At 72.3% G+C, this 228370-nt stretch carries 192 protein-coding genes, 11 pseudogenes and 1 riboswitch (2 of these 204 cut by a window edge); of the genes and pseudogenes, 85 read left to right on the top strand and 118 right to left on the bottom strand.

What is annotated here, in order from left to right; all coding sequences use genetic code 11:
* The 3 genes in view from QFZ71_RS02540 to QFZ71_RS02530 are tightly spaced (each overlapping or abutting the next) and all read right to left on the bottom strand, a layout consistent with a single transcriptional unit that may run on beyond the window.
* On the bottom strand, nucleotides 1-864 hold the 5' portion of the coding sequence (locus tag QFZ71_RS02540) for an ATP-grasp domain-containing protein (RefSeq protein WP_307666609.1). Its footprint begins 360 nt before the window's first position; 864 of the gene's 1224 nt are visible here — the first part of the coding sequence; it begins with the start codon at nucleotides 862-864; its stop codon lies beyond the left edge, outside the window.
* On the bottom strand, nucleotides 861-2111 hold the full coding sequence (locus QFZ71_RS02535; RefSeq protein WP_307666608.1) for a pyridoxal-phosphate dependent enzyme: 1251 nt from the start codon (nucleotides 2109-2111) through the stop codon (nucleotides 861-863). The genes QFZ71_RS02540 and QFZ71_RS02535 overlap by 4 nt, the downstream gene beginning before the upstream one ends.
* Entirely contained in the window at nucleotides 2108-2848 is a 741-nt protein-coding gene (locus QFZ71_RS02530; protein WP_307666607.1) for a class I SAM-dependent methyltransferase, read from the bottom strand. The genes QFZ71_RS02535 and QFZ71_RS02530 overlap by 4 nt, the downstream gene beginning before the upstream one ends.
* Nucleotides 2849-3262: 414 nt before the next feature.
* Here QFZ71_RS02530 and QFZ71_RS02525 point away from each other — a divergent pair, with 414 nt between their 5' ends.
* The 5 genes from QFZ71_RS02525 to QFZ71_RS02505 all read left to right on the top strand — a co-directional run bounded on the left by QFZ71_RS02525 (nucleotide 3263) and on the right by QFZ71_RS02505 (nucleotide 10212).
* The gene (locus QFZ71_RS02525) at nucleotides 3263-7513 is read left to right on the top strand and encodes a bifunctional nitrate reductase/sulfite reductase flavoprotein subunit alpha (RefSeq protein WP_307666606.1); all 4251 of its coding nucleotides are present in this window, start codon (nucleotides 3263-3265) and stop codon (nucleotides 7511-7513) included.
* Nucleotides 7514-7529: 16 nt separating this feature from the next.
* Nucleotides 7530-8096 (top strand): AAA family ATPase, encoded by a 567-nt coding sequence (locus QFZ71_RS02520; RefSeq protein WP_307666605.1) that lies wholly within the window; start codon nucleotides 7530-7532, stop codon nucleotides 8094-8096.
* A gap of 159 nt (nucleotides 8097-8255) precedes the next feature.
* Nucleotides 8256-8501: a hypothetical protein gene (locus QFZ71_RS02515; RefSeq protein ID WP_307666604.1), complete on the top strand. Its 246-nt coding sequence runs from the start codon at nucleotides 8256-8258 to the stop codon at nucleotides 8499-8501.
* Entirely contained in the window at nucleotides 8498-9073 is a 576-nt protein-coding gene (locus QFZ71_RS02510; protein ID WP_307666603.1) for a sigma-70 family RNA polymerase sigma factor, read from the top strand. Before QFZ71_RS02515 ends, QFZ71_RS02510 begins: the two co-directional genes overlap by 4 nt.
* Nucleotides 9070-10212, top strand: coding sequence for a hypothetical protein (locus tag QFZ71_RS02505; RefSeq protein WP_307666602.1), 1143 nt, complete (start codon nucleotides 9070-9072; stop codon nucleotides 10210-10212). The genes QFZ71_RS02510 and QFZ71_RS02505 overlap by 4 nt, the downstream gene beginning before the upstream one ends.
* Before the next feature lie 175 nt (nucleotides 10213-10387).
* On the opposite strand, the gene QFZ71_RS02500 is transcribed toward QFZ71_RS02505, so the two are convergent.
* Both QFZ71_RS02500 and QFZ71_RS02495 read right to left on the bottom strand, forming a co-directional pair.
* Nucleotides 10388-11260, bottom strand: coding sequence for an undecaprenyl-diphosphate phosphatase (locus QFZ71_RS02500; protein WP_307666601.1), 873 nt, complete (start codon nucleotides 11258-11260; stop codon nucleotides 10388-10390).
* 176 nt (nucleotides 11261-11436) lie between these two features.
* Nucleotides 11437-12159, bottom strand: coding sequence for a TVP38/TMEM64 family protein (locus tag QFZ71_RS02495; RefSeq protein WP_307666600.1), 723 nt, complete (start codon nucleotides 12157-12159; stop codon nucleotides 11437-11439).
* A gap of 187 nt (nucleotides 12160-12346) precedes the next feature.
* Here QFZ71_RS02495 and QFZ71_RS02490 point away from each other — a divergent pair, with 187 nt between their 5' ends.
* The 4 genes from QFZ71_RS02490 (at nucleotide 12347) to QFZ71_RS02475 (ending at nucleotide 15476) form a co-directional block, all read left to right on the top strand.
* On the top strand, nucleotides 12347-13003 hold the full coding sequence (locus QFZ71_RS02490) for a DNA alkylation repair protein (protein WP_307671322.1): 657 nt from the start codon (nucleotides 12347-12349) through the stop codon (nucleotides 13001-13003).
* Nucleotides 13004-13077: 74 nt separating this feature from the next.
* Nucleotides 13078-13245: a hypothetical protein gene (locus QFZ71_RS02485; RefSeq protein ID WP_307666599.1), complete on the top strand. Its 168-nt coding sequence runs from the start codon at nucleotides 13078-13080 to the stop codon at nucleotides 13243-13245.
* A gap of 97 nt (nucleotides 13246-13342) precedes the next feature.
* Nucleotides 13343-14518 (top strand): elongation factor Tu, encoded by a 1176-nt coding sequence (gene tuf, locus QFZ71_RS02480; protein WP_307666598.1) that lies wholly within the window; start codon nucleotides 13343-13345, stop codon nucleotides 14516-14518.
* A 112-nt stretch (nucleotides 14519-14630) separates the two neighbouring features.
* Nucleotides 14631-15476, top strand: coding sequence for a spermidine synthase (locus QFZ71_RS02475; protein ID WP_307666597.1), 846 nt, complete (start codon nucleotides 14631-14633; stop codon nucleotides 15474-15476).
* A gap of 53 nt (nucleotides 15477-15529) precedes the next feature.
* Here QFZ71_RS02475 and QFZ71_RS02470 read toward each other — a convergent pair whose 3' ends face one another.
* Nucleotides 15530-16612, bottom strand: a complete 1083-nt coding sequence (locus QFZ71_RS02470; RefSeq protein ID WP_307666596.1) for a hypothetical protein — start codon at nucleotides 16610-16612, stop codon at nucleotides 15530-15532.
* Nucleotides 16613-16733: 121 nt separating this feature from the next.
* Here QFZ71_RS02470 and QFZ71_RS02465 point away from each other — a divergent pair, with 121 nt between their 5' ends.
* Nucleotides 16734-17171 carry a DUF4442 domain-containing protein gene (locus QFZ71_RS02465; protein ID WP_307671321.1) on the top strand — a complete coding sequence of 146 codons (438 nt, stop codon included), beginning with the start codon at nucleotides 16734-16736 and terminating at the stop codon, nucleotides 17169-17171.
* Between the two features lie 88 nt (nucleotides 17172-17259).
* Here the strand turns inward: QFZ71_RS02465 and QFZ71_RS02460 are convergent, their stop codons facing one another.
* Nucleotides 17260-17790, bottom strand: coding sequence for a gamma carbonic anhydrase family protein (locus QFZ71_RS02460; RefSeq protein ID WP_307666595.1), 531 nt, complete (start codon nucleotides 17788-17790; stop codon nucleotides 17260-17262).
* A gap of 132 nt (nucleotides 17791-17922) precedes the next feature.
* On the opposite strand from QFZ71_RS02460, the gene QFZ71_RS02455 reads away from it, so the two are divergent.
* Together QFZ71_RS02455 and QFZ71_RS02450 are read left to right on the top strand one after the other, a co-directional pair.
* Nucleotides 17923-18672 (top strand): acyltransferase, encoded by a 750-nt coding sequence (locus tag QFZ71_RS02455; RefSeq protein ID WP_307666594.1) that lies wholly within the window; start codon nucleotides 17923-17925, stop codon nucleotides 18670-18672.
* Between the two features lie 291 nt (nucleotides 18673-18963).
* Nucleotides 18964-19536 carry a helix-turn-helix domain-containing protein gene (locus tag QFZ71_RS02450; protein ID WP_307666593.1) on the top strand — a complete coding sequence of 191 codons (573 nt, stop codon included), beginning with the start codon at nucleotides 18964-18966 and terminating at the stop codon, nucleotides 19534-19536.
* A gap of 75 nt (nucleotides 19537-19611) precedes the next feature.
* Here the strand turns inward: QFZ71_RS02450 and QFZ71_RS02445 are convergent, their stop codons facing one another.
* A complete protein-coding gene (locus QFZ71_RS02445) occupies nucleotides 19612-20442 on the bottom strand; it encodes an aminoglycoside N(3)-acetyltransferase (protein ID WP_373465180.1) in 831 nt (276 codons plus the stop codon).
* Between the two features lie 439 nt (nucleotides 20443-20881).
* On the opposite strand from QFZ71_RS02445, the pseudogene QFZ71_RS02440 reads away from it, so the two are divergent.
* The 5 genes and pseudogenes from QFZ71_RS02440 to QFZ71_RS02420 all read left to right on the top strand — a co-directional run.
* Nucleotides 20882-21656 (top strand): annotated as a pseudogene (locus QFZ71_RS02440) (cell division protein FtsK); the annotation flags it as partial.
* A gap of 36 nt (nucleotides 21657-21692) precedes the next feature.
* Nucleotides 21693-22442 (top strand): DUF2637 domain-containing protein, encoded by a 750-nt coding sequence (locus QFZ71_RS02435; RefSeq protein WP_307666591.1) that lies wholly within the window; start codon nucleotides 21693-21695, stop codon nucleotides 22440-22442.
* 149 nt (nucleotides 22443-22591) lie between these two features.
* On the top strand, nucleotides 22592-24016 hold the full coding sequence (locus QFZ71_RS02430; protein WP_307666590.1) for a replication initiator: 1425 nt from the start codon (nucleotides 22592-22594) through the stop codon (nucleotides 24014-24016).
* Between the two features lie 73 nt (nucleotides 24017-24089).
* Entirely contained in the window at nucleotides 24090-24239 is a 150-nt protein-coding gene (locus QFZ71_RS02425; protein ID WP_307671320.1) for a helix-turn-helix domain-containing protein, read from the top strand.
* Nucleotides 24239-25546 (top strand): annotated as a pseudogene (locus QFZ71_RS02420) (tyrosine-type recombinase/integrase). Before QFZ71_RS02425 ends, QFZ71_RS02420 begins: the two are co-directional and overlap by 1 nt.
* A 102-nt stretch (nucleotides 25547-25648) precedes the next feature.
* On the opposite strand, the gene QFZ71_RS02415 reads toward QFZ71_RS02420, so the two are convergent.
* The 6 genes and pseudogenes from QFZ71_RS02415 to QFZ71_RS02390 form a co-directional block, all read right to left on the bottom strand.
* Nucleotides 25649-26092, bottom strand: a complete 444-nt coding sequence (locus tag QFZ71_RS02415; RefSeq protein WP_307666589.1) for a hypothetical protein — start codon at nucleotides 26090-26092, stop codon at nucleotides 25649-25651.
* Nucleotides 26089-32850, bottom strand: a complete 6762-nt coding sequence (locus QFZ71_RS02410) for an RHS repeat-associated core domain-containing protein (RefSeq protein WP_307666588.1) — start codon at nucleotides 32848-32850, stop codon at nucleotides 26089-26091. Before QFZ71_RS02410 ends, QFZ71_RS02415 begins: the two co-directional genes overlap by 4 nt.
* A gap of 219 nt (nucleotides 32851-33069) precedes the next feature.
* On the bottom strand, nucleotides 33070-36396 hold the full coding sequence (locus QFZ71_RS02405) for a LamG domain-containing protein (RefSeq protein ID WP_307666587.1): 3327 nt from the start codon (nucleotides 36394-36396) through the stop codon (nucleotides 33070-33072).
* A gap of 340 nt (nucleotides 36397-36736) precedes the next feature.
* Complete coding sequence (locus QFZ71_RS02400; RefSeq protein ID WP_307666586.1) at nucleotides 36737-38176, bottom strand: VCBS repeat-containing protein; 1440 nt, start codon at nucleotides 38174-38176, stop codon at nucleotides 36737-36739.
* Nucleotides 38177-38516: 340 nt separating this feature from the next.
* Complete coding sequence (locus QFZ71_RS02395; RefSeq protein WP_307666585.1) at nucleotides 38517-40010, bottom strand: FG-GAP repeat protein; 1494 nt, start codon at nucleotides 40008-40010, stop codon at nucleotides 38517-38519.
* 1449 nt (nucleotides 40011-41459) lie between these two features.
* Nucleotides 41460-41891, bottom strand: a pseudogene (locus QFZ71_RS02390) (CoA-binding protein); the annotation flags it as partial.
* Nucleotides 41892-41966: 75 nt separating this feature from the next.
* Here QFZ71_RS02390 and QFZ71_RS02385 point away from each other — a divergent pair.
* The 3 genes from QFZ71_RS02385 (at nucleotide 41967) to QFZ71_RS02375 (ending at nucleotide 47028) form a co-directional block, all read left to right on the top strand.
* Nucleotides 41967-42593, top strand: a complete 627-nt coding sequence (locus tag QFZ71_RS02385; protein WP_307666584.1) for a YigZ family protein — start codon at nucleotides 41967-41969, stop codon at nucleotides 42591-42593.
* Between the two features lie 230 nt (nucleotides 42594-42823).
* Entirely contained in the window at nucleotides 42824-43993 is a 1170-nt protein-coding gene (locus QFZ71_RS02380) for an exonuclease SbcCD subunit D (RefSeq protein ID WP_307666583.1), read from the top strand.
* Nucleotides 43990-47028 carry an SMC family ATPase gene (locus QFZ71_RS02375; protein ID WP_307666582.1) on the top strand — a complete coding sequence of 1013 codons (3039 nt, stop codon included), beginning with the start codon at nucleotides 43990-43992 and terminating at the stop codon, nucleotides 47026-47028. Before QFZ71_RS02380 ends, QFZ71_RS02375 begins: the two co-directional genes overlap by 4 nt.
* An 81-nt stretch (nucleotides 47029-47109) precedes the next feature.
* Here QFZ71_RS02375 and QFZ71_RS02370 read toward each other — a convergent pair whose 3' ends face one another.
* The 3 genes from QFZ71_RS02370 to QFZ71_RS02360 form a co-directional block, all read right to left on the bottom strand.
* Entirely contained in the window at nucleotides 47110-47991 is an 882-nt protein-coding gene (locus QFZ71_RS02370; RefSeq protein WP_307666581.1) for an ATP-grasp domain-containing protein, read from the bottom strand.
* 63 nt (nucleotides 47992-48054) lie between these two features.
* Nucleotides 48055-49743: a DUF885 domain-containing protein gene (locus QFZ71_RS02365; RefSeq protein WP_307666580.1), complete on the bottom strand. Its 1689-nt coding sequence runs from the start codon at nucleotides 49741-49743 to the stop codon at nucleotides 48055-48057.
* Between the two features lie 96 nt (nucleotides 49744-49839).
* Nucleotides 49840-50319 carry an Lrp/AsnC family transcriptional regulator gene (locus QFZ71_RS02360; protein WP_307666579.1) on the bottom strand — a complete coding sequence of 160 codons (480 nt, stop codon included), beginning with the start codon at nucleotides 50317-50319 and terminating at the stop codon, nucleotides 49840-49842.
* Between the two features lie 59 nt (nucleotides 50320-50378).
* Here QFZ71_RS02360 and QFZ71_RS02355 point away from each other — a divergent pair.
* A pseudogene (locus QFZ71_RS02355) lies at nucleotides 50379-51594 on the top strand (PLP-dependent aspartate aminotransferase family protein).
* On the opposite strand, the gene QFZ71_RS02350 reads toward QFZ71_RS02355, so the two are convergent.
* The 3 genes from QFZ71_RS02350 to QFZ71_RS02340 form a co-directional block, all read right to left on the bottom strand.
* Nucleotides 51527-52945 carry a GNAT family N-acetyltransferase gene (locus tag QFZ71_RS02350; protein WP_307671319.1) on the bottom strand — a complete coding sequence of 473 codons (1419 nt, stop codon included), beginning with the start codon at nucleotides 52943-52945 and terminating at the stop codon, nucleotides 51527-51529. The pseudogene QFZ71_RS02355 and the gene QFZ71_RS02350 sit on opposite strands and share 68 nt — an antisense overlap.
* 248 nt (nucleotides 52946-53193) lie before the next feature.
* Nucleotides 53194-54786, bottom strand: a complete 1593-nt coding sequence (locus tag QFZ71_RS02345) for an alkaline phosphatase (RefSeq protein WP_307666578.1) — start codon at nucleotides 54784-54786, stop codon at nucleotides 53194-53196.
* Between the two features lie 132 nt (nucleotides 54787-54918).
* Nucleotides 54919-56391, bottom strand: coding sequence for a PLP-dependent aminotransferase family protein (locus tag QFZ71_RS02340; protein ID WP_307666577.1), 1473 nt, complete (start codon nucleotides 56389-56391; stop codon nucleotides 54919-54921).
* Nucleotides 56392-56438: 47 nt separating this feature from the next.
* On the opposite strand from QFZ71_RS02340, the pseudogene QFZ71_RS02335 reads away from it, so the two are divergent.
* Nucleotides 56439-57281 (top strand): annotated as a pseudogene (locus tag QFZ71_RS02335) (DMT family transporter); the annotation flags it as partial.
* An 87-nt stretch (nucleotides 57282-57368) separates the two neighbouring features.
* On the opposite strand, the gene QFZ71_RS02330 reads toward QFZ71_RS02335, so the two are convergent.
* Entirely contained in the window at nucleotides 57369-58199 is an 831-nt protein-coding gene (locus QFZ71_RS02330; RefSeq protein ID WP_307666576.1) for an alpha/beta fold hydrolase, read from the bottom strand.
* 122 nt (nucleotides 58200-58321) lie between these two features.
* Between QFZ71_RS02330 and sigJ the strand changes: the two genes are divergently transcribed.
* Together sigJ and QFZ71_RS02320 are read left to right on the top strand one after the other, a co-directional pair.
* A complete protein-coding gene (gene sigJ, locus QFZ71_RS02325) occupies nucleotides 58322-59206 on the top strand; it encodes an RNA polymerase sigma factor SigJ (RefSeq protein ID WP_307666575.1) in 885 nt (294 codons plus the stop codon).
* A gap of 276 nt (nucleotides 59207-59482) precedes the next feature.
* Nucleotides 59483-60253, top strand: coding sequence for a GntR family transcriptional regulator (locus QFZ71_RS02320; protein ID WP_307666574.1), 771 nt, complete (start codon nucleotides 59483-59485; stop codon nucleotides 60251-60253).
* Between the two features lie 118 nt (nucleotides 60254-60371).
* On the opposite strand, the gene QFZ71_RS02315 is transcribed toward QFZ71_RS02320, so the two are convergent.
* From QFZ71_RS02315 to QFZ71_RS02280, 8 genes are all read right to left on the bottom strand, one after another.
* On the bottom strand, nucleotides 60372-61529 hold the full coding sequence (locus QFZ71_RS02315; protein WP_307666573.1) for an ROK family transcriptional regulator: 1158 nt from the start codon (nucleotides 61527-61529) through the stop codon (nucleotides 60372-60374).
* Between the two features lie 156 nt (nucleotides 61530-61685).
* Nucleotides 61686-62282, bottom strand: a complete 597-nt coding sequence (mug, locus tag QFZ71_RS02310; RefSeq protein ID WP_307666572.1) for a G/U mismatch-specific DNA glycosylase — start codon at nucleotides 62280-62282, stop codon at nucleotides 61686-61688.
* Between the two features lie 36 nt (nucleotides 62283-62318).
* A complete protein-coding gene (purB, locus tag QFZ71_RS02305; protein WP_373465072.1) occupies nucleotides 62319-63752 on the bottom strand; it encodes an adenylosuccinate lyase in 1434 nt (477 codons plus the stop codon).
* 149 nt (nucleotides 63753-63901) lie between these two features.
* Complete coding sequence (locus QFZ71_RS02300; RefSeq protein WP_307666569.1) at nucleotides 63902-64771, bottom strand: SGNH/GDSL hydrolase family protein; 870 nt, start codon at nucleotides 64769-64771, stop codon at nucleotides 63902-63904.
* A gap of 72 nt (nucleotides 64772-64843) precedes the next feature.
* Nucleotides 64844-65863 carry a hemolysin family protein gene (locus tag QFZ71_RS02295; protein ID WP_307666568.1) on the bottom strand — a complete coding sequence of 340 codons (1020 nt, stop codon included), beginning with the start codon at nucleotides 65861-65863 and terminating at the stop codon, nucleotides 64844-64846.
* Nucleotides 65860-67197, bottom strand: coding sequence for a hemolysin family protein (locus QFZ71_RS02290; protein ID WP_307666567.1), 1338 nt, complete (start codon nucleotides 67195-67197; stop codon nucleotides 65860-65862). Before QFZ71_RS02290 ends, QFZ71_RS02295 begins: the two co-directional genes overlap by 4 nt.
* A gap of 197 nt (nucleotides 67198-67394) precedes the next feature.
* Entirely contained in the window at nucleotides 67395-67838 is a 444-nt protein-coding gene (locus tag QFZ71_RS02285) for a GNAT family N-acetyltransferase (RefSeq protein WP_307666566.1), read from the bottom strand.
* Between the two features lie 130 nt (nucleotides 67839-67968).
* Nucleotides 67969-68850, bottom strand: a complete 882-nt coding sequence (locus tag QFZ71_RS02280) for an LLM class F420-dependent oxidoreductase (protein ID WP_307666565.1) — start codon at nucleotides 68848-68850, stop codon at nucleotides 67969-67971.
* 143 nt (nucleotides 68851-68993) lie between these two features.
* On the opposite strand from QFZ71_RS02280, the gene QFZ71_RS02275 reads away from it, so the two are divergent.
* A complete protein-coding gene (locus tag QFZ71_RS02275; protein WP_307666564.1) occupies nucleotides 68994-69221 on the top strand; it encodes an antitoxin in 228 nt (75 codons plus the stop codon).
* On the top strand, nucleotides 69218-69589 hold the full coding sequence (locus tag QFZ71_RS02270) for a hypothetical protein (RefSeq protein ID WP_030118829.1): 372 nt from the start codon (nucleotides 69218-69220) through the stop codon (nucleotides 69587-69589). Before QFZ71_RS02275 ends, QFZ71_RS02270 begins: the two co-directional genes overlap by 4 nt.
* 95 nt (nucleotides 69590-69684) lie before the next feature.
* Here the strand turns inward: QFZ71_RS02270 and QFZ71_RS02265 are convergent.
* The 4 genes and pseudogenes from QFZ71_RS02265 to bioB form a co-directional block, all read right to left on the bottom strand.
* Nucleotides 69685-70361, bottom strand: a pseudogene (locus QFZ71_RS02265) (class I SAM-dependent methyltransferase).
* 98 nt (nucleotides 70362-70459) lie between these two features.
* On the bottom strand, nucleotides 70460-71158 hold the full coding sequence (bioD, locus tag QFZ71_RS02260; protein WP_307666563.1) for a dethiobiotin synthase: 699 nt from the start codon (nucleotides 71156-71158) through the stop codon (nucleotides 70460-70462).
* Nucleotides 71159-71164: 6 nt separating this feature from the next.
* Complete coding sequence (locus QFZ71_RS02255; protein ID WP_307666562.1) at nucleotides 71165-72508, bottom strand: adenosylmethionine--8-amino-7-oxononanoate transaminase; 1344 nt, start codon at nucleotides 72506-72508, stop codon at nucleotides 71165-71167.
* Entirely contained in the window at nucleotides 72501-73793 is a 1293-nt protein-coding gene (gene bioB, locus QFZ71_RS02250) for a biotin synthase BioB (protein ID WP_307666561.1), read from the bottom strand. The genes QFZ71_RS02255 and bioB overlap by 8 nt, the downstream gene beginning before the upstream one ends.
* A gap of 288 nt (nucleotides 73794-74081) precedes the next feature.
* On the opposite strand from bioB, the gene QFZ71_RS02245 reads away from it, so the two are divergent.
* Nucleotides 74082-75242 (top strand): 8-amino-7-oxononanoate synthase, encoded by a 1161-nt coding sequence (locus QFZ71_RS02245; protein WP_307666560.1) that lies wholly within the window; start codon nucleotides 74082-74084, stop codon nucleotides 75240-75242.
* Here QFZ71_RS02245 and QFZ71_RS02240 read toward each other — a convergent pair.
* Both QFZ71_RS02240 and QFZ71_RS02235 read right to left on the bottom strand, forming a co-directional pair.
* Nucleotides 75235-75486, bottom strand: a complete 252-nt coding sequence (locus QFZ71_RS02240; protein ID WP_307666559.1) for a DUF397 domain-containing protein — start codon at nucleotides 75484-75486, stop codon at nucleotides 75235-75237. The genes QFZ71_RS02245 and QFZ71_RS02240 overlap by 8 nt on opposite strands.
* 8 nt (nucleotides 75487-75494) lie before the next feature.
* Complete coding sequence (locus QFZ71_RS02235) at nucleotides 75495-76349, bottom strand: helix-turn-helix transcriptional regulator (RefSeq protein ID WP_307666558.1); 855 nt, start codon at nucleotides 76347-76349, stop codon at nucleotides 75495-75497.
* 233 nt (nucleotides 76350-76582) lie between these two features.
* On the opposite strand from QFZ71_RS02235, the gene QFZ71_RS02230 reads away from it, so the two are divergent.
* On the top strand, nucleotides 76583-77017 hold the full coding sequence (locus tag QFZ71_RS02230; RefSeq protein WP_307666557.1) for an ATP-binding protein: 435 nt from the start codon (nucleotides 76583-76585) through the stop codon (nucleotides 77015-77017).
* A gap of 3 nt (nucleotides 77018-77020) precedes the next feature.
* On the opposite strand, the gene QFZ71_RS02225 is transcribed toward QFZ71_RS02230, so the two are convergent.
* Nucleotides 77021-77944: a LysR family transcriptional regulator gene (locus QFZ71_RS02225; protein ID WP_307666556.1), complete on the bottom strand. Its 924-nt coding sequence runs from the start codon at nucleotides 77942-77944 to the stop codon at nucleotides 77021-77023.
* A gap of 72 nt (nucleotides 77945-78016) precedes the next feature.
* On the opposite strand from QFZ71_RS02225, the gene QFZ71_RS02220 reads away from it, so the two are divergent.
* Nucleotides 78017-78664 carry a LysE family translocator gene (locus QFZ71_RS02220; protein WP_307666555.1) on the top strand — a complete coding sequence of 216 codons (648 nt, stop codon included), beginning with the start codon at nucleotides 78017-78019 and terminating at the stop codon, nucleotides 78662-78664.
* A 146-nt stretch (nucleotides 78665-78810) separates the two neighbouring features.
* Here the strand turns inward: QFZ71_RS02220 and QFZ71_RS02215 are convergent, their stop codons facing one another.
* The 3 genes from QFZ71_RS02215 to QFZ71_RS02205 all read right to left on the bottom strand — a co-directional run bounded on the left by QFZ71_RS02215 (nucleotide 78811) and on the right by QFZ71_RS02205 (nucleotide 80836).
* Nucleotides 78811-79281, bottom strand: coding sequence for a C40 family peptidase (locus QFZ71_RS02215; protein WP_307666554.1), 471 nt, complete (start codon nucleotides 79279-79281; stop codon nucleotides 78811-78813).
* 3 nt (nucleotides 79282-79284) lie between these two features.
* A riboswitch (cyclic di-AMP (ydaO/yuaA leader) is annotated at nucleotides 79285-79451 on the bottom strand.
* A 418-nt stretch (nucleotides 79452-79869) separates the two neighbouring features.
* Nucleotides 79870-80175, bottom strand: coding sequence for a hypothetical protein (locus QFZ71_RS02210; protein WP_307666553.1), 306 nt, complete (start codon nucleotides 80173-80175; stop codon nucleotides 79870-79872).
* A gap of 37 nt (nucleotides 80176-80212) precedes the next feature.
* Nucleotides 80213-80836, bottom strand: a complete 624-nt coding sequence (locus QFZ71_RS02205; protein WP_307666552.1) for an ATP-dependent Clp protease proteolytic subunit — start codon at nucleotides 80834-80836, stop codon at nucleotides 80213-80215.
* Between the two features lie 110 nt (nucleotides 80837-80946).
* Here QFZ71_RS02205 and QFZ71_RS02200 point away from each other — a divergent pair, with 110 nt between their 5' ends.
* A complete protein-coding gene (locus tag QFZ71_RS02200; RefSeq protein WP_307666551.1) occupies nucleotides 80947-81234 on the top strand; it encodes a type II toxin-antitoxin system Phd/YefM family antitoxin in 288 nt (95 codons plus the stop codon).
* 90 nt (nucleotides 81235-81324) lie between these two features.
* On the opposite strand, the gene QFZ71_RS02195 is transcribed toward QFZ71_RS02200, so the two are convergent.
* Nucleotides 81325-82323, bottom strand: a complete 999-nt coding sequence (locus QFZ71_RS02195; protein WP_307666550.1) for an ABC transporter permease — start codon at nucleotides 82321-82323, stop codon at nucleotides 81325-81327.
* Nucleotides 82324-82484: 161 nt separating this feature from the next.
* On the opposite strand from QFZ71_RS02195, the gene QFZ71_RS02190 reads away from it, so the two are divergent.
* The 8 genes and pseudogenes from QFZ71_RS02190 to QFZ71_RS02155 all read left to right on the top strand — a co-directional run bounded on the left by QFZ71_RS02190 (nucleotide 82485) and on the right by QFZ71_RS02155 (nucleotide 89510).
* The gene (locus QFZ71_RS02190; protein ID WP_307666549.1) at nucleotides 82485-83105 is read left to right on the top strand and encodes a TetR/AcrR family transcriptional regulator; all 621 of its coding nucleotides are present in this window, start codon (nucleotides 82485-82487) and stop codon (nucleotides 83103-83105) included.
* A gap of 137 nt (nucleotides 83106-83242) precedes the next feature.
* A complete protein-coding gene (locus tag QFZ71_RS02185; protein ID WP_307666548.1) occupies nucleotides 83243-83545 on the top strand; it encodes an urease subunit gamma in 303 nt (100 codons plus the stop codon).
* A 13-nt stretch (nucleotides 83546-83558) separates the two neighbouring features.
* The gene (locus QFZ71_RS02180) at nucleotides 83559-83870 is read left to right on the top strand and encodes an urease subunit beta (protein ID WP_307666547.1); all 312 of its coding nucleotides are present in this window, start codon (nucleotides 83559-83561) and stop codon (nucleotides 83868-83870) included.
* Nucleotides 83863-85585, top strand: a pseudogene (locus QFZ71_RS02175) (urease subunit alpha). The gene QFZ71_RS02180 and the pseudogene QFZ71_RS02175 overlap by 8 nt, the downstream one beginning before the upstream one ends.
* 12 nt (nucleotides 85586-85597) lie before the next feature.
* The gene (locus QFZ71_RS02170; RefSeq protein ID WP_307666546.1) at nucleotides 85598-86260 is read left to right on the top strand and encodes an urease accessory protein UreF; all 663 of its coding nucleotides are present in this window, start codon (nucleotides 85598-85600) and stop codon (nucleotides 86258-86260) included.
* A gap of 30 nt (nucleotides 86261-86290) precedes the next feature.
* Nucleotides 86291-86968 carry an urease accessory protein UreG gene (gene ureG / locus QFZ71_RS02165; protein WP_307666545.1) on the top strand — a complete coding sequence of 226 codons (678 nt, stop codon included), beginning with the start codon at nucleotides 86291-86293 and terminating at the stop codon, nucleotides 86966-86968.
* A complete protein-coding gene (locus QFZ71_RS02160) occupies nucleotides 86965-87753 on the top strand; it encodes an urease accessory protein UreD (RefSeq protein WP_307666544.1) in 789 nt (262 codons plus the stop codon). Before ureG ends, QFZ71_RS02160 begins: the two co-directional genes overlap by 4 nt.
* A 173-nt stretch (nucleotides 87754-87926) precedes the next feature.
* On the top strand, nucleotides 87927-89510 hold the full coding sequence (locus QFZ71_RS02155; protein WP_307666543.1) for an alpha/beta hydrolase: 1584 nt from the start codon (nucleotides 87927-87929) through the stop codon (nucleotides 89508-89510).
* Nucleotides 89511-89541: 31 nt separating this feature from the next.
* On the opposite strand, the gene QFZ71_RS02150 is transcribed toward QFZ71_RS02155, so the two are convergent.
* From QFZ71_RS02150 to QFZ71_RS02120, 7 genes are all read right to left on the bottom strand, one after another.
* On the bottom strand, nucleotides 89542-90594 hold the full coding sequence (locus tag QFZ71_RS02150) for an NAD(P)-dependent oxidoreductase (protein ID WP_307666542.1): 1053 nt from the start codon (nucleotides 90592-90594) through the stop codon (nucleotides 89542-89544).
* 64 nt (nucleotides 90595-90658) lie between these two features.
* Entirely contained in the window at nucleotides 90659-91375 is a 717-nt protein-coding gene (locus QFZ71_RS02145; protein WP_307666541.1) for a 1-acyl-sn-glycerol-3-phosphate acyltransferase, read from the bottom strand.
* A gap of 176 nt (nucleotides 91376-91551) precedes the next feature.
* Nucleotides 91552-91710 carry a hypothetical protein gene (locus QFZ71_RS02140; RefSeq protein WP_307666540.1) on the bottom strand — a complete coding sequence of 53 codons (159 nt, stop codon included), beginning with the start codon at nucleotides 91708-91710 and terminating at the stop codon, nucleotides 91552-91554.
* A 66-nt stretch (nucleotides 91711-91776) separates the two neighbouring features.
* Entirely contained in the window at nucleotides 91777-92727 is a 951-nt protein-coding gene (locus QFZ71_RS02135) for a cytochrome c oxidase assembly protein (protein WP_307666539.1), read from the bottom strand.
* Between the two features lie 111 nt (nucleotides 92728-92838).
* Complete coding sequence (locus QFZ71_RS02130) at nucleotides 92839-93864, bottom strand: 6-phosphofructokinase (protein ID WP_307666538.1); 1026 nt, start codon at nucleotides 93862-93864, stop codon at nucleotides 92839-92841.
* A 178-nt stretch (nucleotides 93865-94042) separates the two neighbouring features.
* Entirely contained in the window at nucleotides 94043-94771 is a 729-nt protein-coding gene (locus tag QFZ71_RS02125; protein WP_307666537.1) for a type 1 glutamine amidotransferase, read from the bottom strand.
* 34 nt (nucleotides 94772-94805) lie between these two features.
* Complete coding sequence (locus tag QFZ71_RS02120) at nucleotides 94806-96044, bottom strand: MurT ligase domain-containing protein (protein WP_307666536.1); 1239 nt, start codon at nucleotides 96042-96044, stop codon at nucleotides 94806-94808.
* A 114-nt stretch (nucleotides 96045-96158) separates the two neighbouring features.
* On the opposite strand from QFZ71_RS02120, the gene def reads away from it, so the two are divergent.
* Nucleotides 96159-96707 (top strand): peptide deformylase, encoded by a 549-nt coding sequence (def, locus tag QFZ71_RS02115; RefSeq protein WP_307666535.1) that lies wholly within the window; start codon nucleotides 96159-96161, stop codon nucleotides 96705-96707.
* An 89-nt stretch (nucleotides 96708-96796) separates the two neighbouring features.
* On the opposite strand, the gene QFZ71_RS02110 is transcribed toward def, so the two are convergent.
* Entirely contained in the window at nucleotides 96797-97474 is a 678-nt protein-coding gene (locus tag QFZ71_RS02110; RefSeq protein WP_307666534.1) for a TetR family transcriptional regulator, read from the bottom strand.
* Nucleotides 97475-97661: 187 nt separating this feature from the next.
* Here QFZ71_RS02110 and QFZ71_RS02105 point away from each other — a divergent pair, with 187 nt between their 5' ends.
* Entirely contained in the window at nucleotides 97662-98888 is a 1227-nt protein-coding gene (locus QFZ71_RS02105) for an acyl-CoA dehydrogenase family protein (RefSeq protein WP_118900888.1), read from the top strand.
* A 90-nt stretch (nucleotides 98889-98978) separates the two neighbouring features.
* On the opposite strand, the gene QFZ71_RS02100 is transcribed toward QFZ71_RS02105, so the two are convergent.
* The 5 genes from QFZ71_RS02100 to QFZ71_RS02080 form a co-directional block, all read right to left on the bottom strand.
* A complete protein-coding gene (locus QFZ71_RS02100; RefSeq protein ID WP_307666533.1) occupies nucleotides 98979-99467 on the bottom strand; it encodes a glutathione peroxidase in 489 nt (162 codons plus the stop codon).
* A gap of 49 nt (nucleotides 99468-99516) precedes the next feature.
* The gene (locus QFZ71_RS02095) at nucleotides 99517-100041 is read right to left on the bottom strand and encodes a GNAT family N-acetyltransferase (protein WP_307666532.1); all 525 of its coding nucleotides are present in this window, start codon (nucleotides 100039-100041) and stop codon (nucleotides 99517-99519) included.
* Between the two features lie 72 nt (nucleotides 100042-100113).
* A complete protein-coding gene (locus tag QFZ71_RS02090; RefSeq protein ID WP_307666531.1) occupies nucleotides 100114-101451 on the bottom strand; it encodes a chloride channel protein in 1338 nt (445 codons plus the stop codon).
* Nucleotides 101452-101579: 128 nt separating this feature from the next.
* Entirely contained in the window at nucleotides 101580-103040 is a 1461-nt protein-coding gene (locus QFZ71_RS02085) for a DUF2252 domain-containing protein (RefSeq protein ID WP_307666530.1), read from the bottom strand.
* A 104-nt stretch (nucleotides 103041-103144) separates the two neighbouring features.
* A complete protein-coding gene (locus QFZ71_RS02080) occupies nucleotides 103145-104110 on the bottom strand; it encodes a DUF389 domain-containing protein (protein ID WP_307666529.1) in 966 nt (321 codons plus the stop codon).
* 198 nt (nucleotides 104111-104308) lie between these two features.
* On the opposite strand from QFZ71_RS02080, the gene QFZ71_RS02075 reads away from it, so the two are divergent.
* Nucleotides 104309-106132: a glycoside hydrolase family 15 protein gene (locus QFZ71_RS02075; protein WP_307666528.1), complete on the top strand. Its 1824-nt coding sequence runs from the start codon at nucleotides 104309-104311 to the stop codon at nucleotides 106130-106132.
* A gap of 49 nt (nucleotides 106133-106181) precedes the next feature.
* The gene (locus QFZ71_RS02070) at nucleotides 106182-106436 is read left to right on the top strand and encodes a DUF6011 domain-containing protein (RefSeq protein WP_307666527.1); all 255 of its coding nucleotides are present in this window, start codon (nucleotides 106182-106184) and stop codon (nucleotides 106434-106436) included.
* Between the two features lie 7 nt (nucleotides 106437-106443).
* Here the strand turns inward: QFZ71_RS02070 and QFZ71_RS02065 are convergent, their stop codons facing one another.
* Nucleotides 106444-107319, bottom strand: a complete 876-nt coding sequence (locus QFZ71_RS02065) for an acyl-CoA thioesterase II (RefSeq protein WP_307666526.1) — start codon at nucleotides 107317-107319, stop codon at nucleotides 106444-106446.
* A gap of 34 nt (nucleotides 107320-107353) precedes the next feature.
* Nucleotides 107354-109927 (bottom strand): RNA helicase, encoded by a 2574-nt coding sequence (locus tag QFZ71_RS02060; protein ID WP_307666525.1) that lies wholly within the window; start codon nucleotides 109925-109927, stop codon nucleotides 107354-107356.
* A gap of 79 nt (nucleotides 109928-110006) precedes the next feature.
* Between QFZ71_RS02060 and QFZ71_RS02055 the strand changes: the two genes are divergently transcribed.
* Nucleotides 110007-110798: a metal-dependent hydrolase gene (locus QFZ71_RS02055; RefSeq protein ID WP_307666524.1), complete on the top strand. Its 792-nt coding sequence runs from the start codon at nucleotides 110007-110009 to the stop codon at nucleotides 110796-110798.
* Between the two features lie 89 nt (nucleotides 110799-110887).
* Nucleotides 110888-112422 (top strand): annotated as a pseudogene (locus QFZ71_RS02050) (ATP-dependent DNA ligase).
* A 47-nt stretch (nucleotides 112423-112469) separates the two neighbouring features.
* Here the strand turns inward: QFZ71_RS02050 and QFZ71_RS02045 are convergent.
* Nucleotides 112470-113831, bottom strand: coding sequence for an NAD(P)/FAD-dependent oxidoreductase (locus QFZ71_RS02045; RefSeq protein ID WP_307666523.1), 1362 nt, complete (start codon nucleotides 113829-113831; stop codon nucleotides 112470-112472).
* A 416-nt stretch (nucleotides 113832-114247) separates the two neighbouring features.
* Between QFZ71_RS02045 and QFZ71_RS02040 the strand changes: the two genes are divergently transcribed.
* Complete coding sequence (locus QFZ71_RS02040; RefSeq protein ID WP_307666522.1) at nucleotides 114248-115807, top strand: fused MFS/spermidine synthase; 1560 nt, start codon at nucleotides 114248-114250, stop codon at nucleotides 115805-115807.
* A gap of 78 nt (nucleotides 115808-115885) precedes the next feature.
* Here QFZ71_RS02040 and QFZ71_RS02035 read toward each other — a convergent pair whose 3' ends face one another.
* The 5 genes from QFZ71_RS02035 to QFZ71_RS02015 form a co-directional block, all read right to left on the bottom strand.
* A complete protein-coding gene (locus tag QFZ71_RS02035) occupies nucleotides 115886-117667 on the bottom strand; it encodes an ABC transporter ATP-binding protein (RefSeq protein ID WP_307666521.1) in 1782 nt (593 codons plus the stop codon).
* Nucleotides 117664-119610: an ABC transporter ATP-binding protein gene (locus QFZ71_RS02030; RefSeq protein ID WP_307666520.1), complete on the bottom strand. Its 1947-nt coding sequence runs from the start codon at nucleotides 119608-119610 to the stop codon at nucleotides 117664-117666. Before QFZ71_RS02030 ends, QFZ71_RS02035 begins: the two co-directional genes overlap by 4 nt.
* Before the next feature lie 160 nt (nucleotides 119611-119770).
* Nucleotides 119771-121255, bottom strand: a complete 1485-nt coding sequence (locus QFZ71_RS02025) for a Gfo/Idh/MocA family protein (protein ID WP_307666519.1) — start codon at nucleotides 121253-121255, stop codon at nucleotides 119771-119773.
* A gap of 260 nt (nucleotides 121256-121515) precedes the next feature.
* Nucleotides 121516-124461: an FAD-binding and (Fe-S)-binding domain-containing protein gene (locus QFZ71_RS02020; RefSeq protein ID WP_307666518.1), complete on the bottom strand. Its 2946-nt coding sequence runs from the start codon at nucleotides 124459-124461 to the stop codon at nucleotides 121516-121518.
* A gap of 52 nt (nucleotides 124462-124513) precedes the next feature.
* On the bottom strand, nucleotides 124514-125023 hold the full coding sequence (locus tag QFZ71_RS02015; protein ID WP_307666517.1) for a MarR family winged helix-turn-helix transcriptional regulator: 510 nt from the start codon (nucleotides 125021-125023) through the stop codon (nucleotides 124514-124516).
* A gap of 162 nt (nucleotides 125024-125185) precedes the next feature.
* Between QFZ71_RS02015 and QFZ71_RS02010 the strand changes: the two genes are divergently transcribed.
* The 3 genes from QFZ71_RS02010 (at nucleotide 125186) to mltG (ending at nucleotide 129092) form a co-directional block, all read left to right on the top strand.
* The gene (locus tag QFZ71_RS02010; protein ID WP_307666516.1) at nucleotides 125186-127003 is read left to right on the top strand and encodes an ABC transporter ATP-binding protein; all 1818 of its coding nucleotides are present in this window, start codon (nucleotides 125186-125188) and stop codon (nucleotides 127001-127003) included.
* Nucleotides 127004-127097: 94 nt separating this feature from the next.
* The gene (locus QFZ71_RS02005) at nucleotides 127098-127709 is read left to right on the top strand and encodes a hypothetical protein (RefSeq protein ID WP_307666515.1); all 612 of its coding nucleotides are present in this window, start codon (nucleotides 127098-127100) and stop codon (nucleotides 127707-127709) included.
* Between the two features lie 522 nt (nucleotides 127710-128231).
* Nucleotides 128232-129092 (top strand): endolytic transglycosylase MltG, encoded by an 861-nt coding sequence (gene mltG, locus QFZ71_RS02000; RefSeq protein ID WP_307666514.1) that lies wholly within the window; start codon nucleotides 128232-128234, stop codon nucleotides 129090-129092.
* Between the two features lie 45 nt (nucleotides 129093-129137).
* Here mltG and QFZ71_RS01995 read toward each other — a convergent pair whose 3' ends face one another.
* Entirely contained in the window at nucleotides 129138-130286 is a 1149-nt protein-coding gene (locus tag QFZ71_RS01995; protein WP_307666513.1) for an FAD-dependent oxidoreductase, read from the bottom strand.
* A 172-nt stretch (nucleotides 130287-130458) separates the two neighbouring features.
* Between QFZ71_RS01995 and QFZ71_RS01990 the strand changes: the two genes are divergently transcribed.
* Nucleotides 130459-130896, top strand: a complete 438-nt coding sequence (locus QFZ71_RS01990) for a YjbQ family protein (protein ID WP_307666512.1) — start codon at nucleotides 130459-130461, stop codon at nucleotides 130894-130896.
* A gap of 617 nt (nucleotides 130897-131513) precedes the next feature.
* Here QFZ71_RS01990 and QFZ71_RS01985 read toward each other — a convergent pair.
* The 3 genes and pseudogenes from QFZ71_RS01985 to QFZ71_RS01975 form a co-directional block, all read right to left on the bottom strand.
* The gene (locus tag QFZ71_RS01985; RefSeq protein ID WP_307671633.1) at nucleotides 131514-131855 is read right to left on the bottom strand and encodes a hypothetical protein; all 342 of its coding nucleotides are present in this window, start codon (nucleotides 131853-131855) and stop codon (nucleotides 131514-131516) included.
* A gap of 51 nt (nucleotides 131856-131906) precedes the next feature.
* A pseudogene (locus QFZ71_RS01980) lies at nucleotides 131907-132479 on the bottom strand (transposase); the annotation flags it as partial.
* 317 nt (nucleotides 132480-132796) lie between these two features.
* The gene (locus QFZ71_RS01975) at nucleotides 132797-133111 is read right to left on the bottom strand and encodes a hypothetical protein (protein ID WP_307666511.1); all 315 of its coding nucleotides are present in this window, start codon (nucleotides 133109-133111) and stop codon (nucleotides 132797-132799) included.
* Between the two features lie 80 nt (nucleotides 133112-133191).
* Here QFZ71_RS01975 and QFZ71_RS01970 point away from each other — a divergent pair.
* Both QFZ71_RS01970 and QFZ71_RS01965 read left to right on the top strand, forming a co-directional pair.
* A protein-coding gene (locus QFZ71_RS01970) for an IS5 family transposase (RefSeq protein WP_373465179.1) occupies nucleotides 133192-133982 on the top strand; the annotation gives its coding sequence in 2 pieces (ribosomal slippage) (nucleotides 133192-133491 and nucleotides 133494-133982; 789 coding nt in all).
* Between the two features lie 187 nt (nucleotides 133983-134169).
* Complete coding sequence (locus tag QFZ71_RS01965) at nucleotides 134170-134295, top strand: hypothetical protein (protein ID WP_307666509.1); 126 nt, start codon at nucleotides 134170-134172, stop codon at nucleotides 134293-134295.
* Here the strand turns inward: QFZ71_RS01965 and QFZ71_RS01960 are convergent.
* The 8 genes and pseudogenes from QFZ71_RS01960 to QFZ71_RS01930 form a co-directional block, all read right to left on the bottom strand.
* On the bottom strand, nucleotides 134288-134776 hold the full coding sequence (locus tag QFZ71_RS01960; RefSeq protein ID WP_307666508.1) for a S26 family signal peptidase: 489 nt from the start codon (nucleotides 134774-134776) through the stop codon (nucleotides 134288-134290). The two genes, QFZ71_RS01965 and QFZ71_RS01960, sit on opposite strands and share 8 nt — an antisense overlap.
* Nucleotides 134776-136620, bottom strand: a complete 1845-nt coding sequence (locus tag QFZ71_RS01955; RefSeq protein ID WP_307666507.1) for an ABC transporter ATP-binding protein — start codon at nucleotides 136618-136620, stop codon at nucleotides 134776-134778. Before QFZ71_RS01955 ends, QFZ71_RS01960 begins: the two co-directional genes overlap by 1 nt.
* Before the next feature lie 4 nt (nucleotides 136621-136624).
* Entirely contained in the window at nucleotides 136625-137179 is a 555-nt protein-coding gene (locus QFZ71_RS01950) for a hypothetical protein (protein ID WP_307666506.1), read from the bottom strand.
* A gap of 14 nt (nucleotides 137180-137193) precedes the next feature.
* Complete coding sequence (locus QFZ71_RS01945) at nucleotides 137194-137715, bottom strand: MauE/DoxX family redox-associated membrane protein (protein ID WP_307666505.1); 522 nt, start codon at nucleotides 137713-137715, stop codon at nucleotides 137194-137196.
* 78 nt (nucleotides 137716-137793) lie between these two features.
* Nucleotides 137794-138015, bottom strand: coding sequence for a hypothetical protein (locus QFZ71_RS01940; RefSeq protein ID WP_307666504.1), 222 nt, complete (start codon nucleotides 138013-138015; stop codon nucleotides 137794-137796).
* Between the two features lie 288 nt (nucleotides 138016-138303).
* Complete coding sequence (locus QFZ71_RS01935) at nucleotides 138304-139326, bottom strand: helix-turn-helix transcriptional regulator (protein ID WP_307666503.1); 1023 nt, start codon at nucleotides 139324-139326, stop codon at nucleotides 138304-138306.
* A gap of 478 nt (nucleotides 139327-139804) precedes the next feature.
* Nucleotides 139805-140305, bottom strand: coding sequence for a transposase (locus QFZ71_RS30400; protein WP_373465071.1), 501 nt, complete (start codon nucleotides 140303-140305; stop codon nucleotides 139805-139807).
* A 519-nt stretch (nucleotides 140306-140824) separates the two neighbouring features.
* A pseudogene (locus tag QFZ71_RS01930) lies at nucleotides 140825-141598 on the bottom strand (transposase).
* Between the two features lie 82 nt (nucleotides 141599-141680).
* On the opposite strand from QFZ71_RS01930, the gene QFZ71_RS01925 reads away from it, so the two are divergent.
* Nucleotides 141681-142064 carry a hypothetical protein gene (locus QFZ71_RS01925; RefSeq protein ID WP_307666502.1) on the top strand — a complete coding sequence of 128 codons (384 nt, stop codon included), beginning with the start codon at nucleotides 141681-141683 and terminating at the stop codon, nucleotides 142062-142064.
* 109 nt (nucleotides 142065-142173) lie between these two features.
* On the opposite strand, the gene QFZ71_RS01920 is transcribed toward QFZ71_RS01925, so the two are convergent.
* The 5 genes from QFZ71_RS01920 to QFZ71_RS01900 all read right to left on the bottom strand — a co-directional run bounded on the left by QFZ71_RS01920 (nucleotide 142174) and on the right by QFZ71_RS01900 (nucleotide 144689).
* Nucleotides 142174-142605: a hypothetical protein gene (locus QFZ71_RS01920; RefSeq protein WP_307666501.1), complete on the bottom strand. Its 432-nt coding sequence runs from the start codon at nucleotides 142603-142605 to the stop codon at nucleotides 142174-142176.
* 74 nt (nucleotides 142606-142679) lie between these two features.
* Nucleotides 142680-143530 (bottom strand): IS5 family transposase gene (locus tag QFZ71_RS01915; protein WP_373465070.1). Its coding sequence is split into 2 segments (ribosomal slippage): nucleotides 142680-143143 and nucleotides 143143-143530, totalling 852 coding nucleotides; the frame shifts between segments, so codons are not numbered across the junction.
* Nucleotides 143531-143573: 43 nt separating this feature from the next.
* On the bottom strand, nucleotides 143574-143849 hold the full coding sequence (locus tag QFZ71_RS01910) for a hypothetical protein (RefSeq protein ID WP_307666499.1): 276 nt from the start codon (nucleotides 143847-143849) through the stop codon (nucleotides 143574-143576).
* A 137-nt stretch (nucleotides 143850-143986) separates the two neighbouring features.
* A complete protein-coding gene (locus QFZ71_RS30395; protein WP_373465069.1) occupies nucleotides 143987-144229 on the bottom strand; it encodes a hypothetical protein in 243 nt (80 codons plus the stop codon).
* Between the two features lie 40 nt (nucleotides 144230-144269).
* Complete coding sequence (locus QFZ71_RS01900) at nucleotides 144270-144689, bottom strand: hypothetical protein (RefSeq protein ID WP_307666498.1); 420 nt, start codon at nucleotides 144687-144689, stop codon at nucleotides 144270-144272.
* Nucleotides 144690-144828: 139 nt separating this feature from the next.
* On the opposite strand from QFZ71_RS01900, the pseudogene QFZ71_RS30390 reads away from it, so the two are divergent.
* The 6 genes and pseudogenes from QFZ71_RS30390 to QFZ71_RS01870 form a co-directional block, all read left to right on the top strand.
* Nucleotides 144829-145581 (top strand): annotated as a pseudogene (locus tag QFZ71_RS30390) (transposase); the annotation flags it as partial.
* Between the two features lie 314 nt (nucleotides 145582-145895).
* On the top strand, nucleotides 145896-147209 hold the full coding sequence (locus tag QFZ71_RS01890; RefSeq protein WP_307666497.1) for a hypothetical protein: 1314 nt from the start codon (nucleotides 145896-145898) through the stop codon (nucleotides 147207-147209).
* Between the two features lie 126 nt (nucleotides 147210-147335).
* On the top strand, nucleotides 147336-147740 hold the full coding sequence (locus QFZ71_RS01885; RefSeq protein WP_307666496.1) for an FKBP-type peptidyl-prolyl cis-trans isomerase: 405 nt from the start codon (nucleotides 147336-147338) through the stop codon (nucleotides 147738-147740).
* Between the two features lie 282 nt (nucleotides 147741-148022).
* On the top strand, nucleotides 148023-149207 hold the full coding sequence (locus QFZ71_RS01880; protein WP_307666495.1) for an alcohol dehydrogenase catalytic domain-containing protein: 1185 nt from the start codon (nucleotides 148023-148025) through the stop codon (nucleotides 149205-149207).
* A gap of 103 nt (nucleotides 149208-149310) precedes the next feature.
* A complete protein-coding gene (locus QFZ71_RS01875; RefSeq protein ID WP_307666494.1) occupies nucleotides 149311-150201 on the top strand; it encodes an SDR family oxidoreductase in 891 nt (296 codons plus the stop codon).
* Nucleotides 150202-150531: 330 nt separating this feature from the next.
* Complete coding sequence (locus QFZ71_RS01870) at nucleotides 150532-152010, top strand: aminotransferase class I/II-fold pyridoxal phosphate-dependent enzyme (RefSeq protein ID WP_307671318.1); 1479 nt, start codon at nucleotides 150532-150534, stop codon at nucleotides 152008-152010.
* Here the strand turns inward: QFZ71_RS01870 and QFZ71_RS01865 are convergent.
* On the bottom strand, nucleotides 151908-152459 hold the full coding sequence (locus QFZ71_RS01865; protein ID WP_307666493.1) for a hypothetical protein: 552 nt from the start codon (nucleotides 152457-152459) through the stop codon (nucleotides 151908-151910). The genes QFZ71_RS01870 and QFZ71_RS01865 overlap by 103 nt on opposite strands.
* Nucleotides 152460-152603: 144 nt before the next feature.
* On the bottom strand, nucleotides 152604-154859 hold the full coding sequence (gene katG / locus QFZ71_RS01860; protein WP_307666492.1) for a catalase/peroxidase HPI: 2256 nt from the start codon (nucleotides 154857-154859) through the stop codon (nucleotides 152604-152606).
* A gap of 392 nt (nucleotides 154860-155251) precedes the next feature.
* On the opposite strand from katG, the gene QFZ71_RS01855 reads away from it, so the two are divergent.
* The gene (locus QFZ71_RS01855; protein WP_307666491.1) at nucleotides 155252-155662 is read left to right on the top strand and encodes a Fur family transcriptional regulator; all 411 of its coding nucleotides are present in this window, start codon (nucleotides 155252-155254) and stop codon (nucleotides 155660-155662) included.
* Nucleotides 155663-155698: 36 nt separating this feature from the next.
* Here the strand turns inward: QFZ71_RS01855 and QFZ71_RS01850 are convergent, their stop codons facing one another.
* The 7 genes from QFZ71_RS01850 to QFZ71_RS01820 all read right to left on the bottom strand — a co-directional run bounded on the left by QFZ71_RS01850 (nucleotide 155699) and on the right by QFZ71_RS01820 (nucleotide 162788).
* A complete protein-coding gene (locus QFZ71_RS01850; protein WP_307666490.1) occupies nucleotides 155699-156601 on the bottom strand; it encodes a sucrase ferredoxin in 903 nt (300 codons plus the stop codon).
* Nucleotides 156598-157884: a cupin domain-containing protein gene (locus tag QFZ71_RS01845; protein WP_373465068.1), complete on the bottom strand. Its 1287-nt coding sequence runs from the start codon at nucleotides 157882-157884 to the stop codon at nucleotides 156598-156600. Before QFZ71_RS01845 ends, QFZ71_RS01850 begins: the two co-directional genes overlap by 4 nt.
* Nucleotides 157881-158216 carry a hypothetical protein gene (locus QFZ71_RS01840; protein WP_307666488.1) on the bottom strand — a complete coding sequence of 112 codons (336 nt, stop codon included), beginning with the start codon at nucleotides 158214-158216 and terminating at the stop codon, nucleotides 157881-157883. Before QFZ71_RS01840 ends, QFZ71_RS01845 begins: the two co-directional genes overlap by 4 nt.
* A 339-nt stretch (nucleotides 158217-158555) precedes the next feature.
* Nucleotides 158556-159464, bottom strand: a complete 909-nt coding sequence (locus QFZ71_RS01835) for a class I SAM-dependent methyltransferase (RefSeq protein WP_307666487.1) — start codon at nucleotides 159462-159464, stop codon at nucleotides 158556-158558.
* A gap of 68 nt (nucleotides 159465-159532) precedes the next feature.
* Nucleotides 159533-160621 carry an NAD(P)-dependent alcohol dehydrogenase gene (locus QFZ71_RS01830; protein WP_307666486.1) on the bottom strand — a complete coding sequence of 363 codons (1089 nt, stop codon included), beginning with the start codon at nucleotides 160619-160621 and terminating at the stop codon, nucleotides 159533-159535.
* Entirely contained in the window at nucleotides 160618-162027 is a 1410-nt protein-coding gene (locus QFZ71_RS01825) for an aldehyde dehydrogenase family protein (protein WP_307666485.1), read from the bottom strand. Before QFZ71_RS01825 ends, QFZ71_RS01830 begins: the two co-directional genes overlap by 4 nt.
* An 8-nt stretch (nucleotides 162028-162035) precedes the next feature.
* A complete protein-coding gene (locus QFZ71_RS01820; protein ID WP_307666484.1) occupies nucleotides 162036-162788 on the bottom strand; it encodes a (5-formylfuran-3-yl)methyl phosphate synthase in 753 nt (250 codons plus the stop codon).
* Between the two features lie 223 nt (nucleotides 162789-163011).
* On the opposite strand from QFZ71_RS01820, the gene QFZ71_RS01815 reads away from it, so the two are divergent.
* Nucleotides 163012-164979 carry an acyl-CoA dehydrogenase gene (locus QFZ71_RS01815; RefSeq protein ID WP_307666483.1) on the top strand — a complete coding sequence of 656 codons (1968 nt, stop codon included), beginning with the start codon at nucleotides 163012-163014 and terminating at the stop codon, nucleotides 164977-164979.
* 95 nt (nucleotides 164980-165074) lie between these two features.
* Here QFZ71_RS01815 and QFZ71_RS01810 read toward each other — a convergent pair whose 3' ends face one another.
* Entirely contained in the window at nucleotides 165075-165671 is a 597-nt protein-coding gene (locus tag QFZ71_RS01810; RefSeq protein WP_307671317.1) for a TetR/AcrR family transcriptional regulator, read from the bottom strand.
* A 205-nt stretch (nucleotides 165672-165876) separates the two neighbouring features.
* On the opposite strand from QFZ71_RS01810, the gene QFZ71_RS01805 reads away from it, so the two are divergent.
* Both QFZ71_RS01805 and QFZ71_RS01800 read left to right on the top strand, forming a co-directional pair.
* Complete coding sequence (locus tag QFZ71_RS01805) at nucleotides 165877-166851, top strand: oxygenase MpaB family protein (protein WP_307666482.1); 975 nt, start codon at nucleotides 165877-165879, stop codon at nucleotides 166849-166851.
* 214 nt (nucleotides 166852-167065) lie between these two features.
* Nucleotides 167066-169339 carry a PQQ-binding-like beta-propeller repeat protein gene (locus QFZ71_RS01800; RefSeq protein ID WP_307666481.1) on the top strand — a complete coding sequence of 758 codons (2274 nt, stop codon included), beginning with the start codon at nucleotides 167066-167068 and terminating at the stop codon, nucleotides 169337-169339.
* A 92-nt stretch (nucleotides 169340-169431) separates the two neighbouring features.
* Here QFZ71_RS01800 and QFZ71_RS01795 read toward each other — a convergent pair whose 3' ends face one another.
* Entirely contained in the window at nucleotides 169432-171204 is a 1773-nt protein-coding gene (locus QFZ71_RS01795; RefSeq protein WP_307666480.1) for a siderophore-interacting protein, read from the bottom strand.
* Nucleotides 171204-172190 carry an ABC transporter substrate-binding protein gene (locus tag QFZ71_RS01790; RefSeq protein ID WP_307666479.1) on the bottom strand — a complete coding sequence of 329 codons (987 nt, stop codon included), beginning with the start codon at nucleotides 172188-172190 and terminating at the stop codon, nucleotides 171204-171206. Before QFZ71_RS01790 ends, QFZ71_RS01795 begins: the two co-directional genes overlap by 1 nt.
* A 137-nt stretch (nucleotides 172191-172327) precedes the next feature.
* Between QFZ71_RS01790 and QFZ71_RS01785 the strand changes: the two genes are divergently transcribed.
* The 3 genes from QFZ71_RS01785 (at nucleotide 172328) to QFZ71_RS01775 (ending at nucleotide 175258) form a co-directional block, all read left to right on the top strand.
* Entirely contained in the window at nucleotides 172328-173071 is a 744-nt protein-coding gene (locus QFZ71_RS01785; RefSeq protein ID WP_307666478.1) for an AraC family transcriptional regulator, read from the top strand.
* A gap of 97 nt (nucleotides 173072-173168) precedes the next feature.
* The gene (locus QFZ71_RS01780; protein WP_307666477.1) at nucleotides 173169-174227 is read left to right on the top strand and encodes an iron ABC transporter permease; all 1059 of its coding nucleotides are present in this window, start codon (nucleotides 173169-173171) and stop codon (nucleotides 174225-174227) included.
* The gene (locus tag QFZ71_RS01775; protein ID WP_307666476.1) at nucleotides 174224-175258 is read left to right on the top strand and encodes an iron chelate uptake ABC transporter family permease subunit; all 1035 of its coding nucleotides are present in this window, start codon (nucleotides 174224-174226) and stop codon (nucleotides 175256-175258) included. Before QFZ71_RS01780 ends, QFZ71_RS01775 begins: the two co-directional genes overlap by 4 nt.
* A 46-nt stretch (nucleotides 175259-175304) precedes the next feature.
* Here the strand turns inward: QFZ71_RS01775 and QFZ71_RS01770 are convergent, their stop codons facing one another.
* From QFZ71_RS01770 to QFZ71_RS01750, 5 genes are all read right to left on the bottom strand, one after another.
* Nucleotides 175305-175832 carry a GNAT family N-acetyltransferase gene (locus tag QFZ71_RS01770; RefSeq protein ID WP_307666475.1) on the bottom strand — a complete coding sequence of 176 codons (528 nt, stop codon included), beginning with the start codon at nucleotides 175830-175832 and terminating at the stop codon, nucleotides 175305-175307.
* A gap of 54 nt (nucleotides 175833-175886) precedes the next feature.
* Nucleotides 175887-177404, bottom strand: a complete 1518-nt coding sequence (gene glpK / locus QFZ71_RS01765) for a glycerol kinase GlpK (protein WP_307666474.1) — start codon at nucleotides 177402-177404, stop codon at nucleotides 175887-175889.
* Nucleotides 177405-177431: 27 nt separating this feature from the next.
* Complete coding sequence (locus QFZ71_RS01760) at nucleotides 177432-178277, bottom strand: MIP/aquaporin family protein (RefSeq protein WP_307666473.1); 846 nt, start codon at nucleotides 178275-178277, stop codon at nucleotides 177432-177434.
* 325 nt (nucleotides 178278-178602) lie between these two features.
* Entirely contained in the window at nucleotides 178603-179703 is a 1101-nt protein-coding gene (locus QFZ71_RS01755; protein ID WP_307666472.1) for a hypothetical protein, read from the bottom strand.
* A 102-nt stretch (nucleotides 179704-179805) separates the two neighbouring features.
* Nucleotides 179806-180387 (bottom strand): TetR/AcrR family transcriptional regulator, encoded by a 582-nt coding sequence (locus QFZ71_RS01750; protein ID WP_307666471.1) that lies wholly within the window; start codon nucleotides 180385-180387, stop codon nucleotides 179806-179808.
* Between the two features lie 175 nt (nucleotides 180388-180562).
* Here QFZ71_RS01750 and QFZ71_RS01745 point away from each other — a divergent pair, with 175 nt between their 5' ends.
* From QFZ71_RS01745 to QFZ71_RS01730, 4 genes are read left to right on the top strand one after another with little or no spacing between them, the layout of a single operon-like run.
* Entirely contained in the window at nucleotides 180563-181141 is a 579-nt protein-coding gene (locus QFZ71_RS01745; protein WP_307666470.1) for a (2Fe-2S)-binding protein, read from the top strand.
* Nucleotides 181138-182130 (top strand): xanthine dehydrogenase family protein subunit M, encoded by a 993-nt coding sequence (locus tag QFZ71_RS01740; RefSeq protein WP_307666469.1) that lies wholly within the window; start codon nucleotides 181138-181140, stop codon nucleotides 182128-182130. Before QFZ71_RS01745 ends, QFZ71_RS01740 begins: the two co-directional genes overlap by 4 nt.
* The gene (locus tag QFZ71_RS01735; protein ID WP_307666468.1) at nucleotides 182127-184280 is read left to right on the top strand and encodes a xanthine dehydrogenase family protein molybdopterin-binding subunit; all 2154 of its coding nucleotides are present in this window, start codon (nucleotides 182127-182129) and stop codon (nucleotides 184278-184280) included. The genes QFZ71_RS01740 and QFZ71_RS01735 overlap by 4 nt, the downstream gene beginning before the upstream one ends.
* A complete protein-coding gene (locus tag QFZ71_RS01730; RefSeq protein ID WP_307666467.1) occupies nucleotides 184273-185433 on the top strand; it encodes an XdhC family protein in 1161 nt (386 codons plus the stop codon). The genes QFZ71_RS01735 and QFZ71_RS01730 overlap by 8 nt, the downstream gene beginning before the upstream one ends.
* Nucleotides 185434-185475: 42 nt before the next feature.
* Here QFZ71_RS01730 and QFZ71_RS01725 read toward each other — a convergent pair whose 3' ends face one another.
* Nucleotides 185476-185907, bottom strand: coding sequence for a DNA alkylation repair protein (locus QFZ71_RS01725; protein ID WP_307666466.1), 432 nt, complete (start codon nucleotides 185905-185907; stop codon nucleotides 185476-185478).
* Nucleotides 185908-186134: 227 nt separating this feature from the next.
* Here QFZ71_RS01725 and QFZ71_RS01720 point away from each other — a divergent pair, with 227 nt between their 5' ends.
* Genes QFZ71_RS01720 through QFZ71_RS01705 form a run of 4 tightly spaced genes read left to right on the top strand, consistent with a single transcriptional unit; the run spans nucleotide 186135 to nucleotide 188401 of the window.
* Nucleotides 186135-186359 carry a hypothetical protein gene (locus QFZ71_RS01720; protein WP_307666465.1) on the top strand — a complete coding sequence of 75 codons (225 nt, stop codon included), beginning with the start codon at nucleotides 186135-186137 and terminating at the stop codon, nucleotides 186357-186359.
* 56 nt (nucleotides 186360-186415) lie between these two features.
* Nucleotides 186416-187117: a HemK2/MTQ2 family protein methyltransferase gene (locus QFZ71_RS01715; protein ID WP_307671316.1), complete on the top strand. Its 702-nt coding sequence runs from the start codon at nucleotides 186416-186418 to the stop codon at nucleotides 187115-187117.
* Between the two features lie 13 nt (nucleotides 187118-187130).
* The gene (locus tag QFZ71_RS01710) at nucleotides 187131-187364 is read left to right on the top strand and encodes a CDGSH iron-sulfur domain-containing protein (RefSeq protein ID WP_307671315.1); all 234 of its coding nucleotides are present in this window, start codon (nucleotides 187131-187133) and stop codon (nucleotides 187362-187364) included.
* Entirely contained in the window at nucleotides 187361-188401 is a 1041-nt protein-coding gene (locus tag QFZ71_RS01705) for an iron-containing redox enzyme family protein (RefSeq protein WP_307666464.1), read from the top strand. The genes QFZ71_RS01710 and QFZ71_RS01705 overlap by 4 nt, the downstream gene beginning before the upstream one ends.
* Before the next feature lie 24 nt (nucleotides 188402-188425).
* On the opposite strand, the gene QFZ71_RS01700 is transcribed toward QFZ71_RS01705, so the two are convergent.
* From QFZ71_RS01700 to QFZ71_RS01675, 6 genes are all read right to left on the bottom strand, one after another.
* Nucleotides 188426-188962: a cysteine hydrolase family protein gene (locus QFZ71_RS01700; RefSeq protein ID WP_307666463.1), complete on the bottom strand. Its 537-nt coding sequence runs from the start codon at nucleotides 188960-188962 to the stop codon at nucleotides 188426-188428.
* Nucleotides 188963-188984: 22 nt separating this feature from the next.
* Nucleotides 188985-189788 carry a SigB/SigF/SigG family RNA polymerase sigma factor gene (locus tag QFZ71_RS01695; protein WP_307666462.1) on the bottom strand — a complete coding sequence of 268 codons (804 nt, stop codon included), beginning with the start codon at nucleotides 189786-189788 and terminating at the stop codon, nucleotides 188985-188987.
* Between the two features lie 210 nt (nucleotides 189789-189998).
* Nucleotides 189999-190682 (bottom strand): HAD family hydrolase, encoded by a 684-nt coding sequence (locus QFZ71_RS01690; RefSeq protein WP_307666461.1) that lies wholly within the window; start codon nucleotides 190680-190682, stop codon nucleotides 189999-190001.
* A gap of 49 nt (nucleotides 190683-190731) precedes the next feature.
* The gene (locus tag QFZ71_RS01685) at nucleotides 190732-191193 is read right to left on the bottom strand and encodes a DUF5709 domain-containing protein (RefSeq protein WP_307666460.1); all 462 of its coding nucleotides are present in this window, start codon (nucleotides 191191-191193) and stop codon (nucleotides 190732-190734) included.
* A gap of 50 nt (nucleotides 191194-191243) precedes the next feature.
* Nucleotides 191244-191570, bottom strand: a complete 327-nt coding sequence (locus QFZ71_RS01680) for a plasmid stabilization protein (RefSeq protein ID WP_307666459.1) — start codon at nucleotides 191568-191570, stop codon at nucleotides 191244-191246.
* 357 nt (nucleotides 191571-191927) lie between these two features.
* A complete protein-coding gene (locus QFZ71_RS01675; RefSeq protein WP_307666458.1) occupies nucleotides 191928-192665 on the bottom strand; it encodes a GAF and ANTAR domain-containing protein in 738 nt (245 codons plus the stop codon).
* 722 nt (nucleotides 192666-193387) lie between these two features.
* Between QFZ71_RS01675 and QFZ71_RS01670 the strand changes: the two genes are divergently transcribed.
* The 5 genes from QFZ71_RS01670 (at nucleotide 193388) to QFZ71_RS01650 (ending at nucleotide 200879) form a co-directional block, all read left to right on the top strand.
* The gene (locus tag QFZ71_RS01670; RefSeq protein ID WP_373465067.1) at nucleotides 193388-194116 is read left to right on the top strand and encodes a GAF and ANTAR domain-containing protein; all 729 of its coding nucleotides are present in this window, start codon (nucleotides 193388-193390) and stop codon (nucleotides 194114-194116) included.
* A 205-nt stretch (nucleotides 194117-194321) separates the two neighbouring features.
* Nucleotides 194322-195578, top strand: a complete 1257-nt coding sequence (locus tag QFZ71_RS01665) for a sodium:proton antiporter (RefSeq protein WP_307666456.1) — start codon at nucleotides 194322-194324, stop codon at nucleotides 195576-195578.
* 153 nt (nucleotides 195579-195731) lie between these two features.
* Nucleotides 195732-196301: a PadR family transcriptional regulator gene (locus tag QFZ71_RS01660; protein ID WP_307666455.1), complete on the top strand. Its 570-nt coding sequence runs from the start codon at nucleotides 195732-195734 to the stop codon at nucleotides 196299-196301.
* 88 nt (nucleotides 196302-196389) lie between these two features.
* Complete coding sequence (locus QFZ71_RS01655; protein WP_307666454.1) at nucleotides 196390-198126, top strand: acyl-CoA dehydrogenase family protein; 1737 nt, start codon at nucleotides 196390-196392, stop codon at nucleotides 198124-198126.
* Between the two features lie 152 nt (nucleotides 198127-198278).
* A complete protein-coding gene (locus QFZ71_RS01650) occupies nucleotides 198279-200879 on the top strand; it encodes an ATP-dependent Clp protease ATP-binding subunit (RefSeq protein WP_307666453.1) in 2601 nt (866 codons plus the stop codon).
* A 63-nt stretch (nucleotides 200880-200942) separates the two neighbouring features.
* Here QFZ71_RS01650 and QFZ71_RS01645 read toward each other — a convergent pair whose 3' ends face one another.
* Complete coding sequence (locus QFZ71_RS01645) at nucleotides 200943-203285, bottom strand: FdhF/YdeP family oxidoreductase (RefSeq protein WP_373465066.1); 2343 nt, start codon at nucleotides 203283-203285, stop codon at nucleotides 200943-200945.
* Between the two features lie 376 nt (nucleotides 203286-203661).
* On the opposite strand from QFZ71_RS01645, the gene QFZ71_RS01640 reads away from it, so the two are divergent.
* Entirely contained in the window at nucleotides 203662-204309 is a 648-nt protein-coding gene (locus tag QFZ71_RS01640) for a DUF1345 domain-containing protein (protein ID WP_307666452.1), read from the top strand.
* A gap of 49 nt (nucleotides 204310-204358) precedes the next feature.
* On the opposite strand, the gene QFZ71_RS01635 is transcribed toward QFZ71_RS01640, so the two are convergent.
* Nucleotides 204359-205120, bottom strand: coding sequence for an IclR family transcriptional regulator (locus tag QFZ71_RS01635; RefSeq protein ID WP_307666451.1), 762 nt, complete (start codon nucleotides 205118-205120; stop codon nucleotides 204359-204361).
* Between QFZ71_RS01635 and QFZ71_RS01630 the strand changes: the two genes are divergently transcribed.
* Complete coding sequence (locus QFZ71_RS01630; RefSeq protein ID WP_307666450.1) at nucleotides 205119-206927, top strand: serine/threonine-protein kinase; 1809 nt, start codon at nucleotides 205119-205121, stop codon at nucleotides 206925-206927. The two genes, QFZ71_RS01635 and QFZ71_RS01630, sit on opposite strands and share 2 nt — an antisense overlap.
* Before the next feature lie 68 nt (nucleotides 206928-206995).
* On the opposite strand, the gene QFZ71_RS01625 is transcribed toward QFZ71_RS01630, so the two are convergent.
* The 9 genes from QFZ71_RS01625 to QFZ71_RS01585 all read right to left on the bottom strand — a co-directional run bounded on the left by QFZ71_RS01625 (nucleotide 206996) and on the right by QFZ71_RS01585 (nucleotide 218522).
* A complete protein-coding gene (locus QFZ71_RS01625) occupies nucleotides 206996-207766 on the bottom strand; it encodes an FkbM family methyltransferase (RefSeq protein WP_307666449.1) in 771 nt (256 codons plus the stop codon).
* Nucleotides 207763-207993 carry a Trm112 family protein gene (locus tag QFZ71_RS01620; protein WP_307666448.1) on the bottom strand — a complete coding sequence of 77 codons (231 nt, stop codon included), beginning with the start codon at nucleotides 207991-207993 and terminating at the stop codon, nucleotides 207763-207765. Before QFZ71_RS01620 ends, QFZ71_RS01625 begins: the two co-directional genes overlap by 4 nt.
* A 54-nt stretch (nucleotides 207994-208047) precedes the next feature.
* The gene (locus QFZ71_RS01615) at nucleotides 208048-208941 is read right to left on the bottom strand and encodes a hypothetical protein (RefSeq protein ID WP_307666447.1); all 894 of its coding nucleotides are present in this window, start codon (nucleotides 208939-208941) and stop codon (nucleotides 208048-208050) included.
* 4 nt (nucleotides 208942-208945) lie between these two features.
* Entirely contained in the window at nucleotides 208946-209671 is a 726-nt protein-coding gene (locus QFZ71_RS01610; RefSeq protein WP_307666446.1) for a methyltransferase domain-containing protein, read from the bottom strand.
* The gene (locus tag QFZ71_RS01605; protein ID WP_307666445.1) at nucleotides 209668-210996 is read right to left on the bottom strand and encodes a condensation protein; all 1329 of its coding nucleotides are present in this window, start codon (nucleotides 210994-210996) and stop codon (nucleotides 209668-209670) included. Before QFZ71_RS01605 ends, QFZ71_RS01610 begins: the two co-directional genes overlap by 4 nt.
* Nucleotides 210996-215411 carry an alpha-(1->3)-arabinofuranosyltransferase family protein gene (locus QFZ71_RS01600; protein ID WP_307666444.1) on the bottom strand — a complete coding sequence of 1472 codons (4416 nt, stop codon included), beginning with the start codon at nucleotides 215409-215411 and terminating at the stop codon, nucleotides 210996-210998. Before QFZ71_RS01600 ends, QFZ71_RS01605 begins: the two co-directional genes overlap by 1 nt.
* Nucleotides 215408-216127 (bottom strand): class I SAM-dependent methyltransferase, encoded by a 720-nt coding sequence (locus tag QFZ71_RS01595; RefSeq protein WP_307666443.1) that lies wholly within the window; start codon nucleotides 216125-216127, stop codon nucleotides 215408-215410. The genes QFZ71_RS01600 and QFZ71_RS01595 overlap by 4 nt, the downstream gene beginning before the upstream one ends.
* Nucleotides 216124-217317 carry a glycosyltransferase family 4 protein gene (locus QFZ71_RS01590; protein WP_307666442.1) on the bottom strand — a complete coding sequence of 398 codons (1194 nt, stop codon included), beginning with the start codon at nucleotides 217315-217317 and terminating at the stop codon, nucleotides 216124-216126. Before QFZ71_RS01590 ends, QFZ71_RS01595 begins: the two co-directional genes overlap by 4 nt.
* A 221-nt stretch (nucleotides 217318-217538) precedes the next feature.
* Nucleotides 217539-218522 (bottom strand): DUF3068 domain-containing protein, encoded by a 984-nt coding sequence (locus QFZ71_RS01585; RefSeq protein WP_307666441.1) that lies wholly within the window; start codon nucleotides 218520-218522, stop codon nucleotides 217539-217541.
* Nucleotides 218523-218705: 183 nt separating this feature from the next.
* Between QFZ71_RS01585 and QFZ71_RS01580 the strand changes: the two genes are divergently transcribed.
* Together QFZ71_RS01580 and QFZ71_RS01575 are read left to right on the top strand one after the other, a co-directional pair.
* Nucleotides 218706-218858 (top strand): hypothetical protein, encoded by a 153-nt coding sequence (locus tag QFZ71_RS01580; protein ID WP_307666440.1) that lies wholly within the window; start codon nucleotides 218706-218708, stop codon nucleotides 218856-218858.
* Entirely contained in the window at nucleotides 218855-220060 is a 1206-nt protein-coding gene (locus QFZ71_RS01575; RefSeq protein ID WP_307666439.1) for a helix-turn-helix domain-containing protein, read from the top strand. The genes QFZ71_RS01580 and QFZ71_RS01575 overlap by 4 nt, the downstream gene beginning before the upstream one ends.
* 146 nt (nucleotides 220061-220206) lie before the next feature.
* On the opposite strand, the gene QFZ71_RS01570 is transcribed toward QFZ71_RS01575, so the two are convergent.
* The 3 genes from QFZ71_RS01570 to QFZ71_RS01560 are packed head-to-tail and all read right to left on the bottom strand — an operon-like array spanning nucleotide 220207 to nucleotide 223777.
* Nucleotides 220207-220992, bottom strand: coding sequence for a 3-oxoacyl-ACP reductase (locus tag QFZ71_RS01570; protein WP_307666438.1), 786 nt, complete (start codon nucleotides 220990-220992; stop codon nucleotides 220207-220209).
* 5 nt (nucleotides 220993-220997) lie between these two features.
* Nucleotides 220998-222380, bottom strand: coding sequence for an aldehyde dehydrogenase (locus QFZ71_RS01565; protein ID WP_307666437.1), 1383 nt, complete (start codon nucleotides 222378-222380; stop codon nucleotides 220998-221000).
* A 32-nt stretch (nucleotides 222381-222412) separates the two neighbouring features.
* Nucleotides 222413-223777: a glutamine synthetase family protein gene (locus tag QFZ71_RS01560; protein ID WP_307666436.1), complete on the bottom strand. Its 1365-nt coding sequence runs from the start codon at nucleotides 223775-223777 to the stop codon at nucleotides 222413-222415.
* Nucleotides 223778-223903: 126 nt separating this feature from the next.
* On the opposite strand from QFZ71_RS01560, the gene QFZ71_RS01555 reads away from it, so the two are divergent.
* From QFZ71_RS01555 to QFZ71_RS01545, 3 genes are all read left to right on the top strand, one after another.
* On the top strand, nucleotides 223904-224680 hold the full coding sequence (locus tag QFZ71_RS01555) for a FadR/GntR family transcriptional regulator (RefSeq protein ID WP_373465178.1): 777 nt from the start codon (nucleotides 223904-223906) through the stop codon (nucleotides 224678-224680).
* A 152-nt stretch (nucleotides 224681-224832) separates the two neighbouring features.
* On the top strand, nucleotides 224833-226302 hold the full coding sequence (gene eat, locus QFZ71_RS01550; RefSeq protein WP_307666435.1) for an ethanolamine permease: 1470 nt from the start codon (nucleotides 224833-224835) through the stop codon (nucleotides 226300-226302).
* A gap of 53 nt (nucleotides 226303-226355) precedes the next feature.
* Nucleotides 226356-227105 (top strand): gamma-glutamyl-gamma-aminobutyrate hydrolase family protein, encoded by a 750-nt coding sequence (locus QFZ71_RS01545; protein WP_307666434.1) that lies wholly within the window; start codon nucleotides 226356-226358, stop codon nucleotides 227103-227105.
* 83 nt (nucleotides 227106-227188) lie between these two features.
* On the opposite strand, the gene QFZ71_RS01540 is transcribed toward QFZ71_RS01545, so the two are convergent.
* Nucleotides 227189-227770, bottom strand: coding sequence for a TerD family protein (locus tag QFZ71_RS01540; RefSeq protein ID WP_307666433.1), 582 nt, complete (start codon nucleotides 227768-227770; stop codon nucleotides 227189-227191).
* Nucleotides 227771-227834: 64 nt separating this feature from the next.
* On the bottom strand, nucleotides 227835-228370 hold the 3' portion of the coding sequence (locus QFZ71_RS01535) for a TerD family protein (protein WP_307666432.1). It continues 40 nt past the right edge of the window; only the last 536 of its 576 coding nucleotides appear in the window; its start codon lies off the right edge, out of view; it ends in the stop codon at nucleotides 227835-227837.

Raw genomic sequence — 228370 nt, 5'->3', positions numbered from 1 at the left:
CACCTCGCCGACCAGCGCCCCGCCGATCCTGCGGTTGATCTCCACCAGTTCCGGGCCGTCCGTCGTCAGCACGAACTCCACATGGGCGAAACCCCGTTCGTGTCCCGCCGCCGCCAGGACCCGCCCCACCCACGCCTCGATCCCGGCCCGCTCCTCCTCGGGCAGCGCCACCGGGAACGCCGCCGCCTCCTCCCGTACCACCGCCGCCCGTGACGTCTGACGGCTCAGCACCCCGAGCAGCCGGGTGGTCCCGTCCCAGCTGAGGGTCTCCGCGCTGTACAGCGGACCGGCGAGGAACGCCTCGGCGAACAACGTGCCCGTCAGGCGCCGTTCACCCGCCTCCGCCAGGGCCCGGTGCAGGGCCTCCTCGTCGTGCGCGATCCACACATGGCGGGACGACGTGCCCGCCGAGTCCTTCAGGACCGCGGGCAGCCCCACCGCCCGCAGCACTTCCCCCGCGCCCTCGGGGCCCGGCGGGACGGCCGTGGCCGTCCCGCGGCTCAGCCCGTGCGTGTACAGGGCCTCCCGGACCCGGCGCTTGTCGCGCAGCAGCCGTACGGCCGCGGGATCGGCGCCGGGCAGCCCGAGTCCGGCGGCCAGCTCCGCGGCCGGCACGCTCCAGGTGTCCGTCGTGTTGATCAGCCCCGCCAGGTCCGGCACGGCGGCCAGCGCCCGGCGGACGGCCTCGGGATCGTTCGTGTCCACGTCCACGACGTCCAGCGCGTCCGGCGGCAGGACCGCCAACTCGTGCCGGTAGACGGAGCGGTCGCCGGTCAGCAGACACAGCCGGTGCCCCGCCCCGGCGGCGGCCTCCGCCATCCGGCCCAGGCCGAAGGAGAGGGATTCCAGTGCGGCGATCGTCATGACAGCAGCTCCACGGTCGGTACGGGGGAGGGGGCTCCGCCCTCGGCGGTCGCCCTGGCGCCGGCGGCGGGCCCGGCCGGCCCGGCGGCCTCGTCGCCCTCGGCGTCCTCGTCCTCCCCGGCTGTCCGGGCGGCGCTCGGAGCGGCACGTCCCGCCCACTCCATCACGGACCACGGCGGTCGCAGGCCGGCCGGCGAGGTGATCGTCCGGGGCCGCAGCCCGGCCGGGTCCAGCGCCTCGGCGTGCCGGGCGAACACCCGCTCCGCGTAGCGGTGTCCGGTGTCGGCGCCGAGCACCAGATGCAGCCGGCCGGGGGCACGGGCCGCCTCCCAGGACGCCGTGAGGTGGGCCGCCCCGGTGGACAGGCCCGCGAACACCGCGTGTTCGCGCAGCAGTCCGACGGCTCCGGCCATCGCATGACGGAAGTCGAGCCAGTGGACGGTGTCGTACAGCTCGTGGCGGACGTTCCCGAACGGGATCGAGCTGCCGATGCCCGCGATGATCGCCTCCGGGTCCTCGAACCGCTCACTTCCGAAGGTCACGCTGCCGAAGGGCTGGATGCCCACCAGCCGCACCGACCGCCCCGACTCCCGCAGCGCGCGGGCCAGTCCGCCGGTCGACGCGCCCGTGCCCACCGCGCCGACCACCGTCAGCGGGCCCTCGGGCAGCGCCTCGGTCAGCAGGTCCGCGAACTCCCGGTAGCCCTCGTGATGGATCCCGTCGTGGTACTGCCGCATCCAGTGGAAGTCCGGCCGCTCGGCCAGCAGCCGGCGAACGTGGCGTACGCGCGACTCCTGGTCCAGGCGCAGGCTCCGAGAGGGCGGCATGGCGTCCACCGTCGCGCCGAGGATCTCCAACTGCGCCCGCATGGCGGCGTCCACGGTGGTGGAGGCGACGATGCGGCAGCGCAGTCCGTAGCGGTGGCAGGCCATGGCGAGGGCCAGCGCGTAGATCCCGCTGGAGCTGTCCACCAGGGTCTGCCCGGGCACCACCCGGCCCCGGCGCAGCAGCGAGCGGACCGCGCCGAGCGCGGCGTACACCTTCATCGTCTCGAAGCGGGCGAGGACCACGTCGCCGGTCAGCCGGATCAGGTCCGGGGCCTTGATCGCGTCGGTGATGTGCTCGTGGATCACCGCGGGGGCGATCCGGGGTCCGGAGCCGCCGTGGGGCTCCGGGGCGTCGTGGGGAGCGGGGGCGGGCCGGGGCCCCGGTGCGGAGCGCGGGCGGGTGCCGGGGCCGGTCCTCATGCGCGCCGCCCGCGGACGACGAGCCGGTCCGCACGCTGGTCGTAGCCGGACGCGTCGAAACCGCCGAAGCACTCCACGCCGGTGAAGCCCGCCTCCTCGAAGAGGGCGTGCAGCTCGGCCGCCGAGTAGAGCCAGGAGGTGATGGAGGCCGTCCGCGCCGTCGTGCCGCGCACCAGCGTCCAGTCGGTGCGCAGCCGCCGCCAGCTGTCGAGGACGGTGTCACGCTGGACGACGTAGGAGCCGTCCGGCAGATCGACCGCCTCGGGCCGGCCGATCCACCCGGCCAGCACTTCCTTGCCCATCACGTCCACCAGGAGCCGACCGCCCGGCGCGAGGCTGTCGTACGCGTTGCGCAGCACCCGCAGGTTGTCCTCGGCCGCGTCGAAGTAGCCGAAGGAGGTGAAGACGTTCAGCACCACGTCGAAGGCTTCCGGCTCCCGGTACGTGAGCATGTCGGCGCGCTCCAGCCGCGCCTTCGCCCCCGCCGCGTCGCAGGCGGCACGGGCCCTCTCCAGCATCGAGGGCGAGAGATCGACCCCCGTCACCTCGTACCCCCGTGCGGCCAGCGGCACCACGAAGAGGCCCGGCCCGCAGCACAGGTCCAGCACCCTCGTGCCGGGCGGGAAGTCCAGCAGGGGAGAGTCGGCGACCAGGGCGGCCGCCGACTCGGCCCGCGCGGGCGGGAACATCGTCGGGGCGAAATCGGACCAGAGCGCGTCGTCCTCGTACCAGTGCATGCCTCGCGGTCTCCTTACGGGCCCAGGACCTGTCTGCCGTCCTTCCAGTAGTCGGCCGCCGCGGCCGGGGAGTTCCCACCGGTCACCGTCCGACGCCCGGCCCGCCGCACCGCGGGCTCCGAGGACGCCCGGCGGGCGGCCACAAACAGCCGGGCGGGCCCTTCGCACCTCACCGGCGGGCTCCGGACGACGCGAAGCCGCCCCCGGAGGCTGCGCGGGCGGTCCCTCTCGCACGGTTGCGAGAACCGGGCGGCGCCGCTTCCCACCTCACCGGCGGCTTCCGGGCGGTGTGCAGGCGACGTAACCGGCGTCACGCGCCCGGTGTCATCCCCGGGTAACGGACCCTTCCTAGATTCGGGAGCGACCGCCGCCCGACCCGCGTTCCTCCCGGAACGCCCGCCCCGAAGGGCCGCCATGACCGTGCCGACCCCGCCGCCGGACGCCCCTGCCACCGACCGGGTGCGCACGGTCTGCTCGTACTGCGGTGTCGGCTGCGGGATCGTCCTCGACGTCGCCACCGGCCCCGACGGCCGCCGTACCGTCGTCAAGGCGTCCGGCGACAAGGAGCACCCCTCGAACGCCGGCCGGCTCTGCACCAAGGGCGCGACCGGCGCCGACCTCCTGGCCGCCCCCGGACGGCTGACCACCGCCCTGGCCCGCCGCGACCGCAGCGAGCAGCCCGCCCCGCTCGCGCGGGACGCCGCCATCGCGGAGACCGCGCGCCGCCTGCGGTCCGTGCTGGACGCCCACGGCCCGGACGCGATCGCCCTCTACGTCTCCGGCCAGATGTCGCTGGAGGCGCAGTACCTCGCCAACAAGCTGGCCAAGGGCTTCATCCGGACCGACACCATCGAGTCCAACTCCCGGCTCTGCATGGCGAGTGCGGGCAGCGGCTACAAGCTGTCCCTCGGCGCGGACGGGCCGCCCGGCTCCTACGAGGACCTCGCCCACGCCGACGTCTTCCTCGTCACCGGCGCCAACATGGCCGACTGCCACCCCATCCTCTTCCTGCGGATGATGGAGCGCGTCAAGGCGGGCGCGAAACTGATCGTCGTCGACCCCCGGCGCACCGCCACCGCCGCCAAGGCCGACCTGTACCTGCGGATCAGGCCCGGCACCGACCTGGCCCTCCTCAACGGACTGCTGCACCTCCTCGTCGAGAACGGGCACACCGACCCGGACTTCATCGCCGAGCACACCGAGGGCTGGGAGCGGATGCCCGCGTTCCTCCGCGACTACCCGCCCGCCGCGGTCGCGGAGACCACCGGCATCCCGGAGGACGACATCCGGCTGGCGGCCCGCTGGATCGGCGAGGCGGGCGCGTGGATGAGCTGCTGGACCATGGGGCTCAACCAGTCCACGCACGGCACCTGGAACACCAACGCGCTGGTCAACCTGCACCTGGCGACCGGCGCGATCTGCCGCCCCGGTAGCGGCCCGTTCTCGCTCACCGGCCAGCCCAACGCCATGGGCGGGCGCGAGATGGGCTACATGGGCCCCGGACTGCCCGGCCAGCGGTCGGTCCTGGTCGACGAGGACCGCGCCTTCACCGAGGAACTGTGGGGCATCCCGCCCGGCACCCTGCGCGCGGACGGCTCGGGCAGCGGCACCGTCGAGATGTTCCGGCGCATGGCCGACGGGCAGATCAAGGCGTGCTGGATCATCTGCACCAACCCGGTGGCCTCGGTCGCCAACCGCCGTACCGTCATCGAGGGGCTGGAGTCCGCCGAACTCGTGGTCACCCAGGATGTGTTCGCCGAGACCGAGACCAACGCGTACGCCGACATCGTCCTGCCCGCCGCGCTCTGGGCCGAGTCCGAGGGCGTGATGGTCAACTCCGAGCGCACCCTCACCCTCTCCCGCCGTGCCACCGACCCGCCCGGCGAGGCGTGGCCGGACTGGCGGATCATCGCGGCGGTCGCCCGCGCCATGGGGTACGAGGACGCCTTCGACTACACGAGCGCCGAGGAGGTCTTCGCCGAGATCACCCGCGCGTGGAACCCCCGCACCGGCTACGACCTGCGCGGGGTCACGTACGAACGGCTGCGCGCGACCCCCGTCCAGTGGCCGAGTGCTGCTACCGGGGGGCCCGCCCGCAACCCCGTGCGCTACCTCAACGACGGCGTCAGCCAGGAGCTGACCGTACGGCCCGACGGGAGTGTGCCGAGGCTCGCCTTCCCCACGCCGAGCGGCCGGGCCGTCTTCCACGCGCGCCCCCACCTGCCGCCGGCCGAGATGCCCGACGAGGACTTCCCGTTCGTCCTCAACACCGGGCGGCTCCAGCACCAGTGGCACACGCTCACCAAGACCGCCAAGATCGGCAGACTGAACCGGCTCGACCCCGGTCCGTTCATCGAGGTCCACCCGGACGACGCGGCCGCCCTGGGCCTCGCGGAGGGCGACGCCGTCGAGGCCGCGTCCCGGCGCGGCCGGGCGGTGCTCCCGGCCCGGATCACCGACCGGGTGCGGGCGGGGGAGTGCTTCGCCCCGTTCCACTGGAACGACCTGTTCGGCGAGTACCTCGGGGTCAACGCCGTGACCAACGACGCGGTCGACCCGATCTCGTTCCAGCCGGAGTTGAAGGCGTGCGCGGTACGGCTGGCGAAGGTGGCCGCGCCCGCGCCGGGCCGCGGCCCCGGCACGGAACGGCGATCCGCAGGGCGGACGCCGGCCGCACCCCGGCCCGCCGAGGAGTGGTGGCCGCAGGGCCCCCCGGTCCGCCGGCCCGCGCCGGTGGCCGCCTTCGGGCTCACGGACGCCGCCGCCCCGCCCGAGCTGACCCCGCCCGAACGCCGCTACCTCGCGGGATTCCTCGCGGGCCTGGGCGAGCACCCGTCGGGCACCCCGGTGCTCCCGGTGGGCGCCCCGTTCGCTGCGGACCACGCCCTGTGGGTCAACGGCATGCTGGCCGGGGCCTACTCGCGGCTGCCGGAGGTGCGGGACCCGGCGGCCGCGCCCTCGGCGACGGCGAGTGCCCCGTCCGGCCGGGCCCGCCCGGTCCTCGTACTGTGGGCCTCGCAGACCGGCAACGCCGAGGAGGCGGCGGCGACGGCCGCCAGGACGCTGGCCGACGAGGGGTACCGCACCACGCTCCTCGGCATGGACGACGGAGCGCCCGACACCCTGCCGCGCCCGGCCGACCTCCTCGTCGTCACCAGCACCTTCGGCGACGGCGACGCCCCCGACAACGGCTCCGGATTCTGGGAGTCGCTGAACGCCCCCGAGGCCCCGCGCCTGGAGGGCCTGCGCTACGCCGTCCTCGCGCTGGGCGACTCCTCGTACGACGACTTCTGCGGTCACGGCCGCCGACTGGACGAACGGCTGGGCGAACTGGGCGCGGAGCGGCTCGTCCCGCGCACCGACTGCGAACCCGAGTACGAACAGCCCTTCGGCCAGTGGCTCAAGGAGGTCCGGACCGCGCTGGAGGCGACGACAGGGCGGAGCACCCCGGCCGCGACCACCCCCACGGCCGGGGCCGGGGCCGGATCAACGCCTCCGGCCGGCGCACCCGCTACGCCGCCGCCCGCTCGCGGCGCGAAGCCCTCCAGAGCCGTACCCGTCACCGCCCTCCTCACCGGGAACCGGCTCCTGAGCCTGCCCGGAGCGGCCAAGGAGGTCCGCGCCTTCACGATCGACACGCGGCACGCCGACACCCCCCTCCCGTACACGGCCGGGGACGCCCTCGGGGTGCGGCCCCTCAACTGCCCCGGCCTGGTGGCCGAATGGCTCGACGTCACCGGGCTCGACCCCGCCGCCGAGGTGGAGGTCCCCGGACACGGCCCGCTCCCGCTCGGCGAGGCCCTGCACCGCCACCTCGACATCACCCGCATCACCCCGGACCTGCTGCGCCTGGTCGCGGACCACACGGGGGGCCGGGCGCTGAAGAAGCTGCTGCGCCCCGACAACAAGGGTGAGCGGGACCGGTGGACCTGGGGGAGGCAGGCCGTCGACGTCCTCGCCGAGCACCCGGTTCGGGCCACGGCCGCCGCCTGGGCCGAGGTGCTGGGGCCACTCCGCCCCCGGCTCTACTCCATCGCCTCCAGCCCGCTCACGGACCCCCACCGGATCAGGCTGACCGTCTCCGTGATCCGTTACGAGAACCGCCACGGGCGGATGCGCAAGGGCGTGGCCTCCACGTTCCTGGCGGACGCCGAACCGGACAGCCCGCTGCCCGTGTTCGTCCAGCGCAACGACCGCTTCGGCCCGCCCGCCGATCCGGCCACCCCGATGATCATGATCGGCCCCGGCACCGGGATCGCCCCGTTCCTCGGCTTCCTGGAGGAACGGCGGGCGCTCGGCCACTCCGGCGCCAACTGGCTGTTCTTCGGCGAGCAGCACCGGGCCACGGACTTCTACTACCGCGACGAACTCGACGCGCTGCGCCGCTCGGGCACCCTCACCCGGCTCGACACGGCCTTCTCCCGCGACCAGCGCGCCAAGATCTACGTCCAGGACCGGATGCGCGAGCACGGAGCCCAGCTCTGGTCCTGGCTCCGCGACGGCGCCCACCTCTACGTCTGCGGCGACGCCTCCCGGATGGCCAAGGATGTCGACCGGGCGCTGCGCGACATCGCCGTCGCCCACGGCGGACTCGAACCCGGCGCCGCCGCCGCGCAGGTCAAGCAGCTAGCCTCGGACCGTCGATATGTGCGCGACGTGTACTGAACGAGGGAGTACGACGATGATCCGGTGGGACGTCTCCGTGGACACCGCCTCACCGGCGGCGGGCGCGGTCCTGCTGATCGGCATCCCCGGCAGCGGCAAGAGCACGGTGGCCTCCGCGCTCGCCGCCCGGTTCGCCGCGGCCGCCCACATCGAGGTGGACGGGCTCCAGGAACTCATCGTCTCCGGCGGTCGGTGGCCCTCGCCCGAGGGGGACGAGGAGGGGGACCGGCAGATCTTCCTCCGGGCCCGCAACGCCTGCCTGCTGGCGGGCAGTTTCGTCGCCGCGGGTTTTCTCCCGGTCATCGACGACGTCGTCGTACGCCGTGCCCACCTGGACTTCTACCGCACTGCGTTCACCGGCGGACCGCTGCACGCGGTGATCCTGGCGCCGGGCGCGGCGAAGGCCATGGAGCGCAACCTCACGCGGGCCAAGAGGCTGACGACGGACTGGTCCCCGCTGGACGCGGTGATGCGCGAGGAGTTGGCCGACGAGGAGATCTGGATCGACAACGCGGAGCTGACCGTGGACGAGACGGTCGACGCGGTCCTGTCCGCCACCGGCCTTCGGGGAAACCGCTCCTGACGCGCCGACGGCGCGACGCGCCGGCGAGACCCTCGGGGAGCACGACGCCCTCCTCCGCCCCCGAAAGTTTCTGCTGCCCGGAGGTTCACGATCATGAGCCCTTTTCCCCCTCAACTCACGACGGCCTCACGGCCGGTCCCTATGAGGAGGAGGCCCTGGATGGAATCGGCCACGACGGTGATCGTCACGATCGCCATCGCCAAAGTCTTCGCGCTGACGGCGCTCTGGCTGCGGCTGCGGAGGCAGGCACAACGTGAACAGGAACGGCACCGCTATCTGCTCGGGATGACCGGGAAGCTGTCTACGGGGGGGACCGTGGAACTGGACGACCGCGGCGATGCCGGCCACCATCTGTACGTGAAGGTCGACGCCCCGGCCGGCGGGGAAAGGGGCCGGGCGGCGTGAACATCCAGGACCCGGCCGAGGGCGCGGACCGTTCGGCGGCCGTCCCCGCACCTCCCGCCCCGTTCGGCCGGGGCGACCGCGCCTGGGAGCGGACCGACGCGGAGTTCGCCGCCTTCTACCGCGAAGAACTGCGCCCGCTGGTCGGCTTCCTGATCAACCAGGGAGCCCGTGTGCGGGACGCCGCGGACATCGCTCAGGAGAGCATGACCGATGCCTACCGGTGCTGGGGAGACATCACGTATCCGAAGGCATGGGTCCACAAGGCCGCCTCGCGGGCGCTGATCCGCAAGGTCGCGGATGTCGAGGAACTCGTCGAGGACGTCCCCGAACCCACCTCCCTGCTGCCCCGCCCCGACGCCATCGCCGAATGGGAAGCGCGGCACGATGCGCTGTTCATCCTGCGCGATCTTCCTCCCCGGCAACGCCAGGTCATGGCCTGGACCCTGAACGGCTTCACACCCACCGACATCGCCGAGCACCTCGGCCTGTCGGCCGAGGCAGTGCGCGCCAATCTCAAGAAGGCCCGCCGAGCGGCCGCCGCCCGTATCGGGGAACGCGAGGAGGACCAGTGACCGACCGCCCCGCCCACGGTCCTCAGGCGCGGGATCCGTACCAGCGGCTCGACCGGGTCGTACCTGCGCTGAGCGACGCCCTGGACGGCATCCTCGATGTCGAAGCCGGACTGCGGGAGATCCTCGTCGTCTCCCACCACGACACCGCCGTTGCCGGCCTCGGCAGCGTCCTGGACGCCGAGGCCGGACTCGCCGCCATCCTGCCCCCCGTCCCACCGGAGGGCCCCGCCCGCACACCCCGCGACACCGTGAGGACGGAGGTGCTCCTGCGCACGATCGAGCCGCAGGACCGGCTGGCCCTGCGCAACGAGCCGGAGGTCAGGACGGCGGGCCGGCTTCTCGCCCGTACCCGCGGCGAAGCGTACGTGCTGCGGCAGGAGCCGCCCCACAGGGCCGAACTCGCTCGCAGGCTCGCTCTCGACCTGGCTCTCGACCTCACCCACGGCCTCGCCCTCGATCTCGCCGACGCCCTGGATCTCGCCCGCGATCTCAGCATCACCGCCGCGCAGGACCTCGATCTCAGCCGTGCGGCCGACGTCGCGGCTTCCCTCGGACGAGTTGCCGCGTTCGGGGCCCACAGGAGACGTCTTGCCGATCTCATCCGTGACGAGGAGCTCGCCACCCTCATCGACCTCGCTCACGGCCGTGCGACCGGTCTCACCCGCGAGCTGGGCCGTGACCGGGGCATCGCCCTGACCTTCCGCCTCGACGTCGCCGACGACCTCGACCTGGTCCTGGACATCGTCCATGGCCGCGCGCGCGACCTGGACCGCCTCCTCGGCTTCGAAACAGGCGCCGACCAGGACGTCCCCCACGGCGACTTCCTCGACCTGGTCCTCGACATCCGCACGGCCGAGATCTGCCGAGCCGTCGGCGGAGCACTCGGCCGCAAGCCCCCCACGCTCGACGGGGACTCCCTGCACGCGCTTCTGGACGACTTCGTCACCGCCGACCTCAGGAACGCCGACCTGGCCGGTATCGACCTCACCGGGGTGTACTGGTCGGAACGCGGCACCCGGTGGCCGCCCGGCCTGGACGTCGGAGCGCTGAAGGACCGCTCGGATGAGACGTTCCCCGGCGGCGGTACGTGGGTCGTCCGCTCCGGCACCGCGACCATCCACGACCTCGCCGAGCGGTAGCCGACGGTTCGCGGCGGGTTCGGCTGCGGGCGGCGGCCCGTGGCCGGGCGGGCGGCGGCCCGGCGTTGTCGGTCCCCCGCCGTACGGTGGGGGACATCTATCCGCGCTGCTGGCTGCTGCGCTGCTGGATCGCCCCGCCCGGCTGCTCCCGGGCGGGGCGCACACACCCGCCGGGTCAGCCCGCCGACTCGCCCGCGTCCGGGCTCAGCGCGCCGGTCCAGATCAGCACGAAGATGACGATGCCGAGCAGGATGCGGTAGATGACGAAGGGCATGAAGCTCTTGGTGGTGATGAACTTCATGAACCAGGCGATGACGGCGTATCCGACGAAGAAAGCCACCACGGTGGCGAAGATCGTCGGACCCCAGGAGACGTGTCCCTCGCCCACGTCCTTGAGTTCGTAGGCGCCCGAGGCGAGCACCGCGGGGATCGCCAGCAGGAACGAGTAGCGGGCCGCCGACTCGCGGGTGTAGCCCATCAGCAGACCGCCGCTGATCGTCGCGCCGGAACGGGAGACGCCGGGGATCAGCGCCATCGCCTGGCAGAAGCCGTAGATCAGACCGTCCCTGACCCCGAGGTCCTTGAGCGTCTTGCGCTCCTTCACCACGCGGTGCCTGCCGCCCGCCTCGTCGCGTGCGGCCAGCCGGTCGGCGATGCCCAGCACGATGCCCATGACGATCAGCGTCGTCGCGATCAGCCGCAGATCGCGGAACGGGCCCTCGATCTGGTCCTTGAGCGTGAGGCCCAGCACGCCGATGGGGATCGAGCCGACGATGACCAGCCAGCCCATCTGGGCGTCGTGGTCGCTGCGCATCGCACGGTCCGTCAGGGAGCGGAACCAGGCCGACAGGATGCGTGCGATGTCCTGGCGGAAGTAGATGAGCACCGCCGTCTCGGTGCCGATCTGGGTGATCGCGGTGAACGCCGCCCCCGGGTCGTGCCAGCCGGCGAACGCGGCCGTCAGCCGCAGGTGCGCGCTGGAGGAGATCGGCAGGAACTCGGTGAGTCCCTGGACGAGTCCCAGGACGAATGATTCGAACCAGCTCATGGGGCTTAGGCCATCCCGGAGGTGATCGTGCATCGGCCACGGGCGACGGGGCCCGGCGGCTGCGTGCAAAGTGCGGAGTGCGGAGTGCGGTCGAGAACATCGAGGTCGCGCGCAGCGTATCGCCCGAAGGTGAACGTCAGGCCGACTGCGCCGGTCATCCACGTGCCGCCGTGCGCTCAGTCCTCCGGCGTGTCCCGGCCCAGCCGGTGGCGCTTGCGCCAGGCCACCAGCGCCCCGCCGAGAGCGGACAGCACGATGAAGCCCATCGCCGCCAGGAACACGGGCGAGGTCGGCGACGCCGCCTCGCTGCCGGCTATCACGTACGCCGCCGTGTTCGGGATCGACCCGAGCCCGGTGGCCAGGAGGAACGGCGGCGCGCTCATCCGGGAGGTCGCCGCACAGTAGTTGGCGGCAGCGAACGGGACGCCGGGGAAGAGCCGCAGCGCCAGGACCGACCGGAAGCCGTGCCGGCTCAGCACCCCGTCGGCGGCGGTGAGCAGCTTCCCGCGCAGCAGCGTCCGCAACGCGTCCTGGCCCAGCACCCGGCCCAGCATGAACGACACGCCCGCGCCCAGCACCGTGCCCGCCAGCGCCGCCGCCAGACCCGTCTGCGCGCCGAACAACGCGCCCGCCGCGATGTTGAGCAGCGGGCGCGGCACGAACGCCACCGTCAGTGCCCCGTACCCGAGTCCGAAGAGCATCGCCGCCGTACCGCCCGTCAACTGCGGCGGCCAGCCCGACGCGAGGAACCGCTGTGGCTCGAACAGCAGCATCGTCGACGCGGCCCCGAGAAGGACGACCACGAGCAGCGAGAACCGGGACCACGGCGACATGAGCGCGCGGGAGAGGCGCACGGCCGGGCCGGCGGCGGGCCGGGCGGTGGGGACGGGGTCGAACATTCGGGGAGAGTAACCGAAAAGGGCGTGTGATCGCCGTAATGTGCGTCGGGTGAGCGCTGCCCCCGTCCCCCGGGACCCCACCTCCCGCGTCGCTGTCCCCGCGCACCCCGCGCCGGGCGGTTCCGCCGCCCCGGAGAGCGCCCCCGGCGCTCCCGTCCCGCCCGGCAGCGCGCTCGCCGACGCCGTCCTGGACCGGCTCGTCGCGGCGTACGCCCCGGCCGCCGACCCCGTACGGGCGGAAGGCGCCGCGGCGTACATGAGGCATGTCGCGCCCTTCCTCGGCATCCCCGCCCCCGAGCGCCGCACCCTGTCCCGGACCGCCCTGGCGGGTCTCGGACGGCCGGACGAGCGCGACTGCACGGCGGTCGCGCTGCGGTGCTGGCGACTGCCGGAGCGGGAGTACCAGTACTTCGCCGCCGACTACCTGCGCCGGTACGCCGACCGCTGCACCTCCGGCTTCCTGCCCGTCCTGCACCACCTCGTCACCACCGTCCCCTGGTGGGACACGGTCGACATGCTCGCCGTGCATGTCGCGGGCCCTCTGGTCGCCGCCGATCCGCCGCTCGCACGCGCGATGGACCGGTGGATCGACGATCCCAGCATCTGGGCGGCCAGGACCGCCCTGCTGCACCAGCTGCGGTACAAGGAGGCCACCGACGCCGACCGGCTGTTCGGCTACTGCCTGCGCCGCGCGGACCACCCCGACTTCTTCATCCGCAAGGCGATCGGCTGGGCGCTGCGCGAGTACGCCAGGACCGACCCCGCCGCCGTACGCGACTTCGTCGGGGGAGCGGGGACCGGCCTGTCGCCGCTCTCCGTGCGTGAGGCCCTCAAGAACCTCTGACGCACCTTCCGGAGCCAGGAGCGGCCGGGGAAAACCATTCGACGCGGCCGCCGCGCCCGGCCATGATCGGAGGCATGTTCCGGTACGCCTTCCTCGCAGCGTCGTCCGCAGTCGCGGACGCGCCGAAGGCTGCCGGGAACGACGCGGTCGCCGTGGCCCTCGCCCCGGCCGTGATCGCAGCAGCCGTTCTCGCAGCGGTGTCCACCGTTGCCGCAGCGCCCTTCGGCGGCGCCCGAAGCTGACCCTCCTCCGACAGTCCGGCGGACCCCGCAAGGGGAGGGTCGGCGGGGCCCGGGGGTCTTCTCTTCTCAGCTTCGAGTTCTTCCTAAGGAACGAGCCATGTCCAAGACGGCGTACGTGCGCACCAAGCCGCACCTCAACATCGGCACCATGGGCCACGTCGACCACGGCAAGACCACCCTCACCGCCGCCATCACCAAGGTCCTCAGCGAGCGCGGCGGCAGCAGCACCTCCTACGTGTCCTTCGACCGGATCGACCGGGCCCCCGAGGAGGCCCAGCGCGGCATCACCATCAACATCGCACACGTCGAGTACGAGACCGACACCCGCCACTACGCGCACGTCGACATGCCCGGACACGCCGATTACATCAAGAACATGGTCACGGGGGCGGCGCAGCTCGACGGGGCGATCCTCGTCGTCTCGGCGCTCGACGGAATCATGCCGCAGACCGCCGAGCACGTCCTGCTGGCCCGTCAGGTGGGCGTCGACCACATCGTCGTCGCCCTCAACAAGGCCGACGCGGGCGACCCCGAGCTGACCGACCTGGTCGAGCTGGAGGTCCGCGAGCTGCTCTCCGCGCACGGGTACGGCGGCGACACCGTACCCGTGGTCCGGGTCTCCGGGCTCAAGGCGCTGGAGGGCGACCCGCGCTGGACGGCGGCGATCGAAGGGCTGTTGGACGCCGTCGACACGTACGTACCGATGCCGGTGCGCTACACCGACGCCCCGTTCCTGCTCTCCGTCGAGAACGTCCTCACCATCACCGGCCGGGGCACCGTCGTCACCGGCGCCGTCGAGCGCGGCACCGTCCGCGTCGGGGACAGGGTCCAGGTGCTGGGTGCGGACGTCGAGACGGTCGTCACCGGTCTGGAGACCTTCGGCAAGCCGATGGAGTCCGCCGAGGCCGGGGACAACGTGGCGCTGCTGCTGCGCGGGGTGGAGCGCGACCGGGTCCGGCGGGGCCATGTCGTCGCCGCGCCCGGCAGCGTCACGCCGAGCCGCCGGTTCACCGCGCAGGTGTACGTGCTGTCGGCGAAGGAGGGCGGCCGGACCACCCCGGTCGCCACCGGGTACCGGCCGCAGTTCTACATCCGTACGGCGGACGTCGTCGGTGACGTCGACCTCGGGGAGGCGGCCGTCGCGCGCCCCGGCGAGACGGTCACGATGACCGTGGAGCTGGGCCGTGACGTGCCGCTGGAGTCCGGCCTCGGCTTCGCGATCCGCGAGGGCGGCCGCACGGTCGGCGCGGGCACGGTCACCGCGCTGCTCTGACGGCACGCCCGCCCGCCGCCCCGCGCTTCACGGCGGGGGGCGGCGGGCGGCGCCGCGATCGGTCCGGCCGGCACCGGGGCGGTGGCCGGTCCGTACCGGCGACAATGGAGAGGTGAACGAGCCGATACCCGTCATCCGCGAGGTCGACCGCGGCACCGCCAGGCTGCTGCCCGATGTGGACCGCGACCGGGCCTGGCTGCTCACGGTCGACGACGCGCCCCAGTCCTACGTGGATCTCGACGACCCGCGCCACCTGGAGTTCGAGTACGTACGGCGGCTCGGCCACGTCGTGGACGGCGCGGCGGAGCCGGGTGCGCCGCTGGACGTCCTGCACCTGGGCGGCGGGGCGCTGACCCTGCCCCGCTACGTGGCCGCGACCCGTCCCGGCTCGCGGCAGGACGTCGTCGAGGCCGACCGGGGGCTGCTGCGGCTGGTCGGTGAGACGTTGCCACTGCCCGGGGGGAGCGGCGTCGCCCTCCACGCGGCCGATGCGCGGGAGCGGCTGGAGGCGACCGCCCCCGCCTCCGTGGACCTGCTGATCGCGGACGTCTTCGGCGGTTCCCGCGTACCGGCGCACCTCACGTCCGTGGAGTACGCGCGGGCCGCGGGCCGGGTGCTGCGGGAGGACGGGGTCTACGCGGCCAACCTGGCCGACAGCGCGCCGTTCGCCTTCCTGCGCTCGCAGCTGGCGAACTTCGCCGCGGTCTTCCCCGAGGCGGCGCTGATCGCGGAACCGGCGGTGCTGCGCGGGCGGCGCTTCGGCAACGTCGTCCTGCTCGCCTCGCACGCCCCCCTCGACCCGGCCCCGCTCGTCCGGCGCTGCGCGGCGGACGCCTTCCCCGCACGGGTCACCCACGGTTCCGCGCTGACCCGGTTCCTCGGCGCGGCCCGTCCGGTCGCGGACGCGGACGCGGTCGCCTCGCCCGAACCGCCCGCCGGCTCCTTCAGCGTGGGCTGAGGCACCGGCGGGCGGTTCGGGGCGGGCAGGAACGGGGCGGCGTGGCCGCCGGCTCAGCCGCTGGGCTGGCCGGAGAGGCGGACCGTGCTCAGGATCTGCTGGATGGTGGTGTCCGGCAGCTCCTCCTTGACGCCCTCGGCGGCGTAGAGGACCCAGGTGGAGAAGTCGCCCTTGGAGTTCTTGAAGGAGAAGGCGATCGACTTTCCGTCGCTGTCGCACTTCTCCTTGTTGGCCAGGTCCAGGGCGGTGGCCTGCACGACGCTGCCGGAGAGGCCCGACTTGGTGGTGAAGGGCTTGGGCTTGCCGACCTTGACCTTGGACTTCGGGTCGAGCTGGGCGTAGGCGGCCCACACGAAGTTGCCGGCCTCGGCCGTCGCGGCCTCGTCGGTGTTCTTGGCGCCCTGGGCGCCCTTCGTCCCGACACCGGCGAGCCCGGTGTCCTCCTCGCTGCCGTCCCCGTCGGAGTCGTCGACGCACCACTTGCTCTTGTAGTAGGCGGGTGCGGAGAAACCGGCGACCGGCGACCCGTCCTCCTTCTTGGCGTCCTCGAACCCGGAGAAGACGCCGGAACCGGCGACCTCCCAGTCACCGGGCACGTCGAACTGCGTGCCCCACTTGGGGTTGGTGACGACCTTCCAGCCCGGAATGAGCGGCTTGGGGTCGCTGTCGGAGCCGCGCGGGTTCTCCGCCGGTGCGGACCCGGCGGCCGATTCCTCGGGCTTGGCGCTCGGCGACGCGGACCTCTTGGGGTCGGCGACGGTCTTGCCGCTGTCATCGTCCTTGCCGAGCACGAGGAAGCCGGTGACGCCCGCCGCGATCACGACGGCGGTCGCCGCGACGATCGCCGTGATCGTCGTCTTCTTCTTGTCGTCGCCGGACTTCGGCCCGCCGGGCGGACCCGGAACGGCGTACTGCGGCACCGTCGGCTGCTGATACGGATTCGGCTGCTGGTAGCCCGGCTGCCCGCCGGGCGGAGGGCCCTGCGGGTAGCCGTAGCCCGGCTGCGTGGGCTCTCCCTGCTGATACCCCGGTTGCTGGTAGGGGTTCGGCTGCTGGTACCCCGGCTGCTGGTACGGGTTCTGGTTCTGGTCCTGCGGGTTCTGCTCGCCCCCGGGCGGCTGCGTTCCTGGCCACATGGCCAGTAACCATAGATGGAGCACGCGGTCACTTCTACGGCCGCCCTGTCCCAGAGCCGTCACAAGGGGATGGCCAAAGGGTCCTACTGGTGAGTAACATTCCGGCATGAGCGCTGAACAGATGACCGTGGGCGAGATGCTCGTCTCGACCGTTCCGATGGCCCGGACCCTCAACCTCGAATTCCTGGAGACCAGCCCGGAGCGGGCCGTCGTCCGGCTGCCCGACCAGGCGGATTACCACAACCACCTCGGCGGACCGCACGCCGGAGCGATGTTCACGCTCGCCGAGTCCGCCAGCGGCGCGATCGTCATCGCGGCCTTCGGCGACCAGATGTCGCGCGCCGTGCCGCTCGCCGTGAAGGCGGAGATCGGCTACAAGAAGCTCGCCAAGGGCGAGGTCACGGCCACCGCGACCCTCGGCCGTCCCATCGCCGACGTCGTCGCCGAGCTGGACGCCGGACAGCGGCCGGAATTTCCCGTCGTCATCGAGATCCAGCGCGCCGACGGCGCGGTCACCGGTGAGATGACCGTCGTGTGGACCCTGCGTCCCCACAGCTGACCGACCACCGGACGCGAACGCACCGGGCCGCCGCACCTCCCCGCCTCGGGAGGTGCGGCGGCCCGGTGCGTACGGCGGGGCGCGGGCCTCAGCCTCCGTGCGCCTCGCGGTGGGCCTTGGCCAGCTCCACGTACCCGGCCGCGTTGAAGCGGATGCTCTCCAGCTCCTGCGGGGTCAGCGGCCGCTTCACCTTCGCGGGCACACCGGCGACGAGGGAGCCCGGCGGCACCCGCATCCCCTGCGGTACGAGGGCCTGCGCCGCGACCAGCGAACCCGCGCCGATGTGCGCGCCGTTGAGCACCGTGGCGCCCATGCCGACCAGGACGTCGTCCTCGATCACGCAGCCGTGCAGCACCGCGTTGTGGCCGACCGAGACCCGCGCGCCCACGGTCAGCGGGAAGCCGGGGTCGGTGTGCACGCTGCAGTTGTCCTGGACATTGCTGTCGGGGCCGATCGAGATGGGGCCGCAGTCGGCGCGGAGCACCGCCTGGTACCAGACGCTGGAGCCCGCCGCGAGCGTCACCTCGCCGATCACCACGGAGGTCGGGGCCGTGAACGCGTCCGCGTCGATGTCGGGCTCCTTGCCGCCCATGCCCGTGATCAACGCCTGCTCCGCCATCGCCTGCTCCTTCGCGCCGGTGTGGTGCCGTCCCACACGGTAGGGGACGGCACCCGGCGGCCGCCGGGGGTGGGGTGAACATCACAGGTCGCCGCGCCGAGCGCCCGCCGCACCGCCGACTACCGTGAGCCCGTGCCGAAGAACCGAAACACGTTCTCCTTCCTCGCCCGTCTCCCGCGCCGCGCCGCCTCCCGCGCGGTCCACCGCGGCTGGACCTGGGCGCAGCGGGCGGGCGCGGTCACTGCCGAGCACCCCGGTCGGCTCCGGTTCCGCGCGATCGGACCGGGCACCCGGCTCGCCTTTCCGCAGGGGACCGTGTTCGGGGAGCCGTGGATCGAACTGGGCGCGCACTGCGTCATCGGTGAGCAGGTCACGCTCACCGCCGGAATGATGCCGGACCTGGACCTGGGCCCCGACACCGTCCTCACCCTGGGGGACGGCGTGGTGCTGGGGCGCGGCAGCCACGTGATCGCGGACACGACGGTGACGATCGGCTCGGACACGTACTGCGGCCCGTACGTCTACATCACCTCGACGAACCACAGTTACGACGACCCGCACGAGCCCGTGGGCAAGCAGTGGCCCCGGATGGAGCCGGTGTCGATCGGCCCCGGCTGCTGGATCGGGACCGGCGCGGTGATCCTGCCCGGCGCCCGCCTCGGCCGGAACGTGGTGGTCGCGGCGGGCGCGGTCGTCCGGGGCGAGGTCCCCGACCACGCGGTGGTCGCCGGGGCGCCCGCCCGCGTCGTGCGCAGCTGGGACCCGGAGAAGGGGTGGCAGCCGCCCCTGCGGACGCCCGCACCCGTGCCGATCCCCGAAGGCGTCACCCCCGAGCAGCTGCTCGCCCTGGGCGAACCGGACCGGGCGCGGGACACGCCGTGACGCGGAGGACGCCGGCGGGCCGGGCGGTGGCGGACCGGCCGGCGGGACGACCACCCGCAGGCCGGGGAGCGCCTGGCCGGGGGAGGAAGCGCCAGGTCGGGGAGCGCCAGGTCGGGGAGCGCCTGGCCGGGGGAGCGCCGGGACGGGGAGTGCACCGTACGGCCGTGCAATATTCTTGACCCCGGCACGCACCGTACGCGACCCGGCCACGCACGGCCGGCCGCCCGCGTTCCGCCACCCGCGCCTCGCGCTACGCCATCCGCACTCCGCCATCCACCGCAGGGACGGTACGTGTCCGACCTCGACCAGCTCACCCAGTCGCTGGCCCGCAACCTCAAGCGCTGGCGCGGGGAACGCGGCTTCACGCTCGACGCCCTCGCGGCCCGCGCCGGGGTCAGCCGCGGGATGATCATCCAGATCGAGCAGGCGCGGACGAACCCGAGCGTCGTCACCACCGTGAAGCTCGCCGACGCCCTAGGCGTCAGCGTCACCACCCTCCTCGACCACGAGCAGGGCACCCAGGTCCGGCTGGTCCCGGAGAGCCAGGCCGTCCGCATGTGGTCCACCGAGGCGGGCAGTTTCACCACCCTGCTGGTCGGCGCGGAGGCCCGCGGCCCGCTCGAACTGTGGACCTGCCAGCTGGTGCCGGGGGAGGGCACCACCTCCGACGCGCACCCCGAGGGCACCGTCGAGCTCCTCCACGTGACCGAGGGCGAACTGACGCTCCTCGTCGACGGGCGCGCCCACCCCGTTCCCGCCGGGACCTCTGCCGCCTTCGAGGCGCACGTACCGCACGGCTACCGCAACGACGGCGGCGAACCGGCCGCGTTCACCATGACCGTCGCCATTCCGCCCGTCCGCTGAGCCGCGGCCGGCGCGGCGAGCCCGTTGCCCCCCGCGGTCTCTCCCCGGCACGCCCCCTCGCGCGGAGCCGTCCGCTCAGCCGTCGTCGCGTCGCCGCCGGTGCTCCGTGAGCCAGCGCGTGGCGTGGTCGACCGCAGCCCGCAGCCGCAGGAGCCTGCACTCCGCCGCGCCCACCCGCCCCCTCCGTACGTCGTCTTCGGCCGCGGCCTCCTCGAACGCCGCGCCCAGGGCCGCGAAGTCCCCGTCGTCCAGGGCGACGTCCTCGTACTCCCACCACCGGCGCACCCCGCGCGGCGCGACCACGCACCGGTACCTCCGGCGGGGCGGCTCCGGCATCCGGTACTCGCCCAGGTGGAACGCCGTACACGTGGCGTAGCCGGTGCCGAGCAGCAGGATCCGGGCATCCGCCTCGTACAGCCGGGCCAGTGGCGACCCCTCCCCGAGATGGCAGTCGGGGCGATGCCCGGCGAGCAGCCGTTCCGCTCCGGGGCCGAGCGCCGCGAACGAGGTCTGCGGATGCGCGCTGCGCCCGGCCCCCGCCGCGGTCCGTACGGCCTCGGCCAGCGCGCCCATGGACGGCGCGGGTGTCAGCGCGGGGTCGTACGGGGGCATCGAGGCGCGTACGGCCTCCACGGCCCCGGCGTCCAGCCCCCGGGTCCGGGCGCGGTAGTGCGGGGAGGTGTCGGAATTCTCCGGGGTGAAGGCGGGGACCACCAGCGTCCCCTCCGGCCCCACGGCCCCCCGCAGCGCCGCCAGCACACCCCGTGCGCCGTCCGTCATCGGCCCCACCGACCGCAGCGAGGCGTGCACCAGGAGCACGTCGCCGGGACGTACGCCCAGCGCGGTCAGCGCGGCCGTCGTCCGGGCCCGGTCGGTCACCTCGCGTACGTCGTCCACGGCGTGGATTCTGCCCACGCTCGGCAGCCCCGCACACCCGGACCGCCCGGCCGGGCCCGCGCTTCCTGTCCGCTCAGGCCGGTCCCGTGGTCGCTGCCGGACGGTTCAGGCGGGCCCGCCCAGCCGGGGGATCTCGATCGCGGGGCAGCGCGGGGATATGTCCCCATGAGTGATGAAGCTTGATCGCTCCCCAAGTGGGGGCATATACCCCAGAAGTGCTTCCGACGTGCGGAGATCGCGAGCGGCAGGGGCTGGGCCATATGGAGCGCGAAGATTCGGTGGCGCTCAAGGCGCTCGGTTTGGACGAGGAAGCGGTCCGGGACCAGGCATGGACAGTCTTCCGGTGGGCGATCCGTCGGTGCTCGCCGACGTCCATATTCGTCGCTCGCAGAAGAGGGAGAACCTCACCACTCTCCGGGCGCATCTCAAGGATGTCGTGCGGTGGGCTGACTTCACGCCGTCGGCGGCCGTGCAGATCGCGACGACGGACAGGGACGACGGACAGGAAGGTGTCGCGGGCCACGGAGGGCGACTAAGCCGACCTGGTCAAGCGGATGTTCGCGTTCTGCGGGGATGACCTGGATGAGGCGAACGCGCTGTTCAAGCGGCTGGTGGACCTGCGCAGGCGACGCTCGGCGACCATCCGGGACGTGCTGGGTGTGAAGAACATGTGGCACGTCGGTCCTTCTCCGGAGTGGCCGCTCACGGTTCTGATCATTGATGAGGCGCACACGTACTTCCGTGAGTACAAGGGCAGCGACCCGGCCACCAAGCGCCTGGCGGCGTTGACGGCGGAGAACGCCCGGCTGGTGGAGGACCTGGTCAAGAAGGGCCGTAGCGTCGGCATCCTGGTGATCCTGATCAGCCAGAAGACCACCGGCGATGCCATCCCCACGTTCATCCGCGACGTGTGCCCCATCGGTCTGTCCTTCGCGCAGAAGACCGTGGAGGCCGCGGTGGCCGCGCTGGGTGAGGACATCCGCAACTGGCCCGATGCTAGCCCGGTGACCTTGCAGGACCCCGCCTACGTCGGCGTCGCGGTGATGGCGATGCAGGGCCGTCCCGGCTACACCCGCATCCGCACCCCCTACGTCTCCGACACCGACGCCGCCCGCGTCGCCGAGGACACCTCGCACCTGACCGCCGACCCGGACCTGTGCCTGGACGCCCTCCTGCGCTCGACTGGCCGGACGGCAACGCCCGCGCCCTCGCTCACCAAATGATCCCGAACAACGCACGCCGGAAGGGAGGTTGAGATCATGGCGGAGGAACGGTTCACCCGGCGCACCGTGACCGTGGTCATGGCGGTCATCGCGGCCCTGGCCTTCGTCTTCTCCTTCGGCAACGTCTGGGCGCTCGCCCTGCGCCTCGGCGTCCCCCGTCCGATCGCCCCACTGATCGCGCCCATGGTGGATCTGTCCGTTGTCGGGCTCCTGGTCGCGCTGCGGTTCCTGGCCCTGCGCGGCGTCCCCAATGGCGAGTTGCGGGCCGGTACCCGGCTGCTGCACCTGTGCGGGCTGCTCACCCTCGCGCTGAACACCGCCGAACCGCTGCTGGCCGGACGCTACGGCCGGGCTTGCCTGGACACCGTCGCCCCGCTCCTGCTCCTCGGCTGGGGCCACGTCGGCCCCGCCTTCCTCGCCCAGTTCCACACCCCCACCCACCCCGTCCCGCAGCTGGAGGCCGTACCCACCACTGTCCCCAAGCCGGTGCCCGACGAGGCACCCGCCCCCGAATCGGCACCCCCGACTCTCATCCCGGACGTCGTTACCGCCCCGGCCGAGGAATCGCAGCCCGCCCCGGCTCCGGCCGCGGCTCTGCCCGTCACCGTCGCGAAGACGGCTCGACCCGCCTCTGGCCCGGCCCTGCCGACTGCCCTGCTGGACGCGGCCCGGCGCATCGCGGATACCCACCGCACCGAGCACGAAGCGCCGATCACAGCAGCCCAGTTGGGGACTCGCATGGGCGTCGCCCTGCCGGTGGCCACCGCCGCCCTCGCTCAGCTCTGAGCCCGGCCCTCACCAGCGGCACCCCCTCGCTCAGCCCCACGCCCGTCCATGGGCCTGGTTCGTCATGCCCCAAGCAGCACCAACACACCTCCGCACCTGGCTGGTTGCTGCTCGGGGCCGCCCACCCGAACTGAAGGGACACGCCCCGAATGGTCACCCTGGACCTGCGCCACGTGGCAAGCCCCGCCGTACGGGACCTGCTTCAGCTAGTCAACCAACCCGACTTCGACCGGACACGGCAGCAGATCGAACGCCTCGGCGGCTGCACCGAACCCGTCCGCCTGAACGGCCACACCACCACCCTCAACACGACGACCGGGGAGGTGCTGCGCTCCTACAGCTCCGCCGAGGAGCCCACGGGCAGTCTGCTCACCCCGTGCGGCAATCGCCGCTCCTCGCGCTGCCCGGCCTGCTCCCGCCTCTACGCCGCCGACACCTACCACCTCATCCGCGCCGGCCTCTCCGGCGGCAAGACTGTCCCCGACACCGTCCGCACCCACCCCCGCGTCTTCGCCACCCTCACCGCACCCTCCTTCGGCCCCGTCCACAACCGCCCCGACGCACGGCCCTGCCGCTGCGGCACCCGCCACGACTCAACGGATCCGCTGCTCGGTACGCCGCTCAATCCGGCGACGTACGACTACACGGGCGCAGTCCTCTTCAACGCCCACGCCTCCGCCCTGTGGGCCCGCTTCACCACCTACCTGCGCTGCGAGCTCGCCGCCCGGCTCGGCCTCACCCAGAAGGCCGCCCGCGCCGTACTGCGGGTGTCCTTCGCCAAGGTCGCCGAGTACCAGAAGCGCGGCCTGGTCCACTTCCACACCGTGATCCGACTCGACGGCCCCGACGGCAGCACCCAGTCCCCGCCCCCGTACGCCACCGTCGCCGTGCTCACGGACGCCATCCGCGCCGCCGCGCCACGCGCCCGCATCTCCGTCGACTCCGACGCGGTCGGGGAACGCGAACTTGGCTGGGGCCAGCAGCTCGACGTGCGCGAGATCGCCGCCTTCGGCACCGACACCGAATTCAGCGATCAGGCCGTGGCCGCCTACGTGGCGAAGTACGCCACCAAGTCCGCCGACGCCTCCGGCACCCTCGACCGCGCCCTGTTCTGCCACCCCTGCCAGGGACGCGGCGCCACCCTCCTGCCCCACGGGACCCCGCTTCCGTGCAGCGCGTGCGACGGCACCGGGCAGGCCCGGCCGTTGCCCCGCCTCGTCGTCGCCCGGCACGTCCGGCAGATGATCCGCACCTGCTGGGAGCTGGGCCGCCTGCCGGAGTTCGCCGATCTCAAGCTCTGGAAGTGGGCGCACATGCTCGGCTTCCGGGGTCACTTCTCCACCAAGTCCCGTTCCTGCTCCGTCACGCTCGGCGCGCTGCGCGACGCCCGCCGCGCCTGGCGTACCGAACAGGCCCGCGCCGGCCTTCCCGAACCCGACCCGACGACCACTCTCGTCATCGGCCACTGGGACTACCTCGGCTCGGGCTACAGCCCCGGCGCGAACCTCCTCGCCGCCGCTGTATGGCACCGCAGGGAACTGGACCGGCAGTTCACGGCCGAAGGGGGCTGCTGATGGCCTCGCCCCGCCCGCCGTCCTCCACGCGGATGCGGGCCGGGCTCCGGAGTTGCTGACGGTTCCCCAGGTCATGGCCCGCCTCCAGCTCGGCCGCTCCGCCGTCTACGACCTTCTCCGCACCGGCCAGCTCGCCTCGATCACCCTCGGCCGCTCCCGTCGCATCCCCACCCACGCCCTCACCGACTTCATCCACGCTCGCCTCGAACAGGAAGCCGCCTGATGACCACGCCCCGCGACACCCCCGTCTCCCGCCGTACCCGAGCCAACGGAGACGGCACGATCTACCAGCGCAAGGGCGGCCGTTGGGAGGCCGCCGGATACGTCCTCGCGCCGGGCAATACCCGTCGCCGCGTCCGCGTCTACGGCACCACCCGGAAGGAGGCCTTGGCCAAGCTCACCGAGAAGATCGCCGCCAGCAACCGCGGCCTCCCCGTGCCCTCCGAGCAGGGCAGCCTCGCCGCGTACCTGACGTACTGGCTGGAGAACGTCGCCGTCCACCACCTCCGCGAGAACACCCACACCCGCTACACCACCTGCGTCAACCGATACCTGATCCCCGGCCTCGGCAAGAGGAAGCTCACCAAGCTCACCGCCAAGGACGTCCGCACCTGGCTCAACCAGCTGCGTGCCACATGCCAGTGCTGCGCGCGCGGCCTCGACGCGGGCCGTGATGAGCCCCGCTGCTGCGCCGCCGGCCAGTGCTGCCACAAGCTGCTCTCCCCGCTGACGCTCACCTACATCCATTCCGTACTCAAGTCTGCTTTGGAGCACGCCGTCCGCGAAGAGGAGATCCCGCGCAACGTCGCCCGCAACGTCCGTACCGGCACCCCACGGCCCCGCCGCTTCGAACCCCTCACCGCCAGCGAAGCCCGCCAGTTCCTTGCCGCCGCGGAAGGTCACCGGTTGCACGCGCTGTTCGAACTCGCCCTCCACACCGGACTCCGCAAGGGCGAACTCCTCGGCCTGCGCTGGGAAGACCTCGACCTCGACGCGGGCACCGCCGCAATCCGCCGCACCCTTCAGCGCACCAGCACAGGCGGGCTCACCACGCTTCCCACCAAGACCCGGGCCTCCGAACGCCGCATCGCCCTCCCCGCCCGCTGAGCCCATTCGCTGAAGCTTCACCACGAGCAGCAGCAGCGCGAGCGTGAGGCCGCGGGCACCACGTGGCAGCGCGACGGGCAGGTGTTCACCACCGCGCAGGGCCGACCGATCGACCCGACCAACCTCACCCGCGCCTTCACCACGCTCCTCCGCACGGCCGGCCTCCGCCGCATCCGCTTCCACGACCTCCGGCACTCCACCGCGACCCTGCTCCTGGAACAGGGCGTCGAACTCGTCGTGATCAAGGAACTCCTCGGCCACGCCCACATCGGCGTCACCGCCACCGTCTACGCCCACGTCCGACTGCGCCTCCAGCAAAATGCCATCGACAGCCTCAGCATCGTCCTCGGCAGCCCGGAGAGCACCGAGAAGGCCGACTGTGACGGCGATGAACCGCCACCCTGCACCGCGCTCGTCCGCTGACGTTGCCGTGAGCTACTGCCGTCACCCCACGCAGAAGCCCCGCCAGGACACACCTGGCGGGGCCTCAAGTTTGCCTCAGCGACTACTGATGTTCGCCGCCTTCTATCCCGTCTCGCCTCTATAGCGCGCTCGGAGTCTTGCCGCGAGAACAGATGCCCCTTCGGTGTCGGCGTCGATCTCCACCGTCCACCAAGTACTGTCGCTCGCAGTTAGAACCAAGGGGAATCCTGCGAAATCGCCCGCAGTGAATCGTTCCGGATCAAGCAGGCGATGCTCTCCTGCTGCTACGAGCAGCAGATCGAAGCACTGGCGGACACCGGTCGCGAATTCCCGAACCTGAGCCCACGACATGACATACCCCTGCGACGAGGAAGCTATCTTCTGGCGGATTTCCGCATATTCCAGACCGGTCACCCCCTGCACAATCCCGTCGAAGTCGAGCACAGACCATACCCAGTTGTTGTCCGGGACCAGGGAAAGCAGGCTGTCGAGACCGACTATTCCGCCTTCAGCGTCATGCATCCGGAATTCCAGAAGTTCGCTCATTGGTCACCCCAATCCAATGGTTCCGCGCCACCGCGGCTTCGGGTGCCGCCGGTTGCGTTTTCATTCCAGGGATGCTGATGCGGATTGTCATGGTTCTGCGGCCTCCCGTGATCAGTAAAGTCGACATCCCGGACGGGTTTTCCGTCTGCATCGAACTCTCGGGCCTGAGCGTACGGGGGATTGCGCCTACTTCCCTTCACCCCAAGTTGCGTGTGCGGATAACCGGCGGCCGCCGGATCAGGAGCTGGCTCACCAGTCCGGGGGTCCCTCGGAAGCTCTCGGTCGGGAAAGCCCCGAGGTGTATTGCAATTGTGAACGAGTACCGGCGTTGCCCCCGCCAGCACATAGTACGTGTGGATGTCGGTGAGAGTCAGGTCGTGGGTGCGCTGGCGTTTGTCGAAGGCGCGGGTCGCTTCGAGGGTGACGGTGGTGCCGTCGGGGGTGCGGAGGGTCATGCCGGGCTTGAGGTCACCGGCGTTGATCCAGTCGTTCTCCGAGACGGACCAGAAGGGGTGCGTCGTGGTGGAGATCAGGGAAGCGGTGTCCTTGCCCTTCCCTGTTGCGATGGTGAGGTCGACGAAGTGCTTGTCGTCCTCGGTGACGATGGTGCCGGCGACTTCGCGGACCGTCGTTCTGCCGGTCTCGGGGTCGGTGACGACGAGCTTGTCGCCGAGTTCGACGTCCTCGATGGGTTTGGTCGTGCCATCGGCGCCGAGGACTTTGGTGCCGGGCAGGAAGCTGTGCTTCTTGCCGATGGAGCAGCTGCCCCCGGAGGGTTCGCTCGATTTGCTCTTGCTGACCGCCGCTTTGGCTTTGGCTTCGGCTGATGCCAGTGCGTCCTTGGCCTTGCCGAGGCTCTTGGACGACTTGTACATGTCCAGGGCGCCGCCGACCAGGTCGTCGACCAGGCCGATGACTCTCTTGACGAGTTTGGCGCCCTTGGCCCAGTCCCAGGGGGCTCCGTATTTGGCGAGGATCTTGCCGGCTATGCCGCCGGCGAAGCTGCCGGCGATGTTGAGGACGGTCTCCCCGCAGGAGCCGAGGTCACCGGTGGCGAGGCAGTCCAGCGCGGCATCGACGCCGAGGATGTCGCGGACGATCTTGACGAGTTCCTTGCCTGCCTGGATCGTGCGCTTCTTGGCGGAGGCGTACTGTCGTTCGGCTTGGTAGACCTCTCCCTGGGCTCTGTTGACCGCCGCGTGCTCCGGGGTGGGCGGGGGGCCGGACCCGCACTTGCTCCACCCGCCCTGGCAGAATCGCTCCCCGTCCAAGGGCGCTCGCATCAGACCGCTGGGGTCCGACAGGGTGACGGGGCTGTTGTCGGCGTAGGCGTAGCCGTTGATCTGCTGGGGGCTGGTGTAGTCGATGAGCGGGTCGGCCGAGATGAACTTGCCGAGCTGCGGATCGTACTCCCGGGCGCCGAGGTGGGTCAGGCCGGTGGAGGCGTCCTGGGTACCGCCGACGAATCCCTTGTCGCCGGGCCAGGTGCCGGTGGCCTTGCCGCGTTCGACGCCGTAGGGGTCGAAGCGGCGCTGGGCGACTGCGCCGGTGGCGGAGTCGATGCTGAGTTCACCGGTGCCGTGGTGATCGGCGGCCAGGAAGGACAGTTTGTTGTCGCTGGTGCGCACGGCGATGGTCTGGCCGGCGAAGGAGTAGTAGCGGGTGGCCTTGACCGTGGTGGTGCCGGTGGCCATGGAGAGCTCCATGCCGGGCAGGTAGACGGTGGTGGCCTTGGGGTCCTTGCGGACCACGCGGTTGCCGCCGGAGTCGTAGAGGAAGGTGGTTTCCCCTGAGGTGTCCTTGATCTTGGTGGGCTTGCCGGTGGCGTCCCACTCGATGGTCTGGGCGTTGCCGCCGATGGTGCGTTGGGTGGTGTTGCCGGAGTCGTCGTACTCGTACGTCGACTGGCGGTCGCCGGTCGGGGTCTTCTCGATGACCTTGGTCACCTGGTGCGGGCCGTCGCCGAGAGCGCCGGCTCCGCCGTAGGTGTAGGTGCGGGTGACGTTCTTGGAGGCGTCCAGGGAGGTGTCGTGGATCGTCTCGGAGGTGCGGTTACCGATCGAGTCGACCGTGTAGGACTTCCAGTACGGGGCCGGGCCGCCCAGTGCGCTCGTGCCGGGGGCGGCGTCGCAGGCCTGAGGCCTGGAGCCTCCTTCATCGGCGCCGACCGTGCCGCTGCCCGCCGCGTCCGTCGTGGTGGAGAACGGTGCCCAGGCCTCCTTCAGGCGTTGTCCGCTGTCGTAGGCGAAGCACTGCACATCCGGTGTCGTGGTGCTCGCGGTGTCCGAGATCGACAGGATGTTGCCGGCCTGGTCGTAGGAGTAGCCGGATCGCTTGACGGGGGTGGTGTTGCCCAGGACGTCGACCGTGGCGGTCTTGAGGCGGTCGGTGCCCTTCTCGTACTCGAAGGTCTGCGTGATCTTCTTGCCCGAGCCACCGTAGAGCTCCAGCTGTTGCAGGTGACTCTTGTTGGAGTAGACGGTGTTGGTGACGTACGGGGTGGTACCCGTCATCGTGGTCGGGCGCTGCAATGCGTCGTAGTCGTAGGTCAGCGCTTCCGCCGGGAGGCCGCCGGCGGCGGGCAGGCCGGTACCGCGGGCGGTACCGTCACGGTTGTAGCTGCTGGTGAAGATGTAGTTCCCGGCCAGGGCGCCCTGGGAGGCCGGTACCGCGTACGCGGTCTTGAGCGGGCGGTAGAACTCGTCCATCGTCTGGGTGACGGTGGCGAAGTACTCGGTGGGGGAGATGTAGCGCAGCGACGCGTAGGCCTGGCCGAGCCAGCCCGCCTTGTCGTAGCGGGTCTCGGTCAGTTTGGTGCCCGTCTCGGGCGCGCCCTCCCAGGTGGTCACCGGGCGGCTGAGGCCGTCGTAGACCGTGGACGTCCGCTTGTTCCGGGCGTCGTAGGCGGTGATGGGGCGGTCGAGTTCGTCGTACTCGGTGAGTGAGGTGCCCGAGTCGGGGTCGATCGACTTGGTCTTCCGGCCGAGCTGGTCGTACTCGTAGCGCCAGACGTTGTTCTTGTCGTCGGTGACGGTCTGCAGCTGGCCGGTAGGGGTGTAGGTGTATTTCGTCTCGTCGTGGCCGAGCAGCATGTCGGGCCGGTCTCCGTGGTAGTGCCACAGGGCGGTGGTGTGTCCCTGGGCGTCGGAGACGGATGTGGTGGCGATGCCGCCGGTGGGCGGGTCGGTATGGGTCTTCTCACCGTCGTAGACGGTCTTGGAGCGCCACTTCTCGAAACCGGAGACCGCGAAGATCTCGGCGGTGGGGCGGCCCAGGCCGTCGTACTCGTACAGGGTCTGGGCGCCGACCTCACCGTCGTGGACGATCAGGAGTTCGCTGCCGGGGCCGCCGGCGGCGTTGTAGGTGGCGTTGGTCTTCTTGACCTTGCCCGCGCCGTCGTACCAGGAGTCGGCGACCATGCGGGTGCCGTTGGGGCCCTCGGTCTGGATCTGGCGGCCACGCAGGAGGCCGTCGAAGAGCTGGTACTCGGTGCCGTAGGAACCGTCGATCTCGACCTTCTCGGTCTTGATCGTGACCGGCTTGTCGCGACGGACGTCGTAGGAGTACTTGATGCTGGGGGTCTGGGCCGTGGTCCGGTCCGGCAGCCAGACGGAGGTGAGGCGGCCGAGTGCGTCGTAGGCGAGGTCCGTGCGCTTGCCGTTGGGGTCGGTCTGGCCCGCCGACAGGCCCCAGGCCGGAGCGTAGTCGGTGGTCGAGACGTGGCCCAGTGCGTTGGTGAACTTGGTGCTGGAGAGAAGGCCGTTGACGTCCGTGTAGTCGGTCGTGGTCTTGGTCTCGGTGCCGATCTGTTTGGCGTCCTGCTGCCAGCTGACACGGCCGAACGCGTCGTAGCCGGTCTTGCCGGTCGCCTGATAGGTGGCGGTGGTGCCGTCGTGTTTGGTGAGGCGTTCGGTGGTGGTGGCGTCGCCCTTGGTGGGTGCGACGTTGTATCCCCCTCCGTCGTAGAAGGTGCGCTCGTCGGCGAGGATCTGCGTCTTGCGGTCGACGGAGGCCGCCGAGCAGAGGACCGAGAGGGATTCGCTGCGCCGAGGCAGGGACAGGATGTTCTTGTCGGTGTTGTCCGCGTACCAGGTGCGCGTGCAGGTGTCGTCGTCGGCCTTGGCCACGTCACCGAGGTCCTCCACCTCCGTGACGCGTCCGGTGCGGGTGGCGGTGTCGTAGGTGGTGGTCGACTTGGTCACTCGCCAGGAGCCGTCGGACAGCAGGCTGAAGCCGCGGTTGATCCGGGGCTTGACGATGGACGCGTAGGTGGTTCCCCAGCTGCGGGTCTGAGTGGCGGTGTAGTGCTTCCAGGGGTGGCTGATGGTCCGGGCGACGGCCTTGGAGCCGTCGTAGACGACGGCTTCGAGCTGGTGTCCGGTGTACTCCTTGGAGTCGGTGAATTCCGTCCCGGTGGAGTCCTTCACCTTCACCACGCGGGCGGTGCCGGAGGAGTCCTTGTCCCCGTCCATACCCTGCAGGTAGGTGTAGTCGACGCGAGTGGTCTGCTTGTCCGCGGTGCCGCTGGTGACTCTGACCTTGTCGTAGCCCTGCCAACTGCCCCAGGTGAGGTACTTGTCCTCGGTGATGCCGTCCGGCTCGGCCTTCCGCCAGGCGGCATTGCCCGTGTAGTCGTAGCGGGTGACGAGCTTGTCGCTGCCGCCGGTGCGGTCGGTCTCGATGACCTCGGCGACGACGTACTTGTGGAACCAGTCAGTGATCGGTTCCAGGTAGCCGGGTGGCGCCCACTTGACCGGGTAGCAACGCTTGGTCGACTCGCCGGGCTTGGGCAGCACGTCCTTGGAACAGTTGGTCGCGGCGTAGTTGATGTCCAGCTGGGCGCCGGTCTCGGTCAGCACCGCACCGAGACGGTAGCGGTAGAACGGGGAGATGTTGTCGCCGATCGCGTCCACCCGGTTGGCGAACTGCTCGCCGTACAGGTCCAGGGAGGGCAGCTTGGTGGCGGTGCCGACCCGACCCTCGTGATCGATCTTGGAGAGCCACAGGGTCTTGGAGTCGTCACCGTTGTCGGTGAACAGGTGAGTGAACGTCCAGGCGTCCACGTCCTGGTAGGTCGTGGCGTCCTTGCGCATCTGGGTGGTGACGCCGGTCAGGCGCTTGGTCGTCCAGAAGGACTGGCCGACGGTGCACTTGGTCCCCGCCTTGCATTCCTGGTCGACCGGGACGTCGGGCCAGTGAGCGGCGTTCGCCTTGGTGCGCTTGGACTCCGCGCAGTCGAAGTCCGAGGTCGGCAGGCAGCGCTCGGCGGTGGTGAAGGTGATACGGGCCGGTGCCTTGGCGGCGTAGACCTGGCCGTCGCGCAGTCCGTAGTCGACCCGCTTGAGGTAGCCGCCACGGTGGTAGGCGGTGCCGTTGACGTCGGTCTTGCCGTTCAGCGCGTAGTGGTTGGTCTCACGCTCGTAGAAGTAGGACATCACATTGCCGTGCGTGTCCTTGACATAGTCCAGGCTCCAGCGCCAGGCCTGCTGGCAGTGGGCGCTGGTGAAGGTGGCGTTGTAGCAGGGCTCGCCGGAGTCGTCGCCGAAGACCGGGACGGTCCAGGCGGAGTTGGTCTCCTCGTTGCCCGCCGCCCAGCCGGGAAGCCGGTTCCGCCCGAAGTGGTACTCCGTCCCCTCACTGGTGGTGACACGCCAGTGCTCGCCGTTGTCGTCACCGTTGGTGGCGCCGGTGAGCTTCTCGACCTTGGAGCCGTCGTCGTTGGACAGCTGCCACTTCCCCGTCGTGTCGTCCTTGACGATCTCCGCGGAACTGCCATTGAGCAGGATGGTGGCGTTGTCGAACGCCCAACACTGTTCACCCGAGCCGGTGTGCCCGTCGTCGGAGCAGGGCTTGTAGCGGCGCTCGATGTAGCCGGGGTCGTAGGAGAAGCCCTCGCCGACCCACGAACCCTGATTGTTGGTCGCCGAGGTGCGGCCGTCGGCCGACTGGGAGGAGTACCCGAGGCCCACAGTGGGCGCCAGACCGCCAGGGGTCGGCACCGCGCGTACAGGGTAGTTCCAGGAGAAGCCCCCCGAAGAGGGGGCGATGGACCAGCTGGCGGACGGGGAGAGGGCTGTCGCCTTGTACGTGCCCTGGGCCGAGGACGGGCCGGACGCGACAGCGAGCAGGGCGGGGGCGTCTGCGGCCATCGTGGAAGCGCCGGCGTCGGCGGGGGCCGCGGTGACGTCGGCCGACAGGGTACCGGCCACGATGTTGTTCTCGGCGGGCAGCACCTTGGGCTGCTGCGGGCACGCCTTGCTGCCGGGGGTGGCCACGGCCGCGCATCCGGGAAGCTCGACCAGACGCAGGCGGGCCCCGTAGTTGCCGCCGAAACCCTCGGCGAAGGAGGAGTAGTCCACCTTCAGGCGGATCTTGGCGGCCTTGTCGGCGTCATCCGCACGCTCCACCTGGAGCAGGGCGCCGGCGCCCAGTGCGCTGGCGCGTTCGGCGTCGAGCACGTCGACGGCGACCCTCGACGGGGCATCGTCCGTTTTCGCGCCGGTCTTCTTGACGACCGCCGTCGCGGAGAGGGGAAGTGTGCCTGCCTTCACCGCGGTGGGAGATTTCGCGCCCGCTTCGCCCACCACGATCTCGGCGCGCCCCTGCTTGGGCCAGGTGGCGGGATCGAGCCTCGTGACCGCGGCTTGGCGGGCCGCGTCCTTGGGCCGCTTCTTGACCTTGCCCTTCGTCCCCTCGACGGGGTCACCCATGTCCTGGACGCCGGGCCGGGAGGACCCCTTGTCGTCGGCGAAGGCCACCTGCTGCACGGTCGACGCCGATAGCGCCAGGGCCAGTCCGAGCGCCGTTGGCGCCCATGATGTGTCTTGGTATGCGGCGGTTGAGCAACCGCCCACGGAACGGCATCGGGAACTCCACAGGTGAAGGGGCGCTGGGCAGCACGAGGCAGCGGCGCGAGACGAGAAGAAGGTTTGAAGACCGGCCCCCTCGACGGCGAGGGGGCCGGCAGCACGGAGCTGTTACATGTCGGGTACGGAGATGAGTTCGGCCATCTGCCGGACCGCGATGGGGTCGGTCGCACCGTCGTAGGCACGCACCTCGTCGATCGCGCCGGCGAAGTACTCCGTCTCATTCGAGAAGATTGAACGGCCTACCTGGAGACCGCTCGTCGTGGTCCACAGCGTGTTCTCGACGCCACGGGCGGAGGAGGCCAGCTGGCCTTCCACGTAGAGACGGATCTCGTTGGCGAAGGCGTCGTAGACGACTGCCAGGTGCTGGCCGGCACCCTCAGGACTGGGCAGCGCCTGGTTGTCGTTGAAGATCTTGACGACTGGGCCTGCTGTATCTGTCTGAGCCACAGCAAGCGTCCACATGGCGGGAGTGTCCGCGTCCACCGCAGGCTGGTAGCGCACGTTGACACGATTGGTGTTACGCCCGGGGATCGAGAACACGGTCTGTGCTTTCTGCGGGTCGAGCGAGGTCAACTGGGCGCGTGCGCTCAGAGTGAAGCTCCCACCTCCGCTGACCGGAGCTGTCGCCGTGGACGCGTAGTCCCCGGTTCCGTCCAGTACCAGGTTCCCGTCGCCGACCAGGGCCGCGGTGTCGAACAGCGGATCCGCGGGCCGGTAGATCGAGGCGTCGCCCGCGAGGGTCAGTGCCTGGCCGCCACCCGTTTCCGCAGTAGTCGTACCGTTCGCCGCGTCCAGCTGCCAGTACCCCTTCCGCTCCGGCTTGACCGTCATGAGCTCCGCCACCTGCGTCTGGGGAAGCACCCGGTCGAATACCCGCACCTCGGCGAGATCACCGACGAAGTTGTCGCGGTAGCCGCTCTTCGCGGTCGACCGGCCGATCTGGAGCGGCCCGTAGGAACGCCACATCGAGCGGCGCAGCGCCGTTCCCTTGGAGTCCTTGTTGAGATACAGCCGCAGTTCGCTCTTCTGCGCGTCGTACACGCCCGTCAGGAGTATCCACTGGTCCTTGACCGGCGTGACCCCGGTGGAGACCGCCTTCCAGGAACCGAGGGAGTCGATGTCATTCACCGGCACCGAGAAGGCCCACGTTCCTGCGGTCGCGTCATAGCCCAGTGTGAAACCAGGCTCTCCCGTACCGTCCTGGCTGACCACCGTCATGTCGCGGTCGAGGGAGGTGGGACGGACCCACGCGCTGACACTGAAGCTCTTGGACGTGTCCAGCACCGTGTCACCGGCGTCGAGGTACGCGCCCGGGGTCCCGTCGAAGGCCGCTGCCGCGTCCACCTTGCCAGCCGGCCCCCTGACACCGAACGTGACCCCGTCCCCCTTGTCGGCGGAGAACGTCTCCCGCTCGTCGTGGGCGGAGGAACTGGCGGCCGCATCAGCGAGATTCCACTGCGCCACGACAGGTTTGCCCTCGGTGACCAGGAACTCGTAACGCGCCAGGGTGCTCGGGTTCTCCACCTTGTCGACCGCGACCACGTCCACCCAGTTACGTCCGGCCCGTGTCGGCGTGAACGTCACGGACGCGGGGCCGCCGGCTGCGGATGCCGTGACCGTGGTGGCCGGCGAAGCATCGCTGTTGAAGCCGTAGCGGTACTTCACGACATCGGTGTCGGGAGTGGAGTCGTTGAGGTTCGGCGAGAACGTGAACGTGCCCGAGGTACCGACACCGTCCTGCCACACCGTGTTCGAGGGGTACTCCTTGGACAGCACGTTCGGCTTGCCCGGCTTCGTGGCGTCGTACATGAACTCGCACCGTTGCGGCGCCCCGTCGGTACTCCAGGGGCCCCAGCCGTCACCGTCGTAGGCCCGCACGCTCCAGTAGATGACCGTGTTCTGCGGGATCGATGTCTTCACCTGATGGGTGAACCGGGTTTCCGAGATCGGTGCCTGGTAGGGAGTGTCGTAGGTGTACGACGTCTCGGCCGAGCTACCGGCCGGTGTCCAAGCCACCTTGAACTGGACCTTCACCTTGTCGGTGTGGCCGTTGCCGTGATCAGGGTCGGAGGCGACGGCACTCAGCACAGGAGGCTTCTCGGCATAAGGGCGGCCACTGCCCCACTTGCACGAGCCACCGGGGTCGGAGGACATCTTGGCCGTCGAGATCTGCCTGGGAAGCGTGTTGTAGCTGATCTCGAGGAAAGCGTTCCCGCAGATGCGCTTCCACTCGGCGAACCGCGACTCGTCAGCGGCCCGCAGGCCCAGAGTCATCGACGACCATCCGCCGTCCGCAGCCGTCTGGACCTCGCTGGTCAGCTCACCGGTCGCGCCGCTCTCGAAGCGCAGGTTGGCGTCGCTGGAGCAAGAGGTCGGAGAGATGGCCTTGTCCACGGTCTGGAGGTAGTCGGTCCAGTCGTCCTTGGTGTTCGACCAGTCGCTCCCGGAAGTGATGGTGTGGTCCTTGCCGCCGATCCGATAGAGCTGGATCGGCTCCGCGGTGGGGGAGGCGCTGTAGATGTGCGCCACCCGGGCCGCGAACGTCGCACCCAGGATCTGCTTCCCCTTGTAGAACGACATCTGCATGGTGAACAACAGCCGGCGCACGCCGACCCCGTTGCACGAGACAGGGTTGTAGTCGGTGGGGCACTTGCCGACACCCGCGTCACCGGAGTACTTCCAGTCCTGCTCACTCGGCATACCGGACATCACTCCGGTCCACGCTGCGCGCGACGTGGTGCGCTGGAGCGGGTCGATCACGACCGGGAAGACGGTGGACTCGTCCGCCAGCAGTTCCTGGTCAGGGATGAGGGTCAGCTTGTCCCGAGACACCTCGATGCCCAGCTCGGCCGACCGGCCACCTCCGCCGGCCCCGTCCAGAGCGGGTTCCGGCAATTCGGCGAGGTCGTCGGCCGCAGCGGCCAGTGCCTTGGCGACCGCCTGAGGGCCCTGGGCCTTCTTCGCCGCCTCCGTCACCGCCGCCGAGTCCCACATGACGGGCTTTCCCGCCTCGAAGACAGTGCCGCCGACGGCCGCGTCCTCTGCCTTGAGCGCTCCGGAAGCATCCTCCCCGACCGTCAGCCCCTGGGCCTTGAGCCCCATAGCGACCTCGTCCAGCCGGGGATCGGCGGCAGCCTCCGGGGTCTTCACCACCAGCAGATGACCGAACCCGTCGGCCTCGGCCCGAACCACCAGGTCGACCCCCGCGATCGCATCCACGTAGGTGGCGCTGTCACCCTCGATCCTCGGTGCGGGCAGATCACCGTAGGGCCAGGTGAGGGACAGCTGACGTCCCGCCCGGTCCATCGTCACGAACGGCTTGCCGGTTCCACCCGCCGAGAACGACAGGTTCACCGTGGCTGCCTTCGGCCCCCAACTGCCGTCGGCGCGCCGGACGAGATTCTCGTCGATCTCGACCCACTTGCCGTTCCGCACGGTCCGGATCGGATCGGTGTACTCACGTGCGACAAACGTCCCGTCCGGTTGAGCGAAGATCTCACGCCGCTCGGAGCGCAGACCTGTGATCTCGACGTCTTTCCCACTCTCCTCGGCTGCCGCGAGCGCCTGTCCCTCAGTCGTAGCCAGTTCACCGGCTGCCACCGGAGCGATGTCCGGGCTCCGTTCCGCCTCGGATGCCTGTGTCCCCGTGAGCACCCCCGCCAGCACAGCGGCGGCAATCGCGCTGCTGAGGACTGCCCCCGAGCGTCTTCTGCGTACGGTCATTCGTTCGTTACCCACCCTGTCGTTCATCTTCCGCTCATCTCCCGCCGGCCGTTCAGCGCACTGCCGCGCCGAAGGCCACCCCACCAGCGGGCAAGCCGCCCTCTCCGGGCTTGAATGTCTGTGTGGGCGCACCGCCGGTGGCGACGTTCCACGAGAATCCGTGAACCGCCTGCCCCGCGGCAGGCCCGTAGGGCACTCCCACGTAGAGCGCTGCCGAGCTCGCTCCCAGGCTGAGACCGGCGTACATCCTCGGACCGACCTCCGCGCCGATCCCGTACCCCGGATCGATCCAGCGATCGGATGCTCCGACCGCACCTACCAGCGGGAAAATCTGCACCCCACCCTTTTCCAGGTGCTCCTTGCTCGATTCCTCGCCGGGAGAAGCGACTGCCAGCCGTGTCGTGGTGGCCGAACTCGTCGTGGAGGGTGAGCTGTTCACTGCCACCAGTTGCTGGCCGAAGAAATCACCCGGTTCGGCCGCTTCTTCGGTGTCCACGGAGTCCTGGTCGATCCACGAGGTCTGGGTGAATGTTCCCGCTGCGGTGATGCGGAAGACCGCGACTCCTCCCGCGTCCTCCGTGGTGACCAGGTCCTCGCCCGGGACTCCGACCGCGAGCAGCGATTCCGTGGTGGAGGTGGCGCCGACGGGACGGTAGGGGACCATGGCCAGCGCGGTGCCGAAACCGTCACCTGCCTCCTCGACCCCACTGATCGCGTCCTGGTCCTGTCCCAGCCCGAGCAACGGCTTCGGAGAACCGGAGACGAGCGTATGACTAAAAACAGCGGTGCCGCCGGCGAAGGCATTCGTTCCCAGGGCCTCGCCGGGTGAGCCCACGGCGAAGTGAGTGGGGGTACCCGCCAGCGAGGAACCGAACCGGTCGTCCTGCTCATTCGTGCCCGACACAGCTCCGGCCGTATCGGTGTCCTGGTGGACTATCACAGCGGTCTGTGCGGTGCCGTGGACATAGAACATGGCGCCGCAGTCCACCACCGTGCCGATGTCCTCGCCAGGAACTCCGATGATCAGGTACGGGGAACCGGTCGCGGTCTTGCCTGCCGCGAGTGAATAGCCCGTCCAGTCGTCCTTCTCGATCCCACTTCCCAGCGGCTTGCCGGTGCCCTGCAAGAACTCCTTGGCCGCCGGGCCGGTGCCGAGCCCGGTCGTCGCTCCGTGGACGACCTGTACCAGCCCGGCGTCGAGGAAGGTCCCCGCCACCGGAGAGGTGACAGTAAGGTCCTCGTACGGAATGCCGATCACGAGGTCACTGCAACCGTCCAGGTTGGCGTCGTAGACCGCCAGTGAGAACCCGAAGCGGTCTCCCGTCTCGGGTGCTCCAGGGACGCCCGCGGAGTCCTGATCGAGGCGCAGGGTGCCTTTGCCTCCGCCGTACACAACCTGTACCGCGCCTGCCTTGGCCTTTCCCGAAACCGTAGCTTCGGGATCGGAGATGGCAACGTCCCGGACACCGTCCCCGTTGAAGTCGTTCTCCACGCCGGAGGGGCACACCACCGCCGCAGTTGCTACGGATGTCAACGACGGGGCCGAGGTGACGGCGAATGCCGCGCTCAGGACTACCGAGGCTGCCACCGCCCTGGCCCATCTCTGTCCCCGTGAGCGGCTCGCTCTGTCTCGACGGCTCTCGCCGTCGGCGAAAGAATTCGGTCTCGCCCGCCTGTACCGCATCTTGTTTTCCTCACCCTGTCACTCGATATTCCTTGACCACCGGACCTGACCGGACACTCAGCGGATCACTGCGCCGAGAGCGCCGTCGCCCACCGGGATCCCGTCCGTGCCGGGCTTCCAGCTCTGAGCTGGTGACATCCCTTCGGCCTCACCTCACGAGAACCGTGTACGGCCCGCACCGACCCGCGGCCGTACGGCGTGCCGACGTAGAGGAGAGTCGACTCGTTCCGAGGCTCAGGCCCGTGTACGTGCGCGCCGCAGGCTCACCTGCACCAGGGCCGATCCATACGTCGGAAGCTCCAGGAGCACCGATCATGGGCAGGTTGTGCACACCGCCCTGTTCAGAGAACTCCCCCATGTCCTCACCAGGCACCCCGACGGCGAGGTGCACCGTGGCACTGGTGCTGACCACATCGGTGGTCGTGTCCGCTGCGGCGAGTCGCTGTCCGGACAGTTCCCCCGCCTCAGGGCTTCCGCCGACATCAGGGGTGTTCTGGTCGATCCAGTTCACCAGCGAGACGGTTCCGGCTGCGGTGATGTGGAAGACGTGGACGGCACTCGCGTCGACAGTGGTCGACAGGTCCTCTCCTGGTACACCCACGGCGAGGAGCGAATCGGTGATGGCGGCCGCCCCTGCGGGACGACACGGCGCCATGGCCAAGGCTGTTGCGTAATGATCGTCAGTCTGCGCGGCCGTGTCCGGGTCCGGCGTGCGTGACTGGCCCATGCCGAAGAGGGGCCTGGGGATGTCGTCGGTGTTGATCGGTGGTGCGAACGCCCGCAGACCACCGGTTCCTGCGACGGTTCCCCTGCTCTCCCTCGGCGCCCCGACGGCGATGTGCCGGTCGGTAGCAGCGGCCGAGGAGCCGAACCGGTCGTACCGTTCTGCTTCCTCCCGGACCCCGACGCTGTCCTGGCTGACAGCGGTGCCCTTGAAGTCGGTTCCGTAGATGTAGCCGAGAGTTCCCGCATCGGGGACGGTGCCGATGTCCTCGCCCGGGATTCCGATGACAAGAAAGGGGTTCCCTGTGATGGACTTGCCTGCTGTCACCGCATAACCGAACCAGTCCTCCTGCTCAGGAGTACCTCCGATGGGATAGGCCGAGCCCTGCAGGAAGCCCTTGCTCGCCTTGTCCCGACCCACTGCCTCCGTCGAACCGAAGATCACCTGAACGTAACCGGCGTCCCGTTCCGGGCCCACGTCCTCGTACGGTGTACCGATCGCGAGATCTGCACACCCGTCGAGGTCGGCGTCGTAGACCGCCAGCGACGTGCCGAAACGGTCACCGGCCTCCGCGCCGTCGGCAACGTCGGGGCTCTCCTGGGATATCTCTACGGCTCCCTTGCCGCCCCCCAGCACGATCCGCATCAGGCCGGCACGCTTCTTGCCCGCGACCGTGGCTTCGGGGGCGGCTGTCGCGACATCCCGGATGCCGTCCCCGTTGAAGACGCTCGCTCCTCCCGCGCAGGCCGCTGCGGCTTGCGCGGGAGCTGCGTACGGCCTGCCATGGGCAAGTGCGAACACCGCCAACAGACCGGCCTTCTTTGCTATGGCGACTCGCCGTGAATGCCCATGCGCGCCCGTCCCCGCGTGGTCACCGTTGTCCGGTTCCTTCGGGACACCACCGTCATGCCTGGTCACGACATCACCAGGTTTACGCACGCCAAAGCGCACCCCCCCCGCCACCCCACCCCTAGGAGCCAGCTCCCGCTGGCGCAACCACCTTGTGCAGCCGCGAACTTAACCTTGGAAAATGTGACCATGTCAAGGATTTTGCGTGGCGATCGCGAAACGAATCGGAATTGCTGCCCAGGCTCGTCCTCCTATCGTCCGATTTTCCCGAACTCGCCTCCCTTTGCCTCGCGATCGGCATATCTCGACGAGTTAGCGATTAGTGAAAGCAAAGCATGATTTCGAGGTGTGTCACTCGCGTCAGGGGCGCGGCGAGGCTTTCGGCGGGACGGCGGGGGGCTCTCGCGTCGAGGGTGTGCGTTGTTGTCTCGCTGGAGTCCGATCGCTTCGCACCCGACCGAAATGGCGAGGTGCGCAAAGGGGTACGGGTGCACGGAGCGGCGGGAGCGGCTGTCTGTCTGAGGGCTGGAGGCGCTGACCGGTCATGGCGAGGGCGGAGGTGGGGGGCCCTCCGGTGATGTCGCCCTGCCTGGACGGGCGTGCGTCGCACTTTGAGGTCGCGAATGAAACTTTGTCCGTACGGTCGGGTGAGCCCGGCAGGCGGCGGCCGCCTCGTGAAGGGTGACCTTCTCGCAGGTGGCGGGGTGCTGCACGTCCCACCTGCGAAAGCTCGAAGAGTGCGCCCAATCGACACGTTCCCCGCTGCTGGATCGACTTCGGTGCCATGTACGGGTCATCTGGTGGAGGCGGCCATCTGTACCGAGACGGCAGTGAGCACTTTTCAACCTGCGTGAGGGGCGGGCTGGTCAGCTAGGCCGGCAACGTGGCGAAGTCTCTGGTGGGTGGGTTGTCGACCAGGAGAGCCGTATCCACCCGAGGCTTCGCATGCTTGTCTGCACATCGGGCGTCGACGTGTCCGGGATCGACTGGCGAGGGGGCAAGGGAACGGCCGCGGTGGACTGAGCCCCGGTCGGCGAGCCAGGTTGTCGAATTCGTCGAAGATCCCATCGTCATCAGGGCGGTCCGCGACTTCAACGCCGGCGCTGAGCAGTCGAAGGATGGCGCACCCACGACTGTGGTGCCGCCCGCTGGGCCTCGGTGCCCGACAACAGCGGGATCTTCGTCCCAGGACGGCTCACACCCGACTGGCGCCGGATCTCGGACTCGGGCCACGAGTCGGTGACTTACGGTTACATGCCGTAGGGCCTGGTCAGAGGCCGAGAGGATGACCACCTCTGCCCCCGCCCGGCGCGCCAAGCGGTACGTGAAACGTTTCGGCCGCGCACCCCGCCAAGATGTCAAGAGGTTCCCGGCCATCGCCCGTCACGCCGGCGCGCGGTACACCCGGCCCGGTGACCTGGGCCTGGACCCGATGCGCGGATCGGCGCCACGCTCGTCGAGGCCGTCCATCCGGGCCGCCCGTACCGAATTGAGCGCTCTGCCGAGTCTGTCCTGACGTAGGGACTCAAGTTCGATCGCGGGGCACCGGTCCATGATCATGTCCAGCCCCGCCGCACGGGTCCGCGCGAAGGCGTCCGGGTCCACGACGCCGAGCTGGAACCAGACCGCCTTCGCGCCCACCGCCACAGCCTCGTCCGCGATGGCGCCGGCCAGCTCGCTGTTGACGAACACGTCCACGACGTCGACCGGGAACGGGATGTCGGCGAGCGAGGCGTATCCCCGCTCCCCGTGCACCGTCTCCGCCTTGGGGTGCACGGGGACGACCCGCTTGCCGAACCGCTGAAGGACCTCCGCCACGCCGAAGGCCGCCCGTGAGCGGTTGCCGGACAGGCCGACCACCGCCCAGGTGTCGCCCGTGTCCTGGAGAATGCGCCTGATCGTCGCGGGGTCCGCGTACCCGCCGTTCGCGTACGTGCTCTCTGCGTCCATGCCGGGACAACCGGCGGGCCCGGCCCGAGCATTCCCGCCGGGGCCCGTCCGCGCGGCGGCGCATAGGGTGGGCGGATGCAGGAGCAGTACCGGACCGTCGCCCGCGCGGGTGTGCACGAGAGCGAGATCAACCGATCCCGCTTCCTCTGCTCCCTCGCCCCCGCCGCCACCGAGGAGGAGGCGCAGGACTTCGTCGCCCGCGTCCGCAAGGAGCACCCGACCGCCACCCACAACTGCTACGCGTACGTGATCGGCGCCGACGCCTCCGTACAGAAGGCGAGCGACGACGGCGAACCCGGCGGCACCGCGGGCGTTCCGATGCTCCAGATGCTGATGCGGCGGGAGGTGCGGTACGTCGCGACGGTCGTCACCCGTTACTACGGCGGGGTCAAGCTCGGCGCCGGCGGACTGATCCGGGCGTACGGGGGTGTGGTCGGCGAAGCCCTCGATGCCCTCGGGACCCTCACCCGGCAGCGGTTCCGGCTCGCCACGGTCCGGATCGACCACCAGCGCGCCGGGAAGCTGGAGAACGACCTGCGGGCCACCGGGAGGGACGTCCGCGAGGTCCGGTACGCCGAGGCGGTCACCATCGAGATCGGGCTGCCGGACGCCGACGTCGAGGCGTTCACCGGCTGGCTGGCCGACGCCACCGCCGGGTCGGCCACCCTGGAACTGGGCGGCGAGGCGTACGGCGACGTGTGACCGCCACCGCGCCACCGTGAGGCGGGCGCACCCCCTCCCGCAGCCGTACGTCACGGTGCCGAAGCCGGTGGTGAGGGCAATCCCACGCACGCCGGAATCATGATCGATGCGGGTTCGGCGGCCCCGCGGCGTTAGCGTGGTCGCTGCCGGGCGGCATCACGGGCCGCCGGTGCGCGGCCCACGGGGTGGAGGACGAGGACGATGCAGGCCACAACCGGCGGTGTGATCACGTGAGGCTCCTGCACACCTCGGACTGGCACCTGGGCCGGTCCTTCCACCGCGTCCCCCTGCTGGACGCCCAGGCCGCCTACCTGGACCACCTCGTGGCGACCGTCCGGGAGCGCGAGGTGGACGCGGTCCTCGTCGCGGGCGACGTCTACGACCGGGCCGTACCGCCGCTCAGCGCCGTCGAGCTGTTCGACCGGGCGTTGCACCGGCTCGCCGCCGAGGGCGTGCCCACCGTCATGATCTCCGGCAACCACGACTCGGCCCGCCGGCTCGGCGTCGGCGCCGGGCTCTTCGAACGGTCCGGGATCCATCTGCGGACCGACCCCGAGGGCTGCGCCACCCCGGTCGTCCTGGCCGACGACCACGGGGACGTGGCGTTCTACGGGCTGCCCTATCTGGAACCGGCCCTGGTCAAGGATGCCCTGGGGGCCGCCAGGGCCGGTCACGAGGCGGTCCTCACCGCCGCCATGGACAAGGTCCGCGCCGACCTCGCCACCCGCCCCGCCGGCACCCGCTCCGTCGTCCTCGCCCACGCCTTCGTGGCGGGCGGGGAACCCAGCGACAGCGAACGCGACATCACCGTCGGCGGGGTCGCCGCCGTCCCCGCAGGAGTCTTCGACGGCGTCGACTACGCGGCCCTCGGCCACCTCCACGGCTCCCAGCGGGTCACCGCGCGGGTCCGCTACTCCGGCTCGCCGCTCGCCTACTCCTTCTCCGAGGCGGACCACCGCAAGACCATGTGGCTCATCGACCTCGACGGCGCCGGGGGCATCGCCGCCGAGGAACGGATCGACTGCCCCGTGGAGCGGCCCCTCGCCCGCCTCCGCGGCCGCCTCGGCACACTCCTGGAGGACCCCGCCCTGGACCGCCACGAGCACGCCTGGGTCGAGGCCACCCTCACCGACCCGGTCCGCCCCGCCGACCCGATGGCCCGGCTCGCCCGGCGCTTCCCGCACACCCTCAGCCTCGTCTTCGACCCGGAGCGGCCCCCCGAGGAGCCGGGGGCCACCTACGCCCAGCGGCTGAAGGGCCGCGACGACCACCAGATCGCCGAGGACTTCGTCGCCCACGTCCGCGGCGGCAGCGGACCGAGCGACCTCGAACGCACCGTGCTGCGCGCCGCGTTCGACGACGTCCGGGTGGACGGGACCGTGCGCGAGGTGTCCCGGTGAGACTGCACCGCCTGAGCGTCACCGCCTTCGGCCCGTTCGCCGCCACCCAGGAGGTCGACTTCGACGCCCTCTCCTCCGCCGGCCTCTTCCTCCTCCACGGGCCCACCGGCGCCGGCAAGACCTCCGTCCTGGACGCCGTCTGCTTCGCCCTGTACGGAGCCGTCCCCGGCGCCCGCCAGAGCCCCGGCGCCTCCCTGCGCAGCGACCACGCGCCCGTGGACCTGCCCACCGAGGTCCAGCTGGAACTGACCGTCGGCGGCCGCCGCCTGGAAGTCACCCGCAGGCCCTCCCAGCCCCGCCCCAAGAAGCGGGGCGAGGGCTTCACCATGGAGAAGGCCCAGAGCCGGCTGCGCGCCTACGACCCCGAGCGCGGCTGGCAGTCCCTGAGCAGGTCGCACCAGGAGATCGGCGAGGAGCTGACCCAGCTCATCGGCATGAGCCGCGACCAGTTCTGCCAGGTCGTGCTGTTGCCGCAGGGCGACTTCGCCCGCTTCCTGCGCTCGGACGCCGAGGCGCGGGGCAAGCTCCTCGGCCGCCTCTTCGACACCCGCCGCTTCGCCGCCGTCGAGGAACGCCTCGCCGAACTGCGCCGGGGCGCCGAGGCCAAGGTCACCGCCGCCGACGAACGGATTCTCGCCCTCGCCCAGCGCACCGCCCAGGCGGCCGGGCCCGCCGGGGCCGAGGCCGCCCCGGTCACCGCCCGGCCCGGCGAACCGGGCCTGGCCGAAGCCGTGCTGGAGTGGGCCGCGATCGCCCGCTCCACCGCCCGCGAACGGCTCGACATCGCCCGCAGCGCCGTCGCCGCCGCCGAGGACCGGCAGCGCGCGGCCCGCCAGGCCCTGGACGCCGAACGGGAACTCGCCCGCCTCCAGCAGCGGTACGAGGAGACCCGGCGGCGCTCGGCCGCGCTGGAGGAAGGGCGGCCCGAACACGACCGCGCCCGGAGGCGGTTGGAGCGCGCCCGCAAGGCCGACCGGGTCGCCCCCGCCCTGGAACTGCGCGACGAGGCCGAGGGCGCCCACCGACGCGCGGCCGACGCGCTCGACCGGGCCAGGACGCAGCTGCCCCCCGACCTCGCGGACGCGGGGCCCGACCGGCTCGCCGAGCTGGAGCGCCGGTTCCGGCAGGAGCTGGGCGGCCTGGAGGCGGCCCGCCGGGCGGAGGCCCGCAGCCTCGCCATCGACGAGGAGCGGGAGTCGCTGGAGCGGGAGTCCCGTGCCGACGAGGCGACCGTACGCGACGCCGACGCCTGGCTGGCGGGCTGGGACACCGTCCATGCCGGACTCCGCGAACGCATCGAGACCGCGCAGGAGGCCGCCACACGGGCCGAACAGCTCGCCGGACTCCTCGCCCCGGCCCGCCGCCGCCTGGAGGCCGCCCGCCGCCGCGACGCCCTGGCCGCCGAGGCCGGGGCCGCCCGGCAGGCGTTCGCGGAGGCCCGCGAACGCGCCCTGGCCGCCCGCGAGAACTGGCTCGGGCTGCGGGAGAGGCGGCTGCGGGACATCGCGGCCGAGCTGGCCGCCGGGCTCGTCGACGGCGAACCCTGCACCGTCTGCGGCTCCGCCGACCACCCGGCCCCCGCCACCGAGGGCGACGGCCATGTGGACCGGGCCACCGAGGAGGCCGCCCTCGCCGCCCACCGCCACGCCGAGGAGGGACGCGCCCGGGCGGAGCAGGCCCTCGGACTCGTCCGCGAACGCCACGCCGCCGCCCGCGCGGAGGCCCGCGACACGGACCCGGACACCGGCCCCGAGACGGGCGAGGACCTCGATCCCGGCCCGTCCGTCGACGAACTCCGCTCCACCGTCGACCGGTTGTCCGCCGAGCATGCCGACGCGCACCGCACCGCCGCCGGTACCCACGCCGCCCGCGAGGCGCTCGCCACCGCCGAGCGCGAGCACGGTGAGCGCCTCGGACTCCGGCAGGAGGCCGAACGGCGGGCCGCCGCCCGCACCTCCCGGCGCGAGGCGCTCGACCGCGAGCGGACGGCGCTGTGCGCCGAACTCGACGCCGTGCGGGGCGATTCGGAGTCCGTCGCCGCGTACGCGGATCGCCTCACCCGCCGGGTGGCCCGGCTCGCGGAGGCCGCCGAGGCGGTACGTGCCGAACAGGACGCGTCCCAGCGGCGCAAGGAGGCCGACGACCGGCTCTCCGACGCGGCGTACCGGGCGGGCTTCGACACCCCGGAAGCCGCCGCCTCGACCCTCCTGGACGCGGCGGCCCAACGCGACCTCCAGCACCGCGTCGACGCCTGGCAGGCCGAGGCCGCCGCGGTCGCCGACCGCCGCGCCGAATGCGACGCCCGCGAGGCCGCCGAGCGGGCCCCCGCCCGACCGGAGGCCGCCCGGAGCGCGTTCGAGGCGGCGGAACGGTCGCTGCGCGAGGCGTCCGCCTCCCGCTCCGCCGCCGACGAACGCTGCGCCGAGCTGACCCGGCTCTCCCGGCAGGCCGCCGCCGAGGTGCGCGGGCTCGGCCCGGTGCGCCAGGAGTACGAGCGGATCGCCCGGCTCGCGGGCCTGGCGGCGGGCACCTCCGCCGACAACGAGCGCAAGATGCGCCTGGAGTCGTACGTCCTGGCCGCCCGCCTGGAACAGGTGGCGGTCGCCGCGACCGCGCGGCTGCGGCGGATGTCCTCCGGCCGCTACACGCTGGTCCACTCCGACGCCCGCACCGGCGGCCGCCGGGCCGGGCTGGGGCTGCATGTGGTCGACGCCTGGACCGGTGGCGAACGGGACACCGCGACGCTGTCCGGCGGGGAGACGTTCTTCGTCTCGCTGGCCCTCGCGCTGGGCCTCGCCGACGTGGTGACCGAGGAGGCCGGCGGCGTACGCCTGGACACCCTCTTCATCGACGAGGGGTTCGGCAGCCTGGACGACCAGACCCTGGACGAGGTGCTCGACGTGCTGGACTCCCTCCGGGAACGGGACCGCAGCGTGGGCATCGTCAGCCATGTGGCCGACCTGCGCCGCCGTATCCCGGCCCGGCTCGAAGTGGTGAAGGGGCGTCAGGGGTCGTCCGTCCACCACCGCCTGTGACCGGGCCGCGCGGCCCGGCCCTCGGGGCGGCCCGGCGGTCCGGCGGCGCGCCCCGCCCTCGGGCCCGTCCGGCCCCGGAGGTCAGCGGAGCGCGGCGGCGGCCAGCGCGGTGAACAGGCCCTCGGCGTCCGCCCCGGCGGGAAGGCCGCTGACCTGACCGTCGCCGACCTCCACCACCCGCCACACCCCGTCCTCGCGCAGTGCGAGGTCGGTGGTGATCCAGCGCGGCCCGAGACGGCCCACCGCCTCCCGCACGGCGGAGAGTTCGGGCGTGGGAGCCCGGTCGGGGGTGTCCGGGTGGGCGGTGATGAGCACCGCCCGCCCGTCCACCCACCACACCCGCGCCTCGCCGCCCTCGACGAACGGCTCGAAGGACCGCAGCACCACACCCCCCGCGAGGAAACCGCCCTGCAGCTCGACGAACCGGCTCACCACGGCGGCCAAGCGGTCCCGGTCGGCCAGCTCCGGGACGTAACAGGCCTCGTGCCACTCGTGCTTCCGGGACTTCACATAGTCCTTCACGATGCCCGGCCCCGGCCCCAGGGGCGCCGCGAGCCCGGCCGCCTCGCCGACGGTGGGCGCAGGAGCCCCCGGCGCCATGGCGGACCAGACGCTGCGCGGGGTGAGCTCGCGGAACTCCTCGTACCAGCAGGGGAGTTCATGCGCCCGCCGGTAGTCCGCGGCACCGGTCAGCAGGGCGCAGCCCCGCGCGCCGAGCGCCGACTCCAGCTCCGCGTACCGGTCGGAGGGGATCATCCAGCCCCGGTACCAGTACGGTCCGGAGTCCCGCGCGACCCGCGCCACCGCACCGGCCGCGTCCCCGGCGAGCAGCGCGTCATGATCGACCAGCGCGATCCGGCCGCCGGCCGCACGCGCCGCCGCGGCCTCGGCGGCGAACTGCGGATCGGGCCGTGACGCCCTCAACGGGTCGGCGCAGAACAGGAATCCGCTCCGCTCACTCATGACGACCGCCTCACTTCGTTTCCCTGCTTCCCCCGACGGGACCCGCGGACCGTTCCGGCCGGGTCAGAGCCGTGACAGCTCGTCCACCAGATCGTCCAGACCGAGCGAGCCCTGGGAGAGCGCCGCCATGTGCCAGGACTTGAGGTCGAACGCGTCACCGTGCGCGGCGCGCGCGTTCTCCCGGCCGAGCAGCCAGGCCCGCTCCCCGAGCTTGTAGCCGATGGCCTGCCCCGGCATCGACAGATAGCGGGTCAGCTCGCTCTCCACGAAGTCGGCGGGGCGGCCGCTGTGGTTACCGAAGAACTCCTGTGCCAGCTCGGGCGTCCAGCGCTCGCCCGGATGGAAGGGGGAGTCCGCCGGGATCTCCAGCTCCAGGTGCATCCCGATGTCCACGATCACCCGGCAGGCGCGCATCATCTGGGCGTCCAGATAGCCGAGCCGCCGCTCCGGGTCGGGCAGGAAGCCCAGCTCGTCCATCAGCCGCTCCGCGTACAGCGCCCAGCCCTCGGCGTTCGCGCTGACCATGCCGACCGACGCCTGGTAGCGGGAGAGGCTGTCGGCCACGTGCGTCCACTGCGCGATCTGCAGATGGTGGCCGGGCACCCCCTCGTGGTACCAGGTGGAGACCAGGTCGTACACCGGGAAGCGGGTCTCGCCCATGGTCGGCAGCCAGGTGCGGCCGGGGCGGGAGAAGTCCTCGGACGGGCCGGTGTAGTACGGCGCGGCGGCCCCGCCGGGCGGCGCGATACGGGACTCCACCTTCCGTACCCGCTCGGCGAGGTCGAAGTGCGTGCCGTCCAGCGCCTCGATCGCCTCGTCCATCAGGCCCTGCAGCCACGCGCGGACCTCGTCCACCCCCTCGATGTGCCGGCCGTGCACATCGAGGTGGGCGAGCGCCTCCCACGGGCCCGCGCCGGGCAGGATCTTCCCGGCCTCGGTCCTCATCTCGGCGAGCAGCCGGTGGTACTCCGACCAGCCGTACGCGTACGCCTCGTCGAGATCCAGGTCGGTGCCGTTGTACAGCCGCGACCAGCGGGCGTAGCGCTCCCGGCCGACCGGGTCCGGTGCCCCCTCCACCGCCGGGGCGTACACGTCGCGCATCCAGTCCCGCAGCGCCAGGACCGAGGCCGTCGCCCGCCCGGCGGCCTCGTCCAGCTCCGCGCGCAGCGACGCGGGCCCCGGAGCGACGAACTCCGCGAAGAACGCCCCGCCCTCGCCCTCGCCGCCCCACTCCGTGAGCTGCCCGACGAACGTGGCGGTCGCGCGCGGCCCGCCGTACAGCTTGCGCTCCAGGCCGAGCTCCAGCGAGGCGCGGTACCCCTCGTGCGCGGCGGGCACCGCGCGCAGCCGCTCCACGACCGCCGCCCAGTCCTCGTCCGTCGCGGTGGGTGTGAGCGTGAAGACCTCGGTGATGCTGTGGGCGGGCGACTGCAGGTTGGAGACGGTCCGCAGCCCCTCCTCGGCCTCGTGCACGGCGAGTTCCGCCGTCAGCCGCTCCCGCAGGAGCCGGCCGCAGCGACGCTCGGCGTCGCTGTCCGCTCCGGGACGCTGTTCGGCGGCGTCCAGCTCGCGCAGCGTCGCGCGGATGAGGTCGGCGGTGGCGGCCTGGCCGGCCGGAGAGAAGTCGGGCAGCCGGCGCGAGCTTTCGGCCACACCCAGATAGGTGCCGGTGATGGGGTCGAGTTCGATGATCGCGTCGACGTAGGCGTCGGCGACCTGACGGGGCAGCGGGCTGCTCGAAGTGTCTGACATGCGGACATCCTCGTACGGCGGCGGCCCTCCCGTCACCACCGGTGGTGTCCGGTGTCCGAACTCCGCCCCCCCGGCCCGGTGCCCGGACCCGGCCGGTCAGCTCGCGGCGGGCGGCAGCAGCGGACCGCACTCCCACTGCTGGAAGATCAGCCGGGTGTCCACGCGGGCCACCTCCCGGCGCGCGGTGAATTCGTCCAGGACCAGCCGTTGCAGGTCCGCCGCGTCCGCCACCGCCACCTGCACCAGGTAGTCGTCGGGGCCGGTGAGATGGAACAGCGCACGCGACTCCGGCAGCGCCCTGATCCGGTCGACGAACGGCCCGATGAGCTCCCGGCGGTGCGGCCTGACCTGGACCAGCAGCAGCGCCTGGAGCCCCCGGCCGAGCTTTGCCGGATCGAGGCGCAGCTGGTCCCCGAGGATCACCCCGCTGCGGCGCAACCGGGCCACCCGGTCCAGGCACGTCGAAGCGGCCACGCCGACCTCGGCCGCGAGCTCGCGGTACGTGGTCCGGGCATCGTTCTGCAACAGCCGCAGAATCTGGAGGTCCACCGGATCGAGAGCGACGGAATCGGGCATGTGGCGAACGTAACACGGGAGTTTGTCGCTACGGGCCGGTAACTGTTCAGGCTGGCGGCATGGACAACGACGTCTCGACGACACCCCCTGCCGCCATCCCGTCCAGGGCCTTCGCCACCGAAGCCGTGCACGCCGGACGCGACGACCTCGCCTCCCTCGGCCTGCACGCGGCGCCGATCGACCTGTCCACCACCTACCCGTCCTACGACGCCCGCGCCGAGGCCGAGCGGATCGACGCCTTCGCCACCACCGGGGCCCTCCCCGACGGGCTGCCGGTCTACGCCCGGCTCGACAACCCCACCACGGGCCGCTTCGAGACGGCGCTGGCCCGGCTGGAGGGCGCCGGGAGCGCGGTCGCCTTCGCCAGCGGCATGGCCGCGCTGTCGGCGGTGCTGCTCGCCCGGGCGAGCCAGGGGCTGCGCCACGTCGTCGCGGTCCGGCCGCTCTACGGGTGCAGCGACCACCTGCTCGGCGCCGGGCTGCTGGGCACCGAGGTGACCTGGACCGATCCGGCGGGCATCGCGGACGCCATCCGCCCGGACACCGGCCTGGTGATGATCGAGACCCCGGCTAACCCGACGCTGGCCGAGATCGACATCCGGGCCGTCGCCCACGCCTGCGGTTCCGTGCCGCTGCTGGTCGACAACACCTTCGCCACCCCCGTCCTGCAGCGCCCCCTCGACGAGGGGGCGCGGATCGTCCTGCACAGCGCCACCAAGTACCTCGGCGGCCACGGCGACGTCATGGGCGGCGTGGTCGCCTGCGACGAGGAGTTCGCCGCCGTGCTGCGGCAGGTGCGGTTCGCCACCGGCGGGGTGCTGCACCCGCTGGCGGGCTATCTGCTCCTGCGCGGCCTGTCCACCCTTCCGGTACGCGTCCGGGCGGCCTCGGTGAGCGCCGCCGAACTCGTGCGCAGGCTCACCGCCGATCCGCGGGTCGCCCGCGTGCACTACCCGCGGATCGGGGGCGCGATGGTCTCCTTCGAGGTGTACGGGGACCCGCACCGGGTGATCTCCGGGGTGCGGCTCATCACCCCGGCCGTCAGCCTCGGCAGCGTCGACTCGCTGATCCAGCACCCCGGCCTCCATCAGCCACCGCATCGTGGAGGAGGGAGACCGGCGGGCGTCCGGCGTCAGCGACCGGCTGCTGCGGATGTCGGTCGGCCTGGAGGACGTCGAGGACCTGTGGGCGGACCTGTGCCAGGCGCTCAGCGACGGGCCCGTTCCGCCGGCGCGGAAGGCCGAGGAGCCTCTTCGGGCGTCAGCCGGGCGGTGATGACGAGCGTGCCCTCCTCGATCTGGTAGTCGAGGGGCAGCTCCAGCGCGCGCATCGCCGCCACCATGCCGGTGTTGCGGGACTGCGTCACCGCGTACACGCTGTCGCAGCCCGCTTCCCCGGCCATCGTCACCAGGCGGGCGAGCAGTTCGGAGCCGATGCCCCGGCGCTGCCAGGCGTCCTCGACGAGGAGGGCGACCTCGGTCTCGTCGCCGTCCCACAGGAGGTGGCCCAGCGCCACGACCTTGCCGGAGGTCGTCCGCACGGCCAGGGTGCGGCCGAAACGGGGGCTCAGCAGGTGGTCGAGGTAGCGGTCGGCGTCCTTGACGGGGCCGTGGTAGCGCAGGCCCAGGGTGCTCTGCGAGCAGCGGTCGTGCATGGCGCGGGCGGCGGCGAGGTCGCCGCGGTCCGCGCGGCGCACGGTGATCTCGTCGCCCTCGGGCAGGGTGAGCACGTCCGTGCCGCGCGGCACCCGCGGGCCGAGCCGGGCGTCCAACTCGACCAGGGCGCGGGCACGGGCGAACTCGGTCGGGGTGAACGGCAGGTACGGCCGCTCGACGGAGATGACGCCGCCCGACGGGTCCCGCAGCCGCATCACCGTCTCCTCCAGCACCCCTTCGACCGGCGCGCTCTGCCCGGTCTCCCGGCCGGTGACGGAGACGGCCGGCAGCGAGTGGATCGTGCATCGGCCGAGCAGCTGACGCAGGCTCAGTGGGAGCTCGGCCGCGTCCAGCGCCGTCCTCGTGGCCAGCGACAGCACTCGGGTCGGGGTGTCGACCAGATCGTGGGCGTCCGCCCGCTCGATCCAGGTGGACGTGCCCCCCGCGGCGGCGATCCCGCGGGACAGCTCCTGAGCCTGGAGCGGGGCCGGGGCCCGCAGCAGGAACTCGTCCACGGTGCCCCGCGCCAGCGGGTGCGTCTGGAGGGTGAGGATGTCCACCCGCAGCCCGGACAGGGCCAGGCACAGCGCGGCCAGGCTGCCGGGGGCGTCGTGCACCGTCGTCCGGAGCCGCCACAGCACGGTCTCCTCGGAGCCGGCGAGCCCGTCGGCCCGGCCGCTCACCGCGTCGCTCAGGCCCCCGGCCCCGGCCGGCGCTTCTCCTCCGCCGGGACCGGGGCCCGCCGGATCCGGCGGAGGAGCGTGACCGTGGCGCCGGGCCCACCACGTGTGGAACGCGGCCGTGGCCACCAGGGCCACGGCCGACGCCATGAGCAGGAAAGGCCCGTCCGGCTGGTGCCCGATCAGATTAGCGATCGCGTCGGCCACGGCCACGGCGGTGAACAGGGCGGCCAGTTCGATCAGGTCCCGCCGCCAGTGGTGCGGACGGCGGGCGCTCTTCGCGGAGGTCACATCAGTCATGTCCTCACTGTGAAGGAGCGGTGTTGCCTGATCACGAACGCCTTGTGACCGATGGGTTACGGGTCGATCTGGTCGCCTATCGCCAGTTTCGGTCAGATTCGGATGCGGTCAGATCTCGATGCGGTCGGATCCCGTTTCAGGCGGACCGTCCGGGAACGGGCGAGCGGCCGGGCCGCCCGGCGACGGTCCGGGGCGGACCCTCGCACCCCGGAGCACCGGATCGATCCCTTCGCCGTCGTTCACTGGCCGACGAGACCCGGCCGGAGTACCCGGGTGAACAGCACCGATCCGCCCTCGGCGCGCAGACGTACGGTCAACTCCGCGCTGTCGCCGTCGATCTCCACCTCCCCGAAGTACTGCGGCGACTCCATCGGCGAGACGTTCGCCCGGTCCGGGGCGCGCACGAAGACCCGGTCCGGCCCGAAGGTGCCGTCCAGTGCGTTGGCCGGGAAGCCGCCGGCCGCGAGCGGGCCCGACACGAACTCCCAGAACGGCGCGAAGTCCTTGAACGCGGCCCGCTCCGGCGCGTAGTGCTGGGCCGAGGTGTAGTGCACATCGGCCGTCAGCCACACGGTGCCGGTGATCCTGCGGTGCTTGATGAACCGGAGCAGTTCGGCGATCTGGAGCTCCCGCCCCAGCGGCGCGCCGGGATCGCCCTGCGCGACCGCCTCGAAGTCCGTCGCCCCGTCCGGGACCACGAGCCCGAGCGGCATGTCGGCGGCGATCACCTTCCACTCCGCCCGGGAGGCGGCGAGCTCCCGCTTCAGCCACCGCGCCTGCTCGGCCCCCAGAATGCCCGTCGTGTCGTCCGCCTGGCGGCCGGGGGAGTTGGCGTTGCGGTACGAGCGCATGTCGAGCACGAACACGTCGAGCAGCGGCCCGTGACGGACCACCCGGTACATGCGCGAACGCCGCCCGGAACCGTACGAGGGCGCGAGCGGCACGTACTCGTGGAAGGCGCGCGCCGACCGCGCCGCGAGGATGTCCACGTTCTTCTCGGTGTAGCGGGCATCCTCCAGGATCTGCCCCGGATACCAGTTGTTGCGTACCTCGTGGTCGTCCCACTGCACGACGGAGGGCACCTGCGCGTTGAAGCGGCGGACGTTGTGGTCGAGCAGGTTGTAGCGGAAGTTGCCCCGGTACTCGTCCAGCGTTTCGGCGACCTTCGCCTTCTCCTCGGTCATCACGTTGCGCCAGATTCGGCCGTCCGGCAGGGTGACGCTCTCCTGCAGCGGACCGTCCGCGTAGATGCTGTCACCGCTGCACAGGAAGAAGTCCGGGTCCAGGCGGCGCATCTCCTCGTACACCCGGTAGCCGCCGGTATCCGGGTTGATGCCCCAGCCCTGCCCGGCGATGTCGCCCGACCACAGGAACCGCACCCCGGAGCGGCGGCGGGCCGGAGCCGTGCGGAACGTTCCGTACACCGGTTTGCCCGTCCGGCGCGGATCGGCGGGATCGGCGAGCGTCACGCGGTAGTGCACCTGCTCGCCCGGCGGCAGGCCGTACAGCGGGGTGGTGCCGGTGAAGTCCGTGCCGGGGCCGAGCGCGGGCCCGTGCCACCGGCGCACCCGCCGGAACGACTCCGTCGCCGAGGTCTCCACCAGCATCCGCGCCGGCCGGTCCGAGCGCACCCACAGCAGCGCCGACGACGAGGTGACACCGCCCACCTGCACACCCCAGGACGCCTCGGGACGCCCCGCCAGGTGCAGCGCGGGGGCCGCCGCGGCGGTCGCGGGGGTGAGGGCCATGGCCGCCGGGGCGATCAGCGAGCCGCGCAGGACGGCACGGCGGCCGGGCGAGGGGACACGCGGGCGGTGCGGACGGTAGGACATCGAAGCGCCTCCAGGGAGAAGGTCGGGCGGAGCGCCGTCCGCGGGAGGACCCGGGGACCGGCGCCGGTCTCGGCCCATGCCTAGCGTCCCGCGGAGGCCGGAGCCCCAACCTCGGGTGAACGGCGCCCGTCGTCAGGGCCCGTCCGGCCGGCCGGGGCCGGACCGGCCGGAGCGCACCGCCGCCGCCAGCGCGGCGACTCCCCGCGCGATGGCGGCGGGGGCGAGATGGGCGTATCCCAGGACGAGCGGCAGCGTGCCGTCCTCCGCGCCGGCCGTTCCGCAGTCGCGCAGCGGCCGCAGCGCGATGCCCGCCGAGGCCGCCCGCTCCAGGAAGACGTCTTCGGGGCCGTACCGCGCGGGCAGCCGGGCGATGACGTGCAGCCCCGCCGCGATACCGCTGACCGCTGTGCCGGGGAAGTGCTCGTCGAGCGCGGCCACCATCGCGTCCCGACGCTCCCGGTAGGCCCGCTGACAGCGCCGCAACTGCCGGTCGTAGCCGCCGCGCGCGACGAGATCGGCCAGAACCGCCTGGTCGAGCACCGGGTTGCCGAGGTCCATGGTCCGTTTGCGGGCGACGACGCGCTCGGTGAGCGCGGCAGGGGCGACCAGCCAGCCGAGCCGCAGACCGGGTGCCAGCGACTTGCTCACCGAACCGGTGTACACGACCCGCTCGGGATCCAGCCCCTGGAGGGCTCCCACCGGTTCCCGGTCGTACCGGAAGTCCCCGTCGTAGTCGTCCTCCATGATCACGGCGTCCGCCCGCCGCGCCCAGTCCAGCAGCTCACCGCGACGCCGCGCGGAGTAGCCGATTCCGGTGGGGAACTGGTGCGCGGGCGTGGTCACCACCGCCCCCACGCCGGAGCGCTCCAGGGGTGCGAGGGCGAGACCCTCGTCGTCGAGGGGGAGCGGGACCGCGTCCAGACCGGTCGCCGCGAACAGCGCCGCATGCTCCGGGCTGCCCGGATCCTCCACCCCGACCGCGACCACGCCCTCGTCCCGGAGCACGAAGCCGAGCAGCGTCGTCGCCTGCGCCACCCCCGAGCAGACCACCACACGCTCCGGATCGGCCACCACGCCCCGACGCCGGGCGAGCAGATCTGCCAGCGCTTCGCGCAGCTCCGGCAGTCCGCGCGGGTCGGGGTAGCCCAGCGCTCCGTGCGGCATGCGGCCGAGCACCGACCGCTGCGCGGCGTTCCACGCGCCGCGCGGGAAGAGGGACAGGTCGGGGGTGCCGGGCCGGAAGTCGTACCGCGCGCCCGCCGTGCGCGGCGCACGGTCGCGCACGGGCCGCTCCGCCGCGCGTACCCCCTCGCTCACCCAGGTGCCCGCCCCGCGCCCGCTGCGCAGGTACCCCTCGGCGGTCAGCTGCTCGTACGCCTCGGTGACCAGCCCGCGCGACACCCCCAGATCGGCGGCGAGTTCACGGCTGGCGGGCAGTCGGGTGCCGGCCGCCAGGCGGCCGGAGCGGACCGCGTCCCGGAGCGCGGCCCTGAGCGCCCGCCCCCGCCCGCGCGCCGGTGCGGCAGCGGCGGGGAGCAGCAACTCCCAGGCCGGAGAGAGACGTTCCGCCGGTGGGCGCGGCGGATTGGTCCCCGAAGACGTCATGGAAGTGGACCTTAAACCGGTCCGCGGGCGACCCTAGCGTCGGCCCCATGAACGCAACCTCTCTGCGCGGGGCTCTCCTCGCGGCCTTCGCGTGCGTGCTGGTGGGGGCATCCTTCACCGCCAACAGCGTCCTCGGCGACTACCCGTTCGCGGGCGGCCAGGCCCTCCGCTACGGTCTCGCCGCACTCCTGCTCGTCCCGCTGCTGCGGGGCGCCGCCGACCCCGCCGTCGAGCGGCTCCGGCGCCTCACCCGCCGTCAGCGGGGGCGGATCGCGCTGCTCGCCGCCGTGGGCATGGTCGGGTTCAACCTGGCGGTCCTGGCCGCCGAGCGGTCGGCGGAGCCTGCCGTTCCAGGGGTGTTCGTCGGCTGTGCGCCGATCGTGGTCGGTGTGCTCGTCCCGCTGCTGGAACGCCGTCGCCCGTCCCGCGTCACGCTGTACGCGGCCGGCCTCGTCGCCGCCGGGGCGTTCACCGTCCAGGGCTGGGGCCGTACCGACCCGGCGGGCGTGCTGTTCTCGGTCGGCGCGCTCGCCGGCGAGGTCGGCTTCGCGGTCCTCGCCGTCCCCGTGCTGCGCCCGCTCGGCCCGAAACTGCTCTCCGCGACGGTGTGCGGCGTGGCCGCCGCCGAGTCGGCGCTCCTCGGTCTGCTGATGGACGGCGGCTCATTCCTGCGGGTCCCGACCGGAGGTGAGGCGGCGGCGCTGCTGTGGCAGGCCGCCGTCGTCACCGTGATCGGATTCGTCTGCTGGTACAGCGGCATCCAGCGCGTCGGGGCGGAGCGCGCCACGCTCTTCTCCGGCTTGATCCCGGTCTCCGCAGCCCTCACCGCACCCCTGGTCGGGGCCGGGACGTACGGCCTCGCCCAGGGCGCGGGAAGCCTTCTGGTCGGCGCCGGGGTGGCGTACGGTTCCGGTGTCCTCGGCCGCAGGCCGACCCCCGGAAACCCGCGCTCCGGCCGGTCCTCCCGGCGGCTCGGGTCAGCGGCTGGTGTCCAGGATGACGCGGGACACCAGCGCCGGGTCGTCGTTCATCGGGACGTGTCCGCAGCCGGGCAGCCGGACGAGCCGGGCGTCGGGCAGCGCCCGCTTGGCGCGGATCCCCTGCCTGCGCAGCAGGATGCGGTCGCCGGTGCCCCAGGCGACGGTGACGGGGACGCCCTTCACGCCGAGGTCGAAGGACACGCCCCGGCCGGCCGCCATGGTGGCGTGGAAGCCGGTCGCCTCGCGCAGGGCGAGCGTCTCGGCGACGACGGCCTCCGGTGAACGCCTGCCGGGCCGGGCGTAGATGGTGCTGGTGAGAACCGCCCGGCCGGCCGCGCTGCGCGACAGGCGCTCGATCACCGGCAGCGGCATCGCCAGCGCGGCCCGGCGCATCGCCCGCAGCGTGCCGAAGGCATAGCGGCGCTCGGGCTCGTTCCAGAAGCCCGCCGGGGAGAGCGCGGTCACCGACCGCACCACTCCGGTACGGCCGAGCTCCAGCGCGAGCAGGCCGCCCAGCGAGTTGCCCGCCACATGGGGGCGGTCCAGGCCGAGTTCGGCGCAGAACGCCCCGAGCACCGAGGCGACGGTCGGGAGGTCGTACGGGACTCCGTCCGGCAGGGCGGGGGAGGCGCCGAAGCCGGGCAGGTCGACGGCTATCACCTCGCGGTCGGCGGCCAGGATGCGGGTGACCGGGTCCCACGCCTGAAGGTGGTGCCCGATGCCGTGGATGAGCAGCAGCGGTTCACCGGAGCCGGTCCGTTCGTACGCGACCGAGACCTCGCGGGGGCCGACGGCCGTCGCGGCGGTGAAGGAGACCGTGGTCGTCATGGTGCTGCTCCCTGGGGTGGGTAGACATCTTGTCAACAAGAATTACCGCCGGGTAGCGCGGAGTTCAAGAGGCAGGGCGATACCGGCTGGACAGCGTGGGGCGCGTGGGCTGGGATGGAGCGATGACCGCCGACGCCGCGACCGAGCTCTTCGAGGAACACCGTCCTGTTCTCACCGGGGTCGCCTACCGCATGCTGGGCCGGGTCGCCGACGCCGAGGACGTGGTCCAGGAGGCGTGGCTGAGGTGGTCGGCGGCGGCCCGTGAGGACGTCCGGGAGCCGCGGGCGTACCTGGTGCGGATCACCACCCGGCTGGCCCTCGACCGGCTCCGGCACCTCGCGTCGCGCCGGGAGTCGTACCCAGGGCCCTGGCTGCCGGAGCCGCTGGTCACGGACTTCGGCCCCGCCGTGCCCGACACCGCGGAACGCGCCGTCCTCGCCGACTCCGTCTCGTTCGCCGTCCTGGTCGTCCTCGAATCGCTCTCCCCGCTGGAGCGCGCGGTGTTCGTGCTCCGGGAGGCGTTCGGATTCCCGTACTCCGAGATCGCCGCCGCCCTGGACCGCACCGAAGCGGCCGTCCGGCAGCTCGGCGGCCGGGCGCGGCGGCATGTGGAGGAGCGCAGGCCGCGCTACGACGTGGACCCCGCCGAGCGGCGCGACCTGACCGAACGCTTCCTGGCCGCCGCCTCCGGAGGCGCCATCGGGCCGCTGCTCGAACTGCTGGCGCCGGACGTCCGGCTCGTCAGTGACAGCGGCGGCAAGGCGAAGGCCCCGCGGCGGATCATCGAGACCGCCGACAAGGTGGGCCGCTTCCTCTTCGCGGTGATGGGGGAACTCGGCCCCGGCGGGGAGATCCGCATCGTGGAGCTCAACGGCGGGCCCGCCGTGGTCTACCTCGTCGGAGGCAAGCCCGACGCCGTTTTTCAGATCGAAGTCGGCCAAGGTGTCATTCAATGCGCCTATATCATTCGCAATCCGGACAAGCTTGCCGGATTGCCCATCGGATAACCGTCGGCCTCCCCGCGCCCTCACGGCCCCCGCAGGTCGCCGAGTCCCTGGTCGGAGCCCCGTCGTCCACCGTGGCGCCGGGGCTCCGTGCTGCTTCCGCCTCACGGCGGCGCGAACGTCGTGTGAACGCTCTGCGCCAGAGTTCCGTTTCGTTCCGTTACGGAATAAGTATTGGTCTTGACCAAGGGGGTATGCCGTCCTAGGGTCTCCACTTAAGGCAGGAACCTTTAATAAATAACGTCGCGGAAAAGACGCTGGGCGATTGCGGAGGACAGGGTGGGGACCACGCAGCTGGAATCGGTACAGGAGCCGAAGTACTGGCACCTCAAGACCGTGCTCAGTGAGGCACTCGACTCGGACTTTGCGGTGGGGGAGATCCTGCCCAACGAGCGGGACCTCGCCGCTCGGTTCGGTGTCGCGCGCGCCACGCTCCGGCAGGCCCTGGAGCAGCTCGAACTGGAAGGCAGGCTGCAGCGCCGCCGCGGCGTCGGGACGACCGTCGCCCCGCCGCGCGTGGGCGTCGCCGTCTCCACCGCCCAGCGCGAGTGGGTCGGCGGCGTCGGCGGCGAGGCCTGGCAGCCCGTCGACAGCACCATGGCCAAGGCCCCGGCGGCGGTCGCGGTGATGCTCGGGACGGACCCCGCCGAACCGGTGCACGTGGTGCGCCGCATCCGTGAGACCCAGGGCCAGGTGGTCGCGGCGGAGCTGCTCTACATCCCCGCCTCCTCCGTGCCCGACCTCTCCGCCATCGAGGCCCCGACCGGCCCGGTGCGGGCCCGGAGCGTGCTGCGCGAGCTGCACCGGCTCGGCCTGCGGGGCCAGGACCGCTCCGTGGAACTCGGCTCCGCGCGGGCGGACGACGCCAAGGAGCTGGACCGGCTCCCCGGCGCCCCCGTCCTCGTCGTCACCACGCGCTACCTCACCGCGGACGGGACGGCGGCCGTCTCCGTCGCCACCTACCGCGCGGACACCTGCCGGCTCACCTTCGGGGACTCCGGCGCGCTGGAGATCAGCCACGACGAGCAGCCCGAGCGCCAGGCTTCCTGACGCACCGGCCCACCCGGCCCCGCACGCCCGCCGCCCACCGACGACTCCGGCCGTCGAACAGCGGTGGGCGTGCGCGTTCCGCCCCGCGTGGCTCCCGTGCTCGACCGGGTACGGCCGCTCAACGGCGGGCGGTCACGGCCCCCTCGACGGCGAACAGTTCCTCCTCGACGTGGTCGAGGGCGAGCCGCAGCGCACCCGTCGCCACGGCGGCCTCCCCGAGCAGCGACAGCGTCACGCGGGGCGGGCGCAGGCAGTAGCGGGCCAGCTCCCTGCGGAGGGGCTCCAGCACCCCGTCCAGCCCGGCGGCCCAGCCGCCGACCACGACCAGCTCCGGGTCGAGCGCCAGCACCAGCGCCGCCACATCGTGCACCAGCCGCTGGAGGAACCGGTCGACCGCCGCCCGGGCTCCCGCGTCACCCTGCTTGGCCTCGGCGAACACCGCGGCCACGGCCTGCTCGTCCAGCGGGTGCAGCGGTGTGTCCGTCGTCGACAGCAGATGCTCCGGCGTCACCTCCCGGCCCAGCAGGTGCAGAGCGCCGATCTCCCCGGCGGCCCCGCCGAACCCCCGGTGCAGCCGCCCGCCGATCAGGGACCCCGCGCCGGGGCTCAGCCCCGCCAGCACGAAGACCACGTCGTCGGTCCCGGTGGCCGCACCCTTCCAGTGCTCCGCCACGGCGGCCGCGTTGGCGTCGTTCTCCACGAGTACGGGGCAGCGGAACGAACGGCGCAGCCGCTCCCCGAGCGCGAGGCCGGTCCAGTCCGGCAGCGCCGTGCCCAGCCGTACGGTGCCGTCGGCCTCCACGATGCCGGGGCTGCCGACACCGACCGCGCGCAGACTGCTCCGGGCCACCCCGGTGCGGCGCAGCACGTCCGCGACGACGGCCCGTACCTGGTCGAGCCGGTCGTCCGCGCCCGCCGTCTCCGACACCAGCCGGGAGGCGGCCCCGACGATCCGCCCGTCGAGCCCCGAGATGAGCGCCGACACCCGGTGGGGGCCGATCTCCACCCCGAGGAGATGCCCCGCCTCGGACCGGAAGCGGAACCTCCGGGCAGGGCGTCCCTGACGCCGTGCCTCGCTCTCGTCGGCCGCGGCCTCGACCACGAGACCCGCTTCGAACAACCCCTCGATGACCCCTTCGACCGTCGGCCGCGACAGCCCGGTGATCCGCGTGAGGTCCGTCAGCGTCGGCGCGCCGGCCTCCCGGAGAGCGTGCAGCACCACCGCGGAATTGATCCGCCGCAACAGGGACGGGTCCCCACCGGTCAGCCGACCCACGGTATGTCCTCCCAGCTCGTGCGCATGTCTGCCGGATCGTACTCGCTGGCCGTGTGCCCTGCGATCCAGCGATCAAAGCCGGTATGGAGCCGCAACCTGGGGCGCTTCGGAGCACCCGGACCCGACCGGGTGAGGTGCACGGGGCCGGCCAAGGGCTCAGCCGGTGCGGTCCGGGTCGCCGGTGCGCGGGCCGGCGGGGGAGGGGGCGGGCGCGGGGTCGTCGAGTACGGCGTTCCGGAGGCGGCCGTACTCCTCGGCCATGGCCGCGACCGTCCAGTGGGCGTTGAGGCCGCTGGGGTTGGGGAGCGCCCACACGCGGGCACCGCCGACCGTGCGGTCCCGGGGGCCGATCCGGGCCCGTGGCTCTCCGAACGCAGCGCGGTAGGCGGTGATGCCGACCACCGCGAGCCACTGCGGCGCGAGCCGTTCGACCTTCGCCGTCAGGGCGACTCCACCCTGGCGGAACTCCTCCGCGTCCAGTTCGTCGGCGCGGGCCGTGGCCCGCGCCACGACGTTGGTGATGCCGATACCGAGGCCGGGCAGCTCGGCCTGCTCCGACGGCCGCAGCTGCCGTGGCGTGAAACCCGAGCGGTGCAGGACCGGCCAGAACCGGTTTCCGGGGTGGGCGAAGTGATGGCCCGTCACGGCGGTCGTCAGGCTCGGGTTGATGCCGCAGAAGAGCACGCGCAGACCGCCCGCGACCACATCGGGGACGATGCGGCCGCGGGCGGCGCTCAGCTCTTCGGGCGTCATGCTGCCTCGGGGCTCAGGCGTCGCGGGCGGTGCCGGTCAGAGGATCGAGCCGGGAGCGTAGCCCGCGGCCTCCGGGTGCTGCTCGGCGATCTTCTCGATCCGGGCGATCAGCGAGGTCACCTGGTCGCCGGCCGCACCCGTGAACGAGAGCTTGTCGGCCATCAGCTCGTCCAACTGCGCCCGGTCCAGCGGAATCCGCTCGTCCGCGGCGAGCCTGTCCAGCAGCTCGTTCCGCTCGGCGCCCTGCTCCCGCATCGCGAGGGCGGAGGCGACCGCGTTCTCCTTGATCGCCTCGTGCGCGACCTCGCGGCCCACTCCGGCCCGCACCGCGCCCATCAGGACCTTGGTGGTCGCCAGGAACGGGAGGTAACGGTCCAGCTCGCGCGCCACGACGGCGGGGAACGCGCCGAACTCGTCCAGCACCGTCAGGAAGGTCTCCAGCAGGCCGTCGAAGGCGAAGAACGCGTCCGGGAGCGCCACCCGGCGGACCACGGAGCAGGACACGTCGCCCTCGTTCCACTGGTCGCCCGCCAGCTCGCCCGTCATCGAGGCGTAGCCGCGCAGGATCACCATCAGGCCGTTCACCCGCTCGCAGGAGCGCGTGTTCATCTTGTGCGGCATCGCGGACGAGCCGACCTGGCCGGGCTTGAAGCCCTCGGTCACCAGCTCGTGGCCGGCCATCAGCCGGATGGTCTTGGCCACCGAGGAGGGAGCCGCGGCGAGCTGCACCAGGGCGGTGACCACGTCGTAGTCGAGCGACCGGGGGTAGACCTGGCCGACCGAGGTGAAGGCCTCGGAGAAGCCGAGGTGGGCGGCGATGCGCTGCTCCAGGTCGGCGAGCTTGTCCGCGTCGCCGCCCAGCAGGTCCAGCATGTCCTGCGCCGTGCCGACCGGGCCCTTGATCCCGCGCAGCGGGTAGCGCGAGAGCAGGTCCTCCAGGCGGCCGTAGGCGACCAGCAGTTCGTCGGCCGCGGTCGCGAACCGCTTGCCCAGCGTCGTGGCCTGCGCGGCGACGTTGTGCGAGCGTCCGGCGATCACCAGCTCGCGGTACTCCGCGGCGAGCTTGCCGAGCCGGGCGAGCACGGCGACCGTGCGGTCGCGCATCAGCTCCAGCGAGAGGCGGATCTGCAGCTGCTCGACGTTCTCCGTCAGGTCCCGTGAGGTCATGCCCTTGTGGACCTGCTCATGGCCGGCGAGGGCGTTGAACTCCTCGATCCGGGCCTTCACGTCGTGCCGGGTGATCTTCTCGCGCTCGGCGATGGAGGCCAGGTCCACCTGGTCGAGCACGCGCTCGTAGTCGGCCGGCGCCCCGTCGGGCACCTCGATCCCGAGGTCCTTCTGAGCGCGCAGCACCGCCAGCCACAGCTGACGCTCCAGCTTCACCTTCTGCTCGGGGGACCAGAGGACGGCCAGCTCCGCGGAGGCGTAGCGGCCGGCCAGGACATTGGGGATGCGAGGCTTCGCAGACACGGCGTTCACGTAGACGGATTCTACTGGCGGTTCGTGCAGGCCGACGCCGCACCCCGGTTCGTGGTTTGCTACGAAGGCATCGGGCGAGGAGCCGGGGACGAGCTCTGACCTGCACACCTCGGCCAGTCCGTCGCCGCGGTGCCCCCGCGTCAGCCGGTCTCCGCGGTGCCCATCGCGGCGTCGGGCGTCACGGCACGCCGCCATCCCGTCACCGGACCCGGATTCTCCGCGTCCGCGGGGGTGATCCAGAAGGCCCGGCCCGTCGCGGCGTCGAACTGCGCGCCCCGGCGTCCGTCGCCGGAGGAACGGCCGGTGAGCCGCCGCCCGATCCAGGGGGCCAGGTGCCGCCGCGCGAAGCGGATGTCCTCGGTGCGCCGGGCCGCCCAGCGCGGCGGCGCGGTCGCGGGCATCCGCGCACGCCAGTCCAGCTCGGCGGGCAGCCCCAGGGCCTGCCAGACGGCCTCGGCGACGCGCCGGTGCCCTTCGCCGGTGAGGTGCAGCCGGTCGACGTCCCACATCCGGGGGTCGGCGAGCGAGGGCGCCGAGTAGAGGTCCACCACGACGGCCCCGTGCTGCCCGGCCAGATCGTCGATCAGGGCGAACAGCGCCTCGATCCGGGGACGGAACCGGTCGAACACCGGCCCGCTGCGGCCGGGGCTGCGCATCAGCACCAGCTGCTCGCAGGAGGGTGCGAGACGCTCCACGGCCTCCTCCAGCCGCCCCCGGACCATCCCCATGTCGCACTTCGGGCGCAGGGTGTCGTTGAGCCCACCGACGAGCGTGACGACATCGGGCCGGAGGGCGGCCGCCGGCTCCACCTGCTCGTCCACGATCTGGCCGATGAGCTTTCCGCGTACGGCGAGATTCGCGTACCGGAAACCGGGGGAGCGGGCCGCCAGCCGGGAGGCGAGAACATCGGCCCAGCCCCGGTACGAGCCGTCGGGCAGCAGGTCCGACATGCCCTCGGTGAACGAGTCGCCGACCGCGACGAGACTGCTGTAGGAGGCATTCGATTCCATGGCCCGGCGATCCTATCGCGCACCCTTTCGGCCCGCCCGTGCCGGAGCGGGCCGAAAGGGTGGGGGACGGCGTCAGCGGGATCCCGGTCGCCCGACGAGTTCGCGGAGGACGTCCTCCATCGTGACCATGCCGGCCAGCCGCCCGTCCTCGTCGAGCACGGCCGCCAGATGGGTCCGGCTGCGGCGCAGTGCGGTCAGCACGTCGTCCAGCGGGGTCGCCGCCCGTACCCGCGCGATCGGCCGCATCGCCGAGACCGGGAAGGGGAGGTCGCGGGGCGTCGCGTCCAGGGCGTCCTTCACGTGGAGGTAGCCGAGGATGCGCTGCTCGCCGTCCATGACGGGGAAGCGGGAGAAGCCGGACTCGGACGACAGCCGCTCCAGTTCCTCCGGGGTCGTGCCGACCCGGGCGTACAGCACCCGGTCGACCGGCATGACCACGTCCCGTACCGGACGGCGGCCCAGCTCCAGAGCGTGGTGGAGCCGTTGCGCCGAGCGGTCGTCCACCAGTCCCGCGTCACCGGCGTCCTGCACCATCCGGGCCAGTTCGTCGTCGGAGAACGTCGCGGAGACCTCGTCCTTCGTCTCCACCCGCAACAGCTTGAGCAGGGCGTTGGCGAACGCGTTGATGGTGAAGATCACGGGCCGCAGGGCACGGGCCATGGCCACCAGTGGCGGTCCCAGCAGCAGAGCGGAACGCGCCGGTTCGGCCAGGGCGATGTTCTTCGGGACCATCTCGCCGAGCAGCATGTGCAGATAGGTCGCCACGCTCAGCGCGATGACGAACGACAGCGGGTGCACCAGCCCGTGCGGCACCCCGACCGCGTCGAAGACCGGCTCCAGCAGGTGCGCGATGGCCGGTTCGGCGACGATGCCCAGCACCAGGGTGCAGAGGGTGATGCCGAGCTGGGCGGCGGCGAGGAGCGCGGAGACGTGTTCCAGGCCCCAGATGACACTGCGGGCCCGCCGGTTTCCGGCCTCGGCCTCCGGCTCGATCTGACTGCGGCGCACCGAGATCAGGGCGAACTCGGCGCCGACGAAGAAGGCATTGGCGACCAGCGTGAGCAGGCCGATGAAGAGCTGGAGAACGATCACCGCTCGTCCTCCGTTCCGTCCTCGGACCCCGGCAGCGGGGCGTGCAGCATGGCCCGCGCGGCACGGCGTCCCGACGCGTCCACCACGTCGATCCGCCACCCCTCCAGCTCGATGCTGTCGTCCACCGTGGGGATCCGGCCCAGCTCGGCGGCGATGAGCCCCGCCAGGGTCTCGTAGGGCCCGTCCGGCACCCGCAGTCCGATCCGGCGGAGCTGATCGGTGCGCGCCGCCCCGTCGGCCGACCACAGGGCGCGGCCGTCGGCGTCCTCACCGGCGGCGGCGAGGTCGGGCGTCTCGTGCGGATCGTGCTCGTCGCGGACCTCGCCGACGACTTCCTCCACGATGTCCTCCAGCGTCGCGACCCCGGCCGTACCGCCGTACTCGTCGATCACCACGGCCATGGCGAGCTTGCCGGACAACCGGTCCAGCAGCTTGTCCACGGTGAGCGTCTCCGGTACGAGCAGGGGCTCACGCAGCAGCTCCGAGACGCGGGTACGGGGGCGGCGGTCGGCGGGGATCGCCAGGACGTCCTTGATGTGGGCCACGCCGACCACCGTGTCCAGGCTGCCCCGGTAGACGGGGAAGCGGGACAGACCGGTCGCGCGGGTGGCGTTGGCGACGTCCTCGGCCGTCGCGTGCACCTCCAGCGCGGTCACCTGGACGCGCGGGGTCATCACGTTCTCCGCGGTCAGCTCCGAGAGGTTCAGGGTGCGGACGAACAGCTCCGCCGTGTCCGCCTCCAGCGCCCCCTCCTTCGCCGAGTGCCGGGCCAGCGCCACCAGCTCCTGCGGGCTGCGGGCGGAGGCCAGCTCCTCGGTCGGCTCCAGGCCGAAGCGGCGCACGATCCGGTTGGCGGTGTTGTTGAGGTGGCTGATGAAGGGCCGGAACACCGCGGTGAACACCCGCTGCGGAGTGGCCACCGCCTTGGCCACGGCCAGCTGGGAGGAGATCGCCCAGTTCTTCGGGACCAGCTCGCCGACGACCATCAGGACCACCGTGGACAGCGCCGTACCGATGACGAGCGCCAGGGTGGACGCCGCCGCCGGAGGCAGCCCCGCCGCCTCGACCGGACCCCGGATGAGTGCGGCGATGGACGGTTCGGAGAGCATGCCGATCACCAGGTTGGTGACGGTGATGCCGAGCTGGGCCCCCGAGAGCTGGAAGGTGAGGCCGCGGACGGCCTTGAGCGCGCTCGAAGCGCCCCGGTCCCCCCGCTCGACGGCCCGTTCGAGCTCGCTGCGCTCCACCGTGGTCAGCGAGAACTCCGCCGCGACGAACGCGCCGCAGGCGAGGCAGAGCAGCAGGGCGATGAACAGCAGAAGGACTTCGATCATCGGTTCACCTCCGTCCCATGATCGGGCAGAGGCGCGGGGGCCGCGCGGTGTCGGCGGCATCGGGGGAATCGGCTGCTGGGAGGCTCGCCCATGGGCGGACGTTCACACCTTTCGGCGGGGGAAGCGACGGAGGGGCATGTCATCGTAGGCGTCTGCCCGGCGAAACCCCGGCCTACCGCGTCCGGGCCGGGCAACGGTCACGGGCCCGCCAGAGGCTTCACCCAGCGGCTCCACTGCGGCTCGGGCCCGTAGCCCGCCGCGCGCCAGGCGTGGTGGGCCAGGGCGTTGCGGTCGAGGACCATGGCGTCCGCGCGCCGCCCGCCCAGCGCGGTGAACCGCTCCTCCGCCGCCGCCAGGAGGGCGCCGGCCACACCCTCACGCCGCCGGCCGGGATGGACGGCGAGCCGGTAGAGGTGGCACCGCCAGCCGTCGAAGCCCGCGATCACCGTCCCGACCAGCTCCCCGTCCCGCTCGGCGAGGATCAACGCCTCCGGGTCCCGCTCCACCAAGCGGGCGATCCCGCCGTCGTCGTCGCTGATGCTGACGCCTTCGGCGGCCACCTTCCAGAACGCGAGGATCTTGTCCAGGTCGGCGGCGGTCGCGGACCGTACGGTTGTCGAAAGATCGTTCATGGCGGTCATCCCACCACCCGCCCCGGCACGGCCTCGACCGCATTTCACGATGCGGCCACCCGGAGCCGGTCCGGGCCCGGCCCCCCGGAAACCCGCCCGGCCCCGGACCGACGCCGCCCGGCACCCGGATCCGGTGTCGTCAGGTGCCCGCCAGTTCCTCCAGCACCGGCGCGAAGGCCTCCATCGCCGGTTCGAGGACGGTCAGGTACGAGAACCCGAACCGCTCGCGCTGCTCCCGCAGCTGGTCGGCGATCCGGCGCGCGCTGCCGACCGCGACGATCGGCAGCTCCAGCACCTCGTCCTCGCTCAGGTGGGGCATGTGCTCCAGGAGCGGCCGGACGGCGGACCGCCGGTCGTCGGTGACCGCGACCAGCTGGAGCAGCAGGTTCAGCTCCGCCGGGCTCTCCCGCCGTGCGGAGAAGCCCCGGTAGGCGTCGACCCGCGCTTCGAGCTGGTCCGCGGTCAGGGCCGAGAGCGTCCCGTCCTTGTTGCCCGCCGCCCCCGTGAAGGCCACGGTGTCCGCGTACTCGGCGGCCAGCCGCAGCACCCGGTCTCCGTTGCCGCCGATGAGCAGCGGGACGCGGGGCCGCTGCGCGGGCGCGGGCAGGTACGCCTCGTCGCGCAGCGCCCGGTCCAGCTCCTCCACCGTGCGGCGCAGATGGTCCACGCGCCCACCGGGCGTCAGGAACGGGATGGCCGCCCGCTCGTGTTCCGCGCGGACGTATCCGGCCCCGATGCCCAGCTCCAGACGGCCCGAGGCGAGCGCGTCGGTACCGGCCGTCTCGCGGGCGAGGAGGGTCGGGTTCCAGAACCCCGCGTTCAGGACGAAGGTGCCGACGCGGGGCCGCTCCGTGGCCTCGGCCGCGGCGACCAGGGAAGGGAAGGGAGCAGGCATGTCCAGGTGGTCCGGGACCAGGATCACGTCGTAGCCGAGTTGCTCCGCCTGGCGGCAGCGGGCCCGCCACCCGGCCCCGTCGGTGGGGGCCATCAGGTTGACGCCGAAGCGGAACGGCCTGGTCATGAGATGCCTCCGTAGGAGAAGAACGAACTAGGTGCTCCAGCCATCCACCATGCCAAGAAGGCGGTCCGTCGTCCGGCGAACGCGTGTCTTCGCCCCGGTCCGCCCCCTTGCCGGTGCTAGCGCGCCCGCGCTAGCGTGGGAGCGTGCCGAAGACTCAGCTGAACGTTCGAGTGGACGAGGCCACCGCCGAGGCGGCGCGGCAGCGCGCGCTGCAGAGGGGGGTGAGCGTGAACCGCTACATAGAGGAACTCGTCAAGCAGGACGCGGGCGAGGTGGGCCATACGTTCGTCGAGGCCGCGGCCGATTTCATGAAGCAGTACGAGTCGGTGTTCGCCGAGGAGTTCGGCCCGGAGCGCGAAGGCACCCGTTGAACCTCCGGATCGACCTTTCCTGGCTGCTGATGGTGGCCGAGCACAAGACGCCCGGTGACCCGCAGGTCGTGGACTGGGGTGCGCTCGTCGCCGCCGTCGCACGGCACGACGCGGAGATCTTCGGCAGCGCCGTCTACACCGATCCGCACGCACGGGCGGCCGCCCTGTTGCAGTTGCTGCTGCATGTGCCCGCCCTCGAACACTCCAACGCGATGTTCGCCTCGGCCGTCGCGTACGGCTATCTGGTCGCCTCCGGGCTCAAGGTCATCACCTCGCCCGAGCAGGTCCGCGATCTCGCCCTGTTGGTCAAACAGGGCAAGGCGGACGTCCGGGCCATCGCCGACGAACTGCGGCAGTGGAGCGTCTGAGAGAGCGCGAAACCCCGGCCGTCGACGGCCCGTAACCCCGGGGCCCGCGGCGGTGCGCCCCCCGGCCGGAGGGAGTGCCGGTCCCGGCCGGCGGTTCACCCCTCCGTGAACGGCTTCCGGGCCACCCCCGGCACGCACGGCGGCGACGGCAGTCGCGGGCCTGTCTCCGGAATCCGCAGTCCGCGGTACGTGCCCAGCTCGAAGCCCGCCGCCTCGATCGCGGCCGGCGGGTCCCGTGCCGTGTGGCAGCCGCCGAAGAGCAGCGGCCACAGGGTCCGGTCGGCCGCCCGCCGCACCATGACCGCCATCCGGCCCGGAGCCGATCCGTGTTCGAGGAAACGCAGTTCGCCGCCCGGCCGCAGGACGCGCCTGATCTCGGCGAGCGTCCGGGGCCGATCCCGTACGGTGCACAGCACCAGGCACGCGACGGCGGCGTCGAAGCCCTCGCTCTTCACCGGGATCGCCTCCGCCACGCCCGGCACCACATCCACCGGCACTTCGGCGCGCAGCGCGGCGCGGACGGCGAGCTGCCGCAGCGAGTGTTCCGGCTCCAGCGCCACGACCTCGGAGACGGCGCCGGGGTAGTGGGCGAAGTTCAGCCCGTTCCCCGCCCCGATCTCGATGACCCGGCCGGAGAGCCCCGACAGCAGCTCCTCGCGGTACGCGGCGACGCCGGCCTTGAGTCGGCGGTCACGCCGAACCGGGCGTGGAAGCGGGCGAAGACCGGGTGGTGCACGGCGTCCCGCGGGAGCTTCCCGCTGCGCAGGTGCATGACGGACCTCCGTGAGGAGTGGACGTGCGGCTCCTCGTCCGTTCTCCCCCGGACCGCCGGCCGCCGACCCTCGAAGGACCGGTCCGGAAACCGCGCGCTCAGTACCGGGCCGGGGCCCAGGTCCCGCCCAGCGCCGGAGCGAGCCACTCCGGCGCGCGCGCCGCGAACTCCGCCGCCGGCAGCGCGCCCGCACCGGCCGGCACCGCGCCCAGCAGGGGTGCGCCGGCCGCCGCCGGCAGGTCCTCGACGTTGCACCGGGCCGCGAGGTCCGGCTCCGCCGGCATGCTGCCGATCACCACGCCCCGGCAGTCCAGGCCCCGGTTCCGCAACGCCTCCGCCGTCAGCGCGGTGGCGTTCAACGTGCCCAGGCCCGCGGGGGCCACCACCAGCACGGGGGCGGACAGCAGCCGGGCCGCGTCCGCGAGCGTGCCGCCCTCGTCGTCGAACCGTACGAGCAGCCCGCCCGCACCCTCCACCAGCACGAGATCGTGCTCGGTGGCCAGCTTCTGCGCCGCCTCGGCCACCTCGATGGGCCGCACGGGCTTCAGCCCGGCCCGTCGGGCGGCGGTGGCCGGGGCCAACGGCTCCGGGAAGCGGGCCAGTTCGACCGCCGTCACCTCGGCCCCGGCCAGGCGCGCGACCTCGGCCGCGTCACCCGGCTCACCGGGGGCCAGCCCGGTCTGCGCGGGCTTGAGCACCGCGACCCGGCGGCCCCGCGCGGCGGCCGCCACAGCGGCGGTCACCACCGTCTTGCCGATCTCCGTGCCCGTACCGGACACCACCAGAATCGTCGACATATCGCTTCAGCCCTCCCGTGCCGCGGCGCACACGGCCCGGCAGATCCGCGCGACGTCCTCGTCGCCCGTGACGTACGGCGGCATCGTGTAGAGGAGATCGCGGAACGGCCGCAGCCACACGCCCTCGCGCACGGCCGCGCGGGTGGCCGCCGCCATGTCCACCTCGTGGTCGAGCTGGACGACCCCGATCGCCCCCAGAACGCGTACGTCCACCACACCGGCGATCTCCGCGGCGGGCGTGAGACCGGCGCGCAGGCCCGCGCCGATCCGGGCCACCTCGCCCTCCCAGTCCTGTCCGAGGAGCAGGTCCACGGAGGCCGAGGCCACCGAGGCGGCGAGCGGATTGCCCATGAACGTCGGGCCGTGCGCCAGCACCGGCACCTCGCCACCGGAGATGCCCTCGGCCACCCGTGTCGTGCACAGGGTCGCCGCCATCGTGAGATAGCCGCCGGTCAACGCCTTGCCGACACACATGACGTCGGGCGAGATCCCGGCGTGCCCGGCGGCGAACAGCTTGCCGGTACGGCCGAAACCGGTTGCGATCTCGTCCAGCACCAGCAGTACGTCGTGCTCGTCGCACGCCTCGCGCAGCACCCGCAGATAGGCGGGGGAGTGGAACCGCATCCCCCCGGCTCCCTGCACCACCGGCTCCACGACGACCGCCGCCAACTCCTCGGCGTGCGCGGCGATCAGCTCGCGCAGATGGGCCGCGTACGCGGGGTCCGGTTCCGCGTCGAAGCCGTCCGGCGGGGCGTCCGCGAAGACCTGTCGGGGCAGGGAGCCCGACCACAGCTCGTGCATCCCGCCCTCCGGGTCGCACACCGACATCGGCTGCCAGGTGTCCCCGTGGTAGCCCCCGCGCCAGGTCAGCAGCCGCCGCTTGGCCGGACGCCCGGCCGAACGCCAGAACTGCAGACACATCTTGACCGCGACCTCGACGGAGACGGACCCCGAGTCGGCGAGGAAGACGTGCTGGAGCGGTCCGGGCGTGATCTCCACCAGCCGGGCCGCCAGCCGCACGGCGGGCTCATGGGTGAGCCCGCCGAACATCACATGGCTCATGCGGTCCAGCTGGCCGCGTGCGGCCTCGTTGAGGACCGGGTGGTTGTAGCCGTGCACCGCCGACCACCAGGAGGACATGCCGTCCACCAACTCGCGCCGTCCCTCGACGGGTTCGGCGAGCCGGAGCCGTACGCCGGAGGCCGACTCCACGATCAGCGGCTCCTGGCGGCCCGGCATCGGACCGTACGGGTGCCACACATGGGCGCGGTCCAGCGCCCGCAGCTCGTCCGGGGTGTAGGGCTTCGGGGTGGCGGACCGGGGGAGCGCGGAGGCGTACGGCTCAGGCATTGGGGGCGAGATCCGTCCCCGCGCCGCGCCGGCGCACCGCCACCAGGTCCGTACGCGCCACGCCGTTGCCGTCGGTACGCGGCGCGTCCTCCGTGCCCTCACGCGCCCCCGGCACGGCCTGCCCCGCACCGCCGCTCTCGGCGACCGCGGGCTCCCCGTGGCCGCCGCAGGGACCACAGCCCCCGCCGGCCCCGGAGTCCGGGTGCGAACCGCAGCCCGCGGACCCCTGCGTTCCGCACCCCGCCCGCTCCGCCGACGTACCGCAGCCGCTCAGGGCGTCGGCCCGGTGGCGCGGCAGCGTCGTCGTGCCCGCGCCCTCCACCTCGAAACCGGCGTCCGCGATCATGTCCAGGTCGGCCTGGCCGGCCTGGCCCTCGCTCGTGAGGTAGTCGCCCAGGAAGATGGAGTTGACCAGGTGGAGTGCCAGCGGCTGCATCGAGCGCAGGTGCACCTCACGGCCGCCCGCGAGCCGCACCTCCACATCGGGGCAGACGAAGCGGACCATCGCCAGGATGCGCAGGCAGCGCTGCGGGGTGAGGTTCCACTCCTTGGCGAGCGGGGTCCCCTCGAACGGGATCAGGAAGTTCACCGGCACCGAGTCGGGGTCCAGGTCGCGCAGCGCGTAGACCACGTCGACCAGGTCCTTGTCGCTCTCGCCCATCCCGGCGATCAGACCGGAACACGCCGACAGCCCGGCGGCCTGCGCCTGCTGCACGGTCTCCACCCGGTCCGCGTACGTGTGGGTGGTGGTGATCGCCCCGTACGTCTCCTCGGACGTGTTGAGGTTGTGGTTGTACGCGTCGGCGCCCGCCGAACGCAGCCGGTCGGCCTGTCCGTCCGAGAGGAGGCCGAGGCAGGCGCACACCTCGACGCCCTCGTTCTCCTCCTTGATCGCCTCGATGGTCCTGGTGACGCGATCGACGTCCCGGTCGGTGGGCCCGCGTCCGCTCGCCACCAGACAGACCCGCTTCGCGCCGCCCGCCACCCCGGCGGCGGCGGCCCTGGACGCCTCCTCCGGCTTCAGCCAGGTGTACTTGAGGATGCCGGCCTTCGAACCGAGCCGCTGCGAGCAGTACGAGCAGTCCTCGGGGCAGAGACCCGACTTGAGGTTGACCAGGTAGTTGAGTTTGACGCGTCGCCCGAACCACTGACGGCGCACCTTCCCGGCGGCGGCCACCACGTCGAGCAGGTCGTCGTCGGAGGTCGCCAGCACGGCGAGCGCTTCTTCGCGGGTCGGCAGTTCGCGCCGCAGCCCCTTGTCCACCAGCGTGTTCAGCAGGTCCATGGAAGCTGATCCTGACGTACGGCACCGCCTCCAGCCAAGGAGGAACCGGACAGGAGAGCCGGGGGAGGGTGTGTGTATGGCCACACCCTGACCTGCCGCATGCCCCGCTAGGGTCTGTGGGCTGCCTACAAACGGGCCCGTTCGCACCGGGCCGTCCGCACGGGCCCGCTCGCACGGAATCACGCGCAGGTGGTGCCGTCCGCGCCGGACCGTGCGGACGGACCGTCCACCCCGGCCCGTCCGCCCGCCGCCGCACCGCCGAGGCCCGCCTACCCAAGGGACCGCCCCATGTCCTCCGCCCCGTTCGACTGGATCGACGCCGAGGCCCGCGGCCGGGCCGCCGCCGGGCTCGTCCGCACCCTGCGCCCGCGCGGCGCGGTGCCGGAGCTGCTGGACCTTGCGAGCAACGACTACCTGGGCCTCACCCGGCACCCGGAGGTCACCGCGGCGGCGGCCGACGCCGCCCACCGCTGGGGAGCGGGGGCCACCGGGTCCCGGCTGGTCACCGGCTCCACCGCCCTGCACGCCGAACTCGAACGCGAACTGGCCGCGTTCTGCGGCTTCGACGCGGCCCTCGTGCTCTCCTCCGGATACGCGGCCAACCTCGCCGCGCTGACCGCGCTGTCCGGGCGCGGTTCGCTCATCGTCTCCGACGCGGGCAACCACGCCTCGATCGTGGACGGCTGCCGGCTCTCGCGCGCCGAGACCGCCGTCGTCCCCCACGCCGACCCGGACGCGGTCGCCAAGGCGCTCGGGGCGCACGACGGGCGGGCCCTCGCCGTCACCGACTCGGTCTTCTCCGTCGACGGAGACGCCGCCCCGCTCCCCGCGCTGGCCGAGGTCTGCCGCGCCGCGAACGCCGCCCTGCTGGTCGACGACGCCCACGGGCTCGGCGTCCTGGGCGACGGCGGTCGCGGTGCGCTCGCGGCGACCGGGCTGGCCGGGGGAGACGGCGTGGTGGCCACGCTCACCCTCTCCAAGTCCCTGGGCAGCCAGGGCGGCGCGGTCCTGGGGCCCGCGCGGGTCATCGACCACCTGGTCAACACGGCCCGTACGTTCATCTTCGACACCGGGCTCGCCCCGGCGGCGGCCGGCGGCGCGCTCGGTGCGCTCGGGGTGCTGCGCCGGGAGCCCCGACGCGCGGCCCGCGCACGGGAGGTGGCCACCGCGCTGTACACGCGCCTCACCGCCGCCGGGCTGACGGCCGTACGGCCCGACGCGGCCGTCGTCTCCGTCCGCGCGCCCTCGGCGGAGGCGGCGGTGCGCTGGGCGGCCGACTGCCGCGCGGCCGGGATGGCGGTCGGCTGCTTCCGCCCGCCGTCGGTACCGGACGGCATCTCCCGGCTGCGGCTCACCGCGCGGGCCGATCTGACCGAGGAGCAGATCACGACCGCCGTGGCCACGATCGTCGCCACCGCTCCCCGCCGGGCGGCCGCTCCGGTCAGCTGAAGCGCCGCGGCTCGGCCACCCTCGTGCCGAGCCCGGCCACGAACGCGCTCCACGCCGCCGTCGAGAAGCGCAGCGGCGGGCGGTCCACGTCCTTGGAATCGCGTACGGCGAGGGTCCCTCCGCCCGGCAGCGCGGTCTCCACGCAGTTGTTCATGCCGGTCGAGCGGCTGCTGCGCCGCCATCGCGGGGCGGGCGGTGCGGTGGGCGGCGGCGGTGCGGCGGACAGCGCGAGACGGTCTGACATGGCGGCCCCTAACTGCGTCCGATCTCGGAGATGAGGTCCAGCGAGCGTTCCGGCGACAGCGCGTGCGCCTGCAGCGTGCGGAAGGCCGAGCTGTACGCGTCGAGGTCTTCTTTCTGCTCCAGATAGAGGCTACTCGTCAAATGATCGAGGACGACCACGTCCAGATCGGAAATGTTCGGAAAGGAGAAAATGACGAAAGGGCCGGTGAGCCCGATGTACGCGCCCGCCGAGAAGGGAAGCAACTGTAGGCACACATGCGGCAGTTGAGACATCTGCATGAGGTGCTGCACCTGGTCCCGCATCACCTCCGGACCGCCCACCTCGCGATGGAGCACCGCCTCGTCCAGCACGGCGGTGAACCGCAGTGGAGGGCTCGTACGCAGTACCCGCTGACGGGTCAGCCGTACCTCGACCAGCGAGTCGAGGTGCTCCTCCGGTAAACCGCCCAGCGAGGCACGGGTCACGGCGCGCGCGTACCCGGCGGTCTGGAGCAGCCCCGGCACCACCGACGTCTCCAGCGTCCGGACCGTACTGGCCTGCGACTCCAGACTGATGAAGTCGCGGTACTGCGGCGGGATCAGCCCCCGGTAGGCATGCCACCACTCCGAACCGCCGCCGCCCGCCGACCCCGCGAGCACCTCCAGCAGTGAACGCAACCGGGGGTCGCGCACCGCGTAGGCGTCCAGCAGCCGCGCCACGTCGGAAGGCGTCACGCCGCTCGCGCCCGTCTCGACACGGCTCACCTTGGACTGGTGCCAGCCGAGCAGCCGCGCCGCCTCCCGGCTGGTCAGCCCTGCGGTGTGACGCAGACTCCGCAGCTCCTCGCCGAGCTTGCGCCGCCGGACGGCGGGGCCGTGCAGCATGCCGGTCTCCTTCTCGGTCGGAAGGGCCGGATCGTCACCGCAACCGGCCCGCAGAGACGTCAGTGTGCCGCCCGCACACACCGCACGGGTTCCGAATTCACCGCTTCGAGCGACAGATATATGCATAGCTTGGCCGAACGCCGTTACAGAAAGCTTCATCGATGGCAGGCTGGCGCGAAGCACCATCCCGGTCGGCCGTCGGTCGCCCGGAGCGGGAAAGGGACGGCGTCGCCATGGCAGACCATCAGGAAGCAACCGTCACGCTGCCGAGCGATCCGGCCTCGGTCTCAGCGGCCCGCAGACATGTGGCCAGGACCTTGACCGCATGGGGCCTGCCCGACGACGCCGAGTACGCCGACACCGTCCGCCTGATCGTCTCGGAGCTGGCCACCAACGCGGTGCAGCACACCTTCGGCCAGTCGCCCACCTTCACCGTGGACCTGCGGCTCGAACGGGACGAGGAACTGTACCTGGGCGTCACGGACAGTCACCCCCGGTGGCCCCAGCGACTGCCCGCCGCCGTACGGCAGGACAACGGCCGGGGCATGGCCATCATCAGGTCGCTCGCCAAGGAGTACGGCGGCCGGCTCCAGGTCACCCCGACCGCCGAGGGCGGCAAGACGGTCTGGCTGGCTCTCCCGTGGGCCGTTCCGGTCGGGCCCCGCTGAGGCTCAGCCCGCCGTGGCCGCGCCCCCGCGGCCGAAACCGCCGCGCAGCAGCGCGAGCAGGGTCGCCGCCGCGGCACTCGCCCTCTCGCCCCGGTGCACGACCGAGATGGTCCGGCGGAACGACGCGGGCTCCAGCCGCCGGACCGACAGCGGGGCCGGCGCCATCGCGGCGACCATCTCCGGCACCACCGCCACCCCGAGCCCCGCGCTGACCAGCGCACACACCAGGGCGTATCCGGGCGACTCGCAGACCACCGCCGGGGTCGCCCCGGCCTCGGCGAGTGCGTTCTCGACCCCGCGCCGGGGCGGATGCGTGGGCGCGCTGCTGATCAGCGGCCGTCCCGCCAGCTCCCCGACCGGCAGTCGCCCGGTGCCCTCCGCGAGCCGGTGGCCCGCCGAGGTGACCAGCACCAGCTCCTCGACCAGCAGGGGTTCGACGACCACACCCGCCGGCGGAGGGGCGACACCTCCCGGCTCGTAGGCGTGGGTCAGGGCGAGGTCCACCTCGCCCGCCGCCACCGCGGCGACCCCGCCGGGCGGCTCGTGGTCGGCGACGGCCAGTTCGACGTCGGGATGGGCCCGCCGGAACGCGCTCAGGACCGGCGGCAGCAGATGGATCCCGGCTGTCGTGAACGTCCCCACCCGCAGGCGGCCGCCCGACAGCCCGGCCAGCCGCGCCAGCTCGTGCCGCGCCTGGTCCAGTTCGTCCAGCACCCGTCGAGCCCGGCCCGCGAGCAGTTCGCCCGCCGCCGTCAGCCGGGCCCCGCGGTGGTGGCGTACGAGCAGCGCCGCCCCGGCCTCCCGCTCCAGTTTGGCCAGCTGCTGGGAGAGGGCGGGGGCGGTGTAGCCCAGGCGGGCGGCGGCGCGGGTGATCGATCCGGCCTCCGCGACCGCGACGAGCGCGGCGAGCCGCGTCGGGTCGTACATGAAGCGTTCCTTTAGGCAGACCCAGAAGATTGCAAGTACACGCTAAAGGCTCCGCAGGTCCAAGGTGGATCCATGGACGCACAACTGATCGCCTTCACGGGGGTCGCCGCCGGAATGGTCGCGCTGCCCGGCGCCGACTTCACCGTCGTCGTACGCAACGCCCTGGCCTCGCGCACCGCCGGTCTCGCCACCGCGCTGGGTGTCGTCGGCGGGCTGCTGGTGCACACCGCGCTCGCGGTCGCGGGTCTCGCCGCCGTGCTGGTGACCGTGCCGGTGCTCTTCCGCACCGTCCAGTTGCTCGGCGGAGCGTACGTGCTCCACCTCGGGATCAGCTCGCTGTACGCGATGCGCCGCCGAGCCGGACATGACCGGAGGGACACGCCGGAGGACGGACCGGCGCGGCCCGCCCCTCGGAATGTCGGACGCGCGCTGCGCCAGGGCTTCCTGACCAACGCGCTCAACCCGAAGGCGCCGGTCCTCTTCCTCAGCCTGCTGCCGCAATTCGTGCCCCATGGGCAGCCGCCGCTGCCCCGGACGCTGCTGCTGGCGGCGGTCGTGGTGGTGCTGGCGCTGATCTGGTTCCCGGCCGTCGCCCTGCTCGTGGACCGGCTGGGCCGGTGGCTGCGCCGCCCGCGTACCGCCCGCGCCATCGAGGGTGGCAGCGGCGTGGCGCTCACCGGACTGGGACTGGTCCTGGTCACCGGGCCGCTGCTGCGCTGAGCGGAGGCGGCAGCCGTGGGCGGCGGTCCGGGCGGCCCGCGGCGATCCGCGGGCCGCCCGTGAGTCCCGCCCGGCCGGAGCGTCGGGACGGCCCGCACGGAGGGAGCGTCGGACGCCCCGCAAGGGAAGAGCGTCCGGCAGGTGGGTCAGCGGACCCGTCCGTACCAGACGCTCTTGGACCAGATTTTCGCCAGTCGCACCACGTCTCCCGATTTGGGGGAGTGCCAGATCTTGCCGTTCCCGGCGTAGATGCCCACGTGGTAGACGCTGCGCCCCGAATGGAAGAAGACGAGGTCGCCGCGTTTGCGCTGCGACTTCCCGATATGGCGGGTCTTGTTGTACTGCTGCTGTGCCGTGCGGGGAAGCTTCTTCCCCGCCTTCTTGAACGAGTAGACCGTCAGCCCCGAGCAGTCGAAGCGGTGGGGACCGGCCGCGCCGTACTTGTAGGGGGACCCCTTCTTCGACGCGGCGACCTTCAGGGCCTTCGTCGAGTGGGTGGCCGCTTCGGCGTCGCTCACCAGACCGGGCGCCAGCATCGTGGACGTCACGGCCAGGGTGAGCACCGAGGCCGTACCGACCCGGGCGAACAGAGACGGGACATGAACCTGCGCAGACATGCGCAACCCTTCGTCAGCCGCCTGTGAAGGATGACCTGTCGGGTTCGGGCTGGCGAAGTTGCCCGGCCGCGTCGCGGCTTCACCCCGAGGGCTTCCCGGTCTCCCGGTCGGCCCGTTGTGCTCGGGTCCTCCACTCCTGCCGATCCACTTCCTGTCGACCAGTCATCCGGGCGGCGGCAGGACTCGGCGTCCGCCCGGACCGCCCCGCCGCGGTGGCGGGGGCTTGTCGTCCCAGGGATCTTGACGCACTCCGTGCCGGATTTCCGAGCTGAAACGGTGGTTTGTGAATCTCCTCACGCCTGATCCATTCGAGTGGACAGGCCACTTTCGCACTCGCCGACGAGCCCGGCGCACACCCCCGCACCAGCGATGAAAGGGCATATTTCGAGTACGAGCCGGGCCCGGAACGCAAGTTGAGCCATCGCTCGCAGGAGTGAACGCCTACGCCGTACGAGCGAGGAAAATCGGTCACCGGATCGGGCGTGTCGTGCGGCACGATGACCGCTCCGCTCCCGTAAGGCGCTCCCGGCCTCCTTCCGTACCGCGTCCCGCTCGCTGCCGTACCGCGCACCCGGCGCGCGGCTCCGGTCAGTTCGCGGCCGGCGGCATCGCCACCCGGCCCGCCCGGCGCTCCCCGTCCAGGACCCGCAGGGTCCGGGCCAGGGTGGCCGCGTGGAGGCGCGACTCGCCGCGCTCGTGCATCAGCGCCAGGGCGTCGCGCAGCGCGGCCGCGCCGGAGGCCAGGGCCTGGGCGGCGCGCAGAGCGCTGTAGGTGTCGCCGCCGCGGGCCGGATTGATCCGGCCCAGCTGGTCCAGCACGGCCAGATAGCAGTCGACGAACTCGCCCTCGGCGCGGGTCAGGGCGGGCAGGGGCGGGAACTCGGGTGGCTCCATCGGCGGTTCACCTCGCGGCGTGGGGCGGGCGGGGGCGTCAGCGGTTCTCCACGACGTGATCGACCAGCCCGTAGGCGAGGGCTGCCTTCGCGTCGAGGATGGTGTCGCGCTCGATGTCGGCGGTGATCTGCTCAGCGGTCCGGCCCGTGTGCCGGACCAGCATGGCGGCGAACATCTCGCGGGTGCGCACCAGTTCGCGTGCGTGGATCTCCAGGTCGGACGGCTGGCCCCGCATCGGCTCCTCCATGGCGGGCTGCTGGATGACTACCCGCGCGCCGGGCAGCGCATGTCGGCGGCCCGGCGCTCCGGCCGCCAGCAGGGCGGCGGCGTAGGAGCCCGCCTGCCCCAGGCAGAAGGTCTCCACCTCACAGGTCAGGAACCGCATCGTGTCGTAGACCGCGGCCATCGCCTGGAACGTGCCACCGGGGGAATTGATGTAGAGCGACACGGCCCGGTCCGGATCGGCGTGTTCCAGATACATCAGCTGGGCGATGAGGTCGCTCGCGGCGGTGTCGTCGATCGGGCTGCCGAGGAAGACGATCCGCTCGGACAGCAGCTTGGAGTACGGATCGAGCGTGCGGGTCCCCGTCGCGGTGCGCTCGGTGAACTCCGGCAGCACGTAGCGGGCGGAGGGGGCGTGGCGGACTGTGGGACGGATCATGGCGGTGCCTTTCTCCCGGTGCGCACGGGGCATGACGGCCACGGGGCGGAGCGGTCGTCTGCCTGTCTGTAAAAAATGTACAGGACGTACAGAAGGTTATGATGGGGACCATGGCCTACGAGATTCCGGTGACGCAAGCACGGGCGGAGCTCGCCGAACTGATCAACCGCGTCGTCTACGGCGGTGAACGCGTCGTCGTGACGCGGCACGGCAAGCCGCTCGTCGCGTTGGTGTCCGCCGCTGACCTGCAACGGCTTGAGGCGGATGAAGCAAGGGGCGAGGAGCAGGTGATCAGTTCGGTCTCCTCGATCGGCTCCGCGCGCTCCGCTCAGGGCGAACGGCGCAGTTTCGGCATCGCCGCCGAGCACCACCCGCGGGGCGGCGACCAGGACGCCTGACGACCCGGCCCCGACAGCCCCGCGACAGCACGGAGCCGGGCGCCCCTCCCGGAGGAGGGGCGCCCGGCTCCGCCGGGCCGCCGTCGGGGCTCAGCCGGTCGGGGCCGGCTCCCGTGCGGGGTCGGCGGGACGGGGCTCGACCGGCTCGGCGGTGGCGGGCGTCCGCCGGGCGAGCAGCACGACCGCCAGTCCGAGCGCCGACCAGAGCGAGAGCGTCAGCACGGCGCCGCCCGCCGCGCCGCCGTCGAAGAAGGCGACCGAGCGCAGCAGCGAACCGCCCGCGCCGGGCGGGAGCCACTGGCCGATCGCCCCGACGGGTTCCGGCAGCAGCTCGGGAGCGCTGGTGACCCCGGAGAAGGAGTTCCCCAGCAGGACCATCAGCAGCGCGCCGACGCCGATGCCGCGCGGCCCGAGCAGGGCTGCGAGCCCCGCCACCGCCGAACCGATGGCCAGCACGGTCAGGGCGAGCGCGCCCGCCTCCGCCCACCGGTCGCCCGTGAGCGCCCCGAGCCAGCTGTGTGCCACGGCCGTCGCGGCGAGGCCCACCAGTGCGGCCGACGCGGCCAGGGTCACCGCGGCCCGTACCCCGCGCAGCCCCATCAGGGTGACCATGGCTCCGGCCGCCATCCCCGCCAGGGCCAGCGGCAGCATGCTCGCGCCGAGCACGCTGCCGCGCGGGTCGCCCGAGGGTGCGGCCACCACATCGGTGACCCGGACCGGGGTGTCCTCGGGAACGGACGCGGTCACGGCCTCGCGCAGCAGCTGGGAGACGACCGGGCTCGCGGCGGACGCCGTGAGCAGCAGCGGCCCCCGCGGGTCGGCGACGACGGCCCCGTATACGACCCGTTCCTCGATGGCGGCGCGGGCGGCGGCCTCGTCGGCGAAGCGGTGCACCTCGAAGGCCCCGTCCCGCTGCTCGAAGCGCTGCTCCAGCCGCTCGGCGGCCGGGGCCGCGCCCGCCACCCCGACCGGGAGGTCGCGTGGCGCGATCCGGGAGGCGGGCCAGGCGAACGCCCAGAGGGCGAAGGCCGCCACCAGGGGGACCAGCAGGATGGCCGCCACCGCGCGGCGGTTGGGTGCGGTGGACATGGAAGGGCCTCGATTCATCGGGCAGCGGGGGCTGGGAGAAGTCCGCGGGGGGCGCGGAGGAAGGGACTCAAAAAGAAGGATCGTTCGTTTTACGCTTCGCCCCCACTGTCGGCATCCTCCGTTCGATTGTCAAGAAGGAACGTTCGTTTTAGGTTGAGCCCATGGCTCGCGTATCCCAGGAACACCTCGACGCCCGCCGCCGTCAGATCCTCGACGGCGCGGCGCGCTGTTTCGCCCGCAACGGCTTCCACGGCACGTCCATGCAGGACGTACTGAAAGAGGTGGGGCTGTCCGCCGGAGCGGTCTACCGCTACTTCCCCGGCAAGGACGACATCATCGCCGCCATCACCGAGGAGACCTTCGGCGTCATCCGGGGCGCCTTCGAGGAGGCCGCCCGTATGACGCCGCCGCCCACCCCGGACGCGCTGCTCGCGCGAGTCCTCGGCGGGGTCCTCGCGGGGCAGGTGCACGGACTGGAGCGCCGCACCTTCGCCGCGCTCGTCGTGCAGCTCTGGTCCGAGACACTGCGCGACCGGCGGCTCGCCGCGCTGCTGGACGACGGGTACGCCGCCATGCGCGGGGTCTGGGCACATCTGGTCGACGCCTACCGGTCCGCCGGAATCCTGGCGAGCGACGTGCCGAGCGACCATGTGGCGCGCACGATGATCGCGACCGCGCAGGGGTTCATCGTGCAGGAGGCGCTCTTCGGGGACGTCCGGCCGGACGTGCTGGAAGGCGGGTTGCGCGGGCTGATGGCCATGAAGACGCAAAAGACCGGTTAACGCGCCGGAAAAACTTCCGCCCTAACGTGCAATGCCTGGACGCGAGTGGCCCTTTCGTCTTCAACGAATTGTTGAACACGGATAGGGTCCCGCTGCGTCCGGAGCCGGTGCCGGACGGAAGACGATGAGGTGGAAGCGTGCAACTGACCCCGCACGAGCAGGAACGCCTGCTCATCCATGTGGCCGCCGACGTGGCCGAGAAGCGCCGCGCACGCGGGCTGCGGCTCAACCACCCCGAGGCCGTCGCGCTCATCACCGCCCATCTGCTGGAAGGCGCACGGGACGGCCGTACGGTGGCCGAACTCATGGCGTCCGGGCGGACCTTGCTCACCCGTGACGACGTCATGGAGGGCATCCCCGAGATGCTCCACGACGTCCAGGTGGAGGCCACCTTCCCGGACGGCACCAAGCTCGTCACCGTCCACGACCCGATCGTCTGACGGGGCGGCGCCGATGATTCCCGGAGAGATCCTGTACGGGGACGGGGGCATCCCCCTCAACGAGGGGCGGGCGGTCACCCGCCTCACCGTCCTCAACACCGCCGACCGCCCGGTCCAGGTCGGTTCCCACTACCACTTCGCCGAGGCCAACCCCGGCCTGCGCTTCGACCGCGCCGCCGCCCGCGGTCTGCGGCTGAACATCGCCGCCGGCACGGCGGTCCGCTTCGAACCCGGCATCCCCGCCGACGTCGAACTCGTGCCCCTCGCCGGCCGCCGCGTCGTCCCCGGCCTGCGCGGCGAAACCGGAGGTGCCCTCGATGCCTGACCTCGACAGAGCCGTGTACGCCGACCTGTTTCGGGCCCACCACCGGCGACCGTGTCCGGCTCGCCGACACCGATCTCTTCGTCGAGATCGAGGAGGACCGCTCGGGCGGTCCCGGAAACGCGGGCGACGAGGTGGTGTTCGGCGGCGGCAAGGTGATCCGCGAGTCGATGGGCCAGGCCCGTACCACCCGCGCCGAGGGCGCGCCCGACACGGTCGTCACCGGAGCCGTCGTCATCGACCACTGGGGCATCGTCAAGGCCGACATCGGCATCCGGGACGGCCGGATCACCGGCATCGGCAAGGCCGGCAACCCGGACACCATGGACGGGGTCCACCCCGACCTGGTGATCGGGCCCGAGACCGAGATCATCGCCGGCAACGGGAAGCTGCTCACGGCCGGAGCGGTCGACGCCCACGTCCACTTCATCTCGCCCACCCTCGTCGACCAGGCGCTCTCCAGCGGCATCACCACCCTCGTCGGCGGCGGCACCGGGCCGGCCGAGGGCAGCAAGGCCACCACCGTCACGCCCGGCCCCTGGCATCTGGCCCGGATGTTCGAGGCGCTGGACACCCTCCCCGTCAACATCGGGCTGCTCGGCAAGGGCAACACGATGTCCCACGACGCCCTGCACTCCCAACTGCGCGGCGGTGCCCTGGGATTCAAGATCCACGAGGACTGGGGCGCCACGCCCGCCGTCATCGACGCCTGCCTCACCGTCTGCGAGCGGACCGGCGCGCAGCTCGCCATCCACACGGACACCCTCAACGAGGCCGGGTTCGTCGCCGACACCCTCGCCGCCATCGCGGGCCGCACGATCCACGCCTACCACACCGAGGGCGCGGGCGGCGGGCACGCGCCCGACATCATCAGCGTGGTCTCCGAGCCGTACGTCCTGCCCAGCTCGACCAACCCCACCCGGCCGCACACCGTCAACACCGTCGAGGAACACCTCGACATGCTGATGGTCTGCCACCACCTCAACCCCGCCGTCCCCGAGGACCTGGCGTTCGCCGAATCCCGGATCCGGCCTTCCACCATCGCGGCCGAGGACATCCTGCACGACCTCGGAGCCATCTCGATCATCTCCTCCGACTCCCAGGCCATGGGGCGCATCGGGGAAGTGATCCTGCGGACCTGGCAGACCGCCCACGTGATGAAGAAGCGGCGCGGAGCGCTCCCCGGAGACGGCGTGGCCGACAACCACCGGGTCCGTCGCTATGTCGCCAAATACACCATCAATCCGGCGGTCGCCCAGGGCATGGGCGACGAGATCGGTTCCGTGGAGACGGGCAAGCTCGCCGACCTCGTCCTCTGGGACCCCGCGTTCTTCGGGGTGAAGCCGCAGACCGTCATCAAGGGCGGCCAGATCGCGTACGCCCAGATGGGCGACGCCAACGCCTCCATCCCGACGCCCCAGCCCGTGCTGCCCCGGCCGATGTTCGGCGCGCTGGGCCGCGCCGCCGCGCACAGCTCCGTCACCTTCGTCCCCACGGCGGCGATCGAGGACGGACTGCCCGAACGGCTCGCCCTGCACAAGCGGTTCGCGCCGATCACCAGCACCCGCGGCGTCACCAAGGCGGACATGCGCGAGAACGACGCCCTGCCCCGCGTCCAGGTCGACCCCGACAGCTTCGCCGTCACCATCGACGGTGATCCGGTCGAGCCCGCACCGGCGGCGGAACTGCCCATGGCCCAGCGCTACTTCCTCTTCTGAGCGGACCGACCCATGTCCCGTGCCGCACTGCTCGTCCTCACGGACGGCCGGTTCCCCGCCGGGGGCCACGCCCACTCCGGTGGCGCCGAACCGGCCGTCGCCGAGGGCCGCGTCCACGACACCGCCTCCCTCGCCGACTTCTGCCGGGGACGGCTGCACACCGCGGGCCTCACCGCCGCCGCGCTCGCCGCCGCGGCGGCCCACGGCCTCGACCCGCTCGCCCTCGACGAGGCCGCCGATGCCCGAACGCCCTCACCCGCCCTGCGGGCCACCGCCCGCAAGCTGGGCCGCCAGATGATGCGGGCGGCCCGCGCCACCTGGCCGAGCCCCGACCTCGACGCGCTCGCCGCGGCCCGCCCGCGCGGCGCCCACCAGCCCGTCGTCCTCGGGCTCACCGCGCGGTCGGCGGGTCTGGACCCCGAGGACGCCGCCCACTGTGCCGCGTACGAGACCGTGAGCGGTCCCGCCACCGCCGTCGTCCGGCTCCTGTCCCTCGACCCCTTCCACGCCACCGCCGTCCTGGCCCGGCTCGCCCCCGAGCTGGACCGGGTCGCGGAACAGGCCGCCGAGGCAGCCCGGCAAGGCATCGATGCCCTGCCCGCCGCCTCGGCCCCGCTCCTCGACATCACCGCCGAGGCGCACGCCGCCTGGCCGGTCCGCCTCTTCGCCTCGTAACCACCCGCTCGACCACCCCAGGGAGCCCTCATGCACCTCGGCCACATCCACGACGGCCCCGCCGCCGTCGGCGCCGACGCCACCCGTCCCGACGGCACCCGGCGCGCCCTGCGCATCGGCCTCGGCGGTCCGGTCGGCTCCGGCAAGACGGCCACCGTCGCCGCCCTCTGCCGGGTACTGCGCGACCGGCTCTCCATCGCCGTGGTCACCAACGACATCTACACCCGCGAGGACGCCGACTTTCTCCTGAACAACGCCGTCCTGCCGCCCGAGCGGATCCAGGCCGTCGAGACCGGAGCCTGCCCGCACACCGCGATCCGCGACGACATCTCCGCCAACCTCGAAGCGGTCGAGGACCTGGAGGAGGCCGTCGGCCCCCTCGACCTGATCCTCGTCGAGTCCGGCGGCGACAACCTCACCGCCACCTTCTCCAAAGGACTGGTCGACGCCCAGATCTTCATCATCGACGTCGCCGGCGGCGACGACATCCCCCGCAAGGGCGGCCCCGGCGTCACCACCGCCGACCTCCTCGTCGTCAACAAGACCGACCTCGCCCCCCACGTCGGCTCCGACCTGGAGCGCATGGCCCTCGACGCCAAGAAGCAGCGCGGCGAACTCCCCGTCGCCTTCACCTCGCTGACCTCCGCCGAGGGCGTCGGACCGGTCGCCGCCTGGGTGCGCGACCGGCTCACCGCCTGGACCGCGTGAGCGTCCACGCGCGGGCCCGGCTCCGCGCCGAGCCGGACGGGCGGGGCGGCACCGCCCTGCCCGTCCTGGAGAGCGACGGCCCGCTCGCCCTGCGCCGCACCCGTTCCCCGCACTCCTCGTACGCCAGGGTCACCGTGGTCGGCGCGATGAGCGCCCCGCTGAACGGCGACCGCCTCGCCGTCGAGGCCGAGATCGCGGACGGCGCCCGCCTCACCGTCGACGCGGCGGCGGCCACCGTCGCCCTCCCGGGTCCACGGCCGGACGCCGACCCGTCCACGTACACGGTGAACCTGACCGTGGGGGAGGGGGCGACCCTGCACTGGCTCCCCGAACAGCTCGTCTCCGCCCGAGGCAGCGACCTGCGCCAGGCCACCCGTGTCGAACTCGCCCCCACCGCACGCCTGCTGCTGCGCGAGGAACAGATCCTCGGCCGCCACGGCGAACCCACCGGCGCCCTCACCACCCGCCTCACCGTCCACCGCGCGGGCCGCCCGCTCCTCGACCAGCAACTCGCCTACGGCCCCGGCGCTCCGGGCGGCTGGAACGGCGCGGCCGTCCTGGCCGGCCACCGCGCGGTCGGCCAACTCCTGCTGGCCGACCCGGCGTTCGTGGATGCCCCGCCCCCGTCCCGTCTGCTCGGCCCCACCGCCGTCCTCACCCCGCTCGTCGGCCCCGCCGTCCTGGTGACCGCCGTGGCCACCGACGCCCGCCTGCTGCGAAGGACCCTGGACGATGCGATGGGCGAACTGCTGGACGGGCTGAAGGCGGACCACGACGCGGGCTGAGGGAGGCTCGGCCGACGGAGTCCGCTCAGCGAACCTCCTTCACCGGTTATGGGTTCGGTAAAGAAACAGGTGTACGCCCTGGCCCCGGACGCCCCGCAGACGGAAGGATCCCCCGCACGTACCGATGACCACGCCGCCTTCGGCGGCGGATCGGATGAAGGGGGAGGTTCCACGTGAGACGTACCACGGTGCTCGGCTCGGCCGGGGCTCTCGTCGCGGGCACGCTCATAGCGGGGGCGATGGCCGCACCCGCCGCGAGCGCGGACGGCCGCCATCACGGACGGGGCGACGCGGAGGCGCGCGGAGTCGCCGTCGCGGCACACCGGGCGGCGCAGGCCGGGATCGACTGGAAGCACTGCCCCGCGGACTGGGGTCTGCCCGCTCCCATCCAGTGCGGCTGGGTGACCGTGCCGCTCGACTACGCCGAGCCGCACGGCAAGAAGATCAAACTCGCCGTCGACCGGCACGTCAGCACCGGCACGCCGAGCGAGCGCCAGGGCGCCCTGCTCTACAACCCCGGCGGCCCCGGCGGCTCGGGCATGCGCTTTCCCACCCGGATCACCAACAAGAACCCGCTCTGGACGAAGACCGCGAAGGCCTACGACTTCGTCGGCTTCGACCCGCGCGGTGTCGGCCGCTCGGCCCCGATCTCCTGTGTGGACCCGCAGGAGTTCGTCAAGGCCCCCAAGGCCGACCCCGTACCCGACACCGAGGCCGACAAGCGCGCCCAGCGCAAGCTGGCCCGCGAGTACGCCGAGGGGTGCGGCGAGCGCAGCGGTGCGATGCTGCCGCACATGACCACGCCGAACACGGCACGCGACCTGGACGTCATCCGGGCCGCTCTCGGGGAGAAGAAGCTCAACTTCCTCGGCGTCTCCTACGGCACCTACCTGGGCGCCGTCTACGGCACGCTCTTCCCGGACCACGTGCGGCGCATGGTCGTCGACAGCGTGGTCGACCCCTCGCGCAAGAACATCTGGTACCGGGCGAACCTGAACCAGGACATCGCCTTCCAGACGCGCTGGGACGACTGGAAGGCGTGGGTCGCCGAACACGACTCCGTCTACGGCATCGGCGACACCCCGCAGAAGGTCGAGGAGGCATGGCTGGAGCTGCGGGCCGCCGCAAAGAAGAAGCCCATCGGAGGCGTGGTCGGACCCGCCGAACTCATCGGCTTCTTCCAGGGCGCGCCGTACTACGACTCCGCCTGGGCCCCCACGGCCAAGACCTGGAGCGCCTACCGGGCCGGTGACACCCGGGCGTTGATCGACGCCGCCGCCCCCGACATGAGCGACCTCGCGGGCAACGCCGCCTCCGAGAACGGCAACGCGGTCTACAGCGCCGTGGAATGCGCCGACGCCCCGTGGCCCACCGACTGGCGCACCTGGGACCGGGACAACACCCGGCTGCACGCGAAGTACCCGTTCATGACGTGGGCGAACGCCTGGATGAACCTGCCCTGCGCCACCTGGCCGGCCAAGCAGCACACCCCGCTGGACGTGAAGACCGGCAAGGGCCTGCCGCCGGTCCTCATCGTGCAGTCCACCCGCGACGCCGCCACCCCGTACGCGGGCGCGGTCGAACTGCACAAGCGGTTCAAGGGGTCCCGGCTCATCACCGAGAGGAACGCCGGGTCCCACGGCGTCACCGGGCTGGTCAACCCCTGCGTCAACGAGCGGGTGGACGCCTACCTGCTCACCGGGAAGACCGACCGGCGCGATGTGACGTGCGCTCCGCACGCCACGCCGAAGCCGTAGCCCGGCCGCGGAGGCGTCCGGCCGGGGCTGCTCAACGGCGGCCCCGGTCGTACGCCTCCAGCCAGGCGTCCTCCGCCGCGTAGTCGAAGAGCCATGCGCCGTAGTTGGCGAGCATCTTCGGGAACGCCTCCCGCCAGTCGCGCTCCGCCAGCTGTCCGGAAAGCCACGCGACCGTTTCCGGCAGCGACTCCGCGTACCCGGTCACCGGGCGGTACCCGAGCTGTTCCTCCGCCGCCGTCATGTCGTACACCACGGGGTGGGCGCCGCTCCACGGCGTCACCCCGACCTGCCCCTGTGGGGAAGCGCCGTCGATCAGCACCGTCTCCGTCTCCCGCCCCAGCACGTCATCGATCGCCGACGCGATCTCCGCGACCGTGGGGGCCTCGGGATCCGCCGCGTTCAGCACACGGGATCCCGGCCTCCCGGCGGCCAGCCGGATCAGCTCCGCCGCGTTGGACACATGGACCGGATGGAAACGGCTCTCCCCGCGGTACGCGAACACCCGGCGCCGCCGCCCGTCGAGCAGCCGCTTCACCACGTACAGCTCACGCGGTGTGCGGCAATGCGGACCGTGGACCGCGCCCGCGCGCAGCAGCGTCACCGGCAGGTCCCCACCCGCCGCCAGCAGATCCCGCTCCAGCAGGACCTTCCGCGTCCCGTACGTGGCGTCCCCCGGCGCCACCGTGCGCTGGGTCTCCGGCAGCGGCACCGGATAGCGGGGGAAGCCGTCGCTCGCCGCCTGGGTGTCGAAGCTGCGGCCCCGGTCGTCCTCGTACACCGCACCGCTGGAGATCACGACGGCGGACCCGATCCGGCCGGACAGCCCCGTCAGCTGCCGGGCGTGCGCCCCGCCGAACGCCACCATGTCGACCAGCACGTCACAGCCGTCGCCCAGCGCCTTCCCCAGCGCCCCCTCCTCGTCCCGGTCGAGCGCCACCGCGCGCACTCCGAAGTCCCATCCCGCGTCCCGGCCACCGCCCCGCGAGGCCGCGGTGACCTCCCAGCCGTCCTCGGCCAGCGCCCGCACCGCGGCCCGCCCGATCTGCCCTGTCGCTCCCAGTACCCATGCGTGTCCCTTGCTCATGGGAGGGACGTTAGGGGAGTGCGCCCGCCGGGACGAGGCCGCTCCGCCAGGGGCGAATTCGCGCTCAGCGTCGCAGCTTCGGGAACTTCCTCGGCGGCGCGCTCTCCTGCTCGGCCGCCTTCACCTTGGCCGCGTACTCGTCCACGTACTCCTGACCGGAGAGTTCGAGGATCGCGTACATGATCTCGTCCGTGACGGCCCGGATCGCCGCCTTCCGGTTCTCCATGCCCGCGTAGCGGGAGAAGTCCAGCGGTTCGCCGAACCGGATCGCTACCCGCTTGATCTTCGGCACGACCTGGCCGGGCGGCTGGATCTCGAAGGTTCCGACCATGGCGCAGGGGATCACCGGCACGCCCGCGGTGATCGCCATGACCGCGACCCCGACCTTGCCCTTGTAGAGCCGGCCGTCGTGCGAGCGGGTGCCCTCCGGGTAGATCCCCAGCAGCTCGCCCTTGCCCAGCACACCGAGCCCCTCGCGGATGGCCGCCTGTCCCGCGTCCTTCCCGGACCGGTCCACCGGGATCTGGCCCGCGCTGCGAAAGAAGTAGGCGGTCAGCCGGCCCTTGAGGCCGGGGCCCGTGAAGTACTCGGCCTTCGCCAGGAAGGTGATACGGCGCTTCAGGATCGCCGGCATCAGGAAATGGTCGGAGAACGAGAGGTGGTTGCCCGCGACGATCGCCGCGCCGTCCTCCGGAATGTTCTCCAGGCCCTCGATACGGGGGCGGAACAGCAGCCGCAGTACGGGGCCCAGCACGATGTATTTCAGGACGTAGTAGAACACCTTGAGGGCGCACCTCGCTCTGCCGGGCCGACTCGGGACCGCGCGGTCACCCCGACACGGTGGTACCGGGGGATCAACAGCGTAGGCCCCCGGTACCGCCGTGTGACCGCAGTGAACCGGTTCTCCGCCTCGTACCCGCCCCGGAGCCCGTCAGGCGTGGTCACCCGCCGCGGCGCTCAGGTGTCGCGGGTGGCCAGCATGCCGAGGGTGCACAGGCCCAGCACCACCCAGCCGAACCACAGCCAGCCGCTGCTTCCCAGCGCCACCGTGTACGCGGTCACCGCGACCAGCGCCCCGACGGTCAGGTATCCCATGGTCTTCGTCGATCCGGACATGCGCGCACGCTCCTCGTCGGCCGCGCGGCCGTTCCCCCCATGGTCGCCCCGTACGCGCCCGCCGCGCTACTGCCCGCGTGCCTGCAAAGAGGCGAGATAGGCGTTGTACGCCTCCAGCTCCTTGTCGCCGTCGCGGTCGGCGGCCCGGTCCGTGCGCCGGGCGACGCGCTGCTCGGAGTTGTACCACTGGTAGACCAGCGCGATGAGCACCAGCACGGAGGGGATCTCGCTGAACGCCCACGCGATGCCCCCCGCCCAGTTCTGGTCGCTCAGGGCGTCGATGCCCAGCGAGGCGGGCGGGTTCCGGTACGTCTTCACCATCGGCGTCGACGCCATCATCAGCGCGATCCCGAAGAAGGCGTGGAACGGCATCCCGGCGAACAGCTCCAGCATCCGCATCAGGTAGCCGGGCCGGTGCGGACCCGGGTCCACCCCCATGATCGGCCAGAAGAAGACCAGGCCGACCGCCAGGAAGTGCACCATCATCCCGATGTGGCCGGGCTTGGAGCCCATCAGGAAGTCGAAGATCGGGGTGAAGTACAGCGCGTACAGGCTCGCGATGAACAGCGGGATCGTGAACACCGGGTGCGTGATGATCTTCATGTACCGGCTGTGCAGCAGCTTCAGCAGCAACTCGCGCGGCCCGGTCCGCCCCCGGCCGGCCGGCGGCAGCGCGCGCAGCGCCAGCGTCACCGGCGCGCCCAGCAGCAGCAGGATCGGCGACAGCATGCTGATCACCATGTGCTGCACCATGTGCACGCTGAACATGACCATGCCGTAGTCGTTGAGCTTGGTGCACATCACCAGCGCGATGCTCAGCACGCCCACGGTGAAGAACACGATCCGGTTCACCGGCCAGCCGTCCCCGCGCCGGCGCAGCCGCACCACGCCGTACCCGTACAGGGCGAGCGCCAGGAGGCAGCCGGTCAGGAAGAACGGGTCGACGGAGAGCTCCAGCCCCCGTCCCAGCGTGAACGGCGGCAGATCCATGTTCATGCCGTGCCCGCTGTGATCCATCAGTTCGCTCCCGCTGGGGACGTGTCCCCGTTTCGTGCCGGTTGTCCGGTCCAGAGTAGAACTGCCCCCGGCAGCGGTCGCGGCCGGGGGCAGTTCTGGAACGACGTGTCCCTAGAGCACGCACTCCGCCTCGGCGTACCGGTCGGCCGGGACCGTCTTCAGCGTCTCGACCGCCTCCGCCAGCGGCACCATCACGATGTCGGTGCCGCGCAGCGCGGTCAGCATCCCGAACTCGCTCCGGTGCGCCGCCTCCACCGCGTGCCAGCCGAACCGGGTCGCCAGGACCCGGTCGTACGCGGTCGGCGTGCCACCGCGCTGGACGTGGCCGAGTATGACCGGGCGGGCCTCCTTGCCGAGCCGCTGCTCCAGTTCGCCGGAGAGCTGGGTCGCCACCCCGGCGAACCGCTCGTGGCCGTAGATGTCCTTGACGCCCTGCTCGAACTGCATGGAGCCCTCGCGGGGCTTGGCGCCCTCGGCGACCACCACGATGGCGAACTTCTTGCCCGCCGAGAAACGCTTGCCGACCAGCTCGGTCAGCTCGTCGATGTCGAAGGGGCGCTCGGGCACCACGATGGCGTGGGCTCCGGCGGCCATCCCGGAGTGCAGCGCGATCCAGCCGGTGTGACGGCCCATGACCTCGACGATCAGCACCCGCTGGTGCGACTCGGCGGTGGTCTTCAGCCGGTCCAGCGCCTCGGTGGCGACGCCCACGGCGGTGTCGAAGCCGAAGGTGACGTCGGTGGAGGCGATGTCGTTGTCGATGGTCTTGGGGACACCGACGATCGGGAGCCCCGCCTCGGAGAGGAGGTGGGCGGCCTTGAGGGTGCCCTCGCCGCCGATCGGGATGATGGCGTCGAGACCGAGGTCCGCGACATGGCCGCGGGCGCGCTCGACCCCGTCACGCAGATGCGCCGGCTGGACCCGGGAGGAGCCGAGGATCGTACCGCCACGGGCCAGGATGCCGCCCACCGCGTCGAGGTCGAGCTTGCGGTAGTCGCACTCCAGCAGGCCCTTCCAGCCGTCGTGGAATCCGATGACCTCGTCGCCGTGGTCCACCACCGCGCGATGGACGACGGAACGGATGACGGCGTTGAGGCCGGGGCAGTCGCCGCCGGAGGTGAGTACACCAATGCGCATGGCCCGAGAACCTTTGCAACGTTTAGTCGACGACCGGACCACGTCGTCCGGCTGGATCCCCGCCACCCTACCGGCGCAGGGTGGCGGGACCGAACCGGCCGTCCGCCTGCTGGACTCCGCTCGACCGAGCGCGGAACGTCTCAGGCGGACACCGCTCAGGAGAGCGGAAAACGCCTCATCAGGCGGGCTGTGTGGCCGCCGCGATCCGCTCGGCGCGCAGCGCCTCGTACCAGCGGTCGTCGGTGGGCGGCAGCGCGTTCACGTCGAGGGCCAGCTTCAGCAGCAGGTCGGCGATCTGCGGGTTGCGCGCCAGTACCGGGCCGTGCATGTACGTCCCGAAGACCGTGTCGTTGTACGCCCCCTCCGTGCCGTCCCCGGTGCCGTTGCCCCGGCCGAACCGCACCCGCGCGAACGGGCGCGCCGTCGGTCCCAGGTGGGTGACGCCCTGGTGGTTCTCGAAACCGGTCAGCGGCTCCAGTCCGAGCTGCGGGTCGATGTCCGCCAGGACGTCGCCGACGCACCGCGCGCCCTCGCCGCGGGTGGAGACCACGTCGAGCAGACCGAGGCCCTGCTCACGCTCACCGAGGTCGTTGATGAACTCGTGGCCGAGGATCTGGTAGCCCGCGCAGACCGAGAAGATGATCGCGCCGTTGGAGGCGGCCCGGCTGAGCCCGCCGTCCCGGCGCAGCCGCTCGGCCGCGAGGCGCTGCGGCCGGTCCTCGCCGCCGCCGATCAGATAGATGTCGCCGGACGTCGGCACCGGCTGGTCGCTGCGCACGTCCACGCGCTGCACGTCCAGACCGCGCTGCCGGGCCCGCCGCTCCACGACCAGCGCGTTGCCCTGGTCGCCGTAGGTGCTGAGGAGGTCGGGGTAGACCCAGACCAGACGCAGACCGTTGTTGCTCATGCTTCGTCCTCTCCGGAGGTGGCCGGGGCCGGGGTCAGTTGCCGACACGACGGCGCAGATCCTGGAAGGCGGTGTAGTTGGCGATGACCTCGATACGGCCGGGCGGGGCGTACTGCACGGCCTCGTCGAGCGTCTCGCAGACCCGGAAGTCGAGACCGGCCACTTCGAGGCGGACCGCGAGGTCCAGCTTCCGGTCGCCGAGCACGAAGATCGGGTGGCCCGCCAGCTGGGTGTAGTCCACGTCCCACAGCCACGAGGTGTCCGTGCCGTCCGCGCCGCGCGCGTTGACCGAGAGGATCACCGGCGTGGGCGGCGGATCGATCAGCGAGAACGTCTCCAGCCAGCCGGCCGGGTTCTTCGCCAGCAGCAGGCGCAGCTCACGGTTCTGGAAGGTGACGACGTCGTAGCGTCCGGCCACCGCCTGCACCTGGTACATCCGCTCCAGGGCGACCTGCGGCGGTACCCCGAAGACGGCGGCCACGGCGGCCGACGTCGCGGCGTTCGCCTTGTTCGCCCGGCCCGGCAGCTGGAGGTGGATCGGCCACGCCGAACCGTGCGGGTCCAGGACGTAGTCGCCGTTCAGCGCCCAGCTCGGGGCGGGGCGGCGGAAGCCGCACTGCCCGCAGAACCAGTCGTCGCCGGGGCGCTGCATCACACCGCCGCAGGACGGGCAGGACCAGGCGTCGTCCTTCCACGCCTGACCGGCCGCCACCCACACCACGTTGGGCGAGGAGGAGGCCGCCCAGACGACCAGCGGGTCGTCCGCGTTGGCGATGACCACGGCCTTCGAGCCCGACAGGCCCTCGCGCCAGTGCTCGGCCATCATCCGGGTCTCCGCCGCGCGGTCCAGCTGGTCGCGGGAGAGGTTGAGCAGGGCGATCGCCTTGGGGGTGGTGTCGCGGGCGACCCCCGCCAGGTACTTCTCGTCGACCTCGATCACGCCGAACTTCGCGTCCGAGCCGCCGGCCAGCGCCGAGGTGATGCCCGCGGGCATGTTCGCGCCGAGCGCGTTGGACACGACGGGCCCGGTGGCCCGCAGCGCCTCGGCGATCAGCCGCGTGGTGGTCGTCTTGCCGTTCGTCGCCGACACGAGGATCACGTCCAGGTGCTGCGCCAGCCGCCCCAGCAGGTCGGGGTCGAGCTTGAGCGCCACCCGGCCGCCGATCACCGATCCGCTGCCCCGCCCCGCGGCGCGTGACACCGCCGCCGCGGCCTTGCCCGCCGTCACGGCCAGTTTGGCCCGCGGCGACAACGGCTCCGTGTTGCCTGCCATCGTCCTAGATCCTCCTTGCATCGGTCCGCGCCCAGCCTATCGATGTCCGGCGCGAGGGCCGCACCGCGGCACCGGGGGAACTCCCCGGTGCCGGCGGAACGTACGCTTGCCGCCATGCGAAACCGCCCGATCCCCGGCAGTTCCGGACTCGTCCGGGAGATGAGTCTGCTCGGCGACCCGTTGCTCCACCGCGCCTGTGAGGACGTCACGGATTTCGGCCCGTCGCTGGCGCGGCTGGTCGAGGACATGTTCGCCACGATGTACGCCGCACAGGGTGTCGGGCTCGCCGCCAATCAGATCGGCGTCCCGCTCAAGGTGTTCGTCTACGACTGTCCGGACGACGACGATGTCCGCCATCTGGGACACGTGGTCAATCCCGAACTGGTCGAGGCGGACGGACTCACCGTACGCGGACCGGAGGGCTGTCTGTCACTTCCGGGTCTGGAAGCGGGCACGGAACGCTTCGACCACGCCGTCGTCGAGGGGCTGACGATGACCGGTGAGCCGGTCCGGATCGCCGGGACGGGATGGTTCGCCCGGTGCCTCCAGCACGAGTGCGACCATCTCGCGGGCACCGTCTACACCGACCGGCTGACCGGACTGCGGCGCAGCAGGGCGCTGCGGGCGGCGCGCAAGGCGCCCTGGGCGCGCAGGAGCACGTAGAAGCCGTACCCGCCGGGGTCGGCGAGGGCCGCAGACGCCGGACGCGCCCGACCGCCCCGCGGCCGGGCGCGTCCGGTGCGTCCGGGGTGTCAGAACCCCGGGCCGTCCTTGAGGTCGCCCGCCGCCGCGAGCCTGCCCCACAACAGATCCGCCAGGGCTCCGACCAGCTGTTCGCGGGCGCAGGGCCGGTCGCCGAGCCACCAGTCGCCCGCCGCGTGCATCATGCCGACGATCCCGTGGCCCCAGATGCGGGCCGTCTGCTCGCTGTCCGGGCCCAGGTCGACCCGTTCGGCGATCACCTGGCCCAGCTCCTCGCCGAGGCGGCGCAGCAGCGGGGCGGAGTGCCGGCCCACGTCGAAGCCCTGCTCGGCGGGGGCGGGGGAGGTGTCGGCGGGGGAGGCGTCGGCCGACCCGTCGGAGGGGTGCATGAGGAAGCGGTAGACCTGGGGGCGGGCCTCGATCGCGGCGAGGTAGGTGTCGAGCGTGGACTCCACCCGCCGGCGCCGGTCGGCGGGCGCGTCCAGGGCGGCCCGCAGGGCGCTGAGCAGCGCGTCGGTGTGGCGGGCGGCCAGCGCGCGGTAGAGGCCGCCCTTGTCCCCGAAGTGGCGGTAGAGGATGGGCTTGGTGATCCCGGCCTCGGCGGCGATGGCGTTCATCGAGGCCTGCGGTCCGTCCCTGAGCACCACCCGGTCCGCCGCTTCCAGCAACTCGCGGCGACGGCTCTCGGCCGCGGTCCGCTGTCGCTCGGCGCTTCGTGCGGTCTCCATGTCGTCCCTCTCCCACCCCTGGCCACGCGATGGCGTCGCATCGCTCCTGCACGCCCGCGCAACGTAACACCCCGCGCGGAGGGCGTCGGATCGGCTCCGGGGCGGTTGACAGTTGCTACTTGCCGGTAACAGACTGTGGTTACCGCAAGTAACGCTCGCTTTCCGCAGCAGTGCCTGGAGGGGAAACATGGCCGAGTTCACGCTTGAGCTCAACGACGACCAGAAGCAGGTCAAGGAGTGGCTCCACGGCTTCGCGGCGGATGTCATCCGCCCCGCCGCCGCGGAGTGGGACGAGCGTGAGGAAACGCCCTGGCCCGTCATCCAGGAAGCGGCCAAGGTCGGCATCTACTCCCTCGACTTCTACGCCCAGCAGTTCTTCGACCCTACGGGTCTCGGCATCCCCATGGCCATGGAGGAGCTGTTCTGGGGCGACGCGGGCATCGCCCTGTCGATCGTCGGTACGGGCCTGGCGGCCGTCGGCGTCCTCGCCAACGGCACCGAGGAGCAGATCGGCACCTGGATCCCGCAGATGTACGGCGACGCCGACGACGTGAAGGTCGCCGCCTTCTGCTCCTCCGAGCCCGACGCCGGATCGGACGTCGCCTCGATGCGCACCCGCGCCGTCTACGACGAGGCCAAGGACGAGTGGGTCCTCAACGGCACCAAGACCTGGGCGACCAACGGCGGGATAGCCAACGTCCACGTCGTCGTCGCCGTCGTCGACCCCGACATCGGCTCCAAGGGGCACGCCTCCTTCATCGTGCCGCCGAACACCCCCGGCCTCTCCCAGGGGCAGAAGTTCAAGAAGCACGGCATCCGGGCCTCCCACACCGCCGAGGTGGTCCTGGAGGACGTCCGCGTCCCCGGCCACTGCCTCCTCGGCGGCAAGGAGAAGCTCGACGAACGCCTCGCGCGGGCCCGCGAGCGTGCGAAGTCCGGCGGCGAGCGCGTCAAGAACGCGGCGATGGCCACCTTCGAGGCCTCCCGCCCGGCCGTCGGCGCGATGGCCGTGGGCACCGCCCGCGCCGCCTACGAGGTCGCCCTCGACTACGCGAAGACCCGCAGCCAGTTCGGCCGCCCGATCATCGACAACCAGGGCATCGCCTTCCAGCTCGCCGACATGCGCACCCGCATCGACGCGGCCCGGCTGCTGGTCTGGCGTGCCTCCTGGATGGCCACCACCGGAAAGCCGTTCACCTCGGCCGAGGGCTCCATGTCCAAGCTCTACGCGAGCGAGACCGCGCGGGACGTCACCGCGCAGGCCATCCAGATCCTCGGCGGCAACGGCTTCACCCGTGAATACCCCGTCGAGCGCATGCACCGCGACGCGGCCATCTACACCATCTTCGAGGGCACCAGCGAGATCCAGCGCCTGGTGATCGCCCGCACGCTCTCGGGCATGCCGATCCGTTAGCGGAGCGGCGGAACGGCCCACGGCGGGCCGAGGCACGACGGAAGGGGCGGCCGGGGACGAACAGCTCCCCGGCCGCCCCTTCCCACGTCATCACCCCGGCAGGTGCGCCTCGATCGCCGCGACGACCGCCGTGGACTCCGGCTCCACGCCCGGCCGGAGCCGGGCCACCGGCTCACCGGCCGGCGAGATCACGAACTTCTCGAAGTTCCACCGGACGTCCCCGGCCTCCCCGTCCGCGTCCGCCAGCTTCGTCAGCTCCGCGTACAGCGGATGCCGTCCGGCGCCGTTGACGTCGGTCTTCTCCAGCAGCGGGAAGCTGACCCCGTAGGTCGTCGAGCAGAACGTCCGGATCTCCTCCGCGCTGCCCGGCTCCTGCCCGGCGAACTGGTTGCAGGGGATGCCGAGCACGGTCAGGCCCCGGTCCCCGTACGTCTGCTGCAACCGCTCCAGGCCCTCGTACTGCGGAGTGAGCCCGCACTTGGAGGCCACATTGACCACCAGGACGGTCCGGCCGCTGTACGCGCCCAGCGTGGTCGGCTCGCCCGCGAGGGTGCGCAGCGGAATGTCGTGCAGCGTCATGAAGCTCTCCCTGATCTTCGCGTGTGGTGCACATGGTGCCACCCGCCGCTCACGGAGCGGCGAGTTCCTTGTAGTAGAAGGTGGTCGGCTTCAGGCTGCCCGCAGGATCCGCCGCGTATCCCGGAACACTCCCGACCTCCGTCCACCCCGCCTTGCGGTAGACCTGTTCGGCCAGGCTGCCGCTCTCGGTGTCCAGGATCAGCAGCGTGATGCCCTCCGCCGCCGCGTACGCCTCGACGGCGGCCAGCAGCGCCCCGCCGAGCCCCTGACCGCGGGCCGACGGCCGCACCATCAGCTTGGCGACCTCCGCGCGGTGCCGGGCGTTCGGCAGCGGCGCGCGCACCAGCGCGATGGTCCCCGAGACCCGGCCGCCGTCCCGCGCGATCCAGATGCCGATGGTGCCGGCCTCCACGGCGGCGGCCCGCTCCCGCCACCAGACCGCGGCCGCCTCCCGGTCCAGCGGCGCCAGGAAGCCCACCGAGGACCCCTCCTCGACGGTCTCGACCAGCAGGCCGGCCAGCTCGTCGGCGTAGGTGACCAGCTCGGGAGCGGAGACATGGACGATCTCGGTCATGGGGCGGGTCCTTTCACGGAACAGGAGCGGGCGCGGCGCGGGATCAGGAGCCGGGGAAACCCACGGGGACGATCACACCGCTTCCGGCCCGCCCCTGTCCACCGGCGCGGGCGTCAGCCGGAGGGTGATCACGTACGCCACCACCACGGACACGATCACCAGAGGCATCACGGTGAGCCCCTCCTTCCCCAGCAGGAGCGTGGCAAGCAGCACCGAGGTCATCGGCAGCCGCAGCATCGCCACGCACATGGCCCCGATGCCCATCGCGAAACCCGCGGTCGGATGCAGTCCCGGCAGCTGGGACAGCGCGAGGCCGCCCACCGCGCCCACGAACATCGCGGGGAAGACGGGCCCTCCGCGGAAGCAGCTCAGCGAGGCGCAGTAGGCGAGCGACTTGCAGACGATGAGCATCAGCAGCGCCCCGACCGAGTACTCCGCGCTCTCCGCCAGCAGGTGGCCCAGTGCGTGCTCGCCGGAGTACAGCACCTCCGAGCCCTCCCTGCCCGACGTCTCCGCATACGCGAGCGCGAGCCCGCCGATGACCAGCCCCATCACCGCCGTGGCCACCACCGTCCGCCGCTCCACGCGTGTCTGGAGGGCCAGCGACAGCCGGCGGATGCCCGTACCGGCGAAGGCCGCCGCGACACCGATGACCAGCGCCCATCCGAACTCCGCGACGCCGGGGCCCGCCGCCGCCGGAACGTCACCCAGGCTCAGGGAGTAGGTCCCCAGACCCGTCCAGGACCCCAGCCCCGTGAAGATCAGGGCGCCGATGCCCGCCGAGAGCAGACCGGGGACCAGCGCCACGCCCAGCATCGGCCCGGCCAGCCCCGACACCTCCATCAGCAGGAACGCGCCCAGCAGCGGGGATCCCAGCAGGGCGCTCACCGCGGCGAAGCTGCCGGAGGCCCCGACCAGGGCTCGCGCCTGCGGAGGGAGGTCCCGTTTGACCCGGCCCGCCGCCCAGACGGCCAGCCCGCCGCCCAGCGCGATCAGGGGCGCTTCCGGCCCGAGTACGGCACCCACGCCCAGCGAGACCAGCGCGGCCAGGGCGATGCCGGGCAGATCCACCGCGGCCGGGGCCCCGGTGGACACCAACCCCTCCGCCGGCCGGTGTCCGCCCCCGCCCGGCAGACGGCGGACGACGAGCCCGACCAGGAGGCCGGCGACGCCGAGCAGCGGGACCGGCCACCACGACGGCGTGCCCTCGAACCCCAGCGCCTTCGGCAGCTCCGCGTACGTCAGCGACTGGAGCTCCGACACCAGGGCCAGGAAGCCGAACGCGATCGCCGAGATCGGCACCCCGAGGAGGGCCGCCATCAGCAGCAACCCCGCGTACCTCCGCGTGCGGACCGGCGCGTACGGGTCCCCCGGCGCGTCGGCGGGCGGGCCCGGTGGCGTGGGCGGCATGATCTCGACTCCTCGACGCGACGATTCCCGCGGCGGGGACGCTTCCCCACGGGCTCACGTCGGCATACCACGCACCGGCTCCCCGGCCGCCTCCCTGCGGCCGGGGACACGCCCTCCGGCACGGAAGGTCAGCCGCCCGGCTCCGGAAGGCCGTGCGCACCGCCCCCGGCCGAGGGGTCCGCCGGCAGCCGGCCCGACGCCACCGCGTCCACCAGAGCCCGGTGATCCCGCTCGTTGCGGTCCGCGTACGCCTCCGCGAACGCGGCGATCGCCCGGTCGAAGACGTCCTTGCGGCCCAGGTAGCCGGCGATGGCGATCCGGTCCCCGGACCTGGCGTGTGCGCGGGCGAGCGTGGAACCGCACACCTCGCCGAACACGCGCATCCCCTTCGGCGCCATCGACTCCGGCTCGGCGATGCCCTTCCAGTCCCGCAGCTGGCGCACGTAGAAGTCCCGGATCCGGCCGTCGATGCCGTCCGCCCGCTCCCAGCCGAGGAAAAGGTCGCTGGACGCCTGCATCAGGCGCTGCCCCGCGACCACCCGCTCGCCCTGGTTCGCGTACCGGCTCGCCCCGGTGTGTTCGGCCAGCACCGAGGGCCCGGCCTCCTTGGCCTGGAGGAGAAGCGGATCCCCGTCGTCCCGGCCGAGCAGCAGGATGATCCAGCACCGGGTGCCTACACTGCCCACACCGACGACCTTCCGGGCCACGTCCACCAGCGCGAAGTCCTCCAGCAGACTGCGCCGGTCGGACGTCAGACTGCGTCCGTAGCCGGCCACCAGGGTGCCGAACCTCCGGTACACCGCCTCGGGTTCCACCCCCGGCATCAGCTCGGTGAGCGGGACGACCATCGGCGGGTCCGCGGCGATCCGCAGCCGCCCGCCGGCCACCTCGGCGAGCTTGCCGAAGGCCTGCAGACTGTCCCTGGAACGGGCCTTGTCCAGCGCCCGGCCGACGTTCCTGCGCCCCCGCCCGCCCAACTCCTGCGCGGCCAGCGTCCGCAGCCGCTCGGCGTCCGTCCTCGCGTACCACACGTCCATGTTGCGCATCCCGGCATACCGGGCCATCGACTCCCGGTACGAGCGGACCGACGCCCGGACGATCCCGGACCGCTCCCGGTCGGTGAAGCCGTTCGCCCTCGCCGCGATGACGAGGCTGGTCGCCAGCCGTTTGACGTCCCATTCCCAGGGGCCCGGCAGCGTCTCGTCGAAGTCGTTGATGTCGAAGAGCAGATTCCGCTCGGGCGAGGCCAGCAGCCGGAAGTTCAGCAGATGGGCGTCGCCGCACAGCTGCGCCCGGATCCCCGAGTCGGGGGTGCCGGCCAGGTCGGCGGCCATCAGGGCCGCCGCGCCCCGGTAGAAGCGGAACGGGGACTCGGACATCCGGGCATAGCGGATCGGGACCAGCTCGGGCACCCGCTCCGCGGACTGCGCCTCCAGGACCGCCAGCGGGTCGGTACGGTGCGGCGACGGCGTGAAGTCCGCGTGGCTCGACCGGGGAGCCCTGCGGCGCGCGGCTCTGCCGAGGGCCGCGCGTTCGGCCGGTGTCGCGTGGGGTGCGGCGCGCAGCGGTGCGGCGGTTTCCCGGTCCATGAGGGCCCCTTCAGGAGTTCGTCGGGCTTCGGACTTCGGACTTCGGGTGTCGGACGGCGGACGGCGGACGGCGGACGGCGGGCTTCGGATCGAGGGCTCGTGCGTCAGGTCTCCTCGGCGGCCCGGCGATTCCGGTCCCGCCGGAGACCGACCTTGCGCCAGATCCCCCGCTGGGCCCTGAGCGCGGCCGTGCCCACCACGATCAGCACCAGGATGTTCACCACGAGCTGGATGGCCGAGCCCCGTACGTCGGACCAGCTGGTGAACGCGGTGGAGACCGCGATGTCCGCGGCGGCCGGGATGGTCGTGACCGAGATGAACACCCCGAGCAGGGCACTCGTCCTGGCCTCGGTGAGCGACACGATCCCGACGACCCCGGCCAGGGTGGCGACGGCGACGGAGAAGAAGTTCGGCGTGTTGATGAGGTTGGAGACGGGGCGCAGCCCCCGGTCGAACGCCGCGGACTCCAGCCCGAAGCCGCGGATGAGGAGGGCGAAGAGGAAGGTGACCACGATGGTGAGGAGGAAGCCGGCGCCCAGGGCGGCCAGCCCGCCGCGCACCGCGGCCCGGTGGCCCCGGTCGATCCCCAGCGCCACGCTGACGATCGCGCCGTACTCCGGCCCGACGACCATCGCCGCCACGATGAGGATCTGCGAGTTGGTGACGATGCCGACCGAACCGATCAGGCCGGCGACGACCAGGTAGAGGTAGAAGCTCGGCGGGTACCGCCCTCCGGATCGGATGCGCGCCTCGACCTGCTCCCAGACCGGCGCCCCGTTCAGCGGCCCCAGCGCGCGCCGCCCTTCTTCGATGGCCGCGCCGGAGAAGGCCATGTCGACCGCTTCGATGACGAGGGAGCCCCGTCGGTCGAGCCGGACGGCGCGGAGCCGGTGCAGCACGTCGTCGGCCGCCCCCGTCAGGACGTCACAGGTGACGGAGTCGCCGTCCGGACGGCGAACGGCGCCACGCTGGACGATGAGATCGAACACGCACGCGTCGCCCGAGAGCAGGGCGACGACCTCGTCGGTCAGGTCCGGCGGACTCACCGCGCGGATGTGGATCATGTCCATCCCGCTACCTCCGCGGCTCCCGGCCCCGTGGGGCGGAGCGACGCCCGGCCCGGCCGGGGCTCACTCCAGTAACGCGGCTGCGGCCCCGCTCGGCAAACCGGGCGGCGTGCCCCGGACCGGCACGGGTGCCCGCCGCGCAGCCGGGACCGGAGTGCCGGATAGTGAGGAGCACGGGGGCCCGACCGGGAGGGAAGGCTCATGGACCGGTATCCGCCGATCGCCGACCACGGACTCGTGGGCGACCTCCAGACCGCCGCGCTGATCTCGTCGCGGGGAGTGGTCGACTGGTTCGCCGCCCCCAGATTCGACGCGCCCAGCGTCTTCGCCGCACTGCTCGACCACGAGCGCGGCGGCTACTTCCGGCTGGCGCCCGAAGGCGGCCCGCACACGGGCAAGCAGCTCTACTACCCCGACACCGCGGTCGTGGTCACCCGGTTCATGGCTCCCGACGGCGTCGGAGAGGTCCTCGACTGGATGACCCCGATCCGGTCCGGCGGGCCGACCGCACGGCACACGCTCGTCCGCGTCGTGCGATCGGTGCGCGGCACCGTGCGCTTCGGCCTGGAGTGCCGGCCCCGGTTCGACTACGGCCGCGCCGCCCACGAGCTGGAGCTGGGGCCCACGGGACACCGGGCGGTCTTCCGGGCACCCGGCGTGACGGCCCATCTCCAGGCGGGTTTCCCGCTCACCCGTGACGGCCGGGACGCGGTCGGCGGCGTCACCCTGCACGCCGGGGAAGTGGCGGGCGCCGTTCTCACCCTCTGCGGCTCCGACGACCCCGAGCCGCCGCCACCCACCATCGAGGGGATCACCGACCAGCTCTGGGATGCCGTCGACTTCTGGCAGCGGTGGGTGCGCGGATCCCGCTACCACGGCCGCTGGGTCGACATGGTCAACCGCTCCGCGATCACCCTGAAGCTGCTCACGTACGAACCCACCGGCGCACCCGTCGCCGCGCCGACCATGGGACTGCCCGAACAACTCGGCGGTGAACGCAACTGGGACTACCGGTACACCTGGGTCCGGGACGGCTCCCTGTCGGTGCGGGCCCTGCTGGACCTGGGCTTCGTCGACGAGGCGACCGCGTTCACCCACTGGCTCGGCGACCGGCTCCGGGAACGGGAGGACGCCGGCGGAGAGCCCCTGCGGATCATGTACCGGGTCGACGGGCAGCCGCTGGACGGGGAGCAGGTCCTCGGGCACCTGGAGGGCTACCGCGGCTCGCGCCCGGTCCGGCTCGGCAACGCGGCGGAGGACCAGCTCCAGCTCGACATCTACGGCGAAGCCCTCTACGCCCTGTCCGAGAACCATGAGGCCGGCGCCCGGGCGGGCTACCGGGGGTGGAAGACCCTGTCCCGCACCCTGGACCGGCTCGCGGACTCCTGGGACCGCCCCGACGAGGGCATCTGGGAGACCCGGGGAGGGCGCAAGGACTTCACCTACAGCCGGGTGATGTGCTGGGCCGCCTTCGACCGGGGCCTCGAACTCGCCGCCCGGCTCAGCCGTCCCGCCGACACCGCCCGCTGGACCGGGGCACGGGACGCCGTGCTGGAGCAGGTCGCGGAACGCGCCTGGAGCGAAGAACTCCAGGCCTACGTCCAGAGCTACGGGAACGACGTGCTCGACGCGTCCCTGCTGCTCATGCCGAGAGTGGGGTTCCTCGCCCCGCGCGATCCGGGCTGGCTGTCCACCCTGGACGCCATGGACCGCACCCTGGTCTCGGACAGCCTCGTCTACCGCTACGACCCGGCGGCGTCGCCGGACGGGCTGCGCGGCGCGGAGGGGACGTTCAGCCTCTGCACCTTCCTCTACGTCGACGCGGCTGCCCGCGCCGGACGGCTGCGACAGGCGCGCTACACCTTCGAGAAGATGCTCACCTACGCCAACCACGTGGGCCTGTTCGCCGAGGAGATCGGCCCCAGCGGTGAACAACTGGGCAATTTTCCCCAGGCGTTCACCCATCTCTCGCTCATCATGGCGGCCCGCACCCTGGACGAGGCGCTGGACCGCGAGCGCGCCTGAGGCCGGCCGCCCGCGCGGACCGCCTCAGGCCCTCTGGGAGGATCGGGGCGTGGACACTTCCGATGCCTTCCCCGAGCCGCTGCCCGGAGCCGACGCAGCGGTTCGCGCGGAGACGGACCCCGACGACGGGGCCCCCGAACGCCGCCGCCTCGTCCGCTGCCGCCTCTGCGGCCGCCCCCTCACCGGGGCCGACTCGCGCCGCGCCGGCCTCGGACCGTCCTGCGACGCCAAGCTGCACCCCGCGCCCCCGGACATCCGCACCCGCCGCCACGAGGTCGAGCAGGACCCGCTGCCGGGCACGTGAAGCGCCGCTACGGCCGGTCCAGCCGCCGGAACAGCCCCTCCTGCACCACCGACACCAGCAGCTGCCCCGACCGGTCGTAGATCCGGCCCCGCGCCAGCCCCCGGCCCCCCGTGGCGATCGGCGACTCCTGGTCGTACAGGAACCACTCGTCCGCCCGGAACGGCCGGTGGAACCACATCGCGTGGTCCAAGGAGGCAAGGTCATAGCCGCGCGGGCCCCACAGCGGCTCCACCGGGATGCGGACCGCGTCCAGCAGCGTCATGTCGCTCGCGTACGTCAGCGCGCAGGTGTGCACCAGCGGGTCGTCGCCCAGCGGCCCCACCGCCCGCATCCACACCGCGCTCCGCGGGTCCGCGTCCTCGACCTCCTCCCGCGTCCAGCGCAGCCGGTCCACGTAACGGATGTCGAACGGCTGCCGCCGGGCCATCCGCTCCAGCGCGTCCGGCAGCGCGCCCAGGTGCTCGCGCACCTCCTCCGCGACCGTCGGCAGCTCCTCCGGGTCCGGGACGATCCTGGCCGGCGGCAGCTGGTGCTCGAACCCGGCCTCCTCGGGGCGGTGGAAGGACGCCGTCAGATTGAAGATCGTCCGGCCTTCCTGGACGGCTGTGACCCTCCGTGTGGTGAAGGACCGCCCGTCCCGTACCCGCTCCACCTGGTACACGATCGGCACGCCCGGCCGTCCCGGCCGCAGGAAGTAGGCGTGCAGCGAGTGCACCGGCCGGTCCCCGTCGGTGGTCCGGCCCGCCGCCACCAGCGCCTGGCCCGCGACCTGCCCGCCGAAGACCCGTTGCAGAGACTCCTCGGGGCTGCGGCCCCGGAAGATGTCGACCTCGATCCGCTCCAGGTCGAGAAGGTCGACCAGGCGCTCCGCCGGATTCGTCATGCCGTACCTCTCCGCTCCCACATCACGCGTGCGCTCACAGCCGGCCGACCTCGGTGACCCGGACGACCGCCCGGCCCTCCTCGTCGGACGCCGCGAGGTCCACCTCGGCCTGGATGCCCCAGTCATGATCGCCCGCCGGGTCGGCGAACGCCTGCCAGACCCGCCACAGCCCGTGCGCCGGGTCCTCCTCGATCTTCAGCAGCTTCGGACCGCGCGCGTCCGGCCCGGTACCGATCTCCTCGTGCGCGTCCCAGTACGCGTCCAGGGCCTCGCCCCACGCGTCCTCGTCCCACCCGGAGTCGCCGTCCAGCTCGCCCAGCGCGCCGGCCCGGTCCAGCGCGGCCAGCTCCACCCGCCGGAACATCGCGTTGCGCACCAGCACCCGGAAGGCGCGCGGGTTGGCCGTGACCGGCTTGACCTCGTCCGCCTTCTCCTGAGCCTGCTCGGCGGTCTCCACCTCGGGGTTGGCCAGCTGCTCCCACTCGTCCAGCAGACTGGAGTCCACCTGGCGCACCATCTCCCCGAGCCAGGAGATCAGGTCCTGGAGGTCCTCCGACTTCACGTCGTCCGGGATCGTGTGCTCCAGCGCCTTGTACGCGCTCGCCAGATACCGCAGCACGATGCCCTCGGTCCGCGCCAGCTCGTAGTGCGAGGTGAACTCCGTGAAGGTCATGGCCCGTTCGTACATGTCGCGGATCACCGACTTCGGCGACACCGGGTGGTCGTTCACCCACGGGTGGCTCGTGCGGTACACGTCGTACGCGTGCCACAGCAGCTCGCTCAGTGGCTTCGGGTACGTGACCTCCTGGAGCCGCTCCATCCGCTCCTCGTACTCGACCCCGTCCGCCTTCATCTGCCCCACGGCCTCGCCGCGCGCCTTGTTCTGCTGCGCGGCCAGGATCTGCCGGGGGTCGTCCAGCGTCGACTCCACGACCGAGACCATGTCCAGCGCGTACGAGGGGGACTCGGCGTCCAGCAGGTCGAACGCGGCCAGCGCGAACGTGGACAGCGGCTGGTTCAGCGCGAAGTCCTGCTGGAGGTCGACCGTCAGCCGCACGATCCGGCCCTCGGCGTCCGGCGTCTCCAACTGCTCCACCACCCCGCCGTCCAGCAGCGAGCGGTAGATGGCGATGGCCCGCCGGATGTGCCGCAGCTGCGCCCGGCGCGGCTCGTGGTTGTCCTCCAGCAGGTGCCGCATCGCCTCGAACGCGTTGCCCGGCCGGGCGATGACCGCCAGCAGCATGGTGTGCGTCACCCGGAAGCGGGAGGTCAGCGGCTCCGGTTCGGACTGGATGAGCTTGTCGAAGGTGGTCTCCGACCAGGCGACGAAGCCCTCCGGAGCCTTCTTCCGGACCACCTTGCGCTTCTTCTTCGGGTCGTCGCCCGCCTTCTTGACGGCCTTCTCGTTCTCGATGACGTGCTCGGGGGCCTGCGCCACCACGAAGCCCGCCGTGTCGAACCCGGCCCGCCCGGCCCGGCCCGCGATCTGGTGGAACTCCCGCGCCCGCAGCGTCCGCACCCGGGTGCCGTCGTACTTGGTGAGCGCCGTGAACAGCACCGTGCGGATGGGGACGTTGACGCCGACGCCGAGCGTGTCCGTCCCGCAGATCACCTTCAACAGCCCCGCCTGGGCCAGCTTCTCCACCAGCCGCCGGTACTTGGGCAGCATCCCCGCGTGGTGCACCCCGATGCCGTGGCGTACGTAACGGGAGAGGTTCTGGCCGAACTTGGTGGTGAAGCGGAAGCTGCCGATCAGATCGGCGATCTTCTCCTTCTCCTCCTTGGTGCACATGTTGATGCTCATCAGCGACTGCGCCCGCTCGACGGCCGCCGCCTGCGTGAAGTGCACGATGTAGACCGGCGACTGCCGGGTGTCCAGCAGCTCGGTCAGCGTCTCGGTGATCGGCGTGAAGCGGTACTCGTAACTGAGCGGCACCGGACGGGTCGCCGAGCGCACCACGGAGGTGGGGCGGCCGGTGCGCCGGGTCAGGTCCTTCTCGAACATCGAGACGTCGCCGAGCGTCGCCGACATCAGCACGAACTGCGCCTGCGGCAGCTCCAGCAGCGGGATCTGCCAGGCCCAGCCCCGGTCGGGCTCGGCGTAGAAGTGGAACTCGTCCATCACGACCTGGCCGATGTCGGCGTACTTACCGTCGCGCAGCGCGATGGAGGCCAGCACCTCGGCCGTACAGCAGATCACCGGGGCGTCCGCGTTGACCGAGGCGTCGCCGGTGAGCATGCCGACGTTCTCGGTGCCGAACAGCTTGCACAGGTCGAAGAACTTCTCCGACACCAGCGCCTTGATCGGGGCCGTGTAGAAGGTGACCTTGTCCTGCGCCAGCGCCGTGAAGTGCGCCCCCGCCGCCACCAGGCTCTTGCCCGAGCCGGTCGGGGTGGAAAGGATCACGTTCGCCCCGGAGACCACCTCGATCAGCGCCTCCTCCTGAGCCGGGTACATCGTGATGCCCTGGCTCTCGGTCCATGAGGAGAAGGCCTCGAAGAGGGCGTCCGGGTCGGCGGTCTGGGGAAGCTGGTCGATGAGGGTCACGCCCCCATCTTGCCTGTCTTCCGCCCGGATGAGGGAACCGGCCGACGCGACCAAGATCATGGGCGATACGCTGCGGTCCTCAACCTGCCCGCTCCGTGACGGTGACGGGCGCACGCGACACTGGGGGCGGGAAAAGACCATGATGGGACCGGCACACTCGCTGTCCGGGGCGGCGGCCTGGCTGGGGGTGGGCGCGGCCGCCACCGCGGCGGGCTACGCGATGCCCTGGCCCGTCCTCGTCGTCGGGGCGCTGATCTGCGCGGGAGCCGCGCTCGCCCCCGACCTCGACCACAAGTCCGCGACCATCTCGCGCGCCTTCGGCCCGGTCTCCAAGGCCCTCTGCGAGATCGTCGACAAGCTCTCCTACGCCGTCTACAAGGCCACCAAGAGCGCCGGCGATCCCCGCCGCACCGGCGGACACCGCACCCTGACCCACACCTGGCTGTGGGCCGTCCTGGTCGGCGGCGGATGTTCCGCTGCCGCGATCACCGGAGGCCGCTGGGCCGTCCTGGCGATCCTCTTCGTCCACCTCGTGCTCGCGGTCGAGGGCCTGCTGTGGCGGGCCGCCCGCGTCTCCAGCGACGTCCTCGTGTGGCTGCTCGGCGCGACCAGCGCCTGGATCCTCGCGGGCGTCCTGGACAAGCCCGGCAACGGGGCCGACTGGCTGTTCGACGCACCCGGCCAGGAGTACCTGTGGCTGGGCCTGCCCATCGTGCTGGGCGCCCTCGTCCACGACATCGGCGACGCCCTGACCGTCTCGGGCTGCCCGATCCTGTGGCCCATCCCGATCGGCCGCAAGCGCTGGTACCCGCTCGGCCCGCCGAAGGCCCTGCGCTTCCGGGCCGGCAGCTGGGTGGAGATGAAGGTGCTGATGCCCCTCTTCATGATCCTCGGAGGCGTCGGCGGGGCCGCCGCCCTCAACTTCCTGTGACGCCCCGCCGCACCGGTCCTCCACGGCGGGCGGCGCGCCCGGAGCCGTACGGGCGGGCGGCGGACTCCGTCCCGTAGCACCATGGGCGCATGCTGCTCGCCGAGCTCGCCCAGGTGTCCCTGGAGGTCGCCGCCACCTCCGCCCGGTCCAAGAAGGTGGCGCTCCTCGCCGGTCTCTTCCGCGACGCCGGCCCCGAGGACGTCCCTGTCGTCATCCCCTACCTCGCCGGACGGCTGCCCCAGGGCCGGATCGGGGTCGGGTGGCGCAGCTCGGGGACCCCGTCGAACCCGCCTCGGAACCCACCCTCACCGTCACCGGCACCGACGCCGCGCTGACCGCCCTCGCGGCCCTCTCCGGACCCGGCTCCCGGGAGCGGCGCAAGGAGCACCTGCGCGCCCTGTTCGCCGCCGCCACCGAGGACGAACAGCGTTTCCTGCGGGCCCTGCTGACCGGCGAGGTGCGCCAGGGGGCCCTGGACGCCCTCGCCGCCGACGCCCTGGCCCGCGCAGCCGAAGCCCCGCCCGCCGACGTCCGGCGCGCTGTGATGCTCGCCGGATCTCTCCAGGAGGTCGCCCGCGTCCTCCTCGCGCAAGGCCCCGAGGCGCTGGGGGAGTTCCGGCTCACCGTCGGGCGGCCCGTCCAGCCGATGCTCGCACACACCGCAGCCTCGGTCGAGGACGCCCTGGACAGACTGGGCCCGTGCGCCGTCGAGGAGAAGCTCGACGGCATCCGCGTGCAGGTCCACCGCGACGGCGACCTGGTCCGCGCCTACACCCGGACCCTCGACGACATCACCGTCCGGCTGCCCGAACTCGTCGCCGCCGTCATGGCGCTCCCGGCCGACCGCTTCATCCTGGACGGCGAGGTGATCGCCCCGGGGGAGGACGGCCGCCCCCGCCCCTTCCAGGAGACCGCCTCCAGGGTGGGCTCCCGGCGGGACGTGGCCGGGGCGGCGGCGCACGTCCCCGTCGTCCCTGTCTTCTTCGACGCGCTCCTCGTCGACGACGAGGACCTGCTCGACCTGCCCTTCGCCGACCGCCACGCCGCCCTGGACCGGCTCGTCCCGGAGGGGCTGCGCGTCCGCCGCACCCTGGTGGCCGACCCGGACGACCCGGAGGCCCGCGCGGCGGCCGAGGCGTTCGCCGCCGCCACCCTGGAACGCGGCCACGAGGGCGTCGTCGTCAAGGGCCTGACCGCCGCCTACAACGCGGGCCGCCGGGGCGCGTCCTGGCTGAAGGTGAAGCCGGTGCACACCCTGGACCTGGTCGTGCTCGCCGTGGAGCGGGGCAGCGGCCGCCGCACCGGCAAGCTCTCCAACCTGCACCTGGGCGCCCGCAGGCCCGACGGTACGTTCGCGATGCTCGGCAAGACCTTCAAGGGGCTCACCGACGCCCTGCTGGACTGGCAGACCGAGAAGCTGGGCGAGCTGGCCACCGGGGACGACGGCCACGTCGTCACCGTACGCCCGGAACTCGTCGTCGAGATCGCCTACGACGGTCTCCAGCGCTCCACCCGCTACCCCGCCGGGGTCGCCCTGCGCTTCGCGCGCGTCCTGCGCTACCGGGAGGACAAGACCGCCCGGGAGGCCGACACCGTGGAGACGGTCCTGTCCCGGCAGCCGTGAGCGCGCCCCGGTGCGATCCGGGACGCGCTCGTACCGCCTGCGGCGGCTCAGTGCTCGACGACCGCCGACGCGGTGTGCTCCTTGACCTGCTCCGGCGTCAGATAGGCGTCCGTGTACTCGAAGTCCCGCAGCGTCGCCGGTTTGCGGGACTGGAAGCCGGTCCGTACGAAGTCGTCGCCGGCGACCGCGTTCAGCAGCCAGTTCGTCATGACCCGCGTCTTCGCCACGTTCGTCCGCAGGGCCGACCAGTGGTAGCCCCGCGCCACCGCCTGCGCCGGCAGCCCGCGCAGTTCGATGCCCAGCGGCTTGGACACGGCGTCCTTGCCCCCCAGGTCCACGACGAGCCCCAGGTCCTTGTGGACGTAGTCCTCCAGCGGCAGGCCGCGCAGCGAGGCGATCAGATTGTCCGCCAGGACCTTGCCCTGCCGCATGGCGTGCTGCGCGGTGGGCGGGCAGATCGCCCCGTCGCCCTTGGCCAGGTCGGGCACCGCCGCCGCGTCACCTGCCGCGAACACGCCGTCGGAGCCGGGCAGCGTGAACTGCGGGGTGACGGCGAGCCGGCCGCGTACCGTCTCGGCTCCCAGCGTCCCGATCAGCGGGCTGGCGGCCACTCCGGCGGTCCAGATCAGTGTGCGGCAGGGCAGCACCCGGCCGTCCGTGAAGGTGACCTCCTCCGGTCCCGCCTTGTCGATCGAGACCCCGAGCGAGACCTCGATGTTCCGCTTGCGGAGCACGTCCAGGGCGGCGAGCCCCAGCTTGTCGCCCAGTTCCGGCATCAACTTGGGCGCGATGTCGATCAGATGCCACTTGATCAGCCGGGGGTCCAGCCGCGGATAGTGCTTCACCGCGTTGGTGGTGAGCCGCTGGAGGCAGGCCGCCGTCTCCGTGCCGGCGTAACCTCCGCCGACCACCACGAACTGGAGCCGGGAGGCTCGCTCGGCCTCGTCCTGGCTGGCGTCCGCCAGATCGAGCTGGGCGATCACGTGGTCCCGGACGTACGCGGCCTCGGCCAGGGTCTTCATCCCGCGGGCGTTGTCCAGCAGTCCGGGGATGTCGAAGGTCCGGGTGACGCTGCCGGCCGCCAGCACGATGTAGTCGTACGGCTCGTTCACGATCTCGTCCGTGATCTTCCGGATCACACAGACCTTCGCCTCCGGGTCCACGCCGATCGCCCCGCCCGGCACGATCCTGGTCCGGTGGCGGCGGCTGCGGCGCAACGACACCGCGACGGACTGCGGCGTGAGCACCCCGGAGGCCACCTGGGGGAGCAGCGGCAGATACAGCTGGTACGAGAACGGTGTGACGAGCGTGATCCGGGCCTCTCCCGGAGCGAGCCTGCGCTCCAGGCGGCGTACGCACTCGACGCCTGCGAAGCCGGCGCCGACGACAAGAATCCTGGGTGGTGCCACGGTCTGCGTCCCTTCTCGGGCTTGCGTGGTTCTGCGCTCGCCTGCCCCGTTTACCGGGTGATTCACCCCTCATCCTCACCGGAGCCCGCGGCATCCGCCTCCTGACGGGGTGAAACGGGGGCCGGTCGGAGCGGCGGACCGGCAAGCCGGCTCCCTGAACCGGTACCCGCTCTCCCCGCCCCGGCTCCTCGCACCGGTCCGCTGCGTCCCCGACGCCATCCGGCTCTCCCCGGTCGGCTCCGGTGGCGGTCGCCTCGTCTCCGTACACCGGCTCACCGGACCACCGGCCCGGGCGCGGGCGCACCGCACGGCCCGCCGGCGCCCCTTCCGCAGCACGGTGGCCACCCGGTGCGCCGGAGCGCTCAGCCCCTGGAACGACGGGAGTTCGGCCGCCAGCCCCGTGCGAGGATGCCGAGGTGACGACCTCGCCCTCCTCTCCCGTGACCGACGATCCGCCCGCTGCCGGTGGCCCGCCCCGCGGTCCCGTGCTGGGGTCCCGCGCCGCGGCGGCCCTCGTGTTCGGGGCGTCGGCCGCGGTCCTGGTGGTCGAGATCGTCGCCCTGCGGCTGCTCGCCCCGTACCTCGGGCTCACCCTGGAGACCAGCACGATGGTGATCGGCGTCGCCCTCACCGCCATCGCGCTGGGCTCCTGGCTGGGCGGACGCCTCGCGGACCAGGTCGATCCGCGCCTGCTCATCGCCCCGGCGCTCGGTGGGTCGGGCGTGGTCGTCGCCCTCACCCCGCTCCTGCTGCGCACCACCGCGCAGTGGTCACCGGCACTGCTCCTGCTGGTCGCGTCGGCCACCCTCCTGGTGCCCGGCGCGCTGCTCTCCGCGGTGACCCCGTTCGTGACGAAGCTGCGGCTCACCACCCTCGCGGAGACCGGGACCGTCGTGGGACGGCTGTCGGGCGTGGGCACCTGCGGAGCCATCGCCGGCACCGTCCTCACCGGGTTCGTCCTGGTCTCCCGGCTGCCCGTCAGCTCCATCCTGATCGGCCTCGGAGCGCTGCTGGTCCTCGCGGCCGCCCTGGTCGGGTGGCGGGCCCGCCGCGCCCGCCGTGCCGTGGCCGCCGCGCTGGCGACGGTCGTCGCGGGCTCGCTCGCCACCGGGTTCGCACCCGGCGGCTGCGACGCGGAGACCCGGTACCACTGCGCACGGGTCATCGCGGACCCCGACCGGCCCACCGGCCGCACGCTGATCCTGGACGGCCTGAGTCACTCCTACGTCGACGTCGAGGACCCGACCTACCTGAAGTTCGCCTACGTACGCGCCCTCGCGTCCGTGGTCGACACCGCCTTCCCCGAGGGCGAACCGCTGACCGCCCACCACATCGGGGGCGGTGGCCTCACCTTCCCCCGCTACCTCGCCGCCGTACGCCCCGGCACCCGCAGCCTCGTCTCCGAGATCGACGCGGGAGTCGTCCGCGTCGACCGCGATCTGCTCGCGCCGGGCCCCGCCGCCACCGGCGTCGACGTACGCGTGGAGGACGGCCGGCTGGGACTGCGGAGGCTGGCGGAGGGGAGCCACGACCTGGTCGTCGGCGACGCCTTCGGAGGCGTCAGCGTGCCATGGCACCTCACGACCTCCCGGGCGCTGGCAGACGTACGCCGGGCGCTCGACACGGACGGCCTGTACGCCGTCAACCTCATCGACCACGGCGCACTGGCCTTCGCCCGCGCCGAGGTCGCCACCCTCGCCGCGACCTTCCCGTACGTCGCGCTCCTCGGGAAGGCCGCGGACATCGGCCTGGACCCGACCGCGTCCACCGTGGGCGGCAACCTGGTGGCGGTCGCCTCCGGCCGGCCGCTCGACGCCCGCGCGATCCAGCGGGCCCTGGACGCCCGGAACGTCGGCTGGAGGATCGCCACCGGAGAGACCGTCGCCGCCTGGACGGGGGACGCCCGGATCCTCACCGACGACCACGCACCCGTCGACCAGCTCCTCCGGTCCGACCGCACTCCGGCGGCCCGGTGAACGCGTGCGGCGCGGTGGGCCCGGTCGGTCCGGTGACCCCGGACGGCCCGATCGCCTCCGGGCCGTCCGTCCGGCGCGTCACCCGTGCCAGGACCGCCACAGGGACGCGTACGCGCCGTCCGCCGCCACCAGCTCGTCATGGCTGCCCAGTTCGCTGATCCGGCCGTCCTCCACCACCGCGATCACATCCGCGTCGTGCGCGGTGTGCAGGCGGTGCGCGATCGCCACGACCGTACGGCCCTCCAGCACCCGCGCCAGCGAACGCTCCAGGTGACGGGCGGCCCGCGGGTCCAGCAGCGAGGTCGCCTCGTCCAGGACCAGCGTGTGCGGATCGGCCAGCACGAGGCGGGCCAGTGCGATCTGCTGCGCCTGTGCCGGAGTGAGCGCGAACCCGCCCGAGCCGACCTCGGTGTCCAGCTCCTTCTCCAGGGCACGCGCCCAGCCGTCCGCGTCCACCGCCGCGAGCGACGCCCACAGCTCCGCGTCCCCGGCCCCGTTCCGGGCCAGCAGCAGATTGTCCCGCAGCGTGCCGACGAAGACGTGGTGCTCCTGGTTGACCAGGGCCACATGCTCCCGGACCCGCTCCGCCGTCATCCGCGACAACTCCGCCCCGCCGAGCGTCACCGCACCGGTGCGCGGCGCGTAGATCCCCGCCAGCAGCCGCCCCAGCGTGGACTTGCCCGCGCCGGAGGGGCCCACCAGGGCGAGCCGGGTGCCCGGAGCCACGTCCAGCGACACCCGGTGCAGGACGTCGACGCCCTCCCGGTACCCGAAGCGGACCTCGTCCGCCCGCACGTCCCGGCCCACCGGACCGACCTCGGCGTCGCCCGCGTCCGGCTCGATCTCCCGGACGCCGACCAGCCGGGCCAGCGACACCTGGGCGACCTGGAGTTCGTCGTACCAGCGCAGGATCAGACCGATCGGATCGACCATCATCTGGGCCAGCAGCGCACCCGTCGTCAACTGCCCGACCGTGATCCACCCCTCCAGCACGAACCAGCCGCCGAGCAGCAGGACCGCGCCGAGGATCGTCACGTACGTCGCGTTGATGACGGGGAACAGCACCGAGCGCAGGAACAGCGTGTACCGCTCCCAGGCCGTCCATTCGGTGATGCGCCGGTCCGACAGCGCCACCCGGCGGGCGCCGAGGCGGTGTGCCTCCACGGTCCGCCCGGCGTCCACCGTCTCCGCGAGCATCGCGGCCACGGCGGCGTAACCGGCCGCCTCCGAGCGGTACGCCGAAGGAGCCCGGCGGAAGTACCAGCGGCAGCCCACGATCAGCACCGGCAGCGAGATCAGCACGGCCAGCGCCAGCGGGGGAGCGGTCACCGTCAGCGCGCCGAGCAGCAGCCCGGCCCACACCACGCCGATCGCCAACTGCGGCACGGCCTCGCGCATAGCGTTCGCCAGCCGGTCGATGTCCGTCGTGATCCGGGAGAGCAGATCGCCCGTCCCGGCCCGCTCCAGAACCCCGGGCGGCAGTCCCACGGACCGTACGAGGAAGTCCTCGCGCAGGTCCGCCAGCATCTCCTCGCCCAGCATCGCGCCGCGCAGCCGCATGGAGCGGGTGAACAGGACCTGGACCACCAGCGCGACCGCGAAGATCGCCGCCGTACGCTCCAGACGCAGGTCGGCGACCCCGTTCGAGAGGTCCTCCACCAGCCCGCCCAGCAGATACGGCCCGGTGATCGAGGCGATGACCGCCACCGCGTTGACCGCGATCAGAATCGTGAACGCCCTGCGATGGCGGCGCAGCAGACTCCGTACGTAGCTCCGCACGGTCGTCGGCGTGCCCACGGGCAGCGTCGTCGCCGACTCCGGGGCCGCGGGGTCGTACGCCGGGGGTGCGACGCCGATCATGCCCTCTCCTCGATTTCCTGGACGGTGGTGATGGCGGGGACCCCGACGGGGCCCTCCACCGCGTTCGCGGCGGCCGTCTCCTCCTCGGTCTCACGGGTGACGACCGCCCGGTAGCGCGGCTCGGTGCGCAGCAGGCCGCGGTGGTCGCCCACGGCGACCACGGTGCCCTCGTGGACGAGGACCACCCGGTCGGCGGCGTCGAGCAGCAGCGGCGACGAGGCGAACGCCACCGTCGTACGCCCCCGGCGCAGCTTCGCGATCCCGGCGGCCACGCGCGCCTCGGTGTGCGAGTCGACCGCGGAGGTCGGCTCGTCCAGCACCAGCGCCTCCGGATCGGTGACCAGTGACCGGGCCAGCGCGAGACGCTGGCGCTGGCCGCCGGACAGGGACCGGCCGCGCTCGGTGATCCGGGTCCGCATCGGGTCCCCCTCGTTGTCGGGGGACGCCTGCGCCAGGGCGTCCAGCACGTCACCGCACTGGGCGGCCTCCAGCGCCGCGTCCGCGGTGACCAGGCCCGAGGAGGGGACGTCCAGCAGCTCGCGGAGCGTGCCGGACAGCAGCACCGGGTCCTTGTCCTGGACCAGTACGGCGGCCCTCGCGGTGTCCAGCGGGATGTCGTCCAGGGCGATCGCCCCGAGCAGCACGGACGGGGCCCTCTCCGCGTCCTTCGGGGGCGCGGTCCCGGCGTCCTTCACCTTCCCGGACCCGGTGGCCTTCCCGGACCCGGCCCCCTTCACCTCTCCGGCCCCGGACCCGCCTCCGGCAGTCCCCGGCTCAGCGTCCCCGGCGGGTTCGGCGTGTCCGCCCAGCCGTTCGGCCAGCCGTCCCGCCTCGTCCGGATCACCGCAGACGACGGCGGTGAACTGCCCCCGAGGGGCCATCAGGCCGGTCGCCGGGTCGTACAGGTCGCCCGTCGGGGCCACTCCCTCGACGGTGGCCTCCCTGTCGCTGCGGCGCAGCGACAGCACCCGTACCGCGCGCTGGGCGGAGGGCCGTGAGAAGGAGTACGCCATCGCGATCTCCTCGAAGTGGCGCAACGGGAACAGCAACAGCGTGGCCGCGCTGTAGACGGTGACGAGCTGGCCGACGTCGATGCGGCCGTCCCGCGCGAGCGTCGCCCCGTACCAGACCAGGGAGATCAGCAGGACGCCCGGCAGCAGAACCTGCACCGCCGAGATCAGCGCCCACATCCGGGCGCTGCGCACGGCTGCCCGGCGGACCTCCTGGGAGGCGCGGCGGTAGCGGCCGAGGAACAGTTCCTCGCCGCCGATCCCGCGCAGCACGCGCAGCCCGGCGACGGTGTCCGAGGCCAGCTCGGTGGCCTTGCCCGCCTTCTCGCGCTGCTCGTCGGCGCGCCGGGTGGCGCGCGGGAGCAGCGGCAGCACGGCCAGGGCGAGCACCGGCATGGCGAGTGCCACCACCAGACCGAGGGACGGGAGATAGAGGATCAGCCCGACGCAGATCACCACGAGGGCGATGGCGGCGGCGGCGAAGCGGGAGAGCGCCTCGACGAACCAGCCGATCTTCTCCACATCGCCGGTCGAGACGGCGACGACCTCACCGGCGGCGACCCGCCGCGTCAGCGCCGAGCCCAGCTCGGCGGTCTTGCGGGCGAGGAGTTGCTGGACGCGGGCGGCGGCGGTGATCCAGTTGGTCACGGCGGTCCGGTGCAGCATGGTGTCGCCGGCGGCGATCAGCACGCCGAGCGCCACGATGAGGCCGCCGGCCAGGGCGAGCCGCGCCCCGGAGCGGTCCACCACCGCCTGGACGGCGAGGCCCGCGGTGACCGGGAGACCGGCGAGGCCCAGCTGGTGCAGCAACCCCCAGGCGAGAGCCTTCAGCTGGCCTCCGAGCTGGTTGCGCCCGAGCCAGTACAGGAAGCGGGGGCCTGAACGGACATCGGGGTCGCCGGGATCCGAATACGGAAGGTCGCGAATCTGCATGACGTCCCAGGGCTCGTGAAGCGGAGATCCTGGCGGACCTCGAAGAACGGGGTGACGTGCAAGGTTCCCTGTTCGTCCCGGTCCGGGGCAACCGGTTTTCCGGTCCTCTCCACACCCCTGCGGGGTCCCGCGCCCGGCCGGGCGCGGGACCCCGGCGACGTCACTCCCCGGGCTTCTCCGAGTCCATTCCGGAGCGGGCCTTCCTCCACTCGCCGCGGGTGAAGTCCGGGATCGGCAGCGGCGCTCCCTCGGCCTTGATGGAGAGGTGGCTCAGCGGCACGGGGGCCGTCCAGGTCGCCGCGTCGTACACGTCGAAGTCGGGGACGAGACCGAGCCGCATGCACTGCATCAGCCGGAAGACCATCATGTAGTCCATGCCGCCGTGCCCGCCCGGCGGGTTCGCGTGCTCCTTCCAGAGCCAGTGGTCCCACTCGGCGTACTTCTTGAAGTCGTCCCACTGGTGGTTCGTGTTCGTGGGTTCCAGATAGATCCTCGCCGGATAGTCCTCGAACACGCCCCGCGTGCCGCCGAGGCTGTTGATACGGGAGTAGGGGTGCGGGGACGACACGTCGTGCTCCAGCCGGATCACCCGTCCCTTGGCCGTCTGCACGAGGCTGATCGTCCGGTCGGCCCCGATGTACGACTCCTTCCAGCTGGGGTCGCCGGGCGGCATGTGCTCCTTGCGGTACGCGGCGAGCCCCAGGGCGGGCGTGCCGACGCTGGTGATGCTCACGGCCCGGTCGCCCCGGTTGACGTCCATGTAGTTGGCGACGGGCCCGAACCCGTGGTTGGGGTAGAGGTCGCCGCGCAGCCGGGTGTGCCACATCCGCCGCCAGGGCCCCTCGTAGTAGTCGGGGTCGAACATCAGCTCCCGAAGATCGTGGTTGTACGCCCCCGCCCCGTGCAGCAGATCGCCGAAGAGACCCGCGTGCGCCATGCGCAGCACCCGCATCTCATTCCTGCCGTAACAGCAGTTCTCCAGCTGCATGCAGTGCCGGCGGGTGCGTTCGGAGAGGTCCACCAGCTCCCAGAGCTCTTCCAGGCGCATCGCGATCGGGCACTCGACGCCGACGTGCTTGCCGTTCAGCATCGCCGTCCTCGCCATCGGGAAGTGGAGCTCCCAGGGGGTCGCCACATAGACGAAGTCGAGGTCCCCGCGCTCGCAGAGGTTCTCGTAGTCGTCCTCGCCGTTGGCATAGACGGTGGGCGCGGGCTGCCCGGCGGCCGTCACCTTCGCGGCGGCCCTCTCCGCCTTGTCCCGGACCGGGTCGCAGACCGCCTTCACCTGGACGCCCGGAACGGCGAGGAACAGGTCGATCATGCTGCCGCCCCGGTTGCCGAGGCCCACGATGCCGACCCGGACCGTGGACCGCCCGTCGAAGCGGACGCCCGCCATCGTGCGGCCCTGCCGGGCGGGAGCGGCGGCGGCCGCCTCCGCGGCGGACACCGCCTCCGGGGCGGTCGGTCCGGCCGCCGACGCGGTGCCCGTCCCCAGTGCGCCGAGGCCGAGCCCGGCCCCGGCCACGCCCGCCGTGGTCCACAACACCGAACGGCGGCTGGGATCCTGCCGCTTCGCCTCGTCGGTCGGGCCGCTGTGCGGGGGTATGTCCTGCGGTTCCGGTGCGGGCCGGGCGTCGTCGTTCATCGAGCCTCCAGGTGGGGTTGGGGGTTCAGACGTGCGCGAGCGCGTCCGGTCCCCGTACGGCCGAAGGCGGGGGGACCGGGTCTCGGTAAGGACCCTGGAGGCTGAGGCTGATGGTGCGCAAGGGAGCGATTTGGACTCTCTTGACCAAACCTTGGACTTTCCTCGCGGCATGCCGAAAGCCCCGACCGGTTCAACCGATCGGGGCCGTTCGGTGCTCATCTGCGCACGCCGGCGGGGCGTCGGCGGCTGCGGTCAGGGGATCACCCGAGGGTCGGCCGGGTGGCGTGCTCCAGTTCGATCAGGGCCGAGCGGTAGGGACGGCCGGTGGCCCGTTCCATGCCGATCTCGCACATCCGGTTCGCCGACAGATAGGCGTCGTAGGGTCGGCGGCCCACCTCGGCCGCCTCATCGGAGGTCGCCGAGTCGGTCAGCTCCTTGTGCAGCATGCCCCGGTCGCCCGCGAAGGCGCAGCACCCGGCATCGTCCGGAACCACCACCTCGTCCGCGCACGCCTCGGCCACCGTCCGCAACTTCCCGACGTCGCCCAGGTGTTCCATCGAGCACGTCGGGTGGACGACGGCGGACGCGGCGGTCCGGAACACCGTCAGCTTCGGCAGCAGCTCGTCCGCCGCCCACACCAGCGAGTCCACGACGGTCAGTTCACGGTGCAGCGCCTTGTTGTCCTCGGTGAGGTAGGGCACCACCTCGTCGGCGATGCCGAGCGTGCACGAGGACGCGTCCACGACCAGCGGCAGCTTCCCTCCCGCCGTCCAGCCCCAGGCGGCCTCCACGATGCGGTTCGCCATGACCCTGTTGCCGGCGTCGTACCCCTTGGAATGCCAGATCGTCGCGCAGCACGTCCCCGCGACGTCCCGGGGGATCCACACCGGCTTTCCCGCCCGCGCGGACACGGTGACCACCGCCTCCGCCAGGGAGAGGCCGAAGCCGTCGTCCGGACCGGCGAAGATGCGGTTGACGCAGGCCGGGTAGTAGACCGCGCTCGCTCCGGCCGGAGAGGTGGGCGGCAGCCGCCGGGCCGCCGCACCGGGGATCTGCGGCAGCCACTCCGGTACGAGATCGGGGCGGACGGCCTTGCGGGCGAGCCGCGTCACCGCCTGGAGCGGGGCGTCGCCCACCCGCTTCCCGAGCCCGTCGGCGATGCCGACGGCGAGCCGCGCGGACGTCTCCACCGCGCGGAAGTTCCGTGCGGCCAGCGCGGCGAGCCGCTCCTCGCGCCGGGAGTGCCCGCGGTGCCGGAAGCCCTTCATCATCGCCCCGGTGTCGATGCCGACCGGGCAGGCGAGCTTGCAGGTGGAGTCCCCGGCGCAGGTCTCCACGGCGTCGTAGCCGTACGCGTCCAGCAGGCCGGACTCCACCGGCGACCCGTCGGCCTGACGCATCATCTCCCGCCGCAGAACGATCCGTTGGCGCGGAGTCGTCGTCAGGTCCTTGCTGGGGCAGGTCGGTTCGCAGAAGCCGCACTCGATGCACGGGTCGGCGACCGCTTCCACCTTCGGGATGGTCTTGAGTCCCCGCAGATGGGCCCGCGGGTCCCGGTCCAGGACGATGCGCGGCGCGAGCACCCCGGCCGGATCGATGACCTGCTTCGTCCGCCACATCAGTTCGGTGGCGCGCGTCCCCCACTCCCGCTCCAGGAACGGCGCGATGTTGCGGCCGGTGGCGTGCTCCGCCTTGAGCGACCCGTCGAACCGGTCCACCACCATTGCGCAGAAGTCCTGCATGAACGCGTCGTACCGCGCCACGTCGTCCGGCTTCGCCGCGTCGAACGCCAGCAGGAAGTGGAGGTTGCCGTGCGCGGCGTGACCGGCCACGGCGGCGTCGAAACCGTGGCGCGACTGGAGCTCCAGGAGCGCCTCGCAGGCGTCCGCCAGCCGGGCGGGCGGCACCGCGAAGTCCTCCGTGATCAGCGTGGTGCCCGAGGGCCGGGATCCGCCGACCGCCGTGACGAACGCCTTGCGGGCCTTCCAGTACCCGGCGATCGTCCCGGCGTCCCGCGTGAACGCGTTGGTCACCGACGCGGCCGGGCGGACCAGGTCCAGACCGGCCACGACCGCTTCGGCGTTCCGCTCGTGCGCCTCCTGGCCCGCCTCGTCGGCCGCTCGGAACTCCACCAGCAGCGCGGCAGTCTCCCGCGGCAGCGCCGCCCAGTCCGCCGGAACGCCCGGCACGCTGACGGAGGCGCGCAGGGTGTTGCCGTCCATCAGCTCCACCGCGATGGCCCCCGCCTCGTTGAATCGGGGCACGGCGCCCGCCGCGGCGGTGAGGCAGGGGAAGAACAGCAGGGCGCTGGAGACCCGCCGCTCCAGCGGCAGGGTGTCGAAGACCGTCTCGGCGATGAAGCCGAAGGTGCCCTCGGAGCCGACCATCAGCCCCCGCAGGATCTGCACCGGCGTCGCCCCGTCGAGGAAGGCGTCCAGGCGGTAGCCGTTGGTGTTCTTGATCGTGTACTTGGCGCGGATACGGGCGGTCAGCTCCGGGTCCGCCTCGATCTCCGCCTTCACCTCCATCAGCGCCGCGCACAGCTCCGGCTCGGCGCGGGCCAGCTCCCCGTCGGCGGCGGGGTCGGCGGTGTCGACGACGGTGCCGCTCGGCAGTACGAAGGTGAGCGAGGCGAGCGTCCGGTAGGAGTTGCGGGTGGTGCCGGCCGTCATGCCGGAGGCGTTGTTGGCGACGACCCCGCCGACGGTGCAGGCGATGGCGCTGGCCGGGTCGGGGCCGAGCAGCCTGCCGTACCGGGCGAGGGCGGTGTTGGCCCGAAGGACCGTCGTGCCCGGCCGGATGCGGGCCCGCGCCCCGTCGTCCAGCACGTCGATCCCGGTCCAGTGACGGCGGACGTCGACGAGGATGTCCTCCCCCTGCGCCTGGCCGTTGAGGCTGGTGCCCGCGGCCCGGAAAACCACGTCACGGCCCTTGCCGTGGGCGTACGAGAGGACCGCGGAGACGTCGTCGAGGTCCTCGGGGAGCAGCACGACCCGCGGGAGGAAGCGGTAAGGGCTGGCGTCGGACGCGTACCGCACGAGGTCGGAGATCTTCCAGAGCACCTTGTCCGCCCCGAGCAGGGCCGTCAGCTCGCTCCGCAGCGGCTCGGGGGTGCCGCCGACGCTGCGGTCGGTGACCCGGTCGGGGGCGGGCTCCCGAGGTGTTCCTGGACGCAGGGCTTTCGGATCGGGCTCCAGCAGCGGCATCGATCGGCCTTCCCTCGGTACGGGTTCTCGGCGGTGGGTGCTGGTAGGGCGCTCAGCAGGGGCGTTCCGGCATGCCGTCCACCAGGGCGGACAGCAGACCGCCGAGCACCTCGCGTTGATCGGCGGTCAACGGAGCCAGGATCTCCTCCGCGGCCGCCCGGCGCGCGCTGCGCAGGGACCGCAGGGTGGCGCGCCCCTCGTCGGTGATCTCGACGCGCACCACCCGGCGGCTGTCCGGGTCCGGGGCGCGGCGCACCCGGCCGCTCGCCTCCAGCGCGTCGACCAGCGTCGTCACGGCGCGCGGCACGACGTCCAGCCGTCGGGCGAGGTCGGCCATCCGGGGGGCCGCGTCGTACTGCGCGACCGTCCGCAGCAGCCGGAACTGGGCCGGTGTGATGTCGATCGGCTCCAGCTGACGGCTCTGGATGCGGTGCAGCCGCCGGGTCAGGCGCAGCAACTGCTCGGCGAGCATGCCGTCGGCGTCGGGGGAGCCGGAGCCGTCGGGGGAGCGGCGGGGTGATCCGGGCGGGTCGGCCGGTCCGGAGGAATCTGGGGCGTCCATGCGGGAACAATATCAGGACCTTGTTCATTGTGAGTACAGGTAACAATGAGCTAAGCTCTTGATCCGGGAGGTCCTGTCCACCCGGCCCCGGCCGGTTCAGCCCTCGGCCGGTCACCTCCGGTCGCCCCGCCCGGTAGCGCCGCACGCCCCACGAAGGAGCCCATGAAACCCGACGCATCCACCTGGACGCCCCCGCCCGACGCCCGCGCCGTCGCCGACCGGAAGCCGGGCGAGGTGCGGCGCATCCTCCGCCTCTTCCACCCCTACCGCGGCCGCCTGGCCCTCGTCGGCCTGCTGGTCGGCGCGTCCTCCCTGGTCTCGGTCGCCTCCCCGTTCCTGCTGCGCGAGATCCTGGACACCGCCATCCCGCAGGGGCGCACCGGCCTGCTGACCCTGCTCGCGCTGGGCATGATCCTCACCGCCGTGACGACCGGCGTCTTCGGCGTGCTCCAGACCCTGATCTCGACCACCGTCGGCCAGCGCGTCATGCACGACCTGCGCACCGCCGTCTACGACCGGCTCCAGCGGATGCCGCTCGCCTTCTTCACCCGCACCCGCACGGGCGAGGTCCAGTCCCGTATCGCCAACGACATCGGCGGCATGCAGGCGACCGTCACTTCCACCGCGACCTCGCTGGTCTCCAACCTCACGGCCGTCACCGCGACCGTCGTCGCCATGCTCGCCCTCGACTGGCGGCTCACGGTCGTCTCGCTGCTCCTGCTGCCGGTCTTCGTCGCGATCAGCCGCCGGGTCGGGCGGGAGCGCAAGAAGATCACCACCCAGCGCCAGAAGCAGATGGCCGCGATGGCCGCCACGGTCACCGAGTCCCTCTCGGTCAGCGGCATCCTCCTCGGCCGCACCATGGGCCGTTCCGACTCCCTCACGCGGGGCTTCGCCGAGGAGTCCGAGCGTCTGGTCGACCTGGAAGTGCGCTCCAACATGGCCGGACGCTGGCGGATGTCCACGATCGGCATCGTCATGGCCGCCATGCCCGCCGTCATCTACTGGGCGGCCGGACTCACGTTCGCCTCCGGAGCCGCCGCCGTCTCCATCGGCACCCTGGTCGCCTTCGTCACCCTCCAGCAGGGGCTGTTCCGCCCGGCGGTCAGCCTCCTCTCCACCGGGGTGCAGATGCAGACCTCCCTCGCCCTCTTCCAGCGCATCTTCGAATACCTCGACCTCACGGTGGACATCACCGAGCCGGAACACCCGGTCCGCCTGGAGAAGATCCGCGGTGAGATCGCCTTCGAGGACGTCGACTTCCGCTACGACGAGAGGAGCGGCCCGACGCTGACCGGCATCGACCTGACCGTCCCCGCCGGCAGCGGTCTCGCGGTCGTCGGATCGACCGGCTCCGGCAAGTCCACCCTGAGCTACCTCGTGCCCCGGTTGTACGACGTCACCGGCGGCCGCGTCACGATCGACGGGGTCGACGTCCGTGACCTGGACTTCGACACCCTGGCGCGAGCGGTCGGCGTCGTCTCCCAGGAGACCTACCTCTTCCACGCCTCGGTCGCCGACAACCTGCGCTTCGCGAAGCCGGACGCCACCGCCGAGGAGATCGAGACCGCGGCCCGCGCCGCCCAGATCCACGACCACATCGCCTCCCTGCCCGACGGCTACGACACGCTGGTCGGCGAGAGGGGCCACCGCTTCTCCGGCGGGGAGAAGCAGCGCCTCGCCATCGCCCGGACCATCCTGCGCGACCCTCCGGTGCTGATCCTCGACGAGGCGACCAGCGCGCTCGACACCCGCACGGAACAGGCCGTGCAGGAAGCGATCGACGCCCTGTCCGCCGGGCGGACCACGCTCACCATCGCGCACCGCCTGTCCACCGTCCGCGACGCGGACCAGATCGTCGTCCTGGAGGACGGCCGGATCGCCGAGCGCGGTACGCATGAGGAACTGCTCGACCACGGCGGCCGCTATGCCGCGCTGATCCGCCGCGACTCCCACCCCGCCCCGACGCCGGCCCCCTGACGGCCCCGGGCCGAGCCCTGTGAGCCGAGGTCCGGATGGGCGAACGGCCCCCTGACGCCGACGGCGAGGCACGAGTACGGCATGATCGCCGCGCATGAGAGCTCTCCTCGGGGTGGAACTCCCCGGCTACCGGACCGTGGACACCGACACCTGGCTGAACGACCACGGCGATGTCCTGTCGCTGCACTTCTTCGACCTTCCGCCGGACCTGCCGGCCGCACCGGACGACGGCCCCACGCTGCGCCACCGGCTCACCCACTTCACCGCCAGGGCCGGCGGTGGCCTCATCGAGGCGTCGGTGAAGCCGTGGGGCGAGCTGCCCGTCCTGCGCCAGATACTCAAACTGCCGCTGCCGAACCAGCCCAGCGGACAGGCGTTCATCGGCAGCTTCACCGTGCCGCGCGCCGGATGCAGCACCGTGGTGAAGATCCAGGCCGCGGAGCGGGGCATGACCGGCATGCGGGAAGCGGTGGTGCTGGCCAGGCTCGGCCCCGGCCAGTACTTCCGCACTCATCCCTACGCCCCCGATGTGCAGGGCGGGTTGCCCTTCCACGCGGCGGACCACGCCCAGTGGGACGCGGAATTCCCGGACCACCCGCTCACGCGGGTCCGCCGGACGCTCGACAGCCTCGCGGCGGCGGTGACGGTCGCCCCCGAGTTCGCCGCCCTGCCGCCTTTCACCGGACCGGCCGCGCCCCGCGGCTGAACCGGCCCGCCCCGCACGGCGTCGTCCGAACCCGGACGCGCCGTGCGGCGGGGTCGGCCGGTGCGGACCTCGGACGGCACCGCCCCGGCGCGCGTCGTAGCGCGCTGCCCGGCCCCGTACACACGGCGACGCCGCCGCTCCCTGGGACGGGGAGCGGCGGCGCCGGGCGGAGCTATGGTCAGACGAGCCAACCCACGAAGTGGACGACGCCGGCCAGCAGGTTGGTCAGGAAGTTCATCTGGTCTTTCTCCTTGTGCGTGGTGCATCTGCGGGACTGCGCAGTAGCGGTCTGCAGCCCGTTGACTGCGCTCTGCAATCATCGCGCCCCGGACGGGTGATGAGCAAAGAATGTCCTGACGATCACGCGTTCCAGCGAACACCCGATCCCTTGTTCGCATGTTCCAGAGTCGTGTGTTCCGGGGGTCAGGTGTCCCGAAGGCCCGCTACGGCGTTCGTGTCGCCCGCGCCGACGCCCTGGCCGGGCTACCGGCGACGGCTCGTGCCGCGGGTTAACGTGCCCGCATGGTCAACGAGTCCCCGGACGCCCGCCCCCGCCGCCGACTCCGCCCGACCCGCCGCGGAAAGATCGTCCTGGTCGTCGGCGTGCTGCTGCTCGTCTCGGCCGCCGTGCTGATCCCGCTGACGCTGCTCGGCCCGGACGAGCGGCAGAAGGAGAAGGACCGGCCGCGGAAGACCCTGCTGATCCCCGAGGGCCGCCGCGCGTCGGAGGTGTACGCGTCCGTCGACCGAGCACTCGGCCTCGCGTCCGGGAGCACCCGGAAGATCGCCTCCACGGTGGACCTGAACCTGCCTGCGCGGGCCGAGGGCAACCCGGAGGGCTACCTCTTCCCGGCCACGTATCCGCTCGACGCCGGAACCGAGCCCGCCGGCCTCCTGCGCTACATGACCGATACCGCGCGCAAGCACTTCGGCGCGGACCACGTCACGGCAGGGGCCCAGCGCAACAACGTCTCCGTCTACGACACGGTCACCATCGCCAGCATCGTCCAGGCCGAGGCCGACACCGCCTCCGACATGGGCAAGGTGGCGCGGGTCGTCTACAACCGGCTGCTCAAGGACATGCCGCTGCAGATGGACTCCACCATCAACTACGCCCTCAAGCGCTCCACCCTGGACACGACGACCACCGACACCCGGCTGGACAGCCCGTACAACAGCTACCGGGTCAAGGGCCTCCCGCCGACGCCCATCGGCAATCCGGGGGAGGAGGCGCTGCGAGCGGCGGTCAGCCCCACGCCCGGACCCTGGCTGTACTTCGTCACGGTCGGCCCCGGCGACACCCGGTTCACCGACGACTACGCCGAACAGCGGAAGAACGTGGAGGAGTTCAACCGCAGCCGGGGCGACGGCACCACGAGCTGACGGCGCGGCGCGATCCGCACGGCGGTGGCCTCCTGCGCCGGCCCCTCACACGGACGGCGCGGTTCGGGCCAACGGAACCCCGTCCGTGACGGCGGGCCCGGCCCCCCGCCCCAGCCGCCGCTCATCGGTCGTCCCGAGCAGCCGCATCACCGACCGGACGGCCGTGCGGCCCGCACGGTTGGCACCGATGGTGCTCGCGGACGGGCCGTACCCGACGAGGTGGACGCGCCCGTCGCGCACGGCACGGGTCTCCTCGGCCCGGATGCCGCCGCCCGGCTCACGCAGTCTCAGCGGCGCGAGATGCTCCACGGCGGGCCGGAAGCCGGTCGCCCACAGGATCACGTCCGCCTCGACGGTCCGGCCATCATTCCAGGCCACACCGGTCGGCGTGATCCGGTCGAACATCGGCAACCGGTCCAGCACCCCCTGCTCCCTGGCCCGGCGCACCGCATCGGTCATCGGCAGTCCGGTCACGCTGACCACGCTCTGCGGCGGCAGCCCGTCGCGTACCCGCTCCTCCACCATCGCCACGGCCGCCCGCCCCCACTCCTCGGTGAACGGCCCCTCGCGGAACACCGGTGCGCTGCGGGTCACCCAGAAGGTGTCGGCCGCGAACCCGGAGATCTCCATCAGATGCTGCGTACCGGAGGCGCCGCCCCCGACCACGACGACGCGCTGCCCCGTGAACTCCTCGGGCCCCGGATAGTCCGCCGTGTGCAACTGCCGCCCCCGGAACGTCTCCTGACCCGGATAGCGCGGCCAGAACGGCCGGTCCCAGGTGCCGGTCGCGTTGATCAGGGCTCGCGTGGCGTACGCCCCCTCGGATGTCTCCACCAGCAACCGCCCGCCGCTGGCCTCCCGTACGGCGCTCACCTCCACGGGCCGGTGGACCCGCAGATCGAAGCGCTGCTCGTACGCGGCGAAGTACGCGCCGACCACCTCCGAGGAGGGCCGGTCGGGGTCGGCGCCGGTCAGCTCCATGCCCGGCAGCGCGTGCATCCCGTGGACCTTGCCGTACGTCAGCGAGGGCCAGCGGAACTGCCACGCGCCTCCCGGCCGGGGCGCGTGGTCCAGCACGACGAAGCGGTCGTCGGGCTCCAGCCCGGCCCGGCGCAGATGGTAGGCGGCGCTCAGCCCTGCCTGACCCGCGCCGATCACGACCACGTCCAGCTCGCGCACCCCAGAAATGTTCACGCTTCTACCAACTCGTCGGGCGCGCCGGATCTTCCCGAGCAACCCGGAGAGCGGCACGGCGCGGCTCAGCGCCCCCGATGGCGCCCGGGCGTCCGGCCCCGAGACGCACCGGACCGGACCGGCCTCGGTGCGTGGGCGCGTCATCGCGCGTGTGCGGGGTGAGGATGGAGGCATGTCCGATTCCTTCAGCACCACCGTCCTGAACATCACCACGGGGACGACGGAGAGCGTCACCGACCTGACCCGTGCCTGCGAAGAGTTCCTGACCCGCATCGCGCCGGGCCTCGATGGCCTTCTCAACGTCTTCGTCCCTCACGCCACGGCCGGCATCGCCGTCCTGGAGACCGGCGCGGGCAGCGACGACGACCTCCTGGCCACCCTCCACCAACTGCTCCCCGCCGACGACCGCTGGCAGCACCGCCACGGAACCCCCGGCCACGGCCGCGACCACGTGCTCCCCGCCCTCGTCCCACCGCACGCCACCCTGCCGGTGGTCGCTGGGCGGCTGGAGCTGGGGACCTGGCAGTCGGTCTGCCTGGTGGACACGAACGTCGACAATGCGGGCCGTCAGGTCAGGTTGTCGTTCCTGGGCGGGGTCGGCACGGCCTGAATGCAGGAGCCGTGTCGGGCGACGCCTACGGCAAGGCTCGTGGTGCGAAGGCGGACGAACACGGCGACGGCTTCCAGCAAGATCCGCCCCCGCAAGGCGAAACCCTGCGGGGGCATGCGGCACCTGACCCAGTTGCTCGACACCTGCTGCTCGGTTCCACTCAGGACGAACGGCTTCGGTCTGCTGTCACCCACAACCGACAGCAGACCGAAGCCAACAGGCGCCCCCAGGCAAAGCCGCGAATGCGGTCGCCAAGCGACTCGCGTGATGCCCGGCGAACTCACGAGCAGATCACAAACTTGATCTTTAACCTGTGCGGCGTGGCCGTGGGGCCGTTGACTTCTTCGTCCGTCGCTTCGTGGAGCCGGGTTCGCTGACGGTGTGCACGTCGTAGCGTGCGGTGGGCTGGCTGTTCTTGCGGCCGGGTGGTCGTCCTGGACCGGGCTGCGTCAATTTCGGTGCTCCGGCTGGGCAGGTGGCCTTCGGGCAGAGGTGCCGAAAGTCGCGGCCGACTCGTGCGGGGGTGAGTTTGTCGGACGGAGCCGGCTTCTCCCGCGGCCGGCGGAGGTCTGCCGCCAGTGGGCGTGCGAGTCGGAGTTGGGTGAAAGCCGCGAGGATCAGCCAGGCCCAGCGGTCTGCGGCTTCAGGAGTGCGGATCTTCGGGCAGGTCCGGCCCAGGGTCTGCTTGAACAGACGGAAGGTGTGCTCGATCGCCGCAGAAACGCTTGCCACAGACGGTCGACCTGGACCGTGGTGGCGTCGGGGCCGGACCACCACAGCCAGACCGGCTCGGGTGTCGCGCCGCTGGGCAGGTGCTCGACCTGCAGGCGGATCACCGTGCCTTCGATGACCGGCAGCGCGCCCAGCTGGGCGGTCCAGGCCGAGCGGTGGGTCAGTCTCGGGTGGAGCCGGTCCCTTGCCCGTGCGACGGCGGTACCGTAGAGACGTGTTGCGGTCACCGTCTGTGCGTCGGGAGCGTTCCAGGTGGCCGGGCCACCGAAGACGAACTCCCCGCCGTGGCGTGGTGGGCGGCCCCGGACACCGCGCTCGCGGGCTGGGACCCCGCGTCGCAGGACGCGGGCCGAGCGCATTCGGCCCAGCACCTGCACCGGAAGATCCTTCAGGAGGAAGGCCAGGCGGGGAACGTCGTAGCCGGCGTCCACGACGATCAGGATCTCGGGATCGCCGTCCGTCCACTGCCCGGCATCGATCAGCCGCTCGACGAGCTCGCCTGCCTGGCGGTGACGGTGGCGGCGTCGTCACCCGGCGCCAAGATGTAGTGCGTCCAGCGGCGCGGTCCAGGAATTGCGGCCCGTCTCAAGTGCGCGGATCACCTAGCAGGGCCAGCCGGGAACGGGAATGTGCTGGTCCTTGCCCCGCCCGTAGGTGTGGCACAGGATCCGCTGCGGTGAGGTGTGCGCGTCCGGTCGCAGCCAGCAGGCGAGATCGGCGGCCAGGACCAGCCGTCCGTCGGCCGCCCGAGGCAGCCGCGCCATGGCCAGGGCCTGCCGCAGTCGGGCGACATCGACCCGGCCCGCGGACAGGGCATCGTAGAGCCCCGCCGTGCCCGCGACGGTGTTCACCGAACAGCGACAGTTCCACCAGCGACCGGACCGGACCGTCCGCGCACAACACCGCGTCCGCGAGTTCGAACAGCGTGTCCGCACGCCGGGTCAGACAGGAATAGAACTCATCCCGGAAGCGTCACAGTCCCGCAAACGGATGCTGCCGGACGACGTTATGCGACAGGCTCATCCTCACGGCCTTCGTGCTGAGCTTGGGTGTTCCTTGGTCGGAGCACACGCTCAGCCGAAGGTCGGCTGCTCGTACGGCACTTACCAGTCCGAGTGATCAAGTATGACGAACCGTTCGACCTACGAGGTTCGAGATTGAAACTGGGCTACTCGGAGCGCCACCAGCCCTGTCCGAGGTGCCAGTCCCTCACCCAGTCCAGGAAGCCGACTCCACGTTCTCCGGACGAAGAATAGGGTGTGGCGCATCCGTCTCTGAGCCACCACACCTTGCCGCGCTGAGGACCAGTAACCACCAACGTCCAGTAGTCGCCGGGTTGATCACTGCCCAGCAGCACGGAGCCGTGCTGGTAGATCTCGTGCAGCGACGCCGAGTGGAGGGCGTGGTCGTAGTACTCGTACTCCCACTGCCATTCCTCTACAAGCGGGAAAGGCCGGTCGAGCTTGCGTAGAGCTCGTAACACGATCTTGTTGAAGTGTGCTGGTTGGCCGTGACCGGTGTGACGATTCGGCCGTTCGTGATGGTGTGAGTACTCGGCCGTGGATCGTGGACGACGACTTGTGGGCGCTGATCGAGCCGCTCCTGCCGCCTTGGCTGGAACGGTCTTCAGGGCCTCGGCCGGTGCCGGACCGGCTCTGTCTGCAGGGCATCCTGTTCGTCCTCTACAACGACATAGCCTGGCAACTCCTGCCCCGGGAGTTGGGGTTCGGCTCGGGGCAGACGTGCTGGCGCCGACTGGGCCGGTGGCAGAAGGCAGGAGTCTTCGATCAGCTGCACCGGGTCCTGCTCGCCGAGCTGAACGCGGCCGGCGAGCTCGACTGGTCGCGGGCCTGCGTGGACGGCTCCCACGTCCGGGCGAAAAAGGGGGTGCCGACACCGGTCCGTCGCCGGTCGACCGGCGCAAGACCGGCAGCAAGCACCACTTGATCTGTGACGGTCGCGGCACCCCGCTCAAAGTCATCACGACCGCGGCGAACGTCAACGATGTCACCCGGGCCCTCGCCCTGGTCGACGGCATCCCACCCGTCGCGGGCCGCCCTGGCCGGCCTCGCCGCCGACCAGACGCCCTGCTCGGCGACAAGGGCTACGACTCCAACCGGAACCGAAAGGCGCTGCGCGAGTGCCGGATCCTGCCTGTCATCTCGCGCAAGGGATCACCCAACGTCAAGAGCATCGGCAAGCTCCGCTACGTCGTCGAGCAGACCTTCGCCCTGCTCCACCAGTTCAAGCGGCTCGCCGTGCGCTGGGAACGCCGCACCGAACTCCACGACGCCTTCGTCTCCCTCGCCTGCAGCCTGATCTGCTACCGACGCCTAAAGAGGACCCGCACATGATCGTGTTACGAGCTCTTACGGCACTGCGCGACCCCGAGCCCTGGACGCCGGGCACCGGCAGCGCCCAGGACATCGCCGTACGCATCGGCCCGTTCGTGGAACGCGCGCACACCCGCCCCGGCGACGACCTGATGTCGGTGGCCGCCGCAAAGGTCGACGGCGCAGCGGCACGAAGAACGGAGCGCCGGTGGCCGAGCACCTCTTTGATTCCAGCGGGCAATTCATCGCGGTCAGGCGTGATGCCACCGACAAATACGTGTTCACCGCGGACGGCAATCGGCTTGGCTGGCTCCCCTCCCGGCTGGTCAGCTAGAGCCTGCCCTGCCCGGCTCGCGGAACCTGCGCACCACGCGCCCCTCGACCGCGTCCAGCGGCAGGAGCCCGTAATCCCGCGAGTCGACGCTCCGCTCGGGGTTGTCGCCCAGCACCAGCACCCGGCCGGCCGGCACCGTGCCCGTGATACCCGCCGTGTGCGCCGTCCGGCCCTGGAAGTCCGCCGGGACGGCTTCGCCGGGGAGGGCGGCCACCCGCTTGATGACCGGCAGATACGTCACCTCGCTCCCCTTCACAGCGCGAGGGCCGGTCTCCGTACGCAGGACGGCGACGTCCCCAGAGCGCAGCCGGGAGGCACGTACGCGCCGGGCGAGGACCGTCTCCCCATCGGCGTACGCGGGGCTCATGCTGGATCCCAGCACCCGTACGACGGTGATGTTGCGGCGGATCCAACTCAGCCCGCAGGCCGCCGTGATGAGGGCCGCGGTCAGCAGCGCACCGAGGAGACCCTGCACGCCCATCACCGCGCCTCGGCGGGTTCGCCGCGATAACCCCGCGCCTGGGCTTCGAACATCACGGCGTACCGGCCGCCGAGTGCCATCAGGTCGTCGTGACTCCCGCGCTCGATGATCTCGCCGTTCTCGATGACCAGCAGCGTGTCCGCCGCGCGGACGGAGCCGAGCCTGTGGGAGATCAGCACGCTGGTACGTCCCTGCCGGTACCGGGTCAGTCCCCGGTGGATCTCGGCCTCGGCCTCGGCGTCGAGTCCCGAACTCGGCTCGTCGAGCACGAGCAGGTCCCGTTCGCTGCGTAGATACGCGCGGGCGATGGCCAGCCGCTGCCACTGACCGCCGGAAAGCGTCACCCCCCGGGTGGCCTTGACGTCGTCGCCCTGGAAGAAGATGCGGGACAGGAGGGTGTCGTACTTCTGAGGCAGTTCCCCGATGAAGGTGTCGGCACCGGCCTCCACCGCCGCCGCGGTGATCCGTTCCGGGGATTCGCAGGGCAGGTCCCCCAGCGCGATGTTCTCCGACACGCTGAGGTCGTACTTCATGAAGTCCTGGAAGACCGCGCCGATCCGCCGCCGCAGCCGCACCGGGTCCAGTTCCCGGATGTCGACGCCGTCCCACAGGATCGCGCCGCGTTCGACGTCGTAGAGCCGGCACAGGAGCTTGACGATAGTGCTCTTGCCGGCACCGTTGCGGCCGACCAGACCCAGCACCTGACCGTGTCCCAAGGTAAAGCTGACCCCGCGCAGTGCCCAGGGGTGTTCGGCGGAGTACCGGAACCAGACGTCCCGGAACTCGATACCCATACCCAACGGCGGCACGTCGGTGGGGACTACGGGCACCGGGAGGTCCGGGCCGCTGTCGATCACGGCCGTGAAGTGACGGAACATCAGAAGCTGGTGGTGCGAGCGGGCGATGTCACGCATCATGCCGGCGCCCGCCGACTGCACTCCGACCACGGAGCCGATCAGCAGCGACACGTCACCGATGGTGATGCGCCCGTTCGCGGCGGAGACCACCGCCCACAGGACCGCCAGGCCGGAGCAGGCGGCGGTGACCAGCCCCGCCAGGGACTGGGCCGTCAGTTCCCGCCGGTCGAGCCTCGACCGTTCGTTGTTGGCCTTCAGTCGCTCGGAGGTCATCCGGTCGCGCAGGTGTCCGCCGATGTCGAAGAGGCGGATCTCCTTGGCGGCCTGGAGGTTGGTCAGCAGCTCGCGGTAGAAGAACTCCCGGCGCTCGGTCGGCCCGAGCCGCCAGTGCGTGTCGGCACGGCGCTTGGCCAGCCAGAGTTCCACACCGAGCACCGGGGCCACGGAGCAGGCGATGGCCATCGGCAGCCACCAGGCGAGCAGCGCCAGCGAGCCAAGGAAGCCGAGCGCCATGACCACCGCCCGGATGACGGAGAGGACCGCCGAGACCACGACGCCCGGGGTGGCGCCGCCGTGCTGCTGGGCAAGCCGCAGGCGGTCGAGAAAGACCGGCTCCTCGAATCTGCCCATACCGACGAACGCGCCGGTGGCCTCGTAGAGTTGCTGCTGGGCCAGCAGCCCGACCCGGCGCTCGACCTCCTTGTTGACGTACTGGACGGCGTGCGGCAGGAAGCCGCCGACGATACCCACGCCGGCCAGGGCTATGCCCAGCGTGACCACATGGTCCAGGTCCACTTCGCCGCGCCCGCCGTCGCTCCCGCCCGCGCTGTCCGCCCCGCCCGGCGCGACGAGGTCGAGCAGGAGCTTCGTCAGCCAGGCGGTGGCGACCGGCACAAGAGCGCTGAGCAGTGTGAGGACGACGAGACCGCAGGTGTAGCCGGCGCTGGCGCGCCAGGTCAGGCGCAGCGCCCGGACGATGCCGCTCACCGGGTCAGGCGCTCTCGTGGACGGGGGTCAGGGAATTCATCCCCGCGCCGGCGGCCCGCACCATACCACCGGCGCCGATCACCGCGAGGGCCGGATACGCCTTGACTCCGAGGGCCCGCGCGACCGGTCCCTGTCGGCGTTCGACAACCACGGTGGCGATCGGGTCGAGCAGGGGAAGTTCCTCGGTGAAGTCGGCGGTCTTGCCCACCAGGATCACCAGGACCTGGTCGCGACGGTAGTCCTGGGCGGCGACGAAGGACAGGAACTCGGGAATCCGCTCGTGGCATGAGGTACAGCCGTAGGCGAAGACGCCCAGCAGCACGGGGCCCACGGCAAGGAAGTCCTCCGAGACCGGCTCCTCGCGCACGGTGACGGCCCGGAAGGGCTCCACACGCTCGCCCTCGGCGCGCATGACCGGAGGGAGGTCGGCCCGTGGCGGCATCGGTGCCCGCTGCTTGGTGCTGAGCTCGCGCACCCGGCGGACCAGTCCCACGGTGAGAACGATGTTGAAGATAGAGAGCGCTCCGAAGAGAACCAGGAGCGCGACGATAAACGCCATGAGTCAATCCCCCGTCAGTGGATCGGTCGGAAAAGGTGCGAGATGTCGTCGGTGAACAGGGTCATGACGGCCACGGCTGCTCCGGTCACCGACGCCGTCACCGCGCCCGCGATGTCGTCGGCGGTGCCGGTCCCGGTGAGCGCGGCGGCGAGCCCGCCCGCGCCCGCGAGCAGCAGCACCGTGTTGCGGACAAGATGGGCGGCGCCCACGGGCGCGGACGACGCGCCGAAGCACGCGCAGACCACCTGCCTGGCGTTCGCTACGGCAACTGCGATGCCGACGGTGAAGGCGGTCAGCAGTCCCAGGGCGAGCAGGAAGCCGGCAGCGACCGCGCCCTCAAACAACAGGAGTGTGACGACGGCGAGTTCGAGAACGATGACTCCCGGTGCCACCGCCCGCTCCGGCAGGCCGGGAGCCAGCGCGCGGGTTGCCGCCCGGAAATCTTCGAACTCCTGGCGTCCCTTGAGTTTTCCGGCCGCGGAGAGCAGGAAGACCAGTCCGACGAGGACGCGGCAGGCGATCAGTACGTAGTCCATCTGTCTCACCTCTGGGCGAGTGGGGCCGCGCCTCCCGAGGGAGGCGCGGCCGTTACTCACCGGGTTATGCGATGCGGGTCAGCAGTTGTCCGAATCGGTGCAGCCCGTCTCGGTGGTGTAGCGGTAGCCGTCGTCGCAGCGCCAGTAGGAGATTTCCTTCCACCACCAGAACGGGCACCTGGGGCTGCACACGGTCTGCTCGATGTAGCATGCCTGGGCTCCCGACGTCTGGGCGTGGGCGCTGGTGTGCGGGGCCACCGCACTCAGCAGACGGTCGGCAAACGCCGTGATGGTGCTCATCCTTGTCTCCCTCGTTGTGTCGTGCGCGGAGTCGTTCCGTGCACGGGACGGATCCACCTCGCCGGGGCCTGCGGGCGACCGCTGCCCGGTGACGAGGTGCCTTGACGGGCCATGTCTAGCCCGCGCCGGTTGTTCGGTGTCACGCCCATAACTGTGAATAAACAAGGCGCAACAACCAGGGCCCTTCTGCTGTGGCACGCGCGGATCGTCCGCCCGTGCGTGCCGCCGCTTCGGACGGTGTAACGCATTCGACTATGGCGTGGCAGGCGGGTCGCGGCGATCCTTTCGTCAGGGGCCGAAACCATGAGCGGTAGCGGTCAGCAGCGCGGTGCCCAAGCGTGTGGTCGTGTGCAGTACGGCCTTGCCGTCGCGGCGAGTCGTGATCAGAGCGGCGCGGCGCAGCACGGCCGCGTGCTCGCTGGCCGTCGCGGGCGAGATGTCCAGGCGGCGGGCCAACTCTGTCGTGCTGCACCCGTCGGCCACGGTCGCGAGGACGGTGGCCCTGGTCCGCCCGACGAGATTTTCGAGCGCCCCCTCGGTGTATTCTCCCGCGAGCCACTGTGCGGAATCGTCCATTTCCCCGCCGACCGTGGGCAGTGCCAGGACGGGCGGCTGCTCCGGGTCCTCCAGGTTCAACAGCACCTCTACCTGCCGCGAGGAGAACACCGTCGGAGCAATGACGAGCCCTCGCCCCTGCAAATGGATGTCCGCGTCGCGTGGGTGCCGCACCTCCAGAACAGGAGGCCGCCAGTGGACCAGTGGAGCGCACAACGTCGCCAGTAAACCCTCGACTCCGCCCTCGGCCATCGTGTGCGCATAGCTGTCCCGAGCGGACGTGAGGTGGTGGCGCATCTGGGGCCAGTACGGGGCAATGGCCGCCCTGTGGCAAGCCCGCAACGCCTCGGCCAGATCCTGGCGGGCTCCACGGTCGCCCTCGGCGAGGGACTGAGCCCACCCTCGATGAGCTGGATGGATGTCGAGGTATTCCACTTCCAGGCGTGTCTGCGCGCGGGAAGCCGCCAGCAGGTTGTCGACCGCCTCGTCGATGCACGTGGCGTCCCCGGCGAGCGTCGCGATATCGATCTGCGGCCCATGCGCGGGCATCAACGCCAGTAAGGGGGCAGCCTGTTCGCGACGAGGCCCGCCCCACCTGCTGATCACCGAGGCCCGCCAGCTCTGGAAAGCCGGGGCCCTGCCCCCCTCCCGGAGCTGTCTGACGCCGTCCAACGTCTCAGCGGCCGCACCCAAGGTGCTCTTCACCCTGGTCCGCGCGAGGTCCTCCGCCGTGAAATGAATACGTTTGGCCATCATCACTCCGTTCCCCGCCGAACCCGACTTCCAGCGCCTTGGCCTACGCCGGCAAGCACACGCGTAGGCAGGCTGACACACTGCGCTCGGCTACCAGCCAGGATCTTGGAGGTGCAGCTCCGTTTCGGCACTGGTGAAGTCACGGACCGACCACTCAACAGCGCCCGAAAGGTCGTGCCGGATCTCCTCGCTCATACCGACGACCCGAAGGTCAGGCGGCTCTCCCGTTGCCGCAGAACCAACTACGAAGCCCCGTACCGGATTCAGGATGGCATGTGATCTTGACCGATCGCCAAAGGATCTGCATGCCGATATCTCAACCCCAGCAGGAGTACCGAAACCCTCCCGGCCCGGCCTCGGACGCTCAGCAGGCACGAATGGCCGCCGCTTCGCCGGTGCGCTACGACGTCCGGCTACTGGTCACCGGCAACCTTCGCCGCTTACGCACTCACCGCGAGATCGGCCCAGGGCACTTTGCCCGTCACCAAAATCGCCTGGTGCTGGTCGGCGATGAGCGTGCGCGACGGCGGGGCGGCCGTGCCGAAGCAGGGCGCCTTGAGTAGCCGGGCAGGGCGCCTCGTGCTCCATGTCCGCGACCGTTCAGGTGGTGCTTGCTGCCCGTCTTCCGCCGGTCGACCGGCGACGGACCGGTCTCCGGTCCCTCTTTTTCGCGCGGATGTGGGAGCCGTCCACGCACGCCCGTGAGCCAGTCGAGTTCGTCGGCCGCGTTCAGCTCCGCAAGCAGGACTCGGTGCAGCTGCTCGAAGACTCCTGCCTTCTGCCACCGGCCCAGGCGACGCCAGCAGGTCTGGCCGGAACCGAACCCCAGTTCTAGGGGCAGGAGTTGCCAGGCTATGTCGTTGTGGAGAACGAACAGGATGCCTTGGAGGCAGAGCCGGTCCGGCACAGGCCGCGGCCCTGGTGACCGCTCAGGCCACGGCGGCAGCAGCGGTTCGACCAAAGCCCACAAGTCATCGTCCACGATCCACGGCCGGATACTCACACCATCACGAACAGCCGAATCCTCACATCAGTCACGACCTACCAGGCCACTTCAACAAGATCGTGTTACGAGCTCGTAGGGCGGTGCCGTCGAACGGCTGAGGACTCATCCAACAGTCAGCTTTCCAGCTGACCCAGCTGTCGGATTTCGCTCCCAGAGGCAAAAGACCGCCCTCGTACATCGGGCCCTCGTTCGTTCCGTTCGCAATCTCGGCCACGAAGGTGCGATACGGCTCCGGCAACACGACACCTTGCTGGTCCTCCCACGACCGAAGCCCCTCCCAGCCCAGCGCCCGGCGACGGGTCTCTGCCACGAAGGCTTCACCTAGCAGGGCTATCGCACTCGAGATCGCATCTTCCACGCCCCACAGATATCACCAGCAACCGACATACGGTCCTGATGCACAGCGCAGTGGGTTAAAGATCAAGCTAAAGGTTGTCCCGTAAATGATCTACAAGTCGACCGGGGCGTGCCCGACCCGTCGTGAGCACCGCTCGTCTACTCGGCGAGGGCGAGGGCGAGGGCGAGGTCGTGCATCCGGGCGATGCCGAGCATGGCGCAATGGACGCCGGCTCCTTTGAGGCGGGAGTCGCGGAGGGTCTTCCAGGTCTTCATGCGGGCGAGGACGTGCTCGACGCGGGCCCGGACCTGCTTGTGGGACTTGTTGTGTTGCTCCTTCCAGTCCGGGAGTTCGCGCTGGCCGCGCTGTCGGCGGTGCGGGATGACGAGTCCGGTGCGCGGGTAGCCGCCGTCGGCGATTGTGAGGGTCTTGCCGACGGCGGCTTCGGCACCGGATTCCTCCCATGCCTTGCAGTCGTCGCGGTTCCCGGCGAGCGGTCGGCCGACGACGGCACCAGGCGGGTGTCGGCGTCGATGACGACCGGGTGGTTGGTGGAGTACCGGTAGCTCTTCGACCGCTCGGCAATGGTGTGGTCGCGGGTCGGGCCAGCGTGCCGTCCACGATGAGCACGGTGTCCTCGGTGAACCGCTTGGAAGGCTGGAAGGCGAGCAAGGGCCCGAGATGGTCGATGATCCGGTCCGCTGCGGACTTGGATACCCCGAACAACGGGGCGAGCTGGCGCATGGTCGGTTTCGCGCGCCAGTGGGCCGCGACCAGCAGTGCCCGGTTCGCCAGCGGGAGGGGCCCCAGAGCCGGGCCTTGCGGACCACGTCCACACCCTGGCTCCGCAGAAGCGTCACCAGCTTCCCGAAGGCGCGCGGGCTCAGCCCGGAGAACGGGACTGTCCAGGACGGCTCCGACGCCGTGATCACACCAGCCGCGCGGCGATCATCTCAGTTGCCGATGACGCTCGCTCTGGCCGATCCTGTCCACTGCGCAAGCGAGGAGGACCACGTGGGCTTGACTCTGTTCCCAGGAGACGGAGACGTCAACAGCCCGGACGTCCAATGGTCCTACGTCCGCTTCAACGCTTTCCGGGAACGGCTCGCACAGGCCGAGGGGTTCAGCCTCCCAGAGATGTGGGGCTTTGGCGGCGACCGGCCGTGGAGTGACCTCTCCACCACCCTGGAGCCGCTCCTCGATCACCCGGATGTCGGTGGTGACGATCTCCCTGCCACCGCGTGCGCTGCGATGCTGCCTCGCCTTCAAACGATCATTGGCGGATGGCTGGAGGAGCCCGACGGACCACTCCTCCAACAGCACATCCAAGACGCTCAACAGCTGGTGGTCGTCCTGCGCTTCTGCGTAGACGAGAGCGTCGATCTCGTCTACCTCTAATGTTTGGACGTGCCCAGGTGGCCGACACCCCACCCCTGCCGCAGTGGCAGCCCTTAGAGGTCCTAACAAAGGGCTTTGCGTGGATCGAGGGCTGATCAGTCAGGCGGCTTCAGTGACCGATGTCGCATGCTTCGTAGCTCTTCAGCCCGACCGTCAGCAGGGGCGGCACGAGTGTGTGCATGTACCAGCTCAGGTCGGTGAACTCGACCGAGTCAGGTAGACGCCGCCGGTTGATGGTCGGGGTGAAGCTGCAGGTCATGCGGCCAGGGAAGAACAGGAGCTGACCGCCTGTGCTCGCCTTCCCGTGGTAGATGCAGACGGCCACGTGGTGGTTCGCGTTCTCGGGTGCGTCAAGGATGGCCAAGACATCCTGCGTGTGGTCGCGGGTCGTGGTCCGCCAGTCGTATAGGTCGTCGTTGTTCACCATGAACGAGAGCGGATCCTCCAGCGCCCAACCTGTGGCGGCCAAGGCGCTGATGCTGGCGCGGACCGTGAGCTCGTGGGCGAAGGTGAAGTCGATGTCTGCGGTCCTGGACGACACTGATGGCTCCCGGTGAAGTTCGACGGCACCGCATCGTTGCCGAGGGTGTGCCGAACTGTCGATCGAATTGCGGATCAAGGATCCCGGCAGAGGCGTTGGACGTGGCGGTAGGTGATGAGGCAGGTGGCGAGGCCGAGGAAGGCTTCGTGAATGTCGTCGCGTCTTTCCCAACGAACGCGTAGGCGCCGGAAGCCGTGGAGCCAGGCGATGGTGCGTTCGACGACCCAGCGGTCGACGCCAAGGCCGGAGCCGTGCGGGACGCCGCGGCGGGCGATCACCGGTTTGATGCCCTGGGACCAGACGAGACGGCGGTACTTGTCATGGTCGTAGCTCTGGTCGGCCAGCAGCACGTTCGGCCGGCGCCGTGGTCTGCCGACCAGGCCCGCTACGGACGGGATCTTCGCAAGCAGAGGCAACAGCTGCGTCATATCGTTGCGGTTTCCGCCGGTCAGCGACACAGCAAGTGGGATGCCCTGCCAATCGACAAGGATGTGGTGCTTGCTGCCCGGACGTGCTCGGTCGACCGGGCTGGGTCCGCTTTTGGGCCGCGTCGGGCGGCCCGGACGTGGGTGGAGTCGATCACCGCCCGGGACCAGTCCAGCTGCCGTGCCGACCGCAGCTTCGTTAGCAGGATTGCATGGAGCCGGTCCCACACCCGGACCTCGTTCCACGCGGCAAAGCGCCGCCAGCACGTCATGCCGGACCCGAAGCCGAGCTCCTGGGGTAGGTACTCCCACTGAATGCCGGTGTGCAGCACGAACAGGATCCCGCACAGAGCCCGCCGGTCGGGCACTCGCGGCCTGCCTGCCACCAGCTTCGGCACCGGGACCGGGACCGGCAACAACGGCTCGATGAGCACCCACAGTTCATCCGAGACGATCCACGGCCGAGAGCTTCTTTTTGCCACGGATGCCCCAACGAGCATCCAAGCCGACAGTCACATGATCAACGGCTTCTGTTAGGACCTCTTAGCCCGTCTTCCTCAGAGTGATGCCCAGCCTCTCCTGGACGTCCACCACGAATTCATCACCGCCATGGGGTGGCAAGGATCTTCTCCACCAGCGGGGTTCCCCGGAGCGGATTACTGGACCGTTCCCGATGAGCCGCCGGAACCTGCTGTCACTCTGCTGGATCGAGTCAGCGAATTGCGTGAACCCCTCGGTGCGCTGAACGGGTTCGTTGTTCAATGCCAGATCCAGCAATTCTCTGACGGCGATGTCGTGCAGGTACTCGCTGTAGTCCATTTCGTAGCCTGCTTCGCACTCCTCGACGAATTCGTGCCATCCCTCGCACGATCTCCAAGGGTCCCTGGACCACTTCCACCCTGCCGCCGTAGCCACGTGGGTGAAGGCCGAGGACAGCGTCTGACCTGACGGGCGAGTCACTTGAACTGCTCCCGGAAGTGCTGCATCGGATCCATGTGGGGTCGTGAAGAAGATAGATATTGATCCAGAGCTGTTCGCGTAGCCGAAGTAGCCGGTCTTCTGGTCGACCCGGAAGAATGCTGGAGTTCGATCGCATTCTCGCGCCGCACTGCGGTCACCGGCGTGCCGAAGCAGCGCGGGCGCAGCCCGCTGAACGGACCTGTCCAGGACGGCGCCGACGCCGTGATCACTGCAGTCACGTCAAGATCGTTCCACCTGGGACCGAGGGGATGGAACGGGTCAGGTACGGAGCCGGAGGCGTTGGTCCAGCTGACTGCGCAGACGCGCAGAAGCCCCACCGAGAGTCCCGAGTTGTCGCACTTCTTCCGCCGCTAACTCCGTCCGTCCTGCCAGAGCGAGCACAGCGGCATAAGGTCGTTCGCCGGCCGCGAGCTTCGCCGCCACGGCATCACGGACGGCTCGCAGCACTGTGTAGTCCGCGCCCGGATGCTCCGCCAGCAGGTGCAGGAGCCTGTTGTCGTTCCAGACGCTGTCCTGGGCCGTGCTCAGTTCCAGCAGAGTGCCGGGCGCCGTGCAGGGATTGGCGGCCAGTGCCTGCCAGACGAAAGGGTACGGACAACGCGCGAGTCGATGCAGGACGGCGCTGTCGTTCTCGACACGCGCCAGTTCGAGATGGTCGGCGGGCGTGTGCACTGGCATGGCCCCTAAGGATCGTCGGGGCGATCATCCTGCCATCGGACTTCGGTCGCCCGTGTGAGGGCTCCGATTCCAACCGGTTCGAAGATCGATTGCGGGACAGCACTTGCAGTGGGGTCCGTCTTCAAATGACCGTTTGATGATGGGTCATGGCGTTGTCATTCGTCGCCATGAACTGTCCGATGCCGAGGGGGAGTTGCTGCCAGCGCTGATACCGGGTGCCGGCAGAGGCCGGCCTCGCGCGGAGGCCCGCACGGTCGTCAACGGGATGGTCTGCAAGATCCGGACCGGAGCTTCCTGGCGTGGCCTGCCGGAACGCTACAGAACGTGGAAGACGGTCTGCACCCGACTCCGGCGCTACCCCCTGCACGGCGTGTTCACCCGAGCCCCGCAGCAGGTCCGGGCGGGGGCCGATGCAGCCGGCGGCATCGACCGGCTGGTTCAGCTCGACTCCACCATCGCCCGCGCCCACCGGCACGCCGCCGCCACCGGCCGAGAGGGGGGGGCACCGGCGAGACGACCGGATGATCACCCCTCGGCAGGTCCACAGGAGCCCAACTCCACCTCGCGGCCGACGGCCCCGGCAGACCACTGGCCATCCCCCTCACCTCAGGCCAAGGCCTACAGCTCGCGCGGGTTCCGTGCCTACCTGTGCAGACGCGGAGTCCCACACACCATCCCCGAGAAGCGTGACCAGCGAAAGCACCGCCGCAACCATGGTCGGCGAGGCGGCCGACCGCCAGGCTTCGACCGCGGCACCTACCGCCGCCGCAACACCGTCGAACGCTGCTTCAATCGACTCAAAGCCTTTCACGGCAGCGCAGCCGGATACGACGAGACCGCCCCTCCCTACGAAGCGGCGGTCAGCCTGGCGTCGTTGCTGCTTGGGGCACGATCGCTTCGAAGGCGGACCCTAGGAGCGGCCCACTCGCTCGGGAGTGGACCGGCATGCCCCCTGTCCGGCCTTTCCACGCGTCACGGGGGCCCGTCGTCGTCGCGCTCCAGCTTTACGGTGCGCTGGGCGCGCGCCCGAGTCCGTGCCGGGGACCGGCCCTGCTCCGCGCCGCCCCCGGTGGGGCGCGCCCTTCGTGATGCGCCGCGCCACAGGCGGGCTGTCGTGGCGTCGGGTTCACCGGTTCCGTTCGCGTGATTCATCACCGGGCGTCGGGCGCCAACCGTAGGCTGTGCCAGGAGAATCCAGGGGAGACGATGATCGACTACCGCAAGGCGACCGTTCCGGTGTGGACGCTCGCGACGGGTGACGTCCAGGTGCCCGCACTGGCCGGAGACGGGCCGATGACAGCTGAACGACTGGGCGAACTGCGCGGTGCGCTGGCCGTGTTGGCGGATGCGCCGATCGTCACGCTCGAGGCGCATCCGCTGCCCGCGCAGCTCGATCGCAGCCGTGGCATACCGCTGGACGCCGTCAGCCCGCTGGCACAGCACCTGTCGCAACTCGTTGCGGAGACGGCGCGGAATTCGTCCGTGGCGGCCAAGGCGACCGCCGGCGGGGAGAACCTGTACCAGTTGGTGGTTCCGGCGAAGTTCGCGGCCCAGTTCGGTCGGGGCGTCGTGTGCTCGATGGGGTCGAAGGCGGTGGCCGGTGGCATCCGCGGCCCCCTCGTCGACTCCGCCACAGGCAAGATCGTGGCCGGTGCGACGTTCATGCCGGTCGGCAAGGCGGCGGCAGCGGGCGCGGCCGGTGGGGCAGGCGCGACAGCCGGTGTGGCGGCTTCCGGTGCCGCAGCGCTCACCGTCGCCGCGCCGCTCGTGCTCATGGCCGTGGCGGTAGGAGTGAGTGCGCATGCCGACCGTATGCGCCAGCAGGCGATCGAGCACATAACCGAGTTGCTGGAGCAACTGCACGAAGAGAAGCTCGACGACGAGCACAGCGCCCTCGACGGGTGCCGCGATGCCATCGACAAAGCCACCGCCATCCTGCTCGACCGGGGCACCGTCGGGATCTCGCTCGGACTGGACTCGGCCGTGCACGCCATCAACACGGCACTGGGCGCCGCCGACCGCCGCCTCGCGCGGTGGCGGAGCGCCCTCGACAAGCTGCCCTCCGGTGAGCCGGTCGAGGTCGGCGCGCTGGCCAAGTCGTTCCCCGGCATCGACGAGGAAGGCGGCAGGTTCCGTACGCAGCTGGAACTCGCCTCTCTCGCTGTGGCGTTGAAGCGGCGCGTCATCGTTCTGCAAGCGGTCGAGCATGCCCAGAGCGATCCGGGCAACCCGTTCGAGGCTTTCACGCGTGTCCTCAAACGTGATCAGCAGCGCCTCGACGACCTGGAATCGGGCATCGCCCGTGTTCTCGTACGCCTGTCGGCGCTGGAGCCTGCGCGGCCGAACGGATTGCGCCCCGTTTTCACGCCGGGTGAAGTCGATCGCCTGCTGCGCGCGACGCACCGGATTCACCGGCTGGCCGACGGTGTCACCGTCGACGGCCGTCCCGGGGACGTAGCGATCGAGATCGCCCGCGACAGGGACGGCTCGGTGGTCGTTTTCCCCGCTGTGCCGGTGTAGGCGCGCCCTTGCCCGCCGAGCGGTGCGGTCACTGCCGGTACGGGTACCCTGATCGGCCGTACCGTGGAAGGTCCATGGGCCCGGCCGGTCCGTGTGCGCGTGCCGGCGGCGAGCGAGGGGACCGTGATGAGCGAACTGACGAAGCCGGAGGTCGAGGTACCTGAGGGGGCCGCGCCCGACGAGCTGGTGATTCGGGATCTCGTGGTCGGGGAAGGGGCCGAGGCGCGGCCGGGCCGAGTCGTCCAGGTTCACTACGTCGGTGTCACGTTCGCGTCGGGGAAGGAGTTCGACTCCTCCTGGGAACTGGATCGGCCGTTCAAGTTCGCCGTGGGCGGTGGCAAGGTCATCAAGGGCTGGGACCGGGGCGTGAGAGGGATGAAGGCCGGCGGTCGGCGCGAGATCATCGTTCCGCCGCGACTCGGCTACGGCAAGCAGTCGCCCACGGCGTCGATCCCGCCGGGCTCGACGCTGATCTTCGTCGTGGATCTGCTCACCGTCGTCGGCCCGTCCACGAGGCCCGGCCTCACCTGACGCGTCCCGTCCAGCCCGCTCCGGTCGTTCCCGGACCGCCCCGGTCGAGCGTGGTCTTCCCCGGACCGCCCCTCCCCGAGCGTCTGCCCGTGCCCAGCCTGACGCCCCAGCTCCACCCCGCCCCCTTCCCGAGTGTCCGCGCCCGAACGCTGTCGTCCCGGCGCGGCCGACAGCGTTCGGGCGCGGGACCGGCACGCGTTCCCGCGCCCCGTGTTTCACGGGTCCTGTCGTGGGAACCCGGCTCTCCCGTTCGTGCATACCGGCGAGGGAAGGAGCGGGACCGTGCGCGCATTGACGTACCAGGGGAAGCGGGACGTCCGGGTGGAGACGGTCCCGGATCCACGGATCCAGGATCCGACGGACATCATCGTCAGGGTCACGTCCACCGGGATCTGCGGGTCCGACCTCCACCTCTACGAAGTGCTCGGGCCGTTCCTCGACCCCGGCGACATCCTGGGGCACGAGCCCATGGGGGTGGTGGAGGAGGTCGGGCCCGAGGTGACCGCCGTCGCCGCGGGGGACCGGGTCGTGGTCCCCTTCAACGTCTCCTGCGGACGCTGCTACATGTGCGGGCAGGGGCTGCACTCCCAGTGCGAGACCACCCAGGTGCGGGAGCACGGCACCGGTGCGTCCCTGTTCGGGTACACCAAGCTGTACGGGCAGGTGCCCGGCGGGCAGGCTGAATTCCTGCGGGTGCCCTTCGGCAACGATCTGCCCGTCAAGGTGCCGCACGGCCCGTCCGACGACCGGTTCGTCTACCTGTCCGACGTCCTGCCCACCGCCTGGCAGGCCGTGGAGTACGCGGACATCCCGCCCGGCGGCAGCGTCACCGTCCTCGGCCTCGGCCCGATCGGCGCCATGGCCGCCCGGATCGCCCTCCACCGGGGCGCCGGCCTCGTCATCGGCGTGGACCTGGTCCCCGAACGCCTCGACCGGGTCAGCGCGTACGGCGCCACCTGCCTCGACCTGCGCCGCCACGGCAAGAACCTCGGGGACGCCGTCCGCGACCTCACCGGCGGACGCGGTACGGACGCGGTGATCGACGCCGTCGGCATGGAGGCCCACGGCGCGCCCCTGGCCAAGGCCGCGCACGCGGCGGTCGGCGTGCTGCCCGACGCGGTCGGCCGGCGCCTCATGGAGACGGCCGGGATCGACCGGCTCACCGCCCTGCACACCGCGATCGACCTGGTGCGCAGGGGCGGCACGATCTCCATCTCCGGGGTGTACGGCGGTGCTGCCGACCCGATGCCGCTGCTGACCATGTTCGACAAGCAGATCCAGCTCCGCATGGGGCAGGCCAACGTCCGGCGCTGGGTCGACGAGCTGCTCCCGCTGCTCGTCGACGACGACCCGCTGGGCGTGGACTCCTTCGCCACGCACCATCTGCCCCTGGAAGAGGGGCCGAAGGCGTACGAGACCTTCCAGAAGAAGGCCGACGGCATGATCAAGACCCTGCTCATCCCCTGACATCCCGGCACTCGGCGGCGCCCGTACCCGCTCGCCCGGGCGTCGGCTCCCGCCCCCCGCGACGAGGTGACGAGCAGCCTCCACGACGTGAGAGAGAACAGCCATGGCACACGGCAGCGAACAGCCGCAGGACCCGAACCAGCTCCACCCCCGCCCCGACTTCCCCCAGCAGGACCAGGAACATCCCGGCTGGACGGGGCCCATGGACCCGCCGCCCGACCACGGCGAGGAGTCCTACCGCGGCTCCGGCCTGCTCGACGACCGCAAGGCCGTGATCACCGGCGGCGACTCCGGTATCGGTCGCGCGGTCGCCGTGGCCTACGCGCGGGAGGGCGCGGACATCGTGCTGACCCACCTCCCCGAGGAAGAGACGGAGGCCCACGAGACCGTCCGGCTGGTCGAAGAGGCCGGGCGCAGGGCGGTCCCTGTCGTCTGCGACATCCGGGACGAGAAGCAGTGCCGCGCGCTCGTCGAACGCGCCGTGTCCGAGTTCGGGCGGATCGACGTCCTGGTCAACAACGCGGCCTACCAGATGTCCCAGCCCGACGGGATCTCCGCCATCTCCACCGAGCAGTTCGACCGCGTGGTGCGCACCAACCTGTACGGCATGTTCTGGCTGTGCAAGAACGCCCTGCCGCACATCCCGGCCGGCGGCTCGATCATCAACACCACGTCGGTGCAGGCGTACAAACCGAGCCCTCATCTGCTGGACTACGCGATGACGAAGGGGGCGATCGTCACCTTCACCCAGGGGCTGGCCCAGATGCTGGCCTCCGAGGGCATCCGCGTCAACGCCGTCGCCCCCGGCCCCGTCTGGACGCCCCTCATCCCGGCGACCCTGCCCGACACCGCCGAGTTCGGGAAGCAGAGTCCGCTCGGCCGGCCCGCCCAGCCGGCGGAGATGGCGCCCGCCTACGTCTTCCTCGCCTCCGCGAACGCCTCCTTCATCACCGGCGAGATCATGAACGCCACCGGCGGGACCCCGATCCCCTGACACCGGCAACGGAAAGGTCGGCGCGGTGGCGTCGTCGGCACCGAGGAGGGTGCGCCCAGGGTTGAGCACCGACGTCTTCCAGGACCTCGACGATGTGGGGTTCTCGCCGGCCCCGGAGCGGTGACGTACCGGGTCGGTGAGGCCGTGCCGGGCACCGACCACCAGGATCTGGACAAGACGGGCGAGGCCGTCGCCCCCACCACCGAGGCGCTCACGGCCGACGCCGTCCACCCCGCGCGCCCGCTCACCGGCAGCGCCTGTCCGGCGACCCTGGGAGACGGTCGACGCCCACGGCGTTACTCGTCCCCCCGGACCGGGAAGCCGCACTGTATGGATCACTCCACCGCTCCCGTGCTCGACGCTCTCCGCGCCTACCAGGACCAGGACCAGCTGCCCTTCACACCGCCCGGCCACAAACAGGGCCGCGGGGCCGACCCGAGAGTGCGGGCTGTGCTGGGGGACGCCCTGTTCGGTGCGGACATGCTGGCCGTGTCCGGCCTGGACGACCGCACCGACTCCAAGAAGGTCCTGGAACGGGCGGAGAGGCTGATGGCGGACGCCGTGGGCGCCGAGCACACCTTCTTCTCCACCTGCGGCAGCTCGCTCTCGGTCAAGGCCGCCATGCTCTCCGTCGCGGGGCCGCACGAGAAGCTGCTGGTCAGCCGGGACGCGCACAAATCGGTGGTCTCGGGCCTGATCCTCGCGGGCATCCGCCCCGTGTGGGTCGATCCCCAGTGGGATCCCCGCCTGCATCTGGCCCACCCGCCGGCCCCGGACGCCTTCCGCGCGGCCTTCGAGGAACACCCCGACGCGCGCGGAGCGTTGCTGACCAGCCCCACCCCGTACGGGACCTGCGCCGACATCGGGGCCGTCGCGGCACTGTGCCACGCGCGCGGTGTGCCGCTGGTCGTGGACGAGGCATGGGGCGCCCACCTGCCCTTCCACCCCGAGCTGCCCACCTGGGCCATGGACGCCGGTGCCGACGTGTGCGTGACGTCGGTGCACAAGATGGGGTCCGGGCTCGAACAGGGTTCGGTCTTCCATCTGCAGGGAGACCTGATCACCCCGCAGACCCTCGCCTCCCGCGCCGACCTGCTGGACACCACCAGCCCCTCGGTCCTGATCTACGCGGCCCTGGACGGCTGGCGCCGCCAGATGGTCGAGTACGGCCACGAGCTCATGGAAGAGTCCCTGGAACGGGCCCGCCGGGTGCGGGCGGCCGTGCAGGGCATCGACGGACTGCACGTCAACGACCGCGACGACTTCTGTTCGGCCGGTCGCGCGTTCGACATGGACCCCCTGCAGATCTTCATCGATCTGAGCAGCCTGAAGTTCACCGGCTACGATGCCGCGGACTGGCTGCGCCGGCACCACCGGATCAACCTGCATACCTCCGACCACCGGCGCATCAACGCCCAGCTCACCCACGCCGACGACGAGACCACCGTGGCCCGGCTCCTGGACGGTCTGCGCGATCTGGTGGCCCACGCCGACGATCTGCCGCCGGCCCCCGACATCCGCGTCCCGGATCCGGGCGATCTCCGGCTCCGGCAGGTGACGCTGCCTCGGGACGCGTTCTTCGGGGAGGTCGAGCAGGTTCCCGCGCACGAGGCGGTCGGCCGGGTCTGCGCGGAGACGCTGACCCCGTACCCGCCCGGAATCCCCGCCGCGCTCCCCGGCGAGGTGCTCGACCGGGCGGTGGTGGATTACCTGCGCACGGGTGTCGACGCGGGAATGCTCGTTCCCGACGCCGCCGACAGCTCGGTCGCCACCATCCGTGTCTCCGTGCACGACGTGGGCGCCGACTGAGCCCGGTCGCGCACGACATCGGGCGTGGACGCGGCGTCGGGGTGTGGTCCGGACGGCCACTGCTTGCGCCGTCGTCCAGCGGACCCGCGACCGGCCGGGGTCGGGTATCGCGGTGAAGGGTGGACGTCCTCGGCGTCGAACCCCGGCCTGTTCCGCCATCGCTGCCCCGTGCGGGAAGGTTCCGGCTGCTCGTAGACGGCGTCCAGGTCGTCGAAGTAGCCCGAGGCGTCGACATCGCGGACCTCTACCGCGAACGAGACGCGGACCGTCCCGTCCTCGAACGTCTGGCTCCAGCCGCCGGCGCCGTCCTCGTCCCACGACGTCTCCACGTCGTGACGCGGTCTGCCGCCGGGAGCCCACCCCCGCGCCGAGAACCGCGCCGCCGCGCCATGGGCGGTGAGCGGGACGAGGTCACCGAGATCTTCCAGCACGGCGATCACCGCGGCCACGGGCGCACCTCTTCTCGAAGCGGATGCCGAAGCGGGTCACCCGGAGCGCGGGCCCGGCGCGGCGGTGGGGCCGGTGCGGGTGTGCACCGGCCCCACCGTCCGAGCCGTGCCGGCCGCTGACGGGTCCGAAGCGGCTGGTTCCGGTCAGACCAGGTCGAAGCGGTCCAGGTCCATGACCTTGGCCCACGCGGCGACGAAGTCCGTCACGAACTTCTGCCGCGCGTCGTCGCTCGCGTGCACCTCGGCGAGCGCGCGCAGCTCGGAGTTGGAGCCGAAGACCAGGTCGGCGCGGGTGCCGGTCCACTTGACCCGGCCGGACGCGTCGCGGGCCTCGAACTCGTCCTGCGCCGCCGACGTCGACTTCCAGGTGATGCCCAGGTCGAGCAGGTTCACGAAGAAGTCGTTGGTCAGCGTGCCCGGCCGGTCGGTGAGGACGCCGTGCTTCGAACCGCCGGTGTTGGCGCCCAGCACCCGCAGACCGCCGACCAGGACGGTGGTCTCCGGCGCGCTCAGCGTGAGCAGGTTGGCCCGGTCGAGGAGAAGGTACTCCGCAGGCAGCCGGGCGGCCTTGCCCGCGTAGTTGCGGAAGCCGTCGTACGCCGGCTCCAGCGCGGCGAACGACTCGACGTCCGTCTGCTCCTGCGTGGCGTCGACCCGGCCCGGCGTGAACGGGACCTCCACCTCGACACCGGCGTCCCTGGCCGCCTGTTCGACGGCCGCGTTGCCCGCGAGGACGATCAGGTCGGCCAGCGATACCTGCTTGCCGCCCTCGGCCGCGAAGGACTCCCGCACGCCCTCCAGCACGCGCAGCACCCGGGCCAGCTCGTCCGGGTCGTTCGCCTCCCAGCCGCGCTGCGGTTCCAGCCGGACCCGCGCACCGTTGGCGCCGCCGCGCTTGTCGCTGCCGCGGAAGGACGCGGCCGAGGCCCAGGCGGCCGAGACCAGCTGCGCCACCGTCAGGTCGGTGGCGAGCACCTGCTCCTTGAGCGCGGCGGTGTCCGCGGCGTCCAGCAGCTCACCGGTGCGCTCGGGCAGCGGGTCCTGCCACAGCAGCACCTCGGAGGGCACCTCCGGGCCCAGGTAGCGCTGGACCGGGCCCATGTCACGGTGCGTCAGCTTGAACCAGGCGCGGGCGAAAGCGTCCGCGAACTCCTCCGGGTTCTCGTGGAACCGGCGCGAGATCTGCTCGTACGCCGGGTCGAAGCGCAGCGCCAGGTCGGTCGTGAGCATCTGCGGCTTGTACTTCTTCGACGCGTCGTGCGCGTCCGGGATGGTCGCCTCCGCGTTCTTGGCGACCCACTGCTGCGCCCCGGCGGGGGACGTGGTCAGCTCGTACTCGTAGGCGAAGAGGTTGTGGAAGAACTCGTTGCCCCACCGCGTCGGCGTGCTGGTCCAGGTCACCTCCAGCCCGCTGGTGATGGCGTCCGCGCCCTTGCCCGACTTGTACGAGCTGCGCCAGCCCAGGCCCTGCTCCTCCAGCGGGGCGCCCTCGGGGTCCGCGCCGACGTTCTCCGCCGGGCCTGCCCCGTGCGTCTTGCCGAAGGTGTGGCCACCGGCGATGAGGGCGACGGTCTCCTCGTCGTTCATCGCCATCCGGCGGAAGGTCTCGCGGATGTCGCGGGCGGCCGCGACCGGGTCCGGATTCCCGTTGGGACCCTCGGGGTTGACGTAGATCAGGCCCATCTGGACCGCACCGAGCGGGTTCTCCAGTTCACGGTCGCCCGTGTAGCGCTCGTCGTCGAGCCAGGTCGTCTCCGGGCCCCAGTAGACGTCCTCCTCCGACTCCCAGACGTCCTCACGGCCGCCGGCGAATCCGAAGGTCTTGAGGCCCATCGTCTCCAGGGCGACGTTGCCGGTGAGGATCAGCAGGTCGGCCCAGGAGAGCGCCTGGCCGTACTTCTTCTTGACCGGCCACAGCAGCCGCCGGGCCTTGTCCAGGTTGCCGTTGTCGGGCCAGCTGTTCAGCGGGGCGAAGCGCTGCTGACCGGCGCCCGCGCCACCACGGCCGTCGCTGATGCGGTACGTACCGGCGCTGTGCCAGGCCATCCGGACCATCAGCGGGCCGTAGTTGCCGAAGTCGGCCGGCCACCAGTCCTGCGACGTGGTGAGCACCTCGGCGATGTCCCGCTTCACCGCGGGCAGGTCGAGGGCCCGGAACGCGGCCGCGTAGTCGAAGTCCTCACCCAGCGGGTTCGCCACGACGGGGTTCTTGGCGAGGATCTTCAGGTTGAGGCGGTCCGGCCACCACTGGCGGTTCCCGCCGCCCTGCGTGGGGTGGGGCGCGCGGCCGTGGGCCACGGGGCAGCCGCTCGCCTGCGCCTCGGGCACCTCGGGAACGGCCGTCTCGGGCGAATCCGGGGTCACGGGGTCGTAGACGTGCGACTCGTGGTTCTCGGTCATGGGAAATCCTTCCGGACCCGGCGGCGGGTCGTGGGGCGCTGAACGGGGAGGAGGATTCGGGCCGTGCAGAAGGGGCACGCTGTGATCCGGGGCATCGTCCGCGGGCCGGGCCGAGCGCCTCACGGGCCGGGGGACCGGGTGGGTCCCGGACGGTGCGGCGCGGACGGCACTGGGCCGGCAGGTGGCGCCGCTCGGTCGAACGGCGGTGTCCCGTCAGGTGTCTCTGCTGCCGTACCGGAGCCTTCCTGTCTCTTGGATGTCGCCGGGATCGATCCTACGATGGACTTCGTCCAAGTCAAGAAGTTGGCTAAAACCATATCGGCCGGGGTGTGATGTCGTCGGCTTTCCCGCGACGGCCGCACCTCACCGGCGAAGCGGAGCGGGTGAAGCGGATGAGCGACCTCCTTCAACGGCTGCGGGGCCGGGGCTGGCGGCTGACCTCGCAGCGGCGCGTCGTCGCGGAGGTCCTCGACGGCGACCATGTGCACCTGACCGCGGACGAGGTGCATCTGCGCGCCGCGGCGCGGCTGCCCGAGATCTCCCGCGCGACCGTCTACAACACGCTGGGCGAACTCGTGGCGCTCGGTGAGGTGCTGGAGGTCTCCACGGTGGGCCGGGCCAAGCGCTACGACCCCAACGCGCGCAGCGCGCACCAGCACCTGGTGTGCTCGGGCTGCGGCACCGTCCGCGACGTCCACCCGGTCGGCGACGCCCTGGGCGACCTGCCCGAGACCGAGCGGTTCGGCTTCACCGTCGGCGCGGCGGAGATCACCTACCGGGGCCTGTGCCCGGCCTGCGTCTGAGGGGAGCGCGGCCGAGGTGAGGCGGTCCGGGGCAGATCAGATCCGGTCGTCGCGGATCGACGTCACGTCGTAGACGAGAGCCGAGCTGTCGGCCGGTCCTCGGCAGGTCAGCCGGTGCGGCGGTGTGCGCCGGGCCCGCACCTCGACGTCGAACCCCCTCGCGCGGTCCGCCCGGTCGCGGACCCGGATGCGCCAGCCCTGCTGGTCGCGGACCGTCCCGATGACGTCGTACGCGTACCGGCTCGCCGGGCCGAAACGCCCGAGCAGCCCGGCCACGGCCGCCTGCTGCGGGGGGCGGAGCGTGGTGTAGCCCCGCAGATGGTCGGCGTGGATGCGGTCGGCCAGGTGCTCCTCGACCACGGTGACCGCCGATCGCGCGTCCAGGTTCCCGTAGTAGACGCCGTCCGGCACCACGACGACGTTGGCGGCGAACCGGTCGCCGCCCACATGGGTGCACTCCCACACCAGGTCGGGCCAGCGGTCGCTGAGAACCGCGCCCACCGGACGTCCGCGCACCGCGCAGCACGTGTCGTGCGTGCCGTGGGCGCAGACGAGGACGACCGGCGGCAGTCCGGGCTCCCCCGGAGAGTCCAGCGCCGCCGCGATCCGTGCCAGGTCCTCGTCCCGGTGCCAGCCGCCCCACCGCTGGCGCAGACCGCCGAACCCGTCGTGGCGCAGCACCGCCCACCTGCCGCCGTCGTCGGGGCGGTGGCGGCCGTGCCGCCGGACCAGCAGGATCCGCGCCCGGTGCGCCTGCGCGGCGGAGTACACCAGGGCCTTGGTCCCCGGATCGAGGGCGAGGCCGTCGTATCCGTTGGCGGGCCAGCCGCGACGGAACTCGATGAGGACCCAGACCGTGCCGTACGGTGCCGTGCCGGCGAACGGGTCGTCGCGCTCGCGGGCGGCGTCCGCGCAGAAGAACCGGCCGGGCGGGATCACCGGTCCGCGGGCACCAGCACGCCCGCCCGCAGCAGCCGCCCGGCGAGGGCGAGGCCGAGATCGCCGGCGGTGCGGACCTGCCCGGCGAGCAGCCGGGCCACGGGAGCGAGGTCGTCCGCCGGAAAGTCGAGGTAGCCCACACGGGTGAACAGGCGCGTCCCGTCCAGCCGTGGCTCCAGTGCTCTCCGCAGCCGGACCGGTGAGGCCGGGCCGAGGCGGTCCAGGGCGGCGAGCTGGGCGAGCGGCCCGAGCGGCGCCGGGCGGGCCTGGGACCGCAGCGCACGATGGAACAGCGGGGCGGGGTCGGCTTCGGCGACGGCGGCCAGCAGACGCTCACGGACCAGCTCCGTGACGTTGCCGGGGGTGTCCGCGTCGCTGTTCCCGATGGCCCTGCCGCCCGTACCGCCCGTCGTGCCCGTCCCGTTCGTTTCCGGCAGGGTCCCGTTCGTCCCCAGGGGGAGGCTGCGACGCATCGACGGATCGTCGGCCAGGTCCGCGAGAGCGGCCCGGACCAGGTGTTCGGCGAGCGCGTAGCGCGTCCGGACGTGGACCCCGAGGGTCACATGGACCGATACCTCTCCCCGGGCCTGCGCGGAGTGCAGCCAGCCGCGCGGCAGATAGAGCACGTCGCCGGGGCGCAGCATCGTGTCCAGATGGGGTGTGCCGTGCGCGGCCCGCTCGGCGACGGCCTCGCGGTGGTCGGTCCACGGCTGGTCACGCAGCGGGTCCGGCGTCACGGGCTCGTGGACGATCCACCGCTTCGACCCCTCGATCTGGAGGACGAAGACGTCGTGCACGTCGTAATGCGCGTCGAACCCGCGGTTCTGCGGCGGGGTGACGTAGGCGTTGGCCTGTACGGGGTGCCCCAGCTCCGTACCGAGTGCGGAGACCAGGTCCGCCACCGGCTCCCAGGTGCGGTGCAGCGCCTGCAGGACGAGCGTCGCCCCGCCCTCGAACGCCCGCCACAGGGCGGTGTCGTCGAGCTGGTCGGCCACGGTGGCTCCCACCCCGGCGGGCGCGGTGAACGACGACTCCGGAAGCGTGGAACCGTCCTTGGCGACCCGCAGGAACGGCGTACGCAGCCCCCGCCGCGAGATCAACTCGTCCACCGCGGCCGTGGAGAACACGTCGGAGAAATCGCTCGCCCCGCGCGTCAGCGCAGCTGTCCGGGCCCAGATGTCACGGGCGAACTTCTCCCGCCCGAGGCCGGTCAGGCGAGACTCCAGGATTCCGGCGCTCTGACGTGCGCAGGAATCCTGGAGCTCGGTTCGCGTCATGCTCAAGAGCGGCTACCGCCGTCGGCACTGCCGTCCGCGCCGCCGTCATGGACGCCGGGGGTGCCCGCCGCCCCACCGTCCGCAGGGCCTTCCGCGCCGCCGTCCGCGCCGCCGTCGTGGACGCCGGGCGTGCCGGCCGCACCGCCGTCGGCAGGGCCTTCGGCTCCGCCGTCCGCACCGCCGTCGGCTCCGCCGTCGTGGACGCCGGGGGTGCCGGCCGCACCGCCGTCCGCCGGTCCTTCCGCGCTGCCGTCGGCTCCGCCGTCGTGAACGCCGGGGGTGCCGGCCGCTCCGCCGTCCGCGGGACCTTCCTGTCCGCTCGCTTCGTGCTGGGTCATCGTGCCTCCTGTGGACCGCACCAAGGACAGGCGGATCTCCGCTGCCCGGAAACCTGCTCACCCAGGGTGCTGATATATGGCTGAATTATCCGTAATCACCGTATATCCATGGTGGGGAAACATCGATTCGAGCGGCGAGGCGTCCTCCGCATGCCCGCATGCCCGAATGCGGGCGTCCCCGAATGCGGGCGTCCCCGAATGCGCGCGTCCCCGCATGCCCGCACGCGGGAACCCCGCATGCGTGCACACCCGAGCAGCCGGGGTCGCGGCGCTCACCGGTCACCGCACGGTCGGGCCCGCTCCGCAGGGAGGCCCGATATCCCGGACGCGACTCCGGTCCTACTGAACGGGTTTGTGCGCGAACACCCACCGGTTGCCCGCCAGGGCATCGTTCGGCTCGGGCAGCGGGCCGCGCCCGAGCAGGCGGGTGAAGTCGAAGGGGGTGCGGACCGAGGTGGACCAGCCCCGGCCCGCCAGACTCCCCGCGGAGTCGGGCCGCGGGTCGCGGTCGAACAGGTCCAGCAGGTCGATGCCGATCCGGTGCTTCGTCGCGGTGTAGAGCGGGCTGTCGCGGTACGCCAGCAGGTCCTTCTCCAGCTTGACCTCGTAGGCCAGCGCGCTGCCTCCGGAGGCCAACCGGTCCACCGTGTCGATGAGATACGTCTCCGCCGCGGCCGGCAGGTAGAACAGCAGCCCCTCCACCAGCCAGACGCTCGGCGCGGCGGGATCGAAGCCGGCTCCGGGGAGGGCAGCCGCCCAGTCGGCGCGCAGATCCATCGCGAGCGGTACGCGCGCCGCCGTCGGGACGGCCGAAAGGCCGCCGAGGACGCGGTGCTTGAACGCCAGCACCTCCTCCCGGTCGATCTCGAAGACCACACAGCCGGCGGGCCAGTCGAGCCGGAACGCCCGCGAGTCCAGCCCCGCGCCGAGCAGGACCACCTGGCGGACGTTGCCCGTGTGCGCCGACCGCAGGAGGAAATCGTCGAGGACCCGCGTCCGCAGCCCGAAGTACCGGGAGAAGCGCCCCCACAGCGGGTCCGCCTCCCCCTCCGGTACCTCCCGCGGATGGACGGGCCAGCCCCGGGAGGCGCGGGCCGCGAGCACGAAGTGCTCCGCGTAGACGTCCTGCGCCAGGCTGTCGGGGCGGTGGGTCTCGATCGCCCGTGCCGCGGCGACCAGGAGAGCCGTCACACCGACCCCTCCCGCCACACCCTCCGCACCGGCGTCCCGCTGCGCTGTATGGACCATGTGCACTCCCTGGGTACGAGCGGTGGCCGGTCACGGAACCGAGGACCGGCCACCGAGCTGAACGTCGGTTACGGAATGAGCACCGGCTTCACCACGCGGCCCGCCTCGCAGTCGCGTTCGGCCTCGTCGACCTCGGCGAGCGGGTACGTACGGATCAGCTGGTCGAAAGGGAACAGGCCGGCCCGCCACAGCCCGGCCAGCCGGGGGATCAGCAGGGACGGCACCGCGTCCCCCTCGCAGATGTGGGAGACCCTCCGGCCCCGGTCCAGCGTCCCCGGTTCCAGCAGGAGCCCGGTGTGGAGCCGCGCCACCAGACCGAGGTGGCCCATCGGGCGCAGTCCCCGCAGCGCGTCGTTGATCAGCCGGGCCGACCCCGTGGTGTCGAGGGCGTACCGCGCACCGCCGTCCGTCAGCCGCCGGATGCGGTCCGGCAGGCCGGTGGAGTCGCCGTGCACCGCGGCCGCGCCGAACTTCTCGGCGAGGGCGAGGCGTTCGGGGTTGCGGTCCACCGCCACGGCCACCGCTCCGGAAGCGGACGCCGCCATGACCGCGGCCAGGCCCACCGCCCCCGCGCCGAGGACCACGACGGTGTCGCCGGGTCCCGCGCCGAAGGAGTGGAGCACGGCGCCCGCCCCCGTGAGGAAGCCGCAGCCGAGCGGTCCGAGCAGTTCGAGGGGGAGCGAGGGATCGACCCGTACGGCGTTGCGGGCCGGGACCAGCGCGTACTCGGCGAACGAGGACTGGCCGAACCACCGGGGCGCCAGCGCGCCCCCGGCGGCGTCGGTGAACCGCGCCGTGTTCTCCGGACGCCCGCCGAAGAGGTTGAGCGCGGCGAACGAGTCGCAGTAGGCGGGGGCCGCGCCCAGACAGCTGCGGCAGCGCCCGCAGGAGTCGAAGCTCAGCACGACGTGGTCGCCCCGGCTCAGGCCGGTGGCCGGGCCGCCCGTCTCCACCACCACCCCGGACCCCTCGTGGCCGAGCACCGCCGGCAGCGGGGAGCGGCCCGCCGAACGCCGGACGGCGAGATCGGTCCGGCACATGCCGCACCCCGCGATCCGGACCAGGGCCTCGCCGTCGGCCGGGCCGCTGTGCAGGACCACCTCCTCGACGGTGAACGGGTCCTCGTACGAGCGCAGCACCGCCGCGCCGAACCTCATGGCCACTCCTCCCGTGGACGGTGCACGACGAAGGGGCTGAGGTTGCCGTACAGCCCCCACGGGCCGCCGGCGACGCCGACCCCGCTCTCCTTGACGCCCGCGAAGGGCTGGGCCAGGGAGAGCTCGGCGTGGTGGTTGATCCACGCCGTACCGCACTCCAGCCGGCCGGCCACCTCCTCGGCCCGGTCCAGGTCGGTCCCCCACACCGAACCGCCCAGGCCGAAGCGGGTGGCGTTGGCCGCCTCGACGGCGTCGTCGAGGCTTCCGTACGGCAGCACCGGCAGGACGGGACCGAACTGCTCCTCCGTCACCACCGGGCTGTCGGGCGCTACGTCGGCCAGGACGGTGGGGGCGTAGAAGTAACCCGGCCGGTCCAGCCGGTGGCCGCCCGCCACGGCCCGCGCCCCGTCCGCCAGGGCGCGGTCCGTGTACCGCTCCACACGGGCCAGCTGGGCGGCGTTGGCGACCGGCCCCAGCTCCGTGTCCGGATCGAGGCCGGCCCCGACGACCACGGTCTTCGCACGTTCCGCCAGCGCCTCGACCACCCGCGCGTGCAGCCGCTCCGGGACGTAGACGCGCTTGACCGCCATGCAGACCTGCCCGCAGTTGCGGAACGCCGCCCAGAACAGCCGGTCCGCGATCCGCTCCACGTCCACGTCGTCCAGCAGGATCGCGGCGTCGTTGCCGCCCAGTTCCAGGGTGACGCGGGCGAGACCGCCCGCCGCGCCCGCCGCGACGGTCCGGCCGGTGGCCACCGAACCGGTGAACGTCACATGGCGGATTCCGGGGTGCGAGACGAGGAGGGCGCCGAGGGGGTCCCGTCCGGTGAGGATCGTCAGCACGCCCTCGGGCAGGGCGGCGGACAGGACGGACCCCAGCAGCCGAGTGGCCAGCGGGGTGAACGGCGAGGGCTTGACCACCACCGTGTTGCCCGCCGCGAGCGCGGGCGCGAACTTCGCGGAGGCGAGCTGGAGCGGGAAGTTCCACGGGACGACGGCGGCGACGGGCCCGAGCGACCGCCAGCGCAGCGTGCTGCGCACGGGCCGGCCGTCCGTGATCGTCCGGGGCTCGGGCGCCGACGCCGCGAAGAAGCGCAGGCGGGCCGCCGTACGGGCGATCTCCGCGGACGACTCGGCCAGAGGTTTCCCCTGCTCGCGGGTGAGCAGGGGAGCGAGCCGCGCCCCGGCCGCCTCCACGGCGTCGGCCGACGCGAGCAGGGCGGCGGCGCGGGCGGCGGGGTCGGCCCGCCAGCTCCGCCAGGCGTCGTACGCCCGGTCCACCGCCGCGTCCAGGTCCTCCGCCCGCTGGTCGGGAGCCTCGTCGAACACCTCGCCCGTCGCCGGATCGAGGACGGCGAAGCACCCGCCGGGGGGCGGCAGCCCGGGGCCGTGCCGATGCGTGTCCACGCCGGCGGTCAGCTCGCGGCCGGGGCGGCCGCGAACTCTCGGGCATGCCGGTCCATCTCCGCCCGGAAGGAGGCCACCAACCGTGGCTGGATCCTCCCGGTGTTGCGGTCGCCCCCCTCGCAGACCGCCCCGCGCACCCCCACGATGTCCGTCCCGATACGGGTCAGCACGGCCAGGTCCTCCCTCTTCACGCTGCCCGCGAGGGCGGCGAGCAGACCGGCCTCGTGGGCCAGCCGGACGAACTCCGCGCAGGCGTCCGGCGGCACATGGTCGAACAGCCGGGTCCCGTCCTTGATCGCGGTGTCGAGCATGGCCGCGTCGGCGCCGGAGCGGTGGGCGATGTCGGGCAGCGCGAGCGGGTTCACGCAGCCGATCCGGTGGGCGTCGGCGTAGCCCGAGGCCACGACGAACGCGTCGGGCCGGTAGTCCTTCACCGCCCGGACGACCCCGCGCATCACCTCGATCGCCTGCTGGGGCGTGCCGCATCCGTAGAGGCCGACCTTGATGTACGTGGCCCCGGAGACGGCCGCGCCGAGTGCCGCCTGCGCCACCGTGCCGGGCTTGTACGGCACGTCGCCGACCGTGGCGGACACCGGCTTGTCCGCCGGGACCGCCGCGCGGATCTCCCTGATGACCCAGGGGAAGTTCGCGCCGAGCGAGCCCTCGTCGGGCTTCTTCACATCGACGATGTCCAGGTGTTCCGCCGCCTCGGCGCACGCCAGAGCCTCTTCGACGCCGTCCGGGGAGATGAGGAGCAGCAAGGGGGATTCCTTCCACCGCGAAGTCACCCGCCGAAGGGCGGATGCGCGGATTCGACGGGAGGTGCGCGGTCGGCTCATCCTCACCGCCCTCCGGGGCCCCCGGCAGGGCGCGAGCGCAGGCGAACGGGGTACTGGCCCGACGCGCTCACGCCCCCGCGTCGCGCCGTTCACCTCGGCGGGCGGGCCACCGCTTGATCGTCCACCGGCGGGGTAGCGAAACGGTATGACCACTGACAGAACCCCGCCCACTCCCACCGGTCACGTGCGGCCGGAGCTCGACGTCAAGGCGCTGGGCGCGCTGCTGGACGGCGAGTACGCCGAGATCCGCGCACTGGTCCGGGCCAATCTGGTGACCCACGCCGCGGTCCTCGACGAGGCCGAGGAGCTCGACATCGACGCCTTCCGCGAGCGGGTGCGCGAACGCGTGGTCGCCATGGCGGCGACGGGGCAGAGCGGCATGGGGTTCCCGGCCCGGTACGGCGGGGGCGGTGACGTCGGGGCCTCGATCGCCGCGTTCGAGACGCTGGCCCTCGGCGATCTGTCGGTGCTGGTGAAGGCCGGCGTGCAGTTCGGCCTCTTCGGCGGTGCGATCCTGCACCTGGGCACCGAACGCCACCACGCGGCCTATCTGCCCGACCTGATCACCGGGAAGCTGATGGGCTGCTTCGCGATGACCGAGACCGGACACGGCTCCAACGTGCAGGCGCTCGGGACCGTCGCCCGGTACGACGCCGCCGCGCGGGAGTTCGTCATCACCACCGAGGGCGACCAGGCGCGCAAGGACTACATCGGCAACGCGGCCCGCCACGGCGAACTGGCGGTGGTCTTCGCCCAGTTGGAGGTGGACGGGAAGTCCGAGGGCGTGCATGCGTTCGTCGTGCCGATCCGTTCCGGCGGCGAGCCGGCCCCGGGTGTCGGGATCGAGGACGACGGCCGCAAGATGGGCCTCAACGGCGTGGACAACGGACGCCTCCGGTTCGACGGGGTGCGGGTGCCCCGCGAGGCGCTGCTCAACCGCTTCGCCGACGTCACCCCGGAAGGCGTCTACGAGAGCACGATCGACAACCCCCACCGCCGCTTCTTCACCATGCTCGGCACCCTGGTCCAGGGCCGGGTCAGTGTCGGCGGCGCCGGGGTGGCCGTCTCCAAGACCGCCCTCACGCTCGCCACCAGGTACGCACTGCGCCGCCGGCAGTTCGCCGCGGGCGCCGAGGGGGAGGAGCAGCTGCTCCTCGACTACGGACTGCACCAGCGCCGGCTGCTGCCGCTGATCGCGCGCACGTACGCGTTGCACTTCGCGCAGGACGTCGTCCGCACCCAGCTGCACGACGTCTTCTCCGGCACCCGGGACGACCCGCAGGCGCGCCGGCTGCTGGAGGCGCGCGCCGCCGGGACCAAGGCGCTGGCCACCTGGCACGCCACCCGCGTGGTGCAGGAGTGCCGGGAGGCGTGCGGCGGGGCCGGCTATCTGGCCGTCAACCGGTTCGCCGCGCTCAAGGCCGACAGCGACATCTTCACCACCTTCGAGGGGGACAACCACGTCCTGATGCAGCTCGTCGCCAAGGGTCTGCTGACCCACTACGCGAGCGAGTTCGAGGACCTGGACCAGCTCGGGACGGTCCGCCATGTCGCCGGCCTCGCCGTCGAGACGATCATCGAGAAGACCTCGGCCCACAAGCTCCTGGAGCGGGTGCGCGACCTGCTGCCCGGCGGTGACGAGTGGGACCAGGAGGCCGGTCTGCTCGACGCGGAGTACCAGCTCGCCATGGTCCGCCACCGCGAGGAGCACATGCTCGCCGGGGTGGCCCGCAGGCTCAAGCGCGGCATCGACCAGAAGCGCGATCCCGGCACCGTCTTCTCCCGGGTGCAGGACCACGTCATCGCCCTCGCCCACGCCCATATGGAGCGGCTGCTGCTGGAGGCGTTCGTCGACAAGGTCCGCACGCTCCCCGAGGGTGGAGACAAGGTGGCGCTGGGTCTGCTGTGCGACCTGTTCGCCCTGACGACGATCGAGGCGGACCGGGCGTGGTTCATGGAGCACGGCCGGCTGACCGTCCAGCGGTCCAAGGCGATCACCCGTGAGGTGAACGATCTCTGCCGCAGGATCCGGCCGCTGGCGGGCGACCTGGTCGACGCCTGGAACATCCCGTCCGCGGTGCTGCGCGCCCCGGACCTGGTGGGCGGAGCCTGAACACGCCGGTGGCCGCGTCCCCGGCTCTCCCGGCGGACCGGGGCCGGGGCGCGGCCACCCCTGTGTGACGGCGCGTCCGCGCCGGTCGCCGGGCCCTACCGCGACATCGCCGTGAGGACCAGCTCCACGCAGTGCGCCTCCAGCCGTTCGCGCGATACGTCGAGCGTGCCGCGCAGCCATCCCGCGAAGAGGCTCGCCATCCCGCCGACCAGGGCATGTGCGGCCATCCGGCGGTCGGCCTCGTCCACCGTTCCGGGGAGCTGGCCGCCGACGAGTTCGGTGAAGACGGCCATGAGCCGGTGGCTGTGGGCCCCGAGAGCGGGGTCGGCGAAGGGTTCGAGAAGCAGCAGACGGCCCTTGTGCGGCGCGTCCAGGACCAGGGCGACGAACGCGGACACGGCGGCGTGGGCCCGGACGTCGGCCTGCGGAGCGCTCACCGCCACGGCCTCCTCCAGGGCGCTTCTGGCCTCGTCCGCCACCCGCTCGAAGGCGGCGAGGAGCAGATCGTCGCGGCCGCCGAAGCTCTCGTAGAAGTAGCGGTCGGTCAACCGTGCCTCACGGCAGACGGACCGGACCGTGACGGCTGCGGCCCCCTCCTCGCCGGCCAGCCGCTCGGCGACGTCCAGGAGGGCCTGCCGGCGGGCGGCGCGGCGATCGGCGAGCGTGGTGCCGCCCCAGCTCCGTTCCGCCAACTCCCGTTCCCCCGTATCGCGTTGAAGCAATTGACGACACCTGTCCGCACATTCTAGCCTGATGACAGGTGTCCTCAGATCGCTCTCGGCACAACCGGGCGGGACGCCTTCCCGAGCCACGTCACGAACAGCGCCACGAGCCGTGTCCTGAACCGCTCCGCCCACGGAGCGCCCCGCCCCGGAACCTCAGCCAGCGGAGGTACGCGTGACACCGTCAGCCCCCGGACCGGAACCGACCGGCCCGAGAACCCCCGAACCCCTCGGCCCCGACTCCCTCACCTGGCGCTGGTTCGGCGACTGGAGAGGTCTGCTGCTCGCCCCCTGGGCCGGATCGATGCAGAACATGCACCCCCGGCTGGGCGCGGCCGTCGCCGAGCACTCGCGTTTCTTCGAGGAGCGCTGGCAGCGTCTCTTCCGCTCGCTCTACCCGATCGGAGGAGTCGTCTACGACGGCCCGCTCGCCGCCCGGACCGCCCGCGAGGTGCGCGGCTACCACGCCTCGATCAGCGGGGTCGACGCACAGGGCCGCCCGTACCACGCGCTCGACCCGGACACGTTCTACTGGGCCCACGCCACGTTCTTCATGCTGACCGTGCACGTCGCCGACCGCTTCGGCGGCGGCCTCACCGAGGCGCAGCGGCACACCCTCTTCGACGAGCACGTCCGCTGGTACGCGCTGTACGGCCTCTCGATGAAGCCCGTCCCCGGCAGCTGGGAGGAGTTCCAGGCGTACTGGGAGCACATGTGCGCCGACGTCCTGGAGGACAACCGGCCCACCCGCGACGTCCTGAACATGCGCCGGATCGCCCGGCCGCCCCTCCTGCGGCTGCTGCCGTCTCCGTTGTGGGCCCTCCTCCGCGTCCCGCTCGTCCGCTCGACGCTGTGGCTCACGGTCGGCCTGTACCCGCGGACGGTCCGGGACCGCCTCGGCCTGCGCTGGACGCCCCGCGACGAACGGCTGCTGCGGCTGGTGGGCCGGCTGGTCCACCACGCCTGGAAGCGGGTTCCCGAGCGGCACCGCTTCCACCCGCGCGCCCGCGCGGGCTGGGACCGCGAGCGCGGCCGGCCGGCGGCGGCCCCGGTGGAGACGCCCGCCCGGAACCTGCCGCCCGAGGAGCGGCGGGGGCTTCCCCAGCACTACGTACCGAAGGCGGACCGGACCGGGCCGCCACCCCGCTGACCGGAGCCGCAGCTCCGGACAGGCGGGGCCCCGTCCGCCGGCCGGAGCGGCCGCACCGCCGAAGGGGGGCCGCCGCACCCGGCGCGGGCCGCCCGTCCCCGCCCCGGACGGACACCCGCTTCGCCCGGCCGTACCGCCCTACGGCTAGTTTGTGTGCAGGACGGATGAGCAGGCCCGATGCGGCGAAGACGCACGGGGGACGGGAGGTGGGAGCGTGTCGCTGCGCGGAGGCGATCCGGCCGAGATCGGCGGGTATCCGCTGGAGAAGCGGCTCGGCTCGGGCGGCATGGGCACGGTCTTCCTGGCCCGTACCAGCTCGGGGCGGCCGGTCGCGATCAAGCTGATCCACCAGCACTTCGCGGGGGACGAGGAGTTCCGCATCCGGTTCCGGCAGGAGGTCGCGGCCGCGAGGCGGGTGAGCGGCGCGTTCACCGCCGCCGTCGTCGACGCCGCCCCCGAGGCGGAGCAGCCGTGGATGGCGACCGCGTACATCGAGGGCCCCACGCTCTCCCAGCGCATCTCCGAGGGGGGTCCGGTCGGCGGGGCGGAGCTGCGGAGGCTGGCCATCGGGCTGACGGAGGCGCTGCGCGACATCCACCGGGTGGGCGTCGTCCACCGCGATCTGAAGCCGGCGAACGTCGTGCTCTCGTCCGAGGGCCCCCGCGTCATCGACTTCGGCATCTCGCGCGCGGCGGACCAGCAGACGCTGACGATGACCGGGCGGGTCATCGGCACGCCGCCCTTCATGTCGCCCGAGCAGTTGCAGGACCCGCGCGGGGTGGGGCCGCGCTCCGACGTCTTCTCGCTGGGAACGCTCCTGGTGTTCGCGGCGACGGGCCAAGGGCCCTTCGACGCGGACAGCCCCTACATGACCGCGTACCAGGTGGTGCACGAGGAACCGTCGCTGGACGCCGTTCCACCGGCCCTGCGCGCGGTCGTCGAACCGTGCCTGGCCAAGGAGCCCGAGGGGCGTCCCTCGGTGGACGAACTCCTGGTGCTGCTGCGGGACCTGCCGGCCGACCTCGGCGGGGCCGGCCCGCACCCCGGCGGACCGGTCACCGGCCGCACCCGCGACGTGGTCACCCAGCACCACCTGGCGACACCGGCCACCCCGTCGCCCACCGGTCCGACACCGGCCGGCCCGCTGCCCTCGGAGCCGTTCCCCGCCACCCCGGCGCCGTCCGGCGCGGGAAGCTCCGGGACCCGCGTAGGCGGTCGTCTGCGGCGCCGGTGGCGGCCCGTGCTCGCGGCGGCGGTCGCCGTCGCGGCGATCGGCGGGGGAGTGGCCGCGCTCACCGCTCGCGGCGGCGACGCGGACGGCGGGGGCAGCGGCCCCGCCGTGCCGGGCGGCACTCTCCCGGCCGGCTTCGAGCCGTGGCGTACGACCGTGCCCGGCGGACGCGAGGACATCCCCGACGAGCTGCGCTGCGTCGCGCGCGACGACGCGTTGTTCTGCGGTGGCGGCGGCGTCGTCGCCGGCCGGATCGACCCCAAGGACGGGTCGCAGGTCTGGACGGTGAGGAGTCCGGGCATCCCCGCCCAGGGCATGCACCTGGTGGGCGCCACCGACGACACCGTGATCGGCTACCGCATCGCCGACCAGGACGACCCGCAGGGCCCGCCCGAGGAGGTGGTGGCCCTCGACGCGGACAGGGGGAAGGAGCTGTGGTCCACGCCCTCCGCCGCCCAGTCGACAGCCGTCACCGGCCGGACCCGCGACGCCGTCGTGGCGGGTTCCGCCGTGGTGACGGTCGACTCCTCCAACTCCCGCTTCGAGGCGCGGGACGCCCGCAGCGGCGCGGTCGCCTGGACGGCGCCGTTCCCGGACGGCACGCAGTGCGCTCCCGTCCCCGAGGGGCCGCGGCTGCTCGCGATGTGCGCGAGAGACGCGGACGTGGACGACCTCGGGCCGCGCCGCTCCACCCTCCGTACCCTCGCCCTCGACTCCGGGGAGCTGGGCGAGGCCATCGAGATCGAGGGGCCCGCCGAGCCGGTGGGCGACGCCGACGGCTCCCTCGTCCTCCTCTCGCCGCACTACGAGGGGACCGAGCGGGCCGGGTACGACGGGGTGGTCCGTGTCGATCCGGCCTCGGGGAAGGTCGCACGCTCCCGGTTCGACACGGTGTACGAGGGCACGCCCGGCATGGCGGACGGCACCCTCTACGTGAGCGGGCGGACCGGTCTGGTCACGGCGTTCGACTCCGCGACCGGCCGCAAGAAGTGGGCGCGCCAGACGGGCGTGGAAGGCGCTTCGGGTCCCGCGGCGGGTGACGGTGCGGTGTACTTCAGCTCGGCCACCGGCCGGGTGGTCGCGCTGGCGCCGAACGACGGGCAGTCGCTGTGGTCGACGGACCCGCAGGCCGACGGGTGGACGGGACAGGAGGGCGCGAGCCCGCGCGTGACCGTGGCGGGGCGTGCGGTGTTCGTGGCGGCGGCCGAGAACTCCCTCTTCGCCTTCGACGCGCGGAGGCCGCCGAGGCCGCGGTGACCCCGGCGGCGGTTCCCCGGACGTGCGGAGGCCGCCGGGGCCGCTCCGGCCCCGGCGGCCTCCCGTCCGTCCCGCCCCCGTGAGGGCGGTCGTCAGGCCCGGCGCAGGACCGTGGCCTCCGTGCCCCAGCCCAGGGCGACGGTCCGCTCGACCCGCCAGCCCGACCGCTCCGCGAGGGCGGCGACGGCGGCGGAGTCGCGCAGCGGGCTGCCGGTCGCGGTGTACGCGTGCAGCGCCGCCCCGGCCGCGTGCGGGTTCAGATTGTCGGGGCGCGACGCCTCCACGAGGACCGCGGTGCCGGTCCACTCCGCCAGCCGCCCGAGGAGGGCGGCGGCCTCCTCGTCGGTGCGGTACGCGAGGGCCTTCGCGGCGACGGCGACATCGGCGGGCCCGGCCGAGAAGTCGACGCGGTCCGGCGCCGGAACGCACCCGCGCAGGACCTCGGCCGGTCCGGCGTCCTCCGCGACCCGCAGCCGGGGCCGCCGCCCGGCGTCGTCGAGCGCCGCGACCACCGAGGCGCTGCCCGGACCGGTCAGGAGGCAGCTCTCGACGCCCTCCCACAGCGGATCGGCCGTCAGTCCGTCCAGCAGGAAGACCAACTGCTCGCACTCCTCGACCAGTTCGCCGTAGCGCTCCGCGTCCTCGGTCACCGACGCGTGCAGGGTCGTACCCGAGGCGAGCCGCCAGGGCGACGTCCCGTCCCGCAGCGCGGGCGCCAGCTGGGCGAGGGCCAGCAGCAGTTCGGCCTCGTGGCCGGTGTACTCCTCGCGCGCATGGTCGTCCAGCAGCTCCTCGCCCGCCGTGCCCAGGCGCAGCCCGGCCCCGTCCTCGGCGGCGACCACCACGTCGTACGCGGCGAGCAGCGGAAGCAGGACGCCGAGTCCCGGTCCGGGCACGCCCGCGCGGGTGGCGAGGGCGTCGGTGGAGAGCCCCGGGGCATCGGCCACCGCGTCGATCACGCCGAGCTGCAACGCGGCCCGCGCGACCAGCCACGGCAGGGGTGAGGGGATCGGGGCGGGGGCAGGCGCGGTCGGGGCGTCGGCCGTGCCCGGCGTCCGAGGGGCGGCGGCCTCCTCCCGGTGCCAGTAGCCCGTGATGTTCACCCGGTCCTTCGGGAACTTCCGCTCCCGCTGGAGATACCGGCGTACCGGCAGCAGTGCCCGGCTCTCCGCGGCGGCCCAGGCGTACCCCTCGCCCGGCGGCGACGGCAGGGCCCGCACGGCGGCCTCCAGCGCCACCGCGTCGCCCGGCTCCGCGACCACCCAGGTGATCGTGTCGCCGTCACGCAGCGCCAGCTCCTGGCGCGCCGCGTCGTCCGGGACGGTCACCAGGACGTGCGCCGGGGCGTCGAGCGGGCGCTCGTCGAGGAAGCGGCCGATCGCGGGCAGCGCCGTCTCGTCCCCGATCAGCAGGATCCAGTCCAGCGAATCCGGCAGCCTGAGCGACGACTTGGGGCCGACGAACCACAGCTCGTCGCCCTCCCGCGCGGAGGCGGACCAGGACTCGGCGGGCCCGTCGCCGTGCAGCACGAAGTCGAGGTGCAGTTCTCCCGCGTCGAGGTCCACCCGGCGGGGCGTGCAGTCGCGGGTCACCCGGTGCTCGGCCGGCGTCCACTCGATGCCGTACGGCAACTGGGCGGGGAGCGCCGCCCTGACGTCCCCGTCCGACGCCAGGATCAGCTTGACGTGGTCGTCGAAGCCGGGCGCGGCGAAAGCGGGGCGGTCGATCCCGTCACGGGTGAACGCGGCCAGGTCGTCGCCGCCGAGGACGACCCGCCGCATCCGGGGGGTCACCTCGTGGACGCGGCGGACGGAGACCCGGCGCAGAACGAGCGGGTGCGTCGTGTACGCGCGCTGAGCGGCCATCAGGAGAACCGCTTCTCGATGAGGTCCAGCAGGGCCATCGACTCGTCGTAGTCGCCGCGCAGCACCCAGTACGGCAGGTCGTACGCCCGGTTCGCCCTGAAGGCGGGCAGCGCCTTGTAGACCGGGTTCTTCCTGAGCGTGGCGACGTCGGTCGTGTCGGCGTTGAAGCCCATCACGAACACGGACGGCTGGGTGATCGTCTGGCCGACCTTCTCGGTGGACAGCTCGAACATGTCGCCGCCCTGCCCGTACACCTTGAAGCCGCCGTCCGCGAAGACCGGCGCCGGCTCGATGCCGACCTTCTTCAGCTCCGTGGGCAGACCCACGCTCTCCACCAGGCCGAAGGCGGTGCCGTCGCCGGTGAAGGTGAGGAAGGAGACCGGGCCGGCCGGCGGCTTGATCGCCTTCTTCACCTCGCCGATCCGCCGGTCGTACGCGGCCAGGTGGTCCTTGTACACGTCGGGCTTGCCGAACACGTCGTCGGCGAGGAAGGAGAACTGGCTCCGCCAGTCGCCGAGCTCCTTGCCCACGAGGACGGTGGGGGCGATGTCGGAGAGGTCCTTGTACACCTTCTCCGCCTGGAACAGCGGGAAGCCGATACCGCCTCCGACGATGAGGTCGGGGTCCAGGGCGAGGATCGCCTCCAGGTCGAAGCCGTCGACGCTCCACGGCAGGAACGTCGTGCCGTCCTCCTTCGCCTCCTTCGCCCAGTTCGGGGAGAACTCGCCCTTGCCGTCGGCGTCCTCGGGGATCGTGGCCCTGACCGGCACGTCGAGGTCGTAGAGGTATCCGGCGAGGGCGTGGTTCAGCACGACCACCCGCTCGGGCTCGGCCGGCACCTTCACCTTGCCGTAGTCGGTCGTGACGGTTCGGGTCTTCGCGGCGGACGACGTGTCTCCGTCCCCCGAGGAGTCGGAGGCCGAGCAGCCGGTGAGGGCCAGCGCGGCGACGACCGCGACGGCGAGAAGGCGGGCAGGAGCAGACATGGGACCTCATGAGACTGGGCAGGCTCGTAGATTCGAGCTGTTGGTAAGGTGAGGCTAACCTCGCTGGTTCCGCTGCGTCGATCCGCGTACGACATCGCCGGTGACGGACACGACGCACCGCACAACGGGAGGCACGCTTGCCGACGACATCCCTCGGCACCGTGGTCGCCGAGAACGCCATCCGCTTTCTGGGACACGACACGCACCGGCACGACGAGCCGCACCTCGTCTACGTGGTGACCGGCAGCGCCCGGCTCACCTCCGAGGGCCAGGAGTGGCGGCTCGGGCGGCACGAGGCGCTCTGGCTCGCCCCCCGCGTGCCGCACGCCCTGCGGATCGAACCGGGCGGCATGGCGCTCGGACCCTTTCTCGACCCCGCTGACCAGCCACGATGCCGCGTCCAGCCGCTCGGGTCGGTCCCCGCGCTCACCGAGGTCATGACCACCACACTCGGAGCCGCGCCGACCACACCGGAGCAGGTCGAGCCGTTCCGGCAGGCGCTGGGGCGGGTGCTGAGGGGCATCTCCCGGCAGTACTTCCCGGTCGTCCTGCCCGTCCACCCCGCCGTACGCGCCCTCGCCCGCGAGGCGCTGCGCACCCCCTCCGCGACGCTGGAGAACCTCGCCGGACGGCACCGGATGAGCGCCCGTCAGGTGCAGCGCGTCTTCCTCGACGAGACCGGACTGCCCTTCACACGGTGGCGCAACCGGGCCAGGATGAACGCCGCCGTCGAACACCTCCGCGGCGGGGGCGAGCTGACGGCGGCGGCCAGGGCGGCCGGCTACGCCACCCGCGCCGGACTGCTGCGCGCGCTGAGCCGCGAGTCCGGGGTGCCCGTGAACGCGCTCACCGCGGACCCGGTGGAGGCACTCGGCGGCTGAACCGGACCCGCCGGTCCGGACGGTTCCAGCAGTACAGGTACGTCGATCACGCACGCCACCCCGGCCCGTCCGGGGGCGGGTTGCTCAGGGAGAACAGATGGCACAGGCGCTCGCGCCGACGACCGCGCCACCACCGACCGCGCCGTCGCGCCCGTCACGCCGCAGGGCGCGACGGATCGTCGGCCTGGGCATGGCGCTCGGCACGCTGCTGGTGGCGGTGGTGCTCAGCGTGGCGATCGGCTCGGCCCTGCTTCCCCTCGACGTGGTGTGGCAGGCGCTGACCGCGCCGGACGGCTCCGCCTCGCACGCCACGATCAGCGGCGCCCGCGTGGACCGTACGCTGCTCGGCATCGTCGTCGGGGCCGCCCTGGGCGTGGCGGGCGCGCTCATGCAGGCGCTCACCCGCAATCCGCTGGCCGACCCCGGTGTCCTCGGGGTCAACGCCGGGGCGAGCTTCGCCGTGACCCTGGCCGTGGCCGTCTTCGGCGTCACCCGCATCGACCAGTACCTGCCCTTCGCCCTCGTCGGCGCGATCGCCGGTTCGGCGGTGGTCTACCTCGCCGCGAGCGGCGGACGCGGTGGGCCCACCCCGGTGCGCCTCACCCTCGTCGGGGTCGCCTTCACCGCGGTCCTGGTGGGCATCTCCCAGACGCTCGCCCTGATCGACACGGAGACCTTCGACCGCATGCGGTTCTGGGGGGCGGGCACCGTCACCGACCGCCCGGCCGGCACCGTGGGCGACATCCTGCCCTTCGTCCTGGCCGGCCTGGTGGTCGCCGCCTGCTGCGCCCGCCCGCTCAACGCGATGGCGCTCGGCGACGACGCGGGGCGCGCCATGGGGCTGCGGGTCGGCGCGGTCCGCTGCGGGGTGGTGATCGCGGTGGCCCTGCTGTGCGGTGCGGCGACGGCCGCAGCGGGCCCGCTGATGTTCGTCGGCCTCATGGTCCCGCACGCCGTGCGCCCGGTCACCGGGCCCGACTGGCGCTGGATCCTCGCCTGCTCCGCCGTCCTCGCCCCGGTGATCGTGCTGGTCGCGGACGTGCTGGGCCGGCTGATCGTGATCCCCGCCGAGTTGCAGGTGGGCGTCATGATGCCGCTCATCGGCGCGCCCGTCCTGATCCTGCTGGTACGCGGAAGCCGGGTGAAGGAGCTGTGAGCGGAGCACTCGTCCTCAGGGCGGGCTCCCTGAGCCTGCGGGCGTCCCGGCGCTCGATGGCGGTCTGCGGACTGCTGACGGTCGCGCTGATCGCCCTGGCGCTGTGGGCGTTCACCCTCGGCAGCTTCCCGCTCGGCCTCGGCGACCTGGCCTCGGTCGTGTCCGGCACCGCCCGCGACAGCGTCCGCACCGTCGTCCTGGAGTGGCGGGCGCCGCGCATCGCCGCCGCCGTCCTGTTCGGGGCCGCTCTCGCCGCCGGCGGCGCGGTCTTCCAGTCCCTGACCCGCAACCCGCTCGGCAGCCCCGACGTCATAGGCTTCACCACCGGCTCGTACACCGGCGTCGTCCTGATGCTGCTGGCGGGCGCGAGCGGCTACACGGCGCTCGCGGCGGGCGCGGTGGCCGGCGGGCTCGTCACCGCCATCGTCGTCCACCTGCTGGCGTTCCGGCGCGGGGTGCGGGGCTTCCGGCTCATCATCGTGGGCATCGCGGTCGGGGCGCTGCTGTCCTCGGTCAACACGTGGTTCTCGGTGAAGGCCGACGTGGACACCGCGCTGCGGGCCGCGGTCTGGGGCGCGGGCTCCCTGAGCGCCATCGGATGGCCCGCCCTGATGGCCGCCGCCGTCCTGCTGGCGGGCGTCGCCCTGGCGGCGCCGGTGGCGCAGCGCCGGATGCGCTGGCTCGAACTGGGCGACGACACGGCGGCGATGCTGGGCGTGCGCGTCGAGCGCACGAAGCTGCTGCTGGTCGTGCTCGGCGTGGCCGCGACCGCCGCGGTGACCGCCGCCGCCGGTCCGATCTCCTTCGTCGCCCTGGCCGCCCCGCAGATCGCCCGCCGCCTCACCGGGCGCGGCACTTCCGTGGACCTGGCGGGCTCCGCGCTCGTCGGCGCGCTCCTGCTCCTCGGGGCGGACATCGCGGCCCAGCACGCCGTTCCGGACGTGGTCCTGCCCACCGGCGCGGTCACGGTGTGCCTCGGCGGGGCGTACCTCCTGGTACTGCTGGTGAGGGAGTCCCGCCGGAGCCTGTAGGGGCGCCGGCGGGACTCGGCCTGCCGCGCGACCCCCGCGCGCCCGCTCAGTCGCCCAGGATGCGTTCCCACAGCAGCCCGTCCCGCCACGCTCCGTCGAGGAGGATCGCGGAGTGCGCGACGCCGTACGGGGTGAACCCGTTGCGGCGCAGCACCCGTTGCGACGGCAGGTTCTCCAGGTTGGTGGACGCCTCCGCGCGGTGCAGGCCGAGTTCCTCCCGCATCACCCGGAGCGCGAGCGCGACGGCGTCGCCGGCATGGCCCCGGTTCTGGGCGACGGTGGCGATCCAATAGCCGAGGGAGCCCCGCCGCAGGTGCGGCTGGGGCAGGATGCCTCCGACGGTGATCTGCCCGATCACCTCGTCGCCGGCGAGCACCACGCCCGGCCAGACCGTGCCGGCCCGGAACCCGGCCAGCAGCCCCTCGATCCGCTCCTCCTGCCCCTCCGGAGTGAAGTGGTCGGCCGGCTGGGCCGGTTCCCACCGCCGGAACGCCTCGGCGTCCCGCGCCCGGTGGGCGGCGATGGGGACGGCGTCGGCGGGCTCGATCAGGCGGATCACGGTGCTGCTGGGCATGGGCCGGTCCTCGTCGGGATGGCGGAGGGGACCGGCCCAACCTACGCGAGGGCGTCAGGGCACCTTCACCCAGTCGAGGGTGCGCTCCACCGCCCGCTTCCAGCCCGCGTAGCCCTCGGCCCGCTGCTCCTCGGTCCACCTGGGCTCCCAGCGCTTCGACTCGTGCCACTGGGTGCGCAGTTCGTCGGTGTCCCGCCAGAAGCCGGTGGCGAGGCCGGCCGCGTAGGCGGCGCCGAGCGCGGTCGTCTCGGCGACGACGGGGCGGCTGACCGGGACGCCGAGGACGTCCGACTGGATCTGCATGCAGAGGTCGTTGGCGGTGACACCGCCGTCCACCTTGAGGACGTCGAGATGGACCCCGGAGTCCTGCTCCATGGCCTCGACCACGTCGCGGCTCTGGTAGCAGATGGCCTCCAGGGTGGCGCGTGCCAGGTGGGCGTTGTCGTTGTACCGGGCGAGGCCGACGATCGCGCCGCGGGCGTCGGAACGCCAGTACGGGGCGAACAGGCCGGAGAACGCGGGGACGAAGTAGACGCCGCCGTTGTCCTCGACGCTCCGGGCCAGTTCCTCGCTCTCCGCCGCGGACTTGATGATCTTCATCTGGTCACGCAGCCACTGCACGGCGGAGCCGGTCACGGCGATGGAGCCCTCCAGCGCGTAGACCACCGGGCTGTCGCCGAACTGGTAGGCCACCGTGGTGAGCAGGCCGTTCCGCGAACGGACCAGCTCGTTGCCGGTGTTCAGCACCAGGAAGTTTCCGGTCCCGTAGGTGTTCTTGGCCTCGCCGGGGGAGAAGCAGACCTGGCCGACGGTGGCCGCCTGCTGGTCGCCGAGGACGCCCCCGATGGGGATGGCGGCGCTCAACGGCCGGGAGGTCCGGGTGGAGCCGTACGCCTCCGGGTCCGAGGACGGGTTGATCGTGGGAAGCATCGACCGGGGGATGCCGAAGAAGCCCAGGAGCTCGTCGTCCCAGTCGAGGGTCTCCAGGTTCATCAGCATGGTCCGGCTCGCGTTGGTGACGTCGGTGGCGTGGATGCCGCCGTTCGGTCCGCCGGTCAGGTTCCACAGGATCCAGGCGTCGGTGTTGCCGAAGACCGCGTGACCGGCCTCCGCCGCCTCCCGCACGCCGTCGACGTTCTCCAGAATCCACTGGATCTTGCCCCCGGAGAAGTACGTCGCCGGCGGCAGCCCGGCCTTGCGGCGGATGACCTCGCCCTTCCCGGAACGCTCCAGGTTCGCCGCGATGCCGTCCGTACGGGTGTCCTGCCAGACGATGGCGTTGTAGTAGGGCCGCCCGTTGCGCCGGTCCCAGACCACCGTGGTCTCCCGCTGGTTGGTGATCCCGATGGCCACCAGGTCGGTCGGTGACAGTCCGCCGTACCGCAGCGCGTTCTGCATCACCGAGTTGGTGCGCTCCCAGATCTCCACGGGATCGTGCTCCACCCAGCCGGAGCGGGGCAGGATCTGCTCGTGCTCCAGCTGGTGCTTGGCGACCTCGTTGCCGCCGTGATCGAAGATCATGAACCGGGTGCTGGTGGTCCCCTGGTCCACCGCGCCGATGAAGTCCGCCATGATGTGCCGCCTCTCCGGCCGGTGTGGTCAGTCCTTGGGCGCCGGGACACGGCCCGGCGGCTCGGGCTCCGCGGACGGCAGGAAGCGCCCGACGAAGACCTTGTAGAGTCCCGCGCCCAGCAGACCGCCGATCAGCGGCCCGATGATCGGCACCCAGAAGTAGAGATTCCCGTACTGATCGCGCCACGCCCCGCCGTATCCGGTGAGGAAGCTCGCCAGGCGGGGGCCGAAGTCGCGGGCCGGGTTGATCGCGTACCCCGCGTTGGTGCCCCACGCCATGCCGATCGCGACCACGATCAGGCCGATGATGAACGGGCCCAGGTTCGAGCCGGGCGGGGTGTTGAGCAGGTCGGTGACGGCCAGGATCAGCAGCAGCAGGATGGCGGTGCCGATGACCTGGTCGCGGAAGGCGCCCCACTCGTGCACCGGCAGCGCCGGGTTGCCGTTGGCAGGCAGCGTGGAGAACACCGACTGCGTCTTGATGGTGTGTCCGGGGTCGGCCTTCGCGAGCGCCTCGCTGTAGTTCCAGCGGACGATGAGCGCGGCCACGAAGGCGCCGGCCGTCTGCGCCAGCGCGTACGGGGCCACCTTCTTCCAGGGGAACCCCTTGAACGCGGCCAGGGCGACGGTCACCGCGGGGTTGAGATGCGCCCCGCTCAGCCGCGCCGCCACGTAGACGCCCAGCGTGACGCCGAGCCCCCATGCCCAGGCGATGCTGTCGTGGTTCCCGAGGCCGCCGGCCGGATCGGTCAGGGCCCCGCCCGCCGCCACCTGGGCCACGACACCGCATCCGAAGAGGATGAGGATCAACGTGCCCGCGAACTCGGCCGACAACTCACCGAGCAATCCGGACTTCTTGCGTAGTTCGGCCATGGAAGCTCGCCCTCCGCCGACGGCGCCGGCTGTCTCCTACCCGAGCAGTGTCAGCAGGCTAAGCCGATTCCCGTACAGCGGCATATCGGGGCAAAAGGTCTGGCGATCGGGAGGCCCCGCTGGTGGGCCGATCGGGTGAGGGCCGGGCGTGGTGCGCCGGCCGGCCGAACCGGACGGGCGGGAGCACCGGGCAGCGGCCGACCCCGTTCGCCCGGCCGCGGCCCGCCCCGCCTCCGGAAACGCGTCGCGGACCCCTTCGGTTTCCCGCCCACGGGAGACGGACCGGCGGCGGACCGGCCGCCGGGCAGGGCGGACAGGGCCGCCGTCAGGAGCGGGTGGCGGTGTCGCAGCGCTCGTCGCCGGGCTCCCGCTTCCGCTGCTCGATCGGACCGCTCCGGTCGTACGGGTCGACGGCCCGGCCCCTGTCCGTGTCGGCGCCGGTGCGCTCGGCGAGGAACGCGGGGTGCAGAAAGCCGTCGTAGGTGCCGCAGCCGCCGTTGGTGGTGTCCAGCTTGTAGGAGACCACGGAGAACGTCCCCGGCTCGGTGACGATCTTGTCCGGGTCGTCCCAGCTCACCACCGTCTCGCGGCGCACGATGGTGCGCGCGACCTCGTCGTCGTCTCCCGAGGCGCGCCTGACCGGGTAGACGTACGTGACGTCCGTGGAAACCTCCACCGCGCCCTTCTTCCCCTCCCGGAAGGTGACCCGGCCGCGTGTCTTGACCACGTCCCCGACCGGCCGGACCTCGGCGGGCCGGAAGCGGCTGAAGAGCAGGAGGGGATCGTTGTCGCGGTCGGGCGAGCTGAACGCCTTCTCGAGGTAGGTCCGGACGTCCGACTGGTGCGGGTTGATGAGCGCCATGGCCTTCTCGGGCCTCTCGCCGCGCAGGACGGCGGGGTCGAGGCTGGACGCGACGAGGAACTCCCGCGTCCGGTCGAGCGCTCGACCCACCTCGGCCTCGCTCATCCAGCCGGTCGCCCGCGCCTCCGGCAGATGGACGCCCGCGATGCCGTCGCTCCAGCGCGCGGCCGGTGATCCCCGGAACGGCTCGTCCAGGGTGGGCTGTCGGTCCGACGCGTCCCGGGCCGGCGGCCCGTCCGGACGCTCCGACTCGGCGGCGAGCGGGGTGGCGTCCGCCGGGTCGCCGCCGAACAGGCCGAGGACCCGGCCGGGGGCGACGGCCACCGCGATCAGCAGCACCACGACGGCCGCCAGGCCGAACGCGTACCAGCCCCTGCCGCGCGGCCGTTCGGCCGGGGTGTACGTCCGCCACCCCTCCTGCCGGCCGGGCTCCTCCTGAAGCCGTCGCGTCACCATCCGGGCCCGCGCCGACGGTTCCTCGGGCGCATCCGGGCTTCCGGCCCCGGCCTCCCTGAGGAACCGCTCCCACTCCTCGTCCGGTACGGACGACCCACCCTTGCTCAACTCGTCGCTCCCGTCCGTGCCTTGCGCCCGTGCCCCCCGGCCCGGCGCCTTCCGGGGCATCATCACACGGCGGTGCGGCACCGCCGACGGGCGGGGACCCGGTCACCGGCCGGGCGCTCCCGCGCGCAGGCCGTCCATGACGAGGTCCAGGAGCCGGCCGGCCCTCGGCTCCCAGTCCTCGTGGGGATCGATCTGCCACAGACCGGCGATGGCGAGGAAGAAGTCGTCCGGAGTCACACCGGGGCGGACGACGCCGGCGGCCCCACAGGCGTCCAGGAGGGTCCCCGCCGCTTCCATGACCGGGGTGGGGCCGGGCTTGGCGGGGCCGCCGGGCGCGCTGGTGACCAGCCGGATCGCGTCCGCCAGACCGGCCTTCGTCAGAGCGAAGCGGGCGAGGCGGTCCATCCATTCGCGCAGGGCACGTTCGGGCGGGCGGGTCTCCAGCAACTCGACGGCGGCATCCGCGACCTGGCGCATCTCGAAGCGGTAGACCTCCAGGACCAGCGTCTCCCGGTGCGGGAAGTGGCGGTAGAACGTGCCCTGCCCGACGCCCGCCCTCTTGGCGATGGTGCTCAGCGGGACGTCCGCGCGCTGTGTCAGTTCGGCCGTGGCGGCCCGCAGGATGCGCTCACGGTTGCGCTGCGCGTCCGAACGCAGGGGGGTGTCCTTCTTGGGCTGGGACACGGTGCCTCCTCGCGGGTTCATGGCCGAAACCCGTCCTTGTTGACCGGACAGTTGTCCGTTACGTTCTCCCGGTAAGCGGACAGCAGTCCGGTCAGGGCACTTTACTCCCGGCCGGGACCGGCGGTCACCCGCCGACGTCCCGGCTCCTGGCCCCCGACACCAGAGGAGGCTGAACATGTCCCCGGCGACCTCGTCGACGTCCAGTGCCATCACCCTGAACGTCAACGGAGAGAAGCACCACCTGCCCGTCGACCACCGCACCACCCTGCTCGACGCCCTGCGCGAGCGCCTCGACCTCACCGGCACCAAGAAGGGCTGCGACCAGGGGCAGTGCGGCGCCTGCACCGTGCTGGTGGACCAGCGGCGCGCCGTCTCCTGCCTCACCCTCGCGGTCGCGGCCGAGGGGCGCGAGATCACCACCATCGAAGGCGTGGCCGAGGGCGACCGGCTGCACCCGGTCCAACAGGCGTTCCTCGACCTCGACGGCTATCAGTGCGGCTACTGCACGCCCGGCCAGATCTGCTCCGCCATCGCCGTCATCGAGGAGCACGCGGCCGGGCGGCCGAGCGCCGTCACCGGGGATCTGAGCCCCGACGCGCCGCCGCAGCCGCTGACGCCCGAGGAGATCCGCGAACGGATGAGCGGCAACCTGTGCCGCTGCGGCGCCTACGTGTCGATCGTCCAGGCCGTCGCCCGTGCCGCCGAGACCCACGCCGAGACCCGCGCCGCGGGTGCGAAGGAGGCCACCGCATGAGGGAGTTCGGCTACCGGCGAGCGCACGACGTCACCGGAGCGGTCGCCCTGCTCGCCGCCGACCCCGACGCCCGCTACCTCGGCGGCGGCACCAACCTCGTCGACCTGATGAAGTCCGGCGTGGAGCGCCCCGCCCGGCTCGTGGACATCCGCGAACTCCCGCTGGACCGCGTCGAGCCCACGACGGACGGCGGCCTGCGCATCGGGGCGACCGTCACCAACAGCGACCTCGCCGCCGACCCCGACGTCCGCCGCCGCTACCCGGCGCTCGCCCAGGCCGTGCTGGCCGGCGCCTCCGGTCAGCTGCGCAACATGGCCACCGTCGGCGGCAACCTCCTCCAGCGCACCCGCTGCGGCTACTTCACCGACCTGGCGGCGCCCTGCAACAAGCGTGCGCCGGGCACCGGCTGCTCCGCCGTCACGGGCGAACACCACAACCACGCGGTCCTCGGCGCGAGCGACCACTGCGTGGCCGTGCACCCCTCCGACATGGGCGTCGCCCTGACGGCCTTCGGCGCGCGGGTCTCCTACGAGAGCCCCGACGGACCCGGCGAAGTCCCGATCACCGACTTCTACCTCCCCGTCGGAGACACCCCGCACCGCGAGACCGGCCTGCCGCCCGGCGCGCTGATCACCCACGTCACCCTCCCCGCCGCGCCCGCCGCCGCCCGCTCCCGCTACCGCAAGGTGCGCGAGCGCGCCTCGTACGCCTTCGCCATCGGCTCCGTCGCCGCCGCGCTCGTCGTCGAGGACGGCGTCGTACGCGAAGCACGCCTCGCCCTCGGAGCCGTCGCCTCCCGGCCCTGGCGCGCCCGTGCCGCCGAAGCCGTCCTGACCGGCGCGAACGCGGACGGCGCGGCCTTCGCCGCCGCCGCGGACGCCGAACTGGCAGCCGCCCGGCCGCTGCCCCACAACGGATACAAGGTGACCCTCATGCGCAACCTCATGGTCTCCGTCCTGACCGAACTGGCCGGGGAGGACGCCCGATGACGACCGCCACCCCGGACCGTTCCGCGCTCCGCGGAGCCGTCGGTGTCGCCCACACCCGCGTGGAGGGCCGCGACAAGGTCACCGGCGCGGCCCGCTACGCGGCGGAGTTCCCGTTCGCGGACCTGGCCCACGGCTGGCTCGTGCTGTCCACGGTCGCCCGTGGCCGCATCCGTACGGTGGAGACCGCCCCGGTCCTCGACATGCCGGGCGTGCTCGCCGTGCTGCACCACGGCAACGCCCCCCGCCTGAACACCGATTACATCGGCATGCTCGGCGTCCCACCGGACCCGGCCTCCGCCGTCCTCCAGGACGACCGGGTGCCGTTCGCGGGCTGGCCGGTCGCGCTCGTCGTCGCCGAGACCCCCGAAGTGGCCCGCGAGGCCGCCGAGGCGCTCGTGGTGACGTACGACCAGGAGCCCCACGACACCGTGCTCGTGGCCGACCACCCCGGCGCCTACGCCGCCGCCGGTCATATGGCGGCCGAGACCGGGAAGGGCGACCTGGAGGCACGGCTGGCCGCGTCCGCGTTCGTCGTGGACGAGGAGTACACCACCCCCGAAGAGCAGCACAGCATGATGGAGCCGCACGCCGCCACCGCCCGGTGGGACGGCGGCCGGCTGGAGGTCGTCGACTCCAACCAGGGGGCCGGCTGGGTCCGGAGCGAGCTGGCCGCGATGTTCTCGCTCGACGCCTCCGCCGTGCGGGTGCGCTCCGAACACATCGGGGGCGGCTTCGGCAGCAAGGGGCTCCGCGCCCACCAGGTGTCCGCCGTGATGGCCGCCACCGCCCTGCGACGCCCGGTACGCGTGGTGCTGACGCGGCGTCAGATGTTCTCGCTGGCCGGCTACCGCAGCCCCACCGCCCAGCGTGTCAGGCTCGGCGCCGCCCCCGACGGCCGGCTGCTCGCCCTGGAACACCGCTCGCTGAACCAGACCTCCACGGTGTACGAGTTCGTCGAGCCCAGCGCGGGCGTCGCCCGCGTGATGTACGACGCCGAGGCCCACCACACCGCCAACCACGTCGTCCGGCTGGACGTGCCGTCGCCGACCTGGATGCGGGCGCCGGGCGAGGCTCCGGGGTCGTTCGCCATCGAGACCGCCCTCGACGAACTCGCCGAACGTGCCGGCCTCGACCCCATCGACCTGCGCCTGCGCAACGAGCCGGAGACCGGCCCGGTCTCCGGCCTGCCGTTCGGCAGCCGCAACCTGGCGGCCTGCTTCCGCGAGGGCGCGCGCCGCTTCGGCTGGGCGGACCGCGACCCGCGCCCCGGCGTCCGGCGCGAGGGGCGGTGGCTGCTGGGCACCGGCACGGCGGCGGCCTCCTTCGGTGCCGGAGCCGCCCCGTCCACGGCCTTGGTCACGGCGCAGGCGGACGGCTCCTTCACCGTGCGGATCACCGCCGCCGACATCGGGACCGGAGCCCGCACCGCGCTCACCCTGATCGCCGCCGACGCGCTGGAGACCGCGCCCGACCGCGTCCGGGTCCGCATCGGCGACAGCGACTTCGGCCCCGCGATGATCGCCGGGGGGTCCATGGGCACCCGCTCCTGGGCCTGGGCGGTCACGGCGGCCGCCGCCGAACTGCGCGAACGGCTCGCGACGACCACCGGCATCCCGCCGGAGGGCATCACGGTGCGGTCCGACACCACCGAGGCCCTCGGGTCCCTCGCGCGCAAGGAACGGCACTCCTACGGGGCCCAGTTCGCCGAGGTCGCCGTGGACACCGCCACCGGCGAGATCCGGGTGCGCCGCATGCTCGGCGTCTTCGCGGCCGGCCGGATCGTCAACCCGCTCACCGCCCGCAACCAACTCCTCGGCGGTATGACGTGGGGCATCTCCATGGCCCTGCACGAGGAGGCGGTCCGCGACCGGAACACCGGCGGTCACTATGCCCCCGACCTCGCCGGATACCACGTCGCCACCCACGCCGACGTCCCGGACATCGAGGCGGACTGGGTGGACGACCACGACCCGGAGGACCCCGTCGGCATCAAGGGCGTCGGCGAGATCGGCATCGTGGGCGCGGCGGCGGCCGTCGCCAACGCGGTCCACCACGCCACGGGCGTACGCCACCGGCACCTGCCGATCCGCCCCGACCGGGTCCTCACGGCGGGAACGCCTGGCCCCGCCGGGGGAGCGGTGGGTGCTTGACATCGCGGGCGAGCTGCACCGGTGGATCGAGGAGGGCCGGGAGTTCGCCGTCGGTACCGTCGTCTCCGTCGGCGGCAGCGCGCCGCGCGGTCCCGGTGCCGCCCTTGCCGTGGACAGTGAGGGGACCGCGATCGGTTCGGTCTCCGGCGGCTGTGTGGAGGGCGCGGTCTACGAACTGTGCGCGCAGGCCCTCCAGGACGGCCGGACCGTGTGCGAACGGTTCGGCTACAGCGACGAGGACGCCTTCGCCGTGGGACTGACCTGCGGCGGGGTCCTCGACATCATGGTCACGCCGGTACGGGCCGACGCGCCGCAGCGTGCGGTGCTGCGGACCGCGCTGTCCGCCGCGGCCTCCGGAGCGGCGACGGCCCTCGCCCGGGTGGCCGCGGGACCGGACGCGCTGCTGGGCCGCTCGCTGCTCGTCCGCGCGGACGGCTCCCACGAGGGCGGGCTCGGCGGCCACCCGGCGCTGGACCGTACGGCGGCTGCCGAGGCGGCGGCCCTGCTCGACACCGGCCGCACCGGCACGGTCGCCCTCCCCGAGGACGGCTCGCACTGCCCCGGCGGGCTCACCCTGCTCGTCGAGTGCAGCGTGGAGCCGCCCCGCATGATCGTCTTCGGCGCGGTCGACTTCGCGGCGGCGCTGGTACGGGCCGGAAAGTTTCTCGGCCATCATGTGACGGTGTGCGACGCCCGGCCCGTCTTCGCCACCCCCGCCCGGTTCCCCGAGGCGGACGAGGTCGTCGTCGACTGGCCCCACCGCTACCTTCGGCGCACCCCGACCGACGGGCGCACCGTGCTGTGCGTACTCACGCACGAGGCCCGGTTCGACGTGCCGCTGCTCACCGAGGCGCTGCGGACGCCCGCCGCCTTCGTGGGAGCGATGGGATCGCGCCGCACCCACGAGGACCGCACCCGGCGGCTGCGCGAGGCCGGCCTGAGCGACGACGAGCTGGCGAGGCTGCGGTCGCCCATCGGGCTGGACCTCGGCGCCCGTACGCCCGAGGAGACGGCCCTGTCCATCGCGGCGGAGATCGTCGCGGCCCGGCGCGGCGGCACGGGCAGGCCGCTGACCGGGGGTGCGGAGCCCATCCACCGGGAGCCCGTCCACCGGGGTCATCACGAGGTGCCGCGGGCCGCCGGCCCGCGCTGAGACCGTGGCGGACCCGGTGGACGACGGCCGCCGGGGCGGGTCCTACCGGGCGTCCTGCCGCCGCACCATCTCGGCGATCCAGTCCGGCGCGTACGGGGACGTGCAGCCCGCGGAGGTCGGGTGGTCCTTGAGCACCTCCAGACGTTCGCCGATGCCGACGGCGCGGGCACGGAGCGCGGGGTGGTCGATGCCGATCCGGGCCAGGCAGTGGTTCATCGCCCACTGGAGACGGTCCGGAGCGTCCTTCATCCCCGCCTCGATGACATCGAGCAGTCCCGGAAGGTCGAGGCCCTCGGGCCTCTTCCCCACCCGCTCGGTGGTGAGCGCCCAGCCCGCGCTCGCGACGACGGGGTCGGGGTCGGCGGACCAGGCGACGTGCCTCTCGTTCACCGCGCGGGCCCGTGGGTCCTCCAGTTCGGCCAGCTCGGCCATGACCTCCGCCACGGTCGCTTCGGCCTGCGGCTGTGCGGCCATCACGGCTCCCTTCCCGGACGACCCGGTGTGCGTGCGCCCCGGCCGGCGTGGGCGGAACGAGGAATGCAGCGTACGACGACCCGCGCGGAGGGCGGCGGGGCCCACGGGTGGTGGCTCGCAGGTTTGACGAGGCCGTACCGGGTCACTCCGGTACAGCGGCGCGAGCCACCCGAGAGCCGGACGAACCGGTGACGGGCCCCCGCGCTCCGCCCCGCGAACGAGGAGACATGAACAGCTCGACGGTGGAACAACTGCTGACCGCACAGGAGGACACGATGCGTGACCTGCGCAGGCTGCTGCGGGCCAAGATCCTGAAGGCACGCGGGCCGGCCGAGGAATCGGACGGCAAGGCACTCGACGACCAGGTCCGCAGGGACGAGGGCCGACGGCGGCAGGACGAGGCGCACCGTCCGGAACAGCGGGACCGCACCGACGGGACCCCCGGCCGTTGAACGGGCGAGGGGTACGGGTCTCCGAGGGCGAGGACGACCCCCTGACGAGAGAGGCCCTGCCCAAGGCCCCCGGAACCGTCCCACCGGCGGGGGAAACCGCTGGTCAGGGCCGGGTCGTACGGTTTCCCGGAGTGTACCGCCCGCAGACCGACACGCTGCTGCTCGCCCTCGCCATGCGCCGCGAGGGGATCGGTCCGGGCACGGACCTGCTGGACCTGTGCACCGGCACCGGCGCCCTCGCCCTGCACGCCGCCCGGCTCGGCGCCCGTGTCACGGCCGTGGACATCAGCCGCCGTGCGGTGGCCTCCGCCCGGCTGAACACCGCGCTCGCCCGGCTGCCCGTCACCGTGCGCCGCGGTGATCTGCTGCGGGCCCTTCCGGGCCGGACGTTCGACGCCGTCGTCAGCAACCCGCCGTACGTCCCGGCCCCCGGCCTGTCCGCGCCGCGCCACCGCGCCGGCCGCTCCTGGGACGCGGGACCGGACGGCCGGATGATCCTCGACCGCATCTGCGACGACGCCTTCACCGCGCTGCGCCCCGGCGGACTGCTCCTGCTCGTCCAGTCGGGACTGAGCCGCCCCGAGGAGACGGTCGGCCGGCTCTCGTCGGCCGGCCTGGACGTGTCCGTGACCGACCGGGTGACGATCCCGTTCGGACCCGTCACACGGGGCCGGGCCGCCTGGCTGCGGGCGCGGGGGCTGCTGCGGGACCGTCTCGACCGGGAGGAACTGGTGGTGATCCGTGCCCGGAAGGAATGAGACGCCCCGCCGCGTGGTGCTCAACCGGGAGGGCCCCGTCCTGGTCGAAGGACCGGTCGAGGTCGTGGGCGACGACGGCACGACGGCCCGGTCCGACCGCTTCGTCGTCGCCCTCTGCACCTGCCGCCGCAGCCGCGCCTACCCCTGGTGCGACACCAGCCACCGCCGCCGCAGGCCCGCCGCCTCCCCGCAGGGCGGCACTGACGGACGACAGCCCCGCGAGGGCGAGGAGGAGTCCCGGACGTGACGATCCAGGCCACCACGGAACCGCGTGACGGCGACCGCCCCGCGGCGTCCCCCGCGCTCCCCGCGGCGCGCGGCCCCCTGAGCCGCAGCGTGCTCGACGTGCTGGCGGGCAGGGCCGCCCGGCTGCCCGACGCCGACGCGGTACGCCGCTGCGATCCGTACGGGGACGACCTCCAGCTGCTCCTGTACGTCCTGTACGAGCTGCACTACCGGGGGTTCGCCGGGGTGGACGAGCGCCTGGAGTGGGACCCGGCCCTGCTCGGCGTGCGCGCGGCGGCCGAGGACGTCTTCCTGGACGCGGTACGCCGCGACGGCGGCTCCGGCGGAAAGGACGTGGCGGGGACGGTGGACGCGCTCCAGCTGGAACCCGTCGGGGACGACGGCCACAGCGTCAGCCACCACCTCCAGCGGGAGGGCGAGCTCTGGCAGCTGCGCGAATACGCCGCCCTTCGCTCCCTCTACCACCTCAAGGAAGCCGACCCGCATCTGTGGGTGGTGCCACGGCTCCGCGGGCGTGCCAAGGCGGCGATGGTGGCCGTGGAGTTCGACGAGTTCGGCGCGGGGCGGGCCGAGAACGTGCACGCCCGGCTCTTCGCCGACCTGATGGCCGACCTCGGCCTCGACGCACGGTACGGCCACTACCTCGACGCCGCGCCGGCCCGCGCCCTGGCCACGGTCAACCTCATGTCCCTCTTCGGCCTGCACCGGCGGTTGCGCGGCGCCCTGGTCGGACACTTCGCCGCCGTGGAGATCACCTCGTCCCCCGGATCGCGGCGGCTGGCCGAGGCGCTGCGCCGGGTGGGCGCGGGCCCCGCCGCCCAGCGGTTCTACGACGAGCACGTGGAGGCCGACGCGGTGCACGAGCAGGTGGTGCGCCACGAGGTGATCGACGGCCTGCTGGAGGACGAGCCCGGCCTCGCCGCCGACGTCGTCCTGGGCGTCGAGGCGACCGGGTACCTGGAGGACCGCCTCGGCGACCACCTGCTGACGGCATGGCGCGAGGGCCGTTCCGCCCTGCGTACACCGCCGGCGCCGTGACCCGCCGGCCTGTTCGCCGGGGTCTCAGAAGGAGACGTCGTCGGCGTCCAGGACCGCGGCCCCCATGTTGCGCTCCATCATGCGCAGCGCGGCGTCCGCGAGGTCGCCGTGGATGTGCGCCACGGCGTCCCTCGGCACCGTCACGCGCAGATGCCGGATGTGCGCGTCGAGCGCCGAGTACAGCACGCACTGCTCCGTCACCTGGCCGCACAGCACCACATGGCCGGCCTCCAACTGGGAGAGCAGGTAGCTGAGCGGGGTCTCGTAGAAGATGGAGTGCCGGGCCTTGACGACGAACAGGGAGTCCTGGTCCGGGAGCACCGGCTCGACCAGCTCGGCGTTGCTCCCTCCGAGCGCGGTCTCGATGATCTCCCCGTGGTGGGAGCGCCACTGCCCGAAGTTGTCGTTCGCGTAGACGACCGGAACGCGCTCCGAGCGGGCCCGGTCGATCAGCCGCCCGATCCGCGGCAGGGCCGAGCGGACGGAGGGCACGAGCAGGTCGGCGTCGGGGTGGTCGTAGGAGTTGATCATGTCGATGACGATGAGAGCGCTGTTTCCCATGGCTTCTTTCCCGGGCGGTCGGTCACGCCCGTCGGACGGCTCCCTGGAGGACCCCGTCGCGTACGCGTTCGCATGACTGGCTGAGCAGACGGGACACGTGCATCTGCGAGATGCCGAGGCGTTCGGCGATGCGTACCTGCGTCATGTCCTGGAAGTACCGGAGGTAGAGGATGGTGCGTTCCCGCTCGGGGAGCCCGCGCAGCCCCGGTTTGACGGCCTCCCGGTCGACGGCGACCTCCAGCGCCCTGTCGTAGGACCCCAGCCGGTCGAGCAGCGGCACGCCTCCCTCGGCCCCCGTGGGCTCGGCGTCCAGGGAGAGGGCGCTGTAGCTGTCCAGCGCTTCCAGCCCCAGCAGCACGTCCTCCTCGGCGAGCCCGGTGGCGGAGGCGATCTCGGCACAGGTCGGCGCCCTGCCCGAGCAGGTCTGCGCCAGCTCCAGGCGGGCCGTCCGCACCCGGTTGCGGAGGTCCTGGACGCGGCGCGGGACGTGTACGTCCCAGGTGTGATCGCGGAAGTGCCGCTTCAGCTCCCCGGTGACGGTGGGCACGGCATAGGTCTCGAACGCCTTGCCCCGCTCCGGGTCGAAGCGGTCCACCGCCTTGACCAGGCCCATCGCGGCCACCTGGCGAAGATCGTCCATGGTCTCGCCGCGGTTGCGGAACCGGGTCGCCACGCGGTGGGCCATCGGCAGCCACGCGCAGATCGTCTCGGTGCGCAACGTGTCCCGCTCCGGCCCCGGCGGAAGCGCCCGCAGCCTGCGGAACACCTCGCTGCGCGACCGGTCGGTCGGGGCAGGGGCTGCGTGGGGGGCGACGGGGTCCTGCATGGCGGTCACTCCTCGACGGCGTCACGACGATGGGGTTGGGTCGCCGCGGGAAGGCACCGGGCTGGACGGAGACACAGCCCGGGAGATCCCACGGGCGCACCTCTTGTCCGAAGCACAAGCATGCGCATACCCGGACAAAAAGGAACTAAACCTGATGAGGGCCCGATCGGCATCCCGAGTGCGTCCCCGTGCCGGTCCGCCGGGCGCAGCTCAGCGCGGCGCGTCCCGGCCGGATTCCGGACCGAAGGGGCTGTCGTCGAGGTGGGCGAGCAGGTCGGCGACGTCCCGGTAGACCACCCGCGCTCCCGCCCGCTCCAGGTCGGCGCGCGGGATGCCGCCCGACAGGAGGGCCACCGCGTCCACCCCGGCGCGGGACGCCGCCTCCATGTCCCACACCGTGTCGCCCACGAACACCGCCTCGCCGGGGGCGACGCCGGCGAGGCGGCAGGCCAGCTCCACCGGTTCCGGGGCGGGCTTGCCCCGGTCGACGTCGTCCGAACTCGCGGTGGCGACAATCGCCTCGTCGGCGTCGATCGCGCGCCGCAGCGCCGCGAGTTCCTCCCCGTCCGCCGAGGTGGCGAGGACGACCCGCCAGCCGCGCCCGTCGAGCGTACGCAACAGGTCGCCCGCCCCCCGGAAGGCGGGGAGGCGGTCGAAGCAGGTCGCGTACAGCACCGAGTGTGCGGAGCTGATGGCGTCGTCCTGCTCGCGGTCCCGGTCGGCGCCCAGCAGCCGCTCGATCAGATCGCCCGAACCGAGGCCGACCGACCGGAGGATGTCCGGCATCGGCACGGTGTGCCCGGCCTGCCGGAACGCCTCCCACCACGCCACCACATGAAGGTGGTTGGTGTCCGTGAGCGTGCCGTCCACATCGAAGATCGCCGCGCCTGCCATGCTCTCCCGCTCTCTCGCTCACCCGCCGGTTCGCCCCTGCCGGGCCTCGTCAGGGGGCCTCGTCCTCGTCCGTCACATGGACGGCGGCTTCCTCGGCCGACGCCGCTCCGCCGTCGATCCCCACGTCCCGCGCGAAGACGTCGGTCTCCCGACCGGTGGGGTCGTCCACCGCGCTCAGGCGGCCCGCCCGGAGTGCGCGCTCGGACCCCTCCACGGGCTCGCCGTCGCCCCCGGCCGGATCACCGGCGCCGTCGCCGACGGGCGGCTCCACGTCGTCGACCTCCCGGGCGAGCCGCTGGTCCAGGGACTCGCCGCGGCGCTCCTCCGCCCCCGTCGTACCGAACTTGTCCACGCCGAGGGGGCGTTCGGGCGGGGAGTAGCCCTCGTCCAGCTGATCGTCCAGGTCCCGTTCGCCGAGCGTGTTCTCCAGGTCGAGATCGTCGTTCGGCGGATCCTGGCCGTCGTCGTCCTGCGGCTGGTACACATCGTCGCCGCGTGCGTCTGCGGGCATGTCCTTCGCTCCTCCTTCCACCGGCCGTCCGCTCCGGGCGCCGCGGTGCGTCAGCGGCCGAGGGCCTTGCGGAGCTCTTCCTTGTTCATGGAGGAACGCCCGTCGATGTTCTTCTTCTTCGCCTCCGCGTAGAGCTGGTCCTTCGTGGGACCCTGCGCACCCTTGTGGGAGCGTTCGCCACCGCGCTGGTAGGCGGACTTCTTGTCCTGCGTGGACGTTCTGCTCGCCGTCCTCGACTCACCGGACCGGGCGCGCTGCTTGTTCACGGTCCGCGCCGCGATCTCCTTCGCGCGCCCCTCCGAGGCGCCCTGCTCCTTCTCGCTCTCCTTGATGTGCTCGTACTGCCGCTCGCGCTTCTTGCTGGATCCAGCAGGCATGAGGTGCTCCTCCGCTCCGGTCCGGGGGCTCGGGTACGCCGGCGTCACCGGTGCGATGACGTCCCGTACCCGGTGGACGCCCACCGCCTTTCCCTTACGGATCCCACTAAACAACCCACCGCGGGAGGGCGCCCCCTCAGGCGGGAGCGGGGGTGACGCCCTGACGTCGGGCGGGCGGCACCGACGGCTGTTTTCCCAACCGGCCGGCGCCTCAGCTCCGCGTACGCCGGATACCTGGTGTCGGAGTACCCCTGTGGCGGACGCCAAACATGCCTCCGGGGCGGCCGTTCCGGCACCGCTCGCCGGGGGCGGGCCGTCGCCGGGCGCGCGGGAGATCAGGGGCGGGGCGCGAGCACGTCACGGGCGGGGGCGCAGCCGGGAGCCGTCCGCCGGGGTGTCGCCCGAGACGACGCCGACCAACTGCGCACACACGTCACGGAGCTTGACGTTGCGGTGCTGCGACGCGGTCCGCAGGATCCGCAGCGCCTCCTCGGAGGTGCAGCGGCGCTGCTGCATGACGATCCCGGCCGCCTGGTCGATCACCGCGCGTGACTGGAGGGCCGCTTCCAGGTCGGCGGTGAAGGTCCGGGTGTCCGCGAGCCGCTGGGCCAGCTCCACGGCGCCCGTCGCCTGGGCGGCGAGGGCGCGCAGGGCGCCCAGGTCGGCGTCAGCGAAGCCGTGCTCCTTGGGCGAGTACAGATTGAGGGCGCCGGCCGTGTGGGAGTGCGCGGCGATCGGCAGGGACAGCGACGACAGGGTCCCGGAGGCGACGGCGAAGGCGGGGTAGCCGTTCCAGCGGCTCTCCTCGCGCATGTCGCCCACGCTGACCTCGTGCCCCTCGCGCAGGGCCTCCAGGCAGGGGCCGTCGTCCTGCCCGTACTGGGCCTCGTCCAGCGGAGGCGCGCTGGTGCCCGCACTGGCCACGGTCAGGGGGCGGCCCTGACGCTCCAGCGTGACCCCGCAGCCGTCAGCGGTGGGGGACATGAGCAGGGTGCTCCGCGCCAGCGCCCGCAGGAAGTCGTCCAGGGTGTCGGTGTCCAGCAGGAGCGACACGAGGTCGGGCGGACCCGGAGTGAGGGCTCCGTCGTCGGTCATGGTCGCTTCCTTCCGGTCTGAACCCTGTGACCAGCATCGCACTATACGGTTCCCGTCGCGCCGCCCCCGGGTCACGGAAGCCGTCGCACCGCCGCTTCTCCCCGCCCGTGACCGTGGGGCGGGGAGAAGCGGCGCCGGACACCTCGGGACGGAGGCGTACGCACGGCACGAGGGGCAGCGTGCGCCCACCCGCGCACGCCTCGGCGTCCGCCCGCTCCCGCCCCCAGGAGCGGCGGCGACGAGCAGGCCGCTACGTCCCGCCGCGGAAGCGGAGCTGACGAGGGCTCGGCTTCACGAGGCCGGGCCGACCACCGCCGGCCGAGAGGGCATAATGAACGGCTGGAGGTCAGGAAACGGCCCGTGAGAATCATTCCTGCCTCCGTGGAGTGTCCCGTGAACCTCTGTCCTCGCCGCCGCACCGCCCGTCCGGCTCCCGCCGCCGGCGCCCCGCGCCCCCCGGTACGCGCGGACCTCGGCCGCCCGCCCGTGACGAGGTCTCACCGCGCGGGCGCGCCACCGACCGCCGCTCCGCCGGAAAAGGGTGGCGCGCCCGCCACACAGCGGCCCTCCTGCGGCAACGTCTGACCCCCCCTCACCGTCCCACGCCCGGATCCGCTCGGCACCGGTGCGTAGGTGGCGGCTGCCCTGTCCCGCGGCCCGGACCGCCGCCCAGCTCTGCTCCGCCCGTCCCCGAGGCGGACCACGCCCAGAACGAGATGAACATGACTGACAGGCCCGTGGCCGAGGCGCCGGACACGACCGCGCTGCTCCTGGAGACCTCGTCGCTCGACGAGTTCCTGCACGCCCTCGCCGCCGGCGCCCTCGCCCTGGTGGAAGCGGCCGACGGCTGCGGCATCACGCTGGAGCGGCAGGGGCGCCCCGTCACCGTGTCCAGCGTGGGGGCCAGCGCGACGAAGCTCGACGAGGCCCAGTACGGGCAGGACGACGGCCCGTGCCTCCAGGCGATGCGTACGGGCCTGGAGGTCAGTGTCCCGGACACCCTGCGGGAGACCCGCTGGGCCGACTACCCCGCCTACGCGGCGGTCTGCGGCGCCCGGTCGTCGCTCTCCCTGCCCATCGCGCCCCGCAGCCACACGTCCGGGGCCCTCAACCTGTACGCGCCGCTCCCGAACGCCTTCGACACCGCCGACCTGACGGCACTGCGGCTGCTCACCGCACAGGCCACCGGGGCCATCGCGCTGGCCCAGCGCATCGCGGACACCGAGGAGTTCGCGGCGGACCTGGAGGCCGCGCTGCGCTCGCGGACGGTCATCGACCAGGCGATCGGGGTGGTCATCGGCCAGCAGCGCTGCTCCCCGGAGAAGGCGTTCGACGTCCTGCGCACGGCCTCGCAGCACCGCAACATCAAACTGCGCGACCTCTGCGCCGAGTTGATCGCCAGCATCACCGGCGAGGTCCCGCCCGAGGGCCGGATCCAGCCCCGCGGCTGAACGCGGCCCCGGCCCGCGGTGCGTCCGTTTGGACGGACACACCGGGGTACACGGCGCCCGGAACCTTTCAGCGTCGGGGAGTCGCGGGGGAGCACGGCGTCACCGCCGGACCTCTTCCCGTACCCGGAACGAGCCAGCACCCCTTCCCCGCGGCCCGGACCGGACCGGACCGCCCGGCGACACGGCGAGGAGGCTGGACGCGGACGTGTCGATCACCACCGAGGGCGCGGTGTACGGATGTCTCGGCATCGGGGCCTTCCTCGCCGCGGCCCTGCCCCGGCTGCTCTCCCGGCGACCGGTCTCCGTACCGATCGTCTTCCTCGCCGCCGGAGTGGTGCTCTACCTGACCCCGCTGCCGCTGCCCGAGGTCGACCCGGTCGACAGCCGGACGTGGGTGCACCACCTCACCGAGCTGTGCGTGATCGTCTCGCTGATGGGCGCGGGCCTCGCCATCAACCGCCCCTTCGGCCGGCGGTCCCGGGCCGCGACCTGGCGGCTGCTCGGCATCGCGATGCCGCTGACGATCGGCGCGACCGCGCTCGCCGCCCGGGCGCTGCTCGGCTGGCCGGTCCCGGCCGCGCTCCTGGTGGCGGCCGTCCTCGCGCCGACGGACCCGGTGCTCGCCGCCGAGGTGCGGGTGGGGGAGCCGTCCGCCGAGAAGGAGGACGAGGACGAGGTCCGCTTCGCGCTGACCAGCGAGGCCGGGCTCAACGACGGCCTCGCCTTCCCGTTCGTCCTCGCGGCCGTCGCCCTGGCCGCCGCCGGGGAGAGCTGGACCGGGGGGTGGATGTCCCACTGGCTCTGGAGCGACGTGCTCGTCCGCATCGCCGTGGGCACAGCGGCCGGCCTCGCCATCGGCCTCCTGCTGGGGCGCGTGCTCTTCCGGTCCCGCGCCAGGTCGCTGCGGCTGGCCGAACAGGGCGAGGGGTTCGTGGCGCTGGCGGCGACCTTCCTGGTCTACGGAGTCGCCGAGGCCCTGCACGGTTACGGCTTCCTCGCGGTCTTCGCCACCGCGTGCGCCCTGCGCAGGTCGGAGCACAGCCACGGCTACCACCGGGTGATGCACGCCTTCGTGGAGCAGATCGAACGCCTGCTGATGGCCCTCCTCCTGTTCGGCGTGGGCGCCTTCATCGCCTCCGGCGGTCTGGCCGCCCTCACCTGGCGCGGCGCGGCGGTCGGCGTGCTGCTGCACCTCCTCATCCGCCCGGTCACCGGCCTGCTCGCCCAGCTCCGGGGCCCCGGCCGCCCGAACGAGCGGGCGGCCGTCGCCTTCTTCGGCATCCGGGGCATCGGATCGCTGTTCTACCTGGCCTACGCCGTCGGGGAGGGCGGCTTCGGACCGTACGAACGGGAGATGTGGGCGGTCGTCGTCTTCGCCGTCCTGATATCCGTCGTCGTCCACGGGGTCGCGGCGGCCCCGGTGACCGCCTATCTCGACCGGCGCTCGGCCAAGGCTCCCTGACCGCCTTCACGACCGGTACCCGGTCAGGACCCCGGCTCCTCCCGCTCCGGCCCCGCGCCCCCGGGTGCCCGGCCCCGCACTCCCCGGGTGAGCCGCGTCTCACCGGGCCGCCACGCCTTGCCTATGCAACGAGTTGCATACGAGGATCACGGCATGGCCCTCGACCACGCGATCCTCGTCTCCCTGCTGGAGCAACCCGGCTCCGGCTATGAGCTGGCCCGGCGGTTCGAGAGGTCCATCGGACACTTCTGGACCGCCACCCACCAGCAGATCTACCGCGTGCTCGGGCGTATGGTGGCCGACGGCCTCCTGCTCGTACGCGAGGTCGAGCAGGAGGGCCGGCCGGACAAGAAGGAGTACTCCGTCACCGGGCCCGGCCGCTCCGCACTCGCCGCCTGGCTGCACAAGCCGATCGAACCGGAGACCCTGCGGCACGACCTCGCCGTCAAGATCCGGGGCGCGGCCTTCGACGACCCGGCCGCCCTGATCCACGAGGTCGAGCGCCACCACCAGGCGCACCGGGACCGGCTCGCGCACTACCTCGCCGGGGAACGACGCGACTTCCCCGAGCCCGACGGCCCCGCCCCGCGGAACCCCGGCCAGGAGCTCCAGCACGTCGTCCTGCGCGGCGGCATCGCGTACGAGCGCATGACGATCGCCTGGCTCGACGACGTGCTCGCCACGCTCCACCGGCTCGCGGCGGCTCCGGGGCCCGGCGCCTGACCGGAGACCCCGCCGCCCCTCGTACCCGGCGAACCGCCGCCCCCTCCGTACCACCGACGAACCCTCACCCCTCCCGGAAGGCGATCTCATGGCCGAGTCCACCTCCCTCCTGTTCAACCCGCACACGTACGACCCCCAGCACTTCGACCCGGAGACCCGCAGGCTGCTCCGCGCCACGGTCGACTGGTTCGAGGCGAGGGGCAAGCGCCGGCTGATCGAGGACTACCGCTCCCGCGCCTGGCTGGCCGACTTCCTCGACTTCGCCGCGAAGGAGGGCCTGTTCGCCACCTTCCTCACCCCCGCCTCCGCCGCCCCCGAGGGCGACGGCGACCGGCGCTGGGACACGGCCCGTATCGCCGCCCTCAACGAGATCTTCGGCTTCTACGGCCTGGACTACTGGTACGCCTGGCAGGTGACCGTCCTCGGCCTCGGACCGGTCTGGCAGAGCGACAACGCCCCCGCCCGCGAGCGGGCGGCCGAACTCCTCACCCGGGGCGAGGTGTTCGCCTTCGGCCTCTCCGAGAAGACCCACGGCGCCGACATCTACTCCACCGACATGCTGCTGGAACCGGACGGCGACGTACCCGGCGGCTTCCGGGCCACGGGCTCCAAGTACTACATCGGCAACGGCAACGCCGCCGGACTCGTCTCCGTCTTCGGCCGCCGCACCGACGTCGAGGGCCCCGACGGCTACGTGTTCTTCGCAGCCGACAGCCGCCACGAGGCGTACCACCTGGTGAAGAACGTCGTCGACTCCTCCAAGTTCGTCAGCGAGTTCCGCCTGGAGAACTACCCGGTGGCCCCGGCCGACATCCTGCACACCGGCCGTGCCGCCTTCGACGCCGCGCTCAACACCGTCAACGTCGGCAAGTTCAACCTCTGCACCGCCTCCATCGGTATCTGCGAGCACGCGATGTACGAGGCCGTCACCCACGCGAGCAACCGCGTCCTCTACGGCCGCCCCGTCACCGCGTTCCCGCACGTGCGCCGCGAGCTGACCGACGCCTACGTCCGGCTCGTCGGGATGAAGCTGTTCAGCGACCGGGCCGTCGACTACTTCCGTACCGCCGGGCCCGACGACCGCCGCTACCTGCTCTTCAACCCGATGACCAAGATGAAGGTGACCACCGAGGGCGAGAAGGTCATCGACCTCATGTGGGACGTCATCGCCGCCAAGGGGTTCGAGAAGGACAACTACTTCGCCCAGGCCGCCGTCGAGATCCGCGGGCTTCCCAAGCTGGAGGGCACGGTCCACGTGAACCTCGCGCTGATCCTCAAGTTCCTGCGGAACCACCTGCTGGACCCGGTCGACTTCCCGCCCGTCCCCACCCGCCTCGACGCCGCCGACGACGCGTTCCTCTTCCGGCAGGGACCGGCGCGCGGACTCGGCTCCGTACGCTTCCACGATTGGCGCACCGCCTTCGACGCGTTCGCCGGGGTAGCGAACGTGGCCCGCTTCCGGGAGCAGGCCGACGCCCTGTGCGCCTTCGTGGAGACGGCCGCCCCCGACGAGGAGCAGAGCCGCGACCTCGACCTCCTCCTCGCCGTCGGCCAGCTGTTCGCCCTGGTCGTCCACGGCCAGCTCATCCTGGAGCAGGCCCGGCTGACCGGACTGGACGAGGACCTCCTCGACGAACTGTTCGCCGTCCTCGTCCGCGACTTCTCCGCACACGCCGTCGACCTGCACGGCAAGGACTCCGCCACCGCCGCCCAGCAGGAGTGGGCGCTCGGCGCGGTCCGCCGCCCCGTCGTGGACGCCGCCCGTTCGACCCGGATCTGGGAGCGCGTCGAGGCGCTGTCGGGGGCGTACGAGATGGCGCCGTAGCCCTCACCGGCACCGGCGCGCGGCGGGCCCGGGGAGCCGGTCCGACTCGGGGTGAGCGGGTCGCGGCGGGGCGGTATCTCCGTTTGCGGGGTGGTTGACATCGCGTTTCAGTGAGAGAGGCCCTGTCCCTGCCCCTTTCCCCTGGAGCTGGCATGTCGATGGCGTTCGGTTCTTCACCCTTCGGTCCGTCCGATCCGTTCAGCGACCTGCTGAACCGGTTCTTCGGGATGTCGCCCGCGTCGTCGCCCCCTGCCGTGCAGCGGGTGCCGATCGGGCGGCTGCTGACGGACTCGTCCCACGAGCTGCTGGGGCGGGCCACGAGCAAGGCGGCCCAGGACGGAACGGCGGACCTCGACACGGAGCACCTGCTGTGGGCGGCGACCCAGGTCGAACCCTCGCGCGGGCTGCTGTCCCGTGCCGGGGTCGATCCCGACGCGCTGGCGGCCCAGCTCGACCAGGTGCTGCCCCGCGAGTCCGCCGAACCCTCCGCAGAACCGGGTCTCACCCCGGCGGCGAAGCGGACCCTCACCGCCGCCTACGCCCGCTCGCAGGCGGCGGGGGTGTCCTACATCGGCCCCGAGCACATCCTCGGCGCGCTGATCGACGACGCGGACTCCGGGGCCGGCCGCCTCCTCGGCTCGGACGACCTGGACGTGGACAGACTCCGCGGTGCGGCGGACCGGGCGGCCGGCCCGGACGGCGGCTCCGGGGGCGCGAAGCCGCCGGCGACGACCCTGGACGAGTTCGGCAGGGACCTGACGGAGGAGGCGAAGGCGGGGAAGCTGGACCCGGTGGTCGGGCGGGCCGAGGAGATCGAGCAGACCATCGAGATCCTCTCGCGGCGCTCCAAGAACAACCCGGTCCTGATCGGCGAGCCGGGCGTCGGCAAGACCGCGATCGTCGAGGGCCTCGCCCAGAGCATCGTCGCGGGCGAGGTGCCCGACACCCTCAAGGACAAGCGGGTGGTCTCCCTCGACCTCTCCGGCATGGTGGCAGGCGCCCAGTACCGGGGCCAGTTCGAGGAACGCCTCAAGAAGGTCATCGAGGACGTGCAGAAGGCCGAAGGGGAGATCATCCTCTTCATCGACGAACTCCACACGGTCGTCGGCGCGGGCGCGACCGGCGAGGGCTCGATGGACGCCGGCAACATGCTCAAGCCCGCCCTCGCCCGCGGCGAACTGCACGTCGTCGGCGCGACCACGATCGACGAGTACCGCAAGCACATCGAGAAGGACGCCGCCCTGGAGCGCCGCTTCCAGCCCGTCCTGGTCCCGGAGCCGACCGTCGAGCAGACCGTGCAGATCCTCGAAGGGCTGCGGGACGCCTACGAGGCCCACCACCAGGTCCGCTTCGCCGACGGGGCGCTCACGGCGGCGGCCGAACTGTCCGACCGCTACATCAGCGACCGCTTCCTCCCCGACAAGGCCATCGACCTGATGGACCAGGCCGGGGCCCGCGTACGGCTGCGCAGCGCGAACCGCTCCACCGAGGTCGTCAGCCGGGAGGACCGCCTCGCCAAACTGCGGCGCGAGAAGGACGAGGCCGTCGCCGGCGAGGAGTTCGAGAAGGCGTCCGGGCTGAAGCGGCAGATCGCCGAGGTGGAGGGCGAACTGGCCGGGATCGAGGAGCGCCGCGAGGGCGTCGTCTCGGTCACCTCCGCCGACATCGCCGACATCGTCTCCCGCCGCACCGGCATCCCGGTCTCCCAGCTCACCGCCGGCGAGAAGGAGAAGCTCCTCAAGCTGGAGGAGGAGATGCACGCCAGGATCGTCGGCCAGGACGAGGCGGTCACCGCGGTCTCCGAAGCCGTACGGCGCAACCGCGCGGGCATGGGCGACCCGAACCGGCCCGTCGGCTCGTTCCTCTTCCTCGGCCCGACCGGCGTCGGCAAGACGGAGCTGGCCAAGACGCTGGCCGAGCTGCTGTTCGGCCAGGACGACCGGATGATCCGCTTCGACATGAGCGAGTTCCAGGAGAAGCACACCGTCGCCCGGCTCGTCGGTGCTCCTCCCGGTTACGTCGGCTACGACGAGGCGGGCCAGCTCACCGAGAAGGTGCGGCGCAACCCCTACAGCGTGGTGCTGTTCGACGAGGTCGAGAAGGCCCACCCGGACGTCTTCAACACGCTCCTGCAGATCCTCGACGACGGCCGACTCACGGACGGGCAGGGCCGCACCGTCGACTTCCGCCACTGCGTCGTCATCATGACGTCCAACATCGGCGCGCATCGCATCCTCGCCCACGAGGGCGACGCCGCCGAGCTCAAGGACGAGCTGATGGAGGACCTCCGCGGCCGGTTCCTGCCCGAGTTCCTCAACCGCATCGACGACATCATCGTCTTCCACAGCCTCACCGAGGCCGACCTGTCCACGATCGTGGACCACCTGCTGGACCGCAGCAAGCACCGTGTCCACGCCCAGGGCATGACGCTGGAGGTCACCGAGGCGGCGAAGAAGCTCCTGGTCGCCCACGGCTACCAGCCGGAGTTCGGCGCCCGCCCGCTGCGCCGCACGATCCAGACGGAACTGGACAACCGCGTCGCCTCCCTGCTCCTGGGCGGCGAGGCGGACCCGGGGGACACGATCGTCGCCGACGTGGAGAAGGACACCCTGCACTGCTCGGTCCGCAAGGGCGAGGCCGCCGCGGAGGCCGCGCAGACCTCCGAAGGCGGCGCCGGGGCCCGCAGGTCCGGGCGGGAGACGGCGGAGAGCGACGGTCCTGCGGCGACGGGCAGCACCGAGGCGACCGGCTGAGCCGTACGGCAACGACGGCGGGTCCGGGGCTTCCCAGCCCCGGACCCGCCGTCGCGCGTGCGGTCAGGCGGCCGCCGGGACGATCGTCACCTTCACGTGCTTCATGATCGGCTGGTCGCTCTGGGTGCTGTAGTCGCCCAGCGCGCACAGCACGTTCATCTCCGGCATGTAGCCGGCCGCGCAGCCGCGCGGAATGTCGTACGGGACCGCCGTGTAGCCGTTCAGGTACCGGCGGCTGCCGTCCTTGGCGGTGCTGGTGATGTCGACCGTGCCCATGTCGGCGATGCCGCGCTCGCGCATGTCGGCCCGGTTCATGAAGACCAGCGTGCGCAGGTTCTTGACGCCCCGGTAGCGGTCGTCGTCCGAGTAGATCGTGGTGTTCCACTGGTCGTGCGAGCGCATGGTGCCCAGCACCAGCGTGCCGGGCTCGGGCACGACGTCGGGAAGGGCGGCCGAGGAGAACTCGGCACGCCCGGACGGGGTCGTGAAGATCAGTTCGCGGGCGGGCTGCTTGATCCGGAAGCCCAGCGGCAGCCGCACCCGGCGGTTGAAGTCCTCGAACCCGTCCAGTGCCACGGCCATCGTGTCCCGGATGCGGTCGTAGTCCTCGATGTACCAGTCCCAGGGTGTCTCGCTGTCCGGCAGGGCGGCGCGCGCCATCCCCGCGACGATGGCCGGTTCGGACAGCAGGTGCGGGGAAGCCGGCCGCTTCATCCCGACGGACATGTGGACCATGCTCATCGAGTCCTCGACGGAGGTGCTCTGGATCCCCTTGCGCTGGTGGTCCTTCTCCGTGCGGCCCAGGCACGGCAGGATGAGCGCGGCCTTGCCGTGCACGACATGGCTGCGGTTCAGCTTGGTGCTCACCTGCACCGTGAGATCGCACGAGCGCAGCGCCGCGTACGTGGCCGGGGTGTCGGGAGCGGCGAGCGCGAAGTTGCCGCCCATGGCGACGAACACCTTCACCTCGCCGTCCCGCATCGCCTGGATGGTACGGACGGTGTCCAGGCCGTGTTCACGGGGCGGGTCGATCCCGCAGGCCTCGGTGAGCCGGTCGAGGAACGCGTCGGTGGGACGGTGGTCGATGCCGCAGGTGCGGTTGCCCTGGACGTTGCTGTGTCCGCGTACGGGGGAGGGGCCCGCGCCCTCCCGCCCGATGTTGCCGCGCAGCAGCAGGAGGTTGACGATCTCGCGGACCGTGTCGACGCCGTGCTCGTGCTGGGTGAGGCCCAGGCACCAGCTCACGATGGAGCGGTCGGCCTCCGTGTACACCTGTGCCGCCTCGAGAATGTCGGCACGGCTCAGGCCCGACTGGTGTTCCAGTTCCTCCCAGGGAGTGGCCTCGCACAGCGCCCGGTACTCCTCGAAGCCGGAGGTGTGCCGCTCGATGAACGTGGCGTCCAGCGCCTTGGGGTCGCTCGCCGACCGCTCCAGAACCGCCTTGGCCATACCGCGCAGCAGCGCCATGTCGCCGCCGATGCGCGGCTGGAGGTTGAGCGTGCTGGTCCGGGTGGACTTGAACAGGGCCATGTCCAGGAACTCGTGCGGCACGATGGTGCGGGTTGCCGCTGCTTCCACCAGCGGGTTCACATGCACGATCTGAGCGCCTCGGCGCATGGCCTCGGCGAGCGCGGTGAGCATCCGGGGCGCGTTCGACGCGGCGTTGACGCCCATGATGAACAGGGCGTCGGCGGACTCCCAGTCCTTGAGGTCGACCGTCCCCTTCCCGGTGCCGAGGGACGCCTGGAGGGCGCGTCCGCTGGCCTCGTGGCACATGTTGGAGCAGTCCGGCAGATTGTTCGTGCCGAGCTCGCGGGCCATCAGCTGGTACAGGAAGGTCGCCTCGTTGCCCAGTCGGCCGGAGGTGTAGAACGACGCGCGGTTCGGGTCGTCGAGTCCGCGCAGAGCGGCTCCGACCACCTCGAACGCCTCCTTCCAGCTGATCGGGACGTAGTGGTCGGACTCCGGGTCGTACACCATCGGCTCGGTCAGCCGCCCCTGGTCCTCCAGGTCGTGGTCGCTCCACCCGGCCAGCTCGGTCACCGAGTGCGCGGCGAAGAACTCGCGGCCCACGCGCTTGCGGGTCATCTCCCACGTGACGTGCTTGATGCCGTTCTCGCAGATGTCCAGGCGCAGGCCCTTGGTGTCGTCCGGCCACGCGCAGCCGGGGCAGTCGAATCCGCCGTCCTCGTGGTTCATCCGCATGATGGCCCGTGGGCCGTCCACCAGTTCGCGCTCCTCCACCAGGACGCGGGTGACGCTCTTCGCCGCTCCCCAGCCCGCGGCGGGGTGGCGGTAGGGCCGGACCCGTGGAGCGGCCTCGGGAACGGACCCGACCGAGGGCTCCAGGGACGTGTGGGGCTCTGGGGGATCGGGGGACTCCTGTGCAGCATGGTCGGTGCTCACGACACTTCCAGCCTTTCACCGGCGGGGACGGGGGCCCGCTGGGCATGATGGAGCGAAACGGGTCCTTCCGGGCAGGCTATGCCGGGTGATCCCCGGCTGCCAGTCCTCGTGAGCCCCGTGCCGGTCCGTTCCCGGAGGCCCGGTCGCCGTGCCCCGAGCCGGGCGCAACCGCCCCCCGCTACCGTTCCGGAGCCACCGGGAATCGCCCCGGCCGTGCGGGATCGCGGCTCGGGACAGCACCGTGCCGTGATCGTCCCCGCCCTCCGCCGAACTGCGGCCCGGACCACCCGCGCATACGCTGACAGGGCCCGGCCCCGGCCGCGGGGAGTTCCCGCGGAACACGGCTCAGGCTCGCCGGGCAGCCACGTGAGGCCCCATGAACACATACCGTCGGATCCTTCTCCCCGCCGTCCCCCGGCTGGCGGGCTCCGTGCTGGTCGGAGCCGCCGCCGGGGTGCTGGTCGGCGCCCTGGTGGGCAACACCGCGCTGGGTATCCATGTCGGCATCGCCGCCACGGACACCCTCTTCGTCGTCGCCGGCTGGCTGGTCCTGTGGCCCATGGGGGCCGCCGCCACCCGGACCAACGCCCGGCGCGAGGAGTTCCGGCCCGTCGCCGAGGAACTCGTCGTCGTCACGGCCGCCCTGTCCGGTCTGGTCGGCATCGTCCTGCTGCTCCTGATCGGCAACACCGATCTGAGCCACGCGGCGGCCGCCCTGGCCTTCTGCGGCGTGTTCATGTCCTGGGCGGCCCTCCATCTGATGTACGCCGCCCGCTACGCGTACATCTACTACCGGACGCCCGGTGGCGGCGGGATCGACTTCAACACGGAGGAACCGCCGCGCTACATCGACTTCCTCTACTTCAGCTACAACCTGGGCATGACCTACCAGGTCTCCGACACGGACGTCGCCACCTCCGAGATCCGCGCGGTCGCCCTGCGGCACTGCCTGCTGTCGTACGTGTTCGGCGCCACCATCCTGGCCACCACGATCAACCTGGTCGCCGGCATCGTCACCCGCTGAGCCGTCCGTTTCCGCGACGGCTTCCGCTGCGGCTTCCGCGACGGCGGCGTCAGCACTCCGGAAGCGTCAGCCGCCGGGTGACGCGCAGCGCCGTCTCCAGCAGCCGGGCCCTGACCTCGGTGGTCCGGTACATCCGGTCCGACCGGAACGAGACGCCGATCGAACCGACCAGGTCTCCGCTGTACACGGGTACCGCCGCGCACGTCGTGCCCAGCGCGTACTCCCCCCGGTCCAGCGAGAGCGGCCCCGCGGAATCGGCGTCGAGCCGGTGCAGCAGTTCCTCCCGGTGCGTGATCGTGCGGGGGGTCAGACCGGTCAGAGCATGCCGGGAGAGGAAGCCCGCGCGCGCGTCCTCGTCCAGTTCCCGCAACACGCTCTTGCCGAGCGCGGTGGCGTGCCCGGCGTCCTGGAAGGCCACCCGCAGGTCCACCCGAGGAGCTCGCGGCCCGTCGACGATCTCCAGGACCCGGATCTCGCCCCCCTCGTACAGCGTGAGATAGACGGCGGCGGAGAGGCTGTCGCGCAGCGAGGACATCAAGGGGCGGAGCCCCGTGTCCGCTGCCAGGCCGCCCACGGCGGCGTGATCGCGCGGATCCCCCGTACGGAGGGTGAACGCGCCGTCCTCCAGCTCCCGCACATAGCCGTCCCGCGCCAGCTCGTGCAGGAGGCGGCGGCCGGTGGCCTCCGGCAGTCCGGCCTCGCGGGCGAGCCGCCGCACGGACGCGCCACCCGGATGCGCCCCCGCCGCCTCCAGCAACCGGAGATCCTGCCGCACGGACACCGACGGCTCGGGGCCGGCCTGGTCACCCATGGCACCAGCATGGACCCGGCGCCGGGGTGCGGCAAGGCCGGCCGTCCGGGGCGCGCGCGACGGCACGCCCCGCGGTACGCCTGCGACGTGGCCAGCCCCGGACCCGCCGGGCGGCCGGCCTCTTGCGATCAAGGTGATCCGGCCGGAGTTCAGCGGGGACCCGGAGTTCCGGCGGCGCTTCCAGCAGGAGGTGCGGTCCGCGCAGCGGGTGCAGGGCCTGTACACCGCACCGGTCATCGACTCGGACACCGAGGGCCCGCAGCCGTGGCTGGCCGCCGCCTACGTGCCGGGCCCCTCGCTCGCGCACGCGGTGGCCCGGCACGGCGGACTGCCGCTGCGCAGTGTGCTGTTGCTGACCGTCGGGGTGGCCGAGGCGCTCACCGTCATCCACGGCGCGGGCATCGTCCACCGCGACCTGAAGCCGGCGAACGTGCTCCTGGCCTCGGACGGGCCGCGCGTGATCGACTTCGGCATCGCCCGCGCCGCAGACTCGACCGCCCTGACCGGCACCGGCGTCAGTGTCGGCACCCCGGCGTTCATGTCGCCGGAACAGGCGGCTGTCGGCACCGTCACCCCGGCCACGGACGTCTTCGCCCTCGGGCAGATCGCCGCCTACGCCGCGATCGGCGCGCCCGCGTTCGGCGACGGTCCCTCGCACGCCGTCCTCTACCGGATCGTGCACGAGGACCCCGACCTCAGCCGGCTGCCCGCCGAACTCCGCCCCCTGGTCACCCGCTGCCTCAGCCGCGACCCCGCCGACCGCCCCGCGCTGGCCGACGTCATCCGGATGTGCCACGAGATCTCGCCCGAACCGTTGCGCCAGGGCGAGGACTGGCTCCCGCAGGCGGTCGCCGGCTCCATCACCGAACGGCACCGGCTCCCCGCGCCCGCCCCGACCCCGCCGCCGCAGCCCGCCGCCCCGCCGACGCCCACGCAGTTCTCCCCGGCGCCCCAGGGGGCGGCCCACCCGCACACCCCGGCCGGTCACGCCGTGGCGGCCGCCCCCACCCGGACCGGACCGGTCGCGCCGGGGGCGGTGCCGCCCGGTCCCTGGCAGCAGAACACCCACCCCGGCCATGCCACCCCGCAGCCCCACCCCCAGCAGGGGTTCGTCCAGCCCGTCCCCCAGGGATTCGCCCAGCCCGGCGTCCCCCGGCCGGGCTGGGGCGGGACCGGAGGGTTCCCGCCCGCCGCGCCACCCCGCAAGCGGCCCGGCCTGGTCGTCGCCGCGTCGGTCGTGGGCGCGCTGGTCGTCCTCGGCGTCATCGGGGCGCTGGTGCCGGACGATTCCGCCACCTCCCGCAAGGGCGACCGCACCACCGCGTCCTCCGGCAGTGGCTCACGCGGCGACGGGTCGGTGGACCAGGCCCGCAAGAAGCCGGTCGACCCCCGGCCCCTCTCGTACAAGGGCATCGACGTGACGGCGAGCTACGAACTGATGCTCGCCGACAACCCGCCCCGCCCGAAGGAGAACACGGGCAGCGGCGTCATCTACGGTGACGGCGACTTCTACTTCTACCGGGACAACGTCTTCGGCGACGAGCAGGTGGGCACCGCCAACGGGAAGCTCGTCGTCCTGAAGAACTCCCAGAAGGGCTCCCTGGAGGTCTGCCGCCAGGAGACCCGCTTCACGGAAAAGGTCGGTCTCGACCAGCTGACGCAGGGCTCGCAGGTCTGTGTGCTCAGCAAGGCGGGCCACATCGCCGTGCTGACCTACCGCGGCAAGTCCGGCGACGACGATCCCAGCCGCTACATCACCGTCGATCTGACGATCTGGCGCAACGCCGAGGAGGCACAGCAGGACTGACGGGCCAGTCGGGGCGTCCGGGCAGGCGCGGGTCCGCCGGGGCCCACGCCGTCAGGCCGCGCCCGCCGTCAGGCCGCGCCCGGAGTCCGGCCGTCCGGCAGGAAGAGCACCGAGTTGAGGTACCGCTCGCGGTGCGGGACGAACGCCCGGCGCAACAGGCCCCGGTGCACCAGGTGCTCGGTCCGCGCCTGATGGGCCACCAGGTCGAGCCCGTCGAGCCGAAACCAGCGCCGGCCCGTCAGGAGCCAGCCCGCGTACCCCTGGTCGGCCAGCAGCTCGATCACGGGGGCGATCGGACCCAGCCGGCTCTCCAGCTCGACGAGCAGCGCCGGGCGGTCCCGGTGCAGCAGCTCCGCCGCACCGAGGAGCGCCGCCCGCTCGCCCCCGTCGACGTCCATCTTCACGAAGCCGACCCCGCGCAGCCCGAGCCCGTCGACCGTGATCGACGGCACCTCCAGGCAGTGCGCGTGGATGTCGCGGCGGGCCAGCGACGACACTCCCCGGTCGCCCTGGTCCCCTTCCGGGAACCACAGCCGCGCCGTGCCCTCCCGGTCGGTCGCCGCGCCCTGGACCACCCGCGCGTTCGACGGCAGGGTCCGGCGCAGGTACTCGGCCAGATGCGGCACCGGCTCGACGGTCACCACCCGCTCGCAGCGGGCGGCCAGCCGCCGCGACCAGGGCCCGTACCAGCCACCGATGTCGAGAGCGACCCCGTGCGGCGGGCAGAAGTCCGCGAGCCGCCGCAGCTCGGGCTCGAAGCGCGGATACAGGGCGACGGCGGCCGAGCCGACCAGGTTCCCGGGGAGCCGGGACGCCACCGCCGCGGCGAACGTGGTCACGTGGCCGAGACCTCGATCCGGGTGAGCAGGCGCTCATGGTCGTCCGCCGAAACCTTCCGCCCCGACGAGGGCAGCAGTTGCGGAATGCCGTCGACGATCGGGTAGCTCAGCCGCAGCCGGGGGTTGTACAGCGCCTCGCCCTCGCCCTCGTCCTCGGGCAGCAGCGACAGCGGGCCCTTGTCGAGCGGACAGGCCAGCAGGGCGAGCAGGGGGTCGTCAGGGGTCATCGAAAGCTCCTCGGTGTCGGTGGGAACGGAGAACGGGCGGGCGGTGGTCGGGGGTCAGGCGGGGACGGCGGGCTGCGGGTCGTGGCGCGGCATGGCCAGCAGGACGGAGAGCGCGAGCGCCGTTCCGCCCACCCGCAGCGCCAGCAGCAGCGGATCGTCGGGAAGCGACTCGCCGAACGCGAGCGTCCCGAGGACCGCGGTGAACAGGCAGGTCACCGTGGTGCACACCGGCACGATGAGGGAGGCCCGGCAGCGCTGCAGCGCCGTCTGGGACATGACGAGGCCGACCACCGCGGTGAACAGCAGCAGGTACGGGTACGGGGAACCCAGGAGCGACAGCGCGACCTCTCCCGGATCGGTGCCGGTCAGGCGGCTGGAGGTGCCCTTGATGGCCAGTGAGCTGACCCCGTAGAGCAGGCCCACCGCCACCCCGTACCCGATGCCGCTGGTCGGGACCCGGTGCCGCTTGGCCGCCCGGCTCTCCACCCGTACGTACAGCCAGACGCCCGCCGCCAGCGCGGGCACGCAGACCAGCAGCACCAGCGCCCAGGGCGCGCCGCCGCTCACCACGTCCTCGCCCTCGCGCACCGAGGCCACCACCATCAGCAGCGCGACCAGGACCCCGCCGAGCGCGTAGCGTTCGCGGCCCGTCGACTCCTCGCCCAGCACCGCCGACGACAGCAGCAGGAGCAGCACCAGGCCGGAGACGAAGATGCCCTGCGCCGCCGCGATCGGCAGCGCCCGGTAGACGACCAGCTGCGCCCCGAACCCGGCCGCCAGCGCCAGCGCGCCGACGATCCACAGCGGACTGGTCGCCAGCACCCGGATCACGTGCAGCGGCCGGTCGGCCGACAGCGCGGGAAGTGACCCCAGCGCCCGTTTCTCCACCACGAACCCCACGCTGTACAGCGCGTTGGCGACCAGCGCCGCGCCGACGCCCCACCACATGCGGCTACCTCCGCCGCGCGTGGGCCAGCAGGATGGAGGCCGTGCCCGGCACCGCGCACGCCGCCCGGTCCAGCAGCCTCAGCGGACGCGGCACCCCGTGGAAGGGGGCGCCCTTGATCGTCACGTCGGTGAAACCGGACGCCTTCAGGAACGAGCGCAGCGCACGGGCCGTGTACAGCCGCAGATGCCCGACCACCTCCGAACCGGGGCGGCCGTGGATCCCGCGCAGACTGACCTCCGAGAACACCGGCTGCACCCCGGCGAGCAGCAGCCCCCGGTTGTACCAGGCCGCCAGGTTCGGGGTGGACAGCATCAGATGGCCACCCGGCCGCAGGACCCGCCGCAGCTCGTCCAGCGCCTGGTCCGGGTCGACCAGATGCTCCAGGATCTCGCTGAACAGCACCGCGTCCGCGCAACCGCCGGCCAGCGGCAGCCCGCCGTGCTCCAGCTCGCCACGTACCACCGCGCCCATCCGGGGCCGGGCCCGGCGCAGCGCGTCCTGCGACCAGTCGACCCCGATCAGCCGGTGTCCGGCGAGGATCGGGGCCGCCGTGGCCGCCGCCGTACCGTCGCCGCACCCGATGTCCAGGATCACCTGCCCCGGCGTACCCAGCGCCTCGGCCAGCAGCCGGGCCTGCCGCAGGGTGCGCCCGTCGCCCGAGGCGACGGGGACGGACGGGTTCTCGTAGAAGTCCCGCAGTCCGGGCGGGGGAGTGGTGGTGTCGGTCATGCGGTCTCCGAGGACGTCGAGGCCAGGTGCCGGGTGAACAGCTCGCGCAACCGCACGCCGTCCTCGTCCCCCAGCAGGGTGCGCGACCAGCGCAGCGCCAGATGCAGCCGCCCGCCGGTGGACGCGGTGGTGAAGGTCAGCCCGCGGGGCATCCGGGCGGGCGCGGAGAACCACACGGCCGTGGCCCGCCCCGCCTCCCCGAAGTCCAGCGGGTACGGGAGCCGGCCGATGTTGCTCAGCAGCGTCGTCGAGGTCCATGGCCCCGCCAGCACCCGCAGCCCGCGGGTGGCGGCGGCACGGGCGGCCACCGGCAGCACCGGCGTGGTCAGCAGGGAGGCGGAACGCCCCAGCGGGGGCCGCCGGACCGCCTTGAGTGCCCGCGTGCGCTCCGCGGTCGTCCGCAGCAGGGCGGTGACGTCCGTGCCGGGCAGCAGCTCGGCCGCGCCGAAGCCGACCTCCACCAGCCGCGTGCCGTTCCCGATCGGCATCTCGGGCCCGCGGGGCCGGTCGTCGACCGGCATGGTGATCCGCAGCGGCCGGCGGTCGGCCCCCGGCGCGCCCTGCGTCCGGTTCCAGTCGGCCACGGTCAGCGCGGTCGCCACCATCAGCTGGTCGTTCACCGTGTACGGCGCCCCGGACTCCCGCCGGGGCACCGGGAGTTCGGCGAGCAGCAGGGAGTTGCCCGCCGCCGCTCCGGGGCCCGGCGAACCCGCCGCGATCCGGGCGGGACGCGCCAGCGGCGCCGCCGGGGACTCCCCGGCGGGCGGCTCGGACGCCGGGCGTGCCGGGGCGGGCACGGCCGGGGCGCGGTGCGCGCCGTAGACCTCGGCGGTCGTCGCCGCCAGCCGCATGCACGCCGGGCCGTCGAGAGCGGTGTGGTGGAGGGCGAACACCAGCACGCAGCCGTCCCTCCCCGGCTCGCGGACCACCTCCAGCCGCAGCGGCGGTGACACCGTCAGCGGCGGGGCCACCTCCAGCGCCCGCCTCCGCGCCCGGTCCAGCGCACCGGGCGCGGACGGCGGGAAGGAGACCGGTTCCACGTCGGCGCTGCCGGTCAGCTCCCACTCGTAGCGCCGGGCGAAGGGACCGCGGGGCCGCTCCCGCATCAGCGCCCGCGGATGCCGGGCGAGCGCCTCGGCGAACGCCGCCCGTAGCCGCGCCCCGTCCACCGGGCCCGGCAGATGGATCTCGATGTGCACCGTGTTCGGCTCGGAGTCCCGGGCGCAGTGCCGGGCCACCTCGTCGACGACCGGGAACGGTACCCGGTCCGGCGCCCCGGGCCGGGGCGCGCCGCCCCGGGCCCGAGGGTGTTGCGTGGTCGCCATCAGGCGCTCCCTCCGGGACGGTGCGGCGGCCGCTCGCCGCCGGACTGCTGCGCCGGCGCGTCACCGGCGTGTCCGCCGCCCGGCCTCGACGCGTTCCCGGCGTCCGTCGTGGACCCGTATCCGTGCCCGCCGCCCGGAGCGGGCGGCGGGGTGCCCTGCGGACGCTTCGGGTCGGTGGAGACCGTCCGTCCGGAGGCAGCCGCCTGTGCCGGAACCGTGGGGGCATCCTCGCCCGTCGCGGCGGGCGAGGCCACCCCCCGGCCCCCGGCGGCCCGCTTGCCGAGCGGTCCACGCCCGGCCGTGACCAGGGCGGCGAACAGGCCGACCAGCGCCAGGAGTTGGGCCGTCGCACTGAACGCGCCCTCGTCCGCCGCCGTGGTCTCCCCGGTTCCCACCGCCGCGACCACACCCGCGGCGGCCATCGCCGCGAACGCGACCGGCGCGAGCAGCTTCGGCCGGAGATGGGCGAGTACGGCGAGGACCGGCACCGCCAGGGCGAGGGGTCCCGCGATCACGACGCCCACCAGGGTGAGCGCCACCGTGCCGAGGACCAGGCCGGGACCCGGCGGGACGGGCTGTTCCTCGGCCGGGTGCGGATCGGCTCCCCGCCGCCGCCCGAGGGCGAGCCCCGCCAGCACCAGGAGCAGCGCCCCCGCACCGATCAGACCCACCTGGTAGATCCGGGCCGGCTCGTACTCCAGAGTGACCGTGCCGCCCTCGCCCTCCGGGACCAGGAACGCCTGCTGCCAGCCGTCGATCCGCAGCGGCGTCAGCTCCTCGCCGTCCAGCGTGGCCTTCCAGCCCTTGTTGTGGTTCTCGTGGATCTGGAGATAGGACGCCTCGCCCGCGCCGACGGAGATCGTGCGCCGGTCGCCGTCGCCCTGCTCGACCTCCACCGACCGGGACGTGCCCGCCCCGGCCTCGGACGTGCCGTTGCCCAGCGTGACGTCGGTGATGACGAGCGGACCCGCGTCCCCGGCCTCGACGGTGGTGGACGAGGCGGCCAGCTCCACCGTGCCGTCCTTCGTGCACGGCGTCACCTCGATGGGACGGCGCTGCGTCAGATCCCGCACCCGCCCCTCGGCGCGGGTCTCCAGGAACGTACCGCCGACCGAGAGCACCGGGCCCTTGCCGCAGGCCAGGGTGAAGGTCTTCTCCGGCTTCGGCTGCGGCGTGCGGTACTCCTCCAGGGCCGGGATGTAGACCTCGCTGAGACCGACCGGCAACTGCAACCGGTCGTCGGCCACCGGGTTGTGGACGGTCAGCGGAGCCTGCCGGGAGATCGTGATGTCCAGCCGGTCGGTCTTGATCGGGGAGAAGCGGGCCATGCCGTTCTCGTCCACGGCGGCCACCGCCGTGCCGTCCGGGGAGGTGATCTGCACCTGCTCGGGACGGGTGGACAGACCGCCGGCCGCGGCGAAGACGATCTCCCCGACCTCCTTCTTCTCCGGCCAGGAAAGATGCAGTACGGGGCGTTCGCCCGCGATCCAGGCCGTGGTCAGGTCGCCGTCGGTCAGGTTGCGCGGACTGAGGTTGGTGCCCAGCCGCGCCGTGGAGTCGGCGCTCACCTCGATCCGCTCCCGCTCGCCCGTCAGCTCGAACAGCAGCTTGTCCAGGGCGTCGCCGGGCACCGGGACCGCGCTCGCGGACACCTGGTACGCGCCCGGCTCCCGCGGGGTGAACTGCCGGTGCAGGCCGACCTCGGCCGCCACCGACGACAGCCCGCCCGGGTCGCTTCCCCGACGCAGCGAGTAGACGGTGGAGTCGGCGCCCTCACGCGGTGCGTCGGACGGCAGCTCCAGCATCCGGGTCACCTGGACCCCGGGGATCGTGATGTCGGTGAACCCGGCGCCGGTCAGACCGGGACGCCCCTGCTGGGACTCCAGGATCGTCACCTTCAGCCACGACGCCTGCCCGGCGGGCGCGGCCACCGTCTGCGCCGAACCGTCGGTCCGCAGCGGGCTGTCCTTGGAGCCCCGCTCGGTCTCGACCCGGACGACGGTCGGCGCGGCCCGCACGCTGCCGCTCGGCAGCGGCGTCACCTGGAGCGAGCCGGGGATGTCCGTGGGCCCGGTGAAGTCGATCCGCACCCACTCGTTCTCGGGCGAGCCGGGAGACCCTTCGGCCCACCCGGTCTCCGGGTTCCCGTCGAAGGCGTTGACCGGGTCGTACTGCGGCAGGTGGAACAGCCAGTTCCCCACTGAGGAGGCGCTGACCTTCTTCGCACCCCGCAGCACGGCGGTCGTCTGGTGCTCCGTACCGGTCGACGGCAGGATCTGCCGGGGCTCGCGGTCCGGGTCCTGCGCCGCGTCCACGGCGTTGCGCTCGTCGGCGGTGTACGTGTACGAGGTGTTCGAGTTGACCAGCCCGAACCGGGTGTCGGCGCGCCGCAGCCCGTCGCCCGCCGCGTACAGCGACGGCCGCTCCAGACCGGGGTGCGCGTCACCGGCCAGCACGGCCGGCCGGCCCTGCAGTGCCCCGCTCGCCGACAGCGGGAGCAGGGACTCGGGCCCGCCGCTCACGACGGCCGTCGAGGCCACCGGGGCCGTGCCCGCGCGGCCGGGACGCTCCGTCCCGGCGGGCGGCTCGTAGATCTCCACGGCCCGCTGCCGGGGGTAGAGCCCCTCGACCTGCACGGGGGTGTCCGCCGCGATCCGGCCGCCGGTCATCACGGGGCCGAAGCCGGTGACGCGCCGGTACCCGGACGCCTCCAGCGTGCGCTTCACCGTGGTCGTCGGCACGTACCCCAACTGGTCGGGGTCCAGGTCGTTGCGGACCACCACATGGTGCAGCCCTGCCCGGTTCAGGAACGCGCTCAGACCGGGGACCTCGCCGCCGGTCGTCAGGGCCTGCTCGACCGCGTCCATCGCGCGCCGGTTGCCCGGCGTGCCGAACGGCACGTAATCCCGCTGACCCCACGGCGAGTTCGCCAGGACGTCGAGCGGCTGGTCGATGGGGGAGCCCCAGGTGTAGATGCCGTGCGCGGTCGCGGGGACCACCAGGGCACGGTCCTCGGGCGCGTTCTTCTCCAGCCACTCCCCGGTGGTCTCCCAGTACGTGGGCAGCTTCTGGAACGAACCCGGCTGCAGGATCGAGCCGTTGACGTACGGCCAGGCCAGACCCGGCAGCACGATCACGGCGGCGACCACCGGAGCCAGCCGGCGGAACCGCGCCGCGTTCCGCCCGCCGCGCGCCGCGGCGGCGACGGAGGCCACCGCCGTCAGATGCGCGAGGCCCAGGGCCAGGGCGAGCGCCAGACCCGTCTGGAACTTGTAGATGTTGCGGAACGGCACCAGCCAGCCGTCCAGCCAGTCCTGCACGGTCCCGTGGAACAGCCCGCCCAGCGCACCGCCGTACCCGGCGAGCGTGATCAGCGCGACGCTCAGCACGGTCAGCACCAGCCAGCGGCGCTCGGGCAGATCACGCCGGGCCAGCCCCGCCAGGCCCAGGGCGGCCGCGAGCGCCGAGCCCAGGATGGTGACGGTCGCGGTGGCGACGGTCCAGCCGGCGGGCAGCCATGCCTCGCCGAAGTTCAGGTAGCCGACCCAGTTGCCGCCGCCGCGCAGCATCTCCGTCGCCGACATGGTCGACGTGGTGGTGTAGGAGGATTCCACGTACGGCATGAAGTTCTCACCGAACGTCCCGAGCAGCAGCAGCGGAACGATCCACCAGGCGGTTGCGAGGATCACGCCCGGAGTCCACCAGGCCAGCAGCGCGCGCTTGCGCGGACCGCCCGGCCGGGACAGCAGGTACAGTCCCACCGGCAGCAGCGAGGCCAGCGTCGAGGCCGCGTTGACGCCGCCCATCAGCGGGATCAGCAGCGCGGAGCGGGCCGCCGCCACCCGCGGCGTCAGCCGCTGGTCGGTCAGCGGCAGCAGCACCCACGGCAGCAACGCACCCGGCAGGGCCGCCGCCGAGGTCGAGCCCACGACGATCGTGTACGTCGGCCACAGCGCGTACGCCACCGCGCCCAGCAGGCGGGTCGCCGGAGCGCCGACGCGCAGCCGCTCCGCCAGCCGGAGCGCACCCCAGAACGCCGTCGCCACGATCAGCGACAGCCACAGCCGCTCCGCGAGCCACACCGGTACGTGCAGCAGGTCGGCGGCCCCGTAGTACGGCAGCATCGGGATGGCGTAGCCCACGTACTGGTCGGCGATCCCGCCGAACCCGGCGCGGCTGTGCCACAGCTCGCCCAGGTCGCCCAGGAAGCGCCAGGGGTCCACGACGACGCCGAGCTTGGTGTCGAACGTCATCCGTCCCGGCGACACCGCGAGGAACGCCGCGAACACGGCGGCCCAGAAGCCCAGCAGCCACCGACGGGAACGGGGCGGGGGCGGGCCATCGGCGGAGCCGGGCGGCACGGGATCCGCGCCGTCCGGGGCCGTGGACCGGGGTGGGAGGACAGCGCTGGTCATGAACACCGCCGGAGAATGAGGAGGAGGTTCCAGGTGGCGAACTCCCGGAGGACGGGGATCCGCGGCACGAGCTGGGGAAGGACGGGCCAGTAGCGCGACCGTGCGGAGACCACGGCCACGTCGGAGCGGCTCCGGACATGGCTCAGGGTCTCGCCGACGCCGATCTTGAAGAGGTTCTCGCCGAGCCGGTGTTTGGCGGGCTTCCCGGTGCGCCGCTCGTAGCGGCTCCGGGCGCGGTCGGCGCCGAGGTAGTGCCAGGGCGCCCACTCATGGCCGCCCCACGGGGAGAGCCAGTTGGTGTACGAGACGTAGATGAGGCCGCCGGGGCGGGTCACCCGCGCCATCTCGCTGAGGAAGGTGTGCGGATCGGCGACGTGCTCCAGCACGTTGGAGGAGAAGCAGACGTCGGCCGCGCCGTCGGCGAGCGGCAGCAGATAGCCGTCGGCGACGACGGTGTCCGCGCGCTGCCCGGGGCCGATCTCCGCCGGATCCGGTTCGAAGAGGTAGCTGTGCGCGCCGCGCCGCCGGAATTCGCGGGTGAAGTAGCCGTCGCCGCCGCCGATGTCCACGACGACCTTGTCCCGGAGCGGGCCGTGCCGTTCGACCTGGTCGGCCGCGTCGCGGGCCAGCAGGGTGTACGCGGTGGCGGGGTCGCCCTGTTCGCGCAGGAAGGCGCGGAACAGGGCGGCCGACCGCCGGAACGAAGGGTCTTTCACGCGCTCGCGCCCATCGCCGGGGCCTTCGGGCCGCCCGCCGCACCGGCCGGCACACCGCCGGTGGCCTCGGCGGCCACCGCGGCGAACCGGCGCACGCTGGAGGTCCACCGGTAGTCGGCGGCGCGTTCGCGGGCCGCTTTCCCCATCGCCTCGCGCCGCTCGTCGTCCAGCGCCAGCGCGCACCAGGCGGCAGCGAAGGAGGACGCGCCGCGGGCGAGGATGCCGGTGACGCCGTCCTCGACGGAGTCACGCAGCCCCGGCACGTCGAATCCCAGGGTCGGGGTGGAGCGGGCGGCGGCCTCCGTGACGACGAGCCCCCAGCCCTCGACGGCCGCCGGGTGCAGCAGCATCCACGAGGCGCAGAGCAGCCGGTGCTTCTCGGCCTCGGTCACATGCCCGGCGAACTCCACTCCAGGACCGGCGAGTTGTTCCAGCCGGGCACGCTCGGGGCCGTCGCCGACGATGACGAGCCGGCCGCCGGTGACCGGCCGGACCCGCTCCCAGAGCTGGAGCAGCAGATCGATGCGCTTGTAGTCGACGAGCCGGCCCAGCGCGACGAACAGCGGAGTGGGGGAGCGGTCGCCCTGCGGGCTGGGCTCCTGGACCCCGTTGTGCACCACCCTGATCCGGCTGTCGGGTACGCCGAGTTCACGCAGGGCGCCCGCCGTGGACGGGGAGACCGCGATCATCAGATGGTCGCGGTAGGCGCGGGACAGCGCCCAGTGTTCGAGCTTGCGCCCGGCACGGGCCACCGGCGTCGGGAAGCGCATGTCCCACAGGTCGGTGTGCACATGGTTGACCAGGCACACCGTCGGTCCGCGGTGCCACAGCGGGGCCAGGTACGGCATGCCGTTGCAGACCTCGACGAGCAGGTCGCACGAGCCGACCTGCCGGGCGAACGCGGACCGCGCGCCGACGTAGTGCCCCAGCGTGGAGCCCGCCGAGACGACCCGGTAGGGCCGGCGGGAGGCCTGGCCGCCGCAGAGCAGCGTGACGTCGTGACCCTGCTCGGTGAGACCGAGGGCCAGTTGGTCGACCAGCAGCTCGGAGCCGCCGGCGGCGGGGTTGCCCAGGTCGCGGTGGGCGAGGAAGACGATCCGTCGGGGGGCCCCGGCGATCCGGGAGGACGCCGGGCCCTGACCCGGACGTGCGGCGGCGTCGAGCAAGGGGGGAGGTACGTGCTGGGGCATGGGCGCTCCAACTCGGCTCGGGGTACGGGGAAGCGGCCCGCGAGGGGCGGGGGCCGCGCGGAAGGCGGGAGGGGGTGAGGCTGAGGGTGAGGACGGGACGGGAACGGAAGAAGGTGTACGAGGGACAGGACGAGACCGGGGGCCGTGCTCTGGTGGGGATAGACAGTTTTCGGCACGGGTACGCCCCCGGCTACTCACCGGTGCAACAACTTGCCGGTGACTCAGGTGTGCGGAATCGTCATCATGTGAGTATTCGGCGCTTCCGGTTCCGTCCGGCGGCCCCGGACGAGGAGGACGACGCCCGCCAGGGCGAGCACCCCGCCCAGTCCCGCCGCCCCGGCCGGCGCGGTCGTGCCGAGCATCGCCAGCCGGTCGCTGTCCGCCGAGGCCAGCTCGACCTGCTTGCGCTGGGTCTCCTCGGTGAACTCCACCCGCTTGCTCTCCAGCAGCACGACGGCGTCCTTCTTGGAGCCCGGAGCCCGCAGCGTCTTCCTCGGGCCGATCGCCGCGTTCATGATGCGGCCGGTCCGCCGGTCCACGACCAGCTCGATGCCGCTGTTGGAGTACCACTCCTCGGCCATCACCTGGGGCGTCTTCTTCCGGCCCACGAGGACCCCCGGCACCTGGCGCACCCCGGTCCTGGCGGGCTCCACCTTGCCCTTGAAGAGGTAGCCGGAGTAGCCCTGGACCTCCCGCTCGCCGGCGTACGCGAGGCGCACCACCCCGCCGAGCGTCCCGTCCCACCAGCGGTAGGAGCGCTTCTCGACGTCGAAGGGGAACTTGAGGTACGCCTCCCCGTCGAATGTCGGCGACTCCTCGCAGCAGTGGACCGGTTCGTTGGTCGAGCGGTCGGTCACCCAGCGCTCCAGCGTCCACTGGAGGGCGTCACGGGGGTCCGAGGCGGGCAGGGTGCCGTCGTGGTCGACCGAGGTGGAGACGTCCCACACGGCGTTGCCGCTCTTCTCGCTGTCGGCCACGTCGCCCCGCACCTGCCGGGTGATCGTGATCGTTCTGCCCTCGACCGTCTCCACCTCGGAGGTGTCGAAGTAGCTGCCCGTCCCGGTGAAGACGGTGGTGGTGTCGATGTCGATGGGGGTGCGCTTGGCGTGCGGCTGGACGTACCAGACGAGCAGTGGCGCCAGTACGAGCAGGAAGACTCCCGCCCCCAGCAGGACAAGCGACAGGGGTGAAGCTTTGTGGCGCATCCGGGCACTCCTGGGTCGAATCTCTTCGCGGAGGTGCACGGGCCCCGGGCCGGTCAGCCCTTGATTGGCGTGAACAGTAAGCAAGGCCTTGACGGAATGTCAATGTGCTGCCGACACTGTGTCCAGCCGGAGGGGCCTGGCTGAAGGGGTGGGGATCGTCTCCAGCAAGGAGCTGACCCGACCATGCGCAGAATCGTCGCCGCCACTGTCACCGTCCTGGTGTCCGCCACGCTCGCCGTGGGTGCGGCGGTCGGTGTCGTGGCACTGCTCGACGCCACGCCCGACCAGCCCAATACGCCTCTGATCAGCTATGACACCACGCCGGCGGCTCCGTGACCCGCCCGGCCTGGCAGGACGTCCCCCGGTCCAAACTCGACCGCTTCGAGGAGATCGCCCGATCCGAGGCGCCGGAGCTCGCCCAGACGATCCTCTTCCAGATCCGCCAGGAATACCCCTATCTGCACCTGGTCGAGGACGAGTCCGGGGAGCCGCTGGCCCTCGTCGGCATCCGCCGTGCCATCGAAGGCTTCGTCCACAACCTCACCGGCGGCGTCCACCCCCGGGTCCCGCCGGAGATGTTCCAGGAGTTCGGCCGGGGCGAGGGCCTGGAGGGCCGCAGCCTCGACGCGCTCCAGGCCATCTACCGCCTCGGGGTCCGGCTCACCTGGCGCAGGCTCGCGGAGATCGGCCAGCAGGTCGACATCCCCGCGCCCGCCATGTACGAACTGGCCGAATCGGGATTCCAGTATCTGGACGGACTCGTGGAACAGTCGGTACGGGGCTACGCCGAGGCGGCCGCCCGGCGCGCCAGTGAACGGCTCCGCCTTCAGCGCCAGCTGATCGAGCTCCTCCTGATGGAACACCGGGGCGACGTCTCCATGACCCTGGCCGAGCGGGCCGCCCACATCGGCTGGGAGCTGCCGGAGACGATCGCCGTGGGTGTGCTGATGCGCCCGGCGCGCGAGGCCGTGGCCCCGGCGGTGGGGCAGGGCATCCTGCTGGAGATGGAGAGCGAGCAGCCGCGCGTGGTCATCCCGAATCCGGAGACGGCGGGGCGCGCGGAGATCCTGCGGCGCGCGACGGCCGGCTGGTCCGGGGCGATCGGCCCGTCGGTCCCGCTGGCGGCAGCGGCGACCTCGCTGCGCTGGGCGGAGACCACCGTCCAGCTGATCAAGAAGGGCCTGCTCCCGCAGGGCGAGGTGCTGCACTGCACCGAGCGGACGGAGGAGCTGCTCCTGCTGCCCGCCCAGGAGCTGATCGACGCTGCGGCCCGGCGCTGCCTCGCCCCGCTGGACGGGCTCAGCGCCACCCAGTCGCGGCGGCTGGCCGAGACCCTGCTCGCCTGGATCGAGACCCCCGGCGGCGCCCCCGAGGTGGCCGCCCGGCTGGGGGTCCACCCGCAGACGGCCCGCTACCGGCTGCGGCAGATCCGTGAGCTGTGGGGCGAGGCCATCGACGAACCGGACCAGCGCTTCGAGATGCTGATGGTGCTCCGCGCCCTGCGTCTGCGGGGCGATCTCGCACCGGGCCAGGACTGAGCACCGGGCCGGGACCGAACACCGGGCCGAGCGCCGGGCGCCGGTACGGCATCGCGGCACCCGGCACCGGGCCGCGATGCCGCACCCCGAGCCCGTCCCCGGTCCGAAGCGCACCGGCTCCGGTCCGGGGCGGCCGGGACGCGGGGTCAGACCGGGGTGACGTACGCCCCGGCGATCCCGCCGTCGACCAGGAAGTCCGTGGCGTTCACGAACGAGGAGTCGTCGCTCGCCAGGAACGCGACGGCGGCGGCGATCTCGTCGGGCTCGGCGAACCGGCCGACCGGAATGTGGACCAGCCGCCGCGCGGCCCGCTCCGGGTCCTTGGCGAACAGCTCCTGGAGCAGCGGGGTGTTGACCGGTCCGGGGCACAGCGCGTTGACCCGGATCCCGTCGCGCGCGAACTGGACGCCCAGCTCGCGCGACATGGCCAGCACCCCGCCCTTGGACGCGGTGTAGGAGATCTGGGAGGTGGCCGCCCCCATCCGGGCCACGAACGAGGCCGTGTTGATGATCGCCCCCTTGCCCTGCGCGCGCATGTAGGGGATGGCCGCCTTGCAGCAGAGGTAGACGGAGGTGAGGTTGACCTCCTGCACCCGCTTCCACGCCTCCAGACCGGTCTCCAGGATGGAGTCGTCCTCGGGCGGCGAGATACCCGCGTTGTTGAACGCGATGTCGACCGAGCCGTACGTGTCGTGGGCGGCCCCGAAGAGGGCCTCCACCTGTTCGGCGTCGGTGACATCGGTACGGACGAAGAGTCCGGCGGCCTCCTCGGCGGCGGCCTTGCCCCGCTCCTCGTCCACATCGGCGCAGACGACGTGCGCGCCCTCGGCGGCGAGCCGCCGCACGGTGGCCAGGCCGATGCCGCTGCCGGCCCCGGTGACGACGGCGGTGCGGCCGACCAGGCGGCGGCAGACGGAAGAAGTGTCGGTCATGGTGCTCAGGCCTCCGTGCTGATGAAGACGTTCTTGGTTTCGGTGAAGGCGGCCAGGGCGTCCGGGCCGAGCTCGCGGCCCAGCCCCGACTGCTTGTAGCCGCCGAACGGGGTCGTGTAGCGCACGCTGGAGTGCGAGTTGACGGAGAGGTTGCCCGCCCGCAGCCCTTGGCTCACACGCAGCGCGCGGCCCACGTCGCGGGTCCAGACCGAGCCGGAGAGCCCGTAGTCGGTGGCGTCGGCGAGGCGCAGCGCGTCCGCCTCGTCCTCGAACGGCAGGACCACCGCGACCGGCCCGAAGACCTCCTCCACGGCCACCGGTGCGTCGGGCGAGACACCGGCGAGCACGGTCGGCGGATACCAGAACCCGGACCCCTCGGGGGCCGTGCCGAGCATCGCCCGTACCCCGTCGGCCTGCCGGTCCCTGTCGACGAGCCCGCGCACCCTCTCCCGCTGGGCCGCCGAGATCAGCGGTCCCATCTGCGTCTTCTCATCGGCCGGGTCGCCCACCACCACGGCGGACAGGGCCGGGGCGAGCAGGTCGAGGAACCGGTCGTACACGGACCGCTCGACCAGGATGCGGGTGCGGGCGCAGCAGTCCTGACCGGCGTTGTCCAGGAAGGACATCGGGGCGGCCGCCGCGGCGGCTTCGACGTCGGCGTCGGCGAAGACGATGTTGGGGCTCTTGCCGCCCAGCTCCAGGGTGAGCCGCTTCACGTGCTCGGCGCAGCGGGTCATGATGTGCTTCCCGGTCCGGGTGGAGCCGGTGAACACGATCTTCGTGACGCCGGGGTGCTCGACCAGAGCGCCGCCGGCCACCGGCCCCTCGCCGGGCAGCACCTGGAACAGACCCTCGGGAAGACCGGCGGCCAGGGCGAGTTCGGCCAGCCGGAGCGCGGTCAGCGGGGTCGTCTCGGCGGGCTTGAGGAGGACGGCGTTGCCGGCCGCGAGCGCCGGGGCGAGCCCCCAGGCGGCGATCGGCATCGGGAAGTTCCACGGGGCGATCACCCCGACGACGCCCAGCGGCTCCAGGATCGTGAAGTCGATGCCACCCGCCACCGGGATCTGCCGGCCCAGCAGCCGTTCGGCCCCGCCCGCGCTGTAGTCGAGGAGATCGCGCACGTTGCCCGCCTCCCAGCGGGCGTTGCCGATGGTGTGGCCGGCCTCGCGGACCTCCAACCGGGCCAGTTCCTCGAGGTGTTCGTCGACGACGACGGCGAAGCGGCGCAGCAGGCGGGCCCGGTCGGCGGGCGCGGCGGCGGCCCAGGAGCGCTGTGCGGCCGCCGCTCGGGCGACGGCGGCGTCCACGTCGGCGGCGGTGGCGGCCGGGACGGTGGCGATGACCTCGGCGGTCGCCGGGTTCAGGACGTCCAGGGTGGGTGGTGACACGTACGGACCCCGATCAGGGAAGCGGTTGGTGGTCAGAGGCGTTCGAAGGAGCGGCGCAGCTCCCAGTCGGTCACCGCGGAGTCGTAGGCGGCCAGCTCGACCCGCGCCATGTTCAGGTAGTGCGCGACGACCTCCTCGCCGAACGCCTCCTTGGCGATGGGACTGGCCTCCCACAGCTCGGCGGCCTCGCGCAGGGTCGTCGGCACCCGGTCGTAGCCGGCGGTGTACGCGTTGCCCGTGCAGGCATCGGGCAGCTCCAACCGCTGCTCGACCCCGTGCAGTCCGGCCGCGACCAGGCCGGCGACGGCCAGGTGCGGGTTGACGTCGCCGCCGGGCAGCCGGTTCTCCAGGCGCATCGAGGGCCCGTGGCCGACGACCCGCAGGGCGCAGGTGCGGTTGTCGACGCCCCAGGCGACGGCGGTCGGGGCGAAGGAGCCCGGCTGGAAGCGTTTGTAGGAGTTGATGTTCGGGGCGTAGAGGAGGGAGAAGTCGCGCAGGGCGGCCAGCTGACCGGCCAGGAAGTGCCGCATCAGCCCGGACATGCCGTCGGGCCCGTGGCCCGCCATCAGGTTCTCGCCGTCCTCGTCGGTGAGCGAGAGGTGGATGTGGCAGGAGTTGCCCTCGCGCTCGTCGTACTTGGCCATGAAGGTCAGCGAGACGCCCTCCTGGGCCGCGATCTCCTTGGCGCCCGTCTTGTAGACGGCGTGCTGGTCGCAGGTGGTGAGCGCCTCGTCGTAGCGGAAGACGATCTCGTGCTGGCCCGGATTGCACTCGCCCTTGGCCGATTCGACGGTCAGCCCGGCCTCCTGCATCTCGTTGCGGATGCGGCGGAGCAGCGGCTCGATGCGGCCGGTGCCGAGGATCGAGTAGTCGATGTTGTACTGGTTCGCCGGGGTCAGCCCGCGGTAGTCGCGGTCCCATGCCTCCTCGTAACTGTCCCGGAAGACGATGAACTCCAGCTCGGTGCCCACCTGCGCCGTCCAGCCGCGCTCGGTGAGCCGGTCGAGCTGACGGCGCAGGATCTGGCGCGGGGCCGCCACGACCGGGCTGCCGTCGTGCCAGGCGAGATCCGCGATCAGCAGCGCCGTGCCCTCGTGCCAGGGGACGGGACGCAGGGTCGCGGGGTCGGGAACCATGCCGAAGTCGCCGTAGCCGTTCTCCCACGAGGACATCGCGTAGCCGTCGACGGTCCGCATCTCGGTGTCCACGGCCAGCAGGTAGTTGCACCCCTCGGACCCGTGCTCCAGTACCTCGTCGAGGAAGAAGCCGGCGGCGAACCGCTTGCCCTGCAACCGGCCCTGCATGTCCGGGAAGGCCAGCACCACGGTGTCCAGCGAACCGTCCGCGACCCGTGAGCGCAGCTCGTCGAGGGCGAGCGGGGGTGTGCGGTCTGCCACGGGAGCCTCCTTGGGGGAACCGGGAGGCATAAGGTATGACAGAGAACCATTGCTTGGGAAGGGGATCCGCCCGTGGTCACGAGGGGGAGAGCGGACGACACCCGTCCGGTGGCATCGGCGCCGGTGGTGGAGGAGGAGCGGCAGGCGGGCGGCGCCGAGGAGGGCGGTGCGGAGACGGGTACGGGCGATGTCGCGCCCGGACCCCTGGAGTCCGTGCTGCGGCCCGTCCGTGCGGGCAACGGCTTCGAGGAGGCGCTGGAGCAGGTGCTCCAGCTCCTGCGCCTCGGCCTCGTGCCGGCCGGCGAACGGCTGCCCTCCGAACGCGAGTTGTCCCAGCAGCTGCGGATCAGCAGGGTCACCCTGCGCGAGGTTCTCAAGGTCCTCCAGGACCAGCGCATGGTCGAGAGCCGCCGTGGCCGCTACGGAGGCACGTTCGTCCTGCCGCGCACCGCCGCCCCCGACGGCACCGGGGAACTGCGCCGCCGCATCGCCGCCGTCGACGTGGAGGACACCCTGCGCTTCCGCGAGGTGCTGGAGGCCGGGGCGGCCGGCCTCTGTGCCGAGGGGCTGACCGGGGACGAGGAGGCCCGCTTGCGCGGAGCGCTCGACGCCACGAGGGGCGCCCGGCTGGAGGACTACCGCCGCCAGGACACCCTGCTCCACCTCACGCTCGCCGAACTCTCCGGCTCCCGCACACTCGCCGCGCGGTACGCCGCCGTCCGGGCCACCCTCAACGAACTCCTCGACTGCATCCCGCTGCTGGTACGCAACCTGGAGCACTCCCAGCAGCAGCATGCGGCCGTCGTGGAGGCGGTGCTCGACCGGGACCCGGACGCGGCGCGCGAGATGATGCGCGAACACTGCGGCGGTACGGCGGCCCTGCTGCGCGGCTTCCTCTCCTGAGCCCGTCCCGACGGCACCCGACGAGGCGCCCCCGCAACCACTCTTCGGCGCACGCCCCTTGCCATTCCCGCCGCTGTTCCACAAAGGTGTGCCGACGAACCTTTGATCGAAGCAGTTCCGACGATGCCGTTGACACACATCTGGAGCGCCTCATGGCTCAGGGAACCGAACAACCCGCCGGCCCACCCGGTGACGCGACCTCGGGGATGTCCGGCACGGACGCGTATCTGCACCGCCGGACCCTGCGCCGGGGCAGCGCCGGCTGGCTCCTGCTGACCGGGCTCGGCGTCGCCTACGTCGTCTCCGGCGACTTCTCCGGCTGGAACATCGGCCTGTCCAAGGGCGGCTTCGGCGGGCTCGCCGCGGCCACGGTCCTGATGGGTGTCATGTACGCCTGCCTGGTCTTCGCACTGGCCGAACTCTCCGCCATCCTGCCCACGGCGGGCGGCGGCTACGGCTTCGCCCGGCGGGCGCTCGGCACCTGGGGCGGCTTCCTGACGGGGACGGCGATCCTCATCGAGTACATCCTCGCCCCCGCCGCCATCTCGATCTTCATCGGCGAGTACGTCGAATCGCTCGGGCTGTTCGGGCTCACCTCCGGCTGGCCGGTCTACCTCGCCTGCTTCGCGGTCTTCATCGGCATCCACCTCTGGGGCGTCGGCGAGGCGCTCCGCTTCAGCCTGGTGGTGACCGCCATCGCGGTGGCAGCGCTGCTCGTCTTCGCCGCCGGAGCGTTCACCGAGTTCGACGCGGGCCGCCTCGACGACATCCCGGCGGACGCCACCGCCTTCGGCTCCTCCTCCTGGCTGCCGTTCGGACTGCTCGGGATCTGGGCCGCCTTCCCCTTCGGCATGTGGTTCTTCCTCGGGGTGGAGGGCGTGCCGCTCGCCGCCGAGGAGGCCAAGGACCCGGTCCGCTCGCTGCCGAAGGCGCTGGCCATCTCGCTCGCCGTGCTGGTCCTCCTGGCCCTCATCACCTTCGTCTCCGCCACCGGTGCCCAGGGCGCCGACGCCATCAAGGAGGCCGGGAACCCGCTCGTGGTGGCGTTGCAGGGCGACGGCGAGCCGACCGCCCTGAGCCGCTTCGTGAACTACGCGGGCCTCGCCGGTCTGGTGGCGTCCTTCTTCTCCCTGATCTTCGCCGGCTCACGGCAGCTGTTCGCCCTCTCACGGGCCGGCTACCTGCCCCGCTTCCTGTCGCTGACCAACCGCCGCAAGTCCCCCTACCTCGGCCTGCTGATCCCCGGCGCCCTCGGGTTCACGCTCGCCGCCTGGAGCGGCGACGGCGGCCGGATGCTGAACGTCGCCGTCCTCGGCGCCACCATCAGCTACGCCCTCATGGCGCTCTCCCACCTGGTGCTGCGCCGCCGTGAACCGGAGCTGCCGCGCCCCTACCGCACCCCCGGCGGCGCGGTGACCTCGTCCGTGGCCTTCGTCCTGGCCTGCTCGGCGCTGGTGGCGACCTTCCTGGTGGACCGCGACGCGGCGTTCATCGCGCTCGGCGTGTACGCGGTGGCGCTGGCCTACTTCGCCTTCTACAGTCGCCACCGGCTGGTCGCGGGAGCCCCGGAGGAGGAGTTCACCGCCCTCGCGGCGGCCGAGGCCGAACTCGCCCGCGACTGACCGCGCCCCCCGCCCTCCACGTCCCGACCGCGATCCACCGAGGAGCCCGTTCCATGGCCCGGCCCGTCATCGGCATCAGCACCTACCAGGACCAGGCCCGCTGGGGGGTGTGGGAGATGCCGGCGGTGCTGCTGCCCGCCGGCTATCCCCGCCTGGTCCGAGCGGCGGGCGGGCTCGCGGTCCTGCTGCCTCCCGACGACGCCGAGGACGCGGCCCGCGACACCGTCGCCACCCTGGACGGACTGGTGATCGCCGGGGGAGCGGACGTCGAACCGGCACGGTACGGGGCGGTCGCCGACCCCCGTACCGGCCCCCCGGCCCGCGAACGCGACGCCTGGGAACTGGCGTTGATCCGGGCGGCGGTCGAGCAGGAGGTCCCCCTGCTCGGCATCTGCCGGGGCATGCAGCTGCTGAACGTCGCCCTCGGCGGCACCCTCGTGCAGCACCTGGAGGACCACACCGGCGGCCTCGGCGTCTTCGGCAGCCACCCGGTGACCCCGGTCCCCGGCACCGCCTACGCCGACGCCGTACCGGAGACCGCCATGGTGCCCGCCTACCACCACCAGGCGGTCGACCGCCTCGGCAGCGGTCTGGTGGCCTGCGCCCACGCGCCGGACGGCACGGTGGAGGCCGTGGAACTCCCCGGATGCGGGAGCCTGGTGCTCGGCGTGCAGTGGCACCCGGAGATGGGCGAGGACACCCGCGTCATGGCCGCCCTGGTGCGGGCCGCCGGGGAGCGGTCCCACCGGAGCCCTCGGACCCCGGAGCGGCGGGACCGCTCCCCACGGACGCCGGTGGGCTGAACCGGGGCCGCGTCGGTCGCCCGGATCCGCCGCGGGGGTGCGCACGTCACGCCCGCACCCCCGCGGTGGAGCCGTGGGGGTCTCTAGAGGTGCTGCGCGATCGCGGGCATGAGGTCCTGGAAGGTCCGGCCGTCCGCGGGTGCGCCGATCGCGGCCATCTGCCAGCCCGAGCCGGTCCGCTGGACCTTGGCCATGATCCGGGCCGTGTGCCGCCCGCCGCCGGTCAGGGTGTACCGGGCCAGCTCCTGGCCGTTGGTCTCGTCGACCAGCCGGCAGAAGGCGGCCTCGACCTCCTCGAAGGTCTGACCGGTGAACGAGTTCACCGTGAAGACGATCTGGTCCACATGGGCCGGTACGCGCCGCAGATCGACGACAACGGATTCGTCGTCCCCGCCCTCGCCCACCCCGCCCACCCGGTTGTCCCCGGTGTGCCGGACCGAGCCGTCGTCGCTGACCAGGTGCTGGAAGAAGACCACGTCCTGCGGGTCCCGCCCGGCGAAGAGCACCGCCGAGGCGTCCAGGTCGATCTCGCGGGCGGTCAGCCGCGCCAGAAACCCTTTACGGGGAGCGGACTTCCAGCCGAGCCCCATGCGCACGACGTCGAGTTCGCCGCCGCCGGACTTGGTGAGGCTGACCTGCTGGCCTTTGGTGAGATTGATCGTCATCGTTCCGCCTTCGGTGGCTGGGTGGCTGGGGTGGCACGCGGCTTGCGGGTGGGGGCCCGGCGGCTCAGAGGTCGACGCCGAAATCGGCGACGATGCCGCTCAGCCCGGATGCGTAACCCTGCCCGACCGCACGGAACTTCCACTCCGCGGCGTGCCGGTACAGCTCGCCGAAGACCATCGCCGTCTCGGTCGAGGCGTCCTCGCTGAGGTCGTACCGGGCGATCTCCGCGCCGCCCGCCTGGTTCACCACGCGGATGTACGCGTTGCGCACCTGGCCGAAGCTCTGGCCCCGCCCCTCCGCCTCGTGGATCGAGACCGGGAACACGATCTTCGCCACGTCCGCGGGCACCGAGGCCAGGTCGACCTTGATCGTCTCGTCGTCGCCGTCGCCCTCACCGGTGAGGTTGTCGCCGGTGTGCTCGACCGAACCGTCGGGGCTCCTGAGGTTGTTGTAGAAGACGAAGTGCTGGTCGGAGCGGACCTTGCCCGCCTCGTCGCAGAGCAGCGCGCTCGCGTCCAGGTCGTAGGCGCTGCCGGTGGTGGTGCGGACGTCCCAGCCGAGCCCGACGAGGACCGCGGTCAGTCCCGGCGCCTCCTTGC

This window comes from Streptomyces sp. V2I9, from assembly GCF_030817475.1.
GTDB lineage: Bacteria > Actinomycetota > Actinomycetes > Streptomycetales > Streptomycetaceae > Streptomyces.
The sequence above is the reverse complement of the archived record's forward strand: the minus strand, read 5'-3'. Positions and strand labels throughout refer to the sequence as shown.

Coding starts and splice junctions, on each gene's coding strand:
- QFZ71_RS02235 (WP_307666558.1), bottom strand. CDS start 76,349: ATGCTGCACGGCCCCGCCGTCCGGCGGCGCAAGCTCGGCGAGGAGCTG.
- QFZ71_RS02015 (WP_307666517.1), bottom strand. CDS start 125,023: ATGGACGCCCCAGATTCCTCCGGACCGGCCGACCCGCCCGGATCACCC.
- QFZ71_RS01885 (WP_307666496.1), top strand. CDS start 147,336: ATGAGCGAACTGACGAAGCCGGAGGTCGAGGTACCTGAGGGGGCCGCG.
- QFZ71_RS01790 (WP_307666479.1), bottom strand. CDS start 172,190: ATGTCTGCTCCTGCCCGCCTTCTCGCCGTCGCGGTCGTCGCCGCGCTG.
- QFZ71_RS02150 (WP_307666542.1), bottom strand. CDS start 90,594: ATGAGCAAGGGACACGCATGGGTACTGGGAGCGACAGGGCAGATCGGG.
- ureG (WP_307666545.1), top strand. CDS start 86,291: ATGCACCTCGGCCACATCCACGACGGCCCCGCCGCCGTCGGCGCCGAC.
- QFZ71_RS02020 (WP_307666518.1), bottom strand. CDS start 124,461: ATGCCGCTGCTGGAGCCCGATCCGAAAGCCCTGCGTCCAGGAACACCT.
- QFZ71_RS01655 (WP_307666454.1), top strand. CDS start 196,390: ATGGCCGAGTCCACCTCCCTCCTGTTCAACCCGCACACGTACGACCCC.
- QFZ71_RS02010 (WP_307666516.1), top strand. CDS start 125,186: ATGAAACCCGACGCATCCACCTGGACGCCCCCGCCCGACGCCCGCGCC.
- bioB (WP_307666561.1), bottom strand. CDS start 73,793: ATGGACCTGCTGAACACGCTGGTGGACAAGGGGCTGCGGCGCGAACTG.
- def (WP_307666535.1), top strand. CDS start 96,159: ATGCGAAACCGCCCGATCCCCGGCAGTTCCGGACTCGTCCGGGAGATG.
- QFZ71_RS01855 (WP_307666491.1), top strand. CDS start 155,252: ATGAGCGACCTCCTTCAACGGCTGCGGGGCCGGGGCTGGCGGCTGACC.
- QFZ71_RS02110 (WP_307666534.1), bottom strand. CDS start 97,474: ATGGAGACCGCACGAAGCGCCGAGCGACAGCGGACCGCGGCCGAGAGC.
- QFZ71_RS02365 (WP_307666580.1), bottom strand. CDS start 49,743: ATGTCAGACACTTCGAGCAGCCCGCTGCCCCGTCAGGTCGCCGACGCC.
- QFZ71_RS01695 (WP_307666462.1), bottom strand. CDS start 189,788: ATGCAGGACCCCGTCGCCCCCCACGCAGCCCCTGCCCCGACCGACCGG.
- QFZ71_RS02140 (WP_307666540.1), bottom strand. CDS start 91,710: ATGTCCGGATCGACGAAGACCATGGGATACCTGACCGTCGGGGCGCTG.
- katG (WP_307666492.1), bottom strand. CDS start 154,859: ATGACCGAGAACCACGAGTCGCACGTCTACGACCCCGTGACCCCGGAT.
- QFZ71_RS01900 (WP_307666498.1), bottom strand. CDS start 144,689: ATGCCAGTGCACACGCCCGCCGACCATCTCGAACTGGCGCGTGTCGAG.
- mug (WP_307666572.1), bottom strand. CDS start 62,282: ATGACGCCCGAAGAGCTGAGCGCCGCCCGCGGCCGCATCGTCCCCGAT.
- QFZ71_RS01940 (WP_307666504.1), bottom strand. CDS start 138,015: ATGAGCACCATCACGGCGTTTGCCGACCGTCTGCTGAGTGCGGTGGCC.
- QFZ71_RS01870 (WP_307671318.1), top strand. CDS start 150,532: ATGGATCACTCCACCGCTCCCGTGCTCGACGCTCTCCGCGCCTACCAG.
- QFZ71_RS02530 (WP_307666607.1), bottom strand. CDS start 2,848: ATGCACTGGTACGAGGACGACGCGCTCTGGTCCGATTTCGCCCCGACG.
- QFZ71_RS01700 (WP_307666463.1), bottom strand. CDS start 188,962: ATGGGAAACAGCGCTCTCATCGTCATCGACATGATCAACTCCTACGAC.
- QFZ71_RS02370 (WP_307666581.1), bottom strand. CDS start 47,991: ATGAGTGAGCGGAGCGGATTCCTGTTCTGCGCCGACCCGTTGAGGGCG.
- QFZ71_RS02030 (WP_307666520.1), bottom strand. CDS start 119,610: ATGCAGATTCGCGACCTTCCGTATTCGGATCCCGGCGACCCCGATGTC.
- QFZ71_RS02225 (WP_307666556.1), bottom strand. CDS start 77,944: ATGTACGACCCGACGCGGCTCGCCGCGCTCGTCGCGGTCGCGGAGGCC.
- QFZ71_RS01720 (WP_307666465.1), top strand. CDS start 186,135: ATGAACAGCTCGACGGTGGAACAACTGCTGACCGCACAGGAGGACACG.
- QFZ71_RS02525 (WP_307666606.1), top strand. CDS start 3,263: ATGACCGTGCCGACCCCGCCGCCGGACGCCCCTGCCACCGACCGGGTG.
- QFZ71_RS02340 (WP_307666577.1), bottom strand. CDS start 56,391: ATGACGTCTTCGGGGACCAATCCGCCGCGCCCACCGGCGGAACGTCTC.
- QFZ71_RS01545 (WP_307666434.1), top strand. CDS start 226,356: ATGGCCCGGCCCGTCATCGGCATCAGCACCTACCAGGACCAGGCCCGC.
- QFZ71_RS02190 (WP_307666549.1), top strand. CDS start 82,485: ATGGCTCGCGTATCCCAGGAACACCTCGACGCCCGCCGCCGTCAGATC.
- QFZ71_RS02500 (WP_307666601.1), bottom strand. CDS start 11,260: ATGAGCTGGTTCGAATCATTCGTCCTGGGACTCGTCCAGGGACTCACC.
- QFZ71_RS02120 (WP_307666536.1), bottom strand. CDS start 96,044: ATGGCAGGCAACACGGAGCCGTTGTCGCCGCGGGCCAAACTGGCCGTG.
- QFZ71_RS02205 (WP_307666552.1), bottom strand. CDS start 80,836: ATGATCCGTCCCACAGTCCGCCACGCCCCCTCCGCCCGCTACGTGCTG.
- QFZ71_RS01640 (WP_307666452.1), top strand. CDS start 203,662: ATGAACACATACCGTCGGATCCTTCTCCCCGCCGTCCCCCGGCTGGCG.
- QFZ71_RS02495 (WP_307666600.1), bottom strand. CDS start 12,159: ATGTTCGACCCCGTCCCCACCGCCCGGCCCGCCGCCGGCCCGGCCGTG.
- QFZ71_RS02105 (WP_118900888.1), top strand. CDS start 97,662: ATGGCCGAGTTCACGCTTGAGCTCAACGACGACCAGAAGCAGGTCAAG.
- QFZ71_RS02085 (WP_307666530.1), bottom strand. CDS start 103,040: ATGGACCGGGAAACCGCCGCACCGCTGCGCGCCGCACCCCACGCGACA.
- QFZ71_RS02430 (WP_307666590.1), top strand. CDS start 22,592: ATGGTCACCCTGGACCTGCGCCACGTGGCAAGCCCCGCCGTACGGGAC.
- QFZ71_RS02180 (WP_307666547.1), top strand. CDS start 83,559: ATGATTCCCGGAGAGATCCTGTACGGGGACGGGGGCATCCCCCTCAAC.
- QFZ71_RS02255 (WP_307666562.1), bottom strand. CDS start 72,508: ATGCCTGAGCCGTACGCCTCCGCGCTCCCCCGGTCCGCCACCCCGAAG.
- QFZ71_RS02055 (WP_307666524.1), top strand. CDS start 110,007: ATGATGGGACCGGCACACTCGCTGTCCGGGGCGGCGGCCTGGCTGGGG.
- QFZ71_RS02065 (WP_307666526.1), bottom strand. CDS start 107,319: ATGACGAATCCGGCGGAGCGCCTGGTCGACCTTCTCGACCTGGAGCGG.
- QFZ71_RS01610 (WP_307666446.1), bottom strand. CDS start 209,671: ATGACCGACACCACCACTCCCCCGCCCGGACTGCGGGACTTCTACGAG.
- QFZ71_RS01540 (WP_307666433.1), bottom strand. CDS start 227,770: ATGACGATCAATCTCACCAAAGGCCAGCAGGTCAGCCTCACCAAGTCC.
- QFZ71_RS02095 (WP_307666532.1), bottom strand. CDS start 100,041: ATGACCGAGATCGTCCATGTCTCCGCTCCCGAGCTGGTCACCTACGCC.
- tuf (WP_307666598.1), top strand. CDS start 13,343: ATGTCCAAGACGGCGTACGTGCGCACCAAGCCGCACCTCAACATCGGC.
- QFZ71_RS02290 (WP_307666567.1), bottom strand. CDS start 67,197: ATGATCGAAGTCCTTCTGCTGTTCATCGCCCTGCTGCTCTGCCTCGCC.
- QFZ71_RS02300 (WP_307666569.1), bottom strand. CDS start 64,771: ATGGAATCGAATGCCTCCTACAGCAGTCTCGTCGCGGTCGGCGACTCG.
- QFZ71_RS02535 (WP_307666608.1), bottom strand. CDS start 2,111: ATGAGGACCGGCCCCGGCACCCGCCCGCGCTCCGCACCGGGGCCCCGG.
- QFZ71_RS02090 (WP_307666531.1), bottom strand. CDS start 101,451: ATGCCGCCCACGCCACCGGGCCCGCCCGCCGACGCGCCGGGGGACCCG.
- QFZ71_RS02245 (WP_307666560.1), top strand. CDS start 74,082: ATGTCCTCCGCCCCGTTCGACTGGATCGACGCCGAGGCCCGCGGCCGG.
- QFZ71_RS01815 (WP_307666483.1), top strand. CDS start 163,012: ATGACCACTGACAGAACCCCGCCCACTCCCACCGGTCACGTGCGGCCG.
- QFZ71_RS02460 (WP_307666595.1), bottom strand. CDS start 17,790: ATGGCGGAGCAGGCGTTGATCACGGGCATGGGCGGCAAGGAGCCCGAC.
- QFZ71_RS02125 (WP_307666537.1), bottom strand. CDS start 94,771: ATGAGCAACAACGGTCTGCGTCTGGTCTGGGTCTACCCCGACCTCCTC.
- QFZ71_RS01600 (WP_307666444.1), bottom strand. CDS start 215,411: ATGACCAGCGCTGTCCTCCCACCCCGGTCCACGGCCCCGGACGGCGCG.
- QFZ71_RS01890 (WP_307666497.1), top strand. CDS start 145,896: ATGATCGACTACCGCAAGGCGACCGTTCCGGTGTGGACGCTCGCGACG.
- QFZ71_RS02520 (WP_307666605.1), top strand. CDS start 7,530: ATGATCCGGTGGGACGTCTCCGTGGACACCGCCTCACCGGCGGCGGGC.
- QFZ71_RS02515 (WP_307666604.1), top strand. CDS start 8,256: ATGGAATCGGCCACGACGGTGATCGTCACGATCGCCATCGCCAAAGTC.
- QFZ71_RS02215 (WP_307666554.1), bottom strand. CDS start 79,281: ATGTCTGCGCAGGTTCATGTCCCGTCTCTGTTCGCCCGGGTCGGTACG.
- QFZ71_RS01840 (WP_307666488.1), bottom strand. CDS start 158,216: ATGACCCAGCACGAAGCGAGCGGACAGGAAGGTCCCGCGGACGGCGGA.
- QFZ71_RS01605 (WP_307666445.1), bottom strand. CDS start 210,996: ATGGCGACCACGCAACACCCTCGGGCCCGGGGCGGCGCGCCCCGGCCC.
- QFZ71_RS02170 (WP_307666546.1), top strand. CDS start 85,598: ATGTCCCGTGCCGCACTGCTCGTCCTCACGGACGGCCGGTTCCCCGCC.
- QFZ71_RS02195 (WP_307666550.1), bottom strand. CDS start 82,323: ATGTCCACCGCACCCAACCGCCGCGCGGTGGCGGCCATCCTGCTGGTC.
- QFZ71_RS01620 (WP_307666448.1), bottom strand. CDS start 207,993: ATGACCCCTGACGACCCCCTGCTCGCCCTGCTGGCCTGTCCGCTCGAC.
- QFZ71_RS02385 (WP_307666584.1), top strand. CDS start 41,967: ATGCAGGAGCAGTACCGGACCGTCGCCCGCGCGGGTGTGCACGAGAGC.
- QFZ71_RS01650 (WP_307666453.1), top strand. CDS start 198,279: ATGTCGATGGCGTTCGGTTCTTCACCCTTCGGTCCGTCCGATCCGTTC.
- QFZ71_RS02345 (WP_307666578.1), bottom strand. CDS start 54,786: ATGTCCTACCGTCCGCACCGCCCGCGTGTCCCCTCGCCCGGCCGCCGT.
- QFZ71_RS01725 (WP_307666466.1), bottom strand. CDS start 185,907: ATGGCCGCACAGCCGCAGGCCGAAGCGACCGTGGCGGAGGTCATGGCC.
- QFZ71_RS02425 (WP_307671320.1), top strand. CDS start 24,090: ATGGCCCGCCTCCAGCTCGGCCGCTCCGCCGTCTACGACCTTCTCCGC.
- QFZ71_RS01580 (WP_307666440.1), top strand. CDS start 218,706: ATGCGCAGAATCGTCGCCGCCACTGTCACCGTCCTGGTGTCCGCCACG.
- QFZ71_RS02130 (WP_307666538.1), bottom strand. CDS start 93,864: ATGCGCATTGGTGTACTCACCTCCGGCGGCGACTGCCCCGGCCTCAAC.
- QFZ71_RS02035 (WP_307666521.1), bottom strand. CDS start 117,667: ATGATCGGCGTCGCACCCCCGGCGTACGACCCCGCGGCCCCGGAGTCG.
- QFZ71_RS02435 (WP_307666591.1), top strand. CDS start 21,693: ATGGCGGAGGAACGGTTCACCCGGCGCACCGTGACCGTGGTCATGGCG.
- QFZ71_RS01615 (WP_307666447.1), bottom strand. CDS start 208,941: ATGTGGTGGGGCGTCGGCGCGGCGCTGGTCGCCAACGCGCTGTACAGC.
- glpK (WP_307666474.1), bottom strand. CDS start 177,404: ATGGCGGACTTCATCGGCGCGGTGGACCAGGGGACCACCAGCACCCGG.
- QFZ71_RS02075 (WP_307666528.1), top strand. CDS start 104,309: ATGGACCGGTATCCGCCGATCGCCGACCACGGACTCGTGGGCGACCTC.
- QFZ71_RS02470 (WP_307666596.1), bottom strand. CDS start 16,612: ATGTGGCCAGGAACGCAGCCGCCCGGGGGCGAGCAGAACCCGCAGGAC.
- QFZ71_RS01685 (WP_307666460.1), bottom strand. CDS start 191,193: ATGCCCGCAGACGCACGCGGCGACGATGTGTACCAGCCGCAGGACGAC.
- QFZ71_RS01660 (WP_307666455.1), top strand. CDS start 195,732: ATGGCCCTCGACCACGCGATCCTCGTCTCCCTGCTGGAGCAACCCGGC.
- QFZ71_RS01590 (WP_307666442.1), bottom strand. CDS start 217,317: ATGCCCCAGCACGTACCTCCCCCCTTGCTCGACGCCGCCGCACGTCCG.
- QFZ71_RS01570 (WP_307666438.1), bottom strand. CDS start 220,992: ATGACCGACACTTCTTCCGTCTGCCGCCGCCTGGTCGGCCGCACCGCC.
- QFZ71_RS01735 (WP_307666468.1), top strand. CDS start 182,127: ATGACGACCGCCACCCCGGACCGTTCCGCGCTCCGCGGAGCCGTCGGT.
- QFZ71_RS01680 (WP_307666459.1), bottom strand. CDS start 191,570: ATGCCTGCTGGATCCAGCAAGAAGCGCGAGCGGCAGTACGAGCACATC.
- QFZ71_RS02360 (WP_307666579.1), bottom strand. CDS start 50,319: ATGCCCGATTCCGTCGCTCTCGATCCGGTGGACCTCCAGATTCTGCGG.
- QFZ71_RS01945 (WP_307666505.1), bottom strand. CDS start 137,715: ATGGACTACGTACTGATCGCCTGCCGCGTCCTCGTCGGACTGGTCTTC.
- QFZ71_RS02200 (WP_307666551.1), top strand. CDS start 80,947: ATGGCCTACGAGATTCCGGTGACGCAAGCACGGGCGGAGCTCGCCGAA.
- QFZ71_RS02465 (WP_307671321.1), top strand. CDS start 16,734: ATGACCGTGGGCGAGATGCTCGTCTCGACCGTTCCGATGGCCCGGACC.
- QFZ71_RS01630 (WP_307666450.1), top strand. CDS start 205,119: ATGGCACCAGCATGGACCCGGCGCCGGGGTGCGGCAAGGCCGGCCGTC.
- QFZ71_RS01935 (WP_307666503.1), bottom strand. CDS start 139,326: ATGATGGCCAAACGTATTCATTTCACGGCGGAGGACCTCGCGCGGACC.
- QFZ71_RS01770 (WP_307666475.1), bottom strand. CDS start 175,832: ATGCCCAGCAGCACCGTGATCCGCCTGATCGAGCCCGCCGACGCCGTC.
- mltG (WP_307666514.1), top strand. CDS start 128,232: ATGGTCAACGAGTCCCCGGACGCCCGCCCCCGCCGCCGACTCCGCCCG.
- QFZ71_RS01675 (WP_307666458.1), bottom strand. CDS start 192,665: ATGACCGACGACGGAGCCCTCACTCCGGGTCCGCCCGACCTCGTGTCG.
- QFZ71_RS02210 (WP_307666553.1), bottom strand. CDS start 80,175: ATGGAGCCACCCGAGTTCCCGCCCCTGCCCGCCCTGACCCGCGCCGAG.
- QFZ71_RS02285 (WP_307666566.1), bottom strand. CDS start 67,838: ATGACCGCCATGAACGATCTTTCGACAACCGTACGGTCCGCGACCGCC.
- QFZ71_RS01910 (WP_307666499.1), bottom strand. CDS start 143,849: ATGGACTACAGCGAGTACCTGCACGACATCGCCGTCAGAGAATTGCTG.
- QFZ71_RS02330 (WP_307666576.1), bottom strand. CDS start 58,199: ATGACGACCACGGTCTCCTTCACCGCCGCGACGGCCGTCGGCCCCCGC.
- QFZ71_RS02415 (WP_307666589.1), bottom strand. CDS start 26,092: ATGAGCGAACTTCTGGAATTCCGGATGCATGACGCTGAAGGCGGAATA.
- QFZ71_RS01830 (WP_307666486.1), bottom strand. CDS start 160,621: ATGAGGTTCGGCGCGGCGGTGCTGCGCTCGTACGAGGACCCGTTCACC.
- QFZ71_RS01690 (WP_307666461.1), bottom strand. CDS start 190,682: ATGGCAGGCGCGGCGATCTTCGATGTGGACGGCACGCTCACGGACACC.
- QFZ71_RS01875 (WP_307666494.1), top strand. CDS start 149,311: ATGGCACACGGCAGCGAACAGCCGCAGGACCCGAACCAGCTCCACCCC.
- QFZ71_RS01950 (WP_307666506.1), bottom strand. CDS start 137,179: ATGGCGTTTATCGTCGCGCTCCTGGTTCTCTTCGGAGCGCTCTCTATC.
- QFZ71_RS01740 (WP_307666469.1), top strand. CDS start 181,138: ATGAGGGAGTTCGGCTACCGGCGAGCGCACGACGTCACCGGAGCGGTC.
- QFZ71_RS02220 (WP_307666555.1), top strand. CDS start 78,017: ATGGACGCACAACTGATCGCCTTCACGGGGGTCGCCGCCGGAATGGTC.
- QFZ71_RS02005 (WP_307666515.1), top strand. CDS start 127,098: ATGAGAGCTCTCCTCGGGGTGGAACTCCCCGGCTACCGGACCGTGGAC.
- QFZ71_RS01780 (WP_307666477.1), top strand. CDS start 173,169: ATGGCACAGGCGCTCGCGCCGACGACCGCGCCACCACCGACCGCGCCG.
- bioD (WP_307666563.1), bottom strand. CDS start 71,158: ATGTCGACGATTCTGGTGGTGTCCGGTACGGGCACGGAGATCGGCAAG.
- QFZ71_RS02025 (WP_307666519.1), bottom strand. CDS start 121,255: ATGAACGACGACGCCCGGCCCGCACCGGAACCGCAGGACATACCCCCG.
- QFZ71_RS02135 (WP_307666539.1), bottom strand. CDS start 92,727: ATGGATCACAGCGGGCACGGCATGAACATGGATCTGCCGCCGTTCACG.
- QFZ71_RS01760 (WP_307666473.1), bottom strand. CDS start 178,277: ATGGCCGAACTACGCAAGAAGTCCGGATTGCTCGGTGAGTTGTCGGCC.
- QFZ71_RS02280 (WP_307666565.1), bottom strand. CDS start 68,850: ATGACCAGGCCGTTCCGCTTCGGCGTCAACCTGATGGCCCCCACCGAC.
- QFZ71_RS01795 (WP_307666480.1), bottom strand. CDS start 171,204: ATGGCCGCTCAGCGCGCGTACACGACGCACCCGCTCGTTCTGCGCCGG.
- QFZ71_RS01635 (WP_307666451.1), bottom strand. CDS start 205,120: ATGGGTGACCAGGCCGGCCCCGAGCCGTCGGTGTCCGTGCGGCAGGAT.
- QFZ71_RS02230 (WP_307666557.1), top strand. CDS start 76,583: ATGGCAGACCATCAGGAAGCAACCGTCACGCTGCCGAGCGATCCGGCC.
- QFZ71_RS02080 (WP_307666529.1), bottom strand. CDS start 104,110: ATGGACATGATCCACATCCGCGCGGTGAGTCCGCCGGACCTGACCGAC.
- QFZ71_RS01670 (WP_373465067.1), top strand. CDS start 193,388: ATGACTGACAGGCCCGTGGCCGAGGCGCCGGACACGACCGCGCTGCTC.
- QFZ71_RS02485 (WP_307666599.1), top strand. CDS start 13,078: ATGTTCCGGTACGCCTTCCTCGCAGCGTCGTCCGCAGTCGCGGACGCG.
- sigJ (WP_307666575.1), top strand. CDS start 58,322: ATGACCGCCGACGCCGCGACCGAGCTCTTCGAGGAACACCGTCCTGTT.
- QFZ71_RS01745 (WP_307666470.1), top strand. CDS start 180,563: ATGTCCCCGGCGACCTCGTCGACGTCCAGTGCCATCACCCTGAACGTC.
- QFZ71_RS01990 (WP_307666512.1), top strand. CDS start 130,459: ATGTCCGATTCCTTCAGCACCACCGTCCTGAACATCACCACGGGGACG.
- QFZ71_RS01960 (WP_307666508.1), bottom strand. CDS start 134,776: ATGGGCGTGCAGGGTCTCCTCGGTGCGCTGCTGACCGCGGCCCTCATC.
- QFZ71_RS02240 (WP_307666559.1), bottom strand. CDS start 75,486: ATGTCAGACCGTCTCGCGCTGTCCGCCGCACCGCCGCCGCCCACCGCA.
- QFZ71_RS02060 (WP_307666525.1), bottom strand. CDS start 109,927: ATGATCTTGGTCGCGTCGGCCGGTTCCCTCATCCGGGCGGAAGACAGG.
- eat (WP_307666435.1), top strand. CDS start 224,833: ATGGCTCAGGGAACCGAACAACCCGCCGGCCCACCCGGTGACGCGACC.
- QFZ71_RS02100 (WP_307666533.1), bottom strand. CDS start 99,467: ATGACGCTGCACGACATTCCGCTGCGCACCCTCGCGGGCGAGCCGACC.
- QFZ71_RS01585 (WP_307666441.1), bottom strand. CDS start 218,522: ATGCGCCACAAAGCTTCACCCCTGTCGCTTGTCCTGCTGGGGGCGGGA.
- QFZ71_RS01835 (WP_307666487.1), bottom strand. CDS start 159,464: ATGGTCCATACAGCGCAGCGGGACGCCGGTGCGGAGGGTGTGGCGGGA.